200 protein-coding genes, 3 tRNA genes, 2 rRNA genes, 1 other RNA gene and 2 pseudogenes (2 of these 208 running past the window's edge) are annotated in these 229,143 nt (G+C 60.3%); 121 read left to right on the forward strand and 87 right to left on the reverse strand.

The features are described 5' to 3' along the window. The 9 genes from DKY63_RS23065 to DKY63_RS23105 all read left to right on the forward strand — a co-directional run. Positions 1–2,024 (forward strand): 23S ribosomal RNA (locus tag DKY63_RS23065); it begins 868 nt to the left of the window's first position. A gap of 146 nt (positions 2,025–2,170) precedes the next feature. After that, a 5S ribosomal RNA gene (rrf, locus tag DKY63_RS23070) occupies positions 2,171–2,286 on the forward strand. 154 nt (positions 2,287–2,440) lie between these two features. Then, entirely contained in the window at positions 2,441–5,893 is a 3,453-nt protein-coding gene (gene recC / locus DKY63_RS23075; protein WP_110966210.1) for an exodeoxyribonuclease V subunit gamma, read from the forward strand. After that, on the forward strand, positions 5,890–9,582 hold the full coding sequence (recB, locus tag DKY63_RS23080; RefSeq protein ID WP_110966211.1) for an exodeoxyribonuclease V subunit beta: 3,693 nt from the start codon (positions 5,890–5,892) through the stop codon (positions 9,580–9,582). Before recC ends, recB begins: the two co-directional genes overlap by 4 nt. Then, positions 9,579–11,696: an exodeoxyribonuclease V subunit alpha gene (recD, locus tag DKY63_RS23085; RefSeq protein ID WP_110966212.1), complete on the forward strand. Its 2,118-nt coding sequence runs from the start codon at positions 9,579–9,581 to the stop codon at positions 11,694–11,696. The genes recB and recD overlap by 4 nt, the downstream gene beginning before the upstream one ends. 190 nt (positions 11,697–11,886) lie before the next feature. Next, positions 11,887–12,465: a YfiR family protein gene (locus DKY63_RS23090; RefSeq protein ID WP_110966213.1), complete on the forward strand. Its 579-nt coding sequence runs from the start codon at positions 11,887–11,889 to the stop codon at positions 12,463–12,465. Next, entirely contained in the window at positions 12,462–13,718 is a 1,257-nt protein-coding gene (locus DKY63_RS23095; RefSeq protein ID WP_110966214.1) for a diguanylate cyclase domain-containing protein, read from the forward strand. The genes DKY63_RS23090 and DKY63_RS23095 overlap by 4 nt, the downstream gene beginning before the upstream one ends. Before the next feature lie 12 nt (positions 13,719–13,730). Then, entirely contained in the window at positions 13,731–14,240 is a 510-nt protein-coding gene (locus DKY63_RS23100) for an OmpA family protein (RefSeq protein WP_110966215.1), read from the forward strand. A gap of 92 nt (positions 14,241–14,332) precedes the next feature. Beyond that, entirely contained in the window at positions 14,333–15,061 is a 729-nt protein-coding gene (locus DKY63_RS23105; protein ID WP_162634920.1) for a CatB-related O-acetyltransferase, read from the forward strand. Here the strand turns inward: DKY63_RS23105 and DKY63_RS23110 are convergent. After that, positions 15,051–15,998 carry a LysR family transcriptional regulator gene (locus tag DKY63_RS23110; RefSeq protein WP_110966216.1) on the reverse strand — a complete coding sequence of 316 codons (948 nt, stop codon included), beginning with the start codon at positions 15,996–15,998 and terminating at the stop codon, positions 15,051–15,053. The genes DKY63_RS23105 and DKY63_RS23110 overlap by 11 nt on opposite strands. 163 nt (positions 15,999–16,161) lie before the next feature. Here DKY63_RS23110 and DKY63_RS23115 point away from each other — a divergent pair, with 163 nt between their 5' ends. Together DKY63_RS23115 and mmsB are read left to right on the forward strand one after the other, a co-directional pair. After that, positions 16,162–17,688, forward strand: coding sequence for a CoA-acylating methylmalonate-semialdehyde dehydrogenase (locus DKY63_RS23115; protein ID WP_110966217.1), 1,527 nt, complete (start codon positions 16,162–16,164; stop codon positions 17,686–17,688). A 10-nt stretch (positions 17,689–17,698) separates the two neighbouring features. Beyond that, complete coding sequence (gene mmsB / locus DKY63_RS23120) at positions 17,699–18,586, forward strand: 3-hydroxyisobutyrate dehydrogenase (RefSeq protein WP_110966218.1); 888 nt, start codon at positions 17,699–17,701, stop codon at positions 18,584–18,586. Between the two features lie 187 nt (positions 18,587–18,773). Here mmsB and DKY63_RS23130 read toward each other — a convergent pair whose 3' ends face one another. The 3 genes and pseudogenes from DKY63_RS23130 to DKY63_RS23140 all read right to left on the reverse strand — a co-directional run bounded on the left by DKY63_RS23130 (position 18,774) and on the right by DKY63_RS23140 (position 22,070). Continuing rightward, complete coding sequence (locus DKY63_RS23130) at positions 18,774–19,877, reverse strand: GlxA family transcriptional regulator (RefSeq protein WP_110966220.1); 1,104 nt, start codon at positions 19,875–19,877, stop codon at positions 18,774–18,776. An 89-nt stretch (positions 19,878–19,966) separates the two neighbouring features. After that, positions 19,967–21,367 (reverse strand): annotated as a pseudogene (gene gabP / locus DKY63_RS23135) (GABA permease). Positions 21,368–21,719: 352 nt separating this feature from the next. Further along, positions 21,720–22,070, reverse strand: coding sequence for a cupin domain-containing protein (locus DKY63_RS23140; RefSeq protein WP_110966221.1), 351 nt, complete (start codon positions 22,068–22,070; stop codon positions 21,720–21,722). Positions 22,071–22,321: 251 nt separating this feature from the next. Here DKY63_RS23140 and kynB point away from each other — a divergent pair, with 251 nt between their 5' ends. Both kynB and kynA read left to right on the forward strand, forming a co-directional pair. Beyond that, positions 22,322–22,987 carry an arylformamidase gene (gene kynB, locus DKY63_RS23145; protein ID WP_110966222.1) on the forward strand — a complete coding sequence of 222 codons (666 nt, stop codon included), beginning with the start codon at positions 22,322–22,324 and terminating at the stop codon, positions 22,985–22,987. After that, the gene (kynA, locus tag DKY63_RS23150; RefSeq protein WP_110966223.1) at positions 22,984–23,838 is read left to right on the forward strand and encodes a tryptophan 2,3-dioxygenase; all 855 of its coding nucleotides are present in this window, start codon (positions 22,984–22,986) and stop codon (positions 23,836–23,838) included. The genes kynB and kynA overlap by 4 nt, the downstream gene beginning before the upstream one ends. Positions 23,839–24,030: 192 nt before the next feature. On the opposite strand, the gene DKY63_RS23160 is transcribed toward kynA, so the two are convergent. The 4 genes from DKY63_RS23160 to antA are packed head-to-tail and all read right to left on the reverse strand — an operon-like array spanning position 24,031 to position 28,399. Then, positions 24,031–25,434 (reverse strand): amino acid permease, encoded by a 1,404-nt coding sequence (locus DKY63_RS23160; RefSeq protein WP_110966225.1) that lies wholly within the window; start codon positions 25,432–25,434, stop codon positions 24,031–24,033. 44 nt (positions 25,435–25,478) lie between these two features. Next, positions 25,479–26,501: an anthranilate 1,2-dioxygenase electron transfer component AntC gene (gene antC / locus DKY63_RS23165; protein ID WP_110966226.1), complete on the reverse strand. Its 1,023-nt coding sequence runs from the start codon at positions 26,499–26,501 to the stop codon at positions 25,479–25,481. 18 nt (positions 26,502–26,519) lie between these two features. Then, positions 26,520–27,011, reverse strand: a complete 492-nt coding sequence (gene antB, locus DKY63_RS23170; protein ID WP_110966227.1) for an anthranilate 1,2-dioxygenase small subunit — start codon at positions 27,009–27,011, stop codon at positions 26,520–26,522. After that, entirely contained in the window at positions 27,011–28,399 is a 1,389-nt protein-coding gene (gene antA, locus DKY63_RS23175) for an anthranilate 1,2-dioxygenase large subunit (RefSeq protein WP_110966228.1), read from the reverse strand. Before antA ends, antB begins: the two co-directional genes overlap by 1 nt. A gap of 374 nt (positions 28,400–28,773) precedes the next feature. Between antA and DKY63_RS23180 the strand changes: the two genes are divergently transcribed. Further along, positions 28,774–29,787, forward strand: coding sequence for an AraC family transcriptional regulator (locus DKY63_RS23180; protein WP_110966229.1), 1,014 nt, complete (start codon positions 28,774–28,776; stop codon positions 29,785–29,787). Positions 29,788–29,797: 10 nt separating this feature from the next. On the opposite strand, the gene DKY63_RS23185 is transcribed toward DKY63_RS23180, so the two are convergent. Continuing rightward, on the reverse strand, positions 29,798–30,271 hold the full coding sequence (locus DKY63_RS23185) for an Lrp/AsnC family transcriptional regulator (protein ID WP_110966230.1): 474 nt from the start codon (positions 30,269–30,271) through the stop codon (positions 29,798–29,800). Positions 30,272–30,469: 198 nt separating this feature from the next. Here DKY63_RS23185 and kynU point away from each other — a divergent pair, with 198 nt between their 5' ends. Together kynU and DKY63_RS23195 are read left to right on the forward strand one after the other, a co-directional pair. Continuing rightward, complete coding sequence (kynU, locus tag DKY63_RS23190; protein WP_110966231.1) at positions 30,470–31,720, forward strand: kynureninase; 1,251 nt, start codon at positions 30,470–30,472, stop codon at positions 31,718–31,720. A 43-nt stretch (positions 31,721–31,763) separates the two neighbouring features. Further along, positions 31,764–33,203: an amino acid permease gene (locus tag DKY63_RS23195; RefSeq protein WP_110966232.1), complete on the forward strand. Its 1,440-nt coding sequence runs from the start codon at positions 31,764–31,766 to the stop codon at positions 33,201–33,203. On the opposite strand, the gene DKY63_RS23200 is transcribed toward DKY63_RS23195, so the two are convergent. Next, positions 33,144–34,028, reverse strand: coding sequence for a LysR substrate-binding domain-containing protein (locus tag DKY63_RS23200; RefSeq protein WP_110966233.1), 885 nt, complete (start codon positions 34,026–34,028; stop codon positions 33,144–33,146). The genes DKY63_RS23195 and DKY63_RS23200 overlap by 60 nt on opposite strands. A gap of 217 nt (positions 34,029–34,245) precedes the next feature. On the opposite strand from DKY63_RS23200, the gene DKY63_RS23205 reads away from it, so the two are divergent. Next, positions 34,246–35,010 carry a sulfite exporter TauE/SafE family protein gene (locus tag DKY63_RS23205; protein WP_110966234.1) on the forward strand — a complete coding sequence of 255 codons (765 nt, stop codon included), beginning with the start codon at positions 34,246–34,248 and terminating at the stop codon, positions 35,008–35,010. Here the strand turns inward: DKY63_RS23205 and DKY63_RS23210 are convergent. Further along, complete coding sequence (locus DKY63_RS23210) at positions 35,000–35,314, reverse strand: putative quinol monooxygenase (protein ID WP_110967966.1); 315 nt, start codon at positions 35,312–35,314, stop codon at positions 35,000–35,002. The genes DKY63_RS23205 and DKY63_RS23210 overlap by 11 nt on opposite strands. Positions 35,315–35,490: 176 nt before the next feature. On the opposite strand from DKY63_RS23210, the gene DKY63_RS23215 reads away from it, so the two are divergent. The 10 genes from DKY63_RS23215 to DKY63_RS23265 all read left to right on the forward strand — a co-directional run bounded on the left by DKY63_RS23215 (position 35,491) and on the right by DKY63_RS23265 (position 44,947). Next, entirely contained in the window at positions 35,491–36,081 is a 591-nt protein-coding gene (locus tag DKY63_RS23215) for an NAD(P)H-dependent oxidoreductase (RefSeq protein ID WP_110966235.1), read from the forward strand. 128 nt (positions 36,082–36,209) lie between these two features. Further along, positions 36,210–37,127: a LysR family transcriptional regulator gene (locus tag DKY63_RS23220; RefSeq protein WP_110966236.1), complete on the forward strand. Its 918-nt coding sequence runs from the start codon at positions 36,210–36,212 to the stop codon at positions 37,125–37,127. Between the two features lie 96 nt (positions 37,128–37,223). Beyond that, positions 37,224–38,117, forward strand: coding sequence for an NAD-dependent epimerase/dehydratase family protein (locus tag DKY63_RS23225; protein ID WP_110966237.1), 894 nt, complete (start codon positions 37,224–37,226; stop codon positions 38,115–38,117). A 169-nt stretch (positions 38,118–38,286) separates the two neighbouring features. Further along, complete coding sequence (locus DKY63_RS23230; protein ID WP_110966238.1) at positions 38,287–39,732, forward strand: SulP family inorganic anion transporter; 1,446 nt, start codon at positions 38,287–38,289, stop codon at positions 39,730–39,732. 298 nt (positions 39,733–40,030) lie between these two features. Further along, positions 40,031–41,380 carry a GntP family permease gene (locus DKY63_RS23240; protein ID WP_110966240.1) on the forward strand — a complete coding sequence of 450 codons (1,350 nt, stop codon included), beginning with the start codon at positions 40,031–40,033 and terminating at the stop codon, positions 41,378–41,380. A gap of 15 nt (positions 41,381–41,395) precedes the next feature. Beyond that, positions 41,396–42,256 (forward strand): MurR/RpiR family transcriptional regulator, encoded by an 861-nt coding sequence (locus tag DKY63_RS23245; RefSeq protein ID WP_110966241.1) that lies wholly within the window; start codon positions 41,396–41,398, stop codon positions 42,254–42,256. Between the two features lies 1 nt (position 42,257). Then, positions 42,258–43,712, forward strand: coding sequence for an N-acyl-D-amino-acid deacylase family protein (locus DKY63_RS23250; RefSeq protein WP_110966242.1), 1,455 nt, complete (start codon positions 42,258–42,260; stop codon positions 43,710–43,712). 121 nt (positions 43,713–43,833) lie between these two features. Further along, positions 43,834–44,202 carry a glyoxalase superfamily protein gene (locus tag DKY63_RS23255; RefSeq protein ID WP_110966243.1) on the forward strand — a complete coding sequence of 123 codons (369 nt, stop codon included), beginning with the start codon at positions 43,834–43,836 and terminating at the stop codon, positions 44,200–44,202. Positions 44,203–44,285: 83 nt separating this feature from the next. Further along, positions 44,286–44,531: a FitA-like ribbon-helix-helix domain-containing protein gene (locus DKY63_RS23260; RefSeq protein WP_110966244.1), complete on the forward strand. Its 246-nt coding sequence runs from the start codon at positions 44,286–44,288 to the stop codon at positions 44,529–44,531. Then, entirely contained in the window at positions 44,528–44,947 is a 420-nt protein-coding gene (locus tag DKY63_RS23265; protein WP_110966245.1) for a type II toxin-antitoxin system VapC family toxin, read from the forward strand. The genes DKY63_RS23260 and DKY63_RS23265 overlap by 4 nt, the downstream gene beginning before the upstream one ends. Positions 44,948–45,067: 120 nt before the next feature. Here the strand turns inward: DKY63_RS23265 and DKY63_RS33175 are convergent, their stop codons facing one another. Both DKY63_RS33175 and DKY63_RS33180 read right to left on the reverse strand, forming a co-directional pair. Further along, entirely contained in the window at positions 45,068–45,931 is an 864-nt protein-coding gene (locus DKY63_RS33175) for a methyl-accepting chemotaxis protein (RefSeq protein ID WP_430523168.1), read from the reverse strand. A gap of 42 nt (positions 45,932–45,973) precedes the next feature. Then, positions 45,974–46,987 (reverse strand): annotated as a pseudogene (locus DKY63_RS33180) (methyl-accepting chemotaxis protein); the annotation flags it as partial. A gap of 266 nt (positions 46,988–47,253) precedes the next feature. Here DKY63_RS33180 and DKY63_RS23275 point away from each other — a divergent pair. Both DKY63_RS23275 and DKY63_RS23280 read left to right on the forward strand, forming a co-directional pair. Beyond that, a complete protein-coding gene (locus DKY63_RS23275; RefSeq protein ID WP_110966247.1) occupies positions 47,254–47,925 on the forward strand; it encodes a histidine phosphatase family protein in 672 nt (223 codons plus the stop codon). Continuing rightward, positions 47,922–48,743: a phosphatase PAP2 family protein gene (locus tag DKY63_RS23280; protein WP_110966248.1), complete on the forward strand. Its 822-nt coding sequence runs from the start codon at positions 47,922–47,924 to the stop codon at positions 48,741–48,743. Before DKY63_RS23275 ends, DKY63_RS23280 begins: the two co-directional genes overlap by 4 nt. A gap of 221 nt (positions 48,744–48,964) precedes the next feature. On the opposite strand, the gene DKY63_RS23290 is transcribed toward DKY63_RS23280, so the two are convergent. The 3 genes from DKY63_RS23290 to rimJ form a co-directional block, all read right to left on the reverse strand. Next, on the reverse strand, positions 48,965–49,231 hold the full coding sequence (locus DKY63_RS23290; RefSeq protein ID WP_110966249.1) for a DUF6124 family protein: 267 nt from the start codon (positions 49,229–49,231) through the stop codon (positions 48,965–48,967). A 178-nt stretch (positions 49,232–49,409) separates the two neighbouring features. Then, complete coding sequence (locus DKY63_RS23295; protein ID WP_110966250.1) at positions 49,410–50,849, reverse strand: ArnT family glycosyltransferase; 1,440 nt, start codon at positions 50,847–50,849, stop codon at positions 49,410–49,412. A gap of 82 nt (positions 50,850–50,931) precedes the next feature. Beyond that, positions 50,932–51,519 carry a ribosomal protein S5-alanine N-acetyltransferase gene (gene rimJ, locus DKY63_RS23300; protein ID WP_110966251.1) on the reverse strand — a complete coding sequence of 196 codons (588 nt, stop codon included), beginning with the start codon at positions 51,517–51,519 and terminating at the stop codon, positions 50,932–50,934. 516 nt (positions 51,520–52,035) lie between these two features. Here rimJ and DKY63_RS23305 point away from each other — a divergent pair. The 8 genes from DKY63_RS23305 (at position 52,036) to pelG (ending at position 65,195) form a co-directional block, all read left to right on the forward strand. Next, complete coding sequence (locus tag DKY63_RS23305; RefSeq protein WP_110966252.1) at positions 52,036–52,968, forward strand: SDR family NAD(P)-dependent oxidoreductase; 933 nt, start codon at positions 52,036–52,038, stop codon at positions 52,966–52,968. 61 nt (positions 52,969–53,029) lie between these two features. Then, positions 53,030–55,843 carry a bifunctional glycoside hydrolase 114/ polysaccharide deacetylase family protein gene (locus DKY63_RS23310; RefSeq protein WP_110966253.1) on the forward strand — a complete coding sequence of 938 codons (2,814 nt, stop codon included), beginning with the start codon at positions 53,030–53,032 and terminating at the stop codon, positions 55,841–55,843. Then, positions 55,821–59,429, forward strand: coding sequence for a tetratricopeptide repeat protein (locus DKY63_RS23315; RefSeq protein ID WP_110966254.1), 3,609 nt, complete (start codon positions 55,821–55,823; stop codon positions 59,427–59,429). The genes DKY63_RS23310 and DKY63_RS23315 overlap by 23 nt, the downstream gene beginning before the upstream one ends. A gap of 28 nt (positions 59,430–59,457) precedes the next feature. Beyond that, positions 59,458–59,976: a penicillin-binding protein activator LpoB gene (locus tag DKY63_RS23320; RefSeq protein WP_110966255.1), complete on the forward strand. Its 519-nt coding sequence runs from the start codon at positions 59,458–59,460 to the stop codon at positions 59,974–59,976. Positions 59,977–59,981: 5 nt separating this feature from the next. Continuing rightward, entirely contained in the window at positions 59,982–61,346 is a 1,365-nt protein-coding gene (locus DKY63_RS23325; RefSeq protein ID WP_239499323.1) for a PelD GGDEF domain-containing protein, read from the forward strand. Then, positions 61,324–62,313 (forward strand): HEAT repeat domain-containing protein, encoded by a 990-nt coding sequence (locus DKY63_RS23330; RefSeq protein WP_110966257.1) that lies wholly within the window; start codon positions 61,324–61,326, stop codon positions 62,311–62,313. The genes DKY63_RS23325 and DKY63_RS23330 overlap by 23 nt, the downstream gene beginning before the upstream one ends. Further along, positions 62,310–63,824: a GT4 family glycosyltransferase PelF gene (gene pelF / locus DKY63_RS23335; RefSeq protein ID WP_110966258.1), complete on the forward strand. Its 1,515-nt coding sequence runs from the start codon at positions 62,310–62,312 to the stop codon at positions 63,822–63,824. The genes DKY63_RS23330 and pelF overlap by 4 nt, the downstream gene beginning before the upstream one ends. After that, positions 63,825–65,195: an exopolysaccharide Pel transporter PelG gene (gene pelG, locus DKY63_RS23340; RefSeq protein ID WP_110966259.1), complete on the forward strand. Its 1,371-nt coding sequence runs from the start codon at positions 63,825–63,827 to the stop codon at positions 65,193–65,195. A gap of 105 nt (positions 65,196–65,300) precedes the next feature. Here pelG and DKY63_RS23345 read toward each other — a convergent pair whose 3' ends face one another. Then, positions 65,301–66,173 carry a WYL domain-containing protein gene (locus DKY63_RS23345; protein ID WP_110966260.1) on the reverse strand — a complete coding sequence of 291 codons (873 nt, stop codon included), beginning with the start codon at positions 66,171–66,173 and terminating at the stop codon, positions 65,301–65,303. A 119-nt stretch (positions 66,174–66,292) separates the two neighbouring features. On the opposite strand from DKY63_RS23345, the gene DKY63_RS23350 reads away from it, so the two are divergent. Then, a complete protein-coding gene (locus DKY63_RS23350) occupies positions 66,293–66,547 on the forward strand; it encodes a hypothetical protein (RefSeq protein WP_110966261.1) in 255 nt (84 codons plus the stop codon). A 17-nt stretch (positions 66,548–66,564) separates the two neighbouring features. Here the strand turns inward: DKY63_RS23350 and DKY63_RS23355 are convergent, their stop codons facing one another. The 13 genes from DKY63_RS23355 to DKY63_RS23410 all read right to left on the reverse strand — a co-directional run bounded on the left by DKY63_RS23355 (position 66,565) and on the right by DKY63_RS23410 (position 80,533). After that, positions 66,565–66,891 (reverse strand): YkgJ family cysteine cluster protein, encoded by a 327-nt coding sequence (locus DKY63_RS23355; RefSeq protein ID WP_110966262.1) that lies wholly within the window; start codon positions 66,889–66,891, stop codon positions 66,565–66,567. An 86-nt stretch (positions 66,892–66,977) separates the two neighbouring features. Then, positions 66,978–68,006 (reverse strand): hypothetical protein, encoded by a 1,029-nt coding sequence (locus DKY63_RS23360; protein WP_110966263.1) that lies wholly within the window; start codon positions 68,004–68,006, stop codon positions 66,978–66,980. Positions 68,007–68,016: 10 nt separating this feature from the next. Next, on the reverse strand, positions 68,017–68,589 hold the full coding sequence (locus DKY63_RS23365) for a hypothetical protein (protein ID WP_110966264.1): 573 nt from the start codon (positions 68,587–68,589) through the stop codon (positions 68,017–68,019). Between the two features lie 30 nt (positions 68,590–68,619). Continuing rightward, entirely contained in the window at positions 68,620–70,347 is a 1,728-nt protein-coding gene (locus DKY63_RS23370) for a hypothetical protein (RefSeq protein ID WP_110966265.1), read from the reverse strand. Next, entirely contained in the window at positions 70,344–71,396 is a 1,053-nt protein-coding gene (locus DKY63_RS23375; RefSeq protein WP_110966266.1) for a helix-turn-helix transcriptional regulator, read from the reverse strand. The genes DKY63_RS23370 and DKY63_RS23375 overlap by 4 nt, the downstream gene beginning before the upstream one ends. A gap of 118 nt (positions 71,397–71,514) precedes the next feature. Next, positions 71,515–71,658, reverse strand: a complete 144-nt coding sequence (locus DKY63_RS32210) for a hypothetical protein (protein ID WP_162634921.1) — start codon at positions 71,656–71,658, stop codon at positions 71,515–71,517. A 264-nt stretch (positions 71,659–71,922) separates the two neighbouring features. After that, positions 71,923–72,312, reverse strand: a transfer-messenger RNA (tmRNA) gene (ssrA, locus tag DKY63_RS23380). A 95-nt stretch (positions 72,313–72,407) separates the two neighbouring features. Continuing rightward, positions 72,408–72,683, reverse strand: coding sequence for a hypothetical protein (locus DKY63_RS23385; protein WP_110966267.1), 276 nt, complete (start codon positions 72,681–72,683; stop codon positions 72,408–72,410). A gap of 251 nt (positions 72,684–72,934) precedes the next feature. Next, on the reverse strand, positions 72,935–75,745 hold the full coding sequence (locus tag DKY63_RS23390) for an FAD-binding and (Fe-S)-binding domain-containing protein (protein ID WP_110966268.1): 2,811 nt from the start codon (positions 75,743–75,745) through the stop codon (positions 72,935–72,937). Next, entirely contained in the window at positions 75,742–76,413 is a 672-nt protein-coding gene (locus tag DKY63_RS23395) for a LutC/YkgG family protein (RefSeq protein ID WP_110966269.1), read from the reverse strand. Before DKY63_RS23395 ends, DKY63_RS23390 begins: the two co-directional genes overlap by 4 nt. Then, positions 76,413–77,867, reverse strand: coding sequence for a LutB/LldF family L-lactate oxidation iron-sulfur protein (locus DKY63_RS23400; RefSeq protein ID WP_110966270.1), 1,455 nt, complete (start codon positions 77,865–77,867; stop codon positions 76,413–76,415). The genes DKY63_RS23395 and DKY63_RS23400 overlap by 1 nt, the downstream gene beginning before the upstream one ends. Next, positions 77,864–78,688, reverse strand: coding sequence for a (Fe-S)-binding protein (locus DKY63_RS23405; protein ID WP_110966271.1), 825 nt, complete (start codon positions 78,686–78,688; stop codon positions 77,864–77,866). The genes DKY63_RS23400 and DKY63_RS23405 overlap by 4 nt, the downstream gene beginning before the upstream one ends. Positions 78,689–78,838: 150 nt before the next feature. Next, the gene (locus DKY63_RS23410) at positions 78,839–80,533 is read right to left on the reverse strand and encodes a lactate permease LctP family transporter (RefSeq protein ID WP_110966272.1); all 1,695 of its coding nucleotides are present in this window, start codon (positions 80,531–80,533) and stop codon (positions 78,839–78,841) included. Positions 80,534–80,795: 262 nt separating this feature from the next. Here DKY63_RS23410 and DKY63_RS23415 point away from each other — a divergent pair, with 262 nt between their 5' ends. Further along, the gene (locus DKY63_RS23415) at positions 80,796–81,563 is read left to right on the forward strand and encodes a GntR family transcriptional regulator (RefSeq protein WP_110966273.1); all 768 of its coding nucleotides are present in this window, start codon (positions 80,796–80,798) and stop codon (positions 81,561–81,563) included. Between the two features lie 106 nt (positions 81,564–81,669). Here the strand turns inward: DKY63_RS23415 and smpB are convergent, their stop codons facing one another. After that, on the reverse strand, positions 81,670–82,152 hold the full coding sequence (gene smpB / locus DKY63_RS23420) for an SsrA-binding protein SmpB (protein WP_110966274.1): 483 nt from the start codon (positions 82,150–82,152) through the stop codon (positions 81,670–81,672). Between the two features lie 118 nt (positions 82,153–82,270). Between smpB and DKY63_RS23425 the strand changes: the two genes are divergently transcribed. The 3 genes from DKY63_RS23425 to DKY63_RS23435 are packed head-to-tail and all read left to right on the forward strand — an operon-like array spanning position 82,271 to position 84,423. Then, the gene (locus DKY63_RS23425; RefSeq protein WP_110966275.1) at positions 82,271–83,674 is read left to right on the forward strand and encodes a sodium-dependent transporter; all 1,404 of its coding nucleotides are present in this window, start codon (positions 82,271–82,273) and stop codon (positions 83,672–83,674) included. 7 nt (positions 83,675–83,681) lie between these two features. Next, positions 83,682–84,116: a type II toxin-antitoxin system RatA family toxin gene (locus DKY63_RS23430; protein WP_110966276.1), complete on the forward strand. Its 435-nt coding sequence runs from the start codon at positions 83,682–83,684 to the stop codon at positions 84,114–84,116. Beyond that, positions 84,109–84,423 (forward strand): RnfH family protein, encoded by a 315-nt coding sequence (locus DKY63_RS23435; protein WP_110966277.1) that lies wholly within the window; start codon positions 84,109–84,111, stop codon positions 84,421–84,423. The genes DKY63_RS23430 and DKY63_RS23435 overlap by 8 nt, the downstream gene beginning before the upstream one ends. A gap of 60 nt (positions 84,424–84,483) precedes the next feature. On the opposite strand, the gene DKY63_RS23440 is transcribed toward DKY63_RS23435, so the two are convergent. After that, on the reverse strand, positions 84,484–85,011 hold the full coding sequence (locus DKY63_RS23440) for an outer membrane protein assembly factor BamE (protein ID WP_110966278.1): 528 nt from the start codon (positions 85,009–85,011) through the stop codon (positions 84,484–84,486). Positions 85,012–85,108: 97 nt separating this feature from the next. Between DKY63_RS23440 and fur the strand changes: the two genes are divergently transcribed. Then, on the forward strand, positions 85,109–85,513 hold the full coding sequence (gene fur, locus DKY63_RS23445) for a ferric iron uptake transcriptional regulator (protein WP_110966279.1): 405 nt from the start codon (positions 85,109–85,111) through the stop codon (positions 85,511–85,513). A gap of 75 nt (positions 85,514–85,588) precedes the next feature. On the opposite strand, the gene recN is transcribed toward fur, so the two are convergent. Then, the gene (gene recN, locus DKY63_RS23450) at positions 85,589–87,262 is read right to left on the reverse strand and encodes a DNA repair protein RecN (RefSeq protein WP_110966280.1); all 1,674 of its coding nucleotides are present in this window, start codon (positions 87,260–87,262) and stop codon (positions 85,589–85,591) included. A 241-nt stretch (positions 87,263–87,503) separates the two neighbouring features. Between recN and grpE the strand changes: the two genes are divergently transcribed. The 8 genes from grpE to DKY63_RS23495 all read left to right on the forward strand — a co-directional run bounded on the left by grpE (position 87,504) and on the right by DKY63_RS23495 (position 97,973). Beyond that, positions 87,504–88,070 (forward strand): nucleotide exchange factor GrpE, encoded by a 567-nt coding sequence (gene grpE / locus DKY63_RS23460; protein WP_110966282.1) that lies wholly within the window; start codon positions 87,504–87,506, stop codon positions 88,068–88,070. A 102-nt stretch (positions 88,071–88,172) separates the two neighbouring features. Then, positions 88,173–90,089 carry a molecular chaperone DnaK gene (gene dnaK / locus DKY63_RS23465; protein ID WP_110966283.1) on the forward strand — a complete coding sequence of 639 codons (1,917 nt, stop codon included), beginning with the start codon at positions 88,173–88,175 and terminating at the stop codon, positions 90,087–90,089. Between the two features lie 298 nt (positions 90,090–90,387). Continuing rightward, complete coding sequence (gene dnaJ / locus DKY63_RS23470; protein ID WP_110966284.1) at positions 90,388–91,512, forward strand: molecular chaperone DnaJ; 1,125 nt, start codon at positions 90,388–90,390, stop codon at positions 91,510–91,512. A 10-nt stretch (positions 91,513–91,522) separates the two neighbouring features. Beyond that, on the forward strand, positions 91,523–92,326 hold the full coding sequence (dapB, locus tag DKY63_RS23475; protein WP_110966285.1) for a 4-hydroxy-tetrahydrodipicolinate reductase: 804 nt from the start codon (positions 91,523–91,525) through the stop codon (positions 92,324–92,326). 258 nt (positions 92,327–92,584) lie between these two features. Continuing rightward, positions 92,585–93,721 carry a glutamine-hydrolyzing carbamoyl-phosphate synthase small subunit gene (gene carA, locus DKY63_RS23480; RefSeq protein WP_110966286.1) on the forward strand — a complete coding sequence of 379 codons (1,137 nt, stop codon included), beginning with the start codon at positions 92,585–92,587 and terminating at the stop codon, positions 93,719–93,721. Between the two features lie 118 nt (positions 93,722–93,839). Next, positions 93,840–97,061 carry a carbamoyl-phosphate synthase large subunit gene (carB, locus tag DKY63_RS23485; protein WP_110966287.1) on the forward strand — a complete coding sequence of 1,074 codons (3,222 nt, stop codon included), beginning with the start codon at positions 93,840–93,842 and terminating at the stop codon, positions 97,059–97,061. A 2-nt stretch (positions 97,062–97,063) separates the two neighbouring features. Beyond that, complete coding sequence (greA, locus tag DKY63_RS23490; protein ID WP_096515573.1) at positions 97,064–97,540, forward strand: transcription elongation factor GreA; 477 nt, start codon at positions 97,064–97,066, stop codon at positions 97,538–97,540. Between the two features lie 28 nt (positions 97,541–97,568). After that, positions 97,569–97,973 (forward strand): MFS transporter, encoded by a 405-nt coding sequence (locus DKY63_RS23495; protein WP_110966288.1) that lies wholly within the window; start codon positions 97,569–97,571, stop codon positions 97,971–97,973. 9 nt (positions 97,974–97,982) lie between these two features. Here DKY63_RS23495 and DKY63_RS23500 read toward each other — a convergent pair whose 3' ends face one another. Next, positions 97,983–98,291: a YhbY family RNA-binding protein gene (locus tag DKY63_RS23500; protein ID WP_007942889.1), complete on the reverse strand. Its 309-nt coding sequence runs from the start codon at positions 98,289–98,291 to the stop codon at positions 97,983–97,985. Positions 98,292–98,392: 101 nt separating this feature from the next. Between DKY63_RS23500 and rlmE the strand changes: the two genes are divergently transcribed. The 16 genes from rlmE (at position 98,393) to DKY63_RS23580 (ending at position 113,926) form a co-directional block, all read left to right on the forward strand. Then, positions 98,393–99,022 carry a 23S rRNA (uridine(2552)-2'-O)-methyltransferase RlmE gene (rlmE, locus tag DKY63_RS23505; RefSeq protein ID WP_110966289.1) on the forward strand — a complete coding sequence of 210 codons (630 nt, stop codon included), beginning with the start codon at positions 98,393–98,395 and terminating at the stop codon, positions 99,020–99,022. Positions 99,023–99,223: 201 nt separating this feature from the next. After that, positions 99,224–101,134, forward strand: a complete 1,911-nt coding sequence (ftsH, locus tag DKY63_RS23510; RefSeq protein ID WP_110966290.1) for an ATP-dependent zinc metalloprotease FtsH — start codon at positions 99,224–99,226, stop codon at positions 101,132–101,134. Between the two features lie 8 nt (positions 101,135–101,142). Further along, entirely contained in the window at positions 101,143–101,994 is an 852-nt protein-coding gene (gene folP / locus DKY63_RS23515) for a dihydropteroate synthase (RefSeq protein WP_110966291.1), read from the forward strand. A 16-nt stretch (positions 101,995–102,010) separates the two neighbouring features. Then, positions 102,011–103,348 (forward strand): phosphoglucosamine mutase, encoded by a 1,338-nt coding sequence (glmM, locus tag DKY63_RS23520; protein ID WP_110966292.1) that lies wholly within the window; start codon positions 102,011–102,013, stop codon positions 103,346–103,348. Between the two features lie 66 nt (positions 103,349–103,414). Beyond that, positions 103,415–104,170, forward strand: coding sequence for a triose-phosphate isomerase (gene tpiA, locus DKY63_RS23525; protein WP_110966293.1), 756 nt, complete (start codon positions 103,415–103,417; stop codon positions 104,168–104,170). A 4-nt stretch (positions 104,171–104,174) separates the two neighbouring features. Next, a complete protein-coding gene (gene secG, locus DKY63_RS23530; protein WP_017336473.1) occupies positions 104,175–104,558 on the forward strand; it encodes a preprotein translocase subunit SecG in 384 nt (127 codons plus the stop codon). A 22-nt stretch (positions 104,559–104,580) separates the two neighbouring features. Then, positions 104,581–104,666: transfer RNA gene (locus tag DKY63_RS23535), tRNA-Leu, on the forward strand. A gap of 97 nt (positions 104,667–104,763) precedes the next feature. Next, positions 104,764–104,840, forward strand: a tRNA-Met gene (locus tag DKY63_RS23540). Between the two features lie 137 nt (positions 104,841–104,977). After that, positions 104,978–105,436: a ribosome maturation factor RimP gene (gene rimP, locus DKY63_RS23545; protein WP_110966294.1), complete on the forward strand. Its 459-nt coding sequence runs from the start codon at positions 104,978–104,980 to the stop codon at positions 105,434–105,436. A gap of 47 nt (positions 105,437–105,483) precedes the next feature. Then, positions 105,484–106,965: a transcription termination factor NusA gene (gene nusA / locus DKY63_RS23550; protein ID WP_110966295.1), complete on the forward strand. Its 1,482-nt coding sequence runs from the start codon at positions 105,484–105,486 to the stop codon at positions 106,963–106,965. Positions 106,966–106,992: 27 nt separating this feature from the next. Then, a complete protein-coding gene (gene infB / locus DKY63_RS23555; protein WP_110966296.1) occupies positions 106,993–109,521 on the forward strand; it encodes a translation initiation factor IF-2 in 2,529 nt (842 codons plus the stop codon). A 159-nt stretch (positions 109,522–109,680) separates the two neighbouring features. Then, entirely contained in the window at positions 109,681–110,082 is a 402-nt protein-coding gene (gene rbfA, locus DKY63_RS23560) for a 30S ribosome-binding factor RbfA (RefSeq protein ID WP_110966297.1), read from the forward strand. A gap of 3 nt (positions 110,083–110,085) precedes the next feature. Then, complete coding sequence (gene truB / locus DKY63_RS23565; RefSeq protein WP_110966298.1) at positions 110,086–111,003, forward strand: tRNA pseudouridine(55) synthase TruB; 918 nt, start codon at positions 110,086–110,088, stop codon at positions 111,001–111,003. 117 nt (positions 111,004–111,120) lie between these two features. Beyond that, positions 111,121–111,390, forward strand: a complete 270-nt coding sequence (gene rpsO / locus DKY63_RS23570) for a 30S ribosomal protein S15 (protein ID WP_002555121.1) — start codon at positions 111,121–111,123, stop codon at positions 111,388–111,390. A gap of 216 nt (positions 111,391–111,606) precedes the next feature. Further along, positions 111,607–113,712, forward strand: a complete 2,106-nt coding sequence (gene pnp, locus DKY63_RS23575; RefSeq protein ID WP_110966299.1) for a polyribonucleotide nucleotidyltransferase — start codon at positions 111,607–111,609, stop codon at positions 113,710–113,712. Between the two features lie 138 nt (positions 113,713–113,850). Continuing rightward, positions 113,851–113,926: transfer RNA gene (locus tag DKY63_RS23580), tRNA-Thr, on the forward strand. An 8-nt stretch (positions 113,927–113,934) separates the two neighbouring features. On the opposite strand, the gene DKY63_RS23585 is transcribed toward DKY63_RS23580, so the two are convergent. After that, entirely contained in the window at positions 113,935–114,441 is a 507-nt protein-coding gene (locus DKY63_RS23585) for a hypothetical protein (protein WP_110966300.1), read from the reverse strand. 298 nt (positions 114,442–114,739) lie between these two features. Between DKY63_RS23585 and DKY63_RS23590 the strand changes: the two genes are divergently transcribed. Continuing rightward, positions 114,740–115,045 carry a DUF6388 family protein gene (locus DKY63_RS23590; RefSeq protein WP_110966301.1) on the forward strand — a complete coding sequence of 102 codons (306 nt, stop codon included), beginning with the start codon at positions 114,740–114,742 and terminating at the stop codon, positions 115,043–115,045. A 97-nt stretch (positions 115,046–115,142) separates the two neighbouring features. Here DKY63_RS23590 and nadC read toward each other — a convergent pair whose 3' ends face one another. Continuing rightward, on the reverse strand, positions 115,143–115,991 hold the full coding sequence (nadC, locus tag DKY63_RS23595; RefSeq protein ID WP_110966302.1) for a carboxylating nicotinate-nucleotide diphosphorylase: 849 nt from the start codon (positions 115,989–115,991) through the stop codon (positions 115,143–115,145). 247 nt (positions 115,992–116,238) lie between these two features. On the opposite strand from nadC, the gene ampD reads away from it, so the two are divergent. The 4 genes from ampD (at position 116,239) to DKY63_RS23615 (ending at position 120,516) form a co-directional block, all read left to right on the forward strand. After that, positions 116,239–116,814, forward strand: coding sequence for a 1,6-anhydro-N-acetylmuramyl-L-alanine amidase AmpD (ampD, locus tag DKY63_RS23600; protein ID WP_110966303.1), 576 nt, complete (start codon positions 116,239–116,241; stop codon positions 116,812–116,814). Next, a complete protein-coding gene (ampE, locus tag DKY63_RS23605; RefSeq protein WP_110966304.1) occupies positions 116,811–117,647 on the forward strand; it encodes a regulatory signaling modulator protein AmpE in 837 nt (278 codons plus the stop codon). The genes ampD and ampE overlap by 4 nt, the downstream gene beginning before the upstream one ends. Positions 117,648–117,855: 208 nt before the next feature. Further along, a complete protein-coding gene (locus tag DKY63_RS23610) occupies positions 117,856–119,886 on the forward strand; it encodes a methyl-accepting chemotaxis protein (protein ID WP_110966305.1) in 2,031 nt (676 codons plus the stop codon). Between the two features lie 240 nt (positions 119,887–120,126). Then, complete coding sequence (locus DKY63_RS23615; RefSeq protein WP_110966306.1) at positions 120,127–120,516, forward strand: hypothetical protein; 390 nt, start codon at positions 120,127–120,129, stop codon at positions 120,514–120,516. Here DKY63_RS23615 and DKY63_RS23620 read toward each other — a convergent pair whose 3' ends face one another. After that, entirely contained in the window at positions 120,517–121,293 is a 777-nt protein-coding gene (locus tag DKY63_RS23620) for a TatD family hydrolase (RefSeq protein WP_110966307.1), read from the reverse strand. A gap of 3 nt (positions 121,294–121,296) precedes the next feature. Next, complete coding sequence (gene cra, locus DKY63_RS23625) at positions 121,297–122,292, reverse strand: catabolite repressor/activator (RefSeq protein WP_110966308.1); 996 nt, start codon at positions 122,290–122,292, stop codon at positions 121,297–121,299. Positions 122,293–122,587: 295 nt separating this feature from the next. On the opposite strand from cra, the gene ptsP reads away from it, so the two are divergent. From ptsP to DKY63_RS23645, 4 genes are all read left to right on the forward strand, one after another. Continuing rightward, positions 122,588–125,449 (forward strand): phosphoenolpyruvate--protein phosphotransferase, encoded by a 2,862-nt coding sequence (gene ptsP / locus DKY63_RS23630; RefSeq protein ID WP_110966309.1) that lies wholly within the window; start codon positions 122,588–122,590, stop codon positions 125,447–125,449. Beyond that, positions 125,449–126,390 carry a 1-phosphofructokinase gene (gene pfkB / locus DKY63_RS23635; protein ID WP_110966310.1) on the forward strand — a complete coding sequence of 314 codons (942 nt, stop codon included), beginning with the start codon at positions 125,449–125,451 and terminating at the stop codon, positions 126,388–126,390. Before ptsP ends, pfkB begins: the two co-directional genes overlap by 1 nt. Positions 126,391–126,401: 11 nt before the next feature. After that, positions 126,402–128,141: a PTS fructose-like transporter subunit IIB gene (locus tag DKY63_RS23640; RefSeq protein ID WP_110966311.1), complete on the forward strand. Its 1,740-nt coding sequence runs from the start codon at positions 126,402–126,404 to the stop codon at positions 128,139–128,141. A gap of 127 nt (positions 128,142–128,268) precedes the next feature. Continuing rightward, a complete protein-coding gene (locus tag DKY63_RS23645; protein ID WP_110966312.1) occupies positions 128,269–129,810 on the forward strand; it encodes an alkaline phosphatase D family protein in 1,542 nt (513 codons plus the stop codon). Between the two features lie 116 nt (positions 129,811–129,926). Here DKY63_RS23645 and DKY63_RS23650 read toward each other — a convergent pair whose 3' ends face one another. Both DKY63_RS23650 and DKY63_RS23655 read right to left on the reverse strand, forming a co-directional pair. Beyond that, complete coding sequence (locus DKY63_RS23650; protein WP_110967968.1) at positions 129,927–132,455, reverse strand: PepSY domain-containing protein; 2,529 nt, start codon at positions 132,453–132,455, stop codon at positions 129,927–129,929. Between the two features lie 257 nt (positions 132,456–132,712). Then, entirely contained in the window at positions 132,713–135,040 is a 2,328-nt protein-coding gene (locus tag DKY63_RS23655; protein WP_110966313.1) for a TonB-dependent receptor, read from the reverse strand. Between the two features lie 207 nt (positions 135,041–135,247). On the opposite strand from DKY63_RS23655, the gene DKY63_RS23660 reads away from it, so the two are divergent. Then, positions 135,248–135,928, forward strand: a complete 681-nt coding sequence (locus tag DKY63_RS23660) for a Fe2+-dependent dioxygenase (protein WP_110966314.1) — start codon at positions 135,248–135,250, stop codon at positions 135,926–135,928. Continuing rightward, positions 135,925–136,803 carry a tetratricopeptide repeat protein gene (locus DKY63_RS23665; protein ID WP_110966315.1) on the forward strand — a complete coding sequence of 293 codons (879 nt, stop codon included), beginning with the start codon at positions 135,925–135,927 and terminating at the stop codon, positions 136,801–136,803. Before DKY63_RS23660 ends, DKY63_RS23665 begins: the two co-directional genes overlap by 4 nt. 299 nt (positions 136,804–137,102) lie before the next feature. Here the strand turns inward: DKY63_RS23665 and DKY63_RS23675 are convergent, their stop codons facing one another. From DKY63_RS23675 to DKY63_RS23695, 5 genes are all read right to left on the reverse strand, one after another. After that, a complete protein-coding gene (locus tag DKY63_RS23675; RefSeq protein WP_110966316.1) occupies positions 137,103–138,266 on the reverse strand; it encodes a type III PLP-dependent enzyme in 1,164 nt (387 codons plus the stop codon). A gap of 633 nt (positions 138,267–138,899) precedes the next feature. Beyond that, entirely contained in the window at positions 138,900–140,057 is a 1,158-nt protein-coding gene (locus DKY63_RS23680) for a betaine/proline/choline family ABC transporter ATP-binding protein (protein WP_110966317.1), read from the reverse strand. Further along, a complete protein-coding gene (locus DKY63_RS23685) occupies positions 140,054–140,707 on the reverse strand; it encodes an ABC transporter permease (RefSeq protein WP_110966318.1) in 654 nt (217 codons plus the stop codon). The genes DKY63_RS23680 and DKY63_RS23685 overlap by 4 nt, the downstream gene beginning before the upstream one ends. A gap of 12 nt (positions 140,708–140,719) precedes the next feature. Then, positions 140,720–141,613, reverse strand: coding sequence for a glycine betaine ABC transporter substrate-binding protein (locus DKY63_RS23690; RefSeq protein WP_110966319.1), 894 nt, complete (start codon positions 141,611–141,613; stop codon positions 140,720–140,722). A gap of 20 nt (positions 141,614–141,633) precedes the next feature. Further along, positions 141,634–142,350, reverse strand: a complete 717-nt coding sequence (locus DKY63_RS23695; protein WP_110966320.1) for an ABC transporter permease — start codon at positions 142,348–142,350, stop codon at positions 141,634–141,636. Between the two features lie 440 nt (positions 142,351–142,790). Here DKY63_RS23695 and DKY63_RS23700 point away from each other — a divergent pair, with 440 nt between their 5' ends. Both DKY63_RS23700 and DKY63_RS23705 read left to right on the forward strand, forming a co-directional pair. After that, positions 142,791–144,374, forward strand: coding sequence for a peptide chain release factor 3 (locus DKY63_RS23700; RefSeq protein WP_110966321.1), 1,584 nt, complete (start codon positions 142,791–142,793; stop codon positions 144,372–144,374). 322 nt (positions 144,375–144,696) lie between these two features. Beyond that, entirely contained in the window at positions 144,697–144,954 is a 258-nt protein-coding gene (locus DKY63_RS23705) for a hypothetical protein (protein WP_110966322.1), read from the forward strand. 176 nt (positions 144,955–145,130) lie between these two features. On the opposite strand, the gene DKY63_RS23710 is transcribed toward DKY63_RS23705, so the two are convergent. The 9 genes from DKY63_RS23710 to DKY63_RS23750 all read right to left on the reverse strand — a co-directional run bounded on the left by DKY63_RS23710 (position 145,131) and on the right by DKY63_RS23750 (position 157,122). Further along, positions 145,131–146,111, reverse strand: a complete 981-nt coding sequence (locus tag DKY63_RS23710; RefSeq protein WP_110966323.1) for a peptide ABC transporter ATP-binding protein — start codon at positions 146,109–146,111, stop codon at positions 145,131–145,133. Continuing rightward, the gene (locus tag DKY63_RS23715) at positions 146,111–147,079 is read right to left on the reverse strand and encodes an ABC transporter ATP-binding protein (protein ID WP_110966324.1); all 969 of its coding nucleotides are present in this window, start codon (positions 147,077–147,079) and stop codon (positions 146,111–146,113) included. The genes DKY63_RS23710 and DKY63_RS23715 overlap by 1 nt, the downstream gene beginning before the upstream one ends. 10 nt (positions 147,080–147,089) lie before the next feature. After that, complete coding sequence (locus tag DKY63_RS23720) at positions 147,090–148,016, reverse strand: ABC transporter permease subunit (protein ID WP_110966325.1); 927 nt, start codon at positions 148,014–148,016, stop codon at positions 147,090–147,092. A gap of 11 nt (positions 148,017–148,027) precedes the next feature. Next, complete coding sequence (locus DKY63_RS23725; protein ID WP_110966326.1) at positions 148,028–149,038, reverse strand: ABC transporter permease subunit; 1,011 nt, start codon at positions 149,036–149,038, stop codon at positions 148,028–148,030. 74 nt (positions 149,039–149,112) lie between these two features. Next, on the reverse strand, positions 149,113–150,708 hold the full coding sequence (locus DKY63_RS23730; RefSeq protein WP_110966327.1) for an ABC transporter substrate-binding protein: 1,596 nt from the start codon (positions 150,706–150,708) through the stop codon (positions 149,113–149,115). Between the two features lie 78 nt (positions 150,709–150,786). Continuing rightward, complete coding sequence (locus tag DKY63_RS23735; protein ID WP_110966328.1) at positions 150,787–152,220, reverse strand: OprD family porin; 1,434 nt, start codon at positions 152,218–152,220, stop codon at positions 150,787–150,789. A gap of 177 nt (positions 152,221–152,397) precedes the next feature. Beyond that, on the reverse strand, positions 152,398–153,999 hold the full coding sequence (locus DKY63_RS23740) for an ABC transporter substrate-binding protein (RefSeq protein ID WP_110966329.1): 1,602 nt from the start codon (positions 153,997–153,999) through the stop codon (positions 152,398–152,400). Between the two features lie 307 nt (positions 154,000–154,306). Then, positions 154,307–155,932, reverse strand: coding sequence for an ABC transporter substrate-binding protein (locus DKY63_RS23745; protein WP_110966330.1), 1,626 nt, complete (start codon positions 155,930–155,932; stop codon positions 154,307–154,309). A gap of 470 nt (positions 155,933–156,402) precedes the next feature. Beyond that, positions 156,403–157,122 carry an SIMPL domain-containing protein gene (locus tag DKY63_RS23750; protein WP_110966331.1) on the reverse strand — a complete coding sequence of 240 codons (720 nt, stop codon included), beginning with the start codon at positions 157,120–157,122 and terminating at the stop codon, positions 156,403–156,405. Positions 157,123–157,455: 333 nt separating this feature from the next. On the opposite strand from DKY63_RS23750, the gene DKY63_RS23755 reads away from it, so the two are divergent. From DKY63_RS23755 to DKY63_RS23770, 4 genes are all read left to right on the forward strand, one after another. Further along, entirely contained in the window at positions 157,456–158,718 is a 1,263-nt protein-coding gene (locus DKY63_RS23755; protein ID WP_110966332.1) for an ATP-binding protein, read from the forward strand. After that, positions 158,711–159,271: a response regulator transcription factor gene (locus DKY63_RS23760; protein WP_110966333.1), complete on the forward strand. Its 561-nt coding sequence runs from the start codon at positions 158,711–158,713 to the stop codon at positions 159,269–159,271. The genes DKY63_RS23755 and DKY63_RS23760 overlap by 8 nt, the downstream gene beginning before the upstream one ends. A gap of 97 nt (positions 159,272–159,368) precedes the next feature. After that, on the forward strand, positions 159,369–161,096 hold the full coding sequence (locus tag DKY63_RS23765) for an ABC transporter ATP-binding protein/permease (protein WP_110966334.1): 1,728 nt from the start codon (positions 159,369–159,371) through the stop codon (positions 161,094–161,096). A gap of 188 nt (positions 161,097–161,284) precedes the next feature. Further along, a complete protein-coding gene (locus DKY63_RS23770; protein WP_110967969.1) occupies positions 161,285–162,034 on the forward strand; it encodes a FadR/GntR family transcriptional regulator in 750 nt (249 codons plus the stop codon). 22 nt (positions 162,035–162,056) lie between these two features. Here DKY63_RS23770 and DKY63_RS23775 read toward each other — a convergent pair whose 3' ends face one another. Continuing rightward, entirely contained in the window at positions 162,057–162,446 is a 390-nt protein-coding gene (locus tag DKY63_RS23775; protein WP_110966335.1) for a hypothetical protein, read from the reverse strand. A gap of 435 nt (positions 162,447–162,881) precedes the next feature. On the opposite strand from DKY63_RS23775, the gene kdgD reads away from it, so the two are divergent. The 5 genes from kdgD to DKY63_RS23800 all read left to right on the forward strand — a co-directional run bounded on the left by kdgD (position 162,882) and on the right by DKY63_RS23800 (position 169,529). Beyond that, complete coding sequence (kdgD, locus tag DKY63_RS23780) at positions 162,882–163,793, forward strand: 5-dehydro-4-deoxyglucarate dehydratase (protein WP_110966336.1); 912 nt, start codon at positions 162,882–162,884, stop codon at positions 163,791–163,793. Positions 163,794–163,868: 75 nt separating this feature from the next. Further along, positions 163,869–165,308 carry an aldehyde dehydrogenase family protein gene (locus DKY63_RS23785; RefSeq protein ID WP_110966337.1) on the forward strand — a complete coding sequence of 480 codons (1,440 nt, stop codon included), beginning with the start codon at positions 163,869–163,871 and terminating at the stop codon, positions 165,306–165,308. Positions 165,309–165,474: 166 nt separating this feature from the next. After that, on the forward strand, positions 165,475–166,839 hold the full coding sequence (locus tag DKY63_RS23790; RefSeq protein WP_110966338.1) for an MFS transporter: 1,365 nt from the start codon (positions 165,475–165,477) through the stop codon (positions 166,837–166,839). Between the two features lie 11 nt (positions 166,840–166,850). Then, a complete protein-coding gene (gene garD / locus DKY63_RS23795; protein ID WP_110966339.1) occupies positions 166,851–168,404 on the forward strand; it encodes a galactarate dehydratase in 1,554 nt (517 codons plus the stop codon). Between the two features lie 183 nt (positions 168,405–168,587). Continuing rightward, entirely contained in the window at positions 168,588–169,529 is a 942-nt protein-coding gene (locus tag DKY63_RS23800; RefSeq protein WP_110966340.1) for an AEC family transporter, read from the forward strand. A gap of 154 nt (positions 169,530–169,683) precedes the next feature. Here the strand turns inward: DKY63_RS23800 and DKY63_RS23805 are convergent, their stop codons facing one another. From DKY63_RS23805 to gatC, 6 genes are all read right to left on the reverse strand, one after another. Then, positions 169,684–170,064, reverse strand: coding sequence for a carboxymuconolactone decarboxylase family protein (locus DKY63_RS23805; RefSeq protein WP_110966341.1), 381 nt, complete (start codon positions 170,062–170,064; stop codon positions 169,684–169,686). Next, the gene (locus DKY63_RS23810; protein ID WP_110966342.1) at positions 170,061–171,122 is read right to left on the reverse strand and encodes a calcium/sodium antiporter; all 1,062 of its coding nucleotides are present in this window, start codon (positions 171,120–171,122) and stop codon (positions 170,061–170,063) included. The genes DKY63_RS23805 and DKY63_RS23810 overlap by 4 nt, the downstream gene beginning before the upstream one ends. Before the next feature lie 50 nt (positions 171,123–171,172). Continuing rightward, positions 171,173–171,547, reverse strand: a complete 375-nt coding sequence (locus DKY63_RS23815) for a septal ring lytic transglycosylase RlpA family protein (protein WP_110966343.1) — start codon at positions 171,545–171,547, stop codon at positions 171,173–171,175. Between the two features lie 149 nt (positions 171,548–171,696). Further along, the gene (gene gatB / locus DKY63_RS23820) at positions 171,697–173,142 is read right to left on the reverse strand and encodes an Asp-tRNA(Asn)/Glu-tRNA(Gln) amidotransferase subunit GatB (protein WP_110966344.1); all 1,446 of its coding nucleotides are present in this window, start codon (positions 173,140–173,142) and stop codon (positions 171,697–171,699) included. Positions 173,143–173,152: 10 nt separating this feature from the next. Beyond that, on the reverse strand, positions 173,153–174,604 hold the full coding sequence (gene gatA, locus DKY63_RS23825; RefSeq protein ID WP_110966345.1) for an Asp-tRNA(Asn)/Glu-tRNA(Gln) amidotransferase subunit GatA: 1,452 nt from the start codon (positions 174,602–174,604) through the stop codon (positions 173,153–173,155). A 16-nt stretch (positions 174,605–174,620) separates the two neighbouring features. Continuing rightward, positions 174,621–174,908 (reverse strand): Asp-tRNA(Asn)/Glu-tRNA(Gln) amidotransferase subunit GatC, encoded by a 288-nt coding sequence (gene gatC / locus DKY63_RS23830; protein ID WP_085726363.1) that lies wholly within the window; start codon positions 174,906–174,908, stop codon positions 174,621–174,623. A 211-nt stretch (positions 174,909–175,119) separates the two neighbouring features. Between gatC and mreB the strand changes: the two genes are divergently transcribed. From mreB to tldD, 8 genes are all read left to right on the forward strand, one after another. Beyond that, positions 175,120–176,157 carry a rod shape-determining protein MreB gene (mreB, locus tag DKY63_RS23835; RefSeq protein ID WP_002555108.1) on the forward strand — a complete coding sequence of 346 codons (1,038 nt, stop codon included), beginning with the start codon at positions 175,120–175,122 and terminating at the stop codon, positions 176,155–176,157. Positions 176,158–176,297: 140 nt separating this feature from the next. Then, on the forward strand, positions 176,298–177,425 hold the full coding sequence (gene mreC, locus DKY63_RS23840) for a rod shape-determining protein MreC (RefSeq protein WP_110966346.1): 1,128 nt from the start codon (positions 176,298–176,300) through the stop codon (positions 177,423–177,425). Then, positions 177,425–177,916, forward strand: a complete 492-nt coding sequence (gene mreD / locus DKY63_RS23845) for a rod shape-determining protein MreD (protein WP_110966347.1) — start codon at positions 177,425–177,427, stop codon at positions 177,914–177,916. The genes mreC and mreD overlap by 1 nt, the downstream gene beginning before the upstream one ends. Positions 177,917–177,959: 43 nt before the next feature. Then, positions 177,960–178,556, forward strand: a complete 597-nt coding sequence (locus tag DKY63_RS23850) for a Maf family protein (RefSeq protein WP_110966348.1) — start codon at positions 177,960–177,962, stop codon at positions 178,554–178,556. A gap of 57 nt (positions 178,557–178,613) precedes the next feature. Further along, positions 178,614–180,071: a ribonuclease G gene (gene rng / locus DKY63_RS23855; protein WP_110966349.1), complete on the forward strand. Its 1,458-nt coding sequence runs from the start codon at positions 178,614–178,616 to the stop codon at positions 180,069–180,071. 75 nt (positions 180,072–180,146) lie between these two features. Next, positions 180,147–183,950: a YhdP family protein gene (locus tag DKY63_RS23860; RefSeq protein ID WP_110966350.1), complete on the forward strand. Its 3,804-nt coding sequence runs from the start codon at positions 180,147–180,149 to the stop codon at positions 183,948–183,950. 186 nt (positions 183,951–184,136) lie between these two features. After that, positions 184,137–184,991 (forward strand): carbon-nitrogen hydrolase family protein, encoded by an 855-nt coding sequence (locus tag DKY63_RS23865; RefSeq protein ID WP_110966351.1) that lies wholly within the window; start codon positions 184,137–184,139, stop codon positions 184,989–184,991. A gap of 12 nt (positions 184,992–185,003) precedes the next feature. Then, entirely contained in the window at positions 185,004–186,446 is a 1,443-nt protein-coding gene (gene tldD / locus DKY63_RS23870) for a metalloprotease TldD (protein ID WP_110966352.1), read from the forward strand. 48 nt (positions 186,447–186,494) lie between these two features. On the opposite strand, the gene yjgA is transcribed toward tldD, so the two are convergent. Beyond that, positions 186,495–187,019, reverse strand: coding sequence for a ribosome biogenesis factor YjgA (yjgA, locus tag DKY63_RS23875; RefSeq protein WP_110966353.1), 525 nt, complete (start codon positions 187,017–187,019; stop codon positions 186,495–186,497). A gap of 108 nt (positions 187,020–187,127) precedes the next feature. On the opposite strand from yjgA, the gene pmbA reads away from it, so the two are divergent. The 6 genes from pmbA (at position 187,128) to DKY63_RS23905 (ending at position 192,411) form a co-directional block, all read left to right on the forward strand. Continuing rightward, the gene (gene pmbA, locus DKY63_RS23880) at positions 187,128–188,474 is read left to right on the forward strand and encodes a metalloprotease PmbA (protein WP_110966354.1); all 1,347 of its coding nucleotides are present in this window, start codon (positions 187,128–187,130) and stop codon (positions 188,472–188,474) included. Positions 188,475–188,654: 180 nt separating this feature from the next. Next, complete coding sequence (locus tag DKY63_RS23885) at positions 188,655–189,062, forward strand: FagA protein (protein ID WP_110966355.1); 408 nt, start codon at positions 188,655–188,657, stop codon at positions 189,060–189,062. Further along, positions 189,043–190,419 carry a class II fumarate hydratase gene (locus tag DKY63_RS23890; RefSeq protein ID WP_110966356.1) on the forward strand — a complete coding sequence of 459 codons (1,377 nt, stop codon included), beginning with the start codon at positions 189,043–189,045 and terminating at the stop codon, positions 190,417–190,419. Before DKY63_RS23885 ends, DKY63_RS23890 begins: the two co-directional genes overlap by 20 nt. 27 nt (positions 190,420–190,446) lie before the next feature. Continuing rightward, a complete protein-coding gene (locus DKY63_RS23895; RefSeq protein WP_110966357.1) occupies positions 190,447–190,875 on the forward strand; it encodes a hypothetical protein in 429 nt (142 codons plus the stop codon). A 1-nt stretch (position 190,876) separates the two neighbouring features. Further along, positions 190,877–191,488 carry a superoxide dismutase gene (locus DKY63_RS23900; protein ID WP_110966358.1) on the forward strand — a complete coding sequence of 204 codons (612 nt, stop codon included), beginning with the start codon at positions 190,877–190,879 and terminating at the stop codon, positions 191,486–191,488. 29 nt (positions 191,489–191,517) lie between these two features. Further along, on the forward strand, positions 191,518–192,411 hold the full coding sequence (locus DKY63_RS23905) for a ZIP family metal transporter (protein WP_110966359.1): 894 nt from the start codon (positions 191,518–191,520) through the stop codon (positions 192,409–192,411). Between the two features lie 72 nt (positions 192,412–192,483). Here DKY63_RS23905 and DKY63_RS23910 read toward each other — a convergent pair whose 3' ends face one another. The 10 genes from DKY63_RS23910 to DKY63_RS23955 all read right to left on the reverse strand — a co-directional run bounded on the left by DKY63_RS23910 (position 192,484) and on the right by DKY63_RS23955 (position 199,511). Beyond that, positions 192,484–192,759: an HPr family phosphocarrier protein gene (locus DKY63_RS23910; protein WP_008018720.1), complete on the reverse strand. Its 276-nt coding sequence runs from the start codon at positions 192,757–192,759 to the stop codon at positions 192,484–192,486. Positions 192,760–192,774: 15 nt separating this feature from the next. Next, a complete protein-coding gene (rapZ, locus tag DKY63_RS23915; RefSeq protein WP_110966360.1) occupies positions 192,775–193,632 on the reverse strand; it encodes an RNase adapter RapZ in 858 nt (285 codons plus the stop codon). 2 nt (positions 193,633–193,634) lie between these two features. After that, a complete protein-coding gene (gene ptsN, locus DKY63_RS23920; RefSeq protein WP_110966361.1) occupies positions 193,635–194,099 on the reverse strand; it encodes a PTS IIA-like nitrogen regulatory protein PtsN in 465 nt (154 codons plus the stop codon). A 12-nt stretch (positions 194,100–194,111) separates the two neighbouring features. Beyond that, the gene (gene hpf, locus DKY63_RS23925; protein WP_047537716.1) at positions 194,112–194,420 is read right to left on the reverse strand and encodes a ribosome hibernation-promoting factor, HPF/YfiA family; all 309 of its coding nucleotides are present in this window, start codon (positions 194,418–194,420) and stop codon (positions 194,112–194,114) included. A gap of 74 nt (positions 194,421–194,494) precedes the next feature. Then, entirely contained in the window at positions 194,495–195,988 is a 1,494-nt protein-coding gene (locus tag DKY63_RS23930; RefSeq protein ID WP_110966362.1) for an RNA polymerase factor sigma-54, read from the reverse strand. Positions 195,989–196,170: 182 nt separating this feature from the next. Next, positions 196,171–196,896 (reverse strand): LPS export ABC transporter ATP-binding protein, encoded by a 726-nt coding sequence (lptB, locus tag DKY63_RS23935; protein ID WP_110966363.1) that lies wholly within the window; start codon positions 196,894–196,896, stop codon positions 196,171–196,173. Then, positions 196,896–197,444 (reverse strand): lipopolysaccharide transport periplasmic protein LptA, encoded by a 549-nt coding sequence (lptA, locus tag DKY63_RS23940; protein WP_110966364.1) that lies wholly within the window; start codon positions 197,442–197,444, stop codon positions 196,896–196,898. The genes lptB and lptA overlap by 1 nt, the downstream gene beginning before the upstream one ends. After that, positions 197,431–198,003 carry an LPS export ABC transporter periplasmic protein LptC gene (gene lptC / locus DKY63_RS23945; protein WP_110967970.1) on the reverse strand — a complete coding sequence of 191 codons (573 nt, stop codon included), beginning with the start codon at positions 198,001–198,003 and terminating at the stop codon, positions 197,431–197,433. Before lptC ends, lptA begins: the two co-directional genes overlap by 14 nt. A gap of 8 nt (positions 198,004–198,011) precedes the next feature. Further along, the gene (locus DKY63_RS23950; RefSeq protein WP_110966365.1) at positions 198,012–198,536 is read right to left on the reverse strand and encodes a KdsC family phosphatase; all 525 of its coding nucleotides are present in this window, start codon (positions 198,534–198,536) and stop codon (positions 198,012–198,014) included. Next, a complete protein-coding gene (locus tag DKY63_RS23955; protein ID WP_110966366.1) occupies positions 198,537–199,511 on the reverse strand; it encodes a KpsF/GutQ family sugar-phosphate isomerase in 975 nt (324 codons plus the stop codon). Between the two features lie 275 nt (positions 199,512–199,786). Between DKY63_RS23955 and DKY63_RS23960 the strand changes: the two genes are divergently transcribed. The 10 genes from DKY63_RS23960 (at position 199,787) to hisC (ending at position 207,751) form a co-directional block, all read left to right on the forward strand. After that, positions 199,787–200,599: an ATP-binding cassette domain-containing protein gene (locus DKY63_RS23960; protein WP_110966367.1), complete on the forward strand. Its 813-nt coding sequence runs from the start codon at positions 199,787–199,789 to the stop codon at positions 200,597–200,599. After that, a complete protein-coding gene (gene mlaE / locus DKY63_RS23965; RefSeq protein ID WP_110966368.1) occupies positions 200,599–201,396 on the forward strand; it encodes a lipid asymmetry maintenance ABC transporter permease subunit MlaE in 798 nt (265 codons plus the stop codon). Before DKY63_RS23960 ends, mlaE begins: the two co-directional genes overlap by 1 nt. Then, entirely contained in the window at positions 201,396–201,863 is a 468-nt protein-coding gene (gene mlaD, locus DKY63_RS23970; protein WP_046026814.1) for an outer membrane lipid asymmetry maintenance protein MlaD, read from the forward strand. Before mlaE ends, mlaD begins: the two co-directional genes overlap by 1 nt. Positions 201,864–201,874: 11 nt before the next feature. Beyond that, a complete protein-coding gene (locus DKY63_RS23975) occupies positions 201,875–202,528 on the forward strand; it encodes an MlaC/ttg2D family ABC transporter substrate-binding protein (protein ID WP_110966369.1) in 654 nt (217 codons plus the stop codon). Beyond that, complete coding sequence (locus DKY63_RS23980) at positions 202,525–202,830, forward strand: STAS domain-containing protein (protein ID WP_110966370.1); 306 nt, start codon at positions 202,525–202,527, stop codon at positions 202,828–202,830. Before DKY63_RS23975 ends, DKY63_RS23980 begins: the two co-directional genes overlap by 4 nt. Positions 202,831–202,944: 114 nt before the next feature. Further along, positions 202,945–203,184, forward strand: coding sequence for a BolA family protein (locus DKY63_RS23985; RefSeq protein WP_046052891.1), 240 nt, complete (start codon positions 202,945–202,947; stop codon positions 203,182–203,184). Between the two features lie 22 nt (positions 203,185–203,206). Next, positions 203,207–204,472 (forward strand): UDP-N-acetylglucosamine 1-carboxyvinyltransferase, encoded by a 1,266-nt coding sequence (murA, locus tag DKY63_RS23990; RefSeq protein WP_110966371.1) that lies wholly within the window; start codon positions 203,207–203,209, stop codon positions 204,470–204,472. Between the two features lie 125 nt (positions 204,473–204,597). Then, positions 204,598–205,233 carry an ATP phosphoribosyltransferase gene (hisG, locus tag DKY63_RS23995; RefSeq protein ID WP_110966372.1) on the forward strand — a complete coding sequence of 212 codons (636 nt, stop codon included), beginning with the start codon at positions 204,598–204,600 and terminating at the stop codon, positions 205,231–205,233. Between the two features lie 125 nt (positions 205,234–205,358). Then, a complete protein-coding gene (hisD, locus tag DKY63_RS24000) occupies positions 205,359–206,696 on the forward strand; it encodes a histidinol dehydrogenase (protein WP_110966373.1) in 1,338 nt (445 codons plus the stop codon). Positions 206,697–206,698: 2 nt separating this feature from the next. Further along, a complete protein-coding gene (gene hisC, locus DKY63_RS24005; RefSeq protein ID WP_110966374.1) occupies positions 206,699–207,751 on the forward strand; it encodes a histidinol-phosphate transaminase in 1,053 nt (350 codons plus the stop codon). A 133-nt stretch (positions 207,752–207,884) separates the two neighbouring features. Here the strand turns inward: hisC and algW are convergent, their stop codons facing one another. Continuing rightward, on the reverse strand, positions 207,885–209,045 hold the full coding sequence (gene algW, locus DKY63_RS24010; protein WP_110966375.1) for a Do family serine endopeptidase AlgW: 1,161 nt from the start codon (positions 209,043–209,045) through the stop codon (positions 207,885–207,887). 102 nt (positions 209,046–209,147) lie between these two features. On the opposite strand from algW, the gene DKY63_RS24015 reads away from it, so the two are divergent. The 3 genes from DKY63_RS24015 (at position 209,148) to cysN (ending at position 212,995) form a co-directional block, all read left to right on the forward strand. Continuing rightward, positions 209,148–209,906, forward strand: coding sequence for a Nif3-like dinuclear metal center hexameric protein (locus DKY63_RS24015; RefSeq protein WP_110966376.1), 759 nt, complete (start codon positions 209,148–209,150; stop codon positions 209,904–209,906). Between the two features lie 263 nt (positions 209,907–210,169). Beyond that, positions 210,170–211,087: a sulfate adenylyltransferase subunit CysD gene (cysD, locus tag DKY63_RS24020; RefSeq protein WP_077045300.1), complete on the forward strand. Its 918-nt coding sequence runs from the start codon at positions 210,170–210,172 to the stop codon at positions 211,085–211,087. 9 nt (positions 211,088–211,096) lie between these two features. After that, positions 211,097–212,995 (forward strand): sulfate adenylyltransferase subunit CysN, encoded by a 1,899-nt coding sequence (cysN, locus tag DKY63_RS24025; protein ID WP_110966377.1) that lies wholly within the window; start codon positions 211,097–211,099, stop codon positions 212,993–212,995. Between the two features lie 169 nt (positions 212,996–213,164). Here cysN and DKY63_RS24035 read toward each other — a convergent pair whose 3' ends face one another. From DKY63_RS24035 to DKY63_RS24045, 3 genes are read right to left on the reverse strand one after another with little or no spacing between them, the layout of a single operon-like run. Next, positions 213,165–214,070, reverse strand: a complete 906-nt coding sequence (locus DKY63_RS24035) for an acyltransferase (protein WP_110966379.1) — start codon at positions 214,068–214,070, stop codon at positions 213,165–213,167. Beyond that, complete coding sequence (gene pta / locus DKY63_RS24040) at positions 214,071–216,170, reverse strand: phosphate acetyltransferase (protein WP_110966380.1); 2,100 nt, start codon at positions 216,168–216,170, stop codon at positions 214,071–214,073. Between the two features lie 59 nt (positions 216,171–216,229). Next, positions 216,230–216,556, reverse strand: coding sequence for a DUF3565 domain-containing protein (locus DKY63_RS24045; RefSeq protein WP_110966381.1), 327 nt, complete (start codon positions 216,554–216,556; stop codon positions 216,230–216,232). Here DKY63_RS24045 and DKY63_RS24050 point away from each other — a divergent pair. From DKY63_RS24050 to DKY63_RS24060, 3 genes are all read left to right on the forward strand, one after another. After that, a complete protein-coding gene (locus DKY63_RS24050; RefSeq protein WP_110966382.1) occupies positions 216,525–217,010 on the forward strand; it encodes an FKBP-type peptidyl-prolyl cis-trans isomerase in 486 nt (161 codons plus the stop codon). The genes DKY63_RS24045 and DKY63_RS24050 overlap by 32 nt on opposite strands. A gap of 124 nt (positions 217,011–217,134) precedes the next feature. Further along, complete coding sequence (locus tag DKY63_RS24055) at positions 217,135–217,617, forward strand: glutathione peroxidase (RefSeq protein WP_110966383.1); 483 nt, start codon at positions 217,135–217,137, stop codon at positions 217,615–217,617. A gap of 208 nt (positions 217,618–217,825) precedes the next feature. Next, entirely contained in the window at positions 217,826–218,929 is a 1,104-nt protein-coding gene (locus tag DKY63_RS24060) for an NADH:flavin oxidoreductase (protein WP_110966384.1), read from the forward strand. A 115-nt stretch (positions 218,930–219,044) separates the two neighbouring features. On the opposite strand, the gene DKY63_RS24065 is transcribed toward DKY63_RS24060, so the two are convergent. Continuing rightward, the gene (locus tag DKY63_RS24065; protein WP_110966385.1) at positions 219,045–220,244 is read right to left on the reverse strand and encodes a glycosyltransferase family 4 protein; all 1,200 of its coding nucleotides are present in this window, start codon (positions 220,242–220,244) and stop codon (positions 219,045–219,047) included. A 54-nt stretch (positions 220,245–220,298) separates the two neighbouring features. Further along, on the reverse strand, positions 220,299–221,051 hold the full coding sequence (gene cysZ / locus DKY63_RS24070; protein ID WP_110966386.1) for a sulfate transporter CysZ: 753 nt from the start codon (positions 221,049–221,051) through the stop codon (positions 220,299–220,301). Between the two features lie 313 nt (positions 221,052–221,364). Here cysZ and trxB point away from each other — a divergent pair, with 313 nt between their 5' ends. Then, positions 221,365–222,321, forward strand: a complete 957-nt coding sequence (gene trxB, locus DKY63_RS24080) for a thioredoxin-disulfide reductase (protein WP_110966387.1) — start codon at positions 221,365–221,367, stop codon at positions 222,319–222,321. Positions 222,322–222,502: 181 nt separating this feature from the next. Here the strand turns inward: trxB and DKY63_RS24085 are convergent, their stop codons facing one another. The 7 genes from DKY63_RS24085 to DKY63_RS24115 form a co-directional block, all read right to left on the reverse strand. Then, on the reverse strand, positions 222,503–223,753 hold the full coding sequence (locus tag DKY63_RS24085; protein ID WP_110966388.1) for a 2-aminoadipate transaminase: 1,251 nt from the start codon (positions 223,751–223,753) through the stop codon (positions 222,503–222,505). Positions 223,754–223,995: 242 nt separating this feature from the next. Continuing rightward, positions 223,996–224,334, reverse strand: a complete 339-nt coding sequence (locus DKY63_RS24090; RefSeq protein ID WP_110966389.1) for a HopJ type III effector protein — start codon at positions 224,332–224,334, stop codon at positions 223,996–223,998. Beyond that, positions 224,327–224,623, reverse strand: coding sequence for a DUF1244 domain-containing protein (locus tag DKY63_RS24095; RefSeq protein ID WP_110966390.1), 297 nt, complete (start codon positions 224,621–224,623; stop codon positions 224,327–224,329). The genes DKY63_RS24090 and DKY63_RS24095 overlap by 8 nt, the downstream gene beginning before the upstream one ends. A gap of 96 nt (positions 224,624–224,719) precedes the next feature. Continuing rightward, complete coding sequence (gene folX, locus DKY63_RS24100) at positions 224,720–225,091, reverse strand: dihydroneopterin triphosphate 2'-epimerase (protein WP_110966391.1); 372 nt, start codon at positions 225,089–225,091, stop codon at positions 224,720–224,722. Positions 225,092–225,093: 2 nt separating this feature from the next. After that, on the reverse strand, positions 225,094–225,669 hold the full coding sequence (gene folE / locus DKY63_RS24105) for a GTP cyclohydrolase I FolE (RefSeq protein ID WP_110966392.1): 576 nt from the start codon (positions 225,667–225,669) through the stop codon (positions 225,094–225,096). 20 nt (positions 225,670–225,689) lie between these two features. Next, positions 225,690–226,400, reverse strand: a complete 711-nt coding sequence (gene folM, locus DKY63_RS24110) for a dihydromonapterin reductase (RefSeq protein WP_110966393.1) — start codon at positions 226,398–226,400, stop codon at positions 225,690–225,692. Between the two features lie 137 nt (positions 226,401–226,537). Then, the gene (locus DKY63_RS24115; RefSeq protein ID WP_110966394.1) at positions 226,538–227,107 is read right to left on the reverse strand and encodes an antibiotic biosynthesis monooxygenase; all 570 of its coding nucleotides are present in this window, start codon (positions 227,105–227,107) and stop codon (positions 226,538–226,540) included. A gap of 221 nt (positions 227,108–227,328) precedes the next feature. Here DKY63_RS24115 and DKY63_RS24120 point away from each other — a divergent pair, with 221 nt between their 5' ends. Next, the gene (locus DKY63_RS24120) at positions 227,329–228,288 is read left to right on the forward strand and encodes a MerR family transcriptional regulator (RefSeq protein ID WP_110966395.1); all 960 of its coding nucleotides are present in this window, start codon (positions 227,329–227,331) and stop codon (positions 228,286–228,288) included. A 13-nt stretch (positions 228,289–228,301) separates the two neighbouring features. Here DKY63_RS24120 and DKY63_RS24125 read toward each other — a convergent pair whose 3' ends face one another. Together DKY63_RS24125 and DKY63_RS24130 are read right to left on the reverse strand one after the other, a co-directional pair. After that, a complete protein-coding gene (locus DKY63_RS24125; protein ID WP_110966396.1) occupies positions 228,302–228,907 on the reverse strand; it encodes a hypothetical protein in 606 nt (201 codons plus the stop codon). A 54-nt stretch (positions 228,908–228,961) separates the two neighbouring features. After that, on the reverse strand, positions 228,962–229,143 hold the final stretch of the coding sequence (locus DKY63_RS24130; protein ID WP_110966397.1) for a PAS domain-containing protein. The gene runs 295 nt beyond the window's last position; 182 of the gene's 477 nt are visible here — the last part of the coding sequence; its start codon lies beyond the right edge, outside the window; its stop codon occupies positions 228,962–228,964.

Consider the following 229,143-nt stretch of genomic DNA (forward strand, 5'->3'; position numbering starts at 1 on the left):
GGGGGTCATCCCGACTTACCAAACCGATGCAAACTCCGAATACCTACAAGTGCCGAGCATGGGAGACACACGGCGGGTGCTAACGTCCGTCGTGAAAAGGGAAACAACCCAGACCGTCAGCTAAGGTCCCAAAGTTATGGTTAAGTGGGAAACGATGTGGGAAGGCTTAGACAGCTAGGAGGTTGGCTTAGAAGCAGCCACCCTTTAAAGAAAGCGTAATAGCTCACTAGTCGAGTCGGCCTGCGCGGAAGATGTAACGGGGCTCAAACCATACACCGAAGCTACGGGTATCACTTAGGTGATGCGGTAGAGGAGCGTTCTGTAAGCCTGTGAAGGTGAGTTGAGAAGCTTGCTGGAGGTATCAGAAGTGCGAATGCTGACATGAGTAACGACAATGGGTGTGAAAAACACCCACGCCGAAAGACCAAGGTTTCCTGCGCAACGTTAATCGACGCAGGGTTAGTCGGTCCCTAAGGCGAGGCTGAAAAGCGTAGTCGATGGAAAACAGGTTAATATTCCTGTACTTCTGGTTATTGCGATGGAGGGACGGAGAAGGCTAGGCCAGCTTGGCGTTGGTTGTCCAAGTTTAAGGTGGTAGGCTGGAATCTTAGGTAAATCCGGGATTCTAAGGCCGAGAGCTGATGACGAGTTACCCTTTGGGTGACGAAGTGGTTGATGCCATGCTTCCAAGAAAAGCTTCTAAGCTTCAGATAACCAGGAACCGTACCCCAAACCGACACAGGTGGTTGGGTAGAGAATACCAAGGCGCTTGAGAGAACTCGGGTGAAGGAACTAGGCAAAATGGCACCGTAACTTCGGGAGAAGGTGCGCCGGTGAGGGTGAAGCACTTGCTGCGTAAGCCCACGCCGGTCGAAGATACCAGGCCGCTGCGACTGTTTATTAAAAACACAGCACTCTGCAAACACGAAAGTGGACGTATAGGGTGTGACGCCTGCCCGGTGCCGGAAGGTTAATTGATGGGGTTAGCTAACGCGAAGCTCTTGATCGAAGCCCCGGTAAACGGCGGCCGTAACTATAACGGTCCTAAGGTAGCGAAATTCCTTGTCGGGTAAGTTCCGACCTGCACGAATGGCGTAACGATGGCGGCGCTGTCTCCACCCGAGACTCAGTGAAATTGAAATCGCTGTGAAGATGCAGTGTATCCGCGGCTAGACGGAAAGACCCCGTGAACCTTTACTATAGCTTTGCACTGGACTTTGAATTTGCTTGTGTAGGATAGGTGGGAGGCTTTGAAGCGTGGACGCCAGTTCGCGTGGAGCCATCCTTGAAATACCACCCTGGCAACTTTGAGGTTCTAACTCAGGTCCGTTATCCGGATCGAGGACAGTGTATGGTGGGTAGTTTGACTGGGGCGGTCTCCTCCTAAAGAGTAACGGAGGAGTACGAAGGTGCGCTCAGACCGGTCGGAAATCGGTCGTAGAGTATAAAGGCAAAAGCGCGCTTGACTGCGAGACAGACACGTCGAGCAGGTACGAAAGTAGGTCTTAGTGATCCGGTGGTTCTGTATGGAAGGGCCATCGCTCAACGGATAAAAGGTACTCCGGGGATAACAGGCTGATACCGCCCAAGAGTTCATATCGACGGCGGTGTTTGGCACCTCGATGTCGGCTCATCACATCCTGGGGCTGAAGCCGGTCCCAAGGGTATGGCTGTTCGCCATTTAAAGTGGTACGCGAGCTGGGTTTAGAACGTCGTGAGACAGTTCGGTCCCTATCTGCCGTGGACGTTTGAGATTTGAGAGGGGCTGCTCCTAGTACGAGAGGACCGGAGTGGACGAACCTCTGGTGTTCCGGTTGTCACGCCAGTGGCATTGCCGGGTAGCTATGTTCGGAAAAGATAACCGCTGAAAGCATCTAAGCGGGAAACTTGCCTCAAGATGAGATCTCACTGGAACCTTGAGTTCCCTGAAGGGCCGTCGAAGACTACGACGTTGATAGGTTGGGTGTGTAAGCGCTGTGAGGCGTTGAGCTAACCAATACTAATTGCCCGTGAGGCTTGACCATATAACACCCAAGCAATTTGCGTCGAAAGGCCAGATTGCGGTGTGTGAAGACGCAATGAACCGAAAGTTCGCGCAACTCGCAAACACCGAAAGCTGTCACATACCCGATTCGCTGGAACGTTGAAAGACGCGTCAGCTCAAGAATTTCTTGACGACCATAGAGCATTGGAACCACCTGATCCCATCCCGAACTCAGAAGTGAAACGATGCATCGCCGATGGTAGTGTGGGGTTTCCCCATGTGAGAGTAGGTCATCGTCAAGATTAAATTCCGAAACCCCAATTGCGAAAGCAGTTGGGGTTTTGTTTTTGCGCACGGAAAAGTTCACATCGCAACACCTGATAGCTCCCCGCTGCCACAGTCTCCCGACAATGCTAAGGTTCCGCCCTGGTATTTGTATTTTCCAAGGAAGCTTATATGCCGGACGCACCGTCCCTCAGTGCTGGTTTTATGGTGGTTCACGGTAACCGCCTGGACGAATTGCGCAGTCTGGTGGTGAGCTGGATGCGCCGCTACCCGCTGGCTCCCCTGGAAAATGAGATTGCCCTGGTGCAGAGCAACGGCATTGCGCAGTGGCTGAAACTGGCGCTGGCCGAAGATGCTGAAAACGATGACATGGGCGGCTGCGGAATCGCCGCCGCCATCGACGTGCAACTGCCAGGCAGTTTCATGTGGCAGCTCTATCGCATGGTCTTGGGTCGTGACGAAATCCCCGCCAAATCCTTGCTCGATAAAGCCCCGCTGACCTGGCGCCTGATGCGCCTGCTACCGCAGCTGATCAATCAACCGCACTTCGAACCCCTGCAACGCTTTCTGACCAACGACACCGATTTGCGCAAGCGCTATCAGTTGGCTGAGCGCCTGGCCGACCTGTTCGACCAATATCAGGTGTACCGCGCGGACTGGCTCGAAGACTGGGCGCAAGGCCGGCATCAACTGCGCAACGGCAGAGGTGAAGCCAAGCCCCTTCCTCCCGCCAACTGCTGGCAAGCGGAACTATGGCGTGCGCTGTTGCTGGATGTCGGCGAAGAGGGCATGGCGCAGAGCCGTGCCGGTGTCCATCAGCGCTTCATCGAGCGCATCAACAATCTCGACACAGCTCCCCAAGGCCTGCCTTCCCGAGTGATCGTTTTCGGGATTTCCTCGCTGCCTGCCCAGGCCCTGGAAGCGTTGGCCGGGTTGGCTCGATTCAGTCAGGTGCTGCTGTGCGTACACAACCCGTGCCGCCATCACTGGGCGGACATCGTCGCCGACAAAGACCTCCTGCGACATCAATACAAACGCCAGGCCCGCAAGAGCGGCATGCCGGTTGTGCTCGACCCGCAAACCCTGCACCAGCACGCCCATCCGCTGCTGGCCGCCTGGGGCAAACAGGGGCGTGACTACATCAATCTGCTCGACAGCTACGACGATCCGAACAGCTATCGCTCAGCCTTCCGCGACGGTCGTATCGATCTGTTCAGCGACAGCCAGCCATCGAACATGCTCAATCAGCTGCAGGACGACATCCTTGAATTACGTCCCCTCAACGAAACGCGCGAACGCTGGCCCGCCATCGAGACAAAGCAGGATCAATCGATCCGTTTTCACATCGCCCACAGCGCCCAGCGTGAAGTAGAGATCCTCCACGATCAGTTGCTCGCGCGCTTCAGTGCTGACCCCGATTTGCGCCCCCGGGACGTAATCGTCATGGTCCCGGACATCGACAGTTATGCACCGCACATTCGCGCCGTGTTCGGCCAACTCGATCGTCACGACCCACGCTTCATCCCCTTCACCATGGCCGACCAGGGCCAGCGCGGACGCGACCCACTGCTGATTGCCGTCGAACACCTGCTCAAACTGCCTGATAGTCGATTCCCCGTCAGCGAGATTCTCGATCTGCTCGACGTGCCAGCCTTGCGCGCCCGCTTCGGTGTCGAAGAACGCGACCTGCCGACCTTGCATAGCTGGATCGAGGGCGCCGGCATTCGCTGGGGCATGAATGCCGAGCAACGTGCAGGGCTCGGCTTACCCGAAGCCCTGGAGCAGAACAGTTGGTGTTTCGGCCTGCGCCGCATGCTGCTTGGTTACGCCGTCGGCAGTGCAAACACGTATGGCGGCATCGAGCCCTACGATGAAATTGGCGGGTTGGATGCCGCACTCATCGGCCCGTTGGTTTCGCTACTGGACGCCCTGGAAATCGCCCACCGCGAACTCACGCAACCGGCATCGCCCGCTCAGTGGAGCCTGCGCATGCAGGCATTGACCTCGCTGTTCTTCCAGGCCACCAACGAACATGACGACTTCCTGCTCACGCAGCTTGAGGAACTAAGGGAAGCCTGGCTGGAAAACTGCGAGTCGGTCGGCCTGCAGGATGAATTGCCGCTGACCGTCGTCCGTGAAGCCTGGCTGGCCGGTCTGGATCAAGGGCGCCTGTCCCAGCGTTTCCTCGCCGGCGCCGTGAACTTCTGCACCTTGATGCCGATGCGGGCGATCCCTTTCAAACTGGTGTGCCTGCTGGGCATGAATGACGGTGACTACCCCCGCGCACAACCGCCGCTGGACTTCGACCTCATGGGCAGCGACTACCGCCCCGGCGATCGTTCGCGACGCGAAGATGACCGCTACCTGTTGCTCGAAGCACTGCTATCGGCACGTGACCAGCTCTATATCAGCTGGGTCGGCCGCAGCATTCGCGATAACAGCGAGCGCCCCGCCTCGGTACTGATCGGCCAACTGCGTGACCATCTGGCCAGCGGTTGGCAATCGAGCGACCCAGCGCAAGATGTGCTCGAAGCCCTGACGCAGGAACACCCCCTGCAACCCTTCAGCGCCCGCTACTTCCATGAAGGCGATGACCTGTTCAGCTACGCCAGCGAGTGGCAGGCGCTTCATCAGTCGCCACACCAGACAGCGCAAAACCAAATCCTCGAGCCCCACGTGCAGGAAGAGCCCTTGAGCATCGGCCAGCTCCAGGACTTCCTGCGCAACCCGGTGCGGCATTTCTTCAGTCAAAGGCTGAAGGTGTTCTTCGAGGCCGCCGAAGTGCCACTGGCCGACGAGGAACCCTTCGTTCTCGACGCGCTGCAGCGCTACAGCCTCAGCGACAACTTGCTCAAAGCTGCACTGACCGAGACGGACAACCCCGAACAGGCACTGCAAGCGCAGGCACGACGCCTGCAAAACAGTGGACTGCTGCCCATGGCCGGGTTTGGCGAAAGCCTTCAGCGAGAACTGATCGAGCCACTGCCCGACCTGCTGCAGCGTTACCAACAACTGCTGGCCCTGTGGCCAACACCACTGACCAGTACGCTGCCAGTAAGTCTGGAACTGCATGAATTGTGCGTTGAAGGCTGGCTCGGTGGCCTGCATCAACGCGCCGATGGTGGATTGTTGTCCGTCACCACGATCCCCAACAGCATCGGCTCCATCAAGTCGCGCAAATGGCATCGGCTGACGCGGCCATGGGTCGACCATCTGATCGCCTGCGCCAGTGGCCTCGACTTGACCACTGCCCTGGTGGCCAGCGATGACAGCCTGATGATTGCACCCATGGACGTGGAACCGGCCCGCAAGATCCTCGGCGATCTGTTGCTCGCCTGGCAATCCGGCATGCGCCAGCCGCTGCCCATCGCTGTCAAGACCGCCTTCGCCTGGCTGGGCCAGACCGATCCGGTCAAAGCCGAGGCAGCTGCGCGCAAGGCCTATGAAGGCGATGGCTTGACCACCGATGGTGAGCGCCGCGAAAGCGTGGCACTCGCTCGGCAATTTGCCGATTACGATGCGCTGGTCGCCGACGAGACCTTCGTCGATTGGTGTGACGCACTGTACCGACCGTTACTCGAAGCCCCCTGGCGTTCGATGTCCAGCGAGGAGGCACGCCCATGACCACCAAGACTCCCCTGGCCCTGGCATTCCCGCTGCGCGGCAGCCAATTGATCGAAGCCAGTGCCGGCACCGGCAAGACCTTCACCATTTCCGCCCTGTACCTGCGACTTGTGCTCGGTCATGGCGATGAAATCAACGGTTTTGGTCGCGAACTGCTGCCACCGCAAATCCTTGTCGTGACCTTTACCGACGCCGCCACCAAGGAACTGCGTGAGCGTATTCGTACCCGTCTGGCCGAAGCCGCGCGTTTTTTCCGCGAAGAAACCCCGGCACCCGACAGCCTGATTGCCGAACTGCGCGAAGCTTATTTGCCCGAGCAATGGGCCGGTTGCGCCAACCGCCTGGACATCGCCGCGCAGTGGATGGATGAAGCCGCGGTGTCGACGATCCACAGTTGGTGTCAGCGCATGTTGCGCGAGCACGCCTTCGACAGTGGCAGCCTGTTTACCCAGACCCTGGAAACCGATCACAGCGATTTGCTCGGCGAAGTCCTGCGCGACTACTGGCGACTGTTTTGCTACCCGATGCAAGGCGATGCACTGAACTGGGTACGCAACAATTGGGGTGGGCCGGCAGCGTTGTTGCCACGGATTCGCGGACTGTTTGCCAGCGAGCGGGACAGGGTCGAAACCCGCGAACCTGCCGAGCTGATCATGGAATGCCTGCAGGAACGACGAGCCGCGCTGTTGGAGCTCAAGACACCGTGGCTTCAGTGGGCTGACGAGTTGCTCGCCCTTTGCCACGAAGGCGTCGCCAGCAAGAGCGTCGACGGACGCAAGATGCAGGCGCGTTACTTCGAGCCCTGGTTCGAGAAAATCAAGGCCTGGGCGCAAGACGAAACCCTCGAGCAACTGGACATCGGCACCGGCTTCACTCGCCTGACGCCCGAGGGCATGGCTGAAGCCTGGAAGAAGGGCCCGGTTCCCGATCACCCCGGCCTTGATGCCATGCACGCCTTGAAAGCCACCCTTGATGGCCTGCCGACGCCCGATGCAGCGGTGTTGCAGCACGCGGCCCATTGGGTCGGTGCGCGCTTCGAGGAAGAAAAACGTCGCCGCGCGGAAATGGGTTTCGACGACATGCTGCTGCGCCTGGACGCCGCCTTGCAGGCCGACGGTGGCGAGCGCCTGGCCACCTTGATCCGCGAACAGTTCCCGGTGGCGCTCATCGACGAATTCCAGGACACCGACCCGGTGCAGTACCGCATCTTCGAGAGCATCTACCGCATCGAAGACAACAACCCCGAGAGCGGCCTGTTCCTGATCGGCGACCCGAAACAGGCGATCTACGCTTTCCGCGGCGCCGACATCTACACCTATCTGCGCGCCCGCCAAGCCACCACCGGCCGCCTGCACACCCTGGGCACCAACTTTCGCTCCAGCCACGGCATGGTCAGTGCGGTGAACCATGTCTTCGAACGTGCCGAGAAGCGCGAAACCGGACGGGGTGCATTCCTGTTCCGTGACAGCAACGGCGACAATCCTGTGCCGTTTTTGCCGGTCAATTCTCAGGGGCGCAAGGAGGTCCTGCGGATCGAAGGCCTGGCCGTGCCTGCACTGAACATCTGGCACTTGCCGGCGGAGCAACCGTTGTCCGGTGCGGTGTACCGGCAACAACTGGCGGCCGCCTGTGCCAGCGAAATCACCGCTTTGCTCAACGGTGGCCAGCAAGGCCGCGCGGTGTTCATCCAGGACGGCAAGGAGCCCAGAGGCCTGCTGCCGGCGGACATCGCCATCCTGGTTCGCGATGGCAAGGAGGCGCAGGCCGTGCGTGCCGAACTCAATGCACGTGGCGTGCGCAGCGTCTATCTGTCGGACAAGGACTCGGTGTTCGCCGCCCAGGAAGCGCACGACCTGCTGACCTGGCTCAAGGCCTGCGCCGAACCCGATGTCGAGCGACCGTTGCGAGCGGCCCTGGCCTGCATCACCCTCAATCTGTCGCTGGCGGAATTGGAGCAACTCAATCAGGACGAGATGGCCTGGGAAGCACGGGTCATGCAGTTCCGTCGTTATCGCGAGATCTGGCGCAAGCAGGGCGTGTTGCCGATGCTGCGTTGCCTGTTGCATGACTTCCAACTGCCCCAGGCCCTGATTGCCCGCAGCGATGGCGAGCGGGTGCTGACCAACCTCTTGCACCTGTGCGAATTGCTGCAACAGGCCGCCGCCGAACTGGATGGCGAACAGGCACTGATCCGGCACTTGTCCGAGCATCTGGCGCTCTCCGGTCAAGCGGGCGAGGAGCAGATCCTGCGCCTGGAAAGTGACGAGCAACTGGTCAAGGTGGTGACCATCCACAAGTCCAAGGGTCTTGAATATCCATTGGTGTTCCTGCCGTTCATTTGCTCGGCGAAACCGGTGGACGGCAGCCGCCTGCCGTTGCACTACCACGACGCCAGCGGCAAGGCACAGGTGACGTTGAACCCGACCGCCGAGTTGATTGCCCTGGCCGACGACGAACGACTGGCGGAAGATCTGCGCCTGCTTTACGTGGCCCTGACCCGGGCCCGGCATGCCTGCTGGCTCGGGGTGACGGACCTCAAGCGCGGCAGCAACAACAGTTCGGTGTTGCACTTGTCGGCGCTCGGTTACCTGCTGGGCGGTGGCGCCGCGCTGACCGAGTCTCAACAGCTCAATGGCTGGCTCCGGGACTTGCAGCAGGATTGCCCCGCACTGGCCTACGGCGAAATGCCCGAAGCCACGGCCGAGCACTATCACCCGCCACAAAACACAGCGGCATTGCGTGCCCCGCTGATGCCCAAGCGCAAGGCCAGCGAAAACTGGTGGATCGCCTCGTACAGCGCATTGCGCCTGAGCGACGTGCTGAGCGACGGCAACGACCAATCGCCGGAAAGCCCACAGGCCCAAAAACTCTTTGACGACGAACGCCTCGATCCGCAAGCGCCCCGGGAGATGCTCGCCGGCGGCGCGGATATCCATCGATTCCCCCGTGGTCCGAACCCGGGCACCTTTCTGCATGGCCTGCTCGAGTGGGCGGGCGACGAAGGTTTTGCCGTCACGCCGCAAGCCGTGGAGGACGCCATCGCCCGCCGCTGCAATCGCCGTGGCTGGAAAGGCTGGATCACCACGCTGAGCGAGTGGTTGCAGCACCTGCTCAAGTCACCCTTGCCGGTGGGCGCGGGCGAGCAGCCGGTGGTGCTGGAGCACCTGAGACAGTACCAGGTCGAAATGGAATTCTGGTTCGCCAGCCACAAGGTCGATGTGCTCAAGCTCGATGCGCTGGTGCGCCAATACACCCACAACGGCATGCCTCGCCTGAGCGCCGAGCCGGTGTTGCTCAACGGCATGTTCAAGGGCTTTGTCGACCTGACCTTCGAGCACGACGGTCGCTATTACGTCGCCGACTACAAGTCCAACTGGCTGGGCGCGGATGACTCGGCATACACCGAACAGGCCATGGAACAGTCGATTCTCGATAACCGCTACGACCTGCAATACGTGCTCTACCTGCTGGCCCTGCATCGCCAGCTCAAGACCCGATTGGCCGATTACGACTACGACCGGCATGTGGGGGGGGCGCTGTATCTGTTCCTGCGCGGTACCCGCTCGCCCACTCAGGGAGCGTATTTTGCCCGCCCGGCCAGAGAACTGATCGAGCGCCTGGACCGCATGTTCCAGGGCAAAGCCGAACCGAAAGCCGAACCGGCGTGGGAACAGGGAGTCTTGCTATGAGCCGTACCTTCGCCGATGTGCTGCCGACGCCGTTGGCAGACGACAGCCTGGCGGATCTCGCGCCCCTGAGCCGTGCCGACGACTTGCTGCTGTTGCTCACGCGCTGGGTCGAACGCGGCTGGCTGCGGGCGCTGGACAAAGCCTTCGTGGCCTTCCTGCATGAGCTGGCCCCGGATGATGATCCGCTGGTGTTGCTGGCTGCCGCGTTGACCAGCCATCAACTGGGCCATGGGCACGTCTGCCTGGACCTGTTCGAAACCCTGAAAGAGCCGGACTTCGCCCTGTCGCTGCCGCCGGAGGGCGATGTGCAGGGTGGCGCGATGTTGCTGCCGTCACAGTTGCTGGCAGCGCTGGATGGTGCCCATTGGTGCAAGGTGCTGGCAGCCGGAAGTCTGGTCGCTCTGGCGGTTGATACCAGCGAAGCCGCGCAGCATCGGCCGCTGGTGTTGTGCGGCAAGCGCCTCTACCTGCGTCGCTACTGGGCCTACGAGCGGCGGATCGATCATTCGCTGCGTCAGCGCCTGGCGGTGCACGAAGCCGCACCGAATGACTTGCCACAGCGCCTGACCGGCCTGTTTGGCCCGGCCCGACCCGGCGAGGTGATCGACTGGCAGAAGCTCGCCTGTGCCCTGGCCACTCGCAGGGCCTTCAGCATCGTCACCGGTGGTCCGGGCACCGGCAAGACCACCACGGTGGTGCGCCTGCTGGCGTTGCTCCAGGCCCCGGCGGTCGAGGCCGGCCAGCCATTGCGCATTCGTCTGGCGGCACCCACCGGCAAGGCGGCCGCGCGGTTGACCGAATCCATCAGCCAGCAGGTGCGTACGCTCAAGGTCAGCGACGACATTCGCAACAAGATCCCGTCCGACGTCACCACCGTCCACCGCTTGCTCGGCAGCCGCCCGGGCACCCGGCATTTCCGCCACCATGCCGGCAATCGCCTGCCGCTGGATGTGCTGGTGGTGGACGAAGCCTCGATGATTGACCTGGAAATGATGGCCAACCTGCTGGATGCGTTGCCGCCCCATGCGCGTCTGGTGCTGCTGGGCGACAAGGACCAGTTGGCCTCGGTGGAGGCCGGCGCGGTGCTGGGCGATTTGTGTCGCGATGCCGAGGCGGGGTGGTACAGCCCGCAGACGCGTCAGTGGCTGGAGTCGGTCAGCGGCGAAAACCTGCAAGCCGGCGGGTTGCAGGAAGACACCCAGGGCGCCCATCCTCTGGCACAGCAGGTGGTGATGTTGCGCCATTCGCGACGTTTCGGCGAAGGCAGCGGCATCGGCCAGTTGGCCCGTTGGGTCAACCAGCAGCAGCCCGAGGAAGCGCGCAAGTTGCTGGTGGCGCGCAGTCACGGCGACGTGTTCAGCGTATCCCTCAAGCATGAACAGGACCGTGCGCTGGAGCGCTTGTTGCTCGAAGGTCATGGCGAAGGACCGCAGGGTTATCGGCATTACCTGAGCCTGTTGCGCAACCAGCGGCCGGCAGCGGATACCGCCCTCGATGATGGGCGCTGGATGGAGTGGGCGCGCGAGGTTCTGCAAGCGTTCGATGCCTTCCAGTTGTTGTGCGCGGTGCGCAAGGGGCCATGGGGCGTGGAAGGGCTCAATCAGCGGGTCACCGAGGCGTTGCTCAAGGCCCGGCTGATCGAAAGCGACCAGCAGTGGTATGAAGGGCGCCCCGTTCTGATGACACGCAACGACTACGGCCTGGGTTTGATGAACGGCGATATCGGCATCGCGCTCAAACTCCCCGAGCGCGATGGCCCTGAAGCCGGCAAGCAGGTGCTGCGCGTGGCGTTCCCGCGCAATGACGGGCAGGGCGGGGTGCGTTTTGTCCTGCCAAGCCGCCTCAACGATGTCGAGACGGTGTTCGCCATGACCGTGCACAAATCCCAGGGCTCGGAGTTTGCCCATACCGCACTGATCCTGCCGGATGCCCTGAACCCGGTGCTCACCAAGGAACTGATCTACACCGGAATCACTCGGGCCAAGGACTGGTTCACCCTGATCGAACCCCGTGGCGGCGTCTTCGAAGAGGCCGTGAAGCGCAAGGTCAAGCGCTTGAGCGGGCTGATGCTGGAACTCAAGGACGGCATCGATACCCCCCTCACTGAAAACTGAAACTGTAGGAGCGAGCCTGCTCGCGATGGACTCAAGAACACCGCGTGCATCCAGCAAGCACACGTAATCGTTCACGACCATCGCGAGCCTGCTCGCTCCTACAGTCGCGCCCTACACCCGGTTTCGCCGGCGTACCATCGCTATGCTATCGTTGCGGCATCATTTGCTTACGATTGAAGAGAATTTCCGCATGAAGGTGGCTGTCAGGACGACAGAGCGTGTCATGGGCTACACGCAAGCACTGCTCGCCGGCCTCCTGTGTTTGCTGTCGAGCATTGCCTGCGCGCAGCCGCAAACCACAACCGCAAGCCTGGCCGAGCAACGCGCCCGGGCGGTCACCGAAGTGGTCCTGGGAATTCTCAGCTACGCCCGCTGGCCGGTTGAGCCTGCACAACTTCGACTGTGCGTGGTCGGCCCTACCGAATACACCGACGACTTGCTCAAAGGCACGACCCAGGCGACGGGCCGGCCCGTGACCGTGCAACGCCTGCTGGCCGACAACCCGGCCATCGTCGATGAATGCGATGCGGCCTACATCGGCAAGTTGACCGGCGAAGAACGCAGCCGACTGTTCGCTGCACTGACCGGCCGCCCGGTGTTGAGCATCAGCGAAAGCGACGATCAATGCACTGTCGGCAGCCTTTTCTGTTTGCGGGTCAGCGATGAGCAGGTGTCATTCGAAGTCAATCTCGACTCCGTCGCCCGCAGCGGTGTGCGCATCCATCCGAGCGTGCTGCAACTGTCCCGTCGCAAGTCGGCGGCAACATGAGTGTGCTCAAACCGGGTAATCGCCCGACCTTGCGTTCGGTCATCGGTCGCGGTCATTTGACCGTGGCGCTGATGGCTGTGGCCATGGCCAGTGTGTCGCTGACCCTGCTGGGCATTCTGGCCTTGCGGGTGTATGCCGATCACAACCTGCACCTGATTGCCCGTTCGATCAACTACACCGTGGAAGCGGCCGTGGTGTTCAACGACAAGGCCGCCGCCTCCGAAGCGCTGGCGCTGATCGCCTCCACCGAAGAAGTCGCCGATGCCCAGGTCCTGAACGCCAAAGGGCAGGTGCTGGCGCGCTGGCAGCGACCGGAAACCGGGTTGTGGACCCGACTCGAAATGCAAATGGCCAAGGCCTTTCTGGAAAAACCCATCAGCATGCCGATCCTCCATCAGGACCGTGAGGTCGGCAGTATTCGCCTGACCGGGCACGGTGGCAGCCTGATGCGCTTCTTGCTCAGTGGTCTGGTGGGGATCGTGCTGTGCACGGCGATCAGTGCCTGGGTGGCGCTGTACCTGGCGCGCCGACAACTGCGCGGCATCATCGGCCCCCTGCGCAGCCTGGCCGCGGTGGCTCACGCCGCCCGCAGCGAGCGGGCCTTCGAGCGGCGCGTGCCGCCGGCGACCATCGCCGAACTGGATAATCTGGGCAACGACTTCAACGCCTTGCTCGACGAACTCGAGTCCTGGCAGACCCACCTGCAAAGCGAGAACGAAACCCTCGCCCACCAGGCCAGCCATGACAGCCTCACGGGGTTGCCGAACCGGGCGTTCTTCGAAGGCCGCCTGATGCGTGCACTGCGCAACGCCAACAAGCTCAACGAGCGGGTGGCCGTGCTGTTCCTCGACAGCGACCGGTTCAAGGACATCAACGACAGCTTCGGCCATGCGGCCGGTGACGCCGTGTTGATGGCGGTGGCGAGCCGGGTCAAGGCGCAACTGCGTGAAGAGGATCTGGTCGCCCGTTTGGGCGGCGATGAATTTGCCGTACTGCTGACACCGCTGCACAAGACCGAAGACGCCGAGCGCATCGCCGACAAGATCATCGCCAGCATGGAAGCGCCCATCGAGATCCCGGGCACCCATGAGGTGCTGACCTCTCTGAGCATTGGCATCGCCGTATACCCCGATCACGGCGCCACGCCAAGCACACTGCTCGATGCCGCCGATGGCGCCATGTACCAAGCCAAGCGCTTCACCCGAGGCGCGCAACACACGGCAGGGTCGGAGCACCCTGTCGCCGACGTTTAATCAAGGAGCGAAATGCCCGTGTTCTCACTCACCCAACGTACCCTGCGATTGTTCTCTATCACCCTGTTGATGGCCGTGCTGGGCCTGGCCGGTTGTCAGTCGGTGCCGCCCAAAGGCCTGACCCCGGCACAGATTGCCGTGCTGAAACAGCAGGGCTTTCAGCTGACCGAGGAGGGCTGGGCGTTCGGCCTGTCCGGCAAAGTGCTGTTTGGCAGCGATGTCGACTCACTCAATGCGCAGAGCAGCGAAATCGTCCAGCGCATCGGCAAGTCGCTGCTGGGCGTGGGGATCGAGCGGGTGAGAGTCGATGGGCATACCGATGCGTCGGGCAAGGAGGCTTACAATGAACAACTCTCCCTGCGTCGCGCCAAGAGCGTCGCCATCGTTCTGGCGGATGCCGGCATGAAGCAGGAGAATATCCAGCTTCGCGGTTTCGGCAGCAGCCAGCCGGTGGCGACCAATGACACGGCTTCCGGCCGCACCGAAAACCGTCGGGTGGCGATCGTGGTAAGCGCCGACTGAAACGCCATTCACCGCCCGGCCCGAGCCGGGCTCCTGATTTTCTACATGGGCGTTTACGCTCAATCCAAACGGTGCAAACGCTGATCATCCAGATGAAGAAACTAAAAGCGCTTTACCGAAATCGTTATTGGAAGCGATGGCTTCGTGAGCACAACTGCAAGTTGGCGGGCGGGGTGTCATCACTCGCGGCAAAAACCACCCTGATCGTTGAAGAAGGGGTTTCCCTGGGCCATTTGATCTTTGATGCACGACAGCTGAGCATCGGCGCCCATACCTACATTCGTAGTGATACCAAGCTCTCTACCGTGTCCTCGATCGGGCGGTTTTGTTCCATTGGCAATCACTGCTACATCGGCCAGGAAAAAAACACCCATCCTTCCGACTGGCTCAGTACCCATCCTTTCCAGTACACCGGCACGGCGCTGTCCTACGAACCGGTGATCTCCAACGTCACGATTGGCCACGATGTCTGGATCGGTCACGGCGCCATGATCATGGAGGGCGTCACCGTCGGCACGGGCGCCATCGTCGCCACCCGCGCCGTCGTGGCTCATGATGTTCCACCCTATGCCATCGTCGCTGGCGTGCCGGCGAAAGTGGTCAAGTACCGCCACCCGCCGCAGGTCATCGAGATGTTGCTGGAGAGCAAGTGGTGGGAATGCGATATCGGCTTTCTACAAGGCTTACGCCTGGACGACCCCGAAGCGGCCTTGCCGGAGATCATCAGCAAGCGTCAGGACCATCTGGCCAGCTACCACCAGCTGGAAATCACCCGCAAAGGCTGCCGGACAATGCCCTCCGCACAGGCAATCAATCCGTAAACCGCAACTCCCGCGTCTGCCCCAGCAACAACGGCCCATTGAGCTCCGTCACCTCCCGGATGTAATCCCACAACAGGGTGATCCGCTTGAGCTTGCGCAGGTCCTCTCGGCAATACATCCAAAACTGCCGGGTGATGTTGATCTCCTCCGGCAACACCGGCAGCAAGCTTGGGTCCTGTGCCGCGAGGAAGCAGGGCAGGATCGCCAGGGACCGGCCCTGTTGGGCAGCCACGAATTGCGCGATCACGCTGGTACTGCGCAGGTTGGCGCTGGCGCCGGGCAGGACGTTCGCCAGATACAGCAGCTCCGAGCTGAAGGCCAGGTCGTCGACATAACTGATGAATGAATGTTTGCCCAGGTCCGCCGCCCGGCGGATGGGTGGGTGGTTGTCGAGGTATTCCTGGGTGGCGTACAGCTGCAGGCGGTAGTCGCAGAGTTTGCAGCACACATACGGGCCATGTTCCGGACGCTCCAGGGCGATGACGATGTCGGCTTCGCGCTTGGACAGGCTGATGAAGTGGGGCAGGGGCAGGATGTCTACCGAGATGGCGGGGTAGGCGTCGACGAAGTGGCTCAGCTGTGGGGTGATGAAGAAGCTGCCGAAGCCTTCGGTGCAGCCCATGCGCACATGCCCGGACAACGCCACGCCGGAGCCCGACACTTGCTCGCAGGCCATGTGCAGGGTGCTTTCGATCGATTCGGCATAACCCATCAAACGCTGGCCTTCAGCGGTCAGGACAAAGCCGCTGGTCCGCGACTTCTCGAACAGCAGCGTGCCCAATGAGGCTTCCAGCGAGCTGATGCGCCGCGACACGGTGGTGTAGTCGACCGCCAGGCGCTTGGCGGCGGTGCTGGCCTTGCGGGTGCGGGCCACTTCGAGGAAAAACTTGAGGTCGTCCCAGTTCAGCGAGCCCAGCGACGTGATGTTTTTTTGCATGTTGGACCGGCTTTTATGTGCGTTCTTATCAGAAGTTTGCACATCTATACTCCAAAAACAGCCCGACAACCAATTCGCGGCACACGCCTCATCTCAAGGCGACTTTCTCGCCTTGGCTACCCTGAAAGCTCTCTTCAACAAGAATAATGCCCAGGAGACCCACATGAACGCATCGCTCACGCCCAACGAAACCACCGTCCAGAAGGTCAAGCTGCTGATCGACGGTGAGTGGGTCGAATCCAAATCCACCGAATGGCACGACATCGTCAATCCGGCCACCCAACAAGTGCTGGCCAAAGTGCCTTTTGCCACTGCTGAAGAAGTCGACGCAGCCATCAGCGCCGCCCATCGCGCCTTCCAGACCTGGAAACTGACCCCGATCGGTGCGCGGATGCGCATCATGCTCAAGCTCCAGGAACTGATTCGCCAGCACTCCAAACGCATCGCCCAGGTCTTGAGCGCCGAGCAAGGCAAGACCATTGCCGACGCTGAAGGCGACATTTTCCGTGGCCTAGAAGTGGTCGAGCACGCGTGCTCCATCGGCTCCCTGCAAATGGGTGAGTTCGCCGAGAACGTCGCCGGCGGCGTCGACACCTACACTCTGCGCCAGCCCATCGGCGTGTGCGCCGGCATCACCCCGTTCAACTTCCCGGCGATGATTCCGCTGTGGATGTTCCCGATGGCCATCGCCTGCGGCAACACCTTCGTGCTCAAGCCGTCCGAACAGGACCCGATGTCGACCATGTTGCTGGTGGAACTGGCTATCGAAGCGGGCATTCCGGCCGGTGTGCTCAACGTCGTGCATGGCGGCAAGGACGTGGTGGATGCGCTCTGCACCCATAAAGACATCAAGGCGGTGTCCTTCGTTGGCTCGACCGCCGTCGGTACCCACGTCTACGACCTGGCCGGCAAGCACGGCAAGCGCGTGCAATCGATGATGGGTGCGAAGAACCACGCCGTGGTGCTGCCGGACGCCAATCGCGAACAAGCGCTCAATGCCCTGGTGGGTGCCGGTTTCGGCGCCGCCGGTCAACGCTGCATGGCCACCTCGGTGGTGGTGCTGGTGGGCGCGGCCAAGCAATGGCTGCCGGATCTGAAAGCGCTGGCGCAGAAGCTCAAGGTGAACGCCGGCAGCGAGCCGGGCACCGACGTTGGTCCGGTGATTTCGAAGAAAGCCAAGGCGCGGATTCTCGATCTGATCGAAAGCGGCATCAAGGAAGGCGCCAAGCTGGAGCTGGACGGTCGCGACATCACGGTGCCCGGTTACGAGAAGGGCAACTTTGTCGGCCCGACCCTGTTCTCCGGCGTGACCACCGACATGCAGATCTACACCCAGGAAATCTTCGGTCCGGTGCTGGTGGTGCTGGAAGTCGCCACCCTCGACGAGGCCATTGCGCTGGTCAACGCCAACCCGTTCGGCAACGGCACGGGCCTGTTCACCCAGAGCGGTGCGGCGGCGCGCAAGTTCCAGAACGAAATCGACGTCGGCCAGGTCGGCATCAACATCCCGATTCCGGTGCCGGTCCCGTTCTTCAGCTTCACCGGTTCCCGTGGCTCCAAGCTCGGCGACCTCGGCCCGTATGGCAAGCAAGTGGTGCAGTTCTACACTCAGACCAAGACCGTCACCAGCCGCTGGTTCGACGATGACAGCGTCAACGACGGCGTGAACACCACCATCAACTTGCGCTAAGGAGCCGGACATGAAAATCGCTTTTATCGGTCTGGGCAACATGGGCGCGCCGATGGCGCGCAACCTGATCAAGGCCGGTCACTCGCTCAAGCTGGTGGACCTGAACAAAGCCGTGCTGGCGGAGCTGGAGCAATTGGGCGGCAGCATCAGCCCTTCGGCCCGCGAAGCGGCACAGGGCGCGGAACTGGTGATCACCATGTTGCCGGCCGCCGTGCATGTGCGCAGCGTCTGGCTGGGTGAAGATGGCGTGCTCGCCGGCATCGGCAAAGGCGTGCCGGCGGTGGATTGCAGCACCATCGATCCACAGACCGCCCGCGATGTGGCGGCCGCCGCAGCCAAGCAAGGCGTGGCCATGGCTGATGCGCCGGTGTCCGGAGGTACCGGTGGTGCGGCAGCCGGGACGCTCACCTTCATGGTCGGCGCCACCGCCGAACTGTTCGCCACCCTGCAACCGGTGCTGGCGCAGATGGGCCGCAATATCGTGCATTGCGGCGAAGTCGGTACCGGGCAGATCGCCAAGATCTGCAACAACCTGCTGCTGGGGATTTCCATGGTCGGTGTCAGCGAAGCCATGGCGCTGGGTGATGCCCTGGGCATCGACACCAAGGTGCTGGCGGGCATCATCAACAGCTCCACCGGGCGTTGCTGGAGTTCGGAGGTGTACAACCCCTGGCCGGGTATCGTCGAAACGGCGCCAGCTTCGCGCGGTTACACCGGTGGTTTCGGTGCCGAGCTGATGCTCAAGGATCTGGGGCTGGCCACGGAAGCGGCGCGACAGGCGCACCAGCCGGTGGTGCTTGGCGCGGTGGCCCAGCAGCTGTATCAGGCGATGAGTTTGCGGGGTGAGGGCGGTAACGACTTCTCGGCGATCATCAACAGCTATCGCAAACCGTTGTAGGAGCGAGCCTGCTCGCGATGGTCGTTAACGATAACGCGGGGAATCTGGTTCCCCGCGTTGCTCTCGAGATTTTCGCGAGCAGGCTCGCTCCTACATCAGATATTTGCAGCCAGGTAACTCATCTGCGCATCAACATTTGCCGGGACATCACGTCGGGTGATCTCCCGGCTTTTTTATGTCCGAAAGATCATGACCCGGTTCGATCCGGCATCCGCACGCTGGCAAACGTCGACTCGTTTCGCGCCTGCTCCAGGGCCGTCAGCGGTCTTGCCGATGCCGGCTGAGCAAGGGCAAGCACCGCCGGCTTGCGACTCATTTCCGAGCCCGCCCGCTCATCACTCGGTGGAACGCCGAAGTGCTCGCGATAGCATTTGGAAAAGTGCGGCGTGGACACGAAACCGCAGACCGTTGCCAGTTCAATCAGCGACATCGACGTTTGCTTGAGCAATTGCCGCGCCCGGATCAGGCGCAATCTGAGGTAGTAACGCGAGGGTGTGCAGTGGAGGTATTTCTGGAACAGCCGCTCCAGCTGCCTTCGTGACAGCTCCACATAATCGGCCAGGTGATCCAGGTCGATCGGCTCCTCGAGGTTGGCCTCCATCAACGCGACGATCTCTTGCAGCTTGGGCTGATGAGTGCCCAGCACGTGCTTGAGCGGCACGCGCTGATGGTCCTGCTCGTTGCGGATGCGCTCGTAGACAAACATCTCCGAAATGGCCGCCGACAACTCACGGCCATGATCGCGACCGATCAGGTGCAGCATCATGTCCATGGGTGCCGTGCCGCCGGAGCTGGTGAACCGGTTGCGGTCCAGGGTAAACAGACTCGCGCTCATGCTGACCCGCGGAAAAGCTTCCTGCATGGCCGCCAGGAATTCCCAATGCACACTGCATTCGTATCCGTCGAGCAGGCCGGCTCTGGCCAGTGCCCAGCTCCCGGTGCAGATCCCTCCAAGCAGCCGAGATTGACGCGCCAGGGCCTTGAGCCAGGTGATGTGCTCGCGGGTGACCACACTCTGGATGCCAACGCCGCCGCAGACGATCACCGTGTCGGCCACCCAGGGCTTGTCCCAGGACGCATCCGGGGTGATCGGCACGCCGTCGCTGGCCCAGACGGGCTGGCCACCGAGGCTGAACGTGTGCCAGCGATAGAGCTCCCGCCCCGACAACTGATTGGCCATGCGCAACGGCTCCACGGCTGAGGCCAGGGAAATCAGGGTGAATTGATCCAGCAACAGAAAGCCGATGCATTGAGTCGGCTTGCCGTCCGGCAGGGTGGGCCTTGATGACATCGTGGTCATGTCCTTACGAAAAGACGGTCAACGGCACGGTAGCGTGAAGCGCCGTGCCGCTGGTGTGCGCAACCGGTATCTCTCCCGGCTTATCCCACGGACGTCGCTCTTGCGGGCTGTGCCGGGTGACGCGAAGTGACCAGGCCGATAAAGGAAATCGCCAGCGCCAGGCCAATGGTCGTGGTCACTTCGGTACGGTGCTGCGGGGAAATCATCATCACGGTCAGCGCAGCGCAAATGAACACGATCACCAGCCACGTCAGCCAGGGGAACAGCCACATGCGAAAGGTCAGCTCGACGTTCTACCGACGCAGCATCCGGCGCATGCGCAACTGCGACACCGCAATGGCCAGGTACACCAGCAAGGCAATCGCGCCCGAACTGGCGAGCAGGAACTCAAACAACCCGGCAGGCATGAAATAGCTCCAGACGGTAATCGCCGCACCCAGCACGGTACTGGCGATGACCGCCGCCCGTGGCACGCCTTCGGAGGACGTCTTCTTCAGTGCTTTTGGCGCATCGCCACGACGGCCCAGCGAGTACAGCATGCGCGAGGCGATATAGATCGAGGAGTTCATGCAGCTGGCCACGGCGATCAGCACCACCACGTCCACCATGAACTTGGCGTGGGGAATGTTCATGATCTCCAGCGCACGCTGGTAGGAGCCCACCTCGGCCAGCAGCGGATCGTTCCAGGGCACCACCGAGATGACCACGAAAATCGACAACAGGTAGAACACGCCGATGCGCCAGATCACCGAGCGCGTGGCCTTGGCAATGTTCTGCGAAGGGTTGTCGGATTCGGCGGCGGCGATGGTTACAGCCTCGGTACCGATGAAGCTGAACATGATGGTGATGAAGGCCCCCACGACCGCCGACAGGCCATTGGGGGCGAAACCGCCGTGTTCGGCCATCAGGCCGCTCAAGCCGCTGACTTGCCGATCGGGAATCCAGCCCATCAGCACCGCGAAACCCACGCCGATGAAACCAATGATTGCCACGACCTTGGCCATGGCGAACCAGAATTCGAATTCGCCGTATTTGGAGACGCTGAACAGGTTGGTGATCACCAGGGCAATGATCGACGCCAGGGCGAACAGCCAGGCATCGACTTGGGGAAACCACTGGTTCAGCACATGGCCGGCGGCCAGCGCTTCGATGGGGATCACCAGCACCCAGAACCACCAATAGAGCCAGCCGATGGTGAAGCCCGCCCAGCGGCCGATGGCCTGGTCGGCATAGGTGGAGAACGAACCGGTGTCGGGATTGGCCACCGCCATTTCACCGAGCATGCGCATGACCAGCACCACCAGCAGGCCCGAGAACAGATAGGCCAGCAAGACGGCCGGGCCGGCGGCCGCGATGGCATGCCCCGAACCTACGAACAAACCGGCGCCGATAATCCCGGCGATCGACAGCATGGTGACGTGACGAGGCTTGAAGCCCTGCGCCAATTGGCCACTGGAATCCTTTGAGCTCGGGCTGATCATTATTTTTTTTCTCTGGTGGCGACATTTGAGCGTGCGCCACCTTACCCGGCTTGTCCGACAATCCAGTTTCCTGATTGCGCCACGTTGGAGTCTGAAATCGACACGGGAAAACTTTGTGTTCGATTTGAGAACCCGTCGGTCATCGAGTGGCAAAAAGCAATCGCTGTGTTTTTACGACCGTTCTGCCGATGCAGCGGCGAAGTGTTTAGCGCGGGTATCTGGAGCGTGAAGGGGGTGTTCGGGAGGGGAGACGAGTGCGTCGATGGAGGGCTGGGTGCGCAACGAGTAGCGCGGTGGAACACTACTCGTTGCCGGTGTCGCTTTTGAAATCGGCTGTCGTTTTGCGCAGGGATCAGGCGAAGACAAAATACTTGCGTACGGTCTCCACCACTTCCCAGGTGCCTTTCATCCCCGGTTCGATGACGAAAATGTCGCCGGCACGCAGGTGGATCGGCTCTTTGCCTTCAGGGGTGATGATGCAGTAGCCCTCGCGGAAGTCGCAGTATTCCCACTTCACGTATTCCACGTACCACTTGCCCGGCGTGCAGATCCAGGTGCCCATGATCTTGTTGCCGTCTTCGCTGGTGTAGGCGTTGAGGTTGACGGTGTGCGGGTCGCCTTCGAGTTTTTCCCATTTGCAGGCGTCGAGCACCGGCAGCGGGTGGGTGTCGCGAAGTACGGTAATCGGTGAGTTGGCGGTCATGACGACTCCATGCGTTGGGATAACTGAAGGCGCATCCTGACCGGCTTGGTCAGGGCCGAGTTGTCTGTGCTCGACATCGAGCTATCCAGAAGCGCTGTGACGGTCACCTGGCCTTGTCGAATTTCCTGCGCAGCAATGTCGTTTTCCTCGCATTTCTTGCGAACGGTCCGGCGGTTCCCGAAGATCTTTGCAAGAATCTATACAGTCATCACTCGTATCATTTACCTCGGAAAAATCCGAGAAGCGTTGCAATGAAAAAAACAATGTCGTGGTGGGACATCAGCCCGCCCTTGAGTGCCGCCACACCGACCTGGCCCGGTGACACGCCGTTTCAGGAAGAGCGCGTGTGGACCTACGGGCCCGAGTGCCCGGTGAATGTCGGGCGCATTACCTTGTCGCCACACACCGGCGCCCACGTCGATGCGCCGCTGCACTACAGCCCCGAAGGCGCGCCGATTGGCGAGGTCTCGCTGGATGTCTACATGGGGCCTTGTCGAGTCCTGCATTGCCTGGACAGCGGCGCGCTGGTGCAGCCAGAACAACTGCAGGGTCGATTGGCCAACCTGCCCGAACGCGTCCTGCTGCGTACTTACCGGCAAGCGCCGCTGAGCACCTGGGACCCTGACTTCACGGCGGTCGCCAAGGAAACGGTCGAGCTGCTGGCCAGCCAGGGCGTACGGCTGATCGGCATCGATACGCCGTCGCTGGACCCGCAGCAATCGAAAACCATGGACTCGCACAATGCCGTGGCGCGTCACGGTATGGCGATCCTCGAGGGCATCGTCCTGGATGAAGTGCCGGAAGGGGATTACGAGTTGATCGCGCTGCCGCTGCGTTTTGCCCATCTCGACGCCAGCCCGGTCAGGGCCATTTTGCGTCCACTGAATTCGTCGCCATACGAGGAGGCTGCCCAATGAGCCAATGCCCTTATTCGTCGGCCAATCCTCCAGAGGAATGGCACAACGCCGAGCTGAATTTCTCCGACTCCATGAGCTACGGCGACTACCTGGACCTGGGGCGCATCCTCAGCGCCCAGCATCCCTTGTCGCCGGACCACAACGAGATGCTGTTCATCATTCAGCACCAGACCTCCGAGCTGTGGATGAAGCTGATGCTGCACGAGCTCAAGGCCGCCCGCGAACACGTGCGCCTGGGCGAGTTGCCGCCGGCGTTCAAGATGCTGGCGCGGGTCTCGCGCATCTTTGATCAGCTGGTGCATGCCTGGACCGTGCTGGCGACCATGACGCCCACCGAGTACCACTCGATCCGGCCATTTCTGGGGCAGTCGTCGGGGTTCCAGTCGTTTCAGTATCGGGAGATCGAGTTCATTCTCGGCAACAAGAGCGCGACCCTGCTGCGCCCCCATGCCCATCGCCCTGAGCTGCTGGCGGAGCTGGAAAAGGCGATTGCCACGCCTTCGCTGTACGACGAGGCGATTCGCCTGTTGGCCAATGCCGGCCTGACAATCGACCCGCAACGTTGCGCGCGTGACCCGTCTCGCCCGACCGAACATGACAGCTCGGTCGAAGCCGCCTGGCGTGAGGTCTACACCGACCCGACGCGTTACTGGGACCTCTACCAACTCGCGGAGAAGTTCATCGACCTGGAAGACTCGTTCCGTCAATGGCGCTTCCGGCATGTCACCACGGTGGAGCGGATCATCGGCTTTCAACCGGGCACCGGTGGCACGGAAGGCGTCGGCTACCTGCGCAAGATGCTCGATACCGTGCTGTTCCCCGAACTGTGGCGACTGCGCTCAACGCTCTAGGCACGCACCACACCCCCTGTAGGAGCGAGCCTGCTCGCGATTGCGGTGTATCAGCCGTCAATGATGTCGAATGACACGGCGCCATCGCGAGCAGGCTCGCTCCTACAGTTTGATTTCTGTTCGCTTGGGGCTTTGTGACAGGCCAAAAAAAGCCCCGGCATTCACTGAAGGCCGGGGCGTTTTTTTGTGGGCTTACTGCGTCACTGGCAGATCGCGATGCCGAGCCATGCGGATCCGATAGAACACATAGATGATCGCGATCCACACCGGTATCGCATAGACCGAAGCGCGAATCCCCGGAATCATCCACATCACGTAAATGATCACCGCCATGAACGCCAGGCACAGGAAGTTGGTGTACGGCGACCAGAAGGCCTTGAAGCCCGGCACGATGCCGCGCTGGCCCATGGCCTTGCGGAACTTCAGGTGCGTCAGGCTGATCAGCGCCCAGTTGATCATCAGGGACGCAACCACCAGGGCAAACAGCAGTTCCAGCGCTTCATGGGGTGCGACGTAGTTGACCACCACCGCCAGCATCGTGATCAAAGCCGAAATGCCCAGCGCCAGCAACGGCACGCCCTGCTTGTTCAGCTTCATCAGCGCCTTGGGTGCATCGCCCTGTTCGGCCAGGCCGTAGAGCATGCGGCTGTTGCAGTAGACGCCGCTGTTGTAGACCGACAACGCGGCGGTCAGTACCACGAAGTTGAGGATCTGAGCGGCGGTGTCGCTGCCGATCAAGGAGAAGATCTGCACGAACGGGCTGCCGCTGTAGGCATCGCCCGAGGCGCCCAGGGTTTGCAACAGCTGGTCCCACGGGTACAGCGACAACAGCACGGTGAGGGCGCCGACGTAGAAAATCAGCACCCGGTAAACCACCTGGTTGATGGCCTTGGGAATCACCTTGCGCGGCTCGCTCGCTTCGGCGGCAGTGATGCCGACCAGTTCCAGGCCACCGAAAGAGAACATGATGAACGCCATCGCCATCAGCAGGCCGTCGTAGCCGTTGGGGAAGAACCCGCCGTGGTCCCACAGGTTGCTCACCGAGGCCTGCGGGCCGCCGGTGCCGCTGAACAGCATGTAGCAGCCCAGGGCGATCATGCCGATGATTGCCACCACCTTGATGATCGCGAACCAGAATTCCATCTCGCCGAAGATCTTCACGTTCAGGGTGTTGATCAGGTTGACCAGCACGAAGAACACCGCGGCGCTGACCCAGGTGGGCACTTCCGGCCACCAGAACTGGATGTATTTGCCGACGGCCGTCAGCTCCGCCATGCCCACCAGCACATACAGCACCCAGTAGTTCCAGCCCGACAGGAAGCCGGCAAAGCTGCCCCAGTAGTTGTGGGCAAAATGACTGAAGGAGCCGGCGACCGGCTCCTCGACAATCATCTCGCCCAGCTGGCGCATGATCAGGAAGGCGATGAAGCCGGCGATCGCGTAGCCGAGAATCATCGATGGCCCGGCGGACTTGAGTACCCCGGCAGACCCCAGGAACAGCCCGGTACCAATGGCGCCACCCAGGGCGATCAGTTGAATGTGTCGATTCTTCAACCCCCGCTTGAGTGTGCCCGTTTGCAATATTTCGTCCGCCATCGCGTTCCCTTCTGATTTTTTGTTGTTACAACTGCATTGAAGGGTCAGATATTACTCTCAGTGAACTTTTCGTAATACAGGTGCAGGTTTTCCAGCGCCTGTTCCTGTAGCCAGGTCTTGATCGATTCCACCATCGGTGGCGGGCCGCAGACATACATGTCCGCCTCGGTATCGCGCAGTTCGCTGGCATCGAAATGCTCGGCGATGTAGCCACGTTTGCCGGTCCATTGCGGTGACGGGTCGCTGACCACGGCGGTGTAGCGAAACCCCGGGATGCGTTCGGCGTAGGCGGCGATGCGTTGCTGTTCGCACAGATCGGCGGCGTCCCGCACCCCGTAATACAGATGCACCGGTTGCCCGCAGTCGCGCTCGGCCAACTCATCGAGCATCCCCAGCAACGCCGACAGTCCGGTACCGCCCGCCACCAGAATCAGCGGCCGGGTGACGTGGCGAAGATAAAAGGCGCCCAGCGGCGCTTCCAGGGCGATTTCATCACCGACCCGGCAGCGTTCGCGGATGTAGTCGCTCATCACGCCTTCGGGCAGCAGGCGAATCAGAAACTGCAATTGATTGCTGCTGCCCGGTCGGTTGGCGAACGAATAGGAGCGCATGTTCTCGGTGCCGGGGATCCGCAGCCGTGCGTATTGCCCCGGCAGGAAGTCCAACGCTTGCGTGTCGCTGCCCAGATCCAAATGCAGGATCGCCGTGCTGTTCGATACCTGACTGACGCCGGTGACCTTCGCGCTCAGCCGCTCAGGACCGCTGGCGTTGCACAGGCTGGAGGCGAAGTCGAAATAGAACGCGGCATCCGATTTCACCCGGGTCTGGCAGGTGAGCATTTTGCGCTGTTGCAGGTCGTGGCTGGAGAGCGCTTCCTCGTCCACGTAATCCTGGCTGTAGTCGCCGGATTCGCAGCGGCCCTGACAGGTGCCGCAAACGCCTTCGCGGCAATCGAGGGGAATGTTGATGCCATTGCGCAGGGCGGCGTCGAGCAGGATTTCATTGGGCTGCACGGGAAAGAACAGGGTTTTGCCGTCGGCAAAGCTGAACGCTACTTTGTGAGTCATGCCTCGGTCTCCATGGATTCAGAGGTGGTAGAAGTCGAGTACCGAGTTGATGGTGTCGTTGAGCAGCAGCGCATGCTTGCGCGTGATCAGCCAGCTGTCGCCGTGGGGCTTGAGGCGGTAGGTCGCGCGGCCATAGAACTGCTCGGACGTGGCCAGGCGATAGAACAGCGTGTGCCAGTTCAGGCGCACGTCCAGCTCGCCGCCGGCCAGTTCGTCGATCCGTACGTTATTGATCAGGTGCAAGGTGCGCGGCATGGGCGTCGCCGAGGCGGACTTGCCCGTGCGCAGGCGGAACACGCGGTCTTCCAGGCCCGAGCGGTTGGCGTAGTAGATCAGCGACATTTCACGCTTGGGGTCCTGGGTGTAGACGTGTTCGGAGTCCCATTGCGGCAGGTGAAATTCGCTTTGCGGGTCGAACAGCGCGACGTAGGCGTCCCAATCCTGGGCATCGCACAGTTCGGACTTGCGATAGAAGAACTGTTCGATCTGGTACTGCAATTGCGCATTCATCATTGCACCTCACGGAGTTTCAGGGATTTGGCGTCCAGGCCGTCGAGCAGGAATTTCTGCCAGTTGCTGTGCTGATTGACGTACAGCCCTTCGTGGGTGAATTCGGTGCCGGTCATGGCCGGGGCGATGCCGATGGCTTCGCTGTTGGGCGTGGGGCCGGTGGCCCATTGGTGACTGCCACGGGAGATATCACTCCAGCGTTCCAGGCGGGCCTGGAAGCCGCGCTGGGCCTCGCGGAATTCCACCAGATCGTCGGGGGTGCCCATGCCCGAGACGTTGAAGAAATCCTCGAACTGGCGGATGCGGTTTTCGCGGTCGGCGTCCGACTCGTTTTTCACCCCGATGCACTGGCTGATGATTTCGGTCTTGTTCCACGCCAGCGGGCGGATGATGCGCAGTTGCGAGCTGATCTGGTCGAGGAAGAACAGGCTCGGATAAATGTTCAGGTTGCGCAGGCGATGCATCATCCATTCGGCCTTTTGCTGGCCGTGTTCTTCGATCAGGCGCGGCATGATCGTCGCGTAACCGGAACGCACGGACGGGTTGGGCATGTCGCTGAACAACACGCTGTGGCCGTTGTTGAAGGCGAACCAGCCGTCGTCGGTATTGGCGTCGCCGGCGCCTAGCTTGCTGTAGTCGAGGGTGCTGCTGGCGCTGCCGTTTTCGCTGTTGACCTGTTGGCGATGCTGCACCGTGGCCACGTAGTTGTAGTGCACGGTGCTGACGTGATAACCGTCCAGGCCGTTTTCGTTCTGCAGTTTCCAGTTGCCGTCGTAGGTGTAGGCCGACTTGCCCGGCAGCACCTCCAGCTCACCGGTCGGCGACTGGGCGACCATCATGTCGAAGAACACTTTCGAATCACCGAGGAAGTCTTCCAGGCTGTTGGTCCCGTGCACGTCCAGGCTGATGAACACGAAGCCCTTGTAGCTTTCGATACGGGCTTTCTTCAGGCCGCGTGTGGCCTTGTCGAAACCTTCGGGGTACTCGCCCGGCGCCTTGACCTTGACCAAGCGGCCGTCGCTCTTGTAGCACCAGGCGTGGAAGGGGCAGGTGAAGGTCGACTGGTTGCCCTTGCCGACACGGGTCAGCGTGGTACCGCGATGCTGGCAGGCGTTGATCAACGCATTGAGCTGGCCGTCACCGTCACGGGTGATGATCATCGGCTGGCGCCCGGCGCGCATCGTCACGAAGTCGTGGTTGTTGGCCAGCTCGCTTTCATGGCAGGCGTAGATCCAGTTCTTCTCGAAGATCAGTTCCATCTCCAGATCGAACAACTGCGGTTCGGTGAAGATGTCCCGGGCGATGCGGAACACGCCCTCGGCCGGACGGAAATCCAGGCAGCCTTCGATAAACGCTTTCCACTGCTCGACGTTCTTTTCGCCACTCATGGTCTGTACCTGTTTTTTGTAGGGGCTAATCGGGTGTGCTCATTAGAGAGAGCGGGGCGGGTGGGGGCTATCCGGTTAGTCGGCGAAGGCAGTCCAGAAAATGGGGCGGTAACACTCGCCCTGTCCCAGGCTGGGCAGCGATGACTCAAAGCGATGAACGGCTGCACCGCTTTGCAGCAATCAGTTACTGTTTGGCGAGACGTCGAGAGCGGTTCGCGGGTGTTTTTCTGCATCGAGCCAACGGGTTTATCCGCTTAGTCGAGGATGACTATCCATAAAGTTGGCATCGACGTTTTGTGGTCTGGAACTTGCCCTTCCAGAACCGAGACGCGCCGTCAGAGCGCGCTGAACAAATAGCCTGTGGGTGCACCGTGATGAGCAGCAAGACCGATCCGCATGTTCACGATATTCGTGTCGACAGCGACGACCTGGAAGCCGCGAGAAGCTGGATGTCCGGTATCTGCGGCCCGCACCGGCTGGTCAGCACGACGCCCGAGCGCATCCGTTTTCATCACACGGCCAACACCTTCAAGTCGATGGCCACCACCCTTGGCACTATCGAATACGGCACTGACGTCACCATCGACATCGAAGACCCCGAGCACTTCAGCAGCTACAGCCTGAGCCTGCCGCTGTCGGGCGAGCAGGAGTTGAGCAAGGACGGCAGCGTGGTCAGGTCCGATCGTGACCAGGGGGTGATTATCTCGCCGTATGAAAACCAGTTGCTGGCGATCTCCGGCGACTGCCGCAAGGTCCAGGTGGTGATCACCCGCGTGGCCATGAGCGAATCGCTGGAGAACCTGCTGCAGCGCCCGGTGGATATGCCACTGCGATTCGAACCGGTGATGGACGCGGTCGGCGGGGCATCGGCCTCGTGGTGGCGCATGGCGCGCTACTTCATCGAGGAGCTTGAGCGCAGCAGCGAACTGTATGACCAAGTGGCGTTTACCCGGGATATCGAAAGCTCGCTGATCAAGGGCCTGATCCTCGCCCAGCCGAACAACTACTCGGAAGAACTGCGGCAGGTGCTGGGCGTGAAGCTGCCGCACTACCTGATCCGGGCCCGGCAATACATCCACGACAACGCCCGCGAGGCCCTGCATCTGGAAGACATCGAAGCGGCGGCCGGCGTGTCGCGCTTCAAGTTGTTCGAAGCCTTCAGGAAGTACTTCGCCCTGTCGCCGATGGCCTATCTGAAGAAGCACCGCTTGAATGCGGTGCGCCAGGAAATTCTCGAACAGGGTTCGGCGCGCAATATCTCCGCGATCGCCATGGGGTGGGGCTTCACCCACCTGGGGCGTTTTTCCGCCGAGTACCGCAAGCTGTTCGACGAATCCCCCAGCATGACCTTGCAACGCCACGACGCCCGGCGCATGCGCGGGTACTAAGCCATCCCCTTTACTTGCGCACCACCAGATCCAGCAACTCGTCCCGCTCCTTGATTTTCTGCAGGACGATTTCCGAACGGATATCGGTGACACCCGCCGTGCGGTTCAAGTGGTTGACGATGAAATCGGAGAAGTGCTTGAGGTTGCGCGCCTGGACCCGCAGCACATAGTTGCTCGCCCCCGTGATCACATAGGCGGTGACCACTTCCGGCCATGACTGGACCTTCGCGATGAAGGTCTCGTGCCAGTCCTCCACGTCCTGTCGCAACGACACATGGACGATGGCCTCCAGCTCGATGCCCAGCCGTTCGGCATTCAGTACGGCGCGATAGCCGCTGATGATCCCCTCGTTTTCCAGCAGGCGCAGGCGGCGCAGACAAGCCGAAGGTGAAAGGGCGACTTTCTCCGCCAGTTCCTGATTGCTGATACGCCCGTCCTGTTGCAGTTGATGCAGGATGCGCAGGTCTGTCGAGTCGAGATTCATGGGTGAAATAAATCCGCGTTAATTGGGTGGTCGTTCGAATTTTCTGCGAGATAACTACGCGAAGGCGGCTCACTTTGCACGAAAATTCTTTAGAGCTTCGTTCATTATTTCTCCATCGAATAGCCGTGAACCCGCCCCGGAACAGGCGATTTTTCGACTGTGCCCGGACGGCATGTCACTTACAAAACAGGACGCTCAATGACTACAAGAAACGATTGCCTGGCGCTTGATGCGCAGGACGCCCTGGCGCCTCTGCGTCAACAATTCGCACTGCCTGAAGGCGTGATCTACCTCGACGGCAACTCCTTGGGTGCCCGGCCAGTCGCGTCGTTGGCCCGGGCCCAGGCGGTGATCGCCGAAGAATGGGGCAACGGCCTGATTCGCAGCTGGAACACGGCGGGTTGGCGCGACCTCAGCGAGCGTCTGGGCAACCGCCTTGCCAGCCTGATCGGCGCCCGCGACGGTGAAGTCGTGGTGACCGACACCACCTCGATCAACCTGTTCAAGGTGCTCAGCGCTGCCTTGCGCGTGCAGTCTGAACGCTCGCCGCAGCGGCGGGTGATCGTCACCGAATCCAGCAACTTCCCCACCGACCTGTACATCGCCGAAGGCCTGACGCAGATGCTTCAGCAGGGTTACAGCCTGCGTCTGGTCGACAGCCCCGAAGAGCTGCCGCAAGCGATCGACCAGGACACGGCAGTGGTCATGCTCACCCACGTGAACTACAAGACCGGCTACATGCACGACATGCAGGGCCTGACCACACTCGCCCACGAGTGCGGCGCACTGACCATCTGGGATCTGGCGCATTCCGCCGGTGCGGTGCCGGTGGACCTGCATCAGGCCGGTGCCGACTACGCCATCGGTTGCACCTACAAGTATCTCAATGGCGGCCCGGGTTCCCAGGCGTTCGTCTGGGTATCGCCGACGCTGTGCGATCTGGTGTCGCAGCCGTTGTCCGGCTGGTTCGGCCATTCGCGGCAGTTTGCCATGGAGTCGCATTACGAACCGAGCAACGGCATTGCCCGTTACCTGTGCGGCACCCAGCCGATTACCTCGCTGGCGATGGTCGAGTGCGGCCTGGACGTGTTCGCCCAGACCAACATGGCCAGCCTGCGCCGCAAATCCCTGGCACTGACGGACCTGTTCATCGAGCTGGTCGAGCAACGTTGTGCCGGCCATGAACTGACCCTGGTCACGCCGCGTGAACACGCCAAGCGCGGCAGTCATGTCAGCTTCGAACACCCTGAAGGTTATGCGGTGATCCAGGCCCTGATCGCCCGTGGCGTGATCGGTGATTACCGCGAGCCGCGGATCATGCGCTTCGGTTTCACGCCGCTGTACACCACCTTCACCGAGGTCTGGGATGCCGTGCAGATCCTGGGTGAAATCCTCGATGAGAAAACCTGGGCGCAAGCACAATTCCAGGTTCGCCACAGCGTCACCTGATACCGCTCTGTTCAAGAACAATAAAATCCAGAGGCCTGAATAAATGACCGACAACGCCGGTTTTGAAACGATATCCAACCGTGAGCACGGCCTGCGGCGTCAGCTGACGTCGGGGCAGATGAGCATGATCGCCATCGGCGGTGCGATCGGCACCGGGTTGTTCATGGGCAGTGCCTACGCCATCGGCTATGCCGGGCCGAGCGTGCTGCTCAGCTACGCCATCGGCGCGATCATCACCTTGCTGCTGATGGGCTGCCTGGCGGAAATGACCGTGGCCCATTCGACCTCGGGGTCGTTCGGCGCCTATGCCGAGTTTTACATCAGCCCGCTGGCCGGGTTTCTGGTGCGTTATGCCTACTGGGCGGCCATCGTGCTGGCGGTCGGCACCGAAGTGACGGCGGTGGCGATGTACATGAAGTACTGGTTCGCCAACGTGCCGGAGTGGGTGTGGATCGTGTCGTTCTCCAGTGTGCTGATCGTGTTGAACGCCATCAGCGTGAAGACCTTCGGCACCTTCGAATACTGGTTCTCGACCATCAAGATCGGCGCGATCGTCGGCTTCATCATCCTCGCGGTGTATGTGGTGTTCGGCTCCGGCAACCCGGAATACGGCGTGCACAACTACACCGCCCACGGCGGCTTTTTCCCTCATGGCCTGCAAGGCATGTGGGTGGCGGTGATCGTGTCGATCTTCAGCTACTTGAGTGTGGAGATGATCGCGGTGGCCGCCGGTGAGGCGAAGGACCCGGAGCGGGCGGTGAAGCAGGCCTTTCGCGCGACCATGGTGCGGCTGGTGGTGTTCTACCTGCTGACCCTGGCGCTGATGCTGGCGATCGTGCCGTGGGTCCAGGCCGGCCAGGCCCAGAGCCCGTTCGTCACGGTCATGCAGGCCATCGGCATTCCCGGCGCGACCGGCGTGATGAACTTCGTGATCCTGATCGCGGCGCTGTCGGCGATGAACAGCCAGTTGTACATCACCACGCGCATGATGTTCAGCCTGTCCCGTGGCGGCTACGCGCCGAAGGCCATGGGCAAGTTGAGCAAGTCGGGCATTCCCCTGAACGCGCTGTTGCTGTCCAGCTCGGGCATCACATTGGCGACCTTGCTCAACATCCTCTATCCGGAAAGTTCGTTCACCCTGATGATGGCGATTTCCATGTTCGGCGCCATCTTCACCTGGTTCATGATCTTCCTGACGCACTACTGCTTCCGGCGTTACCACCAGCGTCACGGCGAGCGCCAGCTGTCGTTCCGCATGCGCCTGTTCCCGTACACAACCGGGCTGGGTTTGCTGCTGATGGGCGCGGTAATGATCACCACCTACTTCACCGAGGCCTTCAAGATGACCCTGGTGTTCGGGGTGCCGTTCCTGCTGTTGCTGACGGTGGTCTACTGGGTGTTTTTCCGCAAAGCCGAACCGGCCTCACTCGGCGCGCAACGTGCCGAGCAAGGTTCGGGCATAGCCGGGCAGGTCGGTGAATGAGCGGGCGCACAGCAGCAGCTTTCGCTGGGCCCAGGCTTCTTCGAGGATGAAGCTTTTCAAGGATTGATCCACGGGCCGTCGCTGGATCGCCGCCAACGGCACGATGGCAAGTCCGGCGCCTCGAGCGACCATGCGCATCACGCCGTCGAAACCTTCCGCACGGATGCGGATTTGCAGGCGGGCCCCGGCGTGCAGCGCCTGTTCTTCGAGGTACACCGACAGGGCGCTGTCGGCGGCCAGGCCGACGTAGTCGTAGCGCAGCGTCTCGCTGAAACGCGGCGTGGCGGCGTGGGCCAATGGGTGTTCGGAGGGCATGATCAGCACCAGCGGATCATCGCGAAAGGGCAGGGTCTCCAGCGCGTGGGTGTCCACGGCGTCCGAGACGATGCCAAGGTCCGCCGCACCCTGGCGCAAGGCGTGGACGATGCGCAGGCTCGGCATTTCCTGCAGGTCGATGTCGAGGTTGGGATGCTGGCAAAGGAAGTCCGCCAGCACTTCCGGAAGGTGCTCGGTGATCGCCGTCGTATTGCACAGCAGACGTACCTGACCTTTGACACCTTTGGCGTACTCGGCCAGATCCTGCTGCATGCGCTCGGCCTGTTGCAGCAAAAGCCGGGCGTGTTGCGCCAGGGCCTTTCCCGCCGGCGTCGGCGTGACTCCGCGACGACCGCGTTCCAGAAAATCGATGCCCAGTGAAGACTCCATCGCCCGGATCCGTGCACTCGCCGCTGCCAGGGACAGGTGACTGCGGGCGGCGCCGGCGGTGATGTTGCCGGTGTCGAGGATGTGCAGGTAGAGGCGCAGGTCGGTGAGGTCGAAGTGCATGGAGGCAATCCAGATAGGTGTGTTGTCAGGGCGGACGCCATCGCGAGCAGGCTCGCTCCTACAGGGGATTTATGACCGACACAAAACCACTGTAGGAGCGAGCCTGCTCGCGATGGCGTCAGTAGCCACGATCCATAATTCAGCCTCTTGCTGGAAAAGAGGCACCCTCAGTATATGGCAGATTTCCAACGGCCCAATCCTGCCTCAGGATTACCCCATGAATACTCTCGCCACGTTCTACCAAAACCTCGGTCTGGCCCTGTCTTTACTGGTTCTCGCCACCTTCCTCCTGGCCGGCACCATCAAGGGCGTGATCGGCCTCGGCCTGCCAACCATTTCCATGGGGCTGCTCGGTCTGGCTATGGCGCCATCGCAGGCTGCCGCATTGCTGATCATCCCGGCCACACTGACGAATGTCTGGCAACTGGCATTCGGCGGCCATCTGCAAGGGCTGATCAAGCGGCTGTGGCCGATGCTGCTGGCGATCTTCATCGGCACCGGCGCGGGCACGTTGTGGATTGGCATGGTCGGTGGACATTGGGTGGTGCGTGGGCTGGGCGCGGCGTTGTTGCTCTACGCCTTGAGTGGTCTGTTCCTGCCGACCCAGCGTGTTGGCGAACGCAGCGAAGGTTGGCTCGGCCCGTTGTGCGGCCTGATCACTGGCGTCATCACCTCCGCCACGGGCGTGTTCGTGATACCGGCGGTGCCGTATCTGCAAGCATTGGGCTTGAGCAAGGACGAACTGGTGCAGGCGCTGGGGCTGTCGTTCACCGTCTCGACCCTGGCCCTGGCCGCCGGGCTGTTATGGCGCGGCGCCCTCGGCGGTGGCGAGCTGAGCGCCTCGCTGCTGGCGCTGATCCCGGCGGTGCTCGGCATGTGGCTGGGGCAGTGGCTGCGCCAGGGGATCAGCGCGGTGTTGTTCAAGCGCGTGTTCTTCATTGGCCTTGGATTGCTCGGCGGCCACTTATTGATCAGCGGCTAGCGGAGGGCGCGCTGATCATCTCGATCGCACGGATCTCGAAATCCCGCTCCAGGTACTCATCGCGCTGAGCGAGAAATTCCTTCATGTGCGGCAGGTTCGAATGCACGTCGAGGTGCGCCTGGGACTGCCAGATTTCGTAGAAGATGAACAGGGTCGGGTCCTGCTTGTCGCGCAGCATGTGGTATTCGATGCAGCCGGGTTCGGCGCGACTGGCCTCTACGTAACCGCTGAAGAACGCTTCGAAGGCGTCGGATTTTTCCGGGCGGGTCTTGGCGTGCAGGATGAAGCCTTGCATTTCACTCACGAACATCACTCCTCAAGTCAGAATCGGCGCCAGTCTATGGCAACAATCGGTTGTTGATTCGTGCGTTTTGGTCAAATGAATTTTGCGAAAGCCGTGCTTTTTCCGCGCGAGGCTCATGGGTAAGGTGCCGTCCTCAAATTTTCCAACCCTTCCTTTCCCACCCTTTCGAGTGCTCCATGAAAAAAGTCCTGTTGCTCAACGGCGGCAAACAATTCGCCCACTCCGACGGTCGCTACAACGCCACCTTGCACGAAGCTGCACTGAGCGTGCTGGACCGTGGTGGCCTGGACGTGAAAACCACTTTCATCGACGGCGGCTACGACATCGCCGAAGAAGTGGCCAAATTCCTCTGGGCTGACGTGATCATTTACCAGATGCCCGGCTGGTGGATGGGCGCACCCTGGACCGTCAAGAAATACATCGACGAAGTGTTCACCGAAGGCCACGGCAGCCTCTACGCCAGCGACGGCCGCACCCGTTCCGATTCCTCGCAGAAATACGGCAGCGGCGGCCTGATCCAGGGCAAGCAGTACATGCTGTCGCTGACCTGGAACGCCCCGCAGCAAGCCTTCGACGACCCGACCGATTTCTTCGAAGGCAAGGGCGTGGACGCGGTGTATTTCCCCTTCCACAAGGCCAACGAGTTCCTCGGCATGACCGGCCTGCCGACTTTCCTGGCCGTGGACGTGATGAAGCGCCCGGACATTGCAGGGCATGTGGCGCAATATGAGCAGCATCTGACCGAGGTGTTTGGCCTCAAGGCTTGACGCTCGGCTACTATCGAAAGCAAGACCGAGGACCTGTAGGAGCAAGGCTTGCCCGCGATGGCGTTCTTGAGGGCGCCATCGCGGGCAAGCCTTGCTCCCACAGGTTCAGCTATTGAGAAGGGACCTCCGTGAAAGCCAGATCCGATGAGTTGCAGATATTCGTCTGCGTGATCGAGTGCGGTTCGATCTCCGCCGCCGCCGAGCAGGTCGGGCAAACACCGTCGGCGGTCAGCCGCACCTTGTCGCGCCTGGAAGCCAAGCTCGACACGACCCTGATCAACCGCACCACGCGGCGCATGGATCTGACCGAGGAGGGCAAGTATTTCTTCGAGCACGCCAAGCTGATTCTCGATCAGATGGACGAACTCGAAGAGCGCCTGACCTCGCGTCAGCAAACGCCCTCAGGGCGCCTTCGCATCAACGCCGCGTCACCCTTCATGCTGCACGCCATCGTGCCCTACATCGATGAGTTCCGCCGGCTCTACCCGGATATCCAGCTCGAACTCAACAGCAACGACCTGATCATCGACTTGCTCGAACAAAGCACCGACATCGCCATCCGCATCGGCACCCTGGCCGACTCGACCCTGCACGCTCGCTCACTGGGTTGCAGCCCGATCCACATCGTCGCCAGCCCCGCCTATCTGGAAAAGCACGGCACGCCGACGGCGGTGGCCGACCTGGCCAATCACACGCTGCTGGGCTTCACCCAGAACGAGGGCCTGAACCAGTGGCCATTGCGCTACGTGCACGGTGATCGCTGGCCGATCGAGGCCTCGCTCAGCGCCTCCAGCGGCGAGACCATCCGTCATCTGGCGCTGGAAGGCCAGGGCATCGCCAGCCTGTCGCACTACATGACCATCGAAGACATTCGTGCGGGGCGCTTGAAAGTCCTGCTGGCCGAGTTCAACAGCGGCTATCGCCAGCCGATCAACGCGGTGTACTACCGCAACTCGCAACTGGCCCTGCGAATTCAATGTTTCCTCGATTTCATCCAGGGCAAGTTGGCGCTTTATGCGGGTGAGGACTTCAAGGCGGATTCGTGATCCCTGCGCAAGAGTGATTTGGGCCAGCGGGGATTTTTCGTCGCGCACCGCTGCCGGATACTCGTTGCATCACTTATCCACGCAGGGAGTTTCTCCATGAACGTATTCGTCACCGGCGCTGCCGGCTTTATTGGCGGTTCCATCGCCACGGGTTTGATCCAGGCCGGTCACAGCGTCACAGGCCTGGTGCGCAATGCCGAACAGGCTAATGAAATGAAGACGCTGGGCATCACGCCGGTGATTGGCACGCTGGACGACAGCGCGTTGCTGGCCGAACAGGCCCGTGCCGCCGACGCCGTGATCAACGCCGCCAGCAGCGACCATCGCGGTGCCGTCGAAGCCTTGCTCGGTGCCTTGCGCGGTTCCAACAAGGTGTTCCTGCACACCAGCGGTTCGAGCATCGTCGGCGATGCGTCGGGCGGCAAATCCAGCGACATCATCTACTTCGAGGACAACCTGCCGGAGCCCACCGTCGACAAGGCCGCCCGCGTGGCCATCGACAACCTGATCCTCGCGGCGGCGAAAGACGGGGTGAACTCGGCGGTCATCTGTAACACCCTGATATACGGCCACAGCCTGGGCGTCAATCGCGACAGCGTGCAGTTGCCACGCTTGCTGAAACAGGCGCGCAAGAGCGGCGTGGTGCGCCACGTCGGCCCCGGCCAGAACATCTGGTCGAACGTGCACATCGAAGACGTGGTGTCGCTGTACCTGCTGGCGCTGACCAAAAACGTACCGGGCACGTTCTACTTCGTCGAAAGCGGTGAGGCGTCGTTCATCGACATGACCACCGCGATGGCTCAGGCGCTGAACTTGGGCGAGCCGCAAGACTGGCCGCTCAAGGCCGCCGAGGCCGAGTGGGGGTATGAGATGGCCAACTATGGTTTGGGCTCCAACAGCCGGGTGCGTGGCAAGCAGGCGCGGGAGTTGTTGGGGTGGGTGCCGAAGCGGGCTTCGGTGGTGGAGTGGATTCGCAGCGAGATGGTGTGAGTTCGCTGTAGACCGCGTCATCGTTCATCGCGGGCAAGCCTTGCTCCTACAGAACCTGTGGGAGCAAGGCTTGCCCGCGATGGCGTCTTCAGCGTCGCAACAACTGGCCGGGCTGCCCTCGATTCCGTAACATCCGCACATTCTTCTTCGCGACTCCCTGCGGTCCTCCATGAAACCAAAACACCTGCGCGCCGACATCCTGGCCGGCCTCACCACGTCTTTTGCCCTGCTGCCCGAATGCATCGCCTTCGCGCTGGTGGCCCACCTCAATCCGCTGATGGGGCTGTACGGTGCATTCATCATCTGCACCCTGACCGCGTTGTTCGGTGGCCGGCCGGGCATGGTGTCCGGTGCCGCCGGCTCCATGGCGGTGGTGATCGTCGCGCTGGTGGTACAGCACGGTGTGCAGTACTTGCTGGCCACGGTGCTGCTGGGCGGGTTGATCATGATGGCGTTCGGTCTGCTCAAGCTCGGCAAGTTGGTACGCATGGTGCCGCACCCGGTGATGCTGGGTTTCGTCAACGGCCTGGCGATCGTCATTGCCCTGGCCCAGTTGGAACACTTCAAGAACGGCGACGCGTGGCTGAGCGGTACGCCGCTGTACATCATGATCGGGCTGGTGGTCGCGACCATGGCGATTGTCTATGTGCTGCCACGTTTGACCCTTGCGGTGCCGCCGGCATTGGCGGCGATTCTCGGCGTGGGCCTGGCGGTGTACCTGCTTGGCCTGCCGACCCGCACCCTGGGCGACATGGCGCACATCGCCGGTGGCTTGCCGACCTTCGCCCTGCCGGACATTCCCTGGAACCTCGACACCCTGCGCATCATCGCCCCCTACGCGATCCTCATGGCGCTGGTGGGCCTGCTGGAAACCCTGCTGACCCTGAACCTCACCGACGAAATCACCGAGAGCCGCGGCTACCCGGATCGTGAGTGCGTGGCGCTGGGCGCGGCGAACGTGGTGTCCGGCGCGTTCGGTGGCATGGGCGGCTGCGCGATGATCGGCCAGACCATGATCAACCTCAGTTCCGGTGGGCGCGGTCGCCTGTCCGGGGTGGTGGCCGGGGTGGCGATTGTGTTGTTCATCCTGTTCCTGTCGCCGCTGATCGAGCGCATTCCGCTGGCGGCGCTGGTGGGGGTGATGTTCGTGGTGTCGCAGCAGACCTTCGCCTGGGCCTCTTTGCGGGTGGTCAACAAGGTGCCGCTCAACGATGTGCTGGTTATCATTGCGGTGACGGTGATCACCGTGTTCACCGACCTGGCCACGGCCGTGCTGTGCGGGATCATCATCGCCGCGCTGAATTTCGCCTGGCAGCAGGCCCGCGAGCTGTACGCCGACAGTCATCTGGAGGCTGACGGCAGCAAGCTGTACCTGATGCACGGCACGCTGTTTTTCGCCTCGACCACGCCTTTTCTCAATCAATTCGACCCGGCCAACGACCCGGCCGTGGTGACCATCGACTGCCGTCACCTGAGCTTCGTCGACTATTCGGCCATCGCCGCCCTCAAGACCTTGCGTGAGCGCTATGCAAAGGCCGGCAAGCATTTGCGGGTGCTGCATTTGTCCGAGCGCTGCAAGAAGTTGCTCAAGCGGGCGCACGTCGCACACGACTGACCACACAGATCGTTCCCACGCTCTGCGTGGGAACGCAGCCAGGGACGCTCCGCGTCCCTTTCGAAAGCTGGAACGCGGAGCGTCCCTTGAGGCATTCCCACGCAGAGTGTGGGAACGATCGGGGTAAAGGCGATGAAAATTCGCAGGGTCGATTTTCATTGTTAACGACAAAACATATCTAAAAACGACACTCCTTACCTCTGTACGAAAATTACTTTCACCTCGTTTGAGTTTCACGTCTCGAAATGTTTTAAGAGTTTCACAAAACTTTCGACGTGACCCTCTCGAGGAGTACCGCATGACCCCGTCCTTCGGCCATTGGCTGCTGGTGTATGCCGCCGTTGCCATCATTGCCCTGATCGTTCTGATCGCCCGCTACCGGCTCAATCCGTTCATTGTCATCACCCTGATTACCCTCGGCCTGGCGCTGGTCGCGGGGATGCCGCCGTCTGGCGTGGTGGGGGCTTATGAGGCCGGGGTTGGCAAGACGCTGGGGCACATCGCGCTGGTGGTGGCGCTGGGCACGATGCTCGGCAAGATGATGGCCGAGTCCGGGGGCGCCGAGCAGGTGGCGCGGACCCTGATCGACCGGTTCGGCGAGAAGAATGCGCACTGGGCGATGGTCTGCATTGCGTTTCTGGTGGGCTTGCCGTTGTTCTTCGAGGTCGGTTTCGTGCTGCTGGTGCCGATTGCGTTCACCGTGGCGCGCCGGGTGGGTGTGTCGATCCTGATGGTCGGCCTGCCAATGGTCGCAGGGCTCTCGGTGGTGCATGCGCTGGTGCCGCCGCACCCGGCGGCGATGCTGGCGGTACAGGTCTATCAGGCGTCGGTGGGGCAGACCTTGCTCTACGCGATTGCGGTTGGCATTCCCACGGCGATCATCGCTGGCCCCCTGTACGCCAAATTCATCGTGCCGCGCATTCAGTTGCCGGCGGAAAACCCGCTGGAGCGCCAGTTCCTCGAACGCGAACCCCGCGACAGCCTGCCGGGCTTCGGCATCACCATGGCAACCATTCTACTGCCGGTGGTGCTGATGCTGATCGGCGGCTGGGCCAACCTGATTTCCACGCCGGACACGAGCCTCAACCAGTTCCTGCTGTTCATCGGCAACTCGGTGATTGCGCTGCTGCTGGCAACCCTGTTGAGCTTCTGGACCCTCGGCATCGCCCAGGGCTTCAACCGCGAATCGATCCTCAAGTTCACCAACGAATGCCTGGCACCGACCGCCAGCATCACCCTGCTGGTGGGTGCCGGCGGCGGTCTGAACAAGATTCTGGTGGACGCCGGCGTCACCGACCAGATCGTCGGCCTGGCCCACGAATTCCATCTGTCGCCGCTGTTGATGGGCTGGCTGTTCGCCGCGCTGATGCGCATCGCCACCGGTTCCGCCACCGTGGCCATGACTACCGCATCGGGCGTGGTCGCGCCGGTGGCCATCGGCCTGGGCTATCCGCATCCGGAATTGCTGGTGCTGGCCACCGGTGCCGGCTCGGTGATCTTTTCTCACGTCAACGACGGCGGCTTCTGGTTGATCAAGGAATACTTCAACATGACGGTGGCCCAGACCTTCAAGACCTGGACCGTGTTGGAAACCCTGATTTCGCTGGTTGCCTTCGGCCTGACCGTTGGCCTTTCCTACCTGATTTAACCGGAGCCATATGCCATGGACATCCTTTACCAGATTCGCGCCCGCCAGGATTCTTTCAGCGCCGGTGAAGGACGCATCGCCCGCCTGATGCTCGACGACGTCGGCTTCGCCGCTTCCGCCAGCCTCGACGAACTGGCGCTGCGGGCGGAAGTCAGCACCGCGACCCTGTCGCGATTCGCCCGCACCGTGGGCTGTCGCGACTTGCGTGACCTGCGCCTGCAACTGGCCCAGGCCAGCGGCGTCGGCAGCCGCTTCCTCGACCCGGCGGGCACGCCCGAGCAATCGGCGTTCTACGGGCAGATCGTCGGCGATATCGAATCGACCCTGCGCCAGCATCTGTCGGGCTTCGACGAGTCGCGGTTTGCCGATGCGGTGAAACTGCTGGGCAAGGCGCGGATGATTCACGCCTTTGGCATGGGCGGCTGCTCGACCCTGTGCAGCGATGAATTGCAGGTGCGGCTGGTGCGCCTCGGCTACCCGATTTCGGTCTGCCACGACGCGGTGATGATGCGCATCACCGCCTCCAGCCTCAGCGCCGAACACGTGGTGATCGTCTGCTCGCTGACCGGCATCACCCCGGAGCTGATCGAAACGGTGGAGCTGGCCCGCAGCTACGGTGCGCGGATTCTGGCCATCACCCGTGGCGACTCGACGCTGGCACAACTGGCCGACATCGTCCTGCCGCTGCAAAGCGCCGAAACCTCCTTCATCTACAAACCCACGGCGGCGCGCTACGGCATGCTGCTGGCCATCGATGTGCTTGCCACCGAGCTGGCACTGGCCAATCCTCAAGACAATCAAGAGCGTCTGCGGCGGATCAAGCTCGCCCTGGACGATTACCGCGGCGGCGACGATCACCTGCCGCTGGGAGACTGACATGCAGTACGACACGCTGATCCGCAATGCCTTGATCATCGATGGCAGCAACACCCCCGGTTACCCCGCCGACGTGGCGATTCTCAACGGCCGCATCGAGCGCATCGGTGATTTGAGCGAGGCCAGCGCCATCGAGGAAATCGACGCCCAAGGCCACGTACTCGCTCCGGGTTTCATCGACGTGCACACCCACGACGACACGGTGGTGATCCGCCAGCCGCAGATGCTGCCCAAGCTCAGCCAGGGCGTGACCACGGTGATCGTCGGCAACTGCGGCATCAGTGCCTCGCCGGTGAGCCTGCGCGGCGATCCGCCGGACCCGATGAACCTGCTCGGCACCTCGGCGGCGTTTGTTTATCCAACGTTCAGCGACTACCGCGCCGCCGTCGAAGCGGCGAACACCACGCTGAACGTGGCGGCGCTGGTGGGGCATACCGCGTTGCGCAGCAATCATCTCGATGACCTGTTTCGCACCGCCACGCCGGATGAAATTGCGGCGATGCGCGAGCAACTGCGCGAGAGTCTGGAGGCCGGTGCGCTGGGTTTGTCCACCGGTCTTGCCTACGCCAGTGCGTACTCGGCATCCACTGATGAAGTCATGCAACTGACCGAAGAACTCACGGCGTTCGGCGCGGTGTACACCACCCATTTGCGCAGCGAATTCGAGCCGGTGCTGGAGGCCATGGACGAGGCGTATCAGATCGGCCGCCATGCGAAATCCCCGGTGATCATCTCCCACCTCAAATGCGCCGGCGCCGGTAACTGGGGACGCAGTCCGCAACTGCTGGCCTCGCTTGAGCAGGCCGCGAAAACCCACCCGGTGGGCTGCGATTGCTATCCCTATGCCGCCAGCTCCTCGACCCTGGACCTCAAGCAAGTCACCGATGCCCACCGCATCACCATCACCTGGTCCACGCCGCACCCGGAAATGGGCGGTCGCGACCTGATGGACATCGCCGCCGAATGGAACCTGTCGCTGCTCGACGCGGCCCGTCAGCTGCAACCGGCCGGGGCGGTGTATTACGGCATGGATGAAAACGATGTGCGCCGGATCCTCGCGCACCCGCTGTCGATGGTCGGTTCCGATGGTTTGCCGGAAGATCCGTTTCCGCATCCGCGCCTGTGGGGCGCCTTCCCGCGAGTGCTCGGGCATTTCAGCCGCGACGTGGGCCTGTTCCCGCTGCACACCGCCGTGCACAAGATGACCGGGCTGTCAGCGGCGCGATTCGGCTTGAAGGGCAGGGGCGAGATTCGCGAAGGGCAGTGGGCGGACCTGGTGTTGTTCGACCCGGCGACCATTCGTGATGTGGCGGACTTCAATGACCCGCAACGGGCGGCGGAAGGCATCGAAGGTGTGTGGGTCAACGGGGTGCTGAGTTATCGCGAGGGTCAGGCGAACGGGCGCCGGGAAGGGCGGTTTCTGGCGCGGGAAGGGGATTTGCGTGACGGGTTTTAGTCTGTTCTGGGCGGTGCGTCACAGTGATGGCACATTGAGATTAAAGAATGCTGCCACCACGCCGATTTGCTGACATGCAGCCCGGCTACACTGCGGGCAATTTCTGTCTGGGAGCAACTTGATGAGCTTCGGCAAAACCACCCCGATCCTGCGGATCTTCGACGAAACCAAAGCGGTTGAATTCTACGTCGACTTCCTTGGATTCAAGATCGACTGGCAGCACCGTTTCGAAGCCAACTTCCCGCTGTATCTGCAAGTCTCCCGGGGCGAATGCGTGCTGCACCTCTCCGAACACCACGGCGACGCCACCCCGGGCTCGGCCCTGCGCATCGAGACCGACGAACTGGAAGCCTTCCAGCAGCAACTGCTGGCCAAGGATTACCCCTTCTCCCGCCCGCACATACAGGCCATGCCGTGGGGCAGCCAGGACATGACCATCAGCGATCCGTTTGGCAATCGGTTGGTGTTTACCAATGCGATTAGCGTCTGAGGCCGTTCGGCAACTTGGTAGTTTTAACTGAAGCATGATGTGCTAGCCTGCAATCAATGATTTCACTGATTGCAGGAGGCATCATGGCCAGCATCACTATTCGAAACCTGGACGATCAGATTAAAGAGCAACTGCGTATAGCGGCCGCTCATAACGGGCATTCGATGGAAGAAGAAGCCCGCCTGATCCTGGGAAGAGCGTTAGCCACCGTTGATCGTGCGGGGGGACTTGGCAGCAGAATCCGCAACAGGTTCAGTGCAAGCGGCGGGGTTGAACTTGACCTGCCTGCTCGGCAGGAAAAAGCCACTGCGGTGGACTTCACCGAATGATAGTGCTCGATACCAATGTTCTTTCAGAGTTCATGCGGGTAGAACCTGACACTCAAGTCCTTGCCTGGGTGGATGCACAGCCTGCGATGGAGTTGGCGATCAGTGCCGTTACCGTGGCGGAAATCCTCCATGGCATCGCCCGTCTCCCGCCGGGCAAACGCAAGCAAAAACTTGAAGCACATGCGATGGCGATGTTTGAAGAAGACTTTGCCGGAAGAATATTGCCCTTCGATGGGCATGCTGCGGTCGAGTACGCGAATCTCGTGGCGGGGAGTGAAGCAAAGGGGCGGGCAGTGGCAATGGCGGATGCGCAGATTGCTGCGGTGTGTCGAACTCATGGAGCCCCGATTGCCACGCGCAATGTTCGTGATTTCGAGTTTCCCGGACTGGAAGTGATTAATCCGTGGGAGTCCTGAGTTTCTCCGTTGTCTTTTAGATCGCCATCGCGGGCAAGCCCGCTCCCACAGGTTGGTCACTGACCCTGTGGGGGCGGGCTTGCCCGCGATGGCGTTCTTTCATTCAACGCTGATTGAGCGTTAGACGCGGAAGTGGCTGACCATCATCTGCAACTGATTGCCCAACCGCGCCAGTTCAACGCTGGACTTGGCCGTGTCATCGCTGGCCGCGGCGGTCTGTTCCGACACATCGCGCACGTTGATGATGCTGCGGCTGATTTCTTCGGCCACCGCGCTTTGTTGCTCGGCGGCAGCGGCGATTTGCTGGTTCATCGACTGGATGTTGGACACCGTGCGGGTGATGTTTTCCAGTGACTCGCCGGCCTTTCGGGTCAGGGCGACGCTGCTGTCGGTGAGGGCGCGACTGTTGTTCATCACTGCCGAGACCTGTTGCGTGCCGTTTTGCAGGCCGGCCACCAGCCCTTCGATTTCTTCGGTGGATTTTTGCGTGCGCTGGGCCAGGCCGCGAACCTCGTCGGCCACCACCGCAAAACCGCGACCGGCTTCACCGGCACGGGCCGCTTCGATGGCGGCGTTGAGCGCCAGCAGGTTGGTCTGTTCGGCCACGGCCTTGATCACGTCCATGACGCTGCCGATCTTGTCGCTTTCCTGTTGCAGCACGCTCATGGCTTCGGTGGAGCGCACCACTTCACTGGCCAGACGCTCGATCTGGGCGATGGCTTCGTTCACCACCTTGTCGCCTTCACGGGCTTCGCCGTCGGCGGCCGCAGCCGCTTGCGAGGCCTCTTCGGCGTTGCGCGCGACTTCCTGCACGGTGGCGGTCATCTCGTGCATGGCGGTGGCGACCTGATCGGTCTCGACTTTTTGGTTGTTCACGCCGGCGCTGGTCTGCTCGGTGACCGCCGACAGTTCTTCGGCGGCGCTGGCGATCTGGGTCACGCCGTCGCGGATGCCGCTGATCAGGTCGCGCAGGGTCACGCCCATGCGCGCGATGCCTTGCTGCAAGACGCCAAGCTCGTCGCGACGGGTGACCTGCACGTTGTGGGACAAATCTCCGCTGGCGATGCGATCGACCACGGCCAGGGTGTCGCGCAAGGGACGGGTGATCTGCCGGGTAATGAGCACGGCGGCAATGATGCCCACCAGCAACGCCAGCAGGGTGCTGACCAGTTGCAGGGTCTGGGCCCTGGCGCTTTCCGCATCGCGGCGGTCGAGCTGGATCTGGTACAGCTGCTCGCTCAGGGAGACGATGGCGGCGCCTTCGTCGGTCATTTCCTTGCGCGCCTCTACCACCACGTTGCTCGCGGTTTTGTAGTCCTGCAGGGCAGCACGGTAATTGCCCAGGGCTGCTTCCAGTTTCGACAGGGCGTCTGGCTGCACGTCAGCAAAATGCACGTTGAGCGGTTTGAGGCTGGCGATGGCGGCATCCAGTTGCGTGACCGCTTTCTGTTCGGTCTCGGCGTTGGTGGTGGCGGTGTAGCCGCGCACTTCGTAGCGTGCCAGCAGGAACGCTTCCTTGGCCGTGGTGATGGCTTGCAACTGTTCGAAACGCTCATCGCTTGGCGGCAGTTGTTGCACCCGGGTGTTCAAGGTGTTGATCAGCGTGTTGGCGGTTTCCGCGTTGGCCGTCATGACATCCCGTGCCGCGTTGCCAGTGCGATAGGCGCCGCGCATTTTGTTCAGCGAGGTTTTGTAGGCCTCGATGACCGCGCCTTGCTCCTTGAGCAACTTGATGTTTTCCGGGCTCTTGAATTTCGTCAGCACAGCCTGGTGCTGCGCGGAAAACCCTTCGAGGGTGGTCTGCACATTCTGCGCGAGGGTTTCATCGCCGTTGGCCAGCATGTACTGCAGGCGCACCACCCGCAGCTTGGTCAGGCCGGCGTTGAGCTGGGTGATGTCGCTCATCCAGTTGCTGCGGTCGATCAGGCTGCCCAGGCTGGTCCAGCCAGTCAGGGCGAGGATGCAAGTCAGGGCCAGGACCAGGCCGAACCCCAGGCCCAGTTTGAGGTTCACGCTGATATTGCCGAACCAGCTATTCATCAAAATTCCTCCAGGAACGTAGTGCTCTCGATCGTTGGTTGGCTGGAAGATTGTTGTTTTTGGTGCCAGCAAGGTGTTTAGAAGGCCTGTATCGGCCGCAAACACGAGAGCTGAAAGGATTTTTCAGGTGTTATTTTGTAACAGGGTGTTTGCGTGTTTTGTGTCGCCTTAAGCTTTTTTTCACAAACGTTTCACTGCCTGCCCACGCCCGTGTCTCTACCTTCGCCGCATCGAATTCGGAGTACGTGCCGGCGAGGCGGCTAGCTGTGGAACTGAGACTGAGTCTATTTGGCGTAACCCGCACGCTCGACCTGAACCGTTTGGCCCGTTATCGCAACACCGCCGTGATCGTGGCCTGTGCGCTGCTGGTGGTGCCGCTGACCGTGTTTTTACTGCGCCCGGCCGCAGTGCCGGACCTGGCTCATGGCAACGTCGCCGGTGCGCGGGCGTTGCAGGCGGGCTGGGCCAAGGGCGACATGATCGTGCTGGTGCGCCACGTCGAACGCTGCGACCACTCCAGCGCGCCTTGCCTGATCGGTCACGACGGGATCACCGATCGTTCGCGGGAAGTCGCGGTGGCCGTCGGCGCGCAATTCCAGAAACTGGGCCTGAGCAAGGCCGACATCTACAACAGCCCGATGCTGCGTACGGCGCAAACCGCCGGCTACATGTTCAACAAGGTCGGCACCGGTGACGAGTGGTTGATCAACTGCAAGGGCACCATGTTGCGTGATGCCCTGGCGCACAAGGTGCCCGGGCGCAACCTGATCCTGGTGACCCATAGCGAATGCATGGCGCAAATGGAAAAAGATCTCAAGCTGCCGGGCTCGAATCTGGGTTACGGTGCATCGCTGTTTATTTCCACTGCCAGCCCTGCGGCCCCGCAGATGCTCGGTTTTATTGAAGCTTCTGACTGGCGCACGGTGACCACTCAATGACCTCACGTTTTTATGCGACCAACTTCGGCATCCCGCTGGTGTGTGCCGTGCTGGTGTTCCTGTTTTTTGACATGACCAACATCGATGCCGCGTTCAGCAACCTGCTGTTCGATCCGTTGACTCATTCGTTCCCGCTGGACCACGTCCACTTCTTCGAGAAGCTGACGCACAAGTGGGCGCGGATCATTCCGAACTGGACGGCCGAGATTGCACTGATCGGTGCCGTGTTGTCGTTCGTGTGGCCGCTGGTCAACCCGCAGAAGCGTCCTGGTCTGGGTGGATTTCTGGAGCGCAGCCGGGTCGCACCGGTACTCAAGTTTGCCGAGGCTCACCGTCGCGACTTTCTGTTTGTGGTGGTTGCGTTTGCGCTGTGCACGGGGGTGATCCACTTCCTCAAGGCCCACACCAGCGTGTACTGCCCTATCGAGACCACGCTGTACGGCGGAAAAATGCCCCACATCGAGTGGTACAGCAATTTCCAGTTGTTCCAGGAAGCCGGTGATGGCCGTTGCTGGCCGGGTGGTCATGCCTCGGGTGGCTTCACCATGCTGGCGTTGTACTTCGTGGCCCGTCGCTACCGCTGGCGGTTCTCCAGTGCCGTGATGTGGGGCTCGCTACTGCTGGGCTTCATCTACGGCACGACCCGGGTGCTTCAAGGCTGGCACTACATGTCCCACACCTTCTGGGCCGGAATCTTCGTGTGGCTGACCTGTCTGCTGACGGCGCTGGCGTTTTATGGGCGGGCGCGGCTGGAGTTGCCGGTGTTGAAGAAGCATGAGCGAGCGCGGGTGATGGCTGAGGCGGAGCCTGTGAACTGAAGCATTTGTTGTATCGAGAAACCCGCTTCCTGGGTCAGGGGGCGGGTTTTTTGTTGTCTGGGAAATAGCTTTCGCGAGCAGGCTCGCTCCTACAGTGGATTTGTGTACGACTCAGGTCACTGTAGGAGCGAGCCTGCTCGCGATAGCGGTGGGTCAGGCGGCATCTTTATCGACTGGTGGGCAGTCATCGCGAGCAAGCTCGCTCCCACAGGGGCAGCGTGTTAACCCTGCGGGTCGAGGTTATCCAGCGCCCGGTTCACCGCCAGTTCCGCGAGCATGACGATCTGTGCAATCGCCAGCGCCGTGTTGCGTTGCGGGCCGTTGAGGTAGGTGGCGAAGTCGTTGAGCATGACGTTGGCCGAGGCCAGTGATTCGCAGGCGTGGGCGAGGAGGTTTTCGGTTTTTATGTCGGGCAGGACGGTGAAAAAGGTAGTGGGGCGGTAGGGACGTTCGGTTTCGGAAGGGGCATCGGGATTAATCTTATTCATCTATGTTCTCCACTGCGGTAGTACTGATACTGGATGCCTACTCTTCGGGTTCTCACTCCCGGTAACTGAATTTTTCAGCGACCGCCAGAGACTATTCAGCCCGCTTCCGACCAACAACCTGAAACATTTGTGGGAGCTTTCTGCTATTTCGCGGCGCTTGTAGGACGTGTCCTGCGACTCACTGCCCGACGAAGTAATACGCCTGGCTGCCGACCTTCATCGTCTTGAGCAGCTTCAACGGCGCGACCGGCACTGCCCCGCCAGACAGAACGGCGACGTTATCGGGCGATGCACCGAGAAACGCATGCAACTGCGCCTCGGTATCGAGCCCCTTGAGCAGGCTGTGGGTGTAGAACACGCTGGCGCCGCCCAGCCGTTCATTGGCCTGGAACAGCGCGACTTGCTGCCCGTTGGCCTGCATCGACTGGATCTGCTCGGTCAGCGGCAGGAACGACAAGGTGCGATCGGCACGGGGCATCGCCCATTGTGCGGTCGCCAGGTAACTGCCGATGACCAGCGCCAGCGCGCCGAAGGCCAGGCGCTGGCGATGTTTAACGAGGCGATCCAGCCAGGTCGAAACACCTTCCCGGGCCTTGAGACGCTCAAACAGAACCCGGGCGTACTCGGCCGCGATCACGGCCGCCGCTGGCGTCATCGACATCAGGTACACCGTGCGTTTGCTCGACGCCAGCGTCAGCACCACGAACTGCGCCAGCATCCACAGGGTGAAAAACAGCAAGTAGCGGTTGCTCAGCAGGCTTTTGCGAAAGTGCCAAAGTCCCAGATACAGCAGAATGTTCCAGGGCAAAAAGGCTTGCGGCAGCTTGGCCAGGTAGTAGTAGAAAGGTTCGTAGTGCCCGGCCTCGACGAAAGAACCGCTGAAACGCCCGACGCTGTTGGTCAGCAGGACTTCGGTCACTGCCTGGAGCCCGCCGCGCTGGTACAACAGGGCGAGCCAGATCATCAGCGGCACCAGACCGAGCAACGTCAGCAACCCGGGCCGCAGCCAGTGCGCCAACTTCAGGCGTCGCTCCATCAGGCTTTCAGCCAAAAGGTAAGCGAAGATCACCACCCCCGGCATGGCCAGGCCCAGCACGCCTTTGCTCAATGTCGCGATCGTGATCCCCAGGGCAAACAGCAAAGCATTGCCGACACTCGCCCGTCGGGTTCCGGCAAAAAACGCCAGCAGCGCCATGCTCACGCCGAGGGCGAGCAGCGCGTCCTCGCCAACCCCGCGTACGTTGCTCCAGTAACTGGCCATGGTTGCCAGCATCAGGGCGGCGGTCCAAGCCACGCTCACCGGCCGACCGAAGCGGCGCAGCATCGCGTACAAAAACATCACGCTGAACAAACCGGCAAACGCCGAGGTCAGGCGTACGGCCCAAGGCGTGCCGCCAAAGGTTCGGATCGCGGCGGCATCGAGCCACAGGCTCAGGGGTGGTTTTTCCAGAAAGGGTTCGTTGAACAGGCGAGGCGTGACCCAGTCGTTGTCCAGGTGCATTTCCATGGCGATCCCGGCAACCCGGGCTTCGGTGGACCCTTGCAACTGGTGATTGCCCAGGGCGAAGAAAAACAGCAGTGCGACAATCAGCAACAGTGAAGAGACGGGTCGCGACATGAGCTTCTGGTGACCGAGGAGGAACCGGGGAAGCCCAGCTTACGGAGCGAGAACTTAATGAATCGTGAACGGGATGTGAAACTCACGAAAGTTGTCGCGACCAGAGCCTGTCCGGGTCTTCCCAGACCTGGCTCACCAGGGCGGTCATCACGTGATCCTGCCAGCGCCCGGCAATGTTCAGATAAGCCTTGGCATAGCCTTCCTGTTCGAACCCCAGCCGCTCCAGCAACCGCGCACTGCGCTCGTTACCCGGAATGTAGTTGGCCATGATCCGGTGCAGGTTCAGGGTCTCGAACACATAACCGATGCCGGCTTGCAGCGCTTCGTGCATCAAGCCCTGGCCCTGACGGGATTCGCAAATGTGGTAGCCCAGATAACACGCCTGAAACGCCCCCCGGACGATGCCGCTGAAGTTGCACGCGCCAATCATCTGCCCGTCATCGCGATCCAGCACCGCGAAATGCACCGCGTAACCTTCATCAAACGCCATGGCCTGTTGCGAAAGACGCGAGCGGATTCTTTCAGGGCTGTAGTAATCGTCGGAGCGAACCGGTGACCAGGGCGCGAGATGCGCCTGATTGCGCTGGTAAAAGTCGCTTTCCAGCGCGGCTTGACTGGGGCTCAGGATCGCCAGCGTCAGTCGCTCGCAAGGCAGGGTGAAGATCGTCATCGCAAGCTCCGGGCAACCTGCCCATGAATGGAGAGAATGCCGAGCAATCTACAGGCAAAAAAAAGCCCGCGGGAGGGCGGGCAAACCGTAGTTTCTTGAATGAGCGAGCGAAATGTACAGGCTGGCGCGGGGTGGTGGGGTGAAGAAAAGTTCATGTGTGGGCTGATGTTCGGCCTTCTGTTGTGCAGCAAGAGAACTGAAATCAGGCATTCATCGTTTGGGGCAGGGTGCCACCACGTCTCGCATTTGGTTACACTCATTTGGATCCGATTTGGATCGTCAAAATAATGACTGTTTTGTTGCGATGATCAGCGGGTCGAGATGAATTCGACAACCTATTGACAGTAATCCCCGAATCTCCCATCATCGACACCGTTTTAGTGGCCTTGCGCCATAAAGCCGTCGGAGTGACCGTTTGATATCACTTGCTCCACATTGGTCTATGATTGAACCGATCACATACCGTTAGCGGACTACCTACTTTGATATCCGCTTGAATCTTCAGGAAGAAATTTCATGTTTGTTGAGCGCGTACTGGTCACTGGCGGTGCAGGTTTCATTGGGTCGCATCTTGTGGAAGCCTTGCTGGCCAAGGGGTACAAAGTTCGCGTTCTGGACAATTTGTCGACTGGCAAAGTCAGCAATTTGCCGATGGATAACTCCAACCTGGACCTGGTCAACGGTGATGTCGCCGACAGCAACGTCGTAAATCAGGCCATGCGTGATTGCGGTGCCGTCGTACATTTGGCGGCAGTGGCCTCGGTTCAGGCGTCGGTGGATGATCCTGTTTCGACGCACCAGGCCAATTTTGTCGGCACGTTGAACGTTTGCGAAAGCATGGCCAAAGCCGGGATCAAGCGCGTGGTGTTTGCTTCCAGTGCTGCCATCTACGGCAACAACGGTGAAGGCACGGCCATCGACGAAGACACCCCGAAATCGCCTCTGACGCCTTACGCCAGCGACAAACTGGCCAGCGAGTACTACTTGGACTTCTATCGCCGCGAGCACGGCCTGGAGCCGGTGGTGCTGCGCTTCTTCAATATCTTCGGCCCACGCCAGGATCCTTCTTCGCCGTACTCCGGCGTGATCAGCATCTTCACCGAACGTGCGCTGAAAAAGCTGCCGGTGTCGATTTTCGGCGACGGCCAGCAAACCCGCGATTTCGTCTATGTTCAGGATCTGGTGAAGATTCTGCTGCAGGCCGTGGAGATGGAGTCGCCTCAGCCGGGTGCCGTGAACATCGGCCTGAGCCGTTCCACCAGCCTCAATGATCTGATCGCCGAATTGGGAACCGCTACCGGCACGCCCTTGACCGTGAACTATCAGGCGCCACGCCAGGGCGATATTCGCCACTCGCGCGCCAACAACACTCGTTTGCTCGAGCGCTTCAACCTTCCGGAGCCGACGTCGATCGGCAATGGATTGGCGCAGTTGATCCGCAGTCTGTAACCCGTTCGGTGTAACTGCTTCGGGTGCAGTGATTTTGGTTCATACAATTCAAGAGTGAGTTATGGAATTCGTTTTTCGCAGGACGCGTGTCCGCTCGGTCGCCAAACGACTGTTAGCTGCTCTGGCATTGTGCGTGAGCGGTCCGGCCGTACAGGCTGCCGCCCTGGTGCCACCTTCCAGTGTGTCCTTCTGGTATGCCGACGAGCCGCCGCTGGCCGAGCTGGCGCAGTTCGCCTGGACGGTGGTCGAGCCGGGGCATATGACGGCGGCGGATGTCAAAACCCTGCGCAAGCTGGGCAGCGAGCCGTTCGCCTATCTGTCGGTCGGCGAGTTCGACGGATCCAAGGCTGACATCACCAAAGCGGGCCTCACCAAGGCCGTTTCCCCGGTGCGCAACGACTCGTGGAACAGTCAGGTCATGGACCTCACTTCTCCAGCCTGGCGCGACCACTTGCTGGGTCGGGCCAAGCAATTGCAGGCCCAGGGCTATGGCGGCCTGTTCCTCGATACCCTCGACAGTTTCACGCTGTTGCCGCAAGCCGCGCAGGAAGCGCAGCGCGCGGGGCTGGCCAGTTTCCTGCGCGAACTGCACAAGCAGCAGCCTCAGCTGAAGCTGTTCTTTAACCGTGGCTTTGAAGTGTTGCCCGAGCTCGACGGCGTGGCGGCAGCGGTGGCATTCGAGTCGCTGTATGCCGGCTGGGATGCGGCGGCCAAGCGTTATCGCCCGGTGCCGGAAGCCGATCGCCAGTGGCTGCTGGGCCAGTTGCAACCGTTGCGCGCCAAGGGCATTCCACTGGTGGCCATCGATTATTTGCCGCCGGAGCGTCGCGACGAGGCCCGCAAGCTGGCCAAGCGTCTGCGTGACGAAGGCTTCATTCCTTTCATCAGCACCCCTGACCTCAACTCGATGGGCATCAGCACCGTCGAAGTCCAGCCGCGTCGCATCGCGATGGTTTACGACCCTCGCGAAGGCGATCTGGCCTATAACGCCGGGCATTCGTTGCTGGGCGGCTTGCTTGAATACCTCGGTTATCGCGTCGACTACATTCCGGCCAGCAGCGCCATGCCGGCCTATCGCTTCAGTGGTTTGTATGCCGGCGTGATTACCTGGATGACCAGCGGCCCGCCGCAGGACAGTCCGGCGTTCAATCGCTGGATCAGCGCAAAACTGGATGAACAGATACCGGTGGTTTTCTTCGCCGGTTTGCCTATTGAAGACAAGGTGCTGCTCAAGCGCCTGGGCCTTGATCGCCATGCGCCGCCGGGTACTCAAACCCTGACCATCACTCATCAGGACAAGGCGCTGGTCGGGGCGTTCGAAGCACCGGTGCAGCCCAGGTCCCGTGACCTGACCGCGGTTTCGGTATTGCCCAAGGGGCCCAAACCGGCACTGTCGCTGACCAATGCAGGGGGTGAAGTGTTCACCCCGATCGTCATTGGCGACTGGGGCGGCCTGGCGCTGACCCCGTACATTCTTGAAGTGAACAACGAACGCAGCCGCTGGATTCTCGATCCCTTCGCGTTCCTCAAGGCCAGCCTGCGCCTGCCGGAGCAACCGCGCCCGGACACCACCACCGAAAACGGTCGCCGCATCGCCACTGTGCACATCGATGGCGACGGCTTTCCGTCCCGCGCCGAAGTGCGTGGCACCCCCTATGCCGGTCGCCACACCCTCGACGACTACATTCAGCCCAACCCGTTCCTGACCTCGGTGTCGATCGTCGAGGGTGAGATTTCGCCGCGCGGCATGTTCCCGCATCTGGCCCGCGAGCTTGAGCCCATCGCCCGCGATATCTTCGCCAACCCGAAAGTCGAAGTGGCGACCCACACCTTCAGCCACCCGTTCTTCATGCAGCCGGACAAGGCCAAGAAACGCGAAAACTTCAGGCCTGAATACGGCTTGAACATGGCCATCCCGGGCTACAACAAAATCGATTTCAATCGCGAGGTCGTTGGGTCGCGCGACTACATCAACCAGAATCTCACCACCCCGCAAAAGCCGGTGAAGATGGTGTTCTGGCCAGGTGATGCCTTGCCGTCGGCCGAGACTTTGAAGATTGCCTACGATGCCGGCCTGAAAAACGTCAACGGCGCCGAGACCATGATGACCAAGGCCGACCCGTCGCTGACCGGGTTGAACCCGTTGCTGCGCCCCACCGAAGGCGGCTTGCAGTACTACGCGCCGATCATCAACGAAAACCTCTACACCAACCTGTGGAAAGGCCCGTACTACGGCTTCCGCGATGTGATCGACACCTTCGAGCTGACCGACAGCCCGCGTCGTCTGCGCGGCCTGCACCTCTACTACCACTTCTATTCGAGCACCAAGCAGGCCTCGATCAAGGCCATGCACGAGATCTACGGCTACATGCGTGATCAGAAGCCGATGTCGCTGTGGATGAGCGACTACATCGATCGCCTGCATGGTCTGTATCAGTCCAGTCTGGCGCGGACCGTCGATGGCAACTGGCAGATTCGCGGCATGGATGGGCTGCGCACCGTGCGCCTCGACCCGCAAATGGGCTGGCCGGATCTGCTGCGTTCGCAAGGCATCGCCGGTGTTCGCGACCTGCCGCAAGGCCGCTATGTGGCCTTGAGCAGCGACCGCGCGTTGCTGGTGCTGCGCCCTGATCGGGACGACCGGCCGGCACTGGAGGAAGCCAACCTGCCATTGGTCAATTGGCAGTACCTGGATGATCGGCGCGTGAGCTTTGCGTTTGCCGGGCAGTTTGATTTGACCTTCTCGGTACGCTCTTCAAGCGCTTGCCGGGTAGAAGTGGATGGACAGCGTTATGCAGGGAAGTCGTCTGCAGGCCTGTGGACTTTTCAATTACCAATGAAGCAGGTGAGTAATGGCCAGCTCCTCTGCAACTAAAAACAGTCGCCTGCTCAACCCATGGGCGCTGGCGGTGGTCGCCGTCGCCGTGGGCGGCCTGCTGTGGGCGACCTTCCAGCGTGAAGAAGTGTTCCAGCCCGACGGCCGTGAGCCGGACGCGGTTTCGGCCAACTACGCCGAGCTGTTGTTGGCGGCCCACCCCGATGATGATCACCTGCGTCTGCAACTGATCGACTTGCTGATTCGCCTGGGTGATTACACCAAGGCGCGGCAACACCTTGAGGCCTGGCCCAAGCCAAAGGCGGAGGTACAGGCCTATTACCGTCTGGAGCTTGACGCACTGGTGGCGGCCAGCGGCAACGATCTGATCGCGCAGCAGGCGTTGGTCGAGCGTCTGAAAAGCTTCGATCACCGCGAGCTGCCGACGCCGCAATTGCAGAACCTGGCGAAGTTGGCGCTGACCCTGCAAGCCCCGGCATTCGCCGCCAGTGTCTTCGAGGAAATCGCCGGGCGTGATCCGAAGCTGCGCATCGAGTCGCTCAAGTCGGCCGCCCAGTGGTATCTGGCGGGTGAGCAACCGGGCCGTGCAGCGGAAATCTATCTGCAGCTGAAAAAGGACACCGAGGTCGAGACCGAGCGTCGCGAATATGCGCAGCTGGCGTTCAACGGCCTGCTGTCCGCCGGCCGTGGCGATGATGCCGCACAAGTGCTCGCGGATGAACTGCCACAGCTGACCAATCCAGAGACTGATGTGGCCTGGCTCCAGCAGGGCGTCGATGTCGCGGTGGCGAACAAGCGCTTTGACCTGGCAGAGCAAGTGCTCAAGCAGTGGCAGACCTTGCAGCCGGATAACCCGCAGATTCCGCTGAAGACCTTCCATGTGCGCCTGGCCATTGGCGACCTGGCGGGGGCTTGGGAAATCGGCCAGCAATTGGCAATCGATCACCCGGAAGACCCGGCGCTGATCGAGCAAATGGCACACCTGGGTGAATGGCGTGGCGATACCGAGGCTGCTCTGAACTACTGGATCAGCCTGCTGGAATTGCGCGAGGACCCGGAGGTTCGGGAGCACGCCTGGCGCCTGGCGAGCCAGCAGTTCGACTTCGATCGTTCGATCCCGTTGCTCGCCGGCATCATGGATCAGCGCGCGCTCACCGACACCGAACTGGATGCACTGAACTACGGTCACGAATCCCGGGGTACGCCGAATGAGGCCGAGGCCTGGTTCCGTGCCTACGTGCGCAAGTACCCGGAACATCGCCTGGCCTGGACGCGCCTTTTGCAGAACCTGGAAAACACCGGGCAGTTCGAGGCCAAGTCGAAGGTCTACAAGGACTATTCGAAACGCTTCAAGCTCAACACCACCGAGCAGGTCGATTGGGCCAACACCTATCTGAAGCTGTTCGATTATCAAGGCGCGTGGAGTGTCTTGAAGGAAGACGACCAGAGCATCACCGACGAGAGTTACTGGCGCACCCGGGCCGCCCTGGCCTGGGACCTGGAGCGCGATGAAGACCTGCGGGTGTCCCTGGAGAAACTGCTGTCGATCGATGGCAAGTTGACCAGTGGCGACGAGAGCCAGTTGATCACCATCTACCGCACCAGCAACCCGCAGCGCGCCTTGACCTTGACCGTTGGCAGCTGGGAGCGCACCAAGGATCCGCAGCGCCTGGTCGAAGCCTTGCAGCAAGCGCAAGAGCTGGAGGACTGGCCGCTGGTGGTGAAGCTGCTCAAGGATGCCGAAGAACATCCCGAAGCCTATGAACAGGCTCAGGTGCTGGCAGTGCGCGGCGCCCTGGCGGTTCAGCAGGGGCAGAGCGATGAAGCCGAGCGCCTGTATCAATTGGGCTTGCAGCGCTATCCCGATGACAACCTGTTCCGTGAGCGCCTGGTGTGGCTGTACGTCGATCAGGGCAACACCGCGAAACTCAAGCCGTTGCTCACCCAATGGCGCAGCAATGCGCGCGAAGACCGCCTGTTGTGGCTGCCGTTCGCCAGTGCCAGCCAGATGCTCGGGCGTGATGCCGAAGCGCTGGCCTGGTATCGCATGTACCTCAAGACCAGCCCGCAGGACTGGCTGGTTCGGGCTGCCTATGCCGATGCCCTGGAAAGCGCCGGTTACGAGGATGCCGCCCAGCGTCTGCGCCTGAAGCTGTTGCGTAGCCCGGAGGGTGAAAACATTCAGCCTTCGTCCCAGCGTTACGCGATTTGGTTGCGCCTGATGTCCAGCAGCTATTCGCCGAAGAAGGCGCAGCAGGAAGTGTTGAAGTGGAAGGACGGCTCGCCCGCCATGCTGCAGCTGTGGTTCGAACGCTTGCTGGCGCGTCTGGATGCCACCAATCAGGAAGCGCAGAAGGATGAATGGCTGGCGTGGGCCCGCAGCCAAGGCCTGAAGGTCGAGCGTTACGAGCAGATTCAGGAAGCCCTGCGCAGTCGCAACAAGGCGCAGGTCGAAGCCCTGTTGGCCAGCAGCGACTTGAATCCGGCGCAACGGGCCCAGGCCCTCAACCGCCTGGGACGCTTGGGCGAAGCACTCGATACCAGCCTTTCGGCGTTGGGTGATGAGCAGCCGGAAGCGGTGCGTGAGCAGCTGCGTCGTCAGGCCGTGGAGATCAACGAGCGTACGCCGCAAGGCGCACAAATCTCCTGGCATGAGCAGGACTTCGGCGGCCTGGATTTCAAAGGCCCGCGCCTGGAGATCGCGCAAAACCTGGGTGATAAGTGGTACGCCGATGTTGAGCTGGAACAGGGCGACTACAGCGGCGACGACATCGAATCTTCGGAAATCGGTACCGAGCGCAACGTCGCCCTGACCTTGCAACGGGCGGTCGAGAACGGCAGCTACAAACTGTTCGCCGACACCAGCCAGCGCAGCGATGACGACCGCAACGGCCTGGGCCTGTCCCGGACCTGGCAGTTAGGCGTGAGCGATGAACTGGAAACCGGCGTCGACTGGCATCGCAAGAACGAAGACAGCGGTTTGATGCGCGCATTCGGTCAACAGGACCGCGTGTTCCTCGGTGGTCGTCACAGCCTGACCGCCCGCGACCAGTTCAGTTGGGAAGTCGCGCAGCGTTCGTTCTCCACCCGTGCCGGCGACGATCTGGGTGACGGTCACGCGCTGAAGATGGAGTACAACCACACCCTGGAATTCGCCGGCCCCAACTGGACCGTGCGCAGCGGTGTCGACTATCAGAAGAACAACGTGAAGGACAAGACGCTGGATTATCTGTCCAGCCGCAATGGTGGCCCGGTCATCGTTCCTGCGCAGACGATCGATCCGGATACCGGTCTGCCCGACCCGACCGACACGCAAACCGTGCTCGCCAGCGACCTGCTGCAAAGCCGCTACGGCCAACTCTATGTCGGCAGTTCCTGGCGTCGCGGCTTGCCGGGGGCGCTGGTGCGTACCCGTCCGCAATACACCTGGCTGGTGGACCTGACAGGTGGCTGGCAGTGGACGGATTCAACCTTTAACTACGGCATCAGTACCGGGCTCGGCATTGAAGTGCTGGGTGACGACGAACTGGCCCTGACCTTCGGTTACCAGTCCGCGCCACAAGGCGGGGACGGCAAGGCCGGCGGAACACTGGGTGTGAGCTACGGCGTGCGCTTCGGACGCTGATCATGGATTTTCTACGGGAGTACAACGTATGCAAGCAATTCGTAATCTGAGCCTGGCACTGGCCGTTGTGTTCGTCGCCGGTTGCGCCAGCTTCACCGACGAGGCCAGCCCGAACCTGCCACGCAGCGCGCAATGGGGCGTGGTGCCGATGGTCAACTATTCACAGACGCCGCAGGCCGGTGAGCGCAGCGAGCAGATTCTGATCAGCGTGCTCAGCAGCCACGGCCTGAAACCTCGGGTTTACCCACCGAGCACCCAGGGCGAGCAGGCGCTGATGGACGATAACGAGCGCCTGGCCGGTGCCCTCGAGTGGGCGCGTGAGCAGAAGCTCGATTACGTGGTCGCCGGCAGCGTCGAAGAATGGCAGTACAAGAACGGTCTGGACGGCGAGCCGGCGGTCGGCATCAGCCTGCGCGTGCTCGATGCCAGCAGCGGCCAGGTGCTCTGGAGCAAAAGCGGCGCCCGCGCCGGCTGGTCCCGTGAAAGCCTGGCCGGTACTGCGCAAACCGTGCTCGACAAACTTGTTGGCGCCCTTCGGTTCGAGTGAACGCAATGAATTCTCCACACATGGATTACAGCCTGGCGCCTCGCGCCAGCGGCCCGGTGTCTTGGCTGGAAACGCTCCTGGTGACCGGCCTGGCCATCATCCTCGGCCTGTGGTTGACCCCGGAAGACCCGTTGCGAATGCACGGCGGTTTCCCGTGGCCGATTCTGGCGCCGTTGCTGTTGGGTGTGCGTTACGGATTTGTCCGCGGCCTGTTCAGCGCTGCGATTCTGGTGCTGGCGGTGTTCGTCCTGCGTCACACCGGGCATGCCGCCTACCAGGAGCTTGAGCCGTCGTGGATCGTCGGCGTGCTGGTGTGCGGGATGTTGGTCGGCGAGGTGCGCGATCTGTGGGAACGCCGCCTTGAGCGTCTGCAGATGGCCAACGATTACCGCCAGTATCGTCTCGATGAGTTCACCCGCTCGCACCAGATTCTGCGGGTCTCGCACGATCTGCTGGAGCGGCGCGTGGCGGGCAGCGACCAGAGCTTGCGCAGTTCGTTGCTGGGCTTGCGTGAAAAACTGCGGGTCATGCCGGACGAAAGCGATGCATTGGGCTCGCTGGCCGAACCGATTGTGGCGGTGCTGGGGCAATACGGCACGCTGCGGGTCGCGGGCCTGTATCGGGTGGACGAACGTGGCGATCGGATACTGCCCACGCCGCTGGCCACTATCGGCGTGATGGGTGAGCTGGACACCGACGATGGGCTGGTCAAGTTGTGCCTTGAGCGCGGTGAACTGGTGAGCGTGCGCAAGGATCTGCTCGAAGCGGGTGCTGCGGGGCAATTCTCGTCCCTTCAGGCCTGCATTCCGTTGATCGATGCGCAAGGGCGACTGTTGGCGGTATTGGCTGTGCGGCAGATGCCGTTCTTCGCCTTCCACGAACGTATATTGAGCCTGCTGGCACTGCTGGCCGGTCACATCGCCGACCTGTTGTTGCGTGATGCCCAAGTGCTGCACTTGCAGAATGCGGATGCTCAGCACTTCACGTTGCAACTCAAGCGCTCAATGGTGGACGTCGAGAAGCACAACTTGTCCGCCGGGCTGTTCGCCTTTGAAATGACCCGCCCCAACGAAGAACTGACGCGCCTGCTGGAGCGCAGTCAACGGGGTCTGGATTTGCACTTGCCGCTGCGCAACAACCGCGACCATCACCTGTTGCTGGTGCTGCTGCCGTTGACCAGCCCGCAAGGCACCGAAGGTTACCTGGCACGTATCAACCTGATGCTGCATGAGCACTTTGGCATTGAAAGCGACATGGAAAGCCTGGGCGTGCGGCTCATGCCTTTCAACCTGGAGCCTGGCGAACCCAACGGGCTGCGTAACTTCCTGTACAACGAGTGTGGTCTGAATGATCAGCAAGTGGCTGTTTAGCGGAGCCCTGGTGCTGGAAGCGGGCAGTTGGACCACGTTGTGGTCGGACTTGCCCGAGGCGCACCAATTGGCGGTGTTCACCTTGAGCCATGGCCTGGCCTGCGTGATGTTGTGCGGGGCGATCTGGCTGTTGCTGCCGGCGCGTTACCGTTCGCCGTTGCCGTGGAGCCCGCTGTTCATTTTCAGCCTGGCGTTCTTCGTGCCGGTGCTCGGTACGGTCGGGGTGGTCGCGGCGATTTTCCCGGCGTTGTACCTGCCGCGCAAACGCGAGAAACAGGTCTGGCAGGCGGTCGGCATCCCTGACCTGCCGTATCGGGCGCAGCTGCAATCACGTTCGCCGATCTTCGCCGATGGCGGCTTGCAGGACGTGTTGCGCCATGCGCCGGATCCGGATCAGCGCCTGGCCGCGTTGCTGGCCACCAAGCGCATGCCGGGCAAGGAAGCGGTGCCGATCCTCAAGCTGGCGCTGGGCGATCCGAGCGATGACGTGCGTCTGCTGGCGTATTCGATGCTCGATAAACAGGAAAGCGACATCAACCTGCGCATCCAGATCGCCCTCGGTCAATTGCAGGGCGCCAGCACCCAGGCCGCCGGAAAACTGCACGGCACGCTGGCGCGCTGGTACTGGGAGCTGGCGTACCTGGGCCTGGCGCAGGGCAGTGTGCTCGAACACGTGCTCAATCAGTCCAACGAGCATGCCGAGCAAGCGCTGCAAGCAGGCGAGGGCGGTGAGCTGTTTCTGCTGGCCGGGCGTATCGCCCTGGAGCTTGGCGATGTCCAGCGTGCGGAAATATTGCTCACCAAGGCCCAGGAAGACGGCATGGGCGCGGCGCAGATCCTGCCATTCCACGCCGAGCTTGCCTTCGAGTCCGGCCAATATCATGAGATCCCGGGGTTGCTCGCCAGCCTTCCCGAGAAAACCCGTCAGCGGCCTCCATTCGCTGATCTGGTGAGGAGCTGGACATGAGTCAAAGGGAAGAGGCGCCGATCGCCGATATCTGCCTGCTGCTCGAAGGCACCTGGCCTTACGTGCGTGGCGGTGTGTCGAGCTGGATTCACCAGATGATCCTCGGCCTGCCGGAATTGACCTTTTCGGTGATGTTCATCGGCGGCCAGCGTTCGGCCTATGGCGAACGCCGCTACCAAGTGCCGTCGAACGTGGTGCACATCGAGGAAGTGTTTCTCGAAGATGCGACCCATTCGACCGACAGCCGAACCACGCCTCGGGAAGCCGACCTGCAGCAACAGCAGGACTTGTATCGCTTCCTGCATCACCCGGATGCGCCGGAACCTGCGCTGGGCGAAAACCTGCTGATCTGCATCGCCGAAGGCCGCATGACCCTGGACGACGTGCTGCGCAGCCGCGCCAGTTGGGAGGCGTTGAGCGAGGGCTACCGCCTGCACTGCGCCGACCCGTCGTTCATCAACTATTTCTGGACCCTGCGCTCGATGCAGTCGCCGATGCTGATGCTCGCCGAAGCCTCGCGCAAAATGCCACGGGCGCGTGTCCTGCATTCGATTTCCACCGGTTACGCGGGACTGTTGGGCTGCATCCTCAAGCAGCGCTGGAACTGCACCTACTTGCTCAGCGAGCACGGGATCTACACCAAGGAGCGCAAGATCGACCTGGCCCAGGCCAGCTGGATCGCCGAGAGTTCCGGCGCGGCCTTGAACCGCAGTCTCGATGCCGGCTCCGGTTATATCCGGACCTTGTGGGTGCGCTTCTTCGAGCGCATCGGTCAGCTGACTTACAACAGCGCCGACAGCATCATTTCGTTGTACGACGGCAACCGTCAGCGGCAGATCAAGGACGGCGCGGATCCGGTGCGCACCCGGGTCATTCCCAACGGCATCGACCTGCCACAGTGGACCGCGGCGCTCGAATCCCGCAAACCCGGCATTGCGCCGGTGGTGGGGCTGATCGGGCGGGTGGTGCCGATCAAGGACGTGAAGACTTTCCTGCGGGCGATGCGCGGCGTGATCAGCGCCATGCCTGAAGCCGAGGGCTGGATCGTCGGCCCGGAAGAGGAAGACCCGGAATATGTCAGCGAATGCCGCAGCCTGATGGCGAGCCTGGGGCTGGAGGGCAAGGTGCATTTCCTCGGCTTCCAGCGTATCCAGGAGATCCTGCCGCAGCTGGGGCTGATGGTGTTGACCTCCATCAGTGAGGCGCAGCCGCTGGTGATTCTCGAAGCCTGGGCGGCCGGCACGCCGGTGGTCAGCAGTGACGTGGGCTCGTGCCGCGAATTGATCGAAGGCGGCAGCGCCGAAGACCGTGACCTGGGCCTGGCCGGCAAGGTCGTGGCGATTGCCGATCCGCAGGCCACCAGCGCGGCGATCCTCGAACTGCTGCGCAACCCGCAACGCTGGGAGTCCGCGCAAGCCAGCGGCCTGCAACGGGTTACTCGCTACTACACCGAAGCCTTGATGCTGCAGCGCTATCGCGATTTGTATCAAGCCGCCATGGAGAACAGTTAAATGGCCGGGATTGGCTTCGAACTCCGCAAGATCCTGTCGCGCGATTCCTATACCGCGACCTTGCACGCTTATGTGTATGCCGGGCTGATCAGTTCCGGCCCCTGGGTGCTGTCGATCATCAGCGTGATGCTGGTGGGTATCATCAGCTTGAGCCGTGTGGTGCCCAATACGCTGGTGGCGCAGTTTCTGGTCACGGTGACCTACATGATGGCCAGCTCGCTGATTCTCACCGGCGGCTTGCAACTGTTCTTCACCCGGTTCGTCTCCGACCGCCTGTTCGAGCAAAAGTACGATCAGATTCTGCCCAACCTGTTGGGCGTGCTGCTGATGGTCACGGTCGGCGCCGGGGTGCTGGGTATCGTGGTGCTGGTGACCTTGTTCGATCAGTCGCTGATTTACCGGCTGCTGGTGCTGTCGAACTTCGTGGTGCTGTGCAACCTGTGGATGGTGATCATCTTCCTCTCGGGCATGAAGGCCTATAACCGCATTCTGCTGGTGATGCTGGTGGGCTATACGCTGATGGTGATCACCGCATACCTGCTGACCTTCCTCGGGATCGCAGGCCTGCTGCTGGCGCTGTTGATCGGTCATAGCACGCTGCTGTTCCTGTTCCTGTACGACATCCTGCGCGAGTACCGCGCCGAGAAGCTGGTGGCCTTTGACTTCCTCAAGGGGCGCCAGGTGTTTGTCAGCCTGCTGGTCACCGGGTTCTTCTATAACTTCGGCATCTGGGTCGACAAGTTTCTGTTCTGGTTCAACCCGGGCACCTCGAACAACGTCATCGGCCCGCTGCGCGCGTCGATTCTGTACGACCTGCCGATCTTCCTCGCGTACCTGGCGATCATCCCCGGCATGGCGGTGTTCCTGGTGCGCATCGAGACCGATTTCGCCGAGTGGTACGACCGCCTGTTCAAGGCGATCCGCGAGGGTGAAACCCTGCAGCACATCAACTCGCTGAAAACCGAGATGACCCTGTCGATCCGCCAGGGCCTGGTGGAAATCTGCAAGGTGCAGGGGCTGACCGTGGTGCTGCTGTACCTGTTCGCCCCGCGCTTGCTGGAGTGGCTGGGGATCTCCAGTTACTACCTGCCGCTGTTCTACATCGACCTGATCGGCGTGAGCATCCAGGTGGTGTTCATGGCGCTGCTCAACGTGTTCTTCTACCTGGACAAGCGCACCGTGGTGCTGGAGTTGTGCGTGCTGTTCGCGGTGTTGAACGCCGTGCTGACCCTGTTCAGCATGTACCTGGGGCCGAGCTTCTTTGGCTATGGCTTCACGCTGTCGTTGCTGGTCTGCGTGTTGTTGGGGTTGCATAGGTTGTCTACGGCGCTGGAAGACCTGGAGTACGACACGTTCATGCTGTCGCGCTGAGGGGTTTTTCGGGTGTGAAAAAAAAAGGCACTGGCGATGATCGTCAGTGCCTTTTTTTATCGGCGGTGATTGCAGCTGATGCTCGACCACGCCTGTTGTCGAGCTTCAGTTATACAGCCACGGTTCCAGTTCGCTGAGGTTCCTCACCACGATTTGTTGTGCTTCCGGGCGGGGGTGCATTTTCGTCGGGTCGATCTGAAACCGCTGCAAGACATACTTCACCAGCGCTTTGCGGGTGGGGATCAGGAGCTGGCCGTCGAGCATGCCGAAATCGACTTCGATGATCGCCTTCTGCTCGGCGGTCAGGCGTGAGTCCGGCTCGATAATGACCGTCACGTGGGTGTTCCAGATGTCATCTTCCTCAATCCCGTTGGCGGCCTTGCCGTCCAGTTCGGGTTCACCGCGCAATCGACTCAGCACAAAGTCACGGTACTGCCCGTTCTTCTCGCAGTAGGCGCGCACATGCCAGCGCATGCCGGTGTAGACCAGCGTGTGCGGGGCAATCAGCCGGCCTTCCGGAACCGGGTTGCTGAGAGAGACGTAGTCGACTTCCAGTGTCAGGTGGTCGCGGCATGCCTTGAGCAAGGGGCGAAGAATTTCGGGCCTGATAGAGCGATCGGGCACCTCCAGCACCTTGGTATGGGCGTAGGCCAGCGCCAGGCCTTCGATGTGAGGGGCGCGCTCATTGTTCTGGTAAAGCAGGTGCAGGTACGCACTGGCGCTGTCGTCGATGAACAGCGGCTTGAAGTGTTTACCGGGGACGTAGCCCTTGAGCTGCTTGTCGTATGTCAAGTTTCGGGGCGCATGTTCGGTGATGTAGGTGTTGATGTCCTTGGACGCCTGTTGGCGACTGATGCCAAAGCTCTGGATCAAGTGCCCCGTGGTCAGCCGGCCTTCCCACCAGGCTACGGTCTCGATCAAGCGATAGCGAAGTGCCAGATCCCAGCGGACTTGTTCGACGGATTGCTTGCGTTTCATGACCCCTCCATGTGCGCGAATACTTTACCTGTATAAGTCTACATTCTAGACCTGTCGTCAAACACTACATATCTTTGAATTGTCTTCGAGACCAATCGAATTCACGAAAGGATAGGGAAATGAATATGCCGGATGCGATTTTGATCATTGCCTTGCTGATGATGGGCGCCATTTTGCTGGTGCTGTTGTTGCAAAGCCTGAGGTTGGGAGAACTGTGGAAAATGGCGCGTGGCTGTCAGCGTGACAGGCGCTGGGCGCGGATCCGCGAAATGGAGAACAGGGAGCTGCGCTCGGCGTTGCGTGCCGAGAAAGCGCACATCGAGCAGTTGCAAAGGAAGCTGGTCATTTTGCAGGAACTGGTACCGCAAGGCTGATGGGGGACTCTGCGCGTTCAATCGGAAGATGCGGATGGCGGCAGATCAAACCCGGTCAGGCGAACCCGCTGCTCTGCCTGCGTCTGTAAAAGGGTGCAGGCCTGCACATTCAGCGTGACGTACTCATCCCAGGAATACTGTTGGTTGTAACGTTGGGTGTACTGCAGATCCACCCGGCAGATGTCCGGACGCTCTGCGTAAATGGTGCAGCGCTTGCCTGGCGTATCGAAATGCCGACAGGTGCCGTCACCACGATCCAGAAAGCGGGTTTCTTCAGCCAGATGAACATGCTGGCAGCACAGTCCACATTGGCTGCAGGGAAAGACAGAGGTGGGGCTGTGCATGGGCAGGTTTCATCGCCGTTGAGGCGATGCCGGAAGTCACTGGAGCAGGGAGGGGGAAGGCCCGCGCGCGAGCGCGGGCCTTGTCGTTATGCCGAAGGAGCGTCCAGGCCGGCTTTCTGCCCGCTGGCCACGGCGGCCACATCCTGGATGCGCTTTTCCGTTGCCAGCACCAGGTTGCCGTCCTTGTCCAGGATCGCGGTGTCGATCATGGCTTTGAGCAACTGAGCAAACTTGACGGAGCGGAACACCACTTTTTTGCTTTCATCGGAGTAGGTCTGGTAGTTGACGCCATTGTTCTCCAGGACAGTCTTCAACTCGCTGACGGCGCGACGCAGTTGCGAGCTGATCTTGGAGAATGTGGTGTTGGCCAGGGCGGTTACCTGCTCGATGGCGCGCAGTTTACCGACCATCAGTTCGGACTGATCGCGGATAGTGCGAGCCTGTTCCATATTGCTGCGGGCATTGTTCAGGGCTTCTTCACCCTTGTTGCCCAGAACGTGGCCGAAGATCGCCAGCGCTGGACCGGCGACGATGCCACCCAGGACCATCATGCCCCCGGCCATGCCATAGCCACCGGCCGCCAGCGAACCGCCGCCCAGCCAGGCCAGGGTGGCGTTGGTGGCCGCCACGCCGCCCAGGGAGGAGATCGCCGTGCCGGTGCTGGCCGTTGCCAGCAACATGGTGCCGTTGTAGGCACCGAACGCCAGTGCGGCACCTCCGCCCATGCCGGCGCCCAGGCCGAGACCGGCGTCTTTCAATGCCTGATAGTCCTGGCGCAGACCGCCCAGTGTCTTGCCGGAAAAGTCGCCCGCGTTCAGTTTGTCCAGTTCCGGGCTCTGGCTGAGTTCGCAGTTTTGAAGGCGCTCGAAGGTCACGATGAAGTCGGCGATCACCCCGGTGAACGCGCGCAGTTTGCGCTGGCCGTAGTCTTCCAGCGTGGTGTTGGTCGCCTTGCGCTGGTCTTCGATTTTACGGTTGGCGGTATCCACCATCGTACGGGCATCGTTGTTGAGGTCTTTGGCGTCGCTGTGGTCGATCGCGCCGCTGATGCCTTTGGCGGCACCGTACAAACCGGCTGCCGCTGCGACTGCACCGATGATCAGGGGAATAGGCATGCTCTGTTCCTTACTCGAGAATAATGGAGATGGTTTTGCTGACTTCCAGGTTCAGCGTTTCCGCACGCTCCAGGAGATCATCGAAAATGAAGTCTTCCAGTTGGTGGTGCGCTTGAAACTCTTTGAGCAATGCCCACTCGATGCTGGAGATATGTCCGTCTCGAAGAGCGACCAGCAGCAGTTCGAACAGGATTACCTTTGGTGCGGTTGGCAGCTCGAATTTCTTGTCCTTGATCAGCTCTTTCAAAATCTTCGTGGCAGCCTGGACACGGGTTTCGGGTTTTTCCGCTTTGGGGATCGGGAACTTCTTGAGCGCCTCGACGAGTCGCGAACCCACGTCAGAGGGCCCGAAGCCCCAGAGAGGTAGATAGGGGGCTGGAGCACCGATGGACTTTTCGAGCTCCGCGATCAGCTCGCGCTCTTTTTCGCCTTCCTGGATGGACAGCGCATTCAGGTCGGTACCTGAGGTCAATTCATCCGAGGTTTTTCCGTCCCACAGCAGCGGTTTATCCGACAGGGCCAGCAGCTTCGCCAGATCCAGCAAGTGTTTTTGGTCCGACTCGGACAGCAGTTTGATCAGCATTCAGGGTGTCGTCCTTTTCGAGGGTGTGAGTTACAGCTTCAACGGCAGATCGGAGTTCATGAAGTCATCGAATTCCGCCATCGTCTGAAATTGCAGTTGTTTGCCCAGCAGGGTCGCGAATTGGTTGATGGCCGCCGCGAGGACGTCAGCGCTGGCGCTGGCATTGGAATTCACGATGGCGAACAGGTGCTCCGTTTCCTTGCGCAATTGCGGCAGTTCGCGCTGCGTGAAGGCGTCCAGCCGTGCTTGCTCGTCGGCAATGCGATCGCGGGCCGCCGCCTGGATGGCTTGGGTGCGGGCCAACTGCTGGCGCGACAGTTCGACGCCGCGTGCGGCGTCCAATGTGGCCTGGTAGAAAAGCGAAGAGAGGGTGTAACCGATCATGCCGCCAATGGCTGCGCCGACGAAGGGCACGGGGATAGCCAGTTGTCCCAGGGCAGCCATCATGCCGCTGGAGAGCATGCCTGCACCTTTCTCGCCGACTTCGGTCAGCAGTTGGGCCTCGCTGATCTCGCCCGTGACATAACGTTTGACCGAGCTGCCCAGCGACAGGCAAATGTTGATCGCCATCGCGGGAGCGTTGGTGTTCGAGAGCGTGCGCAGGGCCTGGCTGCTCGATTGCTGCATCCCGCCCTTGAGCGCCGCGCCCGCGAACGCGGTGGCATAACCCACGGCACCGGCCTTGGCGGTGTCGAGCGCGAGATCCTGGACGGCTTCGCCCACGTTTTTTTCGCCTTGTGCGGTGGCCAGCAGGTTCTGTAGCAGGGAAATACTCCCGCCAATTGCAGCACCGAATTTGGCGCCTTCCATGCCGGCCCGGTGACTGGTGCGGGCGATGTCGCGCAGGGTGGCGAACTCAGGATGCTTGCGATAGAAGATGGCGTCCTCGGTGGTGAGTCCGCTGTCGCTGCAATTGTCGGCAAGCTGATCGTAGTTATCCGCTTCGCGACGCAGTTTTGCCGCAGCATCGGTGTTGCCGTTTTTCTCGGCGGCGTCTGCGTTCAGGCGCCGTTGGCGGGCCTGGTCGCGGCAATAGTCAGCGGCCGGCTTGGGCTGGAAGTCCTTGGAGGCGACCAGTTTCTCGATGGCCTCTGCATCGCGCTGCAATTTGATGACCTGGTCCGCCTTGGCCGGGTCGGCGGCGATGCTCTGCGCGCGCTCGCGCAGTTTTTTTGCTTCTTCCAGGTAATACGCCTTGCTGCCCTCGAACTGTTCCGAGGGCAGCTCCAGTTTGGTCCCCTGGTAGCGGGTGAACTTTCCGTCCTCCCGTGCAATGTCGTCGAGCAACTGATTGCGGTCGCCGACAAATTTCATCTGGGCCTGAGAGCCTTCGATGATCTGCCCGTCGAGAATCTGCACGCGATCCACAACGTTGTGGTTTCTGCCGTAGTGGGGCAGGTCGTCACTGCGCGATGTCCGTACCTTGGAGCCGCTGATGATCGCTTCGGCGTTGTCGCGGCTGGTGGCGGCGACCTCCGCGCTGAAACCGGCCTGCTGTTTGATGTTCTGCTTGGCCAGGTCCGGGTCGGCGTGCACCTTGTGCTTGGCGATATCCGCCAGGCCCTTGGCAAATTTCTGCCCCGTTTCGTGATCGACGCCACTGTAGCCCTTGAGGAATTCGGCGTTGGCACTGCCATAACGACTGACCGTTTCACTGGTGGACAGCGCGGCGGCGGTGCGGGTGATATCCCGTGCGATTTCTTCTCTGTTGTCGTCTTGGCGCGGGGAAGCAGGCGTTGCGGTTTCGTGGGAACTCATGGTGCCTCCTGGCAGGCATGTGTGTTCGTGAGAGGGGGCTGCGAGTACAGCGCACCTGTTTTGATCAGCTTCGTTTTGATGATGTCTGCCCAGCGCTTGGGCTCGTGCAGTCGAATGTTTTCGGCCAGGCCAAACACCCACCAGAGCGTTTCCGGGTCATCCGGTACTTGCGCGCGCAGGCGTTGCCAGTCGCTATCTGGCAGCGGCTCCAGGCGTTGTTCGCAAGTCAGCGGGGTTTCATTGAGCAGCCAGGCAATTTGCGGGGACACGTCCGCGTGCAGTTCGTGGTACTGCGTTGGACCCGGGTTGTTGAAACCGCCGCTGTGGATGTAGCGGTCGATCTCGAAATCGGGTTGCGCACGGGCGGGTTGATCGAGGCACGTCGCGTGCTGAATCCGGTGCAGGGCGAACTGGCGCACGTCGTTATAACCCTCGACAGTCGCGAGCAGATAGCTGACGGAGTGACGCGAGACCAGGCCTGCGGGGTGGACTCTCAGAGTCTTGCTATCACCCTTGCTGCGGCTGAGGTAAAGAATCTCCAGTTGCCGTGCTTGCAGCAGGGCGTCGGCGACCTGTGACCAGATGCCAGCATCGATTTCGGCAGGCTGCAACGCTTTGCCGTTGGGCAGGGCACGCACGTTTTCGGCCCAGTGAGCCAGACGGTTGTGTTCCAGGCTCTGAAGCTGGCGGTGCGCCAGGTCAAAATGGGGCGCCAGCAGACCCAGCACGCTGGGCGGCATCAGCTTACTGAGGTGACTTTGCGCAAGGACGAAGGCCAGGGCGGTGGGCGTGTCCAGCGCCGGCAAATCGAATTGCGGCGTGTCCTTGCGAAAGCTCCACCGATAAGGTCGCCGGCTTTCGTCACAGATCAGCGGAAAGTCCAGCGCAAGGCGGCCGATCAGGTCCCGTTGCAGGGTTCGACGGTCGATGTCGAAACATTCGGCGTTGAGTCTCTCCAACAGTTCGTTGGTCGAGATGCTTTTGGGGGCACGCGGAATGAGGCGTAGCAGTGCCAAGTGCCGGAACAGCCGGTCTTTGGGATCTGACATGGGGGACGGCGCTCGAATCTTCCTTGATGGTTCGCTGATGGCATATAGCCTGCGAACTTCCGTTGGTGGCGTTTTAACACTATTTGCTCCATCTCGCCAATAGCGAATGGTCGTAGCGTCACGGCTGCCCGGTTGCGCTTGCGGGCCGGTTGCAAAACCTTTCGCGTTCCAGTTCTTTCTTCAGTTCATCAATGGCCTGGCTTTTCTTCATCACCACAGCACCCACCAACAGGCCGATGGCAAAGCAGATCAACTCTTTCATAGGGACGCGCCTCACAGATGACTGGACCGTTGAGGGGCATACTCCACCAGGGCTGCGACAGTCTGTGTCGTCTGGACCAGGGTTCTGAAAATGATGGCAATTCGAGTCAAGCGATCCATCGATAAGGACGATGGCGGGGGGGGGGGGCAGGGAGAGGTGCAGCGATCGCCACGGCATCGCACGCTCAAGCCTGAATGGATTCGTGGCCAGATCGCAGGCAACAAAAAAGCCGTAAAGCGTGGGCTTTACGGCTTTCTTCGAGTTTGGTGGAGCCGGGGGGATTTGAACCCCCGTCCGCCAGTACTCCGCTGTCGGTACTACATGCGTAGCCGTGTCTATTAAGTTAACCCTCAGCGACCCGACGGGCAGGGTGCTTTGGGCGAGTTGTGTAAGTTTTAGCCGCTTCGTCCACAACGTACTGCACGGCGATTCTGTTCTATATGACAATCATTTTGGGTTTACAGACATCCCCTGATGATTGCTGGACCCGAAGGTACCAGGAGTGCATGTCAGCTGCAATTAAGCAGCGAGAGCAGCACCGTATTGGTCGTCATTGGCAACTATAAGAAGTTGCAACAGTGGATTTACGAGTTCTGTTACCAACTCGGCATGCACCTAAAGTTTCGCAACCGGCGTCGAATCCTAAACGGCCCCGAACTCATTGCTCGTGAATCTGTTGAGCAACAAGCCTGTGTAGTCTACGGCAATGTGGCCCGGAAGGCCAACCCGAAGGTTGGCCTTGCACCATGTCAGTTCCGGGCAGGGTTGCGAATCTGTATTTTTTCCCACATGCCTTCGGCGATTGCGACGCAATCCTTGTCGTTTCCGGCTGCCTGAGCCGCCTTCGCTCTATCCAGCGCGTCTTTGACGTTATCCAGCTTTTCACTCGGGATGGACGGTGCACTGTCCACGAAGCTTTGTACCTGTTGAATGTTCGTCGCACAAAGATCCTTGTCCGCCGCAAACACGGGCGACGCCAGCAGTGCCGCCGTGATAAACAATCCAGCAATTGCAGAGTGCTTCATGGGTATCTCCTTGCGCATGAGGGCTCGGTGCTGCCGGTAAAGCAGGGCCGCTGGCCGAGGTGGTTATAAGCCCTTTCGCAGGGCCTAGCTAAATGACTATAGCTGCCGGCGGGAATTCGGTTTTTTTTTGCGGAATTTGTGAGGATGCTGACGCAATCTGTGGGAGCGAGCTTGCTCGCGATAGCGGTGGGTCAGTCATCATCGATGCTGAATGTTCCGCCGTCATCGCGAGCAGGCTCGCTCCTACAGTTTTACGCAGTGCGTGGCTGGGTGACGCGGTCTATCAGGTAGACCAGCCCGTGGTAATCGATTCCGCCATGCTGGCTGAGGCCGATTTCACAGGTGCGGCTGGTGGAAATGCCTTCGCTACAGTACTGCACCGCGTCTTTCAAAGAGCGCAGCGAATGCGCGTTCAGCTCCGGGGTCGTGAAGCCCTTGTCGCCGGCGAAACCGCAGCAGTGGATGCCTTCGGGAATGACCACGTTCTTGCTGCACTTGCGCGCCAGGTCGATCAGCGCCTGGCTTTCACCAAGATGCTGGGTGCTGCAGGTGACGTGCACCGCGATGGGCATTTCCTGCGGCGTGAAGTCCAGGCGATCCATCAGGTGTGTGCAGATGAAGCGTACCGGGTCGTAGAGATCCAGGCGCACATCGCCCAAGTCCTGGGTCAGGCGCAAGGTGCAGGGGCTGGTGTCGCAATAGATGGGATCGAGCCCGCCACGGCTGGCATGGAGCAACGCCCCGATCAACTCCTGACGTTTGTGCTCGGCCTGTTCGGCATAGCCTTTGGAGGCGAAGGGCTGGCCGCAGCACAGGCTGTCCAGATTGTCCGGGAACACCACCTGATAACCGGCTTTTTCCAGCAGGCCACGGGTTTTGTCGTACAGCGACATTTGTTCCTTGTCGCCGGCCGCGGGCCCCATGACCCGTGAAACGCAGGCGGCCAGGTACACCACGCGCGGGCGTTCATCAGTTACAGGCGGACTGAAGCGGATCGCCCGTTCCGGCTGTGGCATGGCGTTGGTCCATTGCGGGATCTGCCCTTTGGACAGGCGCGTCACCGCCGTCGAAAGCCTGGTCAATCGTGGCGCCCCCAGCAGCATCCGCGCGCCGTTGGCCACATGCAGTGTGAAGCGCGCACCTTGCAGGGCAGTGGCGAAATTTCCTTCAAGCCAGGTGGCGGTTTTCTTGTGGGTGGCGTGCTGACTGCGGAGCTTTTTCACCAGCTCGCCGGTATTGATGCCGACTGGACAACGTTGCGCGCAGAGCCCGGTCGCCGCGCAGGTATCGATGCCCTGGTATTCGTAGGCTTCTTCCAGTTCGCGGGTATCGACACCGGCACGCTTTTTCGCCTGGATGTCCCGCCAGATCACAATGCGCTGGCGCGGGCTCAGGGTCAGGCCTTTCGACGGGCAGACCGGTTCGCAGAAACCGCATTCGATGCACTTGTCCACAATCTCGTCGGCCGCCGGCAGGGGCTTGAGGTGCTTGAGGTGGATCTGTGGATCTTCGCTGAGGACCACGTCCGGATTGAGAATGCCATTGGGGTCGAGCAGGCGTTTGAGTTGCCACATCAACTGGTAGGCATCACTGCCCCATTCCAGTTCGACGAAGGGCGCCATGTTGCGTCCGGTGCCGTGTTCGGCTTTGAGCGAGCCGCCAAACTCCACCGCGACCAACTGCGCCACGTCGTCCATGAATGCCTGGTAGCGTACGACTTCTTCCGGGCTGTTGAAGCCTTGGGTGAAGACGAAGTGCAGATTGCCTTCCAGTGCGTGTCCGAAAAGGATCGCTTCATCGTAGTGATGTTTGTCGAACAACTCGATCAGGCGGTTCACGCCGATGGCCAGCTGTTCCACCGGAAAGGTCACGTCCTCGATGATCACTGTGGTGCCGGTTTTGCGCACCGCGCCGACGGCCGGGAAGGTGTCCTTGCGGATCGCCCAGAGACGGGCGTTTTCCAGCGGGTCTTCGGTGAAGTCGACTTGCTTCTCCACCGGGAACGACGCCAGAGACGCCATGATTTGCGCCAGCTGCTCCTGCAGCAATGTGGACGACGCCGCGCGGGACTCGATCAGCAAGGCGCAGGCATTGTTCGACAGGTGCTGTACGAAAGCCGGCATGCCGGGTTTGTTCTGCACCGAGCGCAAGCTGCGGCGGTCCAGCAGTTCCACGGCGGACACCGGCTGGCTTTTCAGCACGGTGACCGCGTTGCAGCAGGTCTCCACGTTTGGAAAGACGATCAGCGCCGAGGCCTTGTTCGGATGGTCGATTACCGTGTCGTAGGTCACCGCGCTGATGAAACCGAGGGTGCCTTCGGAGCCCACCAGCAAGTGGCTCAAGATATCCACAGGCTCGTCGTAATCCACCAGGGCATTGAGTGACAGGCCGGTGGTATTTTTCAGACGGTACTTGTGGCGAATTTTTGCAGCCAGTTCGGTGTTGGCTCGGGTCTCGCGGCCAAGGGTTGCCAGACGCTCCAGCAGGTCGCCATGGGTTTGTCGGAACGCGGCAACGCTTGCGGCATCTTCGGTGTCGAGACGGCTGCCATCGGCCAGCACCAGTCGAATGCCGGCCAGCGTGTGATAAGTGTTTTGCGCGGTGCCGCAGCACATGCCGCTGGCATTGTTGGCGACGATGCCGCCGATCTTGCAGGCATTGATCGACGCCGGGTCAGGGCCGATCTTGCGCCCGAACGGCGCCAACCAGGCATTGGCCTGTGCACCGATTACTCCCGGTTGCAGGCGGATTTGCGTGCCCTGGCCACGGATCTCGCGACCGTTCCAGTTATCCCCAAGGACGATCAGCACCGAGTCGCTGATGGCCTGGCCGGACAGGCTGGTGCCGGCGGCGCGGAAGGTCACGGGGACCTGATCGCGCTGCGCCAGTTTCAACAGCGTCACCACTTCGTCTTCGGACTCGACGCGGATCACCAGTTGCGGAATCAGGCGGTAGAAGCTGGCGTCGGTACCGAATGCGAGGGTCGACAACGGGTCGTCGAAGCGACGTTCCCGGGGAATCAGTTGCTGCGCATCGCGCAGGAATGCGGCCGGTAGACTCATTGGTCCTCCAGAATCAACACCACCAGATCTTTCGGACCGTGAGCGCCGTAAGCCAGCACCTGCTCAATGTCGGCGGTCTTCGACGGACCCGACACCAGCAACGCATTGGTCGGCATGCCCTGGGCCCATTCGAAATCCTGCTGTACCTGATAGAAGTTGTCGCGGATTTCGCTGGCCTTGAGCAGGGCAAAATGTACCGTTGGCGCCAGGCTCATCAGGCGTGGTTCTTCCCGCGTTGGCCAGAGAATCAGGCTGCCGGTGGCAGCGATGGCGCCGAGGGTGCCGGTCAGGCTCGCTGGCGTGTCGTTGAACAGTTCGGCCTTCCATTCTTCCACCGGGCGGTCGTAGGCCTTGAGTGTAGGCAGGGTCGGATGCTTCGCCCAATGCTGTGTGATCTGTTGGCCGTGGGTCGTGGTCGGTGCGATCAACAGGCTCGGTAGCTGACGATCCTGCAGCAGTCTGGCCAGCAGGGCAGGCCATGCTTGCGCTGATGTCAGGTGGATTTCCGTGTGCACCGCTTCCATCAGTTTTCGCAGCTGCGGGATGTGTTGTTCCGGAGTGTAGGTGTAAGGCGCGGTCACCAGATCGACATCGAAGTTGTCAGGCACCGGTGTGGTGCCTGTCAGACTTTTGCGCAGTTTGCCCAGGATATTTTGCTTGGCGCTCATCAACGATCTCCCTGTTTGGCCAGATGCTCGCGAGCCATGTCGTGCAGCGAGCGCGCGGCGGGTTTCGGTGCGCTGTGGTTTTGCGTCCAGGGGCCGACGTTGTTCGGGGTGAGCGCGCGCAGGCGAGTGGCGGCAAGCGCAAACAGGCGATACAGCGTCGGCGAACTGTTGAGCCGGGCCCAGGCGTTCCAGATAAACCGTTCCTTGCGCGAGTATTTGCGACCCTGGTCGCGCATCACCGGGTTCGGGCTGTCGGGCGCTTTGACGTTTTCTTCGCGCAGGCGCCGCAGCAACGACGGGATCGGAATCTTGACCGGGCACACTTCTCCGCAGGCACCGCACAACGAGGAGGCGCTCGGGTGATCCGGCACCTTCGTCAGGCCGACCATGTGCGGTGTGATGATTTTTCCGATAGGACCGGGGTACACCTCGCCGTAGGCATGGCCGCCGATTCGGGTGTAGACCGGGCAATGATTCATACAGGCGCCGCAGCGGATGCAGTTCAGGGACTGGCGCAATTCGCTGTCGGCAAAGGCCTGGCTGCGACCGTTGTCGAGCAGTACCAGATGCACTTCCTGCGGGCCGTCGAGTTCATGGTCCTTGCGCGGGCCGGAAATCATGTTGACGTAGGTGGTGATCGGAATGCCCAGGGCCGAGCGGGTCAGCAGCGACAGCAACGGCACTACGTCGCGCAGGTTTTCCACGACTTTTTCGATACCGGTGACGGCGATGTGTACCGGCGGAACGGTGGTGGTCATGCGACCGTTGCCTTCGTTTTCCACCAGCAGCAAGGTGCCGGTTTCGGCCACGGCGAAGTTGACACCGGAGACGCCGATGTCGGCTTCGAAGAACTTCTGCCGCAGGACCCTGCGACCGATCTGAATAAGCTGGTCAACGTCCTTGGTGTATTCCACGCCAAGTTTGTCGTGGAACAAGGACGCGACCTGACCGGCATTCTTGTGGATCGCCGGCATGATTATGTGTGAAGGCTTCTCGTGGTCGAGCTGGACGATGTACTCGCCCATGTCCGATTCCAGGCATTCAATGCCCTGTTCAGCGAGGACATGGTTCATCTCCATCTCTTCGCTGACCATCGATTTGCCCTTGATCACTTGCCGCCCCTCGTGAGCGCGGATGATCGACAGGACGATGCCATTGGCTTCGTCCACCGTTTCCGCCCAGTGCACTGTCACACCGTTGCGGGTCAGGTTCTGTTCAAGCTGCTCGAGCAGGTCGGGCAACTTGGATAAAGCACGGGCGCGGACCGCATTGCCCAGCGCACGCAGATGTTCTCGTTCGTGGGCATCGCCGAAGGCGTTTGCCCGTTTGGTCATCAGTGAATCCATCGCCTTGCGAAAGTTGTTTCGCAATTGCGCATCACCCAACGCGTTATGGGCGCGGGTGCGGAAATCTTCTTCCACAGCAACCGTAGGAATAATCGCGGAAGCGTTCATTGCGCGCCTCCGGTTCTTTCCCAGAGAAAGCTGGCCAGGTGTTGGCCACGCAACGCTTCCTTCTGTTTTTCCAGCGAGCCGTTGATGTTCATCAGGCAACCACAATCGGCACTCAGTACCTTGTGCGCGCCGGATTCCTTCAACGACCGGGTCTTGTCGGCGACCATCGCACCGGAAATATCCGGCATACGGACGCTGAAAGTCCCACCGAAGCCACAGCACTCGCTTTCGTGATCATGATTGACCCGCTCCACATTGCTCAGTTGCGACAACAACTCGCGCCCGTGCAGGTGGGTGTTCATCTCTCGACGCGCCGAGCACGAAGTGTGCAGCGCCACTTTGACCGGCTCGCCGCTGTCCTTGAGCTGCACCTTGCAGACAAACAGCAGGAACTCGGCGAGTTCGTAGGTTCTGGCCGCCAGGGCCTGAACCTGTTTCAAGGTGCCCGGTTCGTCCTTGAACAGGTCGGCATAGTGCTCGCGCAACATGCCGGCACAGGAACCCGACGGCACCACCACCGGATAATCCTCGGCGAACAGCGCCAGTTGCGAGCGCGCCACGGTCCGGGCCTGTTCGGTGTAACCGGAGGTGTAGGCCGGTTGTCCGCAGCAGCTTTGCCCTTGCGGGTACTCGACACGGATGCCCTCGCGCTCCAGCAGGTGGATCGCGTCCATGCCGGCTTGCGGGTAGAACAGATCCACTACGCAGGTCCCGAACAGGTACACCCGTTGCGGTTTCTCGCTGGGGTATTGCCGAGGCTCGGGCAGTGGCGGGGCGACGCGGGTCGCATTCGGCACGGCGTTGTAAAAGAGTTCGCTCATCAGGCGTGTCTCCGGGTGGTCCCGGTTGTCCGTCCGTTGAGGCGGCTGAATATAGAGGGAGATGCTTTCAGCAGCCTTACAGACCGGGTGGTGAATTGCTGACGCCGGAATGGTGATCCGGCGTCGGTTTTTTCAGATTGGTTGTAGGACTCAGTGCACCAGCATGCCGGTGAACCAGTAGGCCTGGGCCAGGGTGATCAGGCCGACGATGGTGGCGAAGAACAGGCTGTGCTTGAGGGTGAAGCGGAACAGATCCGATTCCTTGCCCACCAGGCCGGTTGCGGCGCAAGCCACGGCGATCGATTGCGGCGAGATCATCTTGCCGGTCACGCCACCGCTGGTGTTCGCCGCCACCAGCAGGGTGTCGTTGACGCCAATCTGGTGGGCCGTGGTGGCCTGCAGCGAACTGAACAGCGCGTTCGACGAGGTATCGGAACCGGTCAGGAACACGCCCAGCCAACCGAGGAACGGCGAGAAAAACGGGAACGCCGCGCCGGTGCCGGCCAGAACCAAGGCCATGGTCGAAGACATGCCCGAGTAGTTGGTGACGAAAGCGAATGCCAGCACCATGCCGATGGACAGGATCGGCCAGCGCAGCTCGTAGAAAGTCTCTTTCAAAGTGGTCAGACCAGTTTTTACGTTGATTTTCAGAATCAGCATCGAGATCAGTGCCGAGAAGAAAATCGCCGTGCCGGTCGCAGAAATCGGGTCGAGCTTGAACACGGCCGGGATGGCGGTCGGCGCGGCCACGATGGGGGCAGTCTTGATCACCAGTTGGTCGAGGTGCGGGATGGCAAAGTTGAACACCCAGCTGTACATCGAGCCGCCTGCGGCAAACATGGCCTTGAACGGTTTCAGAGTCCAGATGGTGACGAGGACGGTGAGGATCAGGAACGGCGACCAGGCCTTGAAGATTTCACCCAGGCTGTAGGGCGATGCTACGGTGGTGCGTTTCTGGCCGAAACCACCGGCGCTGGCGCTGACTACGGAGGCCGAGACGGCGCCGGCGATGTGTTGGCCGGCAGCGCGTTTTGGTTGCCAGACCTTCAGGAACAGGGTCAGGGCAATCAGGCTGGCCAGGGCCGAGGTAATGTCCGGCAGTTCCGGGCCGATGAAGTTCGAGGTGAAGTATTGAGTGACGGCAAAGCTCAAGCCGGCCACCAATGCTGCGGGCCAGGTTTCACGAACGCCGCGCAGGCCATCCATCATGAACACCAGCCAGAACGGTACGAACATCGACAGCAGCGGCAGTTGGCGGCCAGTCATGGCGCCAATCTTGAACGCGTCGATGCCGGTGACCTGGCCGGCGACGATGATCGGAATGCCCAGGGCGCCGAATGCCACCGGAGCGGTGTTCGCAATCAGGCACAGGCCTGCGGCGTACAGTGGATTGAAACCGAGGCCTACCAGCAATGCGGCAGTAATCGCCACCGGTGCGCCGAAGCCGGCCGCGCCTTCGAGGAAGGCGCCGAAGCAGAAACCGATTAGCAGCACTTGCAGGCGCTGGTCGTCGGTAATCGACAGCACCGAGCTGCGGATCACTTCGAACTGGCCACTCTTGACCGTCAGTTTGTAGAGGAATACCGCCGCTACGATGATCCAGGCAATCGGCCACAGGCCGTAGGCGAAGCCATAGCCGGCCGCGGCGAAAGCCATGTCGACCGGCATCTGGAACGCAAAGATCGCCACCAGGATCGACAAGGCAAGCGTAATGCTGCCTGCCACGTGCCCTTTGAGTCGGAACACGGCCAGCGCCAGGAAGAAAAACACGATGGGAATGACGGCTGCGAGCGCGGATAAACCGAGGCTGCCGAGCGGGCTGTAGAGCTGTTGCCAGGTTTGCATATGGGGTGGCCCCTAATTGTTGTTGGTCAGGCACTGATCAGCGTGCTTGGATAATTGGTAATACCAATTTACAATCGCTGTTGGCTAGGGTAAAAGCCTTGTAGGCGGTGTGTCAATTTGCCGCCCTAAAACTTTTGTCGAATGCACTGCCCTTCGGCTTGCCTGATCCGCTTGGCTGAATGCTGACTGGCAGGTGCCGATGCCGTATGGATAGGCCAGAATAGAGCCCCGGCGTGTCGTCGGATGGTGGAGAAATCGAGTTATGGGCTTTGATCAGATTCGTCAGCGCCGTTTGTCTGACGATATTGTCGAGCAACTGGAGGGGATGATCCTTGAGGGCACGTTGAAGGCAGGCGAGCGCTTGCCGGCAGAACGTGCCCTGGCCGAGCAGTTCGGGGTCTCGAGACCGTCGTTGCGCGAAGCCATTCAGAAACTGGTGGCCAAGGGGCTGCTGGTCAGTCGCCAAGGCGGTGGGAACTATGTCGTGGAGTCCCTGGGCACAACATTCAGTGATCCATTGCTGCTACTGCTGGAAAGCAACCCGGAAGCTCAGCGCGATCTATTGGAATTTCGCCACACGCTGGAGGCGTCCTGTGCCTATTACGCGGCGTTGCGTGCCACGGATGTCGATCGCGAGCGGCTGACCGCGGCGTTCAACGAATTGCAGGATTGTTATTCGCGAAGCGATGAAGTCAGTCGGGCGGAAGAGGGTGCGGCGGATGCGCGGTTCCATCTGGCGATTGCCGAGGCCAGTCACAATGCGGTGCTGCTGCACACCATCCGCGGCTTGTTCGATTTGCTCAAGCGCAACGTGGTCACCAACATTGGCGGCATGTACAAGCAGCGCACCGAAACTCGCGACATGCTGATCACGCAGCACCGGGAACTGTATCTGGCGATTGTCGAGGGCAGGGCGGAGCAGGCTCGGGAGGTTTCCAGTCGGCACATTTTGTATGTGCAGGAAGTGCTGGAGGAAGTGCGTCAGGAAGTGCAGCGCGTGGCTCGGGCGGAGCGACGCAAGGGAATGTGATTGCGTTTAAACGCAAAAAAGATCGCAGCCTGCGGCAGCTCCTACTGTGGGAACTGCCGAAGGCTGCGATCTTTTTCGATGGCGGCTTAAACCTCAGGCAGAGAAATCAGTCTTCCTTGCCCTTGTTCCGCACCGCGCGCTGCAACTCACGCCCGGCGTCGCGTTCGCGTTCGGTGTCGCGCTTGTCGTATTCCTTCTTGCCCTTGCCCAGTGCGATTTCGCACTTGACCATGTGCTTGCTCCAGTACCAGGACAGACACACGCAGGCATAGCCCTTTTGCGCCACGGCGGCGGACAGCTTGTCCAGCTCGCGCCGATTCAGCAGCAGCTTGCGCGTACGCGTGGGGTCAGCGATGACGTGGGTGCTGGCGGTCGTCAATGGCGTGATGTGACTGCCGAGCAGCCAGGCCTCGCCATCCTTGAGCAGCACATAACTGTCGACCAGTTGCAGCTTGCTCGCCCGCAAACTCTTCACTTCCCAGCCGGCCAGGACCAGACCAGCCTCGAACTTGTGTTCGATGAAGTAATCGTGTCGCGCCTTTTTATTTTGCGCGATTGTCCCTGTGGGGTGTTTCTTCTGTTTAGCCATAGGGCCGGCATTATAGGGAGTTGCAAGCAAGTCGGCTACGGTGTTGCTGTGCGCTTGAGCAGGTTGATTGAATCCCGGACAATGCGCGCACTTTTTTGAATGCTTGGTCGTGGTAACGATGTCGACAGACAAGGTTTCTGTCCACGGCAGTTGGGCTAGCCGCTGGGTTTTCATACTCGCCGCGACCGGTTCGGCCGTCGGGCTGGGTAGCATCTGGAAATTCCCGTACATGGTCGGCGTCTATGGCGGCGGCGCCTTCGTCTTGATGTTCCTGATTTGCATCGCGCTGATCGGCATTCCGGTCATGCTGGCGGAAACCCTGATCGGCCGGCGGGCCCGGCAAAGCCCGGCCAATGCCCTGAAAGCTCTGGCGAAGGAAGCGGGGCATTCGGGCAAATGGTCCTGGGGCGCCTTTGGCGGGATGATCACGGCACTGCTGATTCTTTCTTTCTACAGTGTCGTCGGCGGGTGGTCGCTGGATTACATCATCGACATGGGGCGCGGCGACTTTCAGGGGGCGACACCGAGTCAGGTGGGTGCGTACTTTGGCAATGTCATCGCCGACCCGTGGCGCCTGATCCTCTGGCACACGATATTCATGCTGCTGTCAGCGATTGTGATCGCAAAAGGCGTAGTTGCAGGGCTTGAGCGCAGCTTGCGGATCATGATGCCGCTGCTTTTCGTGATGATCCTGGTGCTACTGGGTTACAGCATGACCACCGGGCATTTCATGGAAGGCGTGCACTTCATGTTCGACTTCCATCCGGAAAAGGTACTGGATGGTTTGCTGCCAGCCATGGGGCACGCGTTCTTTTCCCTGAGCGTCGGTGTCGGGTCGATCATGATTTACGGCGCCTACATGCCGAAGCATTCATCGATTTCGGGAACCGTCGTCAGCGTGGCCTTGCTGGATACTTTTGTTTCTCTGGTAGCTGGCCTGGCACTGTTTCCGATAGTGTTCGCCGCTGGTTTGAACCCGAGCGAAGGTCCCGGCCTGATGTTTGTCAGTCTACCGTTTGCCTTCGGGAATATAGTGTTCGGCCAGTTGATGGGCGTAGTGTTCTTCGTGCTCGTGGCAATTGCGGCGTGGAGTTCGGCGATCTCGCTGCTCGAGCCGATGGTGGCCTATCTGGTCGAGCGAACGCGGGTCAGTCGCGCCTGGGTGACGTTCTGGCTGGCATTCACCTGCTGGTTCGTCGGTCTGGGCACGGTGTTTTCCTTCAATATCTGGAGGCAGGCCAGGTTTTTCGTGAACGAAGGCGGATTGTTCCACCTCTACCGATGGGGTGGGGCAGGCGGACTGGACTTCTTCGGTGTGATCGACTTTTTCACCTCGCGGATCATGTTGCCACTCGGTGGTTTATGTTTCGTGGTTTTTGCGGGCTGGGTAATGGGTCGGGAGGCGGTGAGCGACGAGTTGTCGATCCGCCATCCGGCGTTGTACGCCCTGTCCATGTTCTTGATGCGCTATGTGGCGCCCATCGGCATTCTTGTAGTGTTTGCCGCCCAGCTGTGGAAGTGACGCTGACATGACGACACACATTTCACGTTCGGCCTTGCTGCCGTACCCGGCGCAAGCCCTGTATGACCTGGTCAACGACGTGGCGCGGTACCCGGAATTCCTGCCCTGGTGCTCCTCGGCACAAGTGCTGGAAAGTACCCCTGAATTTATGCGCGCGAGCGTCGGCGTGGCCAAAGGCGGGCTCAGCCAGCATTTCGTGACGCGAAATACTTTGGTGCCCGGCCAATCGATCGAGATGAATCTCGAAGAAGGTCCGTTCACTCAGCTGCACGGTGTCTGGGTGTTCAAGCCTTTGGGCGAAAAGGCCTGCAAGATCAGTCTGGACCTGTCGTTTGACTACGCGGGGCCGATTGTTCGCGCGACCCTTGGACCTTTGTTTAATCAGGCAGCCAATACGCTGGTGGATGCGTTCTGCCAGCGGGCCAAGCAGATGTATGGTTGAGCCGATGATTGAGGTTGAGGTGGTGTATGCCGCCATTGATCGTCAGGTCCTCCTGTCGGTGAGGGTTCCGGCGGGGACGACTGTTCGTACGGCGTTGCTGAAATCCGGTATCGGTCAGGCATTTCCGGAGCTGGATTTGGAGGAGTGCCCGGTGGGGATCTTCGGCAAGGTGATCCCCGATCCGGGGAGTCGTCAGGTTCAGACTGGGGATCGCGTCGAAATTTATCGACCGTTGCTGGCCGATCCAAAGGAAGTTCGTCGGCTGCGTGCGGCCAAAGCTGCCGAGGCAAAGGCTCGTAATCAATAGATCCTTAAATTCCAGATAATAAAAAACCCGGACATGCCGGGTTTTTTATTGCGTCGCAAATTATTGCGGCGAAGTTTCCAGTGGTTCCGGAGTCGGGACAGGAACAGTTTCCACGCCGTCCACTTCCTTCTGGATCTGATCCAGCAACGAACCTGGTTTGGTCGGTTTTTCCGGCTTTGGCTTCTCGACCTTTTCTGCCGGTGCGGCCACTGTAGTGCCGCTGTCCTTGCCAAGGATGGCCTCGTCACGACTCACGCCAGGCATGAAGTCGCCGGACAGGCTGACAAGTTGATCATTTGGGTTGAAGATAACGCTAATGCGTTCCTGTTGGCGTTCACCGCCACCCGGTTGCAGGCTGTACAGATAATCCCAGCGATCGGCATGGAACGTGTCGGTCAACAGAGGGTTGCCCATGATAAACCTTACTTGCTTACGGGTCATTCCCGGGCGTAACTGGTCTATCATGTCCTGCGTGACGACATTGCCCTGCTGGATGTCGATTTTGTAAACCCCGGGGAATGAACAACCGGCGAGTGCGAGCAGTCCCACAAAGGTGAAACTGGTTAGCAAGAGCTTGGTGTTTTGCATCGGTGGGCGACTTCCACTATCTTGGCTGGGACAACGTAAACGCCGATCATACCCGCATTAAGAGAAGCTGCGAAGCAGCATCGCGAGAAAGCTGACCATGGTTGAAAATAGCGAACTACGCAAAGCCGGCCTCAAAGTGACCCTGCCACGGGTCAAAATTCTGCAAATGCTCGATTCCGCCGAGCAGCGCCACATGAGTGCCGAGGATGTCTACAAGGCACTGATGGAGGCTGGCGAGGACGTCGGTCTGGCCACGGTTTACCGTGTACTGACTCAGTTCGAGGCAGCTGGCCTTGTGGTGCGGCACAACTTCGACGGAGGCCATGCGGTCTTCGAGCTGGACGACGGCAAGCATCACGACCACATGGTCAACGTCGAAACCAGTGAAGTGATCGAATTCTTCGACCAGGAAATCGAGAATCTGCAGAAAGCCATCGTCGAAAAATATGGCTTCGAGATGGTTGATCACAATCTGGTGCTGTACGTACGCAAGAAAAAGTAAGCATGTCGCGCGAACATCAGGTTCGCGAAACGAGCGAAGGCGACCCCAGGGTCGCCTTCGTGCTTTCTGCCAACTTTAAACTTTTGCAGCAATCACCATCTTTTTGGCATGAGCCAGAGACTCCTTGGTGAGATCGATGCCGCCCAGCATGCGAGCCACTTCTTCGACCCGGTCGTTCTTGCTCAATTTGGACACGGCAGTGCGTGTCGCATCCTCGCCTCGCACTTTGTGCACAAACAGGTGCTGATGGCCCTGGGCGGCTACCTGCGGCAAGTGGGTCACGGTCAGAACCTGTCCTCTTTCGCCAAGTCGACGCAACAACTGGCCAACGATCTCGGCTGTCGGACCACCAATGCCCACGTCCACTTCGTCGAACACCAGGGTTGGAATGCGGGAGGTTTGTGCAGTGATCACCTGGATAGCCAGGCTGATCCGCGACAGCTCGCCACCGGATGCAACTTTTGCAAGGGCTTTGAGTGGTTGGCCCGGGTTGGCACTGACCAGCAGTTCTACTTGTTCAAGTCCGTTCGGCAGCAGTTCGTCGCTACTGTTTGGGCGCAGCTCGATGGTGAAGCGGCCGCCGGGCATGCCCAGACGCTGGATTTCCTGTTCTACGGCGCTGGCCAGGCTGCCAGAGGCTTGATGGCGCAGATCGCTCAGCTCCCGGGCCTTTTCCTGATAATGGCGCGCATAGGACGACAGTTCGTCGCTCAACCGCTCGATGGATTCATCGTTGGCATTCAGGGTTTCGATTTCTTCCAGCAGCTTTTGCTGCATCTCGCCGACTTCGGTGGGCTGGATGCGGTGTTTGCGCGCCAGGGTATAGATCGCATCCAGGCGCTCTTCCAGATACTGGAGTCGTGATGGGTCGGCATCGAAATTGTCGAGGAAGCGATTCAACTCACCAACGGCTTCTTCAACCTGGATCTGCGCGCTGGTCAGCAAGCTGCTTGCCTCACCCAGCGCACCGATAGAGCTGTTGACGCTCGACAGTCGATTAAGGCTGGCGGTGAGTGCGTTCAGTACGTTGCCGGAATCACTTTCGCTGCATTGTTCGACGACTTGCCGGCAGATGCCCAGCAAGGTTTCGGCATTGGTCAGGTTCTTGTGTTCCTGCTCCAGCTGCTCCAGTTCGTTGTCACCCAGACCCAGGTTTTCCAGTTCTTCAAGCTGATAGCTGAGCAATTGATGGCGTGCGCGCTGCTCATCGCCCGAGTTGGATAGCCGCTCAAGTTCCTGGCGAGTCTGGCGCCAGCGCTGTGCGGCCAGTTGCACCTGGCGGGCAAGATCTGTCGCGCCAGCGTATTCGTCGAGCAGGCGGCGGTGGGTATCGGTCTTGAGCAGGGATTGGTGTTCGTGCTGGCTGTGAATGTCGATCATCAACTCGCCCAGCGCCTTGAGGTCGCCGAGGGGGCAGGGGGTGCCATTGATATAGCCGCGCGAGCGACCCTCGGCAGTGATGACTCGACGCAGGATGCACGGGCCATCGGTCTCGAGGTCGCGTTCGGCCAGCCAGGCGCTGGCTTCCGGGATGTCTGCCAGATCGAAGGTCGCCAGGATGTCGGCCTTGTCCGCGTCGGGACGGACCACGCCGCTATCGGCGCGATCGCCAAGGGTTAGGCCCAGAGCGTCGAGCATGATCGACTTGCCGGCTCCGGTTTCCCCGGTGATCACACTCATCCCGCGATCGAGTTCGAGATCGAGATGTTCAACGATGGCGTAATTATGTACGGACAGGTGCACCAGCATGAAGGCCGCTCCCAGGCTTTATGTCTGGTTATTTATACAGTGTTTTGTTTTGGGCTGACAATGCCTCTCGTTAGCTCGATTGGCTTGAGCCGACGAAATTCTTAGCGCGCCATGGAATGAAAATGCAGCTGTTTTTTGTAGGGTTAATGCTTGCTGCCCCCTTGAAGCCGGATTTTGCGGCCCCATATAGCTGGGCAGAAGTGCGAGTCAGGCTCGCAGACGATATTGAAAGGAGAATTTTATGGCTGACGAACAGACAGTGGATACGCAAAACCCAGACGCCAACCAGGCGCCCGAGGCTTCGGGTGTAGACCTGGCGGCTCGTGTACAAGTGCTCGAAGAGCAACTGGCAGGCGCGCAGGATCAGGCTTTGCGTGTAGCCGCCGATCTGCAGAACGTCCGCCGTCGCGCCGAGCAGGATGTAGAAAAGGCTCACAAATTCGCCCTGGAAAAATTCGCCGGCGACCTGCTGCCGATCATCGACAGCCTGGAGCGTGGTCTTGAGTTGTCCAGCGCGGATGACGAAACCATCCGTCCGATGCGTGAAGGTATCGAGCTGACCCTGAAAATGTTCCAGGACACCCTGAAACGTTATCAGCTCGAAGCCATCGATCCGCACGGCGAACCGTTCAATGCCGTGAAGCATCAGGCAATGGCCATGCAGGAAAGTGCTGACGTCGAGCCGAACAGCGTGCTCAAGGTGTTCCAGAAGGGCTATGAGCTCAATGGTCGCCTGCTGCGCCCGGCGATGGTCGTGGTCAGCAAGGCTCCAGCGCCAGTTTCGCCTTCTATTGACGAGCAGGCTTGAAATTAGCCGCAAGGCCCCCATTTAGAAGTCAAGCGTTTAAGTGCTACCGCAGATGGCCACAACCACTGCGGCAACCAAATCCAAAGTTTCGGGAGAGTGAACATGGGCAAAATTATCGGTATCGACCTGGGGACTACCAACTCCTGCGTCTCCGTGCTGGAAAACGGCACCGCCAAAGTTATTGAAAACGCCGAAGGCGCGCGTACTACGCCTTCGATCATTGCTTACGCCAACGATGGCGAAATCCTGGTTGGCCAGTCCGCCAAGCGTCAGGCAGTGACCAACCCGCATAACACCCTGTACGCGGTGAAGCGTCTGATTGGTCGTCGTTTCGAAGAAGACGTCGTACAGAAAGACATCCAGATGGTCCCTTACAAGATCGTCAAGGCTGACAACAACGATGCCTGGGTAGAAGTGAACGGCCAGAAAATGGCTCCGCCACAAATCTCGGCTGAAATTCTGAAGAAAATGAAGAAGACCGCCGAAGACTACCTCGGCGAGCCAGTGACCGAAGCGGTAATCACCGTTCCGGCCTACTTCAACGACAGCCAGCGTCAAGCTACCAAAGACGCCGGCCGCATCGCGGGTCTGGACGTTAAACGTATCATCAACGAACCGACCGCAGCTGCTCTGGCTTACGGTATGGACAAGGCCAAGGGCGACCACACTGTGATCGTTTACGACCTGGGTGGCGGTACTTTCGACGTTTCCGTGATCGAAATCGCTGAAGTCGACGGTGAGCACCAGTTCGAAGTACTGGCGACCAACGGTGACACCTTCCTGGGTGGTGAAGACTTTGACATTCGTCTGATCGACTACCTCGTCGACGAATTCAAGAAAGAAAGCGGCATGAACCTCAAGGGTGACCCGCTGGCAATGCAGCGTCTGAAAGAAGCCGCTGAAAAGGCCAAGATCGAGCTGTCTTCCGCTCAGTCGACCGACGTGAACCTGCCGTACATCACTGCAGACGCCACCGGTCCTAAGCACCTGAACGTGAAGATATCCCGCGCCAAGCTGGAAGCTCTGGTGGAAGACCTGGTTCAGCGCACCATCGAGCCTTGCCGCATCGCCATGAAAGATGCCGGTATTGACGCCGGCAAGATCAATGATGTGATCCTGGTTGGTGGTCAGACTCGTATGCCACTGGTTCAGAAGCTGGTGACCGAGTTCTTCGGTAAAGAGCCTCGCAAGGACGTGAACCCTGACGAAGCCGTTGCCGTGGGTGCTGCGATTCAGGGCGCCGTTCTGGCGGGTGACGTGAAAGACGTTCTGCTGCTGGACGTGAGCCCGCTGACCCTGGGTATCGAAACCATGGGTGGCGTGATGACCGCGCTGATCGAGAAAAACACCACGATTCCTACCAAGAAATCGCAAGTGTTCTCGACTGCCGACGACAACCAGGGTGCCGTGACCATTCACGTGCTGCAGGGTGAGCGTAAGCAAGCGGCTCAGAACAAGTCCCTGGGCAAGTTCGACCTGGCCGAGATTCCACCAGCACCGCGTGGCGTGCCACAAATCGAAGTGACCTTCGACATCGACGCTAACGGCATTCTGCACGTAGGCGCCAAGGACAAGGCCACTGGCAAGACTCAGTCGATCGTGATCAAGGCCAACTCCGGTCTGTCCGACGAAGAGATCGAGCGCATGGTGCGTGATGCCGAGGCTAATGCCGAGGAAGACCGCAAGTTCGAAGAGCTGGCCGCTGCCCGTAACCAGGGTGATGCACTGGTTCACTCGACTCGCAAAATGGTCGCTGATGCTGGCGACAAGGTGAGCGCTGAAGAGAAGACTGCAATCGAGGCTGCTGTAGTTGCCCTGGAAGCCGCCGTAAAAGGCGACGACAAGGCTGCTATCGAAGCCAAGGTCGAAGAGCTGTCCAAGGTCTCCGCGCCAGTCGCTCAGAAGATGTACGCCGAGCAGGCTCAGCCGGCTGAAGGCGCTGCACCGCACGCTGAGTCGGCTGAAAAGGCAGATGACGTTGTCGATGCCGAGTTCGAAGAAGTCAAAGACCACAAGTAAGTTGTTGGTCGGCCGGTTGACTGCCTTTGGGCGGTGACTGGTAGGATGTCGCCGCGCGGGAGCCTGCTCCCGCGTTGGCGTGTCTGGAGTACACGAATTTTTACAGCATGCGACAACGCTCGGATGCTGATGGTATGGCCGGGAATGCTCCTGCTTTTCGCGCCGAAAATACCGCAATGAACCAAAGACCAGGATCGTTGAATCGACGTGAGTTGGGTCCGGGCCTGTATTGGGGCTCAACGAGTTTGGCGAAGCTCAGGAGAGGTTGGCCGAACGTCCTCAAGAGTGCAGAAGACATATGGCAAAGCGTGACTATTACGAAGTATTGGGTGTTGAGCGAGGCTCAAGCGAGGCGGACCTGAAAAAGGCTTACCGTCGCCTGGCGATGAAGCACCACCCGGACCGTAATCCCGATGACAAGGCGTCGGAAGAGAAATTCAAGGAGGCCAACGAGGCCTACGAAGTGCTGTCCGATTCCAGCAAGCGTGCGGCCTACGATCAGTACGGTCACGCTGGCGTCGACCCAAGTATGGGTGGCGGCGGTGCCGGCTTCGGCGGCCAGAACTTCTCCGACATCTTTGGCGATGTCTTCAGTGATTTCTTCGGTGGCGGTCGCGGTGGTTCCCGTGGAGGCGCTCAGCGCGGCAGCGATTTGCGTTACACCCTGGAACTGGATCTGGAAGAAGCGGTGCGCGGTACGACGGTGAATATCCGCGTTCCAACATTGGTCAACTGCAAGCCTTGTGATGGTTCGGGTGCCAAGAAAGGCTCCTCGCCGGTCACTTGCCCGACTTGTGGCGGCATTGGCCAGGTACGCATGCAGCAGGGCTTCTTCTCGGTGCAGCAAACCTGCCCGCGTTGCCATGGCCAGGGCAAAATCATTTCCGATCCGTGCGACTCGTGCCACGGCGAAGGTCGTGTCGAAGAGTACAAGACTCTGTCGGTAAAAGTGCCGGCGGGTGTCGATACCGGAGACCGTATTCGTCTGTCGGGCGAGGGCGAGGCGGGTGCTCAAGGCGGCCCGACTGGCGACCTTTATGTCGTGATCAATGTGCGTGAGCACTCGATCTTCCAGCGTGACGGCAAACACCTGTTCTGCGAAGTGCCAATCAGCTTCGTTGATGCGGCGCTGGGTGGCGAGCTGGAGATTCCGACCCTCGATGGTCGGGTCAAGCTGAAGATTCCTGAGGGAACTCAGACCGGCAAGCAGTTCCGTGTGCGTGGCAAGGGTGTCGCGCCCGTGCGAGGTGGCGGTGCTGGTGATTTGATGTGCCGTGTCGCGGTCGAGACGCCGGTCAATCTGAGCCGCCGTCAGCGCGAAATGCTGGAAGAGTTCCGCAGTTCGCTGGCTGACGATAACAGTCATTCACCGAAAACCACGGGCTGGTTCGAAGGCGTGAAGCGCTTCTTCGGCGATTTGTAAGGAGGCAGGCATGCGACGTATTGCTGTGATGGGCGCCGCCGGGCGCATGGGCAAGACCTTGATCGAAGCGGTGCATCAAGCGCCGGGTGCTGGTTTGACGGCGGCGGTTGATCGTCCTGACAGTACGCTGGTCGGTGCCGATGCCGGTGAGTTGGCGGCGCTGGGTCGTATCGGTGTGCCGCTGTCCGGTGATCTGGATCGAGTGGTTGACGAGTTCGACGTGCTGATCGATTTCACGCACCCGACAGTGACCCTGAAAAATCTCGCCTTCTGCCGCAAGCATGGCAAGGCAATGATTATCGGCACCACCGGTTTCAGTGTTGAAGAGAAGCAGTTGCTGGCGGAGGCGGGCAAGGATATTCCGATCGTCTTCGCGGCTAACTTCAGTGTCGGTGTGAACCTGTGTCTGAAGCTGCTCGACACTGCTGCTCGCGTGCTGGGCGATGATGTCGATATCGAAATCACTGAAGCTCACCACCGGCATAAAGTCGATGCGCCATCGGGTACGGCAGTGCGTATGGGTGAGGTGATTGCCGATGCGCTGGGTCGAGACCTGAAGAAGGTGGCGGTTTACGGTCGTGAGGGGCAGACCGGCGCCCGTGATCGCGAAACAATTGGCTTTGCCACTGTGCGTGCCGGTGACATTGTGGGTGATCACACTGTGTTGTTTGCTGCTGATGGCGAGCGCGTCGAGATCACTCACAAAGCCTCCAGTCGCATGACCTTCGCCAAGGGCGCGGTGCGTGCGGCGCTTTGGCTCGATGGACGTGTGCCTGGCCTGTACGACATGCAAGACGTGCTCGACCTGCGTTAACATCTGCCTGAAATCGGGCTCGAACCCGTGTTTGAGCCCGGTTTTGCACTGCCAAGCGACGACCTGTCGCATTCTCCGGCCTTTCGGGCTCATTGGCGGTAGACCAAAAAACCATTTTTCTGTAAGCTACAGCTTTAGTGTGTCCACTAAAAGCGCGCAGAATAATTCAGTGAAGAAGCGGGGTGACGTGTCCATACGTCACTCCGCTTTTTTACAACCTGCGATCGCCCTTTCAGGCTTTATTTACGGGAGGTCTTCTTGACTAAGCCAGCCATACTCGCCCTTGCTGATGGCAGCATTTTTCGCGGCGAAGCCATTGGAGCCGACGGTCAGACCGTTGGTGAGGTCGTGTTCAACACCGCAATGACCGGCTATCAGGAAATCCTTACCGATCCTTCCTACGCCCAACAGATCGTTACCCTGACTTACCCGCACATCGGCAACACCGGCACCACGCCGGAAGACGCCGAGTCGAACCGCGTATGGTCCGCTGGCCTGGTTATCCGTGACCTGCCACTGGTTGCGAGCAACTGGCGTAACACGATGTCCCTGTCCGACTACCTCAAGGCCAACAATGTTGTAGCCATCGCCGGTATCGACACTCGCCGCCTGACGCGCATCCTGCGTGAAAAAGGCGCACAGAACGGCTGCATCATGGCCGGTGACAACATCTCCGAAGAAGCCGCCATCGCCGCAGCCCAGGGTTTCCCTGGCCTCAAGGGCATGGACCTGGCAAAAGTCGTCAGCACCAAGGACACCTACGAATGGCGTTCGACGGTCTGGGATCTGAAGACCGACAGTCACGCGACCATTGAAGCTGCCGATCTGCCGTACCATGTCGTGGCCTACGACTACGGTGTCAAGGTGAACATCCTGCGCATGCTGGTCGAGCGCGGTTGCCGCGTGACCGTGGTGCCTGCGCAAACGCCGGCTGCCGATGTGTTGGCAATGAATCCGGATGGTGTGTTCCTGTCCAACGGCCCTGGTGATCCGGAGCCTTGCGACTATGCCATCCAGGCGATCAAGGACGTGCTGGAAACCGAAATCCCTGTATTCGGTATCTGCCTGGGTCACCAACTGCTGGCCCTGGCCTCCGGCGCCAAGACCCTGAAGATGGGTCACGGCCACCACGGTGCCAACCACCCGGTCCAGGATCTGGATACCGGCGTTGTGATGATCACCAGCCAGAACCACGGTTTTGCGGTGGACGAAGAAACCCTGCCAGCCAACGTTCGCGCGATCCACAAATCGCTGTTCGACGGCACCCTGCAAGGGATCGAGCGTACCGACAAGAGCGCCTTCAGCTTCCAGGGTCACCCTGAAGCCAGCCCTGGCCCGAACGACGTAGCGCCACTGTTTGATCGCTTCATCAACGAGATGGCCAAGCGACGCTGATCGCTCGCCCTGATGTAGCGAAGCTTGAGGGCGGTCCCGACACCGGCGGCCCCCTCAAGTCTTCAGAGATTGAACAAGACGGCTTGCCGACTGACCTGCGGATTTGAGTGACAAACCCATGCCAAAACGTACAGACATTAAAAGCATCCTGATTCTTGGCGCTGGCCCGATCGTAATCGGCCAGGCCTGCGAATTCGACTACTCCGGCGCCCAGGCCTGTAAAGCGCTGCGCGAGGAGGGCTACCGCGTCATCCTGGTGAACTCCAACCCGGCCACCATCATGACCGACCCGGCCATGGCCGACGCCACCTACATCGAGCCGATCAAGTGGCAGACCGTTGCCAAGATCATCGAAAAGGAGCGTCCGGACGCGCTGCTGCCGACCATGGGTGGCCAGACCGCTCTTAACTGCGCCCTGGACCTGGAGCGCGAAGGCGTCCTGGAGAAGTTCGGTGTGGAAATGATCGGCGCCAACGCCGACACCATCGACAAGGCCGAAGACCGTTCGCGTTTCGACAAGGCCATGAAGGCAATCGGCCTGGAATGTCCGCGTTCCGGCATCGCCCACAGCATGGAAGAAGCCAATGCGGTCCTCGAGAAGTTGGGCTTCCCGTGCATCATCCGTCCGTCCTTCACCATGGGCGGCACCGGTGGCGGTATCGCTTACAACCGCGAAGAGTTCGAAGAAATCTGCGCCCGTGGTCTGGACTTGTCGCCGACCAAAGAGCTGCTGATCGACGAATCCCTGATCGGCTGGAAAGAATACGAAATGGAGGTTGTCCGCGATAAGAAGGACAACTGCATCATCGTCTGCTCCATCGAAAACTTCGACCCGATGGGCGTGCACACCGGTGACTCGATCACCGTGGCTCCTGCGCAGACCCTGACCGACAAGGAATACCAGATCCTGCGTAACGCCTCCCTGGCGGTACTGCGTGAGATTGGCGTGGAAACCGGCGGTTCCAACGTTCAGTTCGGTATTTGCCCGGACACTGGCCGCATGGTCGTCATCGAGATGAACCCACGTGTGTCCCGCTCCTCGGCACTGGCTTCGAAAGCCACCGGTTTCCCGATCGCCAAGATCGCCGCCAAGCTGGCTGTCGGTTACACCCTGGACGAGCTGCAAAACGATATCACCGGTGGTCGTACTCCAGCGTCCTTCGAACCTTCGATCGACTACGTCGTCACCAAGCTGCCACGTTTCGCCTTCGAGAAGTTCGCCAAGGCTGACGCACGCCTGACCACGCAAATGAAGTCGGTCGGTGAAGTCATGGCCATCGGCCGTACCTTCCAGGAATCCCTGCAGAAAGCTCTGCGCGGTCTGGAAGTTGGTGTTTGCGGCCTGGACGAGAAGGTTGATCTGAGCAACCCGGAAAGCATGGGTGTTCTCAAGCGCGAGCTGACCGTGCCGGGCGCCGAGCGTATCTGGTACGTGGCTGACGCAATGCGCGCCGGCATGAGCGTTGATGACATCTTCGGCATGACCATGATCGACCGTTGGTTCCTGGTGCAGATGGAAGATCTGATCAAGGACGAAGAGAAGGTCAAGACCCTGGGCCTGACCAGCATCGACCGTGACCTGATGTTCCGCCTCAAGCGCAAGGGTTTCTCTGATCAGCGTCTGGCCAAGCTGCTGGGTGTGACCGAGAAGAGCCTGCGTGCCCATCGCCACAAGCTGGAAGTGTTCCCGGTCTACAAGCGCGTCGACACCTGCGCCGCCGAGTTTGCTACCGACACCGCTTACCTGTACTCCACGTACGAGGAAGAGTGCGAAGCCGCACCATCGGGTCGCGACAAGATCATGATCCTGGGTGGCGGTCCGAACCGAATCGGCCAGGGCATCGAGTTCGACTACTGCTGCGTACACGCGGCACTGGCCCTTCGCGATGACGGGTACGAGACCATCATGGTCAACTGCAACCCGGAAACCGTTTCCACTGACTACGACACTTCCGATCGCCTGTACTTCGAGCCGGTAACCCTGGAAGACGTGCTGGAAATCGTTCGCGTTGAGAAGCCAAAAGGCGTGATCGTCCAGTACGGTGGCCAGACGCCGCTGAAACTGGCTCGTGCCCTGGAAGCTGCTGGTGTGCCAATTATCGGCACCAGCCCAGACGCCATCGACCGCGCCGAAGATCGTGAGCGCTTCCAGCAGATGGTCCAGCGCCTGAACCTGCGTCAGCCGCCAAACGCCACCGTGCGTAGCGAAGACGAGGCGGTACGTGCTGCGGCAAAGATCGGTTACCCGCTGGTAGTGCGTCCGTCCTACGTATTGGGCGGCCGGGCGATGGAAATCGTCTACAAGGAAGAAGAGCTCAAGCGTTACCTGCGCGAAGCGGTGCAGGTGTCCAACGACAGCCCGGTGCTGCTGGATCACTTCCTGAACTGCGCGATTGAAATGGATGTGGACGCGGTCAGCGACGGCAAAGACGTCGTGATCGGCGCGATCATGCAGCACATCGAACAGGCTGGCGTTCACTCCGGTGACTCGGCTTGCTCCCTACCGCCGTACTCGTTGCCGGCGCACATCCAGGACGAGATGCGCGAACAGGTCAAGAAAATGGCCCTGGAGCTGGGCGTGGTCGGCCTGATGAACGTACAACTGGCGCTGCAAGGCGAAGACATCTACGTCATCGAAGTCAACCCGCGTGCTTCCCGTACCGTGCCGTTCGTATCCAAGTGCATCGGTGTTTCTTTGGCGATGATCGCGGCACGTGTGATGGCCGGTAAAACCCTGAAAGAGCTGGGTTTCACCAAGGAAATCATCCCGAACTTCTACAGCGTGAAAGAGGCGGTGTTCCCATTCGCCAAGTTCCCTGGCGTTGACCCGATCCTCGGCCCAGAGATGAAGTCGACGGGCGAAGTAATGGGCGTGGGCGATACCTTCGGTGAAGCATTTGCCAAGGCCCAGATGGGTGCCAGCGAAGTGCTGCCGACTGGTGGTACTGCCTTCATCAGCGTGCGTGATGACGACAAGCCACTGGTTGCTGGTGTGGCTCGCGATCTGATCAACTTGGGCTTTGAAGTGGTTGCCACTGCCGGTACTGCCAAGCTGATCGAAGCCGCAGGTCTGAAAGTGCGCCGTGTGAACAAGGTGACCGAAGGCCGTCCGCACGTGGTCGACATGATCAAGAATGACGAAGTCACCCTGATCATCAACACCACTGAAGGTCGCCAGTCGATCGCTGACTCTTACTCCATTCGTCGCAATGCCCTGCAGCACAAGATTTACTGCACCACGACCATTGCTGCTGGCGAAGCGATCTGCGAAGCGCTGAAGTTCGGTCCTGAGAAGACCGTACGTCGCTTGCAGGATCTACACGCAGGATTGAAGGCATGAGCATAACGAAGTACCCAATGACTGTTCAGGGCGCTCGCGCCCTGGAAGAAGAACATGCTCACCTGACCAAAGTCGTACGTCCGAAGCTGAGCCAGGACATCGGTACGGCCCGTGAGTTGGGTGACTTGAAGGAAAACGCCGAATACCACGCCGCTCGTGAGCAGCAGGGTATGGTCGAGGCGCGGATTCGTGACATTGAAGGCCGCATGCAAAATGCTGTGGTCATCGATGTCACGACTATTCCTCACACCGGAAAGGTGATTTTCGGTACGACTGTGGAGATCGCTAACGTCGAAACCGATGAAAGCGTGACCTACCAGATCGTTGGTGAGGACGAGGCTGACATCAAGCTCGGCAAGATCTCTGTCGGTTCGCCTATCGCCCGCGCCTTGATTGCCAAGGAAGAGGGTGATGTGGTTGCGGTCAAAACGCCAGGTGGCGTGATCGAGTATGAGATTGTCGAAGTTCGTCACATCTGAAGGTCGGCGCCCGCTTCGTGCGGGCGCCATGCTTTGGCAACTGGCCCAGATGCTCTGGGTCGGCGGCTTGTGGTTGTTGCAACTCGGCTTGCAGCCGATGCTCGGGCGAATAGGCCTGGCGCCGCTGTTGGTCGACGAAATTGCATCGATTTTATACGCCATGGCGGTAGGGATTGCCGCGGTGTGCGTGGTTCTTCAAGTTCTGGTGCTGATTCAGTTCGAAGGCGTCGCCAGTCTTTGGCGGGATATTCGCGGGCAACTGCTATTGATGGCGCTGTATGCGTGTGCGATGTACTTCGCAATGCATATCGGCTGGCCGGAGGCGGGGCGTTGGCGGGTATTCAGCTACCTTGTGCTGGGCTTTTCAGGGCTGCTGCTGGTGTTGCAGTCGGTGCCGGGGTGGAGTGGCAGGGTGCGCGAAGCACACCCTTGACCCTTGCCATCACTTGAAGCGATGGACGTTCGACAGCTGTTTGTTGACGCTGAAATTCTTGCGGTAAATCAGTGCCATCTTGCCGATGACCTGAACCAGATCCGCCTTGCCGACTTTGCACAGCTCTGCAATGGATGCCAGGCGCGATTCGCGATCCAGGATGTTGAGCTTGATCTTGATCAGTTCGTGATCCGCCAATGCGCGTTCAAGTTCGGCTAACACACCTTCAGTCAAACCGTTGTCAGCCACAATCAAAACTGGTTTCAGATGGTGGCCAATGGATTTGTACTGTTTCTTCTGCTCTTGAGTGAGCGGCATAATCTGACCCTTTCGTCTGGATTCTGTAAAATGGCGGCCATTTTACCCGAGGGCTCGCGGATCCGCCCAATTAATCACGACCCTTATCATCGAGGTGCCCAATGGCGCGTTCCAAGACAAGCCTTGGTTGGCTGAAAAGACATGTCAACGACCCCTATGTGAAGCAGGCGCAGAAGGATGGCTACCGCTCGCGTGCGAGTTACAAACTTCTGGAGGTCCAGGAGAAATACAAGTTGATCCGTCCGGGCATGAGCGTTGTCGACCTCGGCGCGGCGCCTGGCGGTTGGTCGCAGGTCACTAGCCGGCTGATTGGTGGTCAGGGGCGCCTGATCGCGTCGGATATCCTGGAGATGGACAGTATTCCGGACGTGACTTTCATTCAGGGAGACTTCACTCAGGACGAAGTGCTCGCCCGGATTCTTGAAGCGGTGGGTAATTCGCAGGTGGACCTTGTGATTTCCGATATGGCCCCCAATATGAGTGGTACGCCTGCCGTGGATATGCCAAAAGCCATGTTTCTTTGCGAATTGGCACTTGATCTGGCGGAGCGGATTCTCAAGCCGGGTGGTAATTTCCTGATCAAGATTTTTCAGGGCGAAGGGTTCGATATTTACCTGAAGGACGCTCGTAAGAAATTCGACAAGGTCCAGATGATCAAGCCGGACTCTTCCCGTGACAGTTCCCGCGAGCAATACATGCTGGCCTGGGGCTATCGCGGTGGTAGCGAGTAACACGAGTTTTTTTGCGGGGTGATAGGTTTTTCGTATTTCGCCCTGCGTGCATAAGCGAATATTGTGTAGAAAGTGTTTCACAAAGGGTTACAGACGGCGCCTGCCAGAGCTGTAGGTAATGTAGTAAGTTAGGCCGGTGAATATCATGCGAAGCGCGCGCCAGTAGCGGAGCTTGCTTCAGAGGGTAGTTAATTGAACGATATGGCAAAGAATCTGATCCTGTGGTTGATCATCGCGGCAGTCCTGGTGACGGTGATGAACAACTTCTCCAGCCCTAACGAGCCGCAGACCCTCAACTATTCCGACTTCATCCAGCAGGTCAAGGATGGCAAGGTCGAGCGCGTCGCCGTCGACGGCTATGTGATTACCGGCAAGCGCAACGATGGCGATAGCTTCAAGACCATTCGTCCGGCGATTCAGGATAATGGCCTGATCGGTGACCTGGTCGACAACCACGTTGTGGTCGAAGGCAAGCAGCCTGAGCAGCAAAGCATCTGGACCCAGCTTCTGGTGGCCAGCTTCCCGATCCTGGTGATCATCGCGGTGTTCATGTTCTTCATGCGCCAGATGCAAGGCGGTGCGGGCGGCAAGGGTGGGCCGATGAGCTTTGGCAAAAGCAAGGCGCGCCTGCTGTCTGAAGATCAGGTGAAAACCACCCTGGCTGACGTTGCGGGTTGCGACGAAGCCAAGGAAGAAGTTGGTGAGTTGGTCGAATTCCTGCGTGATCCAGGCAAGTTCCAGCGTCTGGGTGGCCGCATTCCCCGCGGTGTGCTGATGGTCGGTCCTCCGGGTACCGGTAAAACCTTGCTGGCCAAGGCGATTGCCGGCGAAGCCAAGGTGCCGTTCTTCACCATTTCCGGTTCTGACTTCGTCGAAATGTTCGTCGGTGTCGGTGCCAGCCGCGTTCGCGATATGTTCGAACAGGCCAAGAAGCACGCGCCCTGCATTATCTTCATCGATGAAATCGACGCCGTTGGTCGCCACCGTGGCGCCGGCATGGGCGGCGGTCACGATGAGCGCGAGCAGACTCTCAACCAGTTGCTGGTAGAGATGGACGGCTTTGAAATGAATGACGGCATCATCGTGATTGCGGCGACCAACCGTCCTGACGTTCTTGACCCTGCACTGCTCCGTCCGGGCCGTTTCGACCGTCAGGTTGTAGTGGGTCTGCCGGATATCCGTGGTCGCGAACAGATTCTCAAGGTCCACATGCGCAAAGTGCCAATGGGTGACGATGTGGCTGCGGCCGTTATCGCCCGTGGTACCCCAGGCTTCTCCGGTGCCGACCTGGCGAACTTGGTGAACGAGGCGTCTCTGTTCGCTGCCCGTGCAGGCAAGCGCATCGTCGAGATGAAAGAGTTCGAACTGGCAAAAGACAAGATCATGATGGGCGCAGAGCGCAAATCCATGGTCATGTCCGAGAAGGAAAAGCAGAACACTGCTTATCACGAAGCGGGCCACGCCATCGTTGGTCGCGTCGTGCCTGAGCATGATCCGGTGTACAAGGTCTCGATCATCCCGCGCGGTCGCGCGCTGGGCGTGACCATGTTCCTGCCGGAAGAAGACCGTTACAGCTTGTCCAAGCGTGCCTTGATCAGTCAGATTTGCTCGCTTTACGGCGGTCGTATCGCTGAAGAGATGACTTTGGGCTTCGACGGTGTAACCACCGGCGCCTCCAATGACATCATGCGTGCGAGTCAGATTGCGCGGAACATGGTGACCAAGTGGGGCCTTTCCGAGAAACTCGGTCCATTGATGTACGCCGAAGAGGAAGGTGAAGTCTTCCTTGGTCGTGGCGGCGGTGGCCAGAACGCAAGCTTCTCGGGTGAGACCGCGAAACTGATCGACTCCGAGGTCCGCAGCATCATCGATCATTGCTACGGCACGGCGAAGCAGATCCTCACGGATAACCGCGACAAGCTCGACGCCATGGCTGATGCGTTAATGAAGTACGAAACGATCGATGCCGAGCAGATCGACGACATCATGGCAGGTCGTACACCTCGCGAACCTCGTGATTGGTCGGGTGGTACAGGCACTTCCGGAACTCCTCCGGTAGTGCAGGATGAGCGTCCACAAACACCTATCGGCGGTCCGGCTGCTGACGTTTAAGGTTTGAAATGACTTTTGTTCAGTCCTCGACCCGGTTGCCTTGCGGCAACCGGGTTCTTGATTTGGCCCAGACACATGTCATGGGCATTCTCAATGTCACTCCTGATTCCTTTTCCGATGGCGGCAAGTACAGCCAGCTTGATGCGGCCTTGCGTCATGCTGAAGCCATGGTTGCTGCGGGCGCGACGTTGATCGATGTCGGTGGTGAGTCAACGCGGCCGGGTGCCAGGGCGGTATCGTCACTGGAAGAGCTTGAGCGCGTGGCCCCGATCGTCGAGCGGATTCATTGCGAGCTGGATGTCATTATCTCTGTTGATACCTCTACGCCAGCCGTAATGCGTGAAACCGCGCGGCTGGGAGCTGGGTTGATCAATGATGTGCGCTCCTTGCGCCGCGATGGCGCGCTCGATGCTGCAGCGGCAACGGGGTTGCCGGTTTGTCTGATGCATATGCTCGGTGAACCGGGCGATATGCAGGACAATCCGCAGTACAAGGATGTCACGAAAGAGGTAGGCGAGTTTCTTGCCGAGCGTATGGCTCAGTGCGCGTCGGTGGGAATTCCTTCCGAGCGAATCATTCTCGATCCCGGGTTCGGCTTCGCAAAAACGTTGCAGCACAATCTAAGCTTGTTCAAACATATGGAAGCTTTGCATGTCCTGGGCAGGCCTCTGTTGGTTGGGGTGTCGCGCAAGAGCATGATAGGGCAGGCGTTGAATCGCCCCGTGGGTGAGCGCCTTTATGGTGGTCTTGCCCTGGCAGTACTGGCTTCGCAAAAAGGTGCGCGTATATTGCGTGTCCATGATGTAGCCGAAACAGTCGATGTGGTGAAGATGATCGCCGCAGTGGAATCAGCCGAATAAGAATGATGGAGCGTTTATGACTAGGAAATACTTTGGTACCGACGGCATTCGTGGTCGAGTGGGCGAATACCCGATTACTCCTGATTTCATGCTCAAACTCGGTTGGGCTGCGGGCATGGCATTTCGCAAGATGGGTGCATGCAAGGTGCTGGTTGGCAAGGACACCCGGATTTCCGGTTACATGTTTGAATCTGCTCTAGAGGCCGGGCTCACTTCGGCTGGCGCTGATGTCATGCTTCTGGGGCCGATGCCAACTCCGGCCATTGCCTATCTGACACGCACCTTTCATGCTGAAGCCGGCATCGTGATCAGTGCTTCGCACAACCCTCATGATGACAATGGCATCAAGTTCTTCTCGGGCAAGGGCACCAAGCTGCCGGATGAAGTCGAGCAAATGATCGAAGAGCTGCTGGACACGCCGATGACGGTGGTCGAGTCGAGCAAGATCGGCAAGGTTTCGCGAATCAATGACGCTTCAGGGCGTTATATCGAATTCTGTAAGAGCAGTGTGCCAACGGGCACCAGCTTCTCCGGCATGAAAATCGTTCTCGACTGCGCCCATGGTGCGACCTATAAGGTTGCACCCAGCGTGTTCCGTGAGCTCGGTGCCGATGTAGTGGTGTTGTCGGCACAGCCCAACGGTCTGAACATCAACGACAATTGCGGCTCCACCCATATGGGGCAGCTGCAGTCCGCCGTTCTCGCCGAGCACGCCGATCTGGGGATCGCATTCGATGGGGATGGTGACAGGGTTCTGATGGTCGACCACACCGGCGCAATCGTCGATGGTGATGAATTGCTTTATATCATCGCTCGCGATTTGCACGAGCGTGACAAGCTGCAGGGTGGTGTTGTCGGTACGCTGATGAGCAATCTGGGGTTGGAACTGGCTCTCGCGGATCTGGCGATTCCGTTCGTGCGTGCCAATGTCGGTGACCGTTATGTCATTGCTGATCTGCTCGAGCGGAACTGGCTGGTAGGTGGTGAGAACTCCGGTCATATCGTTTGCTTCAATCACACAACAACCGGAGATGCGATTATCGCAGCATTGCAGGTATTGATGGCGCTGAAGACCCGATCCGAAAGCTTGGCTCAGGCTCGGCAGGCGCTGCGCAAGTGCCCTCAGGTGCTTATCAATGTTCGCTTTGGTGGTGGTGCCAGTCCTCTCGAGCACCCGTCAGTCAAGGAAGCAAGTGAGCGTGTCACCAAGGCTATGGCGGGCCGTGGGCGCGTGCTTTTGCGCAAGTCCGGGACGGAGCCTCTGGTGCGTGTAATGGTCGAAGGCGAAGATGAAAAACAGGTTCGCGCGTACGCCGAAGAGCTGGCAAAACTGGTTACTGAAGTTTCTGCCTGATTTCGGCTTGCCAGCCATGAATGTGTTGGGTAACATCTGCGCCCACTTTGACCGACGAGGTACAGCATGCGTCGCCCTATGGTAGCTGGTAACTGGAAGATGCACGGTACCCGCGCCAGCGTCGCTGAGCTGATCAATGGCCTTCGTGACCTGGCCTTGCCGGACGGTGTTGATGTAGCGGTATTCCCTTCTTTTCTACATGTCAACCAAGTGGTTGATGGGTTGAAAGGTAGTTCGATTTCGGTCGGTGCGCAGAACTCTGCGGTGGAATCCGGGCAAGGTGCGTTGACTGGTGAAGTTGCACCAAGTCAGTTGGTGGATGCAGATTGTTCCCTGGTGCTTGTCGGGCACTCCGAGCGCCGTCAGATCATGGGCGAGCAGGACGGAATGCTGATCCGCAAGTTCGCGGCGGCACAGGCGTGTGGCTTGGTTCCAGTGTTGTGCGTAGGGGAAACCCTCGAGCAGCGCGAAGCGGGGAAAACTCTTGAAGTTGTCTCGCGTCAGCTGAGCAGTATCATCGACGAGTTGGGTGTCGGTGCATTTGCAAAGGCGGTAATCGCTTACGAGCCGGTCTGGGCCATTGGTACCGGACTGACCGCTTCGCCACAGCAGGCACAGGATGTACATGCAGCCATTCGTGCTCAGTTGGCAGCAGAGAATTCTGAGGTCGCACAAGGTGTGCGACTTCTATACGGCGGCAGCGTGAAGGCGGCCAATGCGGTCGAACTGTTCGGCATGCCGGATATCGATGGGGGTCTCATTGGTGGGGCTTCCCTGAATGCAGATGAGTTCGGTGCGATCTGTCGCGCCGCGGGAAACTGAAAAAATGCTGGAAACAGTCGTAGTCGTTTTTCATCTGCTGGGTGCATTGGGCGTAGTCGCTCTGGTTTTGCTGCAGCAGGGTAAAGGTGCGGATGCTGGCGCGTCTTTCGGAGCAGGTGCTTCAAATACTGTGTTCGGAAGCCAAGGTTCCTCTACCTTTCTTAGTAAGTTTACTGCTATACTTGCCGCAGGTTTTTTCATAACCAGCTTGGGGTTAGGTTACTTTGCTAAAGAGAAGGCTCACCAGCTGACTCAAGTAGGTCTCCCAAACCCGGCGGTGTTGGAAGTTCCAAAGCAACAACCGGCTTCTGATGATGTCCCGGTGCTTCAAGAGCAAAAGTCGGCTACTCCAGCGACTGACGTACCTCCAGCTCAAGAGCAGAAGTAGGAAGGGTTTCAAACGTAGTTTTGCCGAGGTGGTGGAATTGGTAGACACGCAACCTTGAGGTGGTTGTGCCCATAGGGTGTAGGGGTTCGAGTCCCCTTCTCGGTACCAATTAGTCAGGAGAGCCCGCTGTTGCGGGCTTTCTTGCAGGTGGAAGGTTACATTGACCCTCCAGGGGATCGGTCGTATACTTCCGCCCCAGCTTTGTCGCGGGGTGGAGCAGTCTGGTAGCTCGTCGGGCTCATAACCCGAAGGTCGTCGGTTCAAATCCGGCCCCCGCAACCAGTTTAAGGAGCCCCTTTTAAGGGGCTTTTTGTTAGCTGGACACTTTCAGCGCCGCTGTTCGACGGCGTTTCAAGGATGGGCGTTTCGCCCATTTTTTATTTTTCATGGCATGCACATACATGCACTAGGGGGTTCAGGTGTCGAGCAAGCTAGAAGAGTTGCAGGCCTTGCTGGCCCCGGTGGTCGTGGCCCTGGGCTATGAATGCTGGGGTATTGAGTTCACGGCGCAAGGTCGCCACTCAATGTTGCGCGTTTATATCGATAAAGAAGGCGGCGTGCTGGTGGACGATTGCGCCATCGTCAGCCGTCAGATCAGCGGTGTCCTGGATGTTGAAGATCCAATCGCCGTTGAATACACCCTTGAAGTTTCCTCGCCTGGCATGGAACGCCCTCTGTTCACTCTTGAGCAGTTTGCAAAATTTGCCGGTGAACAAGTGAAGATCAAGCTGCGCTCGCCTTTTGAAGGACGACGCAACTTTCAGGGCCTTCTGCGCGGTGTAGAAGAGCAGGATGTCGTGGTGCAGGTAGATGACCATGAGTTCCTGTTGCCGATCGATATGATCGACAAGGCCAATATTATTCCCAGTTTTGACTGAGACGCGGATCCCGCGGATCCAATGGCTTGCGAAAGGCGAGGCGTACGATGAGCAAAGAAGTACTGCTGGTTGTTGAGTCGGTATCCAATGAAAAAGGCGTACCACCAAACGTGATTTTTGAAGCGCTGGAGCTGGCCTTGGCCACTGCTACCAAAAAGCGTTTCGAAGACGAAGTTGACCTGCGTGTGGAAATTAATCGCCACACCGGTTCCTACGAGACATTCCGTCGCTGGACTGTCGTCGAAGAAGATGACCTGGACGATCCTGCGATCGAAACCTGGCCAAGCAAGGTTGCTCAAACGCATCCTGGCGCCAAGGTGGGTGATGTCGTCGAAGAGAAGATCGAGTCGATCGAATTCGGTCGTATCGCTGCACAGACTGCCAAGCAAGTCATCGTGCAGAAAGTTCGCGAAGCCGAGCGCGCTCAGGTTGTTGACGCTTACCGCGAACGCCTGGGTGAAATCATCTCCGGCACCGTAAAGAAAGTGACCCGCGACAACGTGATCGTCGATTTGGGCAACAACGCCGAAGCGTTGCTGGCCCGTGAGGACATCATTTCTCGCGAAACCTTCCGGGTTGGCGTGCGTCTGCGTGCGCTGCTCAAGGAAATCCGAACCGAGAACCGCGGCCCGCAGCTTATCCTGTCGCGTACCGCGCCGGAAATGCTGATCGAGTTGTTCCGCATCGAAGTGCCGGAAATTGCTGAAGGTCTGATCGAAGTCATGGCGGCATCCCGTGATCCGGGTTCCCGTGCCAAGATCGCCGTCCGCTCCAAGGACAAACGCATCGACCCGCAGGGCGCTTGCATCGGTATGCGCGGTTCGCGCGTACAAGCAGTGTCGGGCGAGTTGGGCGGTGAGCGCGTTGACATCGTTCTGTGGGACGACAACCCGGCTCAGTTCGTAATCAATGCCATGTCCCCGGCTGAGGTTGCGGCAATTATCGTTGATGAAGATGCCCACGCCATGGACATCGCCGTTGGCGCTGACAATCTGGCTCAGGCCATCGGTCGCGGTGGTCAGAACGTGCGTCTGGCGAGCCAATTGACTGGCTGGACCCTGAACGTGATGACCGAATCGGACATCCAGGCCAAGCAGCAAGCAGAAACCGGCGACATCCTGCGCAACTTCATCGACGAGCTGGAAGTCGACGAAGAGCTGGCTCAGGTGCTGGTTGATGAAGGCTTCACCAGCCTGGAAGAGATTGCCTACGTACCGTTGGAAGAAATGCTCAACATCGACGGCTTTGACGAAGAAATCGTCAACGAGCTTCGCGCTCGTGCCAAGGATCGTTTGTTGACCAAAGCCATCGCTACCGAGGAAAAGCTGGCAGACGCCCATCCGGCCGAAGACCTGCTCTCGCTTGAGGGTATGGACAAGGATTTGGCGATGGAACTGGCGGTGCGCGGCGTCATTACCCGCGAAGACCTGGCCGAGCAGTCTATTGACGACCTGCTCGACATCGACGGCATCGACGAAGATCGTGCCGGCAAGTTGATCATGGCCGCCCGAGCCCACTGGTTCGAGTAATTAGGCGCGGCCTGAGGAGAGAAGTGCATGACGCAAGTCACGGTGAAACAACTGGCCGATGAGGTCAAAACACCGGTAGAGCGCCTGTTGCAGCAGATGCGTGAGGCAGGTCTGCCGCACACCGCCGCCGAAGAACATGTGACTGACAGTGAGAAGCAATCCCTGCTGACTCACTTGAAAAGCAGCCACAAGGCGAAAGTGGAAGAGCCACGCAAGATTACGCTGCAGCGTAAAACCACCAGCACCCTGCGTGTTGCTGGCAGCAAAAGCATCAGCGTTGAAGTACGCAAGAAGAAAGTCTTCGTACAGCGTAGCCCGGAAGAAATCGAAGCCGAGCGCAAGCGTGAGCTGGATGAGCGTCGCGCAGTAGAGAATGCTGCCCGTCAAAAGGCTGAGGAAGAAGCCAAGCGTCGCGCCGAAGAAGAAGCGCGTCGTCAGCCTGCCCCAGTTGCTGCGCCGGTTGCTCCGGTCGAAGCTGTTGCAGAGCCTGCTGCAGTTGTCGAGCCTGTGCGTGAAAGCGCCCCGGTTGTGGCGCCAGCACCAGCTCCTGTGGCCGATACCCGCAAGCGCGACGAACAGCGTCGTCCGGACAAAACCCGTTCCGACGAAAATCGTCGCGGCGGTGGCGACGGCGAGCGCAAAAATGCTCCGCATCGCGCTTCGGTCAAGGAAAAGGCTCCAGCTCCACGTGTTGCCCCGCGTACTACCGACGAAGAAAGCGATGGCTTCCGTCGTGGTGGTCGCGGCAAGGCCAAGCTGAAGAAGCGCAACGCCCACGGTTTCCAGAACCCGACCGGTCCTGTCGTGCGCGAAGTGAAGATCGGCGAGACCATCACTGTGGGCGATCTCGCCCAGCAGATGTCGGTCAAGGCTGCTGAAATCATCAAGTTCATGTTCAAGCTGGGTACTCCGGCAACCATCAACCAGGTACTGGATCAGGAAACTGCCCAGCTGGTTGCTGAAGAGCTGGGCCACAAAGTGACCCTGATCAGCGACACCGCCCTGGAAGATTCCCTGGCCGAGTCCCTGAAGTTTGAAGGCGAGGCTGTTGCCCGTGCGCCAGTCGTGACCGTAATGGGCCACGTTGACCACGGTAAGACTTCCCTGCTCGACTACATCCGTCGTGCCAAGGTTGCTGCTGGCGAAGCCGGTGGCATTACCCAGCACATCGGTGCATACCACGTTGAAACCGACCGTGGCATGGTGACGTTCCTCGACACCCCGGGTCACGCCGCGTTTACCGCAATGCGTGCTCGTGGTGCCAAGGCAACCGACATCGTGATCCTTGTGGTTGCAGCGGACGACGGCGTAATGCCACAAACCATCGAAGCGGTTCAGCACGCTCAGGCCGCGGGTGTTCCGCTGGTCGTGGCGGTGAACAAGATCGACAAGCCGGGCGCCGATCTCGATCGCATCCGTAGCGAATTGTCGGTACACGGCGTGACGTCGGAAGATTGGGGTGGTGACACTCCATTCGTACCGGTTTCCGCGAAAATGGGTACCGGTGTCGACGAACTGCTCGAAGCTGTTCTGCTGCAAGCCGAAGTTCTGGAACTGACTGCTACTCCATCGGCTCCTGGTCGTGGTGTCGTGGTTGAGTCCCGTCTGGACAAGGGCCGTGGCCCGGTGGCGACCGTTCTGGTTCAGGACGGTACCCTGCGTCAAGGCGACATGGTCCTGGTCGGTTCGAACTATGGCCGCGTTCGCGCCATGCTCGACGAGAACGGCAAGCCAATCAAGGAAGCCGGCCCGGCCATCCCTGTCGAGATCCTCGGCCTGGACGGTACCCCAGACGCTGGCGACGAGATGAGCGTGGTTGCCGACGAGAAGAAAGCCCGTGAAGTGGCTCTGTTCCGTCAAGGCAAGTTCCGCGAAGTCAAACTGGCTCGTGCTCACGCAGGCAAGCTGGAAAACATCTTCGAAAACATGGGCCAGGAAGAGAAGAAGACGCTCAACATCGTCCTCAAATCCGACGTCCGTGGTTCGCTGGAAGCTTTGCAGGGTGCTCTGAACGGCCTGGGCAACGACGAAGTGCAAGTGCGTGTAGTGGGTGGCGGTGTCGGTGGTATCACCGAGTCCGACGCCAACCTGGCACTGGCCTCCAACGCTGTACTGTTCGGCTTCAACGTGCGTGCCGATGCCGGTGCTCGCAAGATCGTCGAGCAGGAAGGTCTGGATATGCGTTACTACAACGTGATCTACGACATCATCGAAGACGTCAAGAAAGCCCTGACCGGTATGCTCGGCAGCGATGTTCGCGAGAACATTCTGGGTATCGCCGAAGTGCGTGACGTGTTCCGTTCGCCGAAGTTTGGTGCGATCGCCGGTTGCATGGTTATCGAAGGCACTGTTCACCGTAACCGTCCGATCCGTGTGCTGCGTGAAGACATCGTTATCTTCGAGGGCGAGCTGGAATCCCTGCGCCGCTTCAAGGATGACGCTTCCGAAGTGCGTTCCGGCATGGAATGCGGTATCGGCGTGAAGAGCTACAACGACGTCAAGGTCGGTGACAAGATCGAAGTCTTCGAGAAGGTTCAGGTTGCTCGCAGCCTCTAACTCGCGCACTTCAAGAGCCGTGATGGCCAGTCGCATGCAAATGCACGACTCATCGCCAGGACTCTAAACGCAACGCCCGGTCTGGCTTCTGCCAGGCCGGGCGTTTGCCGCTTTCAGACCTCATGGGTTTCACCATGGGGCAGTAACAGGTAACAAGACATGGCAAAAGAATACAGCCGTACCCAGCGCATCGGCGATCAAATGCAGCGCGAGCTCGCACAACTGATCCGTCGTGAAGTCAAAGACCCGCGTGTCGGCCTGGTCACCATTACCGCTGTGGAAGTCAGTCGTGACGTCGGTCACGCCAAGATTTTCATCACTGTGATGGGCCAGGACAGCCACGAAGAAATTGCACAAAGCATCAAGGTGCTCAACTCTGCCGCCGGTTTCCTGCGCATGCAGTTGGCTCGCGAAATGAAGCTGCGCAGCGTTCCACAGTTGCACTTCCACTACGATGAAAGCGTCGTGCGCGGTGCGCACCTGTCGGCATTGATCGAGCGTGCAGTGGCTGAAGACAGCCAGCATACGGTTGCGGCAGACGCCGAAGACACCAAGGAGTAACCGGTGGCTCAGGTCAAACGTATCCGTCGAAATGTCAGCGGAATCATCCTGCTCGACAAACCGCTGGGGTTCACCTCCAACTCGGCACTGCAGAAGGTTCGCTGGTTGCTCAACGCCGAGAAGGCCGGACATACCGGCAGCCTCGACCCACTGGCCACCGGCGTGTTGCCGTTGTGCTTCGGTGAGGCGACCAAGTTCTCGCAATACCTGCTCGATTCCGACAAGGGTTACGAAACCCTGGCTCAACTGGGCAAGACCACCACCACGGCGGATGCCGAGGGTGAAGTTTTGCAGGAGCGGCCGGTGACCGTTGGTCGCACCGATATCGAAGCGGTACTGCCGAATTTCCGTGGGCAAATCAAGCAGATACCGCCGATGTACTCGGCCCTCAAGCGTGATGGGCAGCCGCTGTACAAGTTGGCTCGTGCTGGCGAAGTAGTGGAGCGCGAACCGCGTTCTGTTACTATTACGCGCTTGGAATTGCTGGCCTTCGAGGGTGATACTGCGCGGCTTGCCGTGGATTGCAGCAAAGGCACCTATATCCGCACCCTGGTTGAGGATATCGGTGAGCAACTCGGTTGTGGTGCTTACGTTGCAGAACTGCGACGTACCCAGGCCGGGCCTTTCACACTGGCGCAAACCGTCACCCTGGAAGAGCTGGAAGCGGTACATGCCGAAGGCGGCAACGAAGCGGTCGATCGCTTCCTGATGCCATCGGACAGCGGCCTGCTGGATTGGCCGCTACTGCAGTTTTCGGAAGCGAGCGCGTTCTACTGGCTTAATGGCCAGCCGGTACGTGCCCCGGATGCACCGAAGTTCGGCATGGTACGGGTACAGGATCACAATGGTCGCTTCATCGGTATCGGTGAAGTGAGCGAAGACGGGCGTATCGCGCCGCGTCGACTGATTCGGTCAGAATGACCGAACGAGGGTGGCTGTTAACAGGCACGGTCACTACTCATTTTTAGATACAGGGATTTGTCCCTGGCCTGTTGAAGCTGTTTCTTTGAAACAGTTTCCTGATAAAAGGATTGCCTCATGGCTCTCAGCGTTGAAGAAAAAGCTCAAATCGTTACCGACTACCAGCAAGCTGTTGGTGATACCGGTTCGCCAGAAGTGCAAGTTGCACTGCTGACCGCCAACATCAACAAACTGCAAGGTCACTTCAAGGCCAACGGTAAAGACCACCACTCCCGTCGTGGTCTGATCCGCATGGTTAACCAGCGTCGCAAGCTGCTGGACTACCTGAAAGGCAAAGACGTGAGCCGTTACAGCGCTCTGATCGGTCGCCTGGGTCTGCGTCGCTAATAAGCGATTGCGCTAGAGGTTGGTTGTCTGTCGTGCGTCAGCGGGTTTCCGCTGGCGCATGGCAGGCTCCCAGCCTCAAGTTTTATCTGGATATCTGCTTTCCCAAGCTTCACCCAAGTAACACCAGGACAACCCGCTCGGGCCGATTCCCGACGTTGCCCAAGAATTTCGCAAGAAACCAGTTTCCCCAAGAGCCACAAAAGAAGGTAGGACACCGTGAACCCGGTAATCAAAAAATTCCAGTTCGGTCAGTCGACCGTTACCCTCGAGACTGGCCGTATCGCCCGTCAGGCCTCCGGCGCAGTATTGGTCACCGTTGACGACGACGTCAGCGTATTGGTGACCGTAGTCGGTGCCAAACAAGCCGATCCAGGCAAGGGTTTCTTCCCGCTGTCTGTCCACTACCAGGAAAAAACTTACGCTGCCGGTAAGATCCCTGGTGGTTTCTTCAAGCGCGAAGGCCGTCCTTCCGAGAAAGAAACCCTGACTTCCCGACTGATCGACCGTCCGATCCGTCCACTGTTCCCAGAAGGCTTCATGAACGAAGTGCAGGTTGTCTGCACCGTCGTTTCCACCAGCAAGAAGACCGATCCGGACATCGCTGCGATGATCGGTACCTCGGCTGCCCTGGCCATCTCCGGCATTCCTTTCGATGGCCCGATCGGCGCTGCCCGTGTCGCTTTCCACGAAAGCACCGGCTACCTGCTGAACCCGACTTACGAGCAACTGGCTGCGTCCAGCCTGGACATGGTTGTTGCCGGTACTTCGGACGCCGTGCTGATGGTTGAATCGGAAGCCGAAGAGCTGACCGAAGACCAGATGCTGGGCGCGGTGCTGTTTGCTCACGACGAGTTCCAGGTTGTGATCAACGCCGTTAAAGAACTGGCTGCCGAAGCTGCCAAGCCAACCTGGACCTGGGCTCCACAAGCCGAAGCCACCGAACTGCTGGGTGCTATCCGCGCCGAGTTCGGCGAAGCGATCTCCCAGGCCTACACCATCACCGTCAAGGCCGACCGTTACGCTCGCCTGGGTGAGCTGAAGGATCAGGTCGTTGCCAAGCTGTCCGGCGAAGAAGGCCAGCCTTCCGCTTCCGACGTCAAAGCCGCTTTCGGTGAAATCGAATACCGTACCGTTCGCGAAAACATCGTTAACGGCAAGCCACGTATCGACGGTCGCGACACCCGTACCGTTCGTCCGCTGAACATCGAAGTCGGCGTTCTGCCGAAGACTCACGGTTCGGCACTGTTCACCCGTGGTGAAACCCAGGCACTGGTCGTAGCAACACTGGGCACCGCCCGTGACGCGCAACTGCTGGACACCCTGGAAGGCGAGAAAAAAGACCCGTTCATGCTGCACTACAACTTCCCTCCGTTCTCGGTGGGCGAGTGTGGTCGCATGGGTGGCGCCGGTCGTCGCGAAATCGGTCACGGCCGTCTGGCCCGTCGTTCGGTTCAGGCCATGCTGCCTGCTGCTGACGTGTTCCCTTACACCATCCGTGTTGTATCGGAAATCACCGAATCCAACGGTTCCAGCTCCATGGCTTCCGTTTGCGGTGCTTCCCTGGCACTGATGGACGCGGGTGTGCCGATGAAGGCACCTGTTGCCGGTATCGCCATGGGTCTGGTTAAAGAAGGCGAGAAATTCGCTGTTCTGACTGACATCCTGGGCGACGAAGACCACCTGGGCGATATGGACTTCAAGGTAGCCGGTACCGCCAAAGGCGTGACCGCGCTGCAGATGGACATCAAGATCAAGGGCATCACCGAAGAGATCATGGAAATCGCCCTGGGCCAGGCCCTGGAAGCGCGCCTGAACATCCTTGGTCAGATGAACCAGATCATTGGCCAGTCGCGTACCGAACTGTCGGCCAACGCGCCGACCATGATCGCGATGAAAATCGACACCGACAAAATCCGTGATGTCATCGGTAAAGGCGGCGCGACCATCCGTGCAATCTGCGAAGAAACCAAGGCGTCGATCGACATCGAAGACGACGGTTCGATCAAGATCTTCGGCGAGACCAAGGATGCTGCAGAAGCTGCACGTCAGCGCGTTCTGTCCATTACCGCTGAAGCGGAAATCGGCAAGATCTACGTCGGCAAGGTTGAGCGCATCGTCGACTTCGGCGCATTCGTCAACATCCTGCCTGGCAAGGACGGTCTGGTTCACATCTCCATGCTGAGCGACGCTCGCGTTGAGAAAGTGACCGACATCCTGAAAGAAGGTCAGGAAGTGGAAGTACTGGTACTGGACGTGGACAACCGCGGCCGTATCAAGCTGTCCATCAAAGACGTGGCAGCAGCCAAGGCTTCGGGCGTTTAATTCCCCCTCAAGCCTGACCGCTAAAACGTTGTAAGAAGGCCCCGCAGTGAAAACTGCGGGGTCTTTTTTTGCCCGGAATCAATCCAGACGCTGGCCAAAGTTGCCGGTAAAGCTTGGCGATGCTAGGTTTAGCGCACCGCCCGTGTAGCTCAGCCGGTAGAGCAGCGCACTCGTAACGCGAAGGTCGCAGGTTCGATTCCTGTCTCGGGCACCATCCCTTTCTTACTTCACCTTCCTGCTCAAGTCCTCGACAGCACGTTTGAGCTGATCGATGGTGCGATCCTGATCGCTGACTTCCCGTTTGAGGCTCGAAATCTCACTGCTGCTGGAACTCGAACTGGAGCCGCTATTGCGTTTCAGTTCTTCCATCTGCTTGCGCAAGTTATCCAGGTCGCGCTTTTGCTCCTCGACGGTGCGCTTGAGCTCTTCCATTCCCTTGTTGCTCGAACTGGAGTTGGAGCCGGAGCTGCGCTTGAGCTCTTCTATCTGGCGCGCCTGATCCTTGAGGGTGTCCTGCATCTTTTCCAGTTCACCAACTTCGACATTGGTTTTGACCAGCACGTCCTTGCCGTACTCATTTTGAATGGCGGTCACTTTCCCGTATGAACTTGCGGAGCTGTTGCTGAATTCAACGCCGGCAAGGGCCGTTCCCGGGAGTGCCAGGACTCCCAGCAGCGTCGACATTGCAGTAGCAGATAGAACAGCGGAGAGCTTCGGGTAGCCAGGCATCGCGAGGGTTCCATATGACATGCCGAGATGGCACATCGCTATGACTTGTGCTTTCGATTTATGTTCCCATCCGACAACCGGGCTGCATGGTTTTTTGTGAGGTAGATGTAAAGAGTCGTGTAAATCGTCCGACAAACATCCTATATTCGGAGCCTGCCTGAGCTTCGCCCAGCAGTTTTCAGATGATCCCAGAATGGTTCTGAAGGCCAGATAAACCGCGCTATGCAAGGTTTTTTGCGTCAGAGAGATCCTTGATGATCCACATCCGTCTTCCATTCCCCCGATCAGCGAGAACACCATGACCGAAAAACAATTGAGCCAGGAAGCCCGCCACGAGGAAGCGCTCAGAAAGTACGCACTCGATGCGCCCGAGTTACTGGAAGAGATCAAGGACTTGAGTCCAGATGATCAGAAGGACCAGATCCAGTGGGCGTTCGAGGACGAGGCAGAGGCCCAGGGCCTGCAGCCTTGGGAGTTGACGCTCAAGTACACCACCACGCCGGAAGAATTCGAGGCCGAACGCCTGAAACTGCATAAAGAGGCAGCCGAGGTGCTGGGTGTCGAGTGGGAAGAGTACTGCGAGATGAACAATCTGGTGGTCTGAAGTAAGCCTGCTTATCCGCTTTTTGTAGGAGCAAGGCTTGCCCGCGATAGCGTCCCCGAGATCGCCATCGCCGGCAAGCCGTGCTTCTACAGGAGGCTCAGAGACTCAAGCGCATCGACAAGTCGACAGCCTTCACATCCTTGGTCATCGCACCAATCGAAATGTAGTCCACCCCAGTCTCGGCGATCGGCAGCAACGTGCTTTCGTTGATTCCGCCGCTGGCCTCCAGTTTTGCCTTGCCGCCGTTCAGACGCACGGCCTCGCGCATGTCATCCAGGCTCAGTTCGTCGAGCATGATGATGTCGGCACCGGCCGCCAGGGCTTCCTTCAGCTCATCCAGGCTTTCCACCTCGATTTCCACCGGTTTGCCCGGTGCGATCTTGTGCGCGGCAGCGATGGCCTGCGGGATGCCTCCGCTGGCGGCGATATGGTTTTCCTTGATCAGGAACGCGTCATACAGGCCGATGCGGTGATTGTGGCAACCGCCGCAGGTCACGGCGTATTTTTGCGCCAGACGCAAGCCAGGCAGGGTCTTGCGGGTGTCCAGCAATTTGACCTGGGTCTGGGCGACAAAGTCGGCCAAATATTGTGCGCGAGTGGCGACGCCGGACAGCAATTGCAGGAAGTTCAGCGCGCTGCGTTCACCGGTCAGCAAGGAGCGGGCAGGGCCTTCGAGGTGGAACAGCACCTGATTGGGTTTGACCCGTTCGCCATCGGCGACCTGCCAGTGCACCGCAACCCGTGGGTCCAGTTGCCGAAACACGGTATCGACCCAGGCCGTGCCGCAGATGACGGCGGCATCGCGGGTAATGATGGTGGCTTTGGCCAGGCGCTCGGCCGGGATCAATTGCGCGGTGATGTCGCCGCTGCCGACATCTTCGAGCAGCGCGCGGCGCACGTTGGCTTCGATTTCGGCGGTCAAATCGGCGAGACGTAGATTCGGCATAACGAGCTCCACAAACAAAGTGGCCCGATTATAGGGCCATGGCAGGAGGCAACCCAAGGCATCTGAGGTGCTCCCATTGTTCCGGAGCCTGTATTTGGTCGATTTCCGCCAGGGTTTGCGCCCGAGCCTCCCATTGAATCGCCATGTGAGTCATCGTTCAGGAGCCTGCAACACGCCAAGTGATCGCGTCCCGGGGGGCTATCGCGGCATACTGGGCACCAACACAGTCGTCGTTGAAGGAATCGGTATGCAGTTGGACCCCGCGAGCGGTTGGTGTCAGGACGTGCGTTTGTGTCCCTCGCCCAACTTCAATGCGCGCCCTACGGGCGAAATTTCCCTGCTGGTGATCCACAACATCAGCCTGCCGCCAGCGCAATTCGCCACCGGCAAGGTGCAGGAGTTTTTCCAGAATCGCCTGGATGTCACGGAGCACCCTTACTTTGAGGGGATTGCCGATCTGCGCGTGTCCGCGCACTTTCTGATTGAGCGTGACGGTGCTGTCACCCAGTTTGTCTCTTGCCTGGAGCGCGCCTGGCACGCCGGGGTGTCGAATTTCGAGGGGCGGGAAACCTGTAACGATTTTTCCGTGGGCATTGAGCTGGAGGGTACGGATGATCTGCCGTTCACCGATGCGCAGTACGACGCATTGACTACCCTGACCCGGCAACTGCAAGGCGCCTTCACGGACATCACCCCGGAACGTATCTGCGGGCACAGCGACATCGCTCCTGGGCGCAAGACCGATCCGGGGCCGGCGTTTGACTGGCAGCGCTACCGTGCAGCCCTGGCAAAAGCCGCTGCGGAAAAAGAGGAATCACAATGAGTTTTCTGGTGTTGCTGTTGGCGGTGTGGATCGAGAAATTCTCGGCCCTGCGTCATCAGGTTCAGCGAGATGGCGCTTGGATTCGCGAGCTGCACAAACTCGAATCGAATCCGCGCATGGCGAAAAATCCATGGCTGGTGCTGGGCGTGCTGGTGTTGTTCCCGGTTGCGCTGCTGGCGCTGCTTTTGTGGGTGCTGGACCCCGTGGCCTACGGTTTGTTGGCGCTGCCGGTGCACCTGCTGGTGGTGATTTACAGCCTGGGGCGGGGCGATCTGCTGGTCGGTCTCGGTCCTTTCCGCGATGCATGGCGTCGGGAAGACCTGCAGGCCGCGGCCCATGTTGCCAAGCGTGATCTGGACATCTGCGCCGACAGTGGCGAGCAATTGCTGGAGCGGGTCGAAGGGCATTTGCTGTGGGAGGCCTACCAGAGCTTTTTCGCGGTGATTTTCTGGTACTTCCTGTTGGGACCGGTCGCCGCCCTGAGCTATCGCTTGTTGGCCCTGGCCGAGGAGCATGGGCAAAACCCTGCCGTGGTCGAGCGTGCCGGGCAATTGCGCCACGCCTTCGACTGGATTCCGGTACGCCTGTTGGCAGCCAGTTTTGCCTTGGTCGGCAACTTCGCCGCAGTCAGCAGGGTGATGTTGCATGAGCTGCTGAACTGGAACATCAGCGCCGCGCAATTGATCGAAAAGGCCGGGCTGGTGGCGGCTGAAATCCCGGCCCCGGTCGCGGGGCCCGAAGGCATCAACAACCTCGACCGGATCTGGGAGTTGCTCCTGCGGGCGGCGGTGCTCTGGTATGCAGGGTTCGCGTTGTGGACCGTGCTGCATTGATTTAAAAAACGAAAAGATCGCCGTCTTCGGCAGCTCCTACGGTCGACAGGTGTGTAGGCGCTGCCTCAGGCTGCGATCTTTTTCCGTTAACCTTAAGTTACAAAACCCTCCCTGATTTTGAGTTATATACAGATAGCGCCCAATAGTGGCTATCTGCTGCCTGGTTGCGCTCGCTAAATAAAAATAAGAAATCCAAGGGAGACATCCAGTGAAGAGCTTGCTCTATCCCGCTGTCGCGCTGATGAACCGCCTGAGCTTCGGCATGAAGTTCAGCCTGATCAGTGTCCTGTTCCTGGTGCCAATGCTGGTGACCAACTTCTACCTGGTCCGTGACTCCTATCGCGAATTCCAGGGCACTCGCATCGAACTGCAGAGCCTCGACCTGTTGGGGCGCAGCGTAGAGCTACGGCGCGACCTGGAGACACTGAACAACCTGGTGCAGATCAACGTCTCCCTCGGTCAGTCGCCCAAGGTGGGCAATCTCGAGTCACAAATCAGCACGCTGGAGCAGGGGGTGCTGACACGCCTACAAGCAATGACGGCGATGACCACAGATCCGGAGCAGATCGCGGTGTTCGACGCCAAGCGCGATGAAATGATCACTGCGTTCAAGGCGCAACAATCGGAAAAATCCCTGCAAAGCAAAAGTGGCATGACCGGCAAATTGCTCGGCAGTGCGCAGATCTTCAGTCAGATCATCGCCAGCCAGGCGGGGCTGAGCCGCGACAATCAAAGCGACATGCGCCAGCTCAGCGAGCTCGCCACCAGCGTGACGCCACGTATTACCCAGATTCTCGGTGAAGGCCGGGCCATCGGTTCTTCAGCCCTGGGTCAGGGTTTTCTCAACTCGGCATCGAGCAATCGCTTCGATGAACTGCTGGCTCAGATCGAAAAGGTCCAGGGCGAATACGGGCTGAAGTTGCAGGACACACTGGCCTCCAGTAAGGCTGCCCGGGACACCCTGGCCGTCCAGGCCGAAAGCAGCAAGGCATCGTTGAAAAAGACCAGTGAGCTGTTTGAAGAGAAAGTGGTGATGGCCGACACCCTGGATACGCCGTGGCAGGCCTTTTACGATCAAGTCACCGGGTTGATGGATCAGACCTATCAACTCAACGACGCCACCCTGAAATTTCTTGATGCTCAGTTGCAGCAGCGCCTGGAGCAAAACCGCACGCACATGATCCTGCAAGCTGTCGCGCTGTCGGTGGTGTTTGTGCTGATTTTCTACCTCTACGGCGGCTTCTACGCCTCGACCCGGACTACGCTCAAGCGCCTTGGCGGCGTAATGGACAAAGTGGCGGCCGGCGACATGACCGTCACCTTCAGTGCCCACAGCCGTGATGAGCTGGGTGAGTTGGGTGAAGTGTTCAACGGCACTGTGAAAAAAATCCATGACCTGATCGAGCGGGTCGGGCACACCGTCAGTGAGGTCGAGCGTCAGGCCGGGCAGGTGGAGAATGTGTCGGCGCAGAGCAACCAGGCGGTGGCCGGGCAACGCACGCAGATCGAACAGGTCGCCACCGCGATGAACCAGATGTCCGCCACTTCCCTGGAGGTCGCGCGCAGCGCCGCCGCGGCAGTCAGCAGCGCTCACAGCGTTAACGACGAAACCATCAGCGGTCGCGGCCTGGTGCAATCCCAGCAGGGCAGCATCGCCGCGCTGGCCAGCGAGATCGATCAATCGGTGTTGGTGATCAATCAACTGGCCAGCGACAGCCAGTCCATCAGCCGTGTGCTGGAAGTGATCAAGAGCATCGCCGAACAGACCAACCTGCTGGCGCTCAATGCCGCCATCGAAGCGGCACGGGCCGGGGAACAAGGGCGCGGTTTCGCGGTGGTGGCGGACGAGGTCCGGACGCTGGCCAAGCGTACCCAGCAATCGACCGAGGAAATCGAGCAGATGATCTCCAGGCTCCATGGCGGCGTCGGTGCGGCGGTGAAGGCGATGGGCGTCAGCCATGAGATGGCGAACGGTACGGTCGGTCAGTCGGAAAAGGTCCAGCAGGCGCTGGAGAACATCCTCGACGCGGTGGGCATGATCGTCGACCAGAACCAGCAGATCGCTGCGGCCGTGGAGCAGCAAACCGCCGTGGCCCACGACATTGACCAGAACATCGTCGAGATCAATCGTGCCGGTGAACGTACTGCCGAAGGCGCGCACCAGACCGAAGACGCCAGCCGCGCATTGTCGATGCAGGTGGTGGAGCTCAAGCAGCTGATCAGCGCGTTCCGCGTTTGATGGGCACCACACTCCAAATGTAGGAGCGAGCCTGCTCGCGATGGCATTTTCAGCTTCAACATTGCGTCGGCTGACAATCCGCTATCGCGAGCAGGCTCGCTCCTACAGGAGGGGTAGCTTAATTTTCTGTAGTACTTTTCACTTGTGCCGGTAGGGAATGTCCTGATTTGATCCGTGCTCCGGTTTTTCGTCTTCAATGGGCGATGATCAAATCACTGACCACATGAAGGAATCATGGTTATGCCCGTTGCAACGCTTGGAATCCAAGGACACTGTGCCCATTGCCAGCGTACGTTGTTGCTCGAACCCTGGCAGCTCAATGCCATCTCCATCAACGAGGCGTTTACCTGTTCCCACTGTCAGAAAGCCTTGCAGCTCAATGATCCTCGGCAGATCAAGCGCTTAAAGTCGCTCGACTCCCTGGCCATGTTGAAGGCAAGCCTGCTGGTGATGATTTGCACCGCCTTGCTGGTCGCCCTGGTGCTGGAATGGATCGGGATGCTCAGTGTCGTCGAACAGATCAATTTTTCGCTGGTGGCGATTTTCATCTACTTCATCGCCATGCGATTTGCCCGTCAGCGTCAGCACATGACCTTGATTCTCGAGGCCGCCAAGGCCCACGCCGACTGATTACCAGTTGAACAATTCACGGGCATTGGCGGTGCTGGCGCCAGCCAATCGTTCGGGGCTGACCGCCATGATCCCGGCCAGTGCCTCGCAGATCGCCGGCAAGTGCGCCGGGCTGTTGCGCTGACCGGGGAACATGGCGGGCGCCATGTCCGGTGAGTCGGTTTCCAGGACGACCGAGTCCAGTGGCAGCTCCGCCAGCACGCGGTGCATGCGCAAGGCCTGCGGCCAGGTGGCGGCTCCGCCCAATCCCAGTTTGAAACCGAGCTTGATGTATTCCCGGGCTTCCTCGCGACTGCCGGCGAAGGCGTGGATGATGCCGGCGCGTTGGAGCTTGAAGCGTTTGAGCGTGGCGATTACCGCCGCATGACTGCGCCGTACGTGGATCAGCGCAGGCAGGTTGAAGTCCGCCGCCAGTTGTAGTTGTGCGTCGAACAACGCCTGCTGGCGTCCGCGGTCGAGGGCTTCGATGAAGTAGTCCAGGCCGATTTCGCCCACGGCGCAAAGCTGTCGATGACCGGCCAGCCGCGTCAGCCAGTCGCCGAGTTCCACCAGGTGTTCGGGGCGATGATCGTCCAGGTACACCGGGTGCAAGCCGAACGCGGCGTAGAGGTCAGGATCGTCTTGCACCAGTTCCCACACCCGTTGCCAATTACCCTGAAATACCCCCAGCACCACCATCTTGCGCACACCGAGGGCGCGACTTTGCGTCATCAGCGCCTGGCGATCGGCGTCGAAGTCCGGGAAGTCCAGATGGGTGTGGGTGTCGATCAGCTCCACGGTTCAATCCTGGCGAATGCGCTGTTTGAAGGTCCGCGCGATGGCCTGCACGCCGGGCTGGTAATCGGACTGCTCGATGGCTGCCAGCGCAAGGGCCAGGGCTTTATCGGCGATCAGCTGGTGCTGCTGGGCCATGGCATTGACCGGCAACGGCAGGAAGTCCAGCAACTGGGTGTCACCGAACGTGCCCAGGCGCAGAGGCCGGGTTTTCAGCGGGAAGTCATGCAAGGCGTCGAACACACCCTGCAGCAGCACGTAAGACGTGGTCACCAGCGCCTCGGGCAAGTGCCCTACACGCTGGAGCATTTCCTCCATCAATTGCTTGCCGCATTCACGGCTGAACGATTCGCCATGTTCAATCAGCACTTCGCCCTTGTATCCGGACAGCGCTTCCTTGAAACCGGCGGCCCGTTCCTGGCTGATGCTCAGCTCCGGACGGGCACCGATCAGGGCGATCTGTTTAGGCAACGGGTCCAGCAGGCTGCGAGTCAGTTGCAGGCTGGCTTCACGGTCGTCGCTGATCACCGAGCAGAAGTGTTCCGGCTCCATGACCCGGTCGACGGCAATGATCGGGATGCCTTTGGCCTGCAACTGGCGATAACTGTCGTCACCGACCGGCAGGCAACTGGCGACGATCAACGCATCGCAGCGCCGGGCGCGGAACAGCTTGAGCAATTGTCGCTCGCTGTCGGGCGCGTCGTCGGAGCTGGCGATCAGCAGTTGATAGCCGCGAGCCCGTGCACCTTGCTCCAGCAACTTGGCAATTCGCGCGTAACTGGGGTTTTCCAGGTCCGGCAGAATGAACCCCAGGGTGCGGGTATGGCGGCTGCGCAGTCCGGCGGCCTGGGGGTTGGGCGTAAAGCCGTGCTGATCGACCACCGCGCGCACGCGCTCGACGGTCGCGCTGCTGATGCGTTGTTGTTCGGCCTTGCCGTTGATGACGTAGCTGGCGGTGGTAACGGACACACCGGCCAACTGGGCGATATCACTGAGTTTCAACCCGTTGTTTCCTTGTTTTTTTTCGAGCTTGCCCGACAGTTTCGCCAATCCTACCCGATTCAGATAGTCGACCCTTGTTGCAGCGCATCCGACAATTGGACTTCACGATTTCGAGGTTATCGAGTAACGTGCCAATCATGCTAGATTAAACGTTTCAGCAAGCGTATTTTCAAGGTTGTTGGTCCCTTTTGTCAGTTCTGCCACGAAACTGCCAAATCTTGTCTTCGCACAGGTGCCTAAGCTGAATCATCCAAAACAATACCTGGTGTCCACAGGGCGCCAAAAAGGAGAAAGCATGCTCGAGCTCACAGTGGAGCAGATATCCATGGGCCAATCGGCTGTGGATAAGTCCGAAGCCTTGCAATTGCTGGCCCGGCATCTGGTCGCCGATGGCCTGGTCGCCGAGGGTTACCTCGCCGGCTTGCAGGCGCGAGAGGCCCAGGGCTCGACCTTTCTCGGCCAGGGGATTGCCATTCCCCATGGCACGCCGCAAACCCGCGATCAGGTGTTCACCACCGGCGTGCGCCTGATGCAGTTCCCCGAAGGTGTGGACTGGGGCGACGGGCAGATCGTCTATCTGGCGATCGGCATTGCCGCCAAATCCGACGAACACCTGCGCCTGCTGCAATTGCTGACCCGCGCCCTCGGCGAGACCGATCTCGGCCAGGCCCTGCGCCGCGCCAGTTCCCCCGAAGCCCTGCTCAAACTGCTGCAAGGCGCGCCACAGGAACTGGCGCTGGATGCGCAGATGATCGGCCTGGGCGTTGCCGCTGAGGATTTCGAAGAGCTGGTATGGCGCGGCGCCCGGCTGCTGCGCCAGGCCGACTGCGTCAGCAACGGTTTCTCCGCCGTGTTGCAGCAGGTCGAAGCGCTGCCATTGGGCGATGGCCTGTGGTGGTTGCACAGCGAGCAGACGGTCAAGCGCCCGGGCCTGGCCTTCGTCACCCCGGACAAACCCTTGCGTTACCTCGGGCAGCCGTTGAACGGATTGTTCTGCCTGGCCAGCCTGGGCGAGGCGCATCAGGCCTTGCTCGAACGCCTGTGTGCCTTGCTGATTGAAGGTCGCGGTCACGAGTTGGGTCGCGCCACCAGCTGCCGCGCGGTGCTCGAAGTGCTCGGCGGTGAACTGCCCGCGGACTGGCCGAGCGCTCGTATCGCACTGGCCAACGCCCATGGCCTGCATGCGCGGCCGGCGAAGATCCTCGCGCAGTTGGCGAAGAGTTTTGAAGGCGAGATCCGCATCCGCATCGTCGACAGCCAGGACAGCGCCGTGTCGGTCAAGAGCTTGAGCAAGCTGCTCAGCCTCGGAGCCCGTCGTGGTCAGGTGCTGGAAATCATCGCCGAACCGAGCATCGCCGCCGATGCATTGCCTGCGCTGTTGGCCGCCATCGAAGAAGGCCTCGGCGAGGAAGTCGAGCCGCTGCCGCCGATAAGCCAACCGAACGTAGAAATGGCAGAGGTTGCCCAAGTGCTGCTCGCCCCAGCATCCGGCAGCTTGATCCAGGCCATTGCCGCCGCACCGGGCATCGCCATCGGCCCGGCGCATATTCAAGTCCAGCAAGCCATCGATTACCCGCTACGCGGTGAGTCCGCCGCCGTTGAACGCGAACGCCTCAAGCAAGCGTTGATACAAGTGCGAAGTGACATTCAGGGCCTGATCGAACGCAGCAAGGCCAAGGCAATCCGCGAGATTTTCGTCACCCATCAGGAAATGCTCGACGACCCGGAATTGACCGACGAGGTCGACACCCGCCTCAAACAAGGTGAAAGCGCGGAAGCGGCGTGGATGTCGGTGATCGAAGCCGCCGCCCGGCAGCAGGAATCCCTGCAGGACGCATTGCTCGCCGAGCGCGCCGCCGACTTGCGCGATGTGGGGCGCCGAGTGCTGGCGCAGTTGTGCGGTGTGCAAAGCGCGAGCGAGCCCGAGCAACCGTACATTCTGGTGATGGACGAAGTCGGCCCGTCCGACGTGGCACGCCTTGATCCGGCACGGGTTGCCGGCATTCTCACTGCCCGGGGTGGCGCCACCGCACACAGCGCCATCGTCGCCAGGGCGCTGGGTATTCCGGCCCTGGTCGGCGCTGGCGCGGCCGTGCTGTTGTTGGCGCCAGGCACACCTTTGCTGCTCGACGGACAACGCGGTCGATTGCACGTGGATGCCGACTCGACCACCTTGCAGCGCGCCACCCAGGAGCGCGACACCCGCGAGCAACGGCTCAAGGCCGCCGCCGAACAACGCCATCAACCGGCCGTGACCACAGACGGGCATACCGTCGAAGTGGTCGCCAACATCGGTGAAAGCGCCGCCGTCATCGCCGCGGTGGAGCAGGGCGCCGAAGGCATCGGCTTGCTGCGCACCGAACTGATTTTCATGGCCCACCCGCAAGCACCGGACGAAGCCACCCAGGAAGCCGAATATCGCCGCGTGCTCGATGGCCTCGCCGGGCGGCCACTGGTGGTGCGCACCCTCGACGTCGGTGGCGACAAACCCTTGCCCTATTGGCCGATCGCCAAGGAGGAAAACCCCTTCCTCGGCGTGCGCGGCATTCGCCTGACCCTGCAACGGCCGCAGATCATGGAAGCGCAACTGCGCGCCTTGCTGCGCGCCGCCGACAACCGTCCGCTGCGCATCATGTTTCCCATGGTCGGCAGCGTCGACGAGTGGCGCCAGGCCCGGGACATGACCGAGCGCCTGCGCCGGGAAATCCCGGTGGCAGACCTGCAACTGGGGATCATGATCGAAGTGCCGTCGGCGGCACTGCTGGCGCCGGTGCTGGCCAAGGAGGTCGACTTCTTCAGCGTCGGCACCAACGACCTGACGCAATACACCCTGGCCATCGACCGTGGCCATCCAACCCTGTCGGCCCAGGCCGATGGCTTGCACCCGGCGGTGCTGCAACTGATCGACATCACCGTGCGCGCGGCCCATGCCCATGGCAAGTGGGTGGGCGTCTGCGGTGAGCTGGCGGCCGATCCGCTGGCGGTACCGGTGCTGGTCGGGCTGGGCGTGGATGAGTTGAGCGTGGGCGCGCGCAGCATCCCCGAGGTCAAGGCGCGGGTTCGCGAGCTCAGCCTGAGCCAGGCCAGAAACCTCGCCCAAGAGGCGCTCGCCGTGGGCAGCGCCAATGAAGTCCGTGCATTAGTGGAGGCCCTGTAATGGCCAGGATTCTGACCCTGACCCTCAACCCGGCGCTGGATCTGACGGTGCAGTTGCCGCGCCTGGAACCCGGTCAGGTCAACCGCAGCGACGCCATGCACACCCACGCCGCCGGCAAAGGGGTGAACGTGGCGCAGGTGCTGGCGGACCTCGGGCATCAGCTGACGGTCAGCGGATTTCTGGGTGAAGACAACCTGCAAGCGTTCGAAACCCTGTTTGCCAAGCGCGGTTTCACCGACGCCTTCATCCGCGTACCCGGCGAGACCCGCAGCAATATCAAGCTGGCGGAAAGCGACGGGCGCATCACCGACCTCAACGGTCCCGGACCCCGGGTCAGCGAGGCGGCACAGCAGGCCTTGCTTGATCGTCTGGAGCGGATTGCCCCGGACCATGACGCGGTCGTGGTCGCCGGCAGCTTGCCGCAAGGCGTCAGCCCGCAATGGTTGCAGGGCTTGATCCTGCGTTTGAAAAAACTCGGGCTGAAAGTCGCCCTCGATACCAGTGGCGAGGCATTGACGGCTGCGCTCAAGGCCGGCCCGTGGTTGATCAAACCCAACACCGAAGAGCTGGCCGAAGTGCTCGGCAGCGATGCGGTGTCGGTGCTGGCCGAGGCCGAGGCGGCCAGTCGTTTGCATGCACAGGGCATCGAACACGTCGTGGTGTCCCACGGCGCCAAAGGCGTGAACTGGTTCAGCGTCGGCTCGGCGCTGCATGCCACGCCACCCAAGGTCAGCGTCGCCAGCACAGTGGGCGCGGGTGATTCGCTGCTGGCGGGCATGCTCCACGGTTTGCTCCAGGCCCACACGCCCGAGCAAACCTTGCGCACGGCCACGGCGATTGCCGCGATGGCGGTGACCCAGATCGGTTTCGGCATTGGCGATGCAGCGCAACTGACGCTGCTCGCACAGGGCGTGCGCGTGCATCCCCTGACAGAACAATAAGAGGGTTGGTCATGAAATTAGCCATTGTTACTGCCTGCCCCAACGGCATGGTCACCAGTGTGCTGTGTGCCCGTTTGCTGGATGCGGCGGCCCAGCGTCAGGGTTGGATGACCTGCGTCGAAGTCAGCGATGCGGCGCATCCGGAACGCCAGTTGTCGGCAGCCACTCTCCAGGCCGCCGAATGGGTATTGCTGGTGACCAGCACCCCGGTGGACATGTCGCGATTCGTCGGCAAACGTGTCTACCAAAGCACCCCGGCCCAGGCTCTGCAGGACGTGGAAGCGGTGCTGCGCCGTGGCGCCGAAGAGGCGACTGTCTATCGCGCGCCCGAGACCACTGCCGAACCAGCTACCGTCGCCGCCAACGCACCGCGCCTGGTCGCGGTCACCGCCTGCCCGACCGGTGTCGCTCACACCTTCATGGCCGCCGAGGCCCTGCAACAGGCGGCAAAGCGCCTGGGTTATGACCTGCAAGTGGAAACCCAGGGCTCGGTCGGTGCACGCAATCCGTTGAGTGCTCAAGCGATTGCCGATGCCGATGTGGTGCTGCTGGCCGCGGACATCGAAGTGGCCACCGAGCGCTTCGCTGGCAAGAAAATCTATCGCTGCGGCACGGGCATTGCCCTCAAGCAGGCCGAGGCCACCTTGAACAAGGCGCTCGCCGAAGGCGTGCAGGAAAGCGCATCGACCGGTGCGAAAGCTCCGGTCAAGCCAGAGAAGACCGGGGTCTACAAACACCTGCTGACCGGCGTGTCGTTCATGCTGCCGATGGTGGTGGCGGGCGGCCTGATGATCGCCCTCTCATTCGTGTTCGGCATCACCGCTTTCAAGGAACAAGGCACCTTGGCCGCCGCCCTGATGCAGATCGGCGGTGACACCGCATTCAAGCTGATGGTGCCGCTGCTGGCAGGCTATATCGCCTATTCCATCGCTGACCGTCCGGGCCTGGCGCCGGGGATGATCGGCGGCCTGCTGGCGAGCACCCTGGGCGCCGGTTTCATCGGCGGGATCATTGCCGGTTTCATCGCCGGTTACGCGGCGCAGGCCATCAATCGCTACGCGCGGTTGCCGCAAAGCCTGGAGGCGTTGAAGCCGATCCTGATCATCCCGTTGCTGGCCAGTCTGTTCACCGGGCTGGTGATGATTTACGTGGTCGGCAAGCCGGTGGCGGGGATGCTCGAAGGGCTCACGCATTTCCTCGACAGCATGGGCACCACCAACGCGATTCTGCTCGGCGTGTTGCTGGGCGGCATGATGTGTGTCGACCTTGGCGGGCCGATCAACAAGGCCGCGTATGCGTTCTCGGTCGGGCTGCTGGCGTCGCAGAGTTATGCACCGATGGCGGCCACCATGGCGGCGGGCATGGTGCCGCCGATTGGCCTCGGGATCGCCACCTTCATCGCCCGACGCAAGTTCGCCCAGACCGAACGCGAGGCGGGCAAAGCGGCGCTGGTTCTGGGCTTGTGCTTCATCTCCGAAGGCGCGATTCCGTTTGCCGCCAAGGATCCGCTGCGGGTGATTCCGGCGAGCATCGCCGGTGGCGCGCTGACCGGTGCGATGTCGATGTATTTCGGCTGCAAGCTGATGGCGCCCCATGGAGGTTTGTTCGTGTTGGCGATCCCCAATGCGATCAACCATGCTTTGCTGTACTTGCTGGCGATCGTGGCGGGGAGTTTGTTGACGGCGGTGGTGTATGCGCTGGTCAAGCGGCCGGAAACAGTTGAGTTGGCGCTGGAGCCCGTCAAAGCCTGACACCGCCCCCCCTGTAGGAGCGAGCCTGCTCGCGATGGTCGCGAACGATAACGCGTTAAACCAGATACCCAGCGGTGCCTGAGGGTTTTTCGCGAGCAGGCTCGCTCCTACAGAGGCCTCGAACAACATGAGCGAATTCGACCCCGGACGCCGTCGCATCATCCAGACCGTCGGCGCCGGGCTGCTTTTACCGGGGCTGGTGCCAGCGGTAATCGCCTCGATCAAGGACCGCCCCCAGCTCACCGACGGCGTGCAATCCGGCGACCTGCTCGGCGACCGCGCGATCATCTGGAGCCGCTGCGATCGTCCGGCGCGGATGGTGGTGGAGTGGGACACCCGCAGCCTGTTTTCCAACCCCCGCCGATTCGTTTCGCCCCTGGCCGATGCCCGCACCGACTTCACCGCCCGGGTCGAGCTGACCGGGCTGCCCGCCGATCAGGCGATTTTCTACCGCGTGCAATTCGAAGATGCCCAGAGCGGGATCGCCAGCGAGCCCTGGTTCGGCCATCTGCGCAGCGTGCCCCAGGCGCGCCGCGACATTCGTTTCCTCTGGAGTGGCGACACCGCCGGCCAAGGCTTCGGCATCAACCCGGACATCGGCGGCATGCGCATCTACGAAGCCATGCGCCTGCGCCTGCCGGACTTCTTTATCCACAGCGGCGACACCATCTACGCCGACAACCCCATACCCGCGCAACTCGTCACCGAAAGCGGCCGGGTGTGGCGCAACATCACCACCGAGGCCAAGAGCAAGGTCGCTGAAACCATCGACGATTTCCGGGGCAATTACCGTTACAACCTGATGGACGAAAACATCCGTCGCTTCAATGCCGAGGTGCCGCAGATCTGGCAGTGGGACGACCACGAGGTGGTGAACAACTGGTCGCCGGGTAAACACCTGGATAAGCGTTACCAGAACAAAGATATCCACAACCTGGTGGACCACGGGCGTCAGGCCTGGCTCGAATACGCGCCCATGCGCGTGCAGAGCGCCGACGGCGGCGGGCGGATTTATCGGCAGCTCAACTACGGGCCATTGCTCGATGTGTTCGTGCTCGACATGCGCAGTTATCGCGGCGCCAATGACGAAAACCTGGGCGGTGAAAAGCCGTTTCTCGGACGTGAGCAACTGGACTGGTTGAAGGCTTCGCTCAAGGCCTCCGGCGCCCAATGGAAAGTGATCGCTGCCGACATGTCCATCGGCCTCGGGGCTCCGGATGGCGAGGTCAGCCTAGGTGTCACGCGCTGGGAGGCGGTGGCCAACGGCGACCCTGGTCCCGCTCAGGGACGAGAGTTGGAAATCGCCGAGTTGCTGGGTTTCCTGCGGGCGCAGTCAGTGCGCAATTTCCTGTTCCTGACCGCGGATGTGCACTACTGCGCCGCCCATCATTTCCACCCGGACCGTGCCGCGTTTCAGGATTTCGAGCCGTTCTGGGAATTCGTGGCCGGTCCCTTGAATGCCGGCAGCTTCGGCCCTGATGTATTGGACAAAACCTTCGGCCCGCAGGCGGTGTTCCAGAAAACCGCGCCGGTAATGAACGCTTCGCCGTTTGCCGGGTTTCAGTTTTTTGGCGAGGTGAATATCGAGGGGCTGAGCGGGGAGTTGACGGTGGTGCTGCGCGAACTGGATGGCGTGTCGGTGTTCGAACAGAAATTACAACCCGTATAACAACACCAATCCCCTGTAGGAGCTGAGCTTGCTCGCGATAGCGATCTGATACGCGACATGGATTTGTCTGTCAGACCGCTATCGCGAGCAAGCTCAGCTCCTACAGGGGCAATGGGTCAGTAAACGTCGCGGCGGTAGCGGCCCTGTTCGATCAGGCGTTCAACTTCGGCAGCGCCGAGCAGGTCATTGAGTACCTGATCAACCCCGGCAGCCATGCCCTGCAAACTGCCACAGATGTAGATCACGGCACCGTCCGCCAGCCATTTCTTCAGCTCATCGGCGGATTCGCGCAGACGATCCTGAACGTAGATTTTCTCGGCCTGGTCCCGGGAAAACGCCAGGTCCAAACGTTGCAGGTCACCCGAGATCAACCACTCTTCCAGCTCGTCACGACACAGGTAATCGTGTTCTCGGTTGCGCTCGCCGAACAACAACCATTGACGCTGTTGCCCATCGGCAATCCGCGCCTTGAGCAGGCTGCGCAGCCCGGCCAATCCCGTGCCGTTACCCAGCAGGATCATCGGCACCGGCTCGTTCGGCAGGTGGAAACCACTGTTGCGGCGAACCCGCAGGCTGATGCTGCTCCCCACCGGCGCGTGTTCGGTCAGCCAGCCGGAACCGACGCCCAGGCTGCCATCGGCGCGCAGTTCCTGACGCACGATCAGTTCGAGCACACCATCGGCCGCAATCGAGGCGATGGAGTATTCACGCATGGCCAGCGGCACCAGCGCATCCACCAGCGCCTGGGCGTGCAGGCCAACCAGATGGCTGCGGTTCTCGGGCAGCTGCCGGCTGGCCAGGGCGTGCTCCAGAGGTTGTGCCAAGCCGTCGAGGGTGATGGTCGCGCGACCGTCAATGCCCAACCCTTCGAGGAAATGCTCGATGGCCCATGGGCAATTGCGCGGCAGCACTTCCACCAGGTCACCGGCCAGCCAACTGCTGGTGGTCGGCGCGGTGAGGCCCAGCAGGTACACCGGTGAACCGGAGCTGTCCGGGTTAAGCAATTCGCGGCGGCTCAGGGTCCAGTTGTCGTAGCTCGGCGCCTGCCAGGTATCCACAGGTGCCTGCCCGGTCAGCAGCCCGAGTTGCTGCTGCCAGTGACGCAGGGCGTAAGGGTCGCCACTGTCGACTTCCACCGGGGCGAACAGGGTCTTGCCACCGTGCTCACCCAGCCAGTTGTGCAGGCGTCGAGCGAAACCGCAGAAGTGTTGGTACTGACGATCACCGAGGCCCAGTACCGCATAGTTCAGACTGTCCAGGTTCGATGCCTGGCCCAGCACCTTGCGCTCGAATCCGCGAGCGCTGTCCGGCGCTTCGCCGTCGCCGAAGGTGCTGACCACGAACAAGGCGTTGCCCGAATCCTGCAGGTCCTGTTCGCTGACGCTCGCCAGTGGCTGCACCTTCACCGGCAGGCCGGCAGCCTGCAGTTGGCCGGCGGTCTGCCACGCCAGTTGCTCGGCAAAACCGCTCTGGCTGGCGAAGCTGATCAGCCAGGCCGGAGCGTCGCTGCCCGGTTGTTCCAGGCCTTTGCGCGCATCCTTGATCTGGCGCTTTTTGCGGCGACGGTCGAGGTACAACAGCCAGCCGGTGACGAAAAACAGCGGCATGGTCAGGGCGGTGAGAGTGAGGAGGATGCGTCCGCCGATGCCGAAATAGCTGCCGGTGTGCAGCGCGTAGACACTGGTCAGCAACTGCGCCGACAGGCTTTTGTCGCTGTAACGGTCATGACGTTTGATCACGCCGGTGACCGGGTCGAGGGAGATCTGGTTCAGGGCGCGGTCGTGGGGCGAGTCTTTCAACAGATAAAAAACAGTCGCCGGTTGCCCGGCCACCGGTGGCATGCGGGTGTTGTAGAAACTCAGGCCGGGCCCCGCCGCGCTGTAGATGCTGCTCCACATCGCCGCGTAATCGGCAGTCGGCGCAGGGCCCTCGGGTGCTGGGCCACGGCCGCCGCGAACGCGTTCGTTCTGCGGGGAGTCGGAGAGCAGCCGGGTCACGCCCTTGTTGTACCACTCGTAGGACCAGGTCAGCCCGGTCAACGCCGCCAAGAGGTAAAACACCAGGCACCAGGTGCCGGCGACCGAATGCAGGTCCCAATTGAAGCTGCGACCTTTCTTCTTCCAGTCCAGGGTCAGCCAGGCGCGCCAGCTGGCCCACTGACGGGGCCAGCGCAGGTACAGGCCCGAGAGACAGAAGAACACCAGGATCAGCGTACAGGCCCCGGTGATCTGCCGACCGCTGTCACCCATGGCGAGGAAGCGGTGCAGTTGCAGCATCAGGCCGAAGAATCGCTGGCCGGTGGCGTCGCCCAGCAGTTCACCGGTATAGGGATCGAAGTAACGCATGGGGCCGCGACGTTCGCCCGGTGCGGGGGTGAAGAAGGCGCGCGCGGCCAGGTCGCTGTCGATGTCGACCGAGAGCATCGCGACTTTCAGGCCGGTCGCCGCTTCGACTTTTTCCACCAGTTCGGCGGGCGGCAGCACACCGGCGACCTGCTTCTGCACCTGCAACACAGAAGGGTTCATGGCGTACAGAATTTCATCCTGAAACGACACCGTCGCTCCGGTAATGCCCATCAGGGCCAGGACGAGCCCTGCGCTGATGCCAAAAAACCAGTGCAACTGGAACAGGGTTTTCTTCAACACGTCGCTCGCCTTGTTCATTCGAAGATAGTCATCACGGCGCGCATTATGATGCCGTGGGTTGTCGAGAAACATTCTTTTTTACACACGAAAACCCCGGTCACCAGAGTGAGCGGGGCATCTGCGTTCACGCTGTCCTGTAGGAGCGAGCCTGCTCGCGATGAACGGGAGAGCGACGCGGGGAGTCAGGTTGACCTCGTTATCGTTCACGACCATCGCGAGCAGGCTCGCTCCTACAGGAGGTGGCTTTTACTTTTCCATCAGAAGTGGAAGTTGGTGCTCAACAGCGCCGTACGGCCCGCCGCCTGGTTGGCGAAGTGGGTCGAGAACGCCTTGTCGTAGTAGGTTTCGTCGGTCAGGTTCTGCACGTTCAGTTGCAGGTCGATGTTTTTGGTCAGCTTGTAGGCGGCCATCGCATCGTAGCGAACGTAGGAATCGACCATGGTGGTGTTGGCCACGCTGCCGAACACGTCGTCGACGTAGAACGCACCGCCACCGATGGTCAGCTTTGGCGTGACCTGATAGGTCGTCCACAGGCTGGCGCTGTTTTTCGGCGTGTTAGGCAGTTCGTTGCCGTCGTTGGCCTTGTTGGCCGCCAGCGGGCCGCCGTCGATCTGCTCGCTGTCCATGTAGGCGTAGCCGGCGAAGACTTGCCATTTGTCGGTCAGCTTGCCGGTGGCCGACAGCTCGAAACCTTGAACGCGGGTCTTGCCGACGTTTTCGTACGAGGTGGTGTTGGTCTGCACACGGGCGTTTTCTTTCTCGGTGCGGAAAATGTCGGCGGTCAGCGACAGACGATCATTCATCAGGTCCCACTTGGTACCGATTTCGTAGTTCTTGGTGGTTTCCGGCTCCATGTCGCTGCTCAGCAGGTTGCCGTTGCGATCCGGAGTGCCGCCCAGCGGGTTGCCGTCCATGCCTTCGCCCAGGGTTGCGCCCGGTGGTGTGGCGGAGGTGGCGTAGGACGCATAGATGCTGCCGTTTTCCGCCGGCTTGTAGACCACACCGAACTGACCGGTGACGAACTCGCTGACATCATCACCCTTGTTGGTGGTGGCGCCATTGGCGGTGTAGGTCTTGTAGTCGGTGTCGAAATGGTCGTAGCGCAGGCCCATGTTCACCAGCCACTGCTCGTTCAACTCCAGGGTGTCGAACACATACAGCGCGTAGGTGTTGGCCTTGGTGTCGGTACCGGCGTAGTTGCGCGAGATCGCACCGTTCCACGGGTCGTTCGGGTTCGGGTTGGACAGCGAGGTGCAGTTGTAGCCGCTTGGCGCGCCGATCAGGGCCGGCGAGCAGTTGGTGCTGGAGTTGCCCGGCGACGATGGCGTGGTGTCGGTGTTGACGTTGTACGAGGACTTCTTGCTTTCCTCGCGGCTCAACTCGATACCGGTGGCGAAGCTGTTCTTGAAGCCGGCGATGTACACATCACCAAACAGATCGGTCTGGTTGGTGGTGGTCTCGGTGTTGCTCACGCGAGTGTTCGCACGACGCCAGACGCTGCCATTGTTGACGTTACCCTTGCTGTCGTCCGGCTGGGTCAGGATGTAGTCCTGCATGCTGGTGCCGTGGCGCAGGGTGTTCTTGACGGTCAGCGCGTCGCTCAGGTCGTGCTCGACAGAGATGGTCGCGGTGTCGGTACGGCCCTTGCGGAAGTCGCGGTCATTCAAGCCGTAGAAGTTGCTGCTGTTGCCACCGTCATCCGGCTTGTCCGGATTGGCCTTGGTACGGGCCGCGGAACCTGCGGTCGGGATCGAGTACGGAATGCCCGAGTCCGGCAAGTCGTTACTTTCCAGATGGTAGTAGTCGAGGTTGACGCGAGTGTCGGTGCCCAGGCCGAAGGCCAGGGAAGGCGCGACGCCCCAGCGGTCGTAGTTGACGCTCTGGCGCCCGGCGACGTTGCTTTCGTGGCTCATCAGGTTCAGACGGCCGGCGGCGGTGTCGGAGAACTGATAGTTGCCATCCAGGGTGTAACGCTGGGTCTGGTCCGAACCCCAGGTGAAGCCACCGTCGAACGAATTGCCCAGGTGTGCTTTCTTGCTCACCAGGTTGATGCTGCCGCCAGCAGCGCCCCGGCCACCGATGGCCGAGTTCGGGCCCTTGCTGACTTCGATCGATTCGACGGCGAAGATTTCGCGGCTCTGCGAACCGGTATCGCGCACACCGTCCAGGTAGGTATCGCCCTGGGCGTCGAAGCCGCGAATGAACGGACGGTCGCCCTGTGGGTTGCCGCCTTCACCGGCACCGAAGGTGATGCCTGGCACGGTGCGCAGTGCGTCCTGCATGTTCAGGGCGCCGGTGTCTTTCAGAACTTGTTGCGGGATGACCGTGATCGAACGAGGGGTGTCGACCAGCGGTGCGGTGTACTTGGGCGAAGAGGCTTTCTCGACGTTGTAGGTGGTCTCGTCCTGGGCTTCGCCGGTGATCGAGGTCGCACCCAGCGAAATGGTGTTGCTTGGCGCTTTCTCGTCGGTTTTTTCAGCAGCGAAGACCATGTGGCCCGCAGAACCGGCAGTGAGGGCCACGCCAATTGCAGAAGCGAGCAGACGTGGCGAGCTGACCGGTAGTTGTGGGTATTGCCGTGACATTTGATTCCCCTTCCCCAAGGATTTGAGGCCGCGGAATATAGGGTAGACGCGTCTTTGTATCAATTGCGAAACGTTACTATTCGCACTGAATTTACATTCTTTACAATTTGACCTTACGGTTTTTACTGTTTCGTTCGTCTTGCGGGTTTTACACGGGCAATAAGAATCAATACCATTGGCGCCCCTTTGCATCCAGGCGCCTTTTCCATGCTGTTGCACATTCCCGGTTTGTTCGACAAAGAAGAAGTGCAGCGCATCCGCGAGGCTCTGGAACAGGCCGATTGGGCTGATGGCAAGATTACGGCCGGCTATCAGTCAGCCAAGGCCAAGCACAATCTCCAGCTGCCGGAAGGGCATCCGCTGGCCAAGGAGATCGGCGCGGCGATGCTGGACCGCTTGTGGAAAAACCCGCAGTTCATGTCGGCGGCGCTGCCGCACAAGGTCTTTCCGCCGTTGGTGAACTGTTACACCGCCGGTGGCAGTTTCGATTTCCACATCGACAATGCCGTGCGCCAGCCCAAGGGCAGCATCGAGCGGGTACGCACCGATCTGTCGGCCACGCTGTTTTTCAGTGAGCCCGAGGATTACGACGGCGGCGAACTGGAAATCCAGGACACCTTCGGCACGCAACGAGTGAAATTGCCCGCCGGCGACATGGTGCTGTACCCCGGCACCAGCCTGCACAAGGTCAATCCCGTGACCCGTGGCGCCCGCTATGCCTCCTTCTTCTGGACCCAGAGCCTGGTGCGCGAAGACAGCCAGCGCGCGCTGCTGTTCGAGATGGACGGGGCGATCCGGCAACTGACCCAGGATGTGCCGGACCATCCGTCGTTGATCCGCCTGACCGGCACCTATCACAACCTGCTGCGTCGGTGGGTTGAGGTATGAGTTTTCTGTTGCGCCGCGAAGAGGTGCTCGACGGCGAACGCCTCAAGGCCATGCTCGAGGAAAGCCCGGCCCGTGCCGCCCAGGCGATCCTGATGGCGGCCCGCGAAGGGCTCGTCGATGCCCAGGCGCTGCTCGGGCAAATTTTGCTGGACGGTCGAGGGATTGCGCAGGACCAGCCGTTGGCGCTGCGCTGGTTCGACATCGCCGCCCGGCAGGGGCACCTGATGGCGCGCAACATGCTGGGGCGCTGCTACGAGCACGGTTGGGGATGCGCGGCTGATGCTTCTCTTGCTGCACGACATTATCGAGTCGCGGCAGACGCCGGTCTGGACTGGGCCATGTACAACTACGCGAACCTGCTGGCGACCGGGCGTGGTGTTGGCGAGGATCAGGAGCAGGCATTGGATCTGTATCGTCGCGCCGCTGAACTGGGCCATGCGAAATCGATGAACCTGCTGGGGCGGTATCTGGAAGAAGGGCGCGTTTGCCCGGCAGATGCCAAAGCGGCCCGCGACTGGTACCGACGTTCGGCGGTGGGTGGAGATTTTCGTGGGCAGTTCAGTTATGCGGCTGTGCTGGCGGATGAAGGCAATATCGAAGAAGCACTTGTTTGGCTCCACAAGGCGCTCGCTGACGGAAATCTGAACTTCCTGCGGGTGGCGAGTGAAGCGTTATCCAGTGCTACAGACCCGAGGATTCAAGCATTATCGGTTGAATATCATCAAAAGACAGTGTGGTTGAGTGATGAGAAAAATCGACTTACTCGTGAGGCTTTGGTCGATGTAGATACTGGAAACGTGGTTAATCATGAGGTTGTTCAGGCTTGGGCAGACGCTTTAAACACTGATGATCCATTTCCTTTACCACGTAAATAGCCCTCTAAACATTACTTGGATTGTTCTCACGCAGAGTTTGGAAGTGCGAAATCTGCGACCGCCCCAAGTGACTGTAGGAGCAAGGCTTGCCCGCGATGAGGCCGGCATATTCAACATTGTTGTCGCCTGACACTGATTGACCTGTAGGAGCTGCCGAAGGCTGCGATCTTTTGATCTTGCTTCTAAAAATCAAAGTCAAAAGATCGCAGCCTTCGGCAGCTCTACAGGTGTTTCGCCGATTTTCAGGCACAAAAAAGCCCATGACAGGTCATGGGCTTTTTGCTTTCTGCGTATAGCGCTTACACGTAGAAGGACTTCAGCGGCGGGAAGCCGTTGAATTCAACTGCGCTGTAGCTGGTGGTGTAGGCACCGGTCGACAGCCAGTACAGGCGGTCACCGATGGCCAGGTTCAGCGGCAGGCCGTACTTGTAGTTTTCGTACATGATGTCGGCGCTGTCGCAGGTCGGGCCGGCGATCACGACTTCTTCCACTTCGCCTTTCTTTTCGGTCCAGATCGGGAACTTGATGGCTTCGTCCATGGTTTCGATCAGGCCGGAGAATTTGCCCACGTCGGTGTATACCCAGCGCTCGACGGCGGTGCGGGATTTACGCGCGACCAGTACCACTTCGCTGACCAGGATGCCGGCGTTGGCGATCAACGAACGGCCTGGCTCCAGGATGATTTCCGGCAGGTCGTCACCGAAGTCTTCCTTGAGGAAGCGGATGATTTCCTCGGCGTAGGTTTCCAGGCTGTTGGTACGGGTGATGTAGTTGGCCGGGAAGCCACCACCCATGTTGATCAGCTTCAGTTCGATGCCGTCTTCTTCTTTCAGACGTTCGAAGATTACTTTGACCTTGGCGATCGCCGCGTCCCAGACGCTGATGTCACGCTGCTGCGAACCCACGTGGAACGACACGCCGTAAGGCACCAGACCCAGGTCGCGAGCCAGGATCAGCAGGTCCATGGCCATGTCGGTCTGGCAGCCGAACTTGCGCGACAAAGGCCAGTCGGCGGTGGTCGAGCCTTCGGTCAGGATGCGCACGTAGACTTTCGAGCCCGGGGCGGCCTTGGCGATGTTGCGCAGGTCCGCTTCGGAGTCGGTGGCGTACAGGCGCACGCCCTTGTCGTAGAAGTAACGGATGTCCTTGGACTTCTTGATGGTGTTGCCGTAGCTGATCTGGTCGGGGCTGACGCCGCGGCTCAGCACTTTGTCCAGCTCATAGATAGAGGCGATGTCGAAGCTCGAGCCTTTCTCTTTCAGCAGGTCGATGATTTCGACAGCCGGGTTGGCCTTGACCGCGTAGTAGACCTTGGCGAATTCGAAACCGGCGCGCAGGTCGTCGTAGGCCTGGCTGATCATGCCGGTGTCGATCAATACGAACGGGGTTTCTTGCTTGTCGGCGAACGCCTTCATTTTTTGAAAGGTTTCGCGCGCGAAATAGTCTTCGACCTGGATCGACATGCTGGGAACTCCTACTGGCAAACTGAAATTATCAATGGGTGCAAATGAACGTCCTCCGTATCCCCACTTTGGTTCGCCTACTTCCCAAGGCATGTCGCCGAAAGCAAAAAGGCCATGGGTCGCAGCCCTTGGCCTTGCTGTCTCGTCGTCAGTACTTGAGCCGGATGGATCGTTTCCAGCATGGACGTTCGGCGCGAACTTTAGGGCGTGAGGGGCTCGAGATCAACAAAAAATGTCGCGTTTTTGCACTTGTCTGACGCGCGTTGCCGCCAGCTCACTTTGTACTCGACACAGATGACAGGCGGATGTTCCCGGAGAATTGCGCAGTGTTAAAAATACCTGCACGTTCGACGCTTTTGCTCGCCAGATCGTAGATGACTACGATGGTGTCAACTTCGGCGACGATGGGCGCGAGAAGGTTGGCTGAGCGAAGTTTTGACGGTTTCGGCAGGTCTTTCTGGAGGCTGTTTGAAGAGACGGGTGTTGATATTTTTTTCCGGCCCGCGAGGTACGAAAAAATTGAATAGAACCTGTGGGAGCGAGCTTGCTCGCGATGACAATTTCATGGCCGACATCAACATTGGCTGAAAGATAGTTATCGCGAGCAGGCTCGCTCCTACAGGTTTTGCATTTTTATGCGATTACAGCCTCGGCCGGCGACACGATATTGGTCTTCATGCCGCGCGAACGACCCGAGCTCAGATAAGCCGCAATCGACTCCTGAGTCACCTCGCCCAAAAACACCCGATCGGCATCCATCACCGGCAACCACGCCCGATTGAACTCGTACATCCGCGACAACAGGATGCGCAAATGCTCGTCGTACGCCGCCGTTGCATTGAATTCTCGCAGGTATTGGCCGCAGGTGCCGGTCTGACGGTGCAGGTCGCGACGTCGTACATAACCCAGCGCCTTGTTCTCGGCACAGGTGACCACCACGTAGCGTCGGTCGTGCTCGTCCATCAATTCCAGCGCCTCGGCCACCGGGGTTTCCGGGCTGACGGAGGGTGCGTTGTCCGCCGCATCTTCGGCTTTCACCAGCAGCAGGCGCTTGAGGGTGCTGTCCTGGCCGACGAAGTTGCTGACGAAATCGTCCACAGGGTGGGCGAGCAGGGTGTCCGGGTGGTCGATCTGCAGCAGCTTGCCGGCGCGGAAGATCGCGATCTTGTCACCGAGCTTGATCGCTTCGTCGATGTCATGACTGACCATGATCACCGTCTTGTTCAGCGCCCGCTGCATCTCGAAGAACTCGTTCTGAATCATTTCACGGTTGATCGGGTCGACCGCGCCGAACGGTTCGTCCATCAGCAACAGCGGCGCATCGGCCGCCAGCGCGCGAATCACGCCGATCCGCTGCTGCTGACCACCGGACAATTCACGGGGGTAACGGTGCAGATACTGCTTGGGCTCCAGCTTGATCATGCTCATCAGTTCGCGGGCGCGGTCGTGGCATTTCTGTTTGTCCCAGCCCAGCAGTTTCGGCACGACCACGATGTTCTCTTCGATGGTCATGTTCGGAAACAGGCCGATCTGCTGAATCACATAACCGATGTTGCGCCGCAGGGTCACGGCGTCGAGGTCGGTGGTGTCTTCACCGTTGATCAGGATCTTGCCCGAGGTGGGTTTGATCAGGCGGTTGATCATTTTCAGCGTGGTGCTTTTGCCGCAACCCGAAGGCCCGAGGAACACGCAGATCTCGCCTTCATTGACGGTCAGGCTCACCGAGTCCACGGCTTTTACATCCTTGCCGTTGCTTTGGAAGGTCTTGCTGAGGTTTTGAAGTTCGATCATTTCAGGAGTCCTTTTGGAGTCAACGAGCGTTGCAGCAGTTGCAGGATCAGGTCGGCGACGATGGCCAGCACACTGACCAGTACGGCGCCGACGATCAGCATCGACATGTCGCTGCGGCTGATGGAGGCAAGGATAAGTACGCCAAGGCCACCGGCACCGATGGTCGCGGCGATGGTCATGACGCCGATGTTCATGACCACCGCGGTGCGTACGCCGGCCAGAATCACCGGCACGGCGATCGGCAGTTCAACCATGCGCAGGCGCTGGCCGAAGGTCATGCCGATACCGCGCGCGGCTTCGCGGATGCCCGGCTCGACGCCGGTCAAGGCCAGGTAGGTGTTGCGCATGATCGGCAGCAGCGAATAGAGAAACACGGCGGTGATCGCCGGCATCGGCCCCAGGCCCTGGCCGAATTTCGAATAGAACGGCAGCAGCAGGCCGAACAGGGCAATCGACGGTACGGTCAGCAACACGGTGGCACTGGCCTGCAAGGGGCCGGCGAGGCTCGGGAAGCGCGTCATCAGAATGCCCAGCGGCACACCCACGACAATCGCCAGGGTGACGGCAATGCCGACCAGGGTGATGTGCTGCCAGGTCAGGTGCATGACCTGCTGCCAGTCGAGATGGGAAAAGGCGTTGAAAAATTCCATGACTTTTCCTCCTTAATTGAGTGGGTGCTGGCGCAGGAAATCGGCGGCCACGGTGGAGGGGCTTTCATGGTCGACATCCACCCGCGCATTGAGCTGGCGCATGGTCTCGTCATCGAACAGTTCGGCCAGCGGCTTGAGCTGTTCAGCCAATTGCGGATGGGCATCGAGAAACGCCTGACGCACTACCGGGGCGGCGGTGTAGTCCGGGAAGTAGTGCTTGTCGTCTTTAAGCAGCTTGAGCTTGAAGGCGTTGAGGCGACCGTCGGTGGTGTAGACCAGTCCGGCGAACACCTGGCCGTTGCGCAGCGCGGTGTACACCAGTCCGGCGTCCATCTGGCGGATGTTCTTGCGCGTCAGGTTCATGCCGTAAAGCTGGACCATGCCGCCCAAGCCATCGGAGCGGTTGGCGAACTCGGTATCCAGGGCAACCAGGTGGTTGGTATCCGCCTCGTCACGCAGCGCCTTGTTGAGGTCGCTGATGCTGTTGATCTGCGGGTACTCGTCCGCGACGTTTTTCGGCAGGGCGAGGGCGTAGGTGTTGCTGAATTTCGACGGGGTGAGCCAGACCAGGCCTTTTTTCGCGTCGAGTTCTTTTACCCGGGCGTAGGACTGTTCGCTGTCGAGTTTGTCAGTGACATGGTTGTAGGCCACCAGCGACACGCCGGTGTATTCCCAGAGCATGTCCAGTTGTCCGCTTTCGTGGGCGCTGCGGGCCAGGTTGCTGCCCAGGCCGCCGGTCACTTGAACGTCGTAGCCCTTGGTGCGCAGGTATTGCGAGGTGATTTCCGCCAGCAGGGTCTGTTCGGTGAACACCCGGGCGCCGATGCGGATCAGCGGTTTATCGGCGGCGTGGGCAAATCCTGCGCACAGCAGGACGCAGCCCAGTAAAAAGCTTGATGTTTTCATGAGTATTCCTTTGCCGGGGCTTAAGACGGGCGCAGCCCGCGTTCGAGCCAGAGGCGGCTGGCGCCTGTCACCAGGCCGTCGAGCAACAAGGCCAGCAGCGCGGTGCAGGCTGCGCCGAGCAATAGCTGCGGCTGATTGTTCAGGGCGATGCCGGGGAAAATCAGGCTGCCCAGGCTGTTGGCGCCGATCAGGAACGCCAGCGGCGCCGTCCCGACGTTGATCGCCAGCGCCACGCGCACGCCACCGATGATGATCGGCACGGCGTTTGGCAGTTCGACTTTCCACAGCACCTGGCGCGGGGTCATGCCGATGCCGACGGCGGCTTCCTTGAGCGAACCCTGGACGTTTTTCAGGCCTTCGTAGGTGTTGCGCACGATGGGCAGGAGTGAAGCGAGGAACAGGGCGAAGATCGCCGGGCCACTGCCGATCCCGAGCACGCCCAGGGCAATGGCGAGTACCGCCAGCGGCGGAATGGTGTTGCCGATGTTGAAGATCTGCATGAAGCGTTCGGCACGCGCGACGCGGGTCGGACGGCTGAGGAAGATGCCGGCGGGGAGGCCCACGACAAGGGCGGCCAGCATGGAGGCGAGGACGAGTAGCAGATGAGCTTGCAGGTAAAACAACAGATCGTCGCGGTAATGTTCGATCGTATCGATGCCGATCCAGTGGATCAGCAGGGCCAGAAGGGCGATTACCAGCGCGCCTCCTATCAGCCCTTTGCCATGGTGGATAGCCACAGGCGGACTCCTTTTTTTCAGTCGGCGAACGCAGTCCCGTGTGGCAGGCCATCATTGGCTGCCGGGCAGGGCGTTCGCGAGAAGCAGCTCATGCCGAGCGCGTTCTACTGTAGGAGCGAGCCTGCTCGCGATGGACGTCAACGATAACGCGGGGCATCTGGATGCAAGCGTTGTCTGGACGTTTTTCGCGAGCAGGCTCGCTCCTACAGGTGAATGCGTACGGCTTTTCGAGCCATGAGCACAGCCTCGTCAGGCCGTTTTGCAGGTGTTGCTGGCCCCCGACGAGTGGTCGTAACAGGGGAGTGGACGTCTCCGTGCTTTAAAAGGTTCCCATCTGAAGCAGCATTTGGCCACCCCTAATGTGCTCAACGGTTCGGTTCTTCGTTCAACTTGGGCTATAATCTGCGCCCTTTTTTGAATCACCTGCCAGGCGATTTCCCATGACCAAACAGGCCGCCGAAGTCGCGAAACGCCGCACTTTCGCCATTATTTCCCACCCCGACGCCGGTAAAACCACCATCACCGAAAAGCTCTTGCTGATGGGCAAGGCGATTGCGGTGGCCGGTACGGTGAAATCCCGCAAGTCCGACCGCCATGCCACCTCCGACTGGATGGAAATGGAAAAGCAGCGGGGTATCTCGATTACCACGTCGGTCATGCAGTTCCCGTATCGCGAGCACATGATCAACCTGCTCGACACCCCGGGCCACGAAGACTTCTCCGAAGACACCTACCGCACCCTGACCGCGGTGGACTCGGCCTTGATGGTCCTCGACGGCGGTAAGGGTGTAGAGCCACGGACCATCGCCCTGATGGACGTCTGCCGCCTGCGTGACACGCCGATCGTCAGCTTCATCAACAAACTCGACCGTGACATTCGCGACCCGATCGAACTGCTCGACGAAATCGAAGCGGTCCTGAAGATCAAGGCCGCGCCGATCACCTGGCCGATCGGTTGCTACCGTGATTTCAAGGGTGTGTATCACCTCGCCGGCGACTACATCATTGTCTACACCGCCGGTCACGGTCACGAACGCACCGAGACCAAGATCATCGAGAAGCTCGACTCCGATGAAGCGCGTGCGCATCTGGGTGACGAGTACGAGCGTTTCCTCGAACAGCTTGAACTGGTTCAGGGCGCCTGCCACGAGTTCAACCAGCAGGAGTTCCTCGACGGTCACATGACCCCGGTGTTCTTCGGTACCGCGCTGGGCAACTTCGGTGTCGATCACGTCCTCGACGCTGTGGTCGACTGGGCCCCGCGCCCGCTGCCACGGGTGGCCAACGAGCGCACCGTGGAGCCGGTGGAAGAGAAGTTCTCGGGCTTCATCTTCAAGATCCAGGCGAACATGGACCCCAAACACCGCGACCGTATCGCCTTCATGCGTATCTGCTCCGGCAAGTACGAAAAAGGCATGAAGATGCGCCACGTGCGCACCGGCAAGGACGTGCGCATCGGCGACGCCCTGACGTTCTTCTCCTCCGAGCGTGAGCAACTGGAAGAGGCCTACGCGGGCGACATCATCGGTCTGCACAACCACGGCACGATCCAGATCGGCGACACCTTCAGCGAAGGCGAAACCCTGGGCTTCACCGGCATCCCGCACTTCGCCCCGGAACTGTTCCGCCGCGTGCGCCTGAAGGATCCGCTGAAATCCAAGCAACTGCGCCAGGGTCTGCAACAGCTGGCCGAAGAAGGCGCGACCCAGGTGTTCTTCCCCGAGCGCAGCAACGACATCATCCTCGGCGCCGTGGGTGTGCTGCAGTTCGACGTGGTCGCCAGCCGCCTGAAAGAGGAATACAAGGTCGAATGCTCCTACGAGCCGATCACCGTGTACTCCGCGCGCTGGGTCGATTGCAGCGACAAGAAGAAGCTCGAGGAATTCTCCAACAAGGCCGTGGAAAACCTGGCACTGGACGGCGGCGGTCACCTGACCTACCTGGCGCCAACGCGGGTGAACCTGGCGCTGATGGAAGAGCGCTGGCCGGACGTGAAATTCCGTGCGACGCGTGAGCATCACTAAGCGTTGAGCTGAAACACCGAAAACCCCGTTGCGAAAGCTGCGGGGTTTTTTATTGCCTGCTCATTACCCTGTAGGAGCGAGCCTGCTCGCGATGGTCTCAAGCACACCGCGTTTATCCAGGCAGCACACGTCATCGTTGGCGTCCATCGCGAGCAGGCTCGCTCCTACAGGAAGAACCGTTGGTTATAGGCCTTATTCAAAACCAATCTCTGCAACCACCGCATTCCGTCCCTTCGTTAGCGTCCTATCTGGAGAACCGGTCTGATCGGAACTAGATTTCACTCAGCGCCAGACAGGCCCTCAAGAAAGGATGGATTCGACCATGAACAAGTTGCTGCGGGTTTTATTGCTGTTGAAGGTGGTGGTGATGTTGTCCCTCGGGACGTCGATGGCCTGGGCCGAATGTGAGAACCACGATACGCAGGCGTCGAGCGGGCAGGTGGGGCATGGCGGATTGATGCTTGCTGCGTCTGACTCCGAGGCCGGTGACAAGGGGCAGGGTGGCAGCGAGGGCGATGATGACTCGACCACCGATGAACCGGATTCCGATGATTCCGACGAAGGTGATAGCCAGACGTAGGTTTGAGGCAAAAGAAAACCCCTGCTTTCCGACTGATGCGCAATCGAATGGGAAGGGGTTGGGTCAGCACAAATCCCTGTAGGAGCGAGCCTGCTCGCGATGGCGTCCTGTCATTCAGCATGTATACCGACTGACAGACCGCTATCGCGAGCAGGCTCGCTCCTACAGTTTTTCGTTTACGCCGCGCCGTCGAGGAACTGCTCGGCGTAGTGGCACGCTACCTGGCGCGTATCGAGCTGGCGCAAGGCCGGCTCTTCGCTGCTGCAACGCTCGGTCGCGTACGGGCAGCGCTTGTGGAACGCGCAGCCTGGTGGCGGGTTCAGCGGGTTGGGCAGCTCACCGACGATCTTGATTTTCGGCTTCGACGGATCCGGGTGAATGGTCGGGGTCGCCGACAGCAGTGCCTGGGTGTACGGGTGCAGGGGACGGGCGTAGATGTCCTCTTTCGGACCGATTTCCACCGGGCGACCGAGGTACATCACCATCACGTCATCGGCCACATGCTGCACCACGGCCAGGTTGTGGGAGATGAACACGTAACCGGTGTTGAACTCCTGCTGCATGTCCATGAACAGGTTCAGCACCTGGGCCTGGATCGATACGTCCAGCGCCGAGGTCGGTTCGTCCGCCACCAGCACTTTCGGTTGCAGCATCATCGCGCGGGCCAGGGCGATCCGCTGGCGCTGGCCGCCGGAGAACATGTGCGGATAACGCTGGTAGTGCTCGGGACGCAAGCCCACCTGCTTCATCATCGCCTGGACTTTCTCGCGACGTTCGGCGGCCGACAGGTTGGTGTTGATCAGCAGCGGCTCGGCCAGTTGATCACCGATTTTCTGCCGCGGGTTGAGCGAGGCGTACGGACTCTGGAACACCATCTGCACGTCTTTGCGCAGTTGCTTGCGCTGGGCCTTGTCGGCGCCGGCCACTTCCTGGCCGGCGATTTTCAGGGAACCCGAGGACGGCTCTTCGATCAGGGTCAGGGCACGGGCCAAAGTGGATTTGCCGCAGCCCGACTCACCGACGACGGCGAGGGTCTTGCCGGCTTCGAGCTCGAACGACACACCGTTGAGGGCGCGCACGGTGGCGTAACCCTTGAACAGGCCACGGGACACTTCGTAGTGACGGGTCAGGTCGCGGGCGGTAAGTACGACGGCCATTACGCCACCTCCTGGTTCAGCGGGTAGAAGCAGCGGGCGAGGCTGTTGCTTTTCGGGTCAAGGGTAGGGCGCTGCGCACGGCAGCTGTCCTGCACGTACGGGCAGCGCGGCGACAGCAGGCAGCCCTGCGGACGGTCGTAACGGCCCGGGACGATGCCCGGCAGGGTCGACAGGCGCGAGGCGCCCAGGCTGTGTTCCGGGATCGCCTTGAGCAGTGCTTCGCTGTACGGGTGCGCCGGGATGTCGAACAGTTGCGGTACCTGGCCGACTTCAACGGCCTGACCTGCGTACATCACGCACACGCGCTGGGCGGTTTCGGCCACGACGGCGAGGTCGTGGGTGATCAGCACCAGGCCCATGTTCTGCTCTTTCTGCAGGGCCAGCAGCAGCTCCATGATCTGCGCCTGGATGGTCACGTCCAGCGCGGTGGTCGGCTCGTCGGCGATCAGCAGTTTCGGTTCGCCGGCAATTGCCATGGCGATCGCGACACGCTGGCTCATACCACCGGACAGTTGATGCGGGTAAGCGTCCATACGGCTGGCCGCGCCCGGGATTTCAACTTTCTGCAGCAGTTCGATGGCGCGCTGGCGGGCGGCCTTACCGGACAGTTTCAGGTGCAGGCGCAGTACTTCTTCAATCTGGAAGCCCACGGTGTAGCTCGGGTTCAGCGCAGTCATCGGATCCTGGAACACCATCGCCAGGTCTTTGCCGACGATCTGCCGGCGCTGGCGATTGCTCAGCTTGAGCATGTCCTTGCCGTCAAAGCTGAGCGAGTCGGCGGTGACGATCCCCGGGTGCTCGATCAGGCCCATCAGCGCCATCATGGTCACGGACTTGCCGGAACCGGACTCGCCAACGATGGCCAGCACTTCGCCCTTGTCCACCTTCAGGTCGAGGCCGTCGACGACCGGTGTGGCGTTCTTGTCGCCGAAGCGAACGTTGAGATTCTTGATTTCTAGCAGTGACATGGGAATCTCCTCAGGCGGCGTTCTTGAGTTTCGGGTCCAGCGCGTCGCGCAGGCCGTCACCCATCAAGTTGATTGCCAGCACGCTGAGCAAAATGGTCAAACCAGGCAGGCTCACTACCCACCAGGCGCGTTCGATGTAGTCGCGGGCCGAGGCCAGCATGGTGCCCCACTCAGGGGTTGGCGGTTGTACGCCAAGGCCGAGGAAGCCCAGGGCGGCGGCATCGAGAATCGCCGAGGAGAAGCTCAGGGTTGCCTGAACGATCAGTGGCGCCATGCAGTTGGGCAGCACGGTCACGAACATCAGGCGTGGCAGGCCGGCACCGGCGAGGCGCGCGGCGGTCACGTAGTCGCGGTTCAGCTCGCCCATCACCGCGGCGCGGGTCAGACGAACATAGGACGGCAAGGACACCACGGCGATGGCGATCACGGTGTTGATCAGGCCTGGGCCGAGGATGGCGACGATCGCCACGGCCAGCAGCAGCGATGGCAGGGCCAGCATGATGTCCATCAGACGCATGATGGTCGGGCCGATCATTTTCGGGAAGAAACCGGCGAACAGACCCAGCAGGATCCCCGGGATCAGCGACATCACCACCGACGACAGGCCGATCAGCAGCGACAGGCGCGAACCCTGGATCAGGCGCGACAGCAGATCGCGACCCAGTTCATCGGTGCCCAGCAGGAACTGCATTTGTCCGCCTTCCAGCCAGGCTGGCGGGGTCAGCAGGAAGTCACGGAACTGCTCGCTCGGGTCATGGGGGGCCACCCATGGAGCGAAGATGGCGCAGAAAATCACCAGCAGCATGAACAGCAGGCCGGCGACGGCGCCCTTGTTCTTGGCAAACGCTTGCCAGAATTCCTTGTACGGCGATGGGTACAGCAGGCTTTGATCCGCGGCGGTGGCGGCGGTGGCTACTGAGGATGTTGGAGTGCTCATGAATATTGACCTCAGCGCTGATGACGGATGCGTGGGTTGGCAAAGCCGTAGAGGATGTCCACTACGAAGTTGACCAGAATCACCAGGCAGGCGATTAACAGGATGCCGTTTTGTACGACTGGATAGTCGCGGGCGCCGATGGCTTCGATCAGCCATTTGCCGATGCCCGGCCAGGAGAAGATGGTTTCGGTCAGGACCGCACCGGCCAACAGAGTGCCGACTTGCAGGCCGACCACAGTCAGTACCGGAATCAGCGCGTTACGCAGGCCGTGCACGAATACCACGCGTGCCGGCGACAGGCCTTTGGCCTTGGCGGTACGGATGTAGTCCTCACGCAGTACTTCGAGCATCGAGGAACGGGTCATCCGGGCGATCACCGCCAGTGGAATGGTGCCCAGGACGATGGCCGGCAGGATCAGGTGGTGCAGGGCATCGGCGAACGCGCCTGGCTCGTCAGCCAGCAGCGTGTCGATGAGCATGAAGCCGGTACGCGGCTCGATGTCGTACAGAAGGTCGATCCGCCCGGACACCGGGGTCCAGCCCAGGGACACCGAGAAGAACATGATCAGGATCAGGCCCCACCAGAAGATTGGCATCGAATATCCCGCCAGGGAGACGCCCATCACCCCGTGGTCGAACAGTGATCCTCGCTTGAGTGCCGCGATCACCCCGGCCAGCAGGCCCAGGATGCCGGCGAACAGCAGTGCGGCCATGGACAGTTCCAGGGTCGCGGGGAACAGGGAAGTGAACTCGGTCCAGACGCTTTCACGGGTACGCAGGGATTCTCCCAGATCGCCGTGGGCCAGTTTGCCGACGTAATCCAGGTACTGGACGTACAGCGGTTTGTTCAGACCAAGGCGTTCCATTGCCTGAGCGTGCATTTCGGGGTCGACCCGACGTTCTCCCATCATGACTTCCACTGGGTCGCCAGGGATCATGCGAATCAACGCGAAAGTCAGCAGCGTGATGCCGAAGAACGTGGGGATCAGTAACCCCAGTCGGCGGGCAATAAAACTAAACATCGTGTGGTGTACCTCATCAGCCGGTTAGGCGTGCCCGGCAGGCCTGGGATCAGGCGTGCCGGGAGTTTTCTTATTTACTTCACCTGGGTGGTGGCGAAGTTATTCGTGGTGAGGGGGCTAATGTGATAGCCCTCTACGTTGTTACGCATTGCGGTGAACATTCTAGTGTGCGCCATGCTGATCCATGGCTGGTCCTGGTTAAAAATAACCTGAGCCTGTTCGTACAACGCTGCACGCTCGGCCGGGTCGGTTTTCTCCCTGGCCTGGTCGATCAGGGCCTGGAATTTGTCATTGCACCAGCGTGCGTAGTTTTCGCCGTTCTTGGCCGCTTCGCAACTGAGCATAGGCGTTAGGAAGTTATCCGGGTCGCCGTTATCGCCCGCCCATCCGGCCGAAACCATGTCGTGCTCGCCGTTTTTCGCGCGTTTGAGCATTTCGCCCCATTCCATCACGCGGATGTCGATCTTGATGCCGACCTTGGCAAGGTCCGCCTGCATCATCTGCGCGCCGAGCATCGGGTTCGGGTTGGTCGGGCCGCCACCATTGCGGGTGAACAGGGTGAAAGTGGTGCCTTCCGGCACGCCGGCTTCCTTGAGCAGGGCGCGGGCCTTGTCCAGGTCCCGTGGCGGGTTTTTCAGGCTGTGGTTGTAGCCCAGCAGGGTATCCGGGTACGGGTTGACGCCGACGGTGGCGTTGCCCTTGCCGAACAGCGCGTTGACGTAGGCTTCCTTGTCGAAGGCGATGTCGATGGCTTTGCGCACGCGCACGTCGCTCATGTACTTGTGCGTGGTGTTCATGGCGATGTACGAAACGGTCATCGCGTTCAGTTCATCGACCTTCAGTTTGTCGTCTTTCTTGATGCTCGGAATGTCATCCGGCTTGGGGTACAGCGCAACCTGGCACTCGTTGGCCTTGAGCTTTTGCAGGCGCACGTTGTTGTCGGTGGCGATGGCCAGGATCAGCGATTCGGCCGGTGGCTTGCCACGGAAATAGTCCGGGTTGGCCTTGAAGCGAACCTGGGCGTCCTTGTTGTAGCGCTGGAAGACGAACGGGCCGGTGCCGATCGGCTTGTTGTTCAGATCGCCGGTCTTGTTGGCCTTGAGCAACTGGTCGGCGTACTCGGCGGAGTAGATCGAGGAGAAGGCCATGGCGATGTCGGCCAGGAATGGCGCTTCCTGACGGGTCAGAGTGAATTTGACCGTGTTGTCGTCGACTTTCTCGACGCTTTTGAGCAGTTCCTTGAAGCCCATGCTTTCAAAGTACGGGAAGCCCACGCTCGAGAGTTTGTGCCACGGATGGTTCGGGTCCAGCTGGCGCTGGAAACTCCAGACCACGTCGTCGGCATTCATGTCGCGGGTCGGCTTGAAGTATTCGGTGCTGTGAAACTTGACGCCCTTGCGCAGATGGAACGTGTAAGTCAGGCCGTCAGCGCTGATGTCCCAGGATTCGGCCAGTGCCGGAATCACTTCGGTGGTGCCGGGCTTGAAGTCCGCCAGGCGATTGAAGATGGTTTCGGCCACCGCATCGGCTGTGACTGCAGTGGTGTACTGGACCATGTCGAAGCCTTCGGGGCTGGCCTCGGTGCAAACCACCAGGGGTTTGGCCGATACGCCAACCGCGACACTCAGCAAGGCGGCCGCGATGGCCGCACGTAGGGGAAGCATTTTCATCAAGAACCCTCTGCAATCGGTTAAAGGACAAAAGCCGGTCGGCTGATTCTTTGTGGAATCAGCCGACCGGCCGGTGCATTACAGAATGTTGAATGGAACAGTGGTCACGAGACGGAACTCGTTGATGCTGCCGTCAGCCTGGTTTTCGCTGGCACGGTGAGCGGTGTAGGTCGCGCGAACAGTGGTGGCCTTGAGCGGGCCGCTCTGTACGGCGTAGGAAGCACCGATGCCGTATTCGTAGTGGTGTTCGCCATCCTGGCTCTGGATGCCGTCGTAGCCCTTGCCAGCCACACCGCCGTTGCCGGTGTAGTGGGTGCCGTCGATGCCCCAACCGCGAGCCTGATAGATGTTGAACTTCAGGCCCGGCACGCCGTATTCGGCCATGTTCAGGCCGTAGGCGACCTGGAAGGATTTCTCGTTCGGGCCGTTGAAGTCCGACAGCAGGGAGTTGGCCAGGTAGATACCGTTGGTTTCGTGCAGGTAGTCGAAGTACTCGTTACCGTTAATTTCCTGATACGAGAAGGTCAGGCTGTGGGCCTGGTGGGTCAGGCCGAACGACAGGGAGTAAGTGTCGTTGTCGATGTCGCCGATCAACGCCTTACCCTGTTCCTTGGTTTTGTAGTAGTTCAGGCCGGTGGTCAGGCTCAGTATCTGGCTGTCGCCCAGTACGTGAGTGGCGCCGAAGTAGTACTGGTTCCAGATGTCCTCGGCCTGGGTGGCCCACAGGCTGGTGGTCAGGCTGGCGAACGGGGTGTAGGTGATGCCGCCGGTGTAGACGTGATCGGTCTCGACGATGCCGTTGGCGTATTCGGTGCGGAATTTACGCTGGCTTTCTTCGGTACGCGGGGAGTTGCGGTCGAAGGTGGCCAGGTCGAATTGCAGGTTGTTCAGCTCTTCGCTGTGGATCGCCACACCCTCGAAGCTCGATGGCAGCGCACGGTTACCGATGACATCGACCATCGGGCTGCTGAAGTTCATGCGACCGGCTGTCAGGGTGGTGTTGGAAACGCGAGCCTTGACGTTGGCCAGGCCCAGCTTGCTCCACTGGCCTTGAGCGTCGCCGCCTTCCTTGGTCAGGGTACGGTTGTTGCCCGCGCCTGGACGAGTGCCCGGTGCGCCACCGTTGTTGGACGCCAGGTTCTCGCGATCACGTTCCAGGGCGATGGCGTTGTAGGCCGCCACTTCGGTGCTGAAACCGACGGTGCCTTCGGTGAAGCCCGAGTTGTACTTGACGATGGTGCCCTGAACCCAGTTGATACGACGGTCGGTTGGAGTCGACACGCCGTCTTTCTTGTAGGCGAATTTACCGCCGCGCTGCAGTTGTTCGTTGGCGTACCAGTTGCGTGTGGTACCGCTGATCGACTGGCCTTCGAGGAAGCCAGTGGCTTCAGCCTGGGCGGTTTTCTCGTTCACGGTAACCGGGGTGAACGCCTGGCTTTGAGTTTCAGCGTAAGCCGTTGCGGTGACGCTGCTGATGGCCAGGGCCAGTATTGCGGTGCTGCTCAGTTTCATGGGTGAAGCTCCTTACTTTCTTTATTTTTATGCCGGTCTTATGGGTGATCCGGCTATTTGCTTTGGAACTCATTTCACGCCTTGCAAACGTTTGCCTAGAGCGGTTTTACCGATTTTTGGCAATGCGCTTGCGTGGGGGCGCATTACACCCCCAGCGTTTTCAGCTACACGGTTTGGTTATTTTTCGATGCTGACACCCGAAAACACGTTGCGACCGAATGGGCTGACCTTGAACCCTTCGATTTTGGCGCTCAACGGCTGGTTGACCGTCGAGTGGGCGACTGGCGTGATCGGTACCTGCTGCTTGAGGTACTGCTGCGCCTGTTTGTAGAGCTGGGTGCGTTGCTCGCGGTCGGTCACGACCTTGGCCTGCTTGATCAGCTTGTCGTAGGCCGGGTCGCACCACATGGAGTAGTTGTTGCCCCCGATGGCATCGCAGCTGTAGAGCGTGCCGAGCCAGTTGTCCGGGTCACCGTTGTCACCGGTCCAGCCGATCAGGCTGATGTCATGCTCGCCGTTCTTGGTGCGCTTGATGTACTCGCCCCATTCGTAGCTGACGATCTTCACCTTCAGGCCGATCTTGGCCCAGTCCGCCTGGAGCATTTCAGCCATCAACTTGGCGTTGGGGTTGTACGGGCGCTGGACGGGCATGGCCCACAGAGTAATTTCGGTACCTTCCTTCACACCGGCAGCCTTGAGCAGCTCTTTGGCTTTTTCCGGGTTGTAGGCGGCGTCCTTGATGGTTTCATCGTAGGACCACTGGGTCGGCGGCATGGCGTTGACAGCCAGTTGGCCGGCGCCCTGGTAAACGGCGTTGAGGATGCCTTGCTTGTTCACCGCCATGTCCAGCGCCTGGCGCACTTCAAGCTGGTCGAAGGGCTTGTGACGCACGTTGTAGGCGATGTAGCCGAGGTTGAAACCGGGTTTCTCGATCAGTTGCAGTTTCGGATCGTTCTTCAACGCGGTGACGTCGGCAGGGCGCGGATGCAGGGTGATCTGGCACTCATCGGCCTTGAGTTTCTGCACCCGCACCGAAGCGTCGGTGTTGATGGCGAAAATCAGGTTGTCGAGCTTCACGCGGCTCGGGTCCCAGTAGTGCTTGTTGCCGGTGTAACGGATGTTGGAGTCTTTCTGGTAGCTCTTGAACACGAACGGCCCGGTGCCGATCGGCTTCTGGTTGATATCGCTCGGCTTGCCCTCGGCCAGCAGCTTGTCGGCGTACTCGGCGGAGAGGATCGCGGCGAAACTCATGGCGATGTTCTGGATGAACGCGGCGTCGACGCTGTTGAGCGTCATGACCACGGTCAGCGGCCCGGTCTTTTCGACCTTGGCGATGTTCTTGTTCAGGCTCATGCCGTTGAAATACGGAAATTCGGTCGGGTAAGCCTTACGGAAAGGTTGTTGCGGATCGAGCATGCGATTGAACGTGAACAGCACGTCATCGGCATTGAAGTCGCGGGTCGGTGTGAAGTACTTGGTCGTATGAAACTTCACCCCTGGACGCAGGTGAAAGGTATACTTGAGGCCGTCCTCGGAAATATCCCAACTGGTTGCCAGGCCCGGTACGACATTGGTCGCGCCCTTTTCAAACTCTGCGAGGCGGTTGTACAGCGGCTCGGCGGCGTCGTTATCGGTCGCGGTCGTGTACTGCGCCGTATCGAAACCGGCGGGACTGCCTTCGGAGCAGAACACCAGGCTGTTATTGGCGGCCTGGCTCATGGAAGTGGCGGCCAACAGGCCGGTGCCCAGCAATGCGGATAAAACCAAGGTATGGCGCATGACGCTCCCTCTTGTTCAGTGTTTTGGCAATGAGCCTTCGTCCCGTCCGGGGACGTGGAGGCTTCATTGGTTTCCAGCCAATGGCGTACGGCAAAAGTAACCGATGACCCACGCATGAGCTGGTCGGGTCCCGACGGTATGAACCGTAGGCCCGGCAGTAAATGCGAAATGTCCGAAAGACTTGTGGGAAAAGTCAACGCGTCCTAGCGTACTGCTGTAGGCAGCAGACGATTTAGATGTAGGCGGTTTCCTGCTTTCTCGGTAGATAGAGCTACGGCGACGTCAGAAACGTCGCCGCCGCAATACCTTACTTGCTGACGCTGACGCCGTAGAAGGAGTTCAAGCCAAATGGGCTGATCTTGAAGTCCTGTACTTCGGCACGCATGGGTTGGAACACCGTCGAGTGAGCGATAGGTGTGTAGGGAACAGCATCTTTGAGGACGTGTTGCGCCTGCTTGTACAGTTCGGTGCGCTTGGCCTGGTCCGAAGTGCGCTTGGCTTGCTTGACGAGGTCGTCAAACTTCTTGTCGCACCACTTGGAGAAGTTGTTGCCATCGAGCGAGTCGCAACCGAACAGCACGTTCAGCCAGTTATCGGGGTCACCATTGTCACCGCTCCAGCCAATCAGCATGCCTTGCTGTTCGCCACCCTTGGCGCGCTTGATGTACTCGCCCCATTCGTAGCTCTGGATCTTGACGTTCAGGCCGATCTTCTTCCAGTCGGACTGCAGCATCTCAGCCATCAGCTTGGCGTTCGGGTTGTATGGACGCTGTACAGGCATGGCCCACAGAACGATCTCGGTGCCTTCTTTGACGCCAGCTTCCTTGAGCAGCTCTTTGGCTTTCTCTGGGTCGTACTTGGCATCTTTGATGGTGGTGTCGTAGGACCACTGGGTCGGCGGCATGGCGTTGACGGCCAGTTGGCCGGCGCCCTGGTAAACCGATTCGATGATCTGTGGCTTGTTGACCGCCATGTCCAGCGCTTGACGCACTTTCAGGTCGGCCAGCGGGTTTGGAGTGGTTTGACCCTTGAGCTGCGGCATCACGTTGTAGGCGATGTAGCCCAGGTTGAAACCAGCCTGGTCAGGCACTTTCAGGGTCTTGTCTTCTTTAAGCGCCTTCAGGTCGGCCGGGCGCGGGAACAGAGTGATCTGGCACTCGCCTTTCTTGAGCTTCTGGATACGCACCGAAGGGTCGGTGGTGATGGCGAAGATCAGGTTGTCGATCTTGACGTCGTCAGGCTTCCAGTAGTCCTTGTTCCCGGTGTAACGGATGTTGGAGTCTTTCTGGTAGCTCTTGAACACGAACGGACCAGTGCCGATCGGCTTCTGGTTGATGTCGGCAGCCTTGCCTTCCTTGAGCAGCTGGGCAGCGTACTCGCCGGACTGGATCGAGGCGAAGCTCATGGCCAGGTTCTGGATGAACGCGGCATCCACTTCCTTGAGGGTGAACTTGACAGTCTTGTCGTCGACTTTCTCGACCTTGGTGATGTTGGTATCCATCCCCATGTCGGTGAAGTACGGGAATTCGGTCGGGTACGCCTTACGGAACGGGTCATCCTTGTTAATCATGCGATTGAAGGTGAACAGCACGTCGTCGGCGTTGAACTCACGAGTCGGCTTGAAATACGGGGTGGTGTGGAACTTGACACCTTCACGCAGGTGGAAGGTGTAGGTCAGGCCGTCAGCGGAGACGTCCCAGCTGGTTGCCAGGCCAGGAATAACGGCGGTGCCGCCACGCTCGAACTGAGTCAGGCGGTTGAACATGGTTTCTGCAGAGGCGTCGAAGTCGGTTCCGGTGGTGTATTGACCTGGATCGAAACCGGCCGGGCTCCCTTCGGAGCAGAACACCAGGTTAGTCGCAGCTTGAGCGAACGGTGCACTAGCCAACAGGCTGGCGCCGACTAAAAACGGAATGACCGCTTGTTTGAGCATGGTGGCCTCATGATTTGTTGTCATTTTTTGATTTTGAGGACGACCTCGTGAGTCGTGCCTGCGGATACTTATGCAGGGGCCATACCCATTGCAAGATGCGATGCGTTTATAAGCCTTAAACGGTGGCACGAACGTACCTTAATGTCGCATATGTATAATTTTTGACGCATTTAACCGTTTGCGAGGCGTTTTTGCAGTGCATTTAGCGCACTTTTATGGTGCGCTCAAGCCTTGGGTTGCCCGTGGAAGGGGCGAGGGTGTTACCTTTTTAAACCCGGTCCTGCGGGGTTTAATGGGAGTGGTTATCGTTGCACCGTCATTGCGCTTTGGTCGTTGGTTGTACCAGGTGCAACTGATGTCGTTTTCCAAGGGTTGCCCGCCCGTCCCGACATTGAGCATAGATGCTGTTTACAGAAAAAAAGGCGATCACCGGTAGGTGATCGCCTTTTTTTGTCGGCGGGATCAGCGAATCAAGGCATCAGCACTTCGATCGAACCGTCGGCTGTCATGCTTACCTGGCTGGTGCCGGCTTCAACGTCAGGCGTGACCGGAGCCGCGCCATCCATGCTGGCGGCTTTCATCATCATCGGTGCGCGCATGTAAGGTTGCGGGTAGCCGTTGCTGTTGAAGTTCAGGTTGACGATTTTGTAGCCCTTGCCGCCCAGGGCGTCGGTTGCCAATTGGGCGCGGGCCTTGAACGCGGTCACGGCTTCTTTGAGCAGGGTGTCTTCACTGGCCTTGCGGGTAGGCGTGGCGATGGCGAAGTCCATGCCGCCCATCTTCAGGTCGGTGAGCAGCTCGCCGGTCAGCTTCGACAGGGCGGCGAAGTCGGTGCTTTCCAGGCGCAGTTCGGCGCGTTCACGCCAGCCGGTGATTTTCTGGCCCTTGGCGTCGTAGATCGGGTAGCTGTTGCGGCTGCCCTGGCGCAGGGTGATGTCCTTGACCTGCTTGGCCTGGGCCAGCGCCTTGTTCATGGTGGTGCTGACATCGGCGGCGAGCTTGGCCGGGTCGGTGTTCTGCTCTTCGGTGTAGAGGGTCACGATCATCAGGTCGCGAGCCACTTCCTGGCTGACTTCGGCGCGCAGGGAAATCTGGTTGTAATGCAGTTCGTCGGCGGCCAGGGCCGGGAGGCTGGCGACGGTGCCAACGCTCAGGGCGAGAAGGGCGGCGCTGCGGCGGAATGTGTGCATGAAGGCTCCTAAGGTGGTGCGCAGGTAATGATCCGGGGGCCTGCGTGAAACCATCAGACTCTAGCTTCATTGATCCGGTTCGCACAGTTACAACTTCTATACAGATGGAGTGTCGGTGGCCGCTTCGCGCCCAATCGCGGGCAAGCCTTGCTCCTACAGGTCCGAGGCGTGCCTGAAACTTATGAGCGACTCGGACCTGTAGGAGCAAGGCTTGCCCGCGATGACAATCTGACGGGCGCCAGAGATGTGGCGGTTTGCCGCACTTTTGCCTGCCAGCCCCCACGCTTGGTTATACTCCCGGCGATCCGCCTGGAGCGCTCATCAGGAGAGCTCATGCTCGCCCACGTTCAAATCACTTCCGCCACTCGCCAGAACCTCTGGCGGCTGACATTTATCCGCACCCTGGTCCTGGCTGCCCAGGCCGGCTCGGTGGGCCTGGCCTACTGGCTCGAACTGCTGCCACTGCCCTGGTTCCAGCTGGCCGCCACCCTCGGTTGCTCGATGCTGCTCTGTGCGTTCACGGCGATTCGCCTGCGCACCACCTGGCCGGTCACCGAGCTCGAATACGCCGTGCAACTGGCCTGCGACCTGTTTATCCACAGTGCCTTGCTGTATTTCTCCGGCGGTTCGACCAACCCCTTCGTTTCCTATTACCTGGTGCCGTTGACCATCGCCGCGGTGACGCTGCCCTGGCGTTATTCGGTGATTCTGTCGGGCATCGCGCTGACGATGTACACCCTGCTGTTGGCGCGCTTCTATCCACTGCAAACCTTCCCGATCGCCCGGGAAAACCTGCAGGTCTACGGGATGTGGCTGAGCTTTGCCCTGGCGGCGGCGGTGATTACCTTCTTCGCCGCGCGCATGGCGGAAGAGTTGCGTCGTCAGGAAGAACTGCGCGCCATTCGCCGCGAAGAAGGCCTGCGCGATCAGCAATTGCTGGCTGTCGCGACTCAGGCTGCCGGCGCCGCCCACGAGCTGGGTACGCCGCTTGCGACCATGAGCGTGCTGCTCAAGGAGATGCGTCAGGACCATCACGACCCGATGTTGCAGGATGATCTCAGCGTGCTGCAGGATCAGGTCAAACTCTGCAAGGAGACCTTGCAGCAACTGGTTCGCGCCGCCGAGGCCAATCGTCGTTTGGCGGTGGACATGCAGGACGTCACCGATTGGCTCGACGAGGCGCTCAATCGCTGGCACCTGATGCGCCCGGAAGCCAGTTATCGCTTCCAGCGCCTGGGCCAGGGCACGGTGCCGCGCATGGCGCCGCCGCCGGACCTGACCCAGGCACTGCTGAATTTGCTGAACAACGCCGCCGATGCCTGCCCCGAAGGGCTGCAGGTGACCCTGGACTGGAATGCCGAGGACTTGACCATCAGCATCCGCGACCACGGTGCCGGTGTGCCGCTGGCCATTGCCGAGCAGATCGGCAAGCCGTTTTTTACCACCAAGGGCAAAGGCTTCGGCCTTGGCCTGTTTTTGAGCAAGGCCAGCGTGACACGCGCCGGCGGCTCAGTGAAACTCTATAGTCATGAGGAAGGCGGCACGCTCACCGAGCTGCGCCTGCCTCACGGCGCCCGAGGAGACGAACATGAGTGACGACATCCAGGTTGAAGGCGAAGAGCTGCCGCATTTGCTGCTGGTCGACGACGACGCGACCTTTACCCGCGTCATGGCCCGCGCCATGGCTCGCCGCGGTTTTCGCGTCAGCACCGCCAGTTCCGCCGAAGAAGGCCTGACCCTGGCCCAGGGCGATCTGCCGGATTACGCCGCGCTGGACCTGAAAATGGATGGCGATTCGGGCCTGGTGCTGCTGCCCAAGCTGCTGGAAATGGATCCGGAAATGCGGGTGGTGATCCTCACCGGCTATTCGAGCATCGCCACCGCCGTGGAAGCGATCAAACGTGGTGCCTGCAATTACCTGTGCAAGCCCGCCGATGCCGACGACGTGCTGGCCGCGCTGCTGTCCGAACACGCCGACCTCGACAGCCTTGTGCCGGAAAACCCGATGTCCGTGGACCGCTTGCAGTGGGAGCACATCCAGCGCGTGTTGACCGAGCACGAAGGCAACATCTCCGCCACCGCCCGGGCCCTGGGCATGCACCGCCGAACGTTGCAGCGCAAACTGCAGAAGCGCCCCGTTCGTCGCTGAACCTGCGCTGAACAGATGCAGGTCGTTTCTCGCGACAATCCGAACCGATCATCTATGATCGGTTCGTGTCTGTATATTTCCTTATCGAGCCTTATCCATGAATCAGAACGCTGAATACTCCGCGGTCAACGATGCTGTGCGCGGGCAGTTTTTTCGCAAGGTCTGGGCGATGACCACGCCTTACTGGCGCAGCGAAGAGAAGGGCAAGGCCTGGACGCTGCTGATCGCGGTCATTGCGCTGTCACTGGTCAGCGTCGGGATCTCGGTGTGGTTCAACACCTGGTACAAGGACTTCTACAACGCCCTGCAAAAGAAAGACGAAGCGGCGTTCTGGCAGTTGATTCTGTACTTCTGCGTCATCGCGGCGGTCGCGATTGTCGGGGCGGTGTACCGGCTCTACCTGACGCAGATGCTGACGATCCGCTGGCGGGCGTGGCTCACCGAGAAGTATTTTTCCCGCTGGCTGGCCGACAAGAACTACTACCGACTGGAGCAGGGCGGTTACACCGATAACCCGGACCAGCGGATTTCCGAAGACCTAAACAACTTCACCTCCAACACGCTGGAGTTGGGCATCGGCCTGTTGCGCAACATCGTCAGCCTGGTGTCGTTCTCGATCATTCTGTGGGGCGTGTCGGGCAGCATTGAGGTATGGGGCATCACCATTCCCGGCTACATGTTCTGGTGTGTGCTGGTGTATGCCGTGGTGGGCAGTTGGCTGACACACTTGATCGGTCGTCGCCTGATCGGCCTGAACAACCAACAACAACGCTTCGAAGCCGACCTGCGTTTCTCCATGGTGCGGATTCGTGAGAATGCCGAGAGCATCGCGCTGTACAACGGCGAACCCAACGAACATCGCCGGCTGAGCGGGCGCTTCGGGATGGTCTGGCACAACTTCTGGGACATTATGAAGGTGTCCAAGCGCCTGACGTTCTTTACCGCCGGTTACAGTCAGGCGGCGATCATCTTTCCATTCATCGTCGCTTCACCGCGCTACTTGTCCGGCAAGATCGAACTGGGCGAACTGATGCAAATCAGCTCGGCGTTCGGCAACGTGCAGGAAAGTTTCAGCTGGTTTATCAGTGCGTACCAGAGCCTCGCGGCCTGGCGCGCCACCTGTGACCGTCTGCTGAGCTTCCGCCAGGCCATGACCGACAACGAAGATCGCGCGCCGGCCATTGATGTGCAGAATCAGGGCGATGCCTTGAAAGTGCACAATCTCGGCCTTGATCTGGCGGACGGTCGTCACTTGCTGACCAATGCCGAAATGACCGTGGAGGAGGGCGAGCGCGTCATGCTCAGCGGACGTTCCGGCAGCGGCAAGTCGACCCTGCTGCGCGCAATGGGGCACTTGTGGCCGACGGGCCACGGCAGTATTCGCCTGCCAGCGGCGCGTTACCTGTTCCTGCCGCAAAAGCCTTACCTGCCGATCGGTACCCTGCGTGAAGCGCTGAGTTATCCACAGGCTGGCGACACCTATCCGAATGAACGTTACGTGCATGTCCTGGAAACCTGTCGCCTGCCGCACCTGATACCGCGTCTGGACGAAGCCAATCACTGGCAGCGCATGCTCTCGCCCGGTGAGCAGCAGCGCCTGGCCTTCGCCCGCGCGCTGCTCTACGCGCCGCAATGGCTCTACATGGACGAAGCGACGTCGGCGATGGACGAGGAAGACGAAGCGACGTTGTATCAGGCGCTGATCGACGAGCTGCCGGGATTGAGCATCGTCAGCGTCGGCCATCGCAGCAGCCTCAAGCGCTTCCATCCACGGCATGTGCGCATCGACAACGGGCATCTGGTGGATCAGGCCGTGACTGCATAAACACCACGGCCCCTGTAGGAGCGAGCCTGCTCGCGATGGACTTGAAAGCGCCACGGTGATTCAGAAAGCGCGCGTTATCGTTAACCTCCATCGCGAGCAGGCTCGCTCCTACAGGGGGCGGTGGTGATCGTACAACCGCGTTGAGCTATGATGCGGTTTCAACCGAATTTTCGAGACAGATGTACACCATGGAAACCCCGAACGACGCACCACGCCTCCCTCGCAAGCGCCGCAGCCTCGCTCAGGAACTGGTGACGGTGTTGTCCGAACAGATCCGCGACGGTCACCTCAAGCGTGGCGACAAGTTGCCCACCGAATCGGCGATCATGGATGCCCACGGCGTCAGCCGCACCGTGGTGCGCGAAGCGATTTCCCGATTGCAGGCCGCCGGCCAGGTAGAAACCCGCCACGGCATCGGCACCTTCGTACTCGACACGCCGAGCCCGAGCGGTTTCCGTATCGACCCGGCCACCGTCGTTACCCTGCGTGATGTGCTGGCCGTTCTGGAATTGCGCATCAGCCTCGAAACCGAATCCGCCGGCCTGGCCGCACAACGCCGCACGACCGAACAGCTCGGCCTGATGCGCGCCGCACTGGATGCGCTGAACGAAAGCGTCGCCCACGCCAGCGATGCGGTGGCCTCGGACTTCCAGTTCCACCTGCAGATTGCCCTGGCGACCGGCAACCGCTATTTCACCGACATCATGACCCACCTGGGTACCAGCATCATCCCGCGTACCCGCCTGAACTCCGCGCGCCTGGCCCATGACGATCAGCAGCACTACATGAATCGCCTGAGCCGCGAGCACGAAGAAATCTACGAAGCCATCGCCCGCCAGGATTCCGATGCCGCCCGTGCCGCGATGCGCCTGCACCTGACCAACAGTCGTGAGCGGTTGCGTCATGCCCATGAAGAGGCTGAGGCGCAGCGGGGGTAACCGTTTCAGGTAGCGCGTCGATTCATTCGATCTTCAGCAAAATCGGGTCAGAGTCATGGGACAGGCCCGACTCTCCCATTCCCTGGTAACGTAATTCCACGGTTCGGCCGGCAAACTTTTGCAGTTGTGCCCTGGAAATTTCGACCTTCAGATTTTTGTCTTGTTGATAGTCGCCCTCGTCCGGCTCTGCCGGTGGGGGAGGAGCTACATACCTGCCGACGGGGATCTCATCACCTGTCAATTCAGGATCTTCCGGATCACCCAGGATTGCATAGACCCTTCCTTCCGGGGGGAGTCTTGCGGCATCAGGGATGGTGAGCAACAGAGGTCCGTCGAGCGCGGAGATGTTTACCTCCGCTAGCAGTGGAGACCCGCTGGTTGGGACATTCAACGTCGGTGCTGGATTTGCCATGGCAAGAGCTCCTTGAGTGAGGCCGCGATGTGTACGACAGAAGCCGGCCCAAGGTACTCAGTCATTGCCACTGATCGGAACTGTTAGAAATAACAGTTCCGATCAGTGGCAATGAAAGCCGAAGCACATTGGCTTATCTGATCTGTTGCCGGCTTGGCCCTTCTCGCAAGCTTCAGACATTTCGCGAAACCTTCAGGCGCGGAAATCTTCCGACAACGTATCTCTACCGTTCCGTTGATCGCGTAACGCACTCCTCTCGTTTTCTCTTGAAAAGACCGGAAACACAGGCTCTTGGCTAATGTTGTCCAACAATTTTCACCCACGACGATGAAATGCAGTTGACGGTTGTATTTTAAGTTGTACGATGACCTACAACTTCAGCGTCGGGCTGAACGGTCTCAACACACATACGTCGCAATCCAGGGTGTTCGAACAATGAATCCACAAGAACTTAAGTCCATCCTCTCTGCCGGTCTGCTGTCTTTCCCGGTGACCGATTTCAATGCCCAGGGCGATTTCAACCGCGCTGGCTACATCAAGCGTCTGGAGTGGCTGGCCCCGTACGGCGCCTCGGCACTGTTCGCCGCCGGTGGCACCGGTGAGTTCTTCTCCCTGGCAGCCAGCGAGTATTCGGAAATCATCAAGACCGCCGTCGACACCTGCGCCAGCAGCGTGCCGATTCTGGCCGGTGTCGGTGGTTCGACCCGTCAGGCCATCGAATACGCTCAGGAAGCCGAGCGTCTGGGCGCCAAGGGCCTGTTGCTGCTGCCGCATTACCTGACCGAAGCCAGCCAGGACGGCGTTGCCGCCCACGTTGAAGCCGTGTGCAAATCGGTCAACATCGGCGTCGTGGTTTACAACCGTAACGTCTGCCGCCTGAACGCGCCGCTGCTGGAACGTCTGGCCGAGCGCTGCCCGAACCTGATCGGCTACAAGGACGGTCTGGGCGATATCGAACTGATGGTGTCGATCCGTCGTCGTCTCGGCGATCGCTTCAGCTACCTGGGCGGTTTGCCGACCGCTGAAGTCTACGCCGCGGCCTACAAGGCGCTGGGCGTGCCGGTCTACTCCTCGGCGGTGTTCAACTTCATCCCGAAAACCGCGATGGATTTCTACCACGCCATCGCCCGCGAAGATCACGCCACCGTGGCCAAGATCATCGACGACTTCTTCCTGCCGTACCTGGACATCCGTAACCGCAAGGCCGGCTATGCCGTGAGCATCGTCAAGGCCGGGGCAAAAATTGCCGGCTACGACGCAGGCCCGGTGCGTGCACCACTGACCGACCTGACCGGCGAAGAGTACGAAATGCTCGCCGCGCTGATCGACAAGCAGGGCGCGCAATAACACAACTGTTTAAACGGGGCCGCTGAGTATTCAGCGGCCTTTTGCGTGAGATCTTTTAGTTTCGAGGGCCGTCCCGTGACAAAGCGCTACGACAACTACATCAACGGTGAATGGATCGCCGGTGCCGATTACTCGGCCAACATCAACCCGTCGGAATTGAGCGACACCATCGGCGACTACGCCAAGGCTGACCTGGCCCAGGTCAACGCCGCCATCGATGCCGCCCGTGCCGCATTCCCGGCCTGGTCCACCTCCGGTATCCAGGCGCGTCACGATGCGCTAGATAAAGTCGGCACTGAAATTCTCGCCCGTCGCGATGAGCTCGGCACCCTGCTGGCCCGGGAAGAGGGCAAGACCCTGCCGGAAGCCATCGGTGAAGTGACCCGCGCCGGTAACATCTTCAAGTTCTTCGCCGGTGAATGCCTGCGCCTGTCCGGCGACTACGTGCCGTCGGTGCGTCCGGGTGTCAACGTTGAAGTCACTCGCGAAGCCTTGGGTGTGGTCGGTTTGATCACGCCGTGGAACTTCCCGATTGCCATTCCGTCGTGGAAAATCGCCCCGGCCCTGGCCTACGGCAACTGCGTGGTGCTCAAGCCGGCGGATCTGGTACCGGGCTGTGCCTGGGCCCTGGCTGAAATCATTTCCCGTGCAGGCTTTCCGGCCGGCGTGTTCAACCTGGTGATGGGCAGCGGTCGCGTGGTTGGCGACGCGCTGGTCAACAGCCCGAAAGTCGACGGCATCAGCTTCACCGGTTCCGTGGGTGTGGGTCGTCAGATCGCGGTCAGCTGCGTATCGCGCCAGGCCAAGTTCCAGCTGGAAATGGGCGGCAAGAACCCGCAGATCATTCTCGACGACGCCGATCTCAAGCAAGCGGTCGAGCTGTCGGTGCAGAGCGCGTTCTACTCCACCGGCCAGCGTTGCACGGCATCGAGCCGTCTGATCGTTACAGCCGGCATCCACGACAAGTTCGTCGAAGCCATGGCCGAGCGCATGAAGTCGATCAAGGTCGGTCACGCCTTGAAGGCCGGCACCGACATCGGTCCGGTGGTCTCGCAGGCTCAGCTTGAACAGGACATGAAGTACATCGACATCGGCCAGTCCGAAGGCGCGCGCCTGGTGAGTGGTGGTGGTCTGGTGACTTGTGATACCGAGGGTTACTTCCTCGCGCCAACGCTGTTTGCCGACAGCGAAGCGTCGATGCGTATCAGCCGTGAAGAGATCTTCGGCCCGGTGGCCAACGTCGTGCGCGTGGCCGACTACGAAGCCGCACTGGCCATGGCCAACGACACCGAATTCGGTCTGTCGGCGGGCATTGCCACCACGTCCCTGAAGTACGCCAACCACTTCAAGCGCCACTCTCAGGCCGGGATGGTGATGGTCAACCTGCCGACCGCCGGCGTGGATTTCCACGTTCCGTTCGGTGGCCGTAAAGGCTCATCCTATGGGTCACGTGAGCAAGGCCGTTATGCACAAGAGTTCTACACCGTAGTGAAGACGAGCTACATCGGTTCGTAACGCAATACCCCTGTAGGAGCGAGCCTGCTCGCGATGGTCGCAAGGACGCGACGGCAAACCTGATGCCCCGCGTCATCGTTGGCCACCATCGCGAGCATGCTCGCTCCTACAGAGGGGACATAAAGATTCACCCGCGCATAAAAATAATCAGTGGGAGTACATCTACATGCAATCGACCCAAAAGCCGACTCACGTCCGCTACCTGATCCTGCTCATGCTGTTTCTGGTGACCACGATCAACTACGCCGACCGCGCGACCATCGCCATCGCCGGCTCCAGCCTGCAAAAAGACCTCGGCATCGACGCGGTTACCCTCGGTTATATCTTCTCCGCATTCGGTTGGGCCTACGTGGCCGGGCAAATTCCCGGTGGCTGGCTGCTGGACCGTTTCGGTTCGAAAAAAATCTACGCCCTGAGCATCTTCACCTGGTCGCTGTTCACCGTGCTGCAAGGCTTCGTCGGTGAGTTCGGCATGTCCACGGCGGTGGTTGCGCTGTTCATGCTGCGCTTTTTGGTGGGTCTGGCCGAAGCGCCATCCTTCCCGGGCAACGCACGTATCGTGGCGGCCTGGTTCCCCACCGCTGAACGTGGCACGGCCTCGGCGATCTTCAACTCGGCGCAGTACTTCGCCACCGTGTTGTTCGCTCCATTGATGGGCTGGATCGTGTTCACCTTCGGCTGGGAACACGTGTTCATCGTCATGGGTATCCTCGGCATCATCTTCTCGCTGGTCTGGCTGAAAGTGATCCACAGCCCGCGCCAGCATCCGCTGGCCAACGACGCGGAAGTGAAGTTCATCGCCGAGAACGGCGGCATGGTCGACATGGACCAGAAGCAAGGCAAAAAGGCCGACGGTCCGAAGTGGGACTACATCCGCCAGCTGCTGACCAACCGCATGATGCTCGGCGTGTATCTGGGTCAGTACTGCATCAACGGCATCACCTACTTCTTCCTGACCTGGTTCCCGGTGTACCTGGTGCAGGAACGTGGCATGACCATCCTCAAGGCCGGTTTCATCGCTTCGCTACCGGCGATCTGCGGCTTCATCGGTGGTGTGCTCGGTGGGGTGATTTCCGATTACCTGCTGCGCAAGGGTCATTCCCTGACCTTCGCCCGCAAGGCGCCAATCATCGCTGGCCTGCTGGTGTCCAGCAGCATCGTGGCCTGCAACTACGTGGACGTTGAATGGATGGTCGTCGGCTTCATGGCACTGGCGTTCTTCGGCAAAGGCGTGGGCGCATTGGGCTGGGCGGTGGTGTCCGACACTTCGCCAAAACAGATTGCCGGTCTGAGCGGCGGCCTGTTCAACACCTTCGGCAACCTGGCATCGATCACTACCCCGATCGTCATCGGCTACATCATCAGCTCCACTGGCTCGTTCAAGTGGGCACTGGTGTTTGTCGGTTGCAACGCGCTGGTGGCGGTGTTCAGCTATCTGGTCATCGTCGGCCCGATCAAGCGTGTGGTACTCAAGGAGCCACCGCTCAACGGTCCTGAAACCAACAACAAATTGTCTCAAGCGCATTCCTGAGGAGCGGCGTTATGCAGTTGATTGAACATTCCGACTCGCCGCGCTACATCTGCCTGCACGAGCGGGACAATGTAGTGATCGTGGTCAACGATCAAGGCGTACCGGCCGGTACTGCGTTTGCCGATGGATTGGTCACCGTGGACTTCGTGCCACAGAGCCACAAGGTCACCCTGGAAGACATTCCCGAGGGTGGCCAGGTGATTCGCTACGGCCAGGTCATTGGCTACGCTCTGCAGCCGATTCCACGCGGCAGCTGGGTCAAGGAAGCTCAACTGCGTATGCCCACCGCGCCACCGCTGGACAGCCTGCCGCTGTCCACCGAGGTGCCGGACGCACAGGCACCACTGGAGGGTTACACCTTCGAGGGTTATCGCAACGCCGACGGTACCGTCGGCACGCGCAACATCCTCGGCATCACCACCACCGTGCAGTGCGTGACCGGGGTGCTGGACCATGCGGTCAAGCGCATCAAGGACGAACTGCTGCCCAAGTACCCGCATGTCGATGACGTGGTGGCGCTGACCCACAGTTATGGCTGTGGCGTGGCGATTACCGCCACCGACGCCTACATCCCGATTCGCACTGTGCGCAACCTCGCGCGCAACCCGAACCTGGGCGGCGAGGCGTTGGTGATCAGCTTGGGCTGCGAGAAATTGCAGGCCGGACAGGTGATGCACGAAGACGATGCGTCGGTGGATTTGAGCGAGCCATGGCTGTATCGCCTGCAGGACTCCAGCCACGGTTTTACCGAGATGATCGAACAGATCATGGAGTTGGCTGAAACCCGTCTGAAGAAGCTCGACCAGCGTCGTCGGGAAACCGTGCCGGCGTCCGAGCTGATCCTCGGCATGCAATGCGGCGGCAGCGATGCGTTTTCCGGAATCACCGCCAACCCGGCCCTGGGCTATGCCTCGGATCTGTTGCTGCGAGCCGGTGCGACGGTGATGTTTTCCGAAGTCACCGAAGTGCGCGATGCGATCTACCTGCTGACATCCCGGGCGAAAACCGAAGAAGTCGCGCAGGAGCTGGTGCGGGAAATGGACTGGTACGACCGTTACCTGGCCAAGGGCGAAGCGGATCGCAGTGCCAACACCACGCCGGGTAACAAGAAGGGCGGGCTGTCGAACATTGTCGAGAAGTCCTTGGGCTCGATCGTCAAATCCGGCAGCAGCGCGATCACCGGGGTGCTTGGCCCAGGCGAGCGCTTCAAGGAAAAAGGCCTGATCTTCTGCGCGACCCCGGCCAGCGACTTTGTCTGCGGGACCTTGCAGTTGGCGGCGGGGATGAACCTGCATGTGTTCACCACCGGTCGCGGCACGCCTTACGGGCTGGCCATGGCGCCGGTGGTGAAGGTCTCGACCCGGACCGAACTGGCACAACGTTGGCCGGACCTGATCGATATCGATGCCGGGCGCATTGCTACCGGTCGGGCGTCCATCGAGGAGCTGGGCTGGGAGTTGTTCCACTACTATCTGGACGTGGCCAGCGGCAAGCAGCAGACCTGGGCGGAGCGGCACAAGCTGCATAACGACATCACCCTGTTCAACCCGGCGCCGATCACGTAAGACCGTGTCGCCTTCATCGCGGGCAAGCCTTGCTCCCACAGGATCGGGTCATACACGGAAGATGTGTACGACCCGATCCTGTGGGAGCAAGGCTTGCCCGCGATGACGGTCTAACAGACGCCGATGCCTTCGGTGGCTTATCATTAGCCCCCTAACGACGCCCACCTCAAGGTCCTCTCCGGCATGCTGGCAATCTTCCTCGAAACCCTGAACATCACCGCTCCGGTGTTCGCCATGCTGTTTCTGGGGGTGTTGCTCAAGCGCATCGACTGGATCAATGACAACTTCATCCACACGGCCTCGTCCCTGGTGTTCAACGTCACCATGCCGGCGCTGCTGTTTCTCGGCATCCTGCACGCCGACCTGCATGCCGCGCTGCAACCGGCGCTGCTGATCTACTTCTCCGTCGCTACCCTCGTGTGCTTTGCCATTGCCTGGGGCTGGGCGATTTTCCGTTGCTCGCGCGAGGATCGGGGGATCTATACCCAGGGTGCATTCCGGGGCAACAACGGGGTGATTGGTCTGGCGCTCGCGGCGAGCATGTACGGTGACTACGGGATTTCCCTCGGTGCGATTCTCGCGGCGCTGGTGATCCTGTTCTACAACACGCTGTCGACCATCGTCCTGGCGGTGTACAGCCCGGTGATCAAGTCCGACCCGTGGAGCATCTGCAAGAGCGTGGTCAGCAATCCGCTGATCATCAGTGTGATTGCGGCGGCGCCTTTTGCGTATTTCAAGATCGGCTTGCCGGGGTGGCTGGAAACCTCCGGCCAGTATCTGGCGCAAACCACCTTGCCGCTGGCGCTGATTTGCATCGGCGGCACGCTGTCGCTGGCGGCAATGCGCAAAAGCGGGTCGATGGCGCTCAGTTCGAGCCTGGTTAAGATGCTTGGCTTGCCGGTACTGGCGACGTTGGGCGCGTGGCTCTGGGGGTTTCGCGGAGCAGAGTTGGGGATTTTGTTTCTGTACTTCGGCAGCCCCACCGCCGCGGCCAGTTTCGTCATGGCCCGGGCAGCAGATGGTAATCATGAGCTGGCGGCGGCGATCATTGTCATCACCACGTTGATGGCGGCGGTGACCACCAATATCGGGATCTTCTTGTTGCAGTGGGGTGGGTGGATCTAGCTTCAGATTTGCTTTGCTCTCAGGGGCCTCATCGCGGGCAAGCCTTGCTCCTACAGGTTTTGGGTCGGGCGCAAATTATGCGTACAACACAAAACCTGTGGGAGCAAGGCTTGCCCGCGATGGCTAACTCATTGTCACTGCAAATGCCGGGTTGTCACTCGGGCTTCTGGTAACTGTCGATCACTTCCTGCGCCGCCCGAAACGCATCGATCGCCGCCGGCACACCGGCGTACACCGCGCAATGCAGCAGCGCCTCGCGGATCTCTTCCACGGTGCAGCCATTATTCAACGCACCACGCACATGACCTTTCAGCTCCTGCGGGCACTTCAGTGCGGTCAGCGCCGCAAGGGTGATCAGGCTGCGGGTTTTCAGTGGCAGGCCTTCGCGGTTCCACACACCGCCCCAGGCGTGTTCGTTGACGAAATCCTGCAGCGGCTGGGTGAACTCGGTGGCGTTGCCCAGCGCGCGGTCGACGAAGGCATCGCCCATCACTTGGCGGCGCACTTCAACGCCGGATTTCTTGTTGTCGGTCATGGCAATTCCCTCTTGTGGTGTTGGCGACGCCAGGCGCGCAGCGAGGTGAACAGCAGAAACGCTGCCAGCGCCGGCAGGACGAAAAACAGCATCAGGTGTTCAAGCTTGCCGGCCAGCGGCATGCCCGTGGTGAACGACACCACGTGTAGGCCGTAGGCCAGGTATAAGCTCAGGAACAGCAATCCTTCGGCACGGGTTACCCGGTAGCCGGAATAGAAAACCGGCAGGCACAGCACCGTGACGCCGAGCATCACCGGCAGGTCGAAATCCAGGGCATTGGGCGATACCGATAGCGGTGAAGGTGCGAGCAGTGCGGTCACCCCCAGCACGCCGAGCAGGTTGAACAGGTTGCTGCCGACCACGTTGCCCACGGCGATTTCCCGTTCGCCGCGCAAGGCGGCGATCAGCGAGGTGGCGAGTTCCGGCAGGGACGTACCGACGGCGACGATGGTCAGGCCGATGATTCGCTCCGACAGCCCGAGGTCGGTGGCTACCGCTACTGCCGCACCGAGCAACAGATGCCCGGCATACACCAGCATTCCCAGGCCGGCGACGATCATCAGCAGGCTACTGATCCAGGGCGCTCGCCCGCTTTGGTCATGGCTCGATACCGGGCGCACCGAATGCTGCGACTGGCGCAACAGCATGCCCAGGTACAGCAACAGGGCCGCCATCAGGATGATGCCGTCGATGCGGCTCAGGTCTTCGTTCCAGGCCAGCACGAACACCAGCAGGCTGGCGCCGATCATCAAGGGGATGTCCAGGCGCACCAGTTGCCGTGACACCCGCAGGGGGATGATCAGTGCCGACAGTCCGAGGGTGACGAGGATGTTGAAAATACTGCTGCCGATCACGCTGCCGACGGCGATGTCGGCGTTGTGCGCCAAAGTCGCTTGCAGGCTCACGGCCATCTGCGGCGCGCTGCTGCCGAGGGCGACGATGGTCAGGCCGATGATCAGCGGTCGCACATGCAGGCGAGCGGCCAGACGCACGGCGGCGCGGACCATCAGTTCGGCGCCGGCAATCAGCAGCACCAGCCCGCTGAGCAATTCGATCAGGCTGATCAGGGGGATGTCGGCTAATCCGAAAATGGTCGAGGCTCCCTGTGTCAGTCGTCGAGGGCTTGCACGCGCACCCGTGCGGTGCCGCTCTTGAGCATGCCCAGGCGTTCGGCGGCTTCATGGGACAGGTCGATCAGGCGGCCACGGGTGTGTGGCCCGCGATCGTTGATGCGCACCACGCAGGATTTGTCGTTATTCAAATTGGTGACCTTCACCCGTGTACCGAAGGGTAGCTTGCGATGGGCAGCGGTCATGGAATTCTTGTCGAAACGCTCGCCGCTGGCGGTGCGTTTGCCTTGGTGTTTGGCGCCGTAATAGGACGCTATGCCGGTCTTGTCGTAACCGTGCGGGTCGACGGTGTCGGTGCTGGCACAGCCGGCCAGCAGGGAGAGCAGGGCGCAGGCGCCGAGAAGACGTTTCATTAAGTGGTTTCCCGAAACAAGTGTGGGAGCGAGCCTGCTCGCGAATGCCATTCTGACAGTCAACTCAGTGTTGAGTGCCAAACACCATTCGCGAGCAGGCTCGCTCCCACAGGGAATGGAGCCAGTTTTCAGGGCTGGCTCCACTCTCATCAGCCTTCGAGCTTGCTTTTGAGCAGTTCGTTGACCTGTTGCGGGTTGGCCTTGCCCTTGGAGGCTTTCATGGCCTGGCCAACGAAGAAACCGAACATCTTGCCGCGCTTGGCTTCGTCTGCCGCGCGGTACTGTTCGACCTGCTCGGCGTTGGCCGCGAGCATTTCGTCCAGCACGGCGGAGATGGCGCCGGTGTCGGTCACTTGCTTGAGGCCGCGCTTGTCGATGATCTCGTCTGCGCTGCCTTCACCGTTGGCCATGGCTTCGAACACGACCTTGGCGATCTTGCCGGAGATGGTGTTGTCCTTGATGCGCAGCAGCATGCCGCCCAGTTGCTCGGCCGAAACCGGCGACTGCTCGATGTCCAGGCCTTGTTTGTTGAGCAGGCTGCCCAGCTCGACCATGACCCAGTTGGCCGCCAGCTTGGCGTCGCCGCCGATGCTCGCGACTTTCTCGAAGTAGTCGGCTTGCTCGCGGCTGGTGGCCAGCACGCTGGCGTCGTAGACCGACAGGCCGAACTGCTCTTGGAAGCGTTCACGCTTCTGCGGCGGCAACTCCGGCAGGGTGGCGCGCACTTCTTCGAGGAAGGAATCCTCGATGACCACTGGCAGCAGGTCCGGATCGGGGAAGTAACGGTAGTCGTTGGCTTCCTCTTTGCTGCGCATCGGACGGGTTTCGTCCTTGTTCGGATCGTACAGGCGAGTCTGCTGGATCACCTTGCCACCGTCTTCGATCAACTCGATCTGACGCTGGATTTCGCTGTTGATCGCCTTCTCGATGAAGCGGAACGAGTTGACGTTCTTGATCTCGCAACGGGTGCCGAATTCGGCCTGGCCTTTCGGACGGATCGACACGTTGCAGTCGCAACGCAGCGAGCCTTCGGCCATGTTGCCGTCGCAGATGCCCAGGTAACGCACCAGGGCGTGGATCGCCTTGACGTAGGCCACGGCTTCCTTGGCGCTGCGCATGTCCGGCTCGGAAACGATTTCCAGCAGCGGTGTGCCGGCACGGTTCAGGTCGATGCCGGTGGCGCCGCCGAATTCTTCGTGCAGGCTCTTGCCGGCGTCTTCTTCCAGGTGCGCGCGGGTAATGCCGACGCGTTTGACCGTGCCGTCTTCCAGGGCGATGTCCAGGTGGCCCTTGCCGACGATCGGCAACTCCATCTGGCTGATCTGGTAGCCCTTGGGCAGGTCGGGGTAGAAGTAGTTTTTGCGGGCGAACACGTTGTGCTTGCCGATCTCGGCGTCAATCGCCTGACCGAACATCACCGCCATGCGCACCGCTTCCTGGTTCAGCACTGGCAGAACGCCGGGCATGCCCAGGTCGATCAGGCTGGCCTGGGTGTTCGGTTCTGAGCCGAAGGTGGTGGAACTACCGGAAAAGATTTTCGACCGGGTGGTGAGCTGGGTATGAATCTCCAGCCCGATCACGACTTCCCATTGCATGTGTGTCTCCTCAGAAGCCGGTTGGGGTGCGGGTGTGCCAGTCAGTGTTCAACTGATACTGGTGGGCAACGTTCAACAGGCGACCTTCCTGGAAATACGGAGCGAGCAGTTGCACGCCGACCGGCAGACCATCGACGAAACCTGCTGGCATGGACAAGCCCGGCAGACCGGCGAGGTTGGCGGTGATGGTGTAGACATCTTCCAGGTACGCAGCGACCGGGTCGCTGTTCTTGGCGCCGAGCTTCCAGGCCGGGTTCGGCGTGGTCGGGCCGAGGATGATGTCGACCTCATTGAAGGCAGCCATGAAGTCGTTCTTGATCAAGCGACGGATCTTCTGCGCCTTCAGGTAATAGGCATCGTAGTAACCGGCGGACAGCGCGTAGGCACCGACCATGATCCGGCGCTGCACTTCAGGGCCGAAGCCTTCGCCACGGGAACGCTTGTACAGGTCGCTCAGGTTGACCGGGTTTTCACAGCGATGGCCGAAACGCACGCCGTCGAAACGCGACAGGTTGGAGGAGGCTTCCGCCGGCGCGATCACGTAATACGCAGGGATCGCGTGCTGCATGTTCGGCAGGCTGATTTCCTTGACCACGGCGCCGAGCTTTTCCAGTTCCTTGACACTGTTGTGGATCAGTTCGGCGATGCGCGGGTCGAGACCGGCGCCGAAGTACTCTTTCGGCACGCCGATGCGCAGGCCCTGTAGCGAGCCGTTGAGGCTGGCGCTGTAGTCCGGCACGGGTTCGTCGATGCTGGTGGAGTCGTTCGGATCGAAGCCGGCCATACCTTGCAACAAAATTGCGCAGTCTTCGGCGGTGCGTGCCAGAGGGCCGCCCTGATCGAGGCTGGAGGCGTAAGCGATCATGCCCCAGCGCGAAACGCGACCGTACGTCGGTTTCAGACCGGTGAGGTTGGTCAATGCGGCGGGCTGACGAATGGATCCGCCGGTGTCGGTGCCGGTGGCGGCAGGCAACAGACGAGCGGCGACCGCAGCGGCCGAACCACCGGACGAACCGCCTGGTACGTGTTCCAGGTTCCACGGGTTTTTCACGGCGCCGTAGTAGCTCGACTCGTTGGCCGACCCCATGGCGAATTCGTCCATGTTGGTCTTGCCCAGGGTCACGGCCCCGGCAGCGGCCAACTTGGCGACGACGGTGGCGTCGTAGGGCGCCTTGAAGTTGTCGAGCATCTTCGAGCCGCAGCTGGTGCGGATGCCCTGGGTGCAAAACAGGTCTTTGTGGGCGATCGGCGCGCCGAGCAGGGCACCGCTTTCACCATTGGCCCGGCGTGCGTCAGCGGCTTTCGCCTGGCTGAGCGCCAGCTCTTCGGTGAGGCTGATGAAACTGTTGAGCTGCGGGTCGAGCTGGGCGATGCGCGCCAGCAGGGCCTTGGTCAGCTCTTCGGAGGAAAACTTTTTGTCGGCGAGACCGCGGGCGATCTCGGCCAGAGTCAATTGATGCATTGCAGGCTCTTTCCCTTTAGTCGATGACTTTCGGAACCAGGTACAGGCCGTTTTCGACCGCTGGTGCGATGGACTGGTAGGCCTCGCGATTGTTGGTCTCGGTCACGACGTCCGCACGCAGGCGCTGGCTGGCTTCCAGTGGGTGGGCCAGCGGTTCGATACCATCGGTATTGACGGCCTGCATTTCGTCGACCAGTCCGAGAATGCTGTTGAGGGCCGAAGTGACGTTTGGAAGATCGGCTTCATTAAGGCCAAGGCAGGCCAGATGAGCGATTTTTTCCACGTCGGAGCGTTCTAGAGCCATTGGGGTTCTCCAGTGGAAAACAAGACGGACGGCGTCCGTGTGTTAGATTGTCGGAACACTACCGCACTTCTACGGTCATACGGCCGCGATTGTGGGGCTTGGTGCACAGAAAAGCGGCCAATTTAACATATTGGCGCCTTGCCCAAAATCCCTGTCGTTGTTAGAGTTTGCCGCACTTTTTTACCCACGCGTTGCCTAGGGTCCCTTTCCCATGTTCAAGAAACTGCGTGGCATGTTTTCCAGCGATCTTTCCATTGACCTGGGCACTGCCAACACCCTTATTTACGTGCGCGAGCGCGGTATCGTCCTGAATGAGCCATCGGTTGTGGCCATTCGGACACACGGTAACCAGAAAAGTGTCGTTGCTGTCGGCACCGAGGCCAAGCGCATGCTGGGCCGTACGCCGGGCAATATTGCTGCCATTCGTCCGATGAAGGACGGCGTGATCGCAGACTTCAGCGTCTGCGAAAAAATGCTGCAGTACTTCATTAACAAGGTTCACGAAAACAGCTTCCTGCAGCCTAGCCCTCGCGTGTTGATCTGCGTTCCGTGCAAGTCCACCCAGGTCGAGCGTCGTGCCATCCGTGAATCGGCCCTCGGTGCCGGTGCCCGTGAAGTATTCCTGATCGAAGAGCCAATGGCTGCTGCCATCGGTGCCGGCCTGCCAGTTGAAGAAGCTCGCGGTTCGATGGTCGTGGATATCGGTGGTGGTACCACCGAAATCGCCTTGATCTCCCTGAATGGTGTGGTCTACGCCGAGTCCGTACGTGTTGGCGGCGACCGCTTCGACGAAGCGATCATCACTTATGTGCGTCGCAACTACGGCAGCCTGATCGGTGAATCCACCGCCGAGCGCATCAAGCAGGAAATCGGTACGGCCTACCCGGGCGGCGAAGTGCGTGAAGTCGACGTTCGTGGCCGTAACCTGGCAGAAGGCGTTCCACGTGCTTTCACCCTGAACTCCAACGAAGTGCTGGAGGCTCTGCAAGAGTCCCTGGCAACCATCGTTCAGGCCGTGAAGAGCGCACTGGAGCAATCGCCTCCGGAACTGGCTTCCGACATCGCCGAGCGTGGTCTGGTACTGACCGGTGGTGGCGCCTTGCTGCGTGACCTCGACAAGTTGCTGGCCCAGGAAACCGGTCTGCCGGTGATCGTCGCCGAAGACCCGTTGACCTGCGTTGCTCGCGGCGGTGGCCGTGCCCTGGAAATGATGGATAAACACACCATGGACCTGCTCTCCAGCGAATAAGTCGCCGGTTAGCCTCTATGCTGTTGAGCGCGCAGGCGGCACTTTGCAGTGCTGCCTGTTCGCGTTTATCTTCTGTCAGTCTGCATCCAGGCCGGTCTGCCGTATGAATAAAGAGAACATTTGCCTGGGAGGAGCGGCTTATTAAACCGCTTTTCACCAAGGGTCCATCGTTGGGCGTGCGCTTGTTGGTGCTGGTCGTGCTATCGGTCGCGCTGATGGTGGTCGATGCCCGCTTCACACTGCTCAAGCCGGTGCGTAGCCAGATGTCGCTGGTGCTGATGCAGTCCTACTGGATCACCGACCTGCCGCAGCGGCTATGGGAAGGCGTGGCCAGCCAGTTTGGCAGCCGGACCGAACTCGTCGCCGAAAACGAAAAACTCAAGAGCGAAAACCTGCTGTTGCAGGGGCGCATGCAAAAGCTTGCTTCCCTGACCGAGCAGAACGTTCGCCTGCGCGAATTGCTCAATTCTTCGGCGCTGGTCAATGAAAAGGTCGAAGTAGCCGAATTGATCGGCATGGACCCCAATCCTTTCACCCATCGGATCATCATCAATAAAGGTGAGCGTGATGGTGTGGTCCTCGGTCAGCCGGTGCTCGATGCCCGGGGCCTGATGGGGCAGGTGGTCGAGCTGATGCCTTACACCTCCCGCGTCCTGCTGCTGACCGACTCCACCCACAGCATTCCGGTTCAGGTCAACCGCAACGGTCTGCGGGCGATTGCCAGCGGCACCGGCAATCCGGAACGCCTGGAACTGCGTCACGTGGCCGATACTGCCGACATCAAGGAAGGCGATCTGCTGGTCAGCTCGGGCCTGGGTCAGCGTTTCCCGGCGGGTTACCCGGTGGCCACGGTCAAGGAAGTGCTGCACGACACTGGCCAGCCATTCGCCGTTGTCCGCGCCGTGCCGACCGCTGCCCTCAATCGCAGTCGTTACCTGCTGTTGGTGTTCAGCGACAACCGCACGGCGGAAGAGCGTGCCAATGACGCCGCGCAGGCTCAGGAAGCCCTGGATGCACAGGGCGGCGGTCCGATCCTGCCGGCGACCGTGCCCAAGCCCGCGCTCGTTCCGGCTGCCGTTGCGGCGCCTGCTGCACCCGCAGTGGCTCCAGCGCCACCGGCCGCTGCGCCGACCACCCCGGCCAAGCCGGCTGCCAGCCATTCCGCTGCCTCCAAGCCGCCAGCCAAGCCTGCGGCGACGCAACCTGCTGCCAAGCCTGCGGCTAAACCGCCTGTCCCCGCGCCGGCCAACACTGGGAGACAAGAATAATGGTTGGGGTAAAAGCTTCACGGAACGGCTGGATCGTCTGGCTGACCTTCGCCATCGGCATGCTGCTCAGCGTATCGCCGTTGCCGCAATTCATGGAGATCCTGCGCCCGTTGTGGCTGGGTTTGCTGCTGGCGTTCTGGGCTTTGGCCCTGCCGCAGAAAGTCGGCATGGTCACCGCATGGTGCCTGGGCCTGGCTGAGGACGTGCTTTACGGCACGCTGCTGGGCCAGAACGCATTGATCCTGACCCTCATCACTTATCTGGTACTGGCACTGCAGCAACGCATGCGAATGTTCCCGATGTGGCAGCAAAGCCTGGTGATCCTGGTGATCTTCGGCCTCGCGCAGCTGGTTCAACTCTGGTTGAGCGCCTTGACCGGCAACCGTCAGCCGACACTGGCGCTGGTATTGCCGGCACTGGTCAGCGCCTTGCTCTGGCCATGGATCAGCTTCGGTTTGCGTGGATTGCGTCGCCGCTACAAAATCAACTGATTCGGTCAGGCATTTGCCTCCAACTCGACAGGGAGATGTCTTGATGAAATCGCTGTTCCTCGCCTCTGGCTCGCCGCGTCGGCGTGAATTGCTCACGCAGATCGGCGTGCCGTTCACCGCCATCAGTGCGGATATCGACGAAACCCCTCTGGCTCACGAATCCCCCTCTGACTATGTCGAGCGTCTCGCGCGCGGCAAGGCTGCGGCAGGGCGCGACGCGGTCGTGTCCGCCGCTCCCTTCTGTGTGCTGGGCGCCGATACTGCCGTGGTACAGGGCGGCAAAATTCTCGGCAAACCGGTTGATGAAGCGGATGCTTGCGCCATGCTTGAGATGTTGTCCGGCACAGAACATGAAGTCCTGACGGCCATTGCGCTGCTCGACGGTGAGCGTTGCGAGTCGCGCGTGGTGCGCAGTGTGGTGCGTTTTCGCCCCATCGGCAGTGACGAGGCCGCGGCCTACTGGGCCAGCGGCGAGCCGCGGGACAAGGCCGGTGGTTATGGTATTCAAGGCCTGGGTGCGGTGTTTGTCGCCGCGCTCAGTGGAAGTTACTCGGCGGTGGTTGGATTGCCGCTGTGCGAAACCGCGGAACTGCTGGGCCATTTCGGCATACCCTGTTGGCAACCCCTTAACGCGCGCTAAGCGCCGTGCTGACCAGATGCGGCCACTATCGTGAACATGCCTGAACGAGACCCTGCCATGAGTGAAGAGATCCTGATCAACATCACGCCGATGGAATCACGCGTGGCGGTGGTCGAAAACGGTGTCCTGCAAGAAGTGCATGTCGAGCGCACGCAAAAGCGCGGCATCGTCGGCAATATCTACAAAGGTAAAGTCGTACGGGTCTTGCCGGGCATGCAGGCGGCATTTGTCGATATCGGCCTGGATCGTGCCGCGTTCATCCATGCTTCGGAGATTTCCCTGCGTGAAGGTCCCGCAGTGGAGAGCATCGGCGCCCTGGTGCACGAAGGGCAGAGTCTGGTGGTGCAAGTCACCAAGGACCCGATCGGCTCCAAGGGCGCGCGCCTGACGACACAGTTGTCGATACCGTCGCGCTACCTGGTGTACATGCCGCGCACCGCCCATGTCGGCATTTCCCTGAAGATCGAAGACGAAGCCGAGCGTGAACGTCTCAAGCAGGTGGTCAGCGATTGCGTCGCCAAAGAGGGTATCAAGGAAGCCGGCGGTTTTATCCTGCGCACGGCGGCCGAGGGTGCCGGCGCCGACGAAATTCTCATGGATATCCGCTATCTGCGAAGGTTGTGGGACCAAATCAACGAGCAGATCAAAACCATCAGCGCACCGAGCGTAATCTATGAGGATCTCGGCCTGGCGCTGCGCACCCTTCGCGATCTGGTAAGCCCGAAGATCGAGAAGATTCGCATCGACTCGCGGGAAACTTTCCAGAAAACCACGCAGTTCGTCGCAGAACTCATGCCGGAAATCGCCGATCGTCTGGAACACTACCCCGGCGAGCGGCCAATTTTCGACCTGTACGGTGTCGAAGACGAAATCCAGAAAGCCCTGGAGCGCAAAGTCCCGCTGAAGTCCGGCGGCTACCTGGTGGTCGATCCGGCGGAAGCCATGAGCACCATCGACGTGAACACCGGGGCGTTCGTCGGGCATCGCAATCTTGAAGAAACCATCTTCAAGACCAACCTCGAAGCCGCCACCGCCATCGCGCGTCAACTGCGCCTGCGCAACCTGGGCGGAATCATCATCATCGACTTCATCGACATGGAAGATGAAGAGCATCAGCGCCAGGTACTGCGGACCCTGGAGAAACAGCTGGAACGCGATCACGCCAAGACCAACATCATCGGCATCACCGAGTTGGGTCTGGTACAGATGACCCGCAAGCGCACCCGGGAAAGCCTCGAGCAGATCCTCTGCGAGCCATGCACCTGTTGCCAGGGGCGCGGCAAGCTGAAAACGCCTGAGACGATTTGCTACGAAATTTTTCGTGAAATCCTCCGCGAGGCTCGCGCCTATCAGGCGGAAGGCTATCGTGTATTGGCGAACCAGAAAGTCGTCGACCGCCTGCTCGATGAAGAATCGGGCAACGTTGCCGAGCTGGAAGGCTTCATCGGACGCACCATTCGGTTTCAGGTAGAAACCATGTATTCCCAGGAACAATACGACGTGGTGCTGCTCTGATACGCGGCGTCATCACTTATCCTGCACGGCTGGCCTCAGCTTTCTGCAAAACTTTTGCCATGGGAGCCAACTGACATGGAACGTCTGACACGCATTTTGGCCGCACTGACCCGCTGGGGTCTGGGCCTGTGCGCGTTGGTTTTGGTCCTGTTGGCGTTGTACGTCAGCCTTGGTCGGGAACTGGCGCCTCTGGTAGCCGAATACCGTGTGGAAGTTGAAAAGCGGGCCACCGAAGCCCTGGGCATGCCGCTGCAAATCGGTGAGTTGAAAGGCAGCTGGAGCGGCTTTGCGCCGATTGTCTCGGCGCAGGATGTGACGGTTGGCGACGGCGCCAATGCACTGCATCTGGAAAATGTGCGCGCGGTGCCGGACCTGTGGGCCAGTCTGCTGGCGGGTGAGGTGCGTATCGCTCACCTGGCACTCAATGGCCTGAAGATCAGCCTCAAACAAGGCGATGACGGCGAATGGGCGCTCGAAGGTTTGCCGGTCAAGGACGATAAACCCCTCGATCCGGAACAGCTGCTCAATCGCATGCAGATGATTCAGCAGCTGTCGGTGCTCGACAGTCAGGTCACCTTGCAGCCATGGGGTGAGTCGCCGCTGTCCCTGACTTATGTTGGCTTGAACCTGAAAACCGGTACCACTCGCCAGCGACTCGACGCCCGCCTGACCCTGCCCGATGGCCAGCCGGTGGCCATGAGCCTGCGCACCCGCATTCGCGCCAGCCAGTGGAAGGACGGTGAGGCCCAGATTTACCTGAGCCTGCCACAAAGTGACTGGTCCAAATGGATCCCCGAGCGCATCAGCCAGCAATGGAATTTTTCCCAGATCAAGGCGGGTGGCGAGTTATGGGCGACGTGGGGCAAAGGTTTGTTGCAAAGTGCCTCAGTGCGTTTGAATGCACCGCAAATCAAGGGTGCCTACGCGCAACGTAAGCCGGTCAAGATCGATAATCTGGCACTCAATGGCTATTTCGAGCGTAGCGACGAAGGCATGTCGGTGACGCTGGACTCCCTGGCGATGAGCCTTGGCGAAACCCGCTGGGAATCCCATGTGCAAGTCAAACAAACTCCCGCGACCGACAAATCCGAAGAACTCTGGCACCTGCAGGCCGATCGTCTTGACCTGACGCCGCTCACACCTCTGCTCAATGCTTTGGCGCCATTGCCTGAAGGCTTTGCCACCGTGGTCGAGCGCCTCAAGGTTACGGGCGGGTTGCGCAATGTGCTGATCGACGTGCGGCCCAATGCCACCGACGACAGCAAGTTCAGCTTCGCCGCCAACCTCGAACAGGTGGGGTTCGATGCCTATCACGGTGCTCCGGCGGCACGAAACGTTACAGGCAGCATCAGCGGCGACCTGGGACATGGCGAATTGCGCATGGATACCAAGGATTTCATGCTGCATCTGGACCCCATCTTCGCCAAACCCTGGCAGTACCTGCAGGCCAATGCTCGCCTGACCTGGAAACTCGACAAGGAAGGCTTCACCCTGATTGCGCCGTACCTGAAGGTGCTGGGCGAGGAAGGCAAGATCGCCGGTGATTTCCTGATCCGCCTGCATTTCGATCACGACCAGGAAGATTACATGGACCTGCGGGTCGGCATGGTGGACGGCGACGGTCGCTATACCGCCAAGTACCTGCCGGCTGTCCTGAGCCCGGGGCTGGACGAATGGTTGCGCACGGCGATCCTCAAAGGCGCGGTCGACCAGGGTTTTTTCCAGTACCAGGGCTCGTTGAACCATGGCGCGACACCTGAGTCGCGCAGCATCAGCCTGTTTTTCAAGGTTCACGATGCCGAACTGGCGTTCCAGCCCGGCTGGCCCCATGTCAGCAAGGTCACCGGCGATGTGTTCGTTGAAGACAGCGGCGTGCGGATCCTGGCCAGCAAGGGGCAATTGCTCGACACCCAGGTCAAAGACGTCTACGTCAATATTCCCCATGTGCCGGACGGGCAAAGTGTTCACCTGTTCCTCGACGGCGGGTTCGCCGGAGGGTTGGGCGATGGCTTGAAAATCCTGAAAGAGGCGCCGATCGGCACGGCTGAAACCTTCGCTGGCTGGGAGGGCGAAGGTGATTTGCAGGGCAAATTGAACCTCGATATTCCGCTGGTCAAGGGCGAGCAACCGAAGATCCTGGTCGACTTCAAGACCGCCAAGGCTCGCCTGAAACTGCCGGAGCCGCCGCTGGAGTTGACTCAACTCAAAGGCGATTTCCGTTTCGACAGCAACAAAGGCCTGAGCGGGCAAAACATCACGGCGCGTGCCTTCGACAAACCGGTGAGCGCGCAGATCTTTGCCGATGGCGGTCCGGGCAAACTCAAGACCCGGGTCAACGCCTCGGGTCAGGTCGAAGTCAAGAAGCTTACCGACTGGCTCAGTGTTACCCAGCCGCTGCCGGTCAGCGGCCTGATCCCGTATCAACTGCAACTGACCCTGGATGGCGCCGACAGCCAGTTGATGGTCAATTCCAATCTCAAGGGTGTTGCCGTCGACTTGCCTGCACCCTTTGGCATGACGGCAGATGCGGGGCGTGACACGACGTTCCGCATGACCCTGCAAGGCCCGGAGCGCCGCTATTGGGTGAACTACGGCGAACTGGCCAACTTCACCTTCGCCGCGCCAACCGGCAATTTCGCGGACGGGCGGGGGGAATTGTTCCTGGGCAACGGCGAGGCAGTGCTGCCTGGCGCCAAGGGTCTGCGGATACGTGGCGTGCTGTCGGAACTGGACGTTGGCCCATGGCAGGATCTGGTAAGCAAGTATGCCGGGCAAGACCCGGGCGGCAGCGCCAAGCAGTTGCTCAGCGGCGCCGATTTCAAGGTCGGCAAGCTCAGTGCCCTGGGCACGACGCTGGATGATGCATCCGTTCAGTTGACGCGAAAATCCTCTGCCTGGGCCTTGCAGCTCGACAGCCAACAGGTCAAGGGCAATGCCAGTCTTCCCGATGCGAAGTCCGCCCCCATCGTGATCAATTTGCAAACCGTGCGCCTGCCGGCGCCTGATCCGACGGTAATGGCCGATGAAAACGCCCCGGACCCGCTGGCCTCGGTAGACCCGAGCAAAATTCCGGCGATGGATATCACGGTTAATCAGTTGTTCCAGGGTAACGACCTGGTCGGGGCCTGGTCGCTGAAAGTGCGCCCGACGGGGAAGGGCATCGCTCTCAATTCGCTGGACATGGGTCTCAAGGGCATTCTGTTGCAGGGCAGCGGCGGCTGGGAAGGCGTGCCGGGGGCCAGCAGCAGTTGGTACAAGGGGCGGATCAGCGGCAAGAACCTGGCCGATGTGCTCAAGGGCTGGGGTTTTGCGCCAAGCGTCACCAGCAAGGATTTCCACATGGATGTCGATGGCCGCTGGCCCGGCTCGCCGGCATGGCTGGCGACCAAGCGTTTCTCCGGCACCCTCGATGCGTCGCTCAATGAAGGTCAGTTTGTCGAAGTCGAGGGTAGCGCCCAGGCACTGCGGGTGTTTGGTCTGCTCAACTTCAACTCCATCGGCCGCCGCCTGCGCCTGGACTTCTCCGACCTGTTCGGCAAAGGCCTGAGCTATGACCGGGTCAAGGGCCTTCTGGTAGGGACTAACGGCGTATACGTCACCAAAGAGCCGATCCGCGTGACCGGCCCATCGAGCACCATTGAGCTCGACGGCACCCTGAACATGGTGGCCGATCAGATCGACGCGAAGCTGCTGGTGACCTTGCCGGTGACCAACAACCTGCCGATCGCCGCACTGCTCGTGGGGGCACCGGCCGTAGGTGGTGCGTTGTTCCTGATCGATAAGCTGATCGGGGACCGCGTGTCTCGTTTTGCCAGCGTGAAATACACCGTCAAAGGCCCCTGGAAAGATCCGAAAATCACCTTCGACAAGCCTTTTTGAAAAGCCAATCCGCGGACCTATGGAGTAGCATGGCCCCAATGTCGCCACCAATCTCCGTAGGAGCGTGCTTGCTCGCGAAAGGAGCAGGGGCACCGCGTTCATGCAGGTATCGCGCGTTATCGTTCACCTCCATCGCGAGCGGGCTCGCTCCTACAGGTTTGCGTTGATTTCAATAAGGAAAAGGCCATGTCCCTAGCGGTGATTCAAATGGTCAGCCAGAGCGATGTGCTGGCTAACCTGACCCAGGCCCGTCGCCTGCTTGAGCAGGCTGCGGCTTCAGGCGCCAAGCTGGCGGTGCTGCCGGAAAACTTCGCCGCCATAGGGCGTCGCGACGTCGCCGACATCGGTCGTGCCGAAGCGCTGGGGGACGGGCCGATCCTGCCGTGGTTGAAACAGACCGCCCGTGACCTCAGGTTATGGATAGTGGCTGGCACCTTGCCTTTACCGCCAGCGGGTCAACCGGAGGGCAAAGCCCATGCCTGCTCATTGCTGATCGATGATCAGGGTGAAACGGTGGCGCGCTACGACAAGTTGCACCTGTTCGATGTGGACGTGGCCGACAATCGCGGCCGTTATCGCGAATCCGATGACTATGCTTATGGCAGTGGGGTTGTGGTGGCGGATACGCCTGTTGGGCGAGTCGGCCTGACGGTCTGTTATGACCTGCGCTTCCCTGAGCTCTACAGCGAATTGCGTGCCGCCGGCGCGGAAATCATCACCGCACCGTCGGCCTTTACCGCCGTGACCGGCGCCGCGCATTGGGATGTGCTGATTCGCGCGCGGGCTATCGAGACCCAGTGTTACGTGCTCGCGGCCGCTCAAGGTGGGACGCATCCGGGGCCGCGGGAAACCTGGGGGCATGCGGCAATCGTCGACCCATGGGGACGAGTGTTGGCGCAACAGGATCAAGGCGAGGCCGTGCTGCTGGCCGAACGCGACAGCAGCGAACAGGCGTCCATCCGGGCGCGGATGCCGGTGTCCAGTCACCGGCGCTTTTTCTCGCAGGGCGCCCAGCGACCTGCATCAGAACGACGAATTTAAGGCGTAAAGCATATGAGCGAGTTGTTGTCCTCAGTCAGTGAACACCTCCTGGCGCCCGGTGGCGTAACGATCGAAAGCCTGCAAGGCGTACTCGGCGACCTGGCCGGCCCGGGTATCGATGCCGCCGACCTGTATTTTCAAGGGCAGATTTCCGAGTCCTGGGCGCTGGAAGACGGCATCGTCAAGGAAGGCAGCTTCAACCTTGACCAAGGTGTTGGCGTGCGTGCGCAATCGGGTGAAAAAACCGGATTCGCCTACAGCAACGCAATCACCCTCGAAGCCCTGGGTGCGGCGGCCCGTGCGGCGCGCTCGATTTCCCGGGCCGGGCAGAACGGTACCGTGCAGGCATTCAGCACCCAGGACGTTGCGCAGTTGTACGCGCCGGACAACCCTCTGGAAGTGCTGACCCGTGCCGAGAAAGTCGACCTGCTCAAGCGCATCGATGCTGCCACTCGCGCGCTCGACCCACGTATCCAGCAAGTCACCGTGAGCATGGCTGGCGTCTGGGAGCGGATTCTGGTGGCGTCCACCGACGGAGGGTTGGCCGCAGACGTGCGCCCGCTGGTGCGCTTCAACGTCAGTGTGATCGTCGAACAGAATGGCCGTCGTGAGCGCGGCGGTCATGGCGGTGGCGGACGCACCGATTACCGTTATTTCCTCGCCGAAGACCGCGCCATGGGTTATGCCCGCGAGGCGTTGCGTCAGGCCTTGGTCAATCTGGAAGCCATTCCTGCGCCGGCCGGTACCTTGCCGGTGGTGCTCGGCTCTGGCTGGTCGGGCGTGCTGCTGCACGAAGCGGTCGGTCATGGTCTGGAAGGCGACTTCAACCGCAAGGGCAGTTCGGCCTACAGCGGGCGTATGGGCGAGATGGTTGCGTCCAAACTGTGCACCATTGTCGATGACGGCACGCTGGCCGGTCGCCGTGGCTCCCTGAGCGTCGATGATGAAGGCACCCCGACCGAGTGCACCACGCTGATTGAAAATGGCGTACTCAAGGGTTACATGCAGGACAAGCTCAATGCGCGCCTGATGGGCGTGGCCCGTACCGGTAACGGGCGGCGCGAGTCCTACGCTCACCTGCCGATGCCGCGTATGACCAACACCTACATGCTCGGTGGTCAAAGCGACCCGGCGGAAATCATCGCCTCGGTGAAGAAGGGCATCTACTGCGCCAACCTCGGCGGCGGTCAGGTGGATATCACCAGCGGCAAGTTCGTGTTCTCCACCAGCGAGGCGTACCTGATCGAAGACGGCAAGATCACGGCCCCGGTCAAAGGTGCGACGCTGATCGGCAACGGCCCGGAAGCCATGAGCAAAGTATCGATGGTCGGTAACGACCTGGCGCTGGACAGCGGCGTGGGGACGTGCGGCAAGGATGGGCAGTCGGTACCGGTGGGTGTCGGTCAGCCAACGCTGAAAATTGATGCGATCACCGTGGGTGGCACGGGGTCGTAAGAGAGGGAGCCGCGAGTGAGTCGCATGGCGACTCACTCGGTCGGGGACTTAACGCAAGCCGCGTTGAGTCTCGTCCAGCTCACGGATGTACTTGAAGATTTTACGGCTGGAAGCAGGAGGCTTGTTGTGCGCAACCTCGTGCTGGGCCTGACGGATCAGGGAACGCAATTGCTGGCGATCGGCGTCCGGGTATTCGACGACGAATTTTTCCAGAACGGCATCGTCACCGGCAATCAGGCGATCCCGCCAGCGCTCCAGGTTATGGAAGCGCTCGTTGTACTGGCGAGTGGAGGCATCGAGTTGATCGAGCAGAACCAGAATGGCGTCAGTGTCCTGATCGCGCATCAGTTTGCCGATGAACTGGAGGTGCCGTTTACGCGCGATGTGCGCAACGTGCTTGGGTGCATCGGCCAGGGCCCGGCGCAAAGCGTCGGTCAAGGGCAGTTTTGCAACCAGGTCAGGCTTGAGCGTTGTAAGGCGCTCGCCAAGGTCAACCAGAGCATGCAGCTCGCGTTTGACCTGGGACTTGCTTTTTTCTCCCGTATCGAGGGAGTCGTCGTAAGAATCAACCATGGTGGCCGTCCGCAAATAAACGCCGCCATGATAACCAGTCGGGGGCCGCTTGTCCGGCCCGGTCGCTCGATGGCCGTTACCGAAAGCAGAATTTGAGTGGAGAACAGCATGAGTGCAGTTGAAAGCGTCGGCCCACAAGCATTGCCGGCACTGCAGGAACAAGTCGAGCAGATCATCGCTGAAGCCAAACGTCAGGGTGCCAGTGCCTGCGAAGTAGCGGTGTCCCTGGAGCAGGGCCTGTCTACCTCGGTCCGTCAGCGTGAGGTCGAAACCGTCGAGTTCAACCGCGACCAGGGTTTTGGCATCACCTTGTATGTCGGTCAGCGCAAGGGTTCGGCCAGCACCTCGGCGAGCGGCCCTGAAGCCATTCGCGAAACCGTTGCCGCCGCACTGGCCATCGCCAAACACACCTCGGAAGACGAAGCCTCGGGCTTGGCCGACGCCGCGCTGATGGCCAGGGATCCGCAGGATTTCGATCTCTTCCACGCCTGGGACATCACTCCGGAACAGGCCATCGAAAAGGCCTTGCTCTGTGAAGCCGCCGCCTTCGATGCCGACGCGCGCATCAAAAATGCTGATGGCACTACCTTGAGCACCCATCAAGGCTGCCGGGTTTACGGTAATAGCCACGGCTTCATTGGCGGCTATGCATCGACGCGTCACAGTCTGAGTTGCGTGATGATCGCCGAGGCCGATGGCCAGATGCAGCGTGATTACTGGTATGACGTGAACCGTCTGGGCAATTTGCTGGCGGACCCGGTGAGCATCGGCCAACGCGCTGCGCAACGTGCGGCGAGCCGCCTGGGCGCGCGTCCGGTGCCGACCTGCGAAGTGCCAGTATTGTTTTCCGCGGAACTGGCCGGTGGTCTGTTTGGCAGTTTCCTGTCGGCGATTTCCGGAGGCAGCCTGTATCGCAAATCGTCGTTCCTCGAAGGCACGCTGGGGCAGAAGCTGTTTCCCGAGTGGCTGACCCTCGATGAGCGCCCGCATCTGATGCGTGCCCTGGGCAGCGCGGCGTTCGATGGCGATGGCCTGGCGACCTATGCCAAGCCATTCGTCGAAAAGGGCGAGTTGGTGTCCTACATCCTCGGCACCTATTCCGGGCGCAAGCTCGGTATGCCAAGTACTGCCAACGCAGGTGGCGTGCACAACCTGTTCGTGACTCATGGTGATGAAGACCAGGCAGCCTTGATGCGCCGCATGGGCCGTGGCCTGTTGGTGACCGAGCTGATGGGGCAGGGGCTGAACATGGTGACCGGCGACTACTCGCGTGGCGCAGCCGGGTATTGGGTCGAGAACGGTGAAATCCAGTTCGCGGTGCAGGAAGTGACCATCGCGGGCAACATGCGCGACATGTTCAAGCAGATCGTTGCCGTGGGGAATGATTTGGAGCTGCGCAGCAATATTCGTACGGGGTCGGTGTTGATCGAGCGGATGACGGTCGCTGGTAGCTGATCCTTCCCGCAGTACAAAAAGGCGCGCCACCCATCGGGTGGCGCGCCTTTTTTATGTGCCTTGTATAGCCCCCTGTAGGAGCAAGCTTTGCTCCTACAGAAGTGGTCTTGCGTTGCCCGCACTTGTTTTGGTTCTCATTATCAATTAATAATAAATCTCATTACAGAATGAGCCCGGATCATGAGTTCTGCCTTGCACGAGCAGCCTTACCTCGAAAACTGGCGCTGGATGAGCCGCCAGATCCGTTGCGCGATGGATCCTGACGAACCCCGTCTGATCGAACACTACCTGGCCGAGGGCCGCTATCTGGCGTGTTGCACGGCCACCTCTGCCTGGACGGTCGCTGAAACCTCTTTCCGTTTACTGCTCGACACCGCCGCCGATGTCGCTCTGCCGTGGCACTGGCGCACCTACTGCCTGGATCAGGCCTGGCGCCCATTGCGTGATCTGGAGCGCCTTTCCCTCTGCAAATGCCGCCTCAAGCGCTGGCAGAGCTACACCTGGCAACTGGCTACTTGCGAGTTGCAGCCTTCCATTCCTCTTCTCGAACTGGTTCAAGGATTTACAGATGACCAAGACACGTATTGAGCGCGACAGCATGGGCGAGCTTCAGGTCCCGGAAGACGCCCTCTACGGCGCACAGACTCAGCGTGCGGTAGATAACTTCCCGATCAGTGGCAAGCCCATGCCGGTGCAGTTCATCCGGGCGCTGATCCTGGCAAAAGCGGCGGCGGCCCGCGCCAACGTCGAGCTCAAGCAGATCAGCGAATCCCAAGGCAAAGCCATCGTCGATGCGGCGCAGGGCCTGCTGGAAGGCGACTTCATGCAGCACTTCCCGGTGGATATCTTCCAGACCGGTTCCGGCACCAGTTCCAACATGAATGCCAACGAAGTGATTGCCACCCTGGCCAGCCGTTTGCTCGGCGAGCCGGTGAATCCCAATGATCACGTCAACTGTGGCCAGAGCAGCAACGACATCATTCCGACCACCATCCACGTCAGTGCCGCGTTGGCGCTGCATGAGCAACTGCTACCAGCCTTGAACGGCCTGGTGCAGGTGATCGAACACAAGGCCGGACAGGTTCATCACCATGTCAAAACCGGACGCACCCATCTGATGGACGCGATGCCGGTGCGCCTGAGCCAGGTGCTCAACGGCTGGGCCCAGCAGCTCAAGGCCAACATCGGTCACCTGCAAGGCCTGCAACCCAGCCTGCAATCCCTGGCCCAAGGTGGCACGGCGGTGGGCACCGGTATCAATGCGCACCCCGAGTTTGCAGCGCGTTTCAGCCGGCAGTTGAGCCATTTGACCAAGGTGGAGTTCACGCCAGGCGTGGATCTGTTTGCCCTGATCGGCTCCCAGGACACTGCCGTCGCGGTTTCCGGCCAGCTCAAGGCGACGGCGGTATCGCTGATGAAAATCGCCAACGATCTGCGCTGGATGAACTCCGGCCCCCTGGCCGGTCTCGGTGAAATCGAACTTGAAGCGCTGCAACCGGGCTCTTCGATCATGCCCGGCAAGGTCAACCCGGTGATTCCGGAAGCCACGGCCATGGTTGCCGCGCAGGTGATCGGTAACGACACGGTCATCACCATCGCCGGCCAGTCGGGCAACTTCGAGCTGAACGTGATGCTGCCGATCGTCGCCCAGAACCTGTTGAGCAGCATCGAATTGCTGGCCAACGCGAGTCGCTTGCTGGGTGAAAAGGCCATCGCCAGCTTCAAGGTCAACGAATCCCGGCTCAAGGAAGCGCTGTCGCGAAATCCGATTCTGGTCACCGCGCTCAATCCGATCATTGGCTACCAGAAGGCCGCCGAAATCGCCAAGAAAGCCTACGCGCAGGGCCGGCCGGTGATCGATGTCGCGCTGGAACACACTGAGCTGTCGCGCAGCCAGCTGGAAGAGTTGCTCAACCCGGAAAAACTCACCGCAGGCGGCGTGTAAGCCCCGCTGCCGCTTTGGAGGCACACCATGGAGCACTGGAAACGCACGATCGAAAGAGCCAATCGTTTTTTCATGCAGGGTGAACTGGTCGATGCCCGCGAGGCTTACTTGCAGGCACTGGCCCTGGCCCAGGTGCTGTTCGAGCGCTGGACGAATGCCGATGAAGCGGTGGCGGCCTGCGTGATTTCCCACCACAACCTGGCGGACCTGCATTTGCGTCTGAACCAACCGGAGGAGAGCGCCGAGTACCTGTGCGCGATCCACCAGCGGTTGTTACAGGCCATGCAGGATCCGCGGCTGCCGCAGGCTTTGCGTGAAGCGGCGTTGCGTCAGAGCAGCAAGACCTACGTCGAACTGCTGAATTTCATCAGCGAATACGGCGAGTACCCCCGCACTCATCGCTTGCTGCACATCGATGCCGCCTCGCCTGCGCCCCAACCACATGGAGTTCATTGAAATGGCTTTTACCTTGCCTGCATTGCCGTACGCCTACGACGCCCTGGAACCACACATCGATGCGCAGACCATGGAGATTCACTACACCAAACATCACCAGACCTACATCAACAATCTGAACGCCGCCGTCGAGGGCACCGAATTTGCCGAGTGGCCGGTGGAAAAACTGGTGGCCTCCGTGCAGCAACTGCCGGAAAAACTCCGCGCGGCAGTGATCAATCAGGGCGGTGGACACGCTAACCATTCCCTATTTTGGGAAGTCATGGCGCCTCAGGGCGGTGGCAAACCTGAAGGTGCCCTGGCCAAGGCCATCGACGAGCAACTGGGTGGTCTCGACAGTTTCAAGGAGGCGTTCACCAAAGCGGCGCTGACCCGTTTCGGCAGTGGTTGGGCATGGCTGAGCGTGACGCCGCAGAAGACCCTGGTGGTGGAGAGCAGTGGTAACCAGGACAGCCCGTTGATGAGCGGCAATACGCCGATTCTCGGTCTGGATGTCTGGGAGCACGCCTATTACCTGCAGTATCAGAACCGCCGCCCGGAATACATCAGTGCGTTCTACAACGTGATCAATTGGCCTGAAGTCGCTGCGCGCTATCAGGCTGCTTTGAGTTAAGTCCTTCTGAAATCAATCCAGGGCTGAATATGGGCACGGAAACTCTGGCGATCGGAAGTGGGCGCATGTTTCGTTACGCGTTTGGATCGCTGTTGGTACTGGCGGGCATGAGCTTGCTGGTTGCGCACGGGCTGGAGTGGCTTGATCTGGAGTCGAGGCTGTCACGAGCATTGCAAGGCGGTGCAATCTGCGCCCTCGGCACTGCGCTTGGGGCCGTCCCGGTGCTGGTGATCCGGCGCATGCCTCAGGCTTTGAGCGATACATTGCTGGGGTTTGGCGCCGGCGTGATGCTGGCAGCGACCGCGTTTTCGCTGATCGTGCCGGGCATCGCGGCTGCGGAAAGTCTCGGTATGGCCCCTTGGGCGGCGAGTGGTCTGATCTGTTTCGGCATCATGCTTGGCGCGTTCGGACTGTTCCTGGTTGATCGCAAAGTGTCCGGTTCATCAGCGCAGGATCTTATCGGCACTCAGGAATATCCGGCCATTGCGCCACGTATCTGGCTGTTCGTGTTTGCAATCATCGCCCATAACATTCCCGAAGGCATGGCGGTGGGCGTGTCTGCCGGTGGGGGCATGCCGGAAGCCGACAGCCTGGCGATGGGCATTGCCCTGCAGGATGTTCCGGAGGGTTTGGTGATCGCCCTGGTGTTGGCGGGGGCAGGGATGTCGCGCTTCAAGGCATTCCTGATCGGTGCCGCGTCAGGGTTGGTCGAGCCGGTATTCGCTGTGCTTTGCGCGTGGCTGGTGAGTCTGGCTGAACTGATGTTGCCGTTGGGCCTGGCGTTGGCAGCAGGGGCCATGTTGCTGGTGGTGACCCACGAAGTCATTCCTGAATCGCGTCGCAATGGTCACGACAAACTGGCCAGCCTGGGGTTGCTGGTCGGGTTTTGCTTGATGATGGTGATGGATACGGCGTTGGGTTGAAACAAGATCGCAGCCTTCAGCAGTTCATACCTGGATTGGTGTAGGAGCTGCCGAGGGCTGCGATCTTTTATGTCATTCGCCTTCGTCGAAGTAGTTGTTGATCAACGCCACCAACGCATCCATCGCTTCCTGTTCCTGCTCACCTTCCGTGCTCAGGTGGATCTTGGTGCCCTTGCCGGCTGCGAGCATCATCATGGCCATGATGCTTTTGCCATCGACCGTGGACTCCGGCGTGCGCCCGACCCGGATGGTGCAATCCTTGAATTGGCCGGCAACTCCGACAAATTTTGCAGACGCTCGGGCATGCAAGCCCAACTTATTGATGATTTCGATTTCCAGAGCAGGCATCGCGATGTGAATCCTTTAGCTGAGGTCGCGGTGGCGGACCTGGACGTTCTTCAGGGATTGCTGCAGGGCCTTGCCCAGCCGCTCGGTCAGATAGACAGAGCGGTGATGCCCGCCCGTGCAACCGATGGCAATGGTGACATAGGCGCGGTTGCTGGCAGCAAAGCGGGGCAGCCATTTGAGCAAATAAGTGGAGATGTCCTGGAACATCTCTTCAACATCCGGCTGTGCCGCCAGGTATTCGGCAACCGGCAAATCGAGGCCGGACTGCGCGCGCAACTCCGGCTTCCAGTAAGGGTTGGGCAGGCAGCGCACATCGAACACCAGATCGGCGTCTACCGGCATGCCACGCTTGAAGCCGAACGACTCCACCAGAAACGCTGTACCGGGTTCCGGCTGGTTCAGCAGGCGCAGCTTGATGCTGTCGCGCAGTTGATACAGGTTCAGATTGGTGGTGTCGAGTTTGAGATCGGCCAGGTCGGCGATGGGGTCGAGCAGGAGTTTTTCATCCTTGATCGCTTCGGCGAGCGAGCGATTGGCGTTACTCAACGGGTGACGACGACGGGTTTCCGAGAAGCGTTTGAGCAGGGTCTCGTCGTCGGCGTCCAGGTACAGGACATCGCACTGGATATGCCGATTGCGGACTTCCTCCAGCAATTCAGGGAAGCGCGACAGGTGACTTGGCAGGTTGCGGGCATCGATGGAGACCGCAACCAGCGGCTGCAGCAATTCGGTGTGAATCAGAGCGCGTTCGGCCAGTTCCGGCAGCAACCCGGCGGGCAGGTTGTCGATGCAGTAGTAGCCGTTGTCCTCAAGTACATCGAGGGCGGTACTTTTACCTGAGCCGGAGCGGCCGCTGACGATGATCAAGCGCATGGTTACGGCCTGTTTTGCTCGTCCAGGACAACCTGATACAAGGCTTCATTGCTCGGGGCGCCGCGCAGTTTGTCGCGTACGTCCTTGCGGTCGAGCATGCTGGCGATCTGGCGCAGCAACTCCAGGTGTGCATCGGTGGCGGCTTCCGGGACCAGCAGGACGAACAGCAGGTCGACCGGAGCACCATCGATAGCGTCGAAATCGATAGGGGCATCCAGGTGCATCAAGGCACTGATAGGCGAGGTACAACCCTTGAGCCGGCAATGTGGAATGGCGATGCCGTTGCCAAAACCCGTGGAGCCGAGTTTTTCACGGGACACCAAGGCCTCGAAGACATCTTGCATCTCCAGATCCGGCACTTCGCGATGGATGAGGTTGGCAATTTGTTCGAGCGCTTTCTTTTTACTGCCGCCCGGCACGTTCACCAGGGAACGGCCGGGGGTCAGGATGCTTTCAAGTCGGATCATGGGATGGGGGAGTTAACGACCGGTAGCGCCCTGTAGGAGGCTCTGGGTCTTTTCCTTATGCTTTTTGAGTTGTTTATCCAGCTTGTCGGTCAATGCGTCGATCGCCGCGTACATATCGGTATGTTCCGCGTTGGCGACGACTTCATTGCCGGGAATATGCAGCGTGGCTTCGATTTTCTGCTTCAGCTTTTCGACTGTCATCGTGACTTGCACGTTGGTGATCTTGTCAAAATGCCGCTCCAGTCGTTGGAGTTTTTCGCCGATGTAGGTGCGAAGAGGTTCGGTCACTTCCAGTTGGTGTCCACTGATGTTGACTTGCATACAGCTTCTCCTTCGTTGCCAGTGCATAAAGCGGCAGGCAGAAATACCTGCCACTGGAACGCTGTGGCGTGGCTCTACATCAACCGCTTGCGTTCGCTCGAAGGCGCGATCCCGAGGGATTCGCGGTACTTGGCGACGGTGCGGCGAGCCACCTGAATGCCTTGTGCCTCCAGTAAACCAGCGATCTTGCTGTCACTCAACGGCTTTTTCTGATTTTCAGCGGCAACCAGTTTTTTGATGATCGCGCGAATGGCCGTGGACGAGCATTCGCCGCCTTCGGAGGTGCTGACGTGACTGGAGAAAAAGTACTTCAGCTCATAGATGCCCCGAGGGGTGTGCATGAACTTCTGGGTGGTCACACGTGAGATCGTCGACTCGTGCATGCCGACCGCTTCCGCGATGTCATGCAGGACCAACGGCTTCATGGCTTCGTCGCCATATTCCAGGAAGCCGCGCTGGTGCTCGACAATCTGGGTGGCCACTTTCATCAGGGTTTCGTTGCGGCTTTGCAGGCTCTTGATGAACCAGCGGGCTTCCTGCAACTGATTGCGCATGAAGGTGTTGTCGGCACTGGTGTCGGCACGGCGCACAAAGCCGGCGTACTGGGCGTTGACTCGCAGGCGTGGCACCGACTCCTGATTGAGCTCCACCAGCCAGCGCTCGTTGTCCTTGCGCACGATCACGTCCGGGACTACGTACTCGGCTTCGGTAGACTCGATTTGCGAGCCCGGGCGCGGGTTGAGGCTCTGGACCAGTTCGATCACCTGGCGCAGTTCATCTTCCTTGAGCTTCATGCGGCGCATCAGCTGGCTGTAATCGCGGCTGCCAAGCAGATCGATGAAATCGGTCACAAGGCGCTTGGCCTCGGTCAGCCATGGGGTCTTGGCCGGCAACTGGCGCAGCTGCAGCAGCAGGCATTCGCCCAGGTTGCGAGCGCCGATGCCAGCGGGTTCGAATTGCTGGATGCGGTGCAGGACGGCTTCAATTTCGTCCAGTTCGATATCCAGTTCCGGATCGAAGGCTTCGAGGATTTCTTCGAGGGTTTCGTCGAGATAGCCCTGATTGTTGATGCAGTCGATCAGGGTGACGGCGATCAGGCGATCGGTGTCGGACATCGGCGCCAGGTTCAATTGCCACAGCAGATGGCTCTGCAGGCTTTCACCGGCCGATGTTCGGGTAGTGAAGTCCCATTCGTCGTCATCGTTGCTTGGCAGGCTGCTGGCGCTGGTCTGATAGACATCTTCCCAGGCGGTGTCGACGGGCAGTTCATTGGGAATGCGCTCGTTCCAGTCGCCTTCATCGAGGTTGTCGACCGTCGGCGTGCTTTCCTGGTAGGAGGGTTCCTGGATTTCCGTGTTTGGCTTCTGCTCGACGTTGTCGGCCATGGGGTCGGAGTTATCGAAGTCGTCGCCTTCTTCCTGGCGTTCGAGCATCGGGTTGGACTCAAGGGCCTCCTGGATTTCCTGTTGCAGGTCCAGGGTCGACAATTGAAGCAGGCGGATGGCCTGTTGCAGCTGCGGTGTCATCGTCAGCTGCTGGCCCATTCTCAAGACTAGCGATGGTTTCATGGCAGGGGCTTAACACCTTATTCCGGCGCGCATGCGCCATCCACTACAGGGCGCCGGAGCGCCAAACATAAGCAAATTATATGCCTGATATTGCAGTGTTTGCCTAGAGCGCTGTAACAATAAAAAAGTGTTGATTTTTTATCGAGACAAGCGCTCGGTCGACCAGCCTTGCACCTGGGTGCTTACAGGCGGAACTCATGGCCCAGGTACACTTCCTTGACCAGGTTGTTGGCCAGAATCGTCTCGGAGTCGCCTTCAGCGATCAACTGACCATCATTGACGATATAGGCGGTTTCGCAGATGTCCAGGGTCTCGCGGACGTTGTGGTCGGTGATCAGCACGCCAATGCCCTTGGCCTTGAGGTGGTGGATGATCTGCTTGATGTCGCCCACCGAAATCGGGTCCACGCCGGCGAAAGGTTCGTCGAGCAGGATGAATTTCGGGTTGGTGGCCAGTGCCCGGGCAATTTCCACACGACGGCGTTCACCGCCGGACAGGCTCATGCCGAGGTTGTCGCGGATGTGGCTGATGTGGAATTCCTGAAGCAGGCTCTCCAGCTCGCGACGGCGACCTGCCTTGTCGAGTTCCTTGCGGGTCTCCAGGATCGCCATGATGTTGTCGGCCACCGAGAGCTTGCGGAAGATCGATGCTTCCTGCGGCAGATAGCCGATCCCGGCTTTCGCGCGACCGTGCATGGGCTGGTGGCTGACGTCCAGGTCGTCGATCAGCACGCGACCCTGGTCGGCTCTTACCAGACCGACGATCATGTAGAAGCAAGTGGTCTTGCCGGCGCCGTTGGGGCCGAGCAGGCCGACGATCTGACCGCTGTCGATGGACAGGCTGACGTCACGCACGACCTGGCGGCTCTTGTAGCTCTTGGCCAGATGCTGAGCTTTCAGAGTTGCCATTATTGGGCCTTTTGCTCGTCGGCTTTCTTTTTCGGCTGGATCACCATGTCGATGCGTGGACGCGCTTCGGTAACCTTGCTTCCGGTGGCGCGACCGGCGCTCGCCAGCTTCTTGACGGTGTCGTAGACGATTTTCTCGCCCTGGGTGGTGTTGTTGTCCTTGTCGATCACTTTGGCGCGATCGATCAGCACGACACGATTTTGCTGGGCGTGGTACTGGATGGTCACACCCCAGCCCTGCACGGGCTTGGTGTCGCCAGCGGTCTGCAGTTGCTCGAAGTAGGCCAGGTTACCCACCGAGGTCACGACGTCGATGTCGCCATTGGGGGCGCGGGTCATGGTCACTTTATTGCCGGTAACCTTCATCGACCCCTGAGTGATGATGACATCGCCGGTGTAAGTGGCAATGCCATTCTTGTCGTCCAGTTGGGCATCGTCGGCCTGAATGCGGATTGGCTGCTGTTGGTCGTCCGGCAGAGCCCAGGCGCTCACGCTTCCCAGTGCTGCGCCCAGACTGAGCAAAATAGGGAGGGTTTTAACGAGCCTCATACTGTCCTCTTACGTTCGATAGCAGGTGTATCCTGCTTTCCTTCAAATACGCTTTCATGCCTACGCCGGTCGATACGCCGCCAGCGCCGTCGATTCTAACGGGTTGCTGGGTCTGCGCATATTGCTCCTGCGGGAACACTGTCATGCGAGTGGAGGTGATCAGCGTGTCGCGGTTCTTTTCATCGGTACGCTTGATGCGCACATTGTCGATCAGTTCAACCTCGGTGCCACCGGGGTTCACTTCGCCACGGTCGCTGGTCACGTGCCACGGGAAATCAGTGCCGCGGTACATGTTCAGGTCAGGCTTGGTCACCAGGGTGACATCGGTGGCCTTCACGTGGTCGGCCCTCTCGGACGTCATTTCGTACTGCACCCTGCCGTCTTCAAGGTATTGCAGGGTGTGAGTGTTGGTCGCGTACCAGTCGATCGGGCTTTCTGTGGTCTTGGCCGGTGGCTTGTCGAGGAAGCGTTCCGGGCTGATGTTCCAGTAGCCGACCGCGGCGAAAATCGCGGCGATGAAACTGAGCAGCAGTGTCTTACGAAGCTTTTTGCTAAACATGGTCTGGCTCACAGGTATGCGGCGTTTGCCGCATCGAGGCGGTCCTGGGCGCGCAGGATCAATTCGCAGAATTCGCGGGCGGCACCTTCGCCACCACGGGCCTGGGTCACGCCGTGAGCGTGTTCGCGCACGAAACTGGCGGCATTGGCTACAGCCATGCCCAGGCCCACGCGGCGAATCACTGGCAGGTCAGGCAGGTCGTCACCCAGATAGGCAACCTGTTCATAGCTTAGGTTGAGTTGGCCAAGAAGCTCGTCGAGGACCACCAGTTTGTCCTCGCGGCCTTGATAAAGGTGCGGAATACCGAGGTTCTTCGCTCGTCTTTCGACGACCGGGGTCTTGCGACCGCTGATGATGGCGGTCTGCACGCCGGCGGCCATCAGCATCTTGATGCCCTGGCCATCGAGGGTGTTGAACGTCTTGAATTCACTGCCGTCTTCAAGGAAGTACAGGCGGCCGTCGGTAAGAACGCCGTCGACGTCAAATACCGCCAGTTTGATTGCCTTGCCGCGTTGCAATAGCTCGGTGCTCATTTACATGACTCCTGCGCGCAGCAGATCGGAGAGGTTGAAGGCGCCGATCGGGCGATCTTCATCGTCTACAACGACCAGGGCGTTGATTCTGTGGTCTTCCATGATTTTCAGCGCTTCGGCGGCGAGCATCTCGGCGCGGGCGGTCTTGCCGTGGGCGGTCATGACCTGGTCGATGGTGACGCTGTGGATGTCGATGGGGCGGTCCAGGGTGCGGCGCAAATCGCCGTCGGTGAAGATCCCGGCCAGTTTGCCGTCGGCTTCGAGAATGACGGTCATGCCCAGGCCCTTGCGGGTCATTTCCATCAGCGCGTCCTTGAGCAGGGTGCCGCGTTGAACTTGCGGCAATTCCTCGCCGGCGTGCATCACGCTTTCCACTTTCAGCAGCAGGCGTCGACCCAGTGCGCCACCTGGATGGGAGAACGCGAAATCCTCGGCGGTGAACCCGCGTGCTTCCAGCAGTGCGACGGCCAGGGCGTCGCCCATGACCAGTGCGGCGGTCGTCGAGGAAGTGGGCGCCAGGTTCAGCGGGCAGGCTTCATGCACGACGTGGACGTTGAGGTTGACCTCGGCGGCCTTGGACAGCGGCGAATCGGGGTTGCCGGTCATGCTGATCAACTGGATGCCCAGGCGCTTGATCAGCGGCAGCAGGGTAATGATTTCGTTGGTGGAGCCGGAGTTCGACAGCGCGAGGATGACGTCGTCAGGGGTGATCATGCCCATGTCGCCATGACTGGCTTCAGCGGGGTGGACGAAAAATGCCGTAGTACCGGTACTGGCCAGGGTGGCAGCGATCTTTCTGCCGATATGCCCAGACTTGCCCATGCCGACCACGACCACGCGGCCTTTGCTGGCCAGAATCATCTCGCAGGCGCGTACGAAATCCGCGTCGATTTGCGGCATCAAGCCTTGTACGGCTTCCACTTCGAGGCGGATGGTGCGTTGGGCGGATTGAATCAGGTCGCTGGATTGGCTCATGTCAGAAATCGTTTAGCCTGATGAAAAGGCGGCGATTATAGCGGTTATGATCGAAACCCTCACGCAAGTTCGTCGTGCATTGTCATTCCCTGTCTAGCAAATCCCTCTAGATGAAGCCTTTTGCTCGTCAAGTTCAACGATATGGCGAGGTAATGACCTTGGGCGTGTGGCGTTTGCAGTGATATAGTTCGCCGCCAGTTCGGCCCGCCCGGAGGTATGTGCTTTCGTCAGAAAGTCAGGCGTCCGAGTGAGAGACTGCATCGCAAGGAGTTTAGATGAGTGCCGATAACGCCTACGCGGTCGAGCTGAAGGGAGTGTCCTTCAAGCGCGGTGCGCGCAGCATTTTCAATAACGTCGATATCCGTATTCCACGCGGCAAGGTCACCGGCATCATGGGACCTTCCGGCTGTGGCAAGACGACCCTCCTGCGGTTGATGGGCGCACAGTTGCGACCGAGCAAGGGCGAAGTCTGGGTCAACGGTCAGAACCTGCCGAAGCTTTCGCGCAGCGATCTGTTCGACGCTCGCAAGCACATGGGCGTGCTGTTTCAGAGCGGCGCCCTGTTCACCGATCTCGATGTGTTCGAGAACGTCGCCTTTCCGCTGCGCGTTCACACCGATCTGCCTGAAGAAATGATCCGCGACATTGTCCTGCTCAAATTGCAGGCCGTGGGTTTGCGTGGCGCCATCGAATTGATGCCCGATGAACTGTCCGGCGGCATGAAGCGTCGTGTCGCACTGGCGCGGGCCATCGCGCTGGATCCGCAGATTCTCATGTATGACGAGCCTTTTGTCGGTCAGGACCCGATCGCCATGGGCGTCCTGGTGCGCCTGATCCGCCTGCTCAACGATGCGCTGGGTATCACCAGCATCGTGGTTTCCCACGACCTGGCCGAGACCGCGAGCATCGCCGACTACATCTATGTGGTGGGCGACGGGCAGGTATTGGGGCAGGGCACACCTGAGGAACTGATGAACTCGGATGAACCCAAGATTCGTCAATTCATGACCGGCGAACCTGACGGTCCGGTTGCGTACCACTTTCCAGCGACGGATTACCGCGCAGATCTTCTGGGGAAGCGCCGCTGATGCGCAGAATTTCATTAATAGAACGCATACGCCGGTTCGGCCTGGCCGGGATCGACACCGTTTCGGTATTCGGCCGTTCGACGCTGTTCCTGTTTCACGCCTTGCTCGGTCGCGGCGGCATCGGCGGCGCTTTCGGCCTGCTGGTAAAACAGCTGCACTCCGTTGGTGTGATGTCGCTGGTAATCATTGTGGTCTCCGGGATATTCATTGGCATGGTGCTGGCGCTGCAGGGCTTCAACATTCTGTCCAGCTACGGCTCGGAACAGGCGGTCGGGCAGATGGTGGCGCTGACACTGTTGCGTGAATTGGGTCCGGTGGTGACGGCCTTGCTGTTCGCCGGACGTGCCGGGTCGGCATTGACCGCGGAAATCGGCAACATGAAATCCACCGAGCAATTGTCCAGCCTGGAAATGATCGGGGTTGACCCGCTCAAGTACATCATTGCCCCGCGCTTGTGGGCCGGCTTCATTTCCTTGCCGGTGCTGGCAATGATTTTCAGCGTGGTGGGCATCTGGGGTGGTTCGTGGGTGGCCGTCGACTGGCTGGGTGTCTATGAAGGCTCCTACTGGTCGAACATGCAGAACAGCGTGACCTTTGCCGACGATGTGCTCAACGGCATCATCAAAAGCATGGTGTTTGCCTTTGTCGTGACCTGGATTGCCGTATTCCAAGGCTATGACTGCGACCCCACTTCCGAGGGGATCAGTCGTGCCACTACCAAGACCGTGGTATATGCCTCCCTGGCTGTGCTCGGCCTGGACTTTATTTTGACCGCCTTGATGTTTGGAGATTTCTGATGCAAAACCGCACCCTGGAAATCGGTGTCGGCCTTTTCTTGCTGGCTGGCATCCTGGCTTTGCTTCTGCTGGCGCTACGCGTCAGTGGCTTGTCCCCGAGCCCGAGCACCGACACTTATAAACTCTATGCGTATTTCGACAATATCGCCGGTTTGACGGTCAGAGCCAAAGTGACCATGGCCGGTGTGACCATCGGCAAGGTCACGGCGATCGATCTGGATCGTGACAGCTTCACCGGTCGAGTGACCATGCAGCTGGAAAAGCGTGTAGATAATCTGCCGGCCGACTCCACTGCATCTATCCTGACCGCTGGACTGTTGGGTGAGAAGTACATCGGCATCAGCGTCGGCGGGGAAGAAGCCCTGCTCAAGGATGGCGGTACCATCCACGACACGCAGTCGTCGCTGGTGCTCGAAGACCTGATCGGCAAGTTCCTTCTCAATACCGTTAGCAAAGACGCCAAATGAGGAATTTTTAAATGATCTCTACCTTGCGACGTGGCCTGTGGGTATTGCTCGCGGCCTTGCCGTTGATGGCTAACGCCGTTGCGGCGCCTTCCGCGCACGATCTGGTGCAGGACACCACGAACCGTATGCTGGCCGATCTGACCGCCAACAAAGAGAAATACAAGCAGGATCCGAATGACTTCTATGCTGCGCTGAACAATATTGTCGGCCCGGTTGTGGATGCCGAAGGCATTTCCAAGAGCATCATGACGGTCAAGTACTCGCGCAAGGCGACACCTGCGCAGATGAAGACCTTTGAAGAGAACTTCAAAAAGGGCTTGTTCCAGTTCTACGGCAACGCCTTGCTCGAATACAACAACCAGGGCATCACCGTTGATCCTCCCAAGGACGAATCTGGCGATCGCACCAGCGTTGGCATGACGGTCAAGGGCAGCAGCGGCGCGATCTATCCGGTGTCCTACACCATGGAAAAGGTCAACGGCGAGTGGAAGCTGCGTAACGTCATCATCAACGGGATCAACATCGGCAAGCTGTTCCGTGACCAGTTCGCCGACGCGATGCAGCGTAATGGCAACGACCTGGACAAGACCATCAACGGTTGGGCTGGCGAGGTCGCAAAAGCCAAGGAAACCGCTGAAAAATCCCCTGAGAAAAGCACCCAATGAGCGAGTCGGCGGTCCTGATGGACAACGCCGGCGAGCTGCGGCTGAGTGGCGTACTGAACTATCGTACCGGCCCTGGCCTGCGCGAGCAGGGGCAGGCGTTGATCAAGGCGAGCAACGCTGCGGCACTGGTGGTTGATTGTTCCGGCGTGACGAAGTCCAGCAGCGTCGGGCTCTCGTTGTTGCTGTGTTTCATGCGTGATGCACAAGCGGCCGGTAAGGCGCTGACCATCCGCGGGATGCCGGAAGAAATGCGCGAAATCGCCGAAGTCAGTGAGCTGACCGAGCTGTTGTCGCATCCCTGAACCGCATCGACAAACAAGCCCCCCGTCAGAGTCCTGCTCCGCGGGGTTCGCAGGCGCGGGGCTTTTTTGTATGATGTCCGACCCGCGCGCACAGGGCGCCGATTGAGGTTGAGCATGCAGGCCGTAGAAGTGAAAAGCTTCCTTGAAGGAAAGCTGCCAGGAACGCAGGTGGAAGTTGAAGGCGAAGGCTGCAATTTCCAGCTGAACGTGATTAGCGATGAACTGGCGGCATTGAGCCCGGTCAAGCGTCAGCAGCAGATCTATGCCCATTTGAACCCATGGATCACCGATGGCAGCATCCATGCGGTCACTATGAAATTTTTCAGCAGCGCGGCCTGGGCCGAGCGCACCTGAGCCCAAGGGCGTCGAGATTCTTATGGATAAATTGATTATTACTGGTGGAGCTCGCCTTGATGGCGAGATCCGCATCTCCGGGGCAAAGAACTCTGCCCTGCCGATCCTGGCCGCCACGCTGCTGTGCGATGGGCCGGTGACCGTTGCCAACCTGCCGCACCTGCACGACATCACCACCATGATCGAGCTGTTCGGTCGCATGGGCATCGAGCCTGTGATCGACGAGAAACTGGCCGTCGAAATCGACCCGCGCACCATCAAGACCCTGGTCGCTCCGTACGAACTGGTGAAAACCATGCGTGCGTCGATCCTGGTGCTGGGGCCGATGGTTGCCCGTTTCGGCGAAGCCGAAGTGGCACTGCCTGGCGGTTGCGCCATCGGTTCGCGTCCGGTTGACCTGCACATCCGTGGCCTGGAAGCCATGGGCGCGGTCATCGACGTCGAAGGTGGCTACATCAAGGCCAAGGCCCCTGAAGGCGGCCTGCGCGGTGCGCACTTCTTCTTCGATACCGTCAGTGTGACCGGTACCGAAAACATCATGATGGCTGCTGCGCTGGCCAAGGGTCGCAGCGTCCTGGCAAACGCCGCGCGCGAGCCTGAAGTGGTCGACCTGGCGAACTTCCTGAACGCCATGGGCGCCAAGGTTTCCGGCGCTGGCACCGACACCATCACCATCGATGGCGTCGAGCGTCTGCACACCACCACCTTCAAAGTGATGCCTGACCGTATCGAAACCGGCACCTACCTGGTCGCCGCCGCCGTGACCGGCGGCCGCGTGAAGGTCAAGGACACTGATCCGACCATCCTCGAAGCGGTTCTGGAAAAGCTTCGGGAAGCCGGCGCTGAAATCACCTGCGGCGAAGACTGGATCGAGCTGAACATGCACGGCAAGCGGGCCAAGGCCGTCAACGTGCGGACCGCACCGTACCCGGCGTTCCCGACCGACATGCAGGCTCAGTTCATCTCCCTCAACGCCATTGCCGAAGGCACTGGTGCTGTGATCGAGACGATCTTCGAAAACCGTTTCATGCACGTTTACGAACTGCACCGCATGGGCGCCAAGATCCAGGTCGAAGGCAACACTGCCATCGTCACCGGTACCGAAAAGCTCAAGGGCGCGCCCGTCATGGCCACCGACCTGCGTGCTTCGGCCAGCCTGGTGATTTCGGCGCTGGTCGCCGAAGGCGATACCCTGATCGACCGCATCTACCACATTGACCGTGGTTACGAGTGCATCGAAGAGAAACTACAAATGCTGGGCGCCAAGATCCGTCGCGTTCCGGGCTAGTCGTTGCAGATGGGGCACAGGGACGTGCCCATTGGTTTTCAAGTCGAGCCGGTTTCCGGCTCGATGCGTGTCCGGCGCCGATTGCGACCGGGCATAAGATTCCTGATTAAGGGCTGACGTTTCCCATGCTGACTATCGCACTGTCCAAGGGCCGCATCCTTGACGACACCCTGCCGCTTCTGGCTGAAGCGGGCATCGTGCCGACCGAGAATCCGGACAAGAGCCGCAAGCTGATCATCCCCACGACCCAGGAAGATGTACGCCTGTTGATCGTGCGTGCCACCGACGTGCCGACCTATGTCGAGCATGGCGCCGCCGACCTGGGTGTCGCCGGCAAGGACGTGCTGATGGAATTTGGTGGCCAGGGCCTGTACGAGCCACTGGACCTGCAAATTGCCAAATGCAAGCTGATGACCGCCGGCAAGGTCGGCGCGGTCGAGCCCAAGGGCCGTCTGCGTATCGCCACCAAATTCGTCAACGTTGCCAAGCGTTACTACGCCGAACAGGGTCGTCAGGTCGACATCATCAAGCTGTACGGCTCGATGGAACTGGCACCGCTGATCGGCCTGGCCGACAAGATCATCGACGTGGTCGACACCGGTAACACGCTGCGGGCCAACGGCCTGGAGCCACAGGATTTCATTGCGGCCATCAGCTCCCGGCTGATCGTCAACAAAGCTTCGATGAAAATGCAGCACGCCCGTATCCAGGCGTTGATCGACACCCTGCGCAAGGCAGTGGAGTCTCGACACCGCGGCTGATTTACCTGCGCGACGTGAAGTCGCGCCGTCTATCCGCCTCATAGCCAGAATTCTCAGGTGCCCAAGCGGATCGGATGTTAGCTTCGGGCGCCTGAGTTTTTTGCCAATCCTATGAGGCTCTCGCTATGACCGCACCGACTGCAATTCGCCGACTCAACGCTGCTGACCCGGATTTCGCGCATCATCTGGATCATCTGCTGAGCTGGGAAAGTGTGTCTGACGACTCGGTCAATCAGCGCGTGCTGGACATCATCAAGGCTGTGCGCGAGCGTGGCGATGCGGCGCTGGTGGACTACACCCGCCAGTTCGACGGGCTGGACGTCGCGTCCATGTCCGACTTGATCCTGCCTCGTGAGCGTCTGGAATTGGCCCTGACCCGGATCACCGTCGCTCAGCGCGAAGCCCTGGAAAAAGCCGCGGCCCGTGTGCGCAGCTACCACGAAAAGCAGAAACAGGATTCCTGGAGCTACACCGAAGCCGACGGCACCGTACTGGGCCAGAAGGTCACTCCGCTGGATCGCGCCGGTCTGTACGTGCCGGGCGGCAAGGCGTCGTACCCGTCGTCGGTACTGATGAACGCGATTCCGGCCAAGGTTGCCGGCGTGACCGAAGTGGTAATGGTGGTGCCAACCCCGCGCGGTGAAGTCAATGAACTGGTACTGGCCGCCGCCTGCATCGCCGGCGTCGACCGTGTGTTCACCATCGGTGGCGCACAGGCCGTGGCCGCACTGGCCTACGGTACCGAAAGCGTTCCGCAGGTCGACAAGGTGGTCGGCCCGGGCAACATCTATGTCGCCACTGCCAAGCGACACGTATTTGGCCAGGTCGGTATCGACATGATCGCCGGTCCCTCGGAAATCCTGGTGGTGTGCGACGGCCAGACCGATCCGGACTGGATCGCCATGGACCTGTTCTCCCAGGCCGAGCACGATGAAGACGCGCAAGCCATTCTGGTCAGCCCGGACGCCGCCTTCCTCGACAAGGTCGCTGCCAGCATCGCCAAGCTGCTGCCGACCATGGATCGCGCCACCATCATCGAAACCTCGATCAACGGCCGTGGTGCGCTGATCCAGGTACGTGACATGCAGCAGGCCATCGAAGTCGCCAACCGCATTGCGCCTGAGCACCTGGAACTGTCGGTCGCCGATCCGCACGCCTGGTTGCCGCAGATTCGCCACGCCGGCGCGATTTTCATGGGGCGCCACACCTCCGAAGCCCTGGGCGACTACTGTGCAGGCCCCAACCACGTGTTGCCGACCTCCGGCACTGCACGGTTCTCTTCGCCGCTGGGTGTGTACGACTTCCAGAAGCGCTCCTCGATCATCTTCTGCTCCGAGCAGGGCGCGTCGGAACTGGGCAAGACCGCCTCGGTTCTGGCCCGTGGCGAATCGCTGAGTGCCCACGCGCGCAGCGCCGAATACCGCATTCTTGATAAAGACTTTGTAAAAGGGCAGGGGAACTGAGCATGAGTAAATTCTGGAGCCCTTTCGTCAAGAACCTGGTGCCGTACGTGCCGGGCGAGCAGCCGAAATTGGCGAAACTGGTGAAGCTCAACACCAACGAAAACCCATACGGCCCGTCGCCCAAGGCGTTGGCTGCGATGCAGAGCGAACTGAATGACAACCTGCGCCTGTACCCGGACCCGAACAGTGATCTGCTGAAGAACGCCGTCGCCGACTATTACGGCGTGAAGAGCAATCAGGTGTTCCTCGGCAACGGTTCCGATGAAGTCCTGGCGCATGTTTTCCACGGCTTGCTGCAACACGACAAGCCGCTGCTGTTCCCGGATATCAGCTACAGCTTCTATCCGGTGTACGCCGGCTTGTACGGCATCAAGTTCGATGCCGTGCCGTTGGACGAGCAGTTCCAGATCAATCCGGCGGACTACGCCAAGCCCAACGGCGGGATCATTTTCCCCAACCCGAACGCACCGACTGGCTGCCTGCTGGCGCTGGAAGCGGTCGAGCAGATCCTCAAGGCCAGCCCCGATTCGGTGGTCGTGGTGGACGAGGCATACATCGACTTCGGCGGGGAAACGGCGATCAGCCTGGTGGATCGTTACCCGAACCTGCTGGTGACCCAGACCCTGTCCAAATCCCGTTCCCTGGCCGGTCTGCGGGTTGGCCTGGCGGTGGGGCATCCGGACCTGATCGAGGCGCTGGAGCGGATCAAGAACAGCTTCAACTCCTACCCGCTGGATCGCATGGCGAATGTCGGGGCCGCGGCGGCGTTCGAGGACCGCGAGTACTTCGACAAGACCTGCCGGTTGGTGATCGAACATCGCGAATGGGTGACTGCACAGTTGCAGGCCAAAGGCTTCGAAGTGCTGCCGTCGGCGGCGAACTTCATCTTCGCCCGTCATCCGCAGCACGATGCGGCGGGGATCGCGGCGAAGTTGCGTGAGCAGGGTGTGATCGTCCGGCACTTCAAGCAGGAGCGCATTGCGCAGTTCCTGCGGATTTCGATTGGTACGCCAGAGCAGAACCAGGCACTGATCGACGGCCTCGACGACCTCTAACCCCCCCGACCCTGTAGGAGCGAGCCTGCTCGCGATAGCGGTGTGACATTCAACATGAATACCGAATGTCACGCCCTCATCGCGAGCAAGCTCGCTCCCACAGTTTTTTGCATCCGGCCCGACAGGGCCGCGCTTATTCCTCTTCTTTTTCCTTCACCGGCGCAGGCGGCGGACGCAAGCCGATTTCCGCCGTGAGCTTGAGCTCCTTGCCATTGCGCATCACCTCAATCGTGACCTTGTCGGTCGGTTTGATCCGCGCAACCTGGTTCATCGAGCGGCGGCCATCTCCAGCCGGCTCGCCATCGATGGTGAGGATCACGTCACCCAGTTGCAGACCCGCCTTTTGCGCAGGGCCATCGCGGAAAATCCCCGCGACCACGATGCCCGGGCGACCCGACAGGCCGAACGATTCCGCCAGCTCCTGAGTCAGCGGCTGCACCTCAATGCCCAGCCAGCCACGAATCACTTGGCCGTGTTCGATGATGGACTTCATCACTTCCATGGCTAGCTTGACCGGGATAGCGAAACCGATGCCCTGGGAACCGCCGGACTTGGAGAAGATCGCCGTGTTGATGCCGGTCAGGTTGCCGATGGCATCCACCAGCGCGCCGCCGGAGTTGCCGGGGTTGATCGCGGCGTCGGTCTGGATGAAGTCTTCGTAGTTGTTCAGGCCCAGCTGGTTGCGGCCGGTGGCGCTGATGATGCCCATGGTCACGGTCTGGCCGACGCCGAAGGGGTTGCCGATGGCCAACGCAACGTCGCCGATGCGGATGTTGTCGGAACGCCCGACCGTGATTGCGGGAAGGTTCTTCAAGTCGATCTTCAGCACCGCCAGATCGGTTTCCGGGTCGCTGCCGATCACCCGGGCCAGGGTTTCACGGCCGTCCTTGAGGGCCACCACGATCTGGTCGGCGCCGCTGGTCACATGGTTGTTGGTCAGGATGTAGCCTTCCGGACTCATGATCACGCCGGAACCCAGGCTCGATTCCATGCGTTTCTGCTTGGGCGAGTTGTCGCCGAAGAATCGACGGAACTGCGGATCTTCGAACAGGGGATGGTTGGGTTTGCTGATGACTTTGGTGGTGTACAGGTTCACCACCGACGGCGCGGCGGTGGTCACCGCGTCGGCATAGGACACCGGGCCTTGTTGCATGCTGGTGGTTTGCGGGGCTTGTTGCAGATTGACGTCGAGGCTTGGAAGCCCGACCCACTGCGGGTAACGCTGGATGATTAACAGAGCGACAAGCACGCCGGCCAACAACGGCCAGCCGGAAAAACGCAGCGCCTTGAGCATTAAGCACGTCCTGAGAGGTTGCAGGCGGTTGGGGACCGCCCATAATGTCGCGCATTATACGAGGCCGCGCGCGCCTCTGAACGGGATATTTAGGAGTCTTTTATGGCCGTCGCCCTGAGCACACTCGTCGAAGAAGCCGACCGTTACCTCAACAGCGCAAGGATCGCCGATTACTGCCCCAACGGCCTGCAGGTCGAAGGCCGGCCGCAAGTGATGCGCATTGTCAGTGGCGTCACCGCCAGCCAGGCGTTGCTCGATGCCGCCGTGAAGGCCAACGCCGATCTGGTACTGGTGCACCATGGTTATTTCTGGAAGGGTGAAAACCCCTGTATCACCGGTATGAAGCAGCGTCGTCTGAAAACCCTGCTCAAGCACGACATCAGCTTGCTGGCCTACCACCTGCCGCTGGATCTGCATCCGGAGGTCGGCAACAACGTGCAGCTTGCCCGGCAATTGGACATCACCGTCGAAGGGCCGCTGGATCCCGACAACCTGAAGGTCGTCGGTCTGGTGGGATCGCTGAGCGAGCCGGCCACACCCCGGGATTTCGCTCGCCGCGTGCAGGAAGTCTTGGGACGCGAGCCGTTGGTCATCGAGGGCAGCGCAATGATTCGTCGCGTCGGCTGGTGCACTGGCGGCGGCCAAGGTTACATCGATCAGGCCGTCCTGGCGGGCGTCGATCTGTACCTCAGTGGCGAAGCCTCCGAGCAAACCTTCCACAGTGCCAGGGAAAACGACATCAGCTTCATCGCCGCCGGTCACCATGCCACCGAGCGCTATGGCGTTCAGGCGCTGGGTGATTACCTGGCGCGACGCTTTGCCCTTGAGCACATCTTCATCGATTGCCCGAATCCGATCTGACGGGTGAGCGCGATCCCCTGTAGGAGCGAGCCTGCTCGCGATGAACCTGAGAGCACCGCGGGGTGCCAGGCTCCCAGCGTTATCGTTGACGACCATCGCGAGCAGGCTCGCTCCTGCAGAGGCACGTTTCGCCCAAACAGGGTGGCATATTCATATGCTCTTTCGATCTAGCCAGCGCCCTGATTAGAAGCAGGCCGCTGTGCTAGGATCCCCGCTCGAACACGGCCCGCTGGCCGTTCATAAGAAAGTTTTCGTGAGTAGCCATGGTCGACAAACTGACGCATCTGAAACAGCTGGAGGCGGAAAGCATCCACATCATCCGCGAGGTGGCCGCCGAGTTTGATAACCCGGTGATGCTGTACTCCATCGGTAAAGACTCCGCCGTGATGCTGCACCTGGCACGCAAGGCGTTCTTCCCCGGCAAGCTGCCGTTTCCGGTGATGCACGTCGACACCCGCTGGAAATTCCAGGAGATGTACAAGTTCCGCGACAAGATGGTTGCGGACCTGGGCCTGGACCTGATCACCCATATCAATCCGGACGGCGTGGCGCAGAACATCAACCCGTTCACCCACGGCAGTGCCAAGCACACCGACATCATGAAGACCGAGGGCCTGAAGCAGGCACTGGACAAGCATGGTTTCGATGCCGCCTTCGGTGGTGCGCGCCGCGATGAAGAGAAATCCCGCGCCAAGGAGCGCGTGTACTCGTTCCGCGACAGCAAGCACCGCTGGGATCCGAAAAACCAGCGTCCCGAGCTGTGGAACGTCTACAACGGCAAGGTCAACAAGGGCGAATCCATCCGCGTATTCCCGTTGTCGAACTGGACCGAGCTGGACATCTGGCAGTACATCTATCTCGAAGGCATCCCGATCGTGCCGCTGTACTTCGCCGCCGAGCGTGAAGTCATCGAGAAGAACGGCACCCTGATCATGATCGACGACGAGCGCATCCTCGAGCACCTGAGCGATGAAGACAAAGCCCGCATCGTCAAAAAGAAAGTGCGTTTCCGTACCCTTGGCTGCTACCCGTTGACGGGCGCGGTGGAGTCCGAGGCCGAAAGCCTCACGGACATCATTCAGGAAATGCTCCTGACGCGAACTTCCGAGCGCCAGGGCCGTGTCATCGACCACGATGGCGCAGGCTCGATGGAAGACAAAAAACGTCAAGGTTATTTCTAAGGGGCTGTCATGTCGCACGCATCTGATTTGATCAGCGAGGACATCCTCGCCTACCTGGGCCAGCACGAACGTAAAGAGCTGCTGCGCTTTCTGACCTGCGGTAACGTCGATGACGGCAAGAGCACCCTGATCGGGCGCCTGCTGCACGACTCCAAGATGATCTACGAAGATCACCTGGAAGCGATCACCCGCGACTCGAAAAAAGTCGGCACCACCGGCGAAGACATCGACCTGGCGTTGCTGGTCGACGGCCTGCAGGCCGAGCGTGAGCAGGGCATCACCATCGATGTCGCCTACCGCTACTTCTCCACCGCCAAGCGCAAATTCATCATCGCCGACACCCCGGGCCATGAGCAGTACACCCGCAACATGGCCACCGGTGCGTCCACCTGTGACCTGGCGATCATCCTGGTCGATGCCCGTTACGGCGTGCAGACCCAGACCCGTCGCCACAGCTTCATCGCCTCCCTGCTGGGCATCAAGCACATCGTCGTCGCCATCAACAAGATGGACCTCAAGAACTTCGATCAGGGCGTGTTCGAGTCGATCAAGGCCGACTACCTGAAGTTCGCTGAAGGCCTGAAGCTCAAGCCGACCAGCATGCATTTCGTACCGATGTCGGCCCTCAAGGGCGACAACGTGGTGAACAAGTCCGAGCGCTCGCCGTGGTACACCGGCCAGTCGCTGATGGAAATCCTCGAGACCGTGGAAGTGGCGGGCGACCGCAACTTCACCGACATGCGTTTCCCGGTGCAGTACGTCAACCGTCCGAACCTGAACTTCCGCGGTTTCGCCGGCACCCTGGCCAGCGGCATCGTCAAGAAAGGCGACGAAGTGGTGGTGCTGCCGTCGGGCAAGAGCAGCCGCGTGAAATCCATCGTCACCTTCGAAGGTGAACTGGAACACGCAGGTCCAGGCCAGGCCGTCACGCTCACCATGGAAGACGAAATCGACATCTCCCGTGGCGACCTGCTGGTTCACGCCGACAACGTTCCGCCAGTCACCGACAGCTTCGAAGCGATGCTGGTGTGGATGGCCGAAGAGCCGATGCTGCCGGGCAAGAAATACGACATCAAGCGCGCCACCAGTTACGTGCCGGGCTCCATCGCCAGCATCGTCAACAAGGTCGACGTGAACACCCTGGAGGAAGGCCCTGCCAGTGCGTTGCAGTTGAATGAAATCGGCAAGGTCAAGATCGCGCTCGACGCGCCGATTGCCCTTGATGGTTACGACAGCAACCGCACCACCGGTGCGTTCATCGTCATCGACCGCCTCACCAACGGCACCGTTGGCGCGGGTATGATCGTCGCGCAACCCGTTGCGCACGGCACCAGCACTCACCACGGCAAGCTGGCCCACGTTGCCACTGAAGAGCGCGCCCTGCGCTTCGGTCAGCAGCCAGCTACCGTGTTGTTCAGCGGCCTGTCCGGCGCGGGTAAATCCACCCTGGCCTACGCGGTCGAGCGCAAGCTGTTCGACCTGGGTCGTGCTGTGTTCGTGCTCGATGGCCAGAACCTGCGTCACGACCTGAACAAAGGTCTGCCACAGGATCGCGCCGGGCGTACCGAGAACTGGCGCCGGGCCGCGCACGTGGCGCGTCAGTTCAACGAAGCCGGTCTGTTGACCCTGGCAGCGTTCGTTGCACCGAGTGCCGAAGGTCGCGAGCAGGCCAAGGACCTGATCGGCAAGGATCGTCTGCTGACGGTCTACGTCCAGGCTTCGCCAGCGGTCTGCGCCGAGCGTGACCCACAAGGCCTGTACGCGGCGGCAGGGGATAACATCCCGGGCGAATCCTTCCCGTACGACGTGCCGCTGGATGCCGACCTGGTGATCGACACCCAGTCCGTGTCGCTGGAAGACGGCGTCAAGCAAGTGCTGGATCTGCTGCGTAAACGCGGCGCGATCTAAGCATTAGCCAAAAAAAGAAACCCGCCGATGAGTGATCATCGGCGGGTTTTTTGTTTTTGGCCAACTCGGTCAACTGTAGGAGTGAGCCTGCTCGCGATAGCGGTGGATCAGCCGACGATAACTCTGAATGTACGACCACTATCGCGAGCAGGCTCGCTCCTACAGGGGATCATCGTTTGTCTGGATATTCGCGATGCATCTGCCCCAACAACGCATCCTTGTCCTGCCACAGCTGATTGATCCAGCCCTGGAACTGCAAGCGGTACTCCCCATCCTGGTCGTAATTCTTGCCAATGAACTGCGGCGGAATCTTCAGCTCTTCAAAGTGCACCACCACGTCGGCAACGTTCCCGCACAGCAGGTCCCAGAAGCCGGGGCGTCCGGCGGGGTAGTGAATGGTGACGTTGACGATCGACTCCAACTGCTCACCCATCGCATCCAGCACGAAGGCAATGCCACCGGCCTTGGGCTTGAGCAGGTACTTGAACGGTGACTGCTGCTGGGCATGCTTGCCCTCGGTGAAGCGGGTGCCTTCGACGAAGTTGAAAATTCCCACCGAATTGTCGCGAAATTTCGCGCAGGTCTTGCGGGTGGTTTCCAGGTCCTTGCCTTTCTTTTCCGGGTGCTTTTCCAGATAGGCCTTGGAGTAACGCTTCATGAACGGAAAGCCCAGCGCCCACCACGCCAGGCCGATCACCGGCACCCAGATCAGTTCCTGCTTGAGAAAGAACTTCAGAGGCTGGATGCGTCGGTTGAGCACGTATTGCAGCACCAGAATGTCGACCCAGCTCTGGTGGTTGCTGGTGATCAGGTAGGAGTGCCGGTAGTCGAGGCCGTGCAGGCCGCTGATGTGCCAGCGGGTACGGCGGACCAGGTTCATCCAGCCCTGATTGAGGCTGATCCAGGCTTCGTGGGTGTGGCTCATCAACCAGCCGGCAATGCGCTGGGTCAGGGCGAACGGCAATGCCTTGACCAGCGCCACGCAGAACAGGAACGAGCAAAGCAGAATCGTGTTCAACGCCAACAGCAGCGAAGCGATGACACCGCGCAGCGGTGCAGGGAGAAAATCCAGCATTTAAACATCCATGGGTCGGTTGGCTGCCTGGATCGCGGTCAGCGCGATGGTGTAGACGATGTCATCGACCTGCGCACCGCGCGGCAAGTCGTTCACAGGTTTGCGCAGGCCTTGCAGCATCGGCCCGAGGCTGACGCAATCGGCGCTGCGCTGCACGGCCTTGTGGGTGGTGTTGCCGGTATTGAGGTCGGGGAAAACGAACACCGTGGCGCGACCGGCCACCTGACTGTTCGGAGCCAGTTGCCGGGCCACGGTTTCGTTGGCGGCGGCGTCGTATTGCAATGGGCCGTCGATCAGCAGCGAGCGTTGCTGTTCATGGGCGAGCAGTGTCGCTTCGCGGACCTTCTCGACTTCTTCGCCACTGGCCGACTCGCCGCTGGAATAGCTGATCATCGCCACCCGTGGCGTGATGCCGAAGGCCGCTGCCGAATCGGCGCTTTGCAGGGCAATCTCGGCCAGCTCGCTGGCGCTCGGGTGCGGGTTCATCACGCAGTCGCCGTAGACCAGCACTTCTTCGGGAAACAGCATGAAGAACACCGATGACACCAGGGTGCAGCCTGGCGCGGTCTTGATCAGTTGCAGGGCCGGGCGAATGGTGTTGGCGGTGGAGTGAATGACGCCCGAGACGAGGCCGTCGACTTCATCCAGCGCCAGCATCATGGTGCCGATCACCACGGGGTCTTCCAGTTGCTGCTCGGCCATCGGCGCGTTGAGGCTCTTGGTCTTGCGCAGGGCAACCATCGGCTCGACATAGCGCTCGCGGATAAGGTCCGGGTCGAGGATTTCCAGCCCCGCTGGCAGTTCGATGCCCTGAGCGCGAGCGACCGCTTCGACGTCGGCCGGTTTGGCGAGCAACACGCAGCGGGCAATGCCACGGGCCTGGCAGATCGCGGCGGCCTGCACGGTCAACGGCTCGCTGCCTTCGGGCAGGACAATGCGCTTGTTGGCGCTCTGGGCGCGCTGGATCAATTGATAACGAAACACTGCCGGCGACAGACGCATTTCCCGGGGCGTGCCGCAACGTTGATGCAGCCAGTCGGCATCCAGATAACCGGCGACGAAGTCGGTGATGATCTCCGCGCGCTCGCGGTCGTCGATCGGGATTTCCTTGTTCAGGCCATTGAGCAGGTTGGCGGTGTCATAGGAGCCGGTGCTCACCGACAGCACCGGCAGGCCGGCCTGCAAGGCACCACGGCAAAGTTCCATGATGCGCGGATCGGGCAGGGTGTCGCTGGTCAGCAGCAGGCCCGCCAGGGGCACGCCGTTGATGGCCGCGAGGCTGACGGCGAGGATGATGTCGTCGCGATCGCCGGGGGTCACCACCAACACGCCTGGCTTGAGCAGCTCCACGGTGTTGCGCATGGTGCGGGCGCAAATGATGATCTTGGTCATGCGCCGGGTTTCGTAGTCACCGGCATTGAGCACCTGGGCGCCCATCAGGTCGGCCACGTCGCGGGTACGCGGGGCGTTCAGTTCCGGCTGATACGGGATGCAGCCCAGCAGGCGGAAGTCGCCACTGCGCAGCAACGGCGAATGTTCTTTCAGGCGCGCCGCGAAGGCGAACATGCTCTCGTCGGTTTTCACCTTGTTGAGGATCACGCCGAGGACTTTCGGGTCTTTCGGACCACCGAACAATTGCGCCTGCAATTCCACGCGACCGGACAGCTCGGTCAGCACTTCGTTTTCCGGCGCCGACACCAGAATCACTTCGGCATCCAGGCTTTTGGCCAGGTGCAGATTGACCCGCGCGGCATAACTGGCGCTGCGGGTCGGCACCATGCCTTCGACGATCAACACGTCCTTGCCGATGGCGGCCTGTTGATAAAGGGTGATGATCTCTTCGAGCAACTCGTCCAGCTGACCGTCGCCGAGCATGCGCTCGACATGGGCCAGGCCCAGCGGTTGTGGCGGCTTCAGGCCGTGGGTGCGGGCGACCAGTTCAGTGGAGCGTTCGGGGCCGGTATCACCCGGATGCGGTTGGGCAATCGGTTTGAAGAAGCCGACCTTGAGACCGGCGCGCTCCAGGGTTCGTACCAGCCCGAGGCTGATGGACGTCAGACCCACACCAAAATCGGTGGGTGCGATAAAAAAAGTTTGCATGCGGATTCTCTGAAGGAGCAGGCAATGGTGATCATCTATGACTGACGATCTACCGAAATTCAGTCGTCAAGGTTATCGCTAACCGAGCCCTGTGCGCACCAACCGCAGTCAAAGGGCTGGCCTATTTTTTCACGGCGCTGCACGGGATCCATGACCCAGGCCCGGGATTGCCATGGCGGCTGGTGGCGCAGGTGCTGGGTGTGGCCGCAGGAAAGATCGGCCACCCAGTGACCTTCCTCGTCCTGATGGAAGCCTGTGATCGTCACGCCCCGTCTGTCCGGGTTGTGTTCGCTTTCGGACGATTGCTTCGCTAAACTGCGTCTTTCATCATTCTTATGCAAAAGGTCTCGCCCCATGCTGATCGCCGCCAATAAGGCTGTCTCCATCGACTATACCCTGACCAACGACGCTGGTGAGGTCATCGACAGCTCCGCCGGCGGCGCGCCGCTGGTCTACCTGCAAGGCGCAGGCAACATCATCCCGGGCCTGGAAAAGGCTCTGGAAGGCAAAGCGGTCGGCGACGAGCTGAACGTATCCGTAGAACCTGAAGATGCCTACGGCGAATACGCTGCCGAACTGGTCAGCACCCTGAGCCGCAGCATGTTCGAAGGCGTCGACGAGCTGGAAGTGGGCATGCAGTTCCACGCTTCCGCTCCGGATGGCCAGATGCAAATCGTGACCATCCGCGATCTGGATGGCGACGACGTCACCGTCGACGGCAACCACCCGTTGGCCGGTCAGCGCCTGAATTTCCAGGTCAAGATCGTCAGCATCCGTGACGCCAGCCAGGAAGAAATCGCTCATGGTCACATCCATGGCGAAGGTGGCCATCACCACTGATTTTCTGCGCTAAGCTTTCGATAACTGGAGAGGCGCCCTGTGGGCGCCTTTTTAGTCTGCGGCTGTCCCAGGCGACACCGCCAAGTCGTTGTTTCGAGAAAAACACGGGAATCTGGAGTACGTCATGAGTGCTTTTCACGACCTTAATTTGACAGGCCTGGATGGTAAGGCGCTTCCTTTGGCGCCGTTCAAGGGGCACGTCGTGCTGGTGGTCAACGTGGCCTCCAAGTGCGGGCTGACGCCGCAGTACGCGGCGCTGGAAAACCTCTACCAGCAATACAAGGGCAAGGGATTCAGTGTGCTGGGCCTGCCGTGCAATCAGTTTGCCGGGCAGGAACCGGGCTCTGAACAAGAGATCCAGGAGTTCTGCAGCCTCAACTACGGCGTGACCTTCCCGTTGTCCAGCAAGCTGGAAGTCAACGGCCATGAACGGCATCAGTTGTACAAACTGCTGGCGGGCGAGGGCGCTGAGTTCCCCGGTGACATCACCTGGAATTTCGAGAAATTTCTGCTGGGCAAGGACGGACGAGTGCTGGCGCGGTTCTCGCCACGTACCGCTCCGGACGATCCGAGCGTGGTTCAGGCGATTGAAAAAGCCCTGAGCTGATATCTCCCCTGTAGGAGCGAGCCTGCTCGCGATGGACGTGAACGATAACGCCGGGTGCCTGACACCCCGCAGCGTTCTCAGGTTCATCGCGAGCAGGCTCGCTCCTACAGTCTTCTGATCCTTAATCACCAAAATCAATAATGCTGTTCACCGCGTTCGAACCTCCATATTATCCCCGTCATAAAGTCTATCTCCGTGGAGCGTCCAAATGCCCGTAAAAGCCCTGTTCAAACCGTTCCACCTCGGCACCCTCGAACTGCCGACCCGCGTCGTCATGGCGCCGATGACTCGCTCGTTTTCCCCAGGCGGCGTCCCTAACTCCAAAGTGATCGAGTACTACCGCCGTCGCGCTGCGGCCGGCGTTGGCCTGATCATCACCGAAGGCACCACCGTCGGTCACAAGGCCTCCAACGGCTACCCGAACGTGCCGCATTTCTACGGCGAAGCCGCACTGGCTGGCTGGAAAAAAGTGGTCGACGCGGTTCACGCTGAAGGCGGCAAGATCGTTCCGCAGCTGTGGCACGTCGGCAGTGTGCGCCGTATCGGCACCGAGCCGGACGCCAGCATGCCGGGTTACGGTCCGTCGGAAAAAATCAAAGATGGCAATGTCGTGGTTCACGGCATGACCCGACAGGATATTCAGGACGTGATCGCCGCGTTCGCCCAGGCCGCCAAGGATGCCCAGAGCATCGGCATGGACGGCGTGGAAATCCATGGTGCCCACGGCTACTTGATCGACCAGTTCTTCTGGGAAGGCAGCAACCAGCGTACCGACGAGTACGGCGGTGACCTGGCGAACCGTTCGCGTTTCGCCATCGAGTTGATCCAGGCCGTGCGTGCCGCCGTCGGCGAAGGCTTCCCGATCATCTTCCGCTTCTCCCAGTGGAAACAGCAGGACTACACCGCGCGCCTGGTGCAAACCCCTGAAGCGCTGGGCGCGTTCCTCAAGCCTTTGGCTGACGCCGGCGTGGATATTTTCCACTGCTCGACTCGCCGCTTCTGGGAGCCGGAATTCGACGGTTCCGAGCTGAACCTGGCCGGCTGGACTCGCAAGCTCACCGGCAAGCCGACCATCACTGTGGGCAGCGTCGGCCTGGATGGCGAGTTCCTGCAGTTCATGGTCAACACCGACAAGGTCGCCCAACCCGCGAGCCTGGAAAAGCTGCTGGAGCGTTTGAACAACGATGAGTTCGACCTGGTGGCGGTGGGTCGTGCGTTGCTGGTAGACCCGGACTGGGCGCAGAAAGTGCGCGATGGTCGTGAGGAAGACATCCTGCCGTTCAGCCGTGATGCGTTGATGACGCTGGTTTAAGCGGCGACTGATCGGGCCTCATCGCGAGCAAGCTTTGCTCCTACAGGTTCAAGTCGAGCCAATGTGTTGTGATCGACATACAACCTGTAGGAGCAAGGCTTGCCCGCGATGCTTTTCAAGGCAACAACGCTGCACCAGGTAGGGCCTGCCCCTGCACACAAGCCCCCCGCAACTGCCCCTCGAACTGCTCGATAATCGCCGCCCACCCCTGGCGACTGGCATGCTGGCGCGCATTGAGCCGCATGCAGCGCAAGGTTTCATCCTGTTCCAGCATCCATACCGCCGCATCGCAAAACGCTTCTGCATCCCCTGGCATCGCCAACACACCGTTGTAGCCGTGGCGAATATGTTGCGCCGCCGCGGCCTGATCGTAAGCCACCACGCCCAGTCCGGAGGCCAGTGCCTCGAGCACGACGTTGCCGAAGGTTTCAGTCAGGCTTGGAAACAGAAACACATCCCCTGACGCATAGTGACTGGCCAAAGCCTCACCCCGCTGGGTACCACAGAAAATCGCCTCGGGCATTTCGCTTTCCATGGACAGGCGCTGCGGACCGTCGCCCACCACGATCAGCTTCAGGGTGCGCTGTGGATAACTCGCTTTGAGTGCGTCGAAGCAGCGTTTGAGCAAACACAGGTTTTTCTCCGGCGCCAGACGTCCGACGTGAATGACGGCAATGTCCTTCTCGCCAAGCCCCCACTGAGCACGCAACGCATCCAGGCGCTTGGCCGGGTGAAACAATTGGCTGTCGACGCCTCGGGAAAGCAACGCCAAACGCTCGAACTGCCGGCGCTCCAGCTCCATGCGCTGGCTGACGCTGGGTACCAGGGTCAGGTTCGAGCGATTGTGGAACCAGCGCAGATAGTGAGTCAGCAGGCGCGTCAGCAAACCGAGGCCGTACTGACTGGAATACTGCTGAAAATTGGTATGAAAACCGCTGACCACCGAAATCCCCAGGCGCCGTGCCGCTCGAAGGGCGGACAGCCCGAGCGGTCCTTCCGTGGCGATGTACAGCACATCCGGTCGATGGCGCGTCCAGCGCCGCAGCAGTTTGTGCATCGACGACTGGCCCCATTGCAGGCCGGGGTACCCCGGCAGCGGCCAGCCTCGGCACAGCAGCAATTCATCGTCGCTGCTCGCCGACTGATCGCAACCCTGACGCGGTCGCACCAATTCCACCTGATGCCCGCGCGCGCGCAAACCGTCGCACAGGCGACCAAGGGTATTGGCCACGCCGTTGATTTCGGGAGGGAAGGTTTCGGTGATCAGGGTGATATGCAGAGCTGTCGTCATGGCCTCAGTGTCGATTGAGGCCATGTCGGCGTTGTGACGTTCAGATGATGGATTTATGAACGCTTTGGTGGGGAGGGCTCAGCGCTGGCTCACGAGATTTTCTGCGCCGCGCTCACGCACCCAGAACAGCGTTGCTCCGGCCACCGCCGCCGGCATCATCAGGATGTTGACCACCGGGATCAGCAGCACCAGATAGACGATCCCGCCGAAGCTCATGCTCTGCCAGCGTTTCTGCCGCAGCCAGGCGAGCATCTCGTTCCAGCCCAGCTTGTGGTTGTCCGCCGGGTAGTCGATGTACTGGATCGCCATCATCCACACCCCGAACAGCAGCCAGAGCGGCGCGGCGATGATGTTCACCACCGGAATGAACGAGAGGATGAACAGGCCGATGGCGCGAGGCAGGAAGTAGCCGAGCTTGCGCATCTCCCGGGCGAAGGTCCGCGGGATCATGGCGATCAGTTCGCCCCAGCTGAAGGCGGGGAAATCGTCGGTGCCGCGCACCACCACTTCAACCTTTTCCGCGAGAAAACCATTGAACGGTGCAGCGATGACGTTGGCGAGCATGGTGAAAGTGAAGAACACCATCAACAGCACCAGCACCACGAACAGCGGCCACAGGATGTAGCTCAGAAAACCGAGCCAGTCCGGCAGGGAAGGCATCAGCGAATCGACCCACAGGCTGAATTGATGGCCAGCCAGATAGATCAATCCGACGAACAGCACCAGGTTGATTGCCAGCGGCAACAACACAAAAAGGCGCAGGCTCGGGCTCAAGACCAGCTTGAGACCTTCGCGCAGGTATTGCGGGCCGGACAGTACAGGGGCGGGCATAACAGGCTCCGAGCAGAGGGAAAACGCGCCGACCTTACCGGCTTTGCTTCACGCGTGAAAGCGCGGCGGTGGTATCGACATTAACTGTAACAAAGGCGTCCGATGACACATCGTGACGGCATAGAGACCACCTATGAGCTGGATTGTTAAACCGTATTTCCTTAATCTTCGCCCCCTCGATACGCTGCACCCAATCTTTTACGGGGCGGTCGGCGTCAAGCCTTCCCCAAGTGCTATCAACGGTTCTTTTTTTTCCAGCCGGCAAGCCGGCGTTCCGCGCCAGGTGTTCCAGGCCGGTCAACAGGAGCAGGTCATGTCTGAAGTCCGTCATTCGCGAGTGATTATTCTCGGTTCCGGCCCTGCCGGTTACAGCGCCGCGGTCTATGCCGCCCGTGCCAACCTCAAGCCATTGCTGATCACCGGCATGCAGGCCGGCGGTCAACTGACCACCACCACCGAAGTCGACAACTGGCCGGGCGATGTCCACGGCCTGACCGGCCCGGCGCTGATGGAGCGGATGCGCGAGCACGCCGAACGCTTTGAAACCGAGATCGTTTTCGATCACATCAATGCCGTGGATTTCGCCGCCAAGCCGTACACCCTGACCGGCGACAGCGCGACCTACACCTGCGACGCCCTGATCATCGCCACCGGTGCCAGCGCTCGTTACCTGGGCCTGCCGTCCGAAGAAGCCTTCATGGGCAAAGGCGTTTCCGCCTGCGCGACCTGCGATGGTTTCTTCTATCGCAACAAGCCAGTGGCTGTGGTCGGCGGCGGTAATACCGCTGTCGAAGAAGCCCTGTACCTGGCCAACATCGCCAGCACCGTGACCCTGATCCACCGTCGCGAAACCTTCCGCGCCGAGAAGATCCTGATCGACAAGCTCAATGCCCGCGTCGCCGAAGGCAAGATCATCCTGAAGCTGAACGCGACCCTGGACGAAGTCCTGGGCGACAACATGGGCGTGACCGGTGCTCGCCTGAAGAACAACGACGGCAGCTTCGACGAAGTGAAAGTCGACGGCGTGTTCATCGCCATCGGCCACACGCCGAACACTTCGCTGTTCGAAGGCCAGTTGACTCTGAAAGACGGCTACCTGGTTGTGAACGGCGGCCGTGACGGCAACGCCACCGCGACCAACCTGGAAGGCATCTTCGCGGCGGGCGACGTGGCCGACCACGTTTACCGCCAGGCCATCACCTCGGCCGGCGCCGGTTGCATGGCGGCACTGGATGCCGAGCGTTACCTGGACAATCTGCAGAACGCTTGATGCTGTAGAAACAAAAAACCGGCTTAACAGCCGGTTTTTTTGTGCCTTCGAAAAATGCACATACCCCTGTAGGAGCGAGCACGCTCGCGATGGGCGTCAACGATAACGCGGGGAGCCTGACACCCCGCCGGGCCCTCAGGTTCTTCGCGAGCATGCTCGCTCCTACAGGGGACTTCGTTGATCAGACAAGTTTCTGCAGGCACGCCTCAAGAATGTCGAGGCCCTCTTCAAGCACAGCCGCCTCGGTCGTCAACGGTGCCAGCAAACGAATGATGTGCCGCGACTTGCCACTCGGCATCAACAACAAGCCTGCCTCCCGTGCCAGGGCCAGCAGTTGCGTCAATTGCGCCGAAGCCGGTGTGCCGTCAGCGTTAGCCAACTCGATCCCGCGCATAGCACCCACGCCCGTCAGGCGCCCAAGGTACGGCGACAGGTTGCGATCACGCCAGGATTGATAGCGACCGACAATCGCCTCTTCCTGTTGAGCGCCCCAGGCTTGCAGGTGGGCATCGGTCATTTCATCCAGGGTCGCCAGCGCGGCGGCGCAGGCGATGGGGTTGCCGGAATAGGTGCCGCCAAGCCCACCCTTGGGAAGATTGTCGAGCAGCGACTTGCGCCCGACCACCGCGCCCAGCGGCAAGCCACCGCCGATGCTTTTACCGAGCAGGATCAAGTCCGGTTCGATGCCCAGTCGCGAGAAGGCAAAGCGCTGGCCGGTACGGCCGAAGCCGGACTGGATTTCATCGGCAATCAACACGATGCCTTTCTCGTCGCAAAACTTGCGCAGCGCCTGGGCGAACTCGACATCCATGGCCAGGAAACCCGCCTCGCCCTGCACCGGTTCGACGATGAAGCAGGCCACGTCCTCGACGTCGATCTCGACGCTGAACAGCCGCTCCATGGCCTTCAGCGCCTCGGCACAGGTCACGCCATTGTCCTGGCTGGGGTAGGGCAGGTGATACACCGGGCCCGGCAGCACGCCGACTTTCTGCTTGTAGGGCGCGACCTTGCCGTTGAGGTTGAGGGTGGCCAGGGTGCGCCCGTGAAAGGCGCCATCGAACGCGATGACTGCGCTGCGGCCGGTGGCGCCACGCACGATCTTCAGCGCGTTCTCGGCCGCTTCGGCGCCACTGTTGGTGAGCATGCCGCTGACTGGGTAGGTGACGGGGATAAACGCCGCCAGGCGATCCATGAATTCGAGATAGGGGGTGTGGGGCGCGGCATTGAACGCGTAGTGAGTCAGGCGTGTGGCCTGCTCGCGAATGGCGCCGACGATGCGCGGGTGGCAGTGACCGAGGTTCAGTACGCCGATGCCACCGACAAAGTCGATGTAGCGTTTGCCATCGGTGTCCCAGACTTCGGCGTTCTTGCCGTGGCTGAGGGTGACAGGGTGAACGATGTTGATCGACTGACTGATGGTTTCGCTGCGCATGGAGGACCGGCTCGGAAGAAGGAGGACTTCTTTTTATCTAAGCCGTGAGCGGTGCCGGGCGGCAAACGAAATAAAGTCGCCGGGTCAATCTTAAAAGTCGGGACGTGTCGCAGGACACCTGTAGGAGCGAGCCTGCTCGCGATGGACTGAAGAGCGCCACGGGGTGTCAGGCTCCCCGCGTTATCGTTCACGACCATCGCGAGCAGGCTCGCTCCTACAGGATTGATCAGCGTCGAATTGAATCAGCGGCGAGTCAGAGGCTGTTGGGTGAACTTCACCCCGGCCAGACCATGGGCGATCAGTGCGCGGATATTGCCGTGATCGCTGCCTTCAGGGGTCGCCAGTACCGAACGGTAATGCTCGCCGAACGCCAGCAGCGCTTCTTCGTCACTCAGGCCTTCCAGCAGTGCCAGGCCCAGGGTCTTGCACGAACCTTCGTTCTGGCCGGCGGCGTTTTCCACGCCGCCATTGTTGAACGACTGGGCCTGGTAATCGTAGCCGGCGGCAATGAACGCCAGGGTGTCGGCGAAGGCGTGCTCACCATTCTTGAGGCTGGCGCGCAGGGTGTTCAAATCAGTCATGGGTTTTTCCTTTGGCAAACGCCGCCTGTTGTTCGGCGCTGGCTTCTTGCTGGTATTGGGCTTTCCACTCGGCGTACGGCATGCCGTAAACCACTTCGCGGGCGTCATCGAGGCTGACCTCGATCTGGCGTTCATCGGCAGCGGCCTTGTACCACTTGGACAGGCAGTTGCGGCAGAAACCCGAGAGGTTCATCAGGTCGATGTTCTGCACATCCTTGCGGCTGTCCAGGTGAGCCACCAGCCGGCGAAAGGCGGCGGCTTCGAGTTCGAGGCGTTCTTGATCGGTCATGGGAGTCTCTTCGAGACAGCTGCAAGCGTTGAGCTTCAAGCTGCAAGATGGATGGCGGTGAACCGAAGTTTACAGCTTGGCGCTTGAAGCTTGTAGCTAGCGACTCGCTGCCAGCGTTATCGACACCGATTCGGCAAACCGCAGGGCGTGGGGTTTGTCGACTTCGACTTCGGCGTAGCGCACCGATTCGTTGGCCATGACCAGATCGAGAATTTCCTGGGTCAGGCGTTCAAGCAGGGCAAAGCGATTGCCCTCGACGTGGGCGATGATTGCCTTGGTGATGGTCCGGTAGTTCAGGGCGTGATCGATATCGTTGTCGCGCACCGCTTCCTGGGCCGCGTACAGGATCGTCAGGTTGATCAACACGTCCTGCTTGTTGAGGATTTCATCCTCGTTGATGCCGATGTAGGTGCGCAGGCACAGGTCCTTGACCCGGATGCGTGCCATGCCTGGTTGAAGTTGTGGCATTACTACTTGCTCCGTCCAATCAATTGCAGGAACTCCTGGCGGGTATTGCTCGACTCGCGGAAGGCGCCGAGCATCACCGAGGTATTCATGGTCGAATTCTGCTTCTCGACGCCGCGCATCATCATGCACATGTGCCGGGCTTCGATGACGACCGCAACGCCGGCTGCGCCGGTGACTTTTTGCACCGCTTCGGCGATTTGCCGGGTGAGGTTTTCCTGGATCTGCAGGCGCCTTGCGAACATGTCCACCAGCCGCGCCACCTTCGACAGGCCCAGCACCCTGCCGGTCGGAATATAAGCCACATGCGCCTTGCCGATGAAGGGCAGCATGTGATGTTCGCAGAGCGAATAAAGCTCGATGTTGTCGACGATCACCATCTCGTCGTTGTCGGAGGCGAACAGGGCACCGTTGACGATCTCTTCGATACTTTGATCGTAGCCGTGGCAGAGGTACTGCATCGCCTTGGCCGCGCGCATCGGGGTGTCGAGCAAGCCTTCGCGGTCGGGGTTTTCGCCGAGGCCGATGAGAATCTCACGATAGCTCTCGGACAGCGCGTTCTGGTGCAGGGATAACGTCATGGTAAATCCTCGCGGGACACTTATTTGATGTGCCTTCCGCCATTGACGGTCAGGGTCGTGCCGGTGACATAGGGGTTATCGAGCAAATAGCGCAGGCTCTGGTAGATCACTTCGCTGCCGGGCTCGATACCCAGCGCGGACTTGGCCAGCGCTTTGGCCCGGTAGGCCGCGTCATCATCAGGATTGAACAGTAGCAGGGCCGGGGCGATCCCGTTGACTTTGATGCCTGGCGCGTACTTCGCCGCGAAGGACAGGGTCAGGCTTTCGAGCCCGGCCTTGCTGGCGCAGTAGCCGATATGTTTGCTGCTGCCCTTGCGGGTCACGTCATCACTGATGTGCACGATGTCCGCAGGGTTCGAGCGCTCAAGCAGGTCGGCGCAATGCAGGTTGATCAGGTAGGGCGCCAGCATGTGTACGTTGAACATGCGGGTGAACGCCACCGCATCGGTGTCAGGGGTTTCGGCCAGCCACTCGGAAGCGTTGTGCACAATGGCGCGCAGGCTGGCGGTATGGGTTTTCAGTTCGCGGATGAAATCGAGGATCCCGGCTTCGCTGGAGAAGTCGGCGAACACCGCGGTCGCCCCCAAGTCGCGCAAAGTCTGTACGCCGGGACGCTCGCTGCGGTAACTGAAGATCACCCGATGGCCGTCTTCGAGCAATCGTAGCGCACAGTGCAGGCCGACGCGCTGGCCGGCACCGGTGATGAGGATGGGGGCTACGGAAGAAGTCATGAACGGCTCGCGTCGCGGTAAGAGCAAAACTATACCAGCGACTGTGGGAGCAAAGCTTGCTCGCGATGAACGATGACTCGGTCTACTTGATGAACCGCGTCATCGTTCATCGCGAGCAAGCTTTGCTCCTACAGGGGTTAGTGGTTTTGGGAGGCGGGCTCGGCCGGCAATCGTCGAGCGGGCGCACCGTTCAACCAACCCGCCAGCAACCGGGTCGACAACGGAATGAAGAAATAGACCATCAACGGCGTCAGGCACAGGGTGCTGATCAACACGCGGGGCAGCAGGGGCATTTCGCCCAGCAATGGCCCCAGGACAAAGTTGAACAGCAGGGATACCGGGAAGAATGCCAGCCAGATCGCCACGGCCTGCTTCCAGCGAGGCGGGCGCTGGCCCGCAGCGCCGAACCAGCCTTCGATGCCGCTGACGCGATGCTCGGTCGGGTGCGCGAACAGGTCGCTGCCCCGTGCCAGCCAGGCGGTACGCGAAGCGGAATGTTCCCAGGTGTGCAGCGTCTGCTCGTCTGCGAAGCGGAAGATAATCTGGAATTCGTCATCGTCAGGTGGCGGAGCCAGTACGCCGGAGCCCAGGTAACCGGGGAAATCGGTGGCCAATTGTTCGCCTTCGCGCAACCAGGCGATCAGGTCCTGATAACGTCCATCGGCAACGCGGCGCGCAACCATCAGGGTGACAGGGGGGGTAGACATTGTGTATCTCCAAAAACAAACGCGTCGCTCCGGGTGGGAGTTTCGCCAGGCGCAGCGCCGGGGTGGTGGGCTGCGTCTTAAGACAGGCAAGGATTATTCCTGAATCATCCTTTCGCGTCTGTGAAGTTTTTCGTCGATCCACTGTATAAAATTTTTACGGAAACTTTACGGGGCGGGGGAGCTAGAATGAGGCTTGAACTTACAGGGATGTTGCTACTTAGATGCCCATACTGACTGACGCTGCCCCTGATGTGTCGCCTGTACTCTCCCTTGAACGGGAAGAGCTTTTCCCCATCCGTGAGGTAGCGAGGTTGACCGGCGTCAATCCAGTCACACTTCGCGCATGGGAACGACGTTATGGTCTGATCGTCCCTACTCGCACCGAAAGTGGGCATCGTCTGTATTCCATGACCGATATCGAGCGTGTACGCAGCATCCTCGACTGGATCGAGCGCGGCGTGGCTGTAAGCAAGATCGGCAAGCTGCTCGCCAAGGCATCACCACTGCAGGCGTTGTCACACATCATCCCCGACAGTCTTGTTCAGGCCGATTACGCGCAATGGCAGTCGCAGGTCCAGGCCGCGGTCAGTGCGTTTGACGATGTACGTCTGGACCAGGTCTACGCACAGATCTTTTCCACCTACACCCAGCCGGTCGTATTTCAGGACATCCTGATCCCGCTCTGGAAACAATTGCTGCAACGCCAGGACACGTTTGGGCGGACCAGCGAATGGCTGTTTCTCGACGGTTTCCTGCGCTCTCGGGTTTTGCAGCGCCTGCTGTTGATTCGAGACCCGAAACCCCCGCGTGTCCTCATCAGTGCTTTGGCAGGTCAGTGCCGCGAACTGGAGCTTTTGATTGCGGCCCTGTTCCTGAGCAGCGGACAAACCAGTGTGCGCGTATTGACCATTGGCCAGCCGCTCGACGAGTTGACTTTGGTCTGCGAACGGATCAAGCCCCAGGCGCTGGTGCTGTTTTCCAACCACGTCCCCGGCCCCGAATTGCCAAGACGCCTGAATCGCCTGGCAATGAGTGTGGATTGTCCGGTGTTGCTGGCGGGCGATGCATCCGATCTGGCTCAGCAGAGTCTGGCGGGATCGTCGATCGGCTGTCTGGGCAGCGAAGGCGCGTTGATGCGCCAGAGACTGAAGCAGTTCCTGGCGGGCAATCTGGATACCTGATGACGGAGGCGGGTCAGAGATGCAGCGCCGGATGGGTCAACCGGTGCTGTTGCAGGATGTACTGGCGCAGGCGTTCGGTTTCATCCGTATCGCTCTGGCTCAACTGATAGGCATAAAAGCCCTGTTCGGTTTCTTTTTCGAGGGTGCCGCGCAAGGCGATCCGCTCGTAGCCTGAAGGGCTGAACCACAACGCGAAATGCTTCGGCGCCTTGGTCTTGTTGCGCATTTCCAGCAGAACACCCTTGAACGACACTTCGTGCACCCACATCGTGCCCGGCTGCCCCTTGGCGTTTTCCAGTGCTACCGGTTCGTCGAGCACCAGGCGCCATGGTCGAACCAGCGGCCCGTCTTCATAAATGGTGGGAACACCCAGGCGCAGATGCAGGGCATGAAACTCGTCTTCCACCAGATGCAGGGGGAAGGTCATCTGCTGGTTTTCGAAGTTGGCTTGAATGGTGACTTGCTCATGGGCGGCAAGGCGCGTGAGCAAGTCACGGATCTGCGAACCGCCATTGACGAGCAGACTTGACGTCGCATCCCGCACGTTGAGTTGCGGGTTGTGCTGCATGGTCTGGATAAAATCCAGTTCATCCTGGGTCAGGAGCGCGTCGCGTTGCATGGCTAGCTCGAAAGATATAGTTACAAAGTCATTGGTGATTGTAGTTAATGACAACTAATTCGCCGAAATGTTTACGCCGTTCGTCGCCTTGAGTGCGGCAAGTTCGGCCTGGACCTCCGCCAGTTGCGCTTCAAGCTGTGCCACCCGTTGTTGGGCCTTGACCTGGATGGTCACGTCCTTCTGCACGCCGATGAAATAAACCTGGCCATCATTGGGGTTTTGCACTGTCGAAATAG

It is taken from the genome of Pseudomonas putida (assembly GCF_003228315.1).
GTDB classification, from domain to species: domain Bacteria; phylum Pseudomonadota; class Gammaproteobacteria; order Pseudomonadales; family Pseudomonadaceae; genus Aquipseudomonas; species Aquipseudomonas putida_S.

What these genes read in the sequence shown, in the direction of transcription:
- recC (WP_110966210.1), top strand. Translation starts at nt 2,441, where the DNA reads ATGCCGGACGCACCGTCCCTCAGTGCTGGTTTTATGGTGGTTCACGGT.
- recB (WP_110966211.1), top strand. Translation starts at nt 5,890, where the DNA reads ATGACCACCAAGACTCCCCTGGCCCTGGCATTCCCGCTGCGCGGCAGC.
- recD (WP_110966212.1), top strand. Translation starts at nt 9,579, where the DNA reads ATGAGCCGTACCTTCGCCGATGTGCTGCCGACGCCGTTGGCAGACGAC.
- DKY63_RS23090 (WP_110966213.1), top strand. Translation starts at nt 11,887, where the DNA reads ATGAAGGTGGCTGTCAGGACGACAGAGCGTGTCATGGGCTACACGCAA.
- DKY63_RS23095 (WP_110966214.1), top strand. Translation starts at nt 12,462, where the DNA reads ATGAGTGTGCTCAAACCGGGTAATCGCCCGACCTTGCGTTCGGTCATC.
- DKY63_RS23100 (WP_110966215.1), top strand. Translation starts at nt 13,731, where the DNA reads ATGCCCGTGTTCTCACTCACCCAACGTACCCTGCGATTGTTCTCTATC.
- DKY63_RS23105 (WP_162634920.1), top strand. Translation starts at nt 14,333, where the DNA reads ATGAAGAAACTAAAAGCGCTTTACCGAAATCGTTATTGGAAGCGATGG.
- DKY63_RS23110 (WP_110966216.1), bottom strand. Translation starts at nt 15,998, where the DNA reads ATGCAAAAAAACATCACGTCGCTGGGCTCGCTGAACTGGGACGACCTC.
- DKY63_RS23115 (WP_110966217.1), top strand. Translation starts at nt 16,162, where the DNA reads ATGAACGCATCGCTCACGCCCAACGAAACCACCGTCCAGAAGGTCAAG.
- mmsB (WP_110966218.1), top strand. Translation starts at nt 17,699, where the DNA reads ATGAAAATCGCTTTTATCGGTCTGGGCAACATGGGCGCGCCGATGGCG.
- DKY63_RS23130 (WP_110966220.1), bottom strand. Translation starts at nt 19,877, where the DNA reads ATGTCATCAAGGCCCACCCTGCCGGACGGCAAGCCGACTCAATGCATC.
- DKY63_RS23140 (WP_110966221.1), bottom strand. Translation starts at nt 22,070, where the DNA reads ATGACCGCCAACTCACCGATTACCGTACTTCGCGACACCCACCCGCTG.
- kynB (WP_110966222.1), top strand. Translation starts at nt 22,322, where the DNA reads ATGAAAAAAACAATGTCGTGGTGGGACATCAGCCCGCCCTTGAGTGCC.
- kynA (WP_110966223.1), top strand. Translation starts at nt 22,984, where the DNA reads ATGAGCCAATGCCCTTATTCGTCGGCCAATCCTCCAGAGGAATGGCAC.
- DKY63_RS23160 (WP_110966225.1), bottom strand. Translation starts at nt 25,434, where the DNA reads ATGGCGGACGAAATATTGCAAACGGGCACACTCAAGCGGGGGTTGAAG.
- antC (WP_110966226.1), bottom strand. Translation starts at nt 26,501, where the DNA reads ATGACTCACAAAGTAGCGTTCAGCTTTGCCGACGGCAAAACCCTGTTC.
- antB (WP_110966227.1), bottom strand. Translation starts at nt 27,011, where the DNA reads ATGAATGCGCAATTGCAGTACCAGATCGAACAGTTCTTCTATCGCAAG.
- antA (WP_110966228.1), bottom strand. Translation starts at nt 28,399, where the DNA reads ATGAGTGGCGAAAAGAACGTCGAGCAGTGGAAAGCGTTTATCGAAGGC.
- DKY63_RS23180 (WP_110966229.1), top strand. Translation starts at nt 28,774, where the DNA reads ATGAGCAGCAAGACCGATCCGCATGTTCACGATATTCGTGTCGACAGC.
- DKY63_RS23185 (WP_110966230.1), bottom strand. Translation starts at nt 30,271, where the DNA reads ATGAATCTCGACTCGACAGACCTGCGCATCCTGCATCAACTGCAACAG.
- kynU (WP_110966231.1), top strand. Translation starts at nt 30,470, where the DNA reads ATGACTACAAGAAACGATTGCCTGGCGCTTGATGCGCAGGACGCCCTG.
- DKY63_RS23195 (WP_110966232.1), top strand. Translation starts at nt 31,764, where the DNA reads ATGACCGACAACGCCGGTTTTGAAACGATATCCAACCGTGAGCACGGC.
- DKY63_RS23200 (WP_110966233.1), bottom strand. Translation starts at nt 34,028, where the DNA reads ATGCACTTCGACCTCACCGACCTGCGCCTCTACCTGCACATCCTCGAC.
- DKY63_RS23205 (WP_110966234.1), top strand. Translation starts at nt 34,246, where the DNA reads ATGAATACTCTCGCCACGTTCTACCAAAACCTCGGTCTGGCCCTGTCT.
- DKY63_RS23215 (WP_110966235.1), top strand. Translation starts at nt 35,491, where the DNA reads ATGAAAAAAGTCCTGTTGCTCAACGGCGGCAAACAATTCGCCCACTCC.
- DKY63_RS23225 (WP_110966237.1), top strand. Translation starts at nt 37,224, where the DNA reads ATGAACGTATTCGTCACCGGCGCTGCCGGCTTTATTGGCGGTTCCATC.
- DKY63_RS23230 (WP_110966238.1), top strand. Translation starts at nt 38,287, where the DNA reads ATGAAACCAAAACACCTGCGCGCCGACATCCTGGCCGGCCTCACCACG.
- DKY63_RS23240 (WP_110966240.1), top strand. Translation starts at nt 40,031, where the DNA reads ATGACCCCGTCCTTCGGCCATTGGCTGCTGGTGTATGCCGCCGTTGCC.
- DKY63_RS23245 (WP_110966241.1), top strand. Translation starts at nt 41,396, where the DNA reads ATGGACATCCTTTACCAGATTCGCGCCCGCCAGGATTCTTTCAGCGCC.
- DKY63_RS23250 (WP_110966242.1), top strand. Translation starts at nt 42,258, where the DNA reads ATGCAGTACGACACGCTGATCCGCAATGCCTTGATCATCGATGGCAGC.
- DKY63_RS23255 (WP_110966243.1), top strand. Translation starts at nt 43,834, where the DNA reads ATGAGCTTCGGCAAAACCACCCCGATCCTGCGGATCTTCGACGAAACC.
- DKY63_RS23260 (WP_110966244.1), top strand. Translation starts at nt 44,286, where the DNA reads ATGGCCAGCATCACTATTCGAAACCTGGACGATCAGATTAAAGAGCAA.
- DKY63_RS23265 (WP_110966245.1), top strand. Translation starts at nt 44,528, where the DNA reads ATGATAGTGCTCGATACCAATGTTCTTTCAGAGTTCATGCGGGTAGAA.
- DKY63_RS33175 (WP_430523168.1), bottom strand. Translation starts at nt 45,931, where the DNA reads ATGGGCGTGACCCTGCGCGACCTGATCAGCGGCATCCGCGACGGCGTG.
- DKY63_RS23280 (WP_110966248.1), top strand. Translation starts at nt 47,922, where the DNA reads ATGACCTCACGTTTTTATGCGACCAACTTCGGCATCCCGCTGGTGTGT.
- DKY63_RS23290 (WP_110966249.1), bottom strand. Translation starts at nt 49,231, where the DNA reads ATGAATAAGATTAATCCCGATGCCCCTTCCGAAACCGAACGTCCCTAC.
- DKY63_RS23295 (WP_110966250.1), bottom strand. Translation starts at nt 50,849, where the DNA reads ATGTCGCGACCCGTCTCTTCACTGTTGCTGATTGTCGCACTGCTGTTT.
- rimJ (WP_110966251.1), bottom strand. Translation starts at nt 51,519, where the DNA reads ATGACGATCTTCACCCTGCCTTGCGAGCGACTGACGCTGGCGATCCTG.
- DKY63_RS23305 (WP_110966252.1), top strand. Translation starts at nt 52,036, where the DNA reads ATGTTTGTTGAGCGCGTACTGGTCACTGGCGGTGCAGGTTTCATTGGG.
- DKY63_RS23310 (WP_110966253.1), top strand. Translation starts at nt 53,030, where the DNA reads ATGGAATTCGTTTTTCGCAGGACGCGTGTCCGCTCGGTCGCCAAACGA.
- DKY63_RS23315 (WP_110966254.1), top strand. Translation starts at nt 55,821, where the DNA reads ATGGCCAGCTCCTCTGCAACTAAAAACAGTCGCCTGCTCAACCCATGG.
- DKY63_RS23320 (WP_110966255.1), top strand. Translation starts at nt 59,458, where the DNA reads ATGCAAGCAATTCGTAATCTGAGCCTGGCACTGGCCGTTGTGTTCGTC.
- DKY63_RS23325 (WP_239499323.1), top strand. Translation starts at nt 59,982, where the DNA reads ATGAATTCTCCACACATGGATTACAGCCTGGCGCCTCGCGCCAGCGGC.
- DKY63_RS23330 (WP_110966257.1), top strand. Translation starts at nt 61,324, where the DNA reads ATGATCAGCAAGTGGCTGTTTAGCGGAGCCCTGGTGCTGGAAGCGGGC.
- pelF (WP_110966258.1), top strand. Translation starts at nt 62,310, where the DNA reads ATGAGTCAAAGGGAAGAGGCGCCGATCGCCGATATCTGCCTGCTGCTC.
- pelG (WP_110966259.1), top strand. Translation starts at nt 63,825, where the DNA reads ATGGCCGGGATTGGCTTCGAACTCCGCAAGATCCTGTCGCGCGATTCC.
- DKY63_RS23345 (WP_110966260.1), bottom strand. Translation starts at nt 66,173, where the DNA reads ATGAAACGCAAGCAATCCGTCGAACAAGTCCGCTGGGATCTGGCACTT.
- DKY63_RS23350 (WP_110966261.1), top strand. Translation starts at nt 66,293, where the DNA reads ATGAATATGCCGGATGCGATTTTGATCATTGCCTTGCTGATGATGGGC.
- DKY63_RS23355 (WP_110966262.1), bottom strand. Translation starts at nt 66,891, where the DNA reads ATGCACAGCCCCACCTCTGTCTTTCCCTGCAGCCAATGTGGACTGTGC.
- DKY63_RS23360 (WP_110966263.1), bottom strand. Translation starts at nt 68,006, where the DNA reads ATGCCTATTCCCCTGATCATCGGTGCAGTCGCAGCGGCAGCCGGTTTG.
- DKY63_RS23365 (WP_110966264.1), bottom strand. Translation starts at nt 68,589, where the DNA reads ATGCTGATCAAACTGCTGTCCGAGTCGGACCAAAAACACTTGCTGGAT.
- DKY63_RS23370 (WP_110966265.1), bottom strand. Translation starts at nt 70,347, where the DNA reads ATGAGTTCCCACGAAACCGCAACGCCTGCTTCCCCGCGCCAAGACGAC.
- DKY63_RS23375 (WP_110966266.1), bottom strand. Translation starts at nt 71,396, where the DNA reads ATGTCAGATCCCAAAGACCGGCTGTTCCGGCACTTGGCACTGCTACGC.
- DKY63_RS32210 (WP_162634921.1), bottom strand. Translation starts at nt 71,658, where the DNA reads ATGAAAGAGTTGATCTGCTTTGCCATCGGCCTGTTGGTGGGTGCTGTG.
- DKY63_RS23385 (WP_110966267.1), bottom strand. Translation starts at nt 72,683, where the DNA reads ATGAAGCACTCTGCAATTGCTGGATTGTTTATCACGGCGGCACTGCTG.
- DKY63_RS23390 (WP_110966268.1), bottom strand. Translation starts at nt 75,745, where the DNA reads ATGAGTCTACCGGCCGCATTCCTGCGCGATGCGCAGCAACTGATTCCC.
- DKY63_RS23395 (WP_110966269.1), bottom strand. Translation starts at nt 76,413, where the DNA reads ATGAGCGCCAAGCAAAATATCCTGGGCAAACTGCGCAAAAGTCTGACA.
- DKY63_RS23400 (WP_110966270.1), bottom strand. Translation starts at nt 77,867, where the DNA reads ATGAACGCTTCCGCGATTATTCCTACGGTTGCTGTGGAAGAAGATTTC.
- DKY63_RS23405 (WP_110966271.1), bottom strand. Translation starts at nt 78,688, where the DNA reads ATGAGCGAACTCTTTTACAACGCCGTGCCGAATGCGACCCGCGTCGCC.
- DKY63_RS23410 (WP_110966272.1), bottom strand. Translation starts at nt 80,533, where the DNA reads ATGCAAACCTGGCAACAGCTCTACAGCCCGCTCGGCAGCCTCGGTTTA.
- DKY63_RS23415 (WP_110966273.1), top strand. Translation starts at nt 80,796, where the DNA reads ATGGGCTTTGATCAGATTCGTCAGCGCCGTTTGTCTGACGATATTGTC.
- smpB (WP_110966274.1), bottom strand. Translation starts at nt 82,152, where the DNA reads ATGGCTAAACAGAAGAAACACCCCACAGGGACAATCGCGCAAAATAAA.
- DKY63_RS23425 (WP_110966275.1), top strand. Translation starts at nt 82,271, where the DNA reads ATGTCGACAGACAAGGTTTCTGTCCACGGCAGTTGGGCTAGCCGCTGG.
- DKY63_RS23430 (WP_110966276.1), top strand. Translation starts at nt 83,682, where the DNA reads ATGACGACACACATTTCACGTTCGGCCTTGCTGCCGTACCCGGCGCAA.
- DKY63_RS23435 (WP_110966277.1), top strand. Translation starts at nt 84,109, where the DNA reads ATGGTTGAGCCGATGATTGAGGTTGAGGTGGTGTATGCCGCCATTGAT.
- DKY63_RS23440 (WP_110966278.1), bottom strand. Translation starts at nt 85,011, where the DNA reads ATGCAAAACACCAAGCTCTTGCTAACCAGTTTCACCTTTGTGGGACTG.
- fur (WP_110966279.1), top strand. Translation starts at nt 85,109, where the DNA reads ATGGTTGAAAATAGCGAACTACGCAAAGCCGGCCTCAAAGTGACCCTG.
- recN (WP_110966280.1), bottom strand. Translation starts at nt 87,262, where the DNA reads ATGCTGGTGCACCTGTCCGTACATAATTACGCCATCGTTGAACATCTC.
- grpE (WP_110966282.1), top strand. Translation starts at nt 87,504, where the DNA reads ATGGCTGACGAACAGACAGTGGATACGCAAAACCCAGACGCCAACCAG.
- dnaK (WP_110966283.1), top strand. Translation starts at nt 88,173, where the DNA reads ATGGGCAAAATTATCGGTATCGACCTGGGGACTACCAACTCCTGCGTC.
- dnaJ (WP_110966284.1), top strand. Translation starts at nt 90,388, where the DNA reads ATGGCAAAGCGTGACTATTACGAAGTATTGGGTGTTGAGCGAGGCTCA.
- dapB (WP_110966285.1), top strand. Translation starts at nt 91,523, where the DNA reads ATGCGACGTATTGCTGTGATGGGCGCCGCCGGGCGCATGGGCAAGACC.
- carB (WP_110966287.1), top strand. Translation starts at nt 93,840, where the DNA reads ATGCCAAAACGTACAGACATTAAAAGCATCCTGATTCTTGGCGCTGGC.
- DKY63_RS23495 (WP_110966288.1), top strand. Translation starts at nt 97,569, where the DNA reads ATGCTTTGGCAACTGGCCCAGATGCTCTGGGTCGGCGGCTTGTGGTTG.
- DKY63_RS23500 (WP_007942889.1), bottom strand. Translation starts at nt 98,291, where the DNA reads ATGCCGCTCACTCAAGAGCAGAAGAAACAGTACAAATCCATTGGCCAC.
- rlmE (WP_110966289.1), top strand. Translation starts at nt 98,393, where the DNA reads ATGGCGCGTTCCAAGACAAGCCTTGGTTGGCTGAAAAGACATGTCAAC.
- ftsH (WP_110966290.1), top strand. Translation starts at nt 99,224, where the DNA reads ATGGCAAAGAATCTGATCCTGTGGTTGATCATCGCGGCAGTCCTGGTG.
- folP (WP_110966291.1), top strand. Translation starts at nt 101,143, where the DNA reads ATGACTTTTGTTCAGTCCTCGACCCGGTTGCCTTGCGGCAACCGGGTT.
- glmM (WP_110966292.1), top strand. Translation starts at nt 102,011, where the DNA reads ATGACTAGGAAATACTTTGGTACCGACGGCATTCGTGGTCGAGTGGGC.
- tpiA (WP_110966293.1), top strand. Translation starts at nt 103,415, where the DNA reads ATGCGTCGCCCTATGGTAGCTGGTAACTGGAAGATGCACGGTACCCGC.
- secG (WP_017336473.1), top strand. Translation starts at nt 104,175, where the DNA reads ATGCTGGAAACAGTCGTAGTCGTTTTTCATCTGCTGGGTGCATTGGGC.
- nusA (WP_110966295.1), top strand. Translation starts at nt 105,484, where the DNA reads ATGAGCAAAGAAGTACTGCTGGTTGTTGAGTCGGTATCCAATGAAAAA.
- infB (WP_110966296.1), top strand. Translation starts at nt 106,993, where the DNA reads ATGACGCAAGTCACGGTGAAACAACTGGCCGATGAGGTCAAAACACCG.
- rbfA (WP_110966297.1), top strand. Translation starts at nt 109,681, where the DNA reads ATGGCAAAAGAATACAGCCGTACCCAGCGCATCGGCGATCAAATGCAG.
- rpsO (WP_002555121.1), top strand. Translation starts at nt 111,121, where the DNA reads ATGGCTCTCAGCGTTGAAGAAAAAGCTCAAATCGTTACCGACTACCAG.
- DKY63_RS23585 (WP_110966300.1), bottom strand. Translation starts at nt 114,441, where the DNA reads ATGCCTGGCTACCCGAAGCTCTCCGCTGTTCTATCTGCTACTGCAATG.
- DKY63_RS23590 (WP_110966301.1), top strand. Translation starts at nt 114,740, where the DNA reads ATGACCGAAAAACAATTGAGCCAGGAAGCCCGCCACGAGGAAGCGCTC.
- nadC (WP_110966302.1), bottom strand. Translation starts at nt 115,991, where the DNA reads ATGCCGAATCTACGTCTCGCCGATTTGACCGCCGAAATCGAAGCCAAC.
- ampD (WP_110966303.1), top strand. Translation starts at nt 116,239, where the DNA reads ATGCAGTTGGACCCCGCGAGCGGTTGGTGTCAGGACGTGCGTTTGTGT.
- ampE (WP_110966304.1), top strand. Translation starts at nt 116,811, where the DNA reads ATGAGTTTTCTGGTGTTGCTGTTGGCGGTGTGGATCGAGAAATTCTCG.
- DKY63_RS23615 (WP_110966306.1), top strand. Translation starts at nt 120,127, where the DNA reads ATGCCCGTTGCAACGCTTGGAATCCAAGGACACTGTGCCCATTGCCAG.
- ptsP (WP_110966309.1), top strand. Translation starts at nt 122,588, where the DNA reads ATGCTCGAGCTCACAGTGGAGCAGATATCCATGGGCCAATCGGCTGTG.
- pfkB (WP_110966310.1), top strand. Translation starts at nt 125,449, where the DNA reads ATGGCCAGGATTCTGACCCTGACCCTCAACCCGGCGCTGGATCTGACG.
- DKY63_RS23640 (WP_110966311.1), top strand. Translation starts at nt 126,402, where the DNA reads ATGAAATTAGCCATTGTTACTGCCTGCCCCAACGGCATGGTCACCAGT.
- DKY63_RS23645 (WP_110966312.1), top strand. Translation starts at nt 128,269, where the DNA reads ATGAGCGAATTCGACCCCGGACGCCGTCGCATCATCCAGACCGTCGGC.
- DKY63_RS23655 (WP_110966313.1), bottom strand. Translation starts at nt 135,040, where the DNA reads ATGTCACGGCAATACCCACAACTACCGGTCAGCTCGCCACGTCTGCTC.
- DKY63_RS23660 (WP_110966314.1), top strand. Translation starts at nt 135,248, where the DNA reads ATGCTGTTGCACATTCCCGGTTTGTTCGACAAAGAAGAAGTGCAGCGC.
- DKY63_RS23665 (WP_110966315.1), top strand. Translation starts at nt 135,925, where the DNA reads ATGAGTTTTCTGTTGCGCCGCGAAGAGGTGCTCGACGGCGAACGCCTC.
- DKY63_RS23675 (WP_110966316.1), bottom strand. Translation starts at nt 138,266, where the DNA reads ATGTCGATCCAGGTCGAAGACTATTTCGCGCGCGAAACCTTTCAAAAA.
- DKY63_RS23680 (WP_110966317.1), bottom strand. Translation starts at nt 140,057, where the DNA reads ATGATCGAACTTCAAAACCTCAGCAAGACCTTCCAAAGCAACGGCAAG.
- DKY63_RS23685 (WP_110966318.1), bottom strand. Translation starts at nt 140,707, where the DNA reads ATGGAATTTTTCAACGCCTTTTCCCATCTCGACTGGCAGCAGGTCATG.
- DKY63_RS23690 (WP_110966319.1), bottom strand. Translation starts at nt 141,613, where the DNA reads ATGAAAACATCAAGCTTTTTACTGGGCTGCGTCCTGCTGTGCGCAGGA.
- DKY63_RS23700 (WP_110966321.1), top strand. Translation starts at nt 142,791, where the DNA reads ATGACCAAACAGGCCGCCGAAGTCGCGAAACGCCGCACTTTCGCCATT.
- DKY63_RS23705 (WP_110966322.1), top strand. Translation starts at nt 144,697, where the DNA reads ATGAACAAGTTGCTGCGGGTTTTATTGCTGTTGAAGGTGGTGGTGATG.
- DKY63_RS23710 (WP_110966323.1), bottom strand. Translation starts at nt 146,111, where the DNA reads ATGGCCGTCGTACTTACCGCCCGCGACCTGACCCGTCACTACGAAGTG.
- DKY63_RS23715 (WP_110966324.1), bottom strand. Translation starts at nt 147,079, where the DNA reads ATGTCACTGCTAGAAATCAAGAATCTCAACGTTCGCTTCGGCGACAAG.
- DKY63_RS23720 (WP_110966325.1), bottom strand. Translation starts at nt 148,016, where the DNA reads ATGAGCACTCCAACATCCTCAGTAGCCACCGCCGCCACCGCCGCGGAT.
- DKY63_RS23725 (WP_110966326.1), bottom strand. Translation starts at nt 149,038, where the DNA reads ATGTTTAGTTTTATTGCCCGCCGACTGGGGTTACTGATCCCCACGTTC.
- DKY63_RS23730 (WP_110966327.1), bottom strand. Translation starts at nt 150,708, where the DNA reads ATGAAAATGCTTCCCCTACGTGCGGCCATCGCGGCCGCCTTGCTGAGT.
- DKY63_RS23735 (WP_110966328.1), bottom strand. Translation starts at nt 152,220, where the DNA reads ATGAAACTGAGCAGCACCGCAATACTGGCCCTGGCCATCAGCAGCGTC.
- DKY63_RS23740 (WP_110966329.1), bottom strand. Translation starts at nt 153,999, where the DNA reads ATGCGCCATACCTTGGTTTTATCCGCATTGCTGGGCACCGGCCTGTTG.
- DKY63_RS23745 (WP_110966330.1), bottom strand. Translation starts at nt 155,932, where the DNA reads ATGCTCAAACAAGCGGTCATTCCGTTTTTAGTCGGCGCCAGCCTGTTG.
- DKY63_RS23750 (WP_110966331.1), bottom strand. Translation starts at nt 157,122, where the DNA reads ATGCACACATTCCGCCGCAGCGCCGCCCTTCTCGCCCTGAGCGTTGGC.
- DKY63_RS23755 (WP_110966332.1), top strand. Translation starts at nt 157,456, where the DNA reads ATGCTCGCCCACGTTCAAATCACTTCCGCCACTCGCCAGAACCTCTGG.
- DKY63_RS23760 (WP_110966333.1), top strand. Translation starts at nt 158,711, where the DNA reads ATGAGTGACGACATCCAGGTTGAAGGCGAAGAGCTGCCGCATTTGCTG.
- DKY63_RS23765 (WP_110966334.1), top strand. Translation starts at nt 159,369, where the DNA reads ATGAATCAGAACGCTGAATACTCCGCGGTCAACGATGCTGTGCGCGGG.
- DKY63_RS23770 (WP_110967969.1), top strand. Translation starts at nt 161,285, where the DNA reads ATGGAAACCCCGAACGACGCACCACGCCTCCCTCGCAAGCGCCGCAGC.
- DKY63_RS23775 (WP_110966335.1), bottom strand. Translation starts at nt 162,446, where the DNA reads ATGGCAAATCCAGCACCGACGTTGAATGTCCCAACCAGCGGGTCTCCA.
- kdgD (WP_110966336.1), top strand. Translation starts at nt 162,882, where the DNA reads ATGAATCCACAAGAACTTAAGTCCATCCTCTCTGCCGGTCTGCTGTCT.
- DKY63_RS23790 (WP_110966338.1), top strand. Translation starts at nt 165,475, where the DNA reads ATGCAATCGACCCAAAAGCCGACTCACGTCCGCTACCTGATCCTGCTC.
- garD (WP_110966339.1), top strand. Translation starts at nt 166,851, where the DNA reads ATGCAGTTGATTGAACATTCCGACTCGCCGCGCTACATCTGCCTGCAC.
- DKY63_RS23800 (WP_110966340.1), top strand. Translation starts at nt 168,588, where the DNA reads ATGCTGGCAATCTTCCTCGAAACCCTGAACATCACCGCTCCGGTGTTC.
- DKY63_RS23805 (WP_110966341.1), bottom strand. Translation starts at nt 170,064, where the DNA reads ATGACCGACAACAAGAAATCCGGCGTTGAAGTGCGCCGCCAAGTGATG.
- DKY63_RS23815 (WP_110966343.1), bottom strand. Translation starts at nt 171,547, where the DNA reads ATGAAACGTCTTCTCGGCGCCTGCGCCCTGCTCTCCCTGCTGGCCGGC.
- gatB (WP_110966344.1), bottom strand. Translation starts at nt 173,142, where the DNA reads ATGCAATGGGAAGTCGTGATCGGGCTGGAGATTCATACCCAGCTCACC.
- gatA (WP_110966345.1), bottom strand. Translation starts at nt 174,604, where the DNA reads ATGCATCAATTGACTCTGGCCGAGATCGCCCGCGGTCTCGCCGACAAA.
- gatC (WP_085726363.1), bottom strand. Translation starts at nt 174,908, where the DNA reads ATGGCTCTAGAACGCTCCGACGTGGAAAAAATCGCTCATCTGGCCTGC.
- mreB (WP_002555108.1), top strand. Translation starts at nt 175,120, where the DNA reads ATGTTCAAGAAACTGCGTGGCATGTTTTCCAGCGATCTTTCCATTGAC.
- mreD (WP_110966347.1), top strand. Translation starts at nt 177,425, where the DNA reads ATGGTTGGGGTAAAAGCTTCACGGAACGGCTGGATCGTCTGGCTGACC.
- DKY63_RS23850 (WP_110966348.1), top strand. Translation starts at nt 177,960, where the DNA reads ATGAAATCGCTGTTCCTCGCCTCTGGCTCGCCGCGTCGGCGTGAATTG.
- rng (WP_110966349.1), top strand. Translation starts at nt 178,614, where the DNA reads ATGAGTGAAGAGATCCTGATCAACATCACGCCGATGGAATCACGCGTG.
- DKY63_RS23860 (WP_110966350.1), top strand. Translation starts at nt 180,147, where the DNA reads ATGGAACGTCTGACACGCATTTTGGCCGCACTGACCCGCTGGGGTCTG.
- DKY63_RS23865 (WP_110966351.1), top strand. Translation starts at nt 184,137, where the DNA reads ATGTCCCTAGCGGTGATTCAAATGGTCAGCCAGAGCGATGTGCTGGCT.
- tldD (WP_110966352.1), top strand. Translation starts at nt 185,004, where the DNA reads ATGAGCGAGTTGTTGTCCTCAGTCAGTGAACACCTCCTGGCGCCCGGT.
- yjgA (WP_110966353.1), bottom strand. Translation starts at nt 187,019, where the DNA reads ATGGTTGATTCTTACGACGACTCCCTCGATACGGGAGAAAAAAGCAAG.
- pmbA (WP_110966354.1), top strand. Translation starts at nt 187,128, where the DNA reads ATGAGTGCAGTTGAAAGCGTCGGCCCACAAGCATTGCCGGCACTGCAG.
- DKY63_RS23885 (WP_110966355.1), top strand. Translation starts at nt 188,655, where the DNA reads ATGAGTTCTGCCTTGCACGAGCAGCCTTACCTCGAAAACTGGCGCTGG.
- DKY63_RS23890 (WP_110966356.1), top strand. Translation starts at nt 189,043, where the DNA reads ATGACCAAGACACGTATTGAGCGCGACAGCATGGGCGAGCTTCAGGTC.
- DKY63_RS23895 (WP_110966357.1), top strand. Translation starts at nt 190,447, where the DNA reads ATGGAGCACTGGAAACGCACGATCGAAAGAGCCAATCGTTTTTTCATG.
- DKY63_RS23900 (WP_110966358.1), top strand. Translation starts at nt 190,877, where the DNA reads ATGGCTTTTACCTTGCCTGCATTGCCGTACGCCTACGACGCCCTGGAA.
- DKY63_RS23905 (WP_110966359.1), top strand. Translation starts at nt 191,518, where the DNA reads ATGGGCACGGAAACTCTGGCGATCGGAAGTGGGCGCATGTTTCGTTAC.
- DKY63_RS23910 (WP_008018720.1), bottom strand. Translation starts at nt 192,759, where the DNA reads ATGCCTGCTCTGGAAATCGAAATCATCAATAAGTTGGGCTTGCATGCC.
- rapZ (WP_110966360.1), bottom strand. Translation starts at nt 193,632, where the DNA reads ATGCGCTTGATCATCGTCAGCGGCCGCTCCGGCTCAGGTAAAAGTACC.
- ptsN (WP_110966361.1), bottom strand. Translation starts at nt 194,099, where the DNA reads ATGATCCGACTTGAAAGCATCCTGACCCCCGGCCGTTCCCTGGTGAAC.
- hpf (WP_047537716.1), bottom strand. Translation starts at nt 194,420, where the DNA reads ATGCAAGTCAACATCAGTGGACACCAACTGGAAGTGACCGAACCTCTT.
- DKY63_RS23930 (WP_110966362.1), bottom strand. Translation starts at nt 195,988, where the DNA reads ATGAAACCATCGCTAGTCTTGAGAATGGGCCAGCAGCTGACGATGACA.
- lptB (WP_110966363.1), bottom strand. Translation starts at nt 196,896, where the DNA reads ATGGCAACTCTGAAAGCTCAGCATCTGGCCAAGAGCTACAAGAGCCGC.
- lptA (WP_110966364.1), bottom strand. Translation starts at nt 197,444, where the DNA reads ATGAGGCTCGTTAAAACCCTCCCTATTTTGCTCAGTCTGGGCGCAGCA.
- lptC (WP_110967970.1), bottom strand. Translation starts at nt 198,003, where the DNA reads ATGTTTAGCAAAAAGCTTCGTAAGACACTGCTGCTCAGTTTCATCGCC.
- DKY63_RS23950 (WP_110966365.1), bottom strand. Translation starts at nt 198,536, where the DNA reads ATGAGCACCGAGCTATTGCAACGCGGCAAGGCAATCAAACTGGCGGTA.
- DKY63_RS23955 (WP_110966366.1), bottom strand. Translation starts at nt 199,511, where the DNA reads ATGAGCCAATCCAGCGACCTGATTCAATCCGCCCAACGCACCATCCGC.
- DKY63_RS23960 (WP_110966367.1), top strand. Translation starts at nt 199,787, where the DNA reads ATGAGTGCCGATAACGCCTACGCGGTCGAGCTGAAGGGAGTGTCCTTC.
- mlaE (WP_110966368.1), top strand. Translation starts at nt 200,599, where the DNA reads ATGCGCAGAATTTCATTAATAGAACGCATACGCCGGTTCGGCCTGGCC.
- mlaD (WP_046026814.1), top strand. Translation starts at nt 201,396, where the DNA reads ATGCAAAACCGCACCCTGGAAATCGGTGTCGGCCTTTTCTTGCTGGCT.
- DKY63_RS23975 (WP_110966369.1), top strand. Translation starts at nt 201,875, where the DNA reads ATGATCTCTACCTTGCGACGTGGCCTGTGGGTATTGCTCGCGGCCTTG.
- DKY63_RS23980 (WP_110966370.1), top strand. Translation starts at nt 202,525, where the DNA reads ATGAGCGAGTCGGCGGTCCTGATGGACAACGCCGGCGAGCTGCGGCTG.
- DKY63_RS23985 (WP_046052891.1), top strand. Translation starts at nt 202,945, where the DNA reads ATGCAGGCCGTAGAAGTGAAAAGCTTCCTTGAAGGAAAGCTGCCAGGA.
- murA (WP_110966371.1), top strand. Translation starts at nt 203,207, where the DNA reads ATGGATAAATTGATTATTACTGGTGGAGCTCGCCTTGATGGCGAGATC.
- hisG (WP_110966372.1), top strand. Translation starts at nt 204,598, where the DNA reads ATGCTGACTATCGCACTGTCCAAGGGCCGCATCCTTGACGACACCCTG.
- hisD (WP_110966373.1), top strand. Translation starts at nt 205,359, where the DNA reads ATGACCGCACCGACTGCAATTCGCCGACTCAACGCTGCTGACCCGGAT.
- hisC (WP_110966374.1), top strand. Translation starts at nt 206,699, where the DNA reads ATGAGTAAATTCTGGAGCCCTTTCGTCAAGAACCTGGTGCCGTACGTG.
- algW (WP_110966375.1), bottom strand. Translation starts at nt 209,045, where the DNA reads ATGCTCAAGGCGCTGCGTTTTTCCGGCTGGCCGTTGTTGGCCGGCGTG.
- DKY63_RS24015 (WP_110966376.1), top strand. Translation starts at nt 209,148, where the DNA reads ATGGCCGTCGCCCTGAGCACACTCGTCGAAGAAGCCGACCGTTACCTC.
- cysD (WP_077045300.1), top strand. Translation starts at nt 210,170, where the DNA reads ATGGTCGACAAACTGACGCATCTGAAACAGCTGGAGGCGGAAAGCATC.
- cysN (WP_110966377.1), top strand. Translation starts at nt 211,097, where the DNA reads ATGTCGCACGCATCTGATTTGATCAGCGAGGACATCCTCGCCTACCTG.
- DKY63_RS24035 (WP_110966379.1), bottom strand. Translation starts at nt 214,070, where the DNA reads ATGCTGGATTTTCTCCCTGCACCGCTGCGCGGTGTCATCGCTTCGCTG.
- pta (WP_110966380.1), bottom strand. Translation starts at nt 216,170, where the DNA reads ATGCAAACTTTTTTTATCGCACCCACCGATTTTGGTGTGGGTCTGACG.
- DKY63_RS24050 (WP_110966382.1), top strand. Translation starts at nt 216,525, where the DNA reads ATGCTGATCGCCGCCAATAAGGCTGTCTCCATCGACTATACCCTGACC.
- DKY63_RS24045 (WP_110966381.1), bottom strand. Translation starts at nt 216,556, where the DNA reads ATGGAGACAGCCTTATTGGCGGCGATCAGCATGGGGCGAGACCTTTTG.
- DKY63_RS24055 (WP_110966383.1), top strand. Translation starts at nt 217,135, where the DNA reads ATGAGTGCTTTTCACGACCTTAATTTGACAGGCCTGGATGGTAAGGCG.
- DKY63_RS24060 (WP_110966384.1), top strand. Translation starts at nt 217,826, where the DNA reads ATGCCCGTAAAAGCCCTGTTCAAACCGTTCCACCTCGGCACCCTCGAA.
- DKY63_RS24065 (WP_110966385.1), bottom strand. Translation starts at nt 220,244, where the DNA reads ATGGCCTCAATCGACACTGAGGCCATGACGACAGCTCTGCATATCACC.
- cysZ (WP_110966386.1), bottom strand. Translation starts at nt 221,051, where the DNA reads ATGCCCGCCCCTGTACTGTCCGGCCCGCAATACCTGCGCGAAGGTCTC.
- trxB (WP_110966387.1), top strand. Translation starts at nt 221,365, where the DNA reads ATGTCTGAAGTCCGTCATTCGCGAGTGATTATTCTCGGTTCCGGCCCT.
- DKY63_RS24085 (WP_110966388.1), bottom strand. Translation starts at nt 223,753, where the DNA reads ATGCGCAGCGAAACCATCAGTCAGTCGATCAACATCGTTCACCCTGTC.
- DKY63_RS24090 (WP_110966389.1), bottom strand. Translation starts at nt 224,334, where the DNA reads ATGACTGATTTGAACACCCTGCGCGCCAGCCTCAAGAATGGTGAGCAC.
- DKY63_RS24095 (WP_110966390.1), bottom strand. Translation starts at nt 224,623, where the DNA reads ATGACCGATCAAGAACGCCTCGAACTCGAAGCCGCCGCCTTTCGCCGG.
- folX (WP_110966391.1), bottom strand. Translation starts at nt 225,091, where the DNA reads ATGCCACAACTTCAACCAGGCATGGCACGCATCCGGGTCAAGGACCTG.
- folE (WP_110966392.1), bottom strand. Translation starts at nt 225,669, where the DNA reads ATGACGTTATCCCTGCACCAGAACGCGCTGTCCGAGAGCTATCGTGAG.
- folM (WP_110966393.1), bottom strand. Translation starts at nt 226,400, where the DNA reads ATGACTTCTTCCGTAGCCCCCATCCTCATCACCGGTGCCGGCCAGCGC.
- DKY63_RS24115 (WP_110966394.1), bottom strand. Translation starts at nt 227,107, where the DNA reads ATGTCTACCCCCCCTGTCACCCTGATGGTTGCGCGCCGCGTTGCCGAT.
- DKY63_RS24120 (WP_110966395.1), top strand. Translation starts at nt 227,329, where the DNA reads ATGCCCATACTGACTGACGCTGCCCCTGATGTGTCGCCTGTACTCTCC.
- DKY63_RS24125 (WP_110966396.1), bottom strand. Translation starts at nt 228,907, where the DNA reads ATGCAACGCGACGCGCTCCTGACCCAGGATGAACTGGATTTTATCCAG.